Source organism: Pseudomonas extremaustralis, assembly GCF_900102035.1.
GTDB classification, from domain to species: Bacteria; Pseudomonadota; Gammaproteobacteria; order Pseudomonadales; family Pseudomonadaceae; genus Aquipseudomonas; species Aquipseudomonas extremaustralis.
The window spans coordinates 1,407,203-1,637,888 of sequence record NZ_LT629689.1; the positions used below are offsets into that span (position 1 = coordinate 1,407,203).

Consider the following 230,686-nt stretch of genomic DNA (forward strand, 5'->3'; position numbering starts at 1 on the left):
ACCGCGAGGCGTCGCGACAGCTGCGAGCTTGGGCGCGGTTTTTTCTGGCGCCACTTGCTCCAAGTTGCTGGCTTCAAGCGCTTGTCGTTGTTGGGCCAAGGCGGCGAGGGTTTCCTTGCTGGCCATTGGAATGGTTTCTGGCGCCACCGGTGCACCTGGGCGCGCGCGTTGCAGGCCCTTGACGATAATCGTGTCGTCCTTGGTCAGGCCGCTGCGCACGATGCGCAAGCCTTCGAGCTTCGGCCCCAGTTCCACCGCGCGGTAGGCGGGTTTGTCGCCGTCCATCACCAGCACGAATTTCTTGCCAAGGTCGGTGCCCACGGCTTCGTCGTTGATCAACACCGCGGAGTAGGTACCGCTGCCAACCAGCTTCAAGCGCGCATACAGACCTGGGGTGTATTCGCCCTTGCTGTTGTCGAACACGGCGCGGCCACGGATGGTGCCGGTGGCGGGGTTGACCTGGTTGTCGACGAAGTTCATCTGGCCCAGGTGCGGGTTGCCGGTTTCGTTGGACAGGCCCAGGTATACCGGGGTGGTCGCACCACGACGGCCCTGGCGCGCCAGTTCGCTGTACTTGAGGAACACTCGCTCATCGGCGTCGAAATAGGCGTAGACCTTGTCGGTGGAGACCACGCTGGTCAGCGCGGTGACATCGGCGGTGACCAGGTTGCCGGCGGTGATTTCGGCACGGCTGACGCGGCCGCTGATGGGCGAGGTGACGCGGGTGAAACTCAGGTTCAGCCTGGCCAGGTCCAACTGCGCCTGGATGCCGGCGACGGCGGCGCGGGCTTCCTGGGCGGCGGTGGTGCGCGAGTCGGCCAGTTCGGCGGAGATCGCATTGCTCTGGCGCAGGCGATCGCCGCGTTGGGCTTCGTTATCGCTGCGGGTGGCGGCTGCTTTCGTTTGTTGCAACTGGGCTTCGAGGCGGCGCACCTCGGCCTGGAACGGACGTGGGTCGATCTGGAACAGCAGGTCGCCTTTCTTGACCAGCGAACCTTCGGTGAACGCCACTTGGTCGATCTGGCCGGACACGCGCGGACGAATCTGCACGGTCTCCGGCGCTTCCAGGCGACCGGTGAATTCATCCCACTCGTTGACCGGTTGTTCAAGCACCTTGGCCACGCTGACTTTGGCCGCAGGCATGGCGGCCGCTTGTTCCGGAGTCTTGCCGCACGCGCTCATCACCACCACGGCCAAAATCGCCAGGGGGAAGCGCAACTGTTTGAGTGAGTGTTCCATGAGGTGTATCCGCCAATGTATTTGAGATGGGCGGATCATGCGCGGCGAGGCGGTATGTCACGAATCGAATGAAGCGAAGGTAACTATCATTCGGAATGATATAAGCGCGAGATAACCCCTCTAGCCCGAGGGTTTCGTTAGCAACCTATCAATGCGGTTGATGGCAAGGCGGTATTTCAACGGCTGCAACGAGCGCCTCGATACTCAGGCCATGCGGTCAGTCGATAGCACGTCGGCAATGCGCTCTATCAACATCCGCACTCGTCTGGGCTGGACCCGGGTGGGCGGGTAGACAATGTTCAAGGCGGTCCCGCCCAGGTCGTAATCCTGAAACACCTCTACCAGTCGCCCTGCCTCGAGGTCGGCGCGCACGTCCCACACCGATTTCAGGCAAATCCCATGGCCGGCCAGGCACCATTGGCGGACCAGCGCGCCGTCGTTCGCGACCCGGCGGCCACGCACGGTGATCCGCTGCGTCTGCCCTTGTTTCTTGAACGTCCACTCCCGGGAAATATTGATACCGAAGCGCATCACCAGGCACTCGTGCTCGCTCAGGTCCTCAGGGTGTTGCGGGGTGCCGTGGCGTGCCAAGTAAAGCGGCGATGCACACACCACTCGGCGGTTTTCGCCAATCAATCGGGCATGCAGCGTGCTGTCGGCCAGCTCACCGAAGCGCACGGCAAAGTCGATCCCTTGGCTGATGGGGTCGACGTAACCGTCGCTGAGGTTCAGGTCGATGCTGACCTCGGGGTGCTCCTGCATGAATTGCGCAAGGATCGGTTCGATATATTGGCGGCCCAGGTCTTCGGGGGCGCTGAGGCGAATCGGCCCGCGCACCGTGTGCGTGCCAAGACGGATGCTGCTGTGCAGTTCATCGGCTTGCGCCAGCAGGCGTCGTGCGCCATCGACCAACAGGCGGCCTTCGTCCGTGAGATGGATCGCGCGGGTGGTGCGGTTGAGCAGGCTGGCACCGTAAAAGTTTTCCAGTTGGGCCAGCCGCTCGGAAACGGATGCAGGCGACAGTCCCAGCTCCCTGCCGGCGGCGGATAACCCGCCTTTTTCGACGATCAGCAAAAACAACGCGAGGTTTTTCAACAACATTGTTCGGTATTTCCGAAGGTGGTTTTTGATTTCAGCTTCATTATCAAAATAAACCTAAAGGCTTAGGGTTGCATCCGTGTTTATTCAACGGAGTGACCGTCATGTCATTGGTGAACTTGCAACGGCGTACCTTCTTGGCCCAGGCGGGCGCGGGCGCTGCGGTGTTAACCGCCGGTACGTTACTCGGCACGGCCAGCGCAGCCGCAACGCAGGCAGGGCCTGGGAATGTTGCGCCTGCGCCGGCTGGCCGCCCGGCCAAGGGGGGATTCTGGCCGGGCAATACGCGGCTGGTGGTGTCGATTTCCATGCAGTTCGAGGCGGGTGGACAGCCCCTCAAGGGCACCGACAGCCCGTTTCCCCGTGTGGATTTTCCCGACAGCGTGCCGACCGATCCGGCCACCAATACCTGGTTTGCCTACGGCTACCGCGAAGGCATTCCTAGGATGCTCGACCTGTGGGACCGGCATGGGGTCAAGGTCACCAGCCACATGATCGGCGACGCGGTAAAGCGTCATCCGGAACTGGCGCGGGAGATCGTCGCGCGCGGTCACGAGGCCTCGGGTCATGGCCCGCGCTGGAGTTCGCAATTTGCCATGAGCCGGGAGCAGGAGCGCACGTTCCTGCGTCAAGCCGCGAGCATGCTGCAAGACGTCACGGGGCAGCCGGTCAGGGGCTACAACTGCAACTGGTTGCGTCGCGGCCCCAACACCCTGTCGCTGCTGCAAGAGCTTGGCTACGTCTATCACATCGACGATGTGAGTCGCGACGAGCCCTTTATCGAACAGGTCAATGGCAAGGACTTTGTCGTTGTGCCGTACACCTTGCGCAACAACGACATCGTATTGATCGAAGGCCGCAACTACTCACCGTCGCAGTTTTTGCAGCAGGTCAAGCTGGACTTCGATCAGTTGTACGAAGAGGCGGGCAGCCGACGCCGCATGATGTCGATCAGTGCCCATGACCGTATCAGTGGCACGCCGCAGATGGTCAGGGTCTGGGATGAGTTTTTGCGCTATGCCAACAGCCACCCTGGCGTCGCCTTCATGCGCAAGGACGCGATCGCTCAGTACACCCTCGAAAGTCCGCTCAGCCTCAGGGAAAGCGAAACGCTTTGACTGTCCCTCCCACAAGGAAACTCACAATGAAACGCTCAGCTCTCTCCCGCGCGGGCCTCTGCGCCGCGCTCTTGCTGTCGACGCTGTCCGGCGCGGCCTTCGCCGCTGACGCCAACCTGGTCAAACCGGGTGTGCTGGTGGTCGACAAGAGTCTCACGCCTGCCCAACTCGCCAGCCTCGAGACCGCCGCGCGACGTTACGACACCTTCTGGAATACCGGCGACGAACGCCTGGCCCGTGAGGCGCTGGCCGACAATTTTGTCGACAAAACCCCACCGCCGGGCCGCCAGCAAGGCCCGCAGGGACCGTTGCTGGCGTCGCGGGCCTTTCGCAGCGCCGTGCCGGACCTGAGCTGCGAAGTCGAACAGATGATCGTTGCCGGTGACCGGGTGGTGGTGCATCTGCATTTTCGCGGGCACTTCACCGGCACTTTTGCGCAGATCAAGGGCGGCGGGCAGCCGGTGGACTTTATCGCTACCGATATCTATCAGATCGAGAACGGCAAGATCGCCGCCAATTGGCACATCGAAGACAACCTGGCCCTGATGAAACAACTGGGCGCGCTCTAACCGACGCGTCAAGTGTTGGTGGCGCAACACCGGTTCAATAAAGTGTCCGATCAGCGCCGCCCAGCGGGCTTCCAGGCTGGAGCAGGGCCTTCAATCCCAGGGTTTGCGGGCTTGGCATGAATTGTGTTTCCGGTCAGTTGACGCTGACCCGACAACGGGAGGAAAAACCCACCTTCGTTAAGAAAACACACCCATGCACAAAACCTTGCAACGCACACTTATCGCCAGCCTGGTCGCCCTCAGCACCCTGGGCGGCCTGCTGCCCGCAGCGGCCCAGGCCGCCAACGATCAACAGTTCATCCCACTGGCCACCTACCGGGTCGGCGCCTATGCCTCCAGCGGCATTCCGTGGTGGGCGGGGGAGATCGACTACTTCCGCTACATCAACGAAGTCGAAGGCGGTGTGAACGGCGTCAAGCTGGTCTGGCAGGAATGCGAGACCGAGTGGAAGACCGACCGCATCATCGAATGCTACGAGCGCTACAAAGCCGGCCAGGACGGCGCGCCCACCGGTTTCTTCTTCACCCACAGTACGCCGGCGTCCTATGCGCTGATGGACCGTGCCGCCGTTGACCATATCCCCTTGATCGACGGCGCTGGCGGGCGCACCGAATCCACTGATGGCCGCGTGTTCCCTTATGCGTTCCCGCTGCTGCTCAACTATTACGGCCAGGCCTCGGTGGGCATCAACTACATCGCCCAGCGCGAAGGCGGCCTGGACAAGCTCAAGGGCAAGAAGATCGTCACGGTCTATCACGATTCCGCCTACGGTCGCGAAACCCAGGCCGCCATGCAATTGCTGGCGCAAAAGTATGGTTTCGAGAACATCCAGATCCCGGTGGCAGACCCCGGCAACGAGCAATCGACCCAATGGCGCCAAGTGCGCCAGATCAATCCGGACTGGGTATTTCTGCGCACCTGGGGCGTGTCCACACCGGTCGGCATCAAGACCGCCGTGCGCTTTGGCATCCCGGCAGACCGCCTGATCGGCGATGTATGGGCCGGCTCCGAAGCCGACGTGATTCCCGCCGGCACCGCCGCCAAAGGCTATCAGGCGCTGGCGCCATTCCCCGGTGGCGATAACTTCGAGATCCACCGCAGGCTCAAGCAGTTCATCCTCGATCCGGGCAAGAGCAACCTCAAGGACACCAGTTACTTTGGCAAGGTCTACTACAACATCGGCCTGATCAACGCAGCCATTGCCGTCGAAGCCCTGCGTACCGGCCAGGCCAAGTTCGGCAACCGCGCGCTGAACGGCGAGGAAACCCGCTGGGCATTCGAGCACCTGGACATCGACGCCGCGCGCATCAAAGCACTGGGCCTTGAAGGTCTGCTGGCACCGTTGAAGCTGTCTTGCGCCGACCACGAAGGCGGCGGTTCGGCGCGGGTGCAACAGTGGGACGGGCAAAAGTGGGTGCTGGTAACCGATTGGGTCCAGGCCGACCGCGCTACCTTGCGTCCGCTGATCGAAGCCAAATCCGCCGCGTATGCCCAGGAAAAAGGCATCACGGCGCGCAACTGCTCGGCTGAGTGAGGCGCTGATCAGGCGGCAATCGCGGTAATCTGCCGGCCAGGGAGGGCGGTGATCAGCGTGTGGGTGCCGAAGTTGAACGCCAGACCGACTACCGATGGCCGGCCATTACTGCATCGTCACCGTACCAGTATTGAGCGGTCACACCGCCGTCCATGAGGAAGTCGCTGCCCGTAATGAACGTCCCTTCCGGCCCCATCAGCAGCGCCGCGAGCGCCGCCACTTCATCCGGCGTACCGCCGCGTTTGGCGGCGCAAGCGTCGATCATGCGGCGGTAGCCATCCCCGCGCGGGCCATTGAGTTCGTCCCGTGCCAACGGCGTGAAAATAATGCCTGGGCTTATCGCATTGACGCGCGCGCCGCGTTTTCCCCACCGCACGGCTTGCGCGGACACACGCAGAACGTTGCCACGCTTGGACAACTGATAGGCGTTGAGGGGATCGGTCACTCGCTCGGGCTGTAGCATCGGTAATGCAAGAAGCTCTTCAGCCGGGGTCAATGCCAGCGCGTTGTTCTGTTCGCCGGTGAGCGCCGGCAAGCGGTGGCCTGACTGCGAAGCGATGACGACTGCCGAACCCCCCTTTGCAATCACATCACCAAATAGTTCCAGCACCAGAGCGGTGCCATACAGGTCGACCAGGAGAATGCTGGCCGGCGCGGCCTGAGACGGGGAAACCCCGGCGGCGTGGATGACTCCGGTGATATCGCCAATGCGTGCAGCCAGTGCGACAAGGGCCTGGACGGATGGGCGGGACGACACATCAACGGTGGTCGTGGTGACCTCAAACCCCGCATCGGCGAAAACCTTCGCGGCGGCCTCGACGGTATCTTGCCGTAGGTCGGCGAGGACGACATGTTTGCCGGCGCTGACGCGCCGAGCGATGGCCTGGCCGATGGCGCCAGCGCCGATTACTACAGTCACATCTGTCATTGCCATTGTCCTGAAAGGGGTTCACACGCGTTTAGAGTCAGAGCTCACCGCCGCATGCCTTGGGCAACCGGTGTCGCTGTCTTCAGAGGCCGGTCATCTTCAAGGCCGCTTCCGGGAGGCGTTCACCCTGGATCTCGATCCCCGCGACTTCTCGGGCAATCACGTCGAGATCTTCCGGTGTAAGTCGAAGGTCGACGGCACCCAGGTTTTCTTCGAGACGGGACAGTTTGGTCGTGCCGGGGATCGGGACGATCCAGGGGCGCTGGGCGAGCAGCCAGGCCAGGGCAACCTGGGCCGGCGTTGCCCCTTTGCGATCTGCCACGCAGGTGATGACCGCCACCAAGGCCATGTTGGCCTGACGTGCTTGGGCGCTGAAGCGCGGGACCTGATTGCGAAAATCCGTCGGGGCGAACTGGGTGTCTGCGCTGATCTTGCCGGTGAGGAACCCGGCGCCCAAAGGGCTGAACGGTACGAAGCCGATGCCCAGTTCCTCAAGGACGGGCAGCAATTCCAGCTCCGGGCCGCGCCAGAACAATGAATACTCACTTTGTACTGCCGTCACGGGGTGCACGGCATGGGCGCGGCGAATGGTCTGCACACCCGCTTCAGACAGGCCGAAATGCTTGACCTTGCCTTCGGCGATGAGCTCCTTGACGGCGCCTGCCACGTCTTCAATCGGCACCGCAGGATCGACGCGGTGTTGGTAGAGCAGGTCGATGCGATCCGTGCGCAGGCGCTTGAGACTGGCTTCGACCACTGCCTTGATATGCTCGGGGCGGCTGTTGGTCCCGCCGCTGCGGGTGCCCGTCTGCGGGTCGATGTCGAAGCCGAACTTGGTGGCGATCACCACGCGGTCGCGGACCGGGGCCAGTGCTTCGCCGACGATGGCTTCGTTCACGTAAGGCCCGTAGACCTCTGCAGTATCAAAGAAGGTCACGCCACGATCGACGGCGGCGCGGATCAACGCGATCGCTTGTTGGGTCTCGATGGCCGGGCCATAGCCATGGCTCAGCCCCATGCAACCCAGCCCGAGTGCGGAAACTTCGAGCGTGCTCTTGCCTAGCGTGCGTTTGTTCATGGTCGGTTGTCCTGTAAAGGGAGGCGGTTTGCCGGGTTTCATACCATGGCCTTTCGATCTAACGGGACTATAGGCAGCGGCTGGACTAGCGACTAGACGGTAAAATCTGCTAACACTTGTGAGTCAAATTCATGAGTCCTCAACAGAGAGCCTTACGGTGCCAGACAATTACAGCGATCTGATGGTGTTCATCGCCATTGCGCGTGAACGCAGTTTTACCCGAGCCGCCGCGCAGCTGGGGATGTCGCAGTCGGCGCTCAGCCACACCATGCGCGTCCTGGAGGAGAGACTCGGGGTTCGATTGTTGACACGCACGACCCGCAGCGTATCGCCTACGGAGGCTGGGCAACGCCTGATGGATCGCATCGGGCCGCGCTTTGAGGAAATCGAGAGCGAACTGATGGCTGTCGGTGAGTTGCGCGATAAACCCGTTGGCACCGTGCGTATCAGTGCAACCGAAAATGCCGCCGAAACTATCCTGTGGCCACGGCTGGCCACGCTTCTGCCGGCGTATCCCGGGATTAAGGTTGAATTGATCGTCGAGCCGCGGTTCACCGATATCGTGGCACAGCGTTATAACCTGGGCGTGCGCCTTGGCAGCGACGTCACGCGTGATATGAGCGCGGTACGCATCGGCGCGGACATGCAGATGGCTGTCGTGGCCTCGCCGGCCTATCTGGCGAAACGACCCTTACCCACGACACCCCACGACCTCACCGACCACGACTGTATCAATCTGCAGTTGATGAGCCACGGTGACCTTTACGTCTGGGAGTTCAACAAAGATCGGCAAAAATTGAATGTGCGGGTCGAGGGGCAACTTGTGTTCAATGGCACCCGACAGATCCTCCAGGCCGCGTTGGCCGGTTTCGGGTTCGGTTATGTTCCACAGGCGATGGCGCGACCTTTTATCGCCAGCGGCCGGCTCGTTGAGGTCTTGCAGGATTGGAGCGCGACATTTCCTGGGTATCACCTCTACTACCCGGTGCGGCGTCAATCCTGCTCGCGGTCAATGGCCGTATTGATAGATGCGTTGCGCTATCGGCCCGAGACAACAGAAGGGGGCCACCATGTCGCGTAAGCATTTCAGCCAGATGCTCGCTTTCGTCAACGTTGCACGGGAGGGCAGCTTCACGCGCGCAGCAGCGGTGCTGGGTGTGAGTTCGTCGGCAGTGAGTCACGCCATCCGTGGTTTGGAGGCCGAAGTCGGTGTGCAGTTACTGACTCGCACCACGCGACGTGTCGCGACTACCGAGGCAGGGCAGCGGCTATTCTTGAGTGTGTCAACGCGGCTTGAGGCGATCGATGCGGAACTGGCCGCTGTCGCCGAACTGCGCGACAGCCCGGTCGGCACGGTGCGCATTACCGCGGCGGAACATGCGGCAAACAGTGTTCTGTGGCCAAAACTGCGCAACGTCGTCGATCAGTACCCTGGGCTTCATGTCGAGATTACGGTCGACTACACGCTTGGCGACATTGTGTCCCAGGGCTACGACGCGGGTGTTCGCCTGGGGAATCAGGTGGCCAAGGATATGATCGCCGTCCGTATCGGTCCGGATTTGCGCATTGCAGTGGTAGGCACGCCCGAGTACTTCGCGCACCGCGACATTCCGATAACGCCGCACGACCTGGCGCAGCACAACTGTATCAACCTCAGGCTCTCGACCCACGGCGGCCTGTTACCCTGGGATTTCGAAAAAGGCGGGCAGCAGATCAAGCTCCGCGTGACGGGGCAGTGGGTATTCAACAACAGCTCGTCGATTGTCCGTGCGGCGTTGTCCGGCCAGGGCCTGGCGTTCGTTCCAGAGGATAGGGTGCTCGGAGACATTGCCGAGGGCCGCTTGATCCGGGTCCTGGACGACTGGTGCGATTATTATCCGGGCTATCACCTCTACTACCCGAACCGCAAAGCGTTTTCTCGGGCTTTGGGCGTTGTTGTCGATGCGTTGCGACACCCGGTGTCGTAGCGCGGCGACTGATGTGGGCCGCAGCCTTCAGCTTCCCGCTACCCAGACCAGCCTATCGCTCCTGTGCCGCGCTGGCACGCAGGCAACCCTAGGGCTGATTGAGCATCGCCAGCATGCGTGGCGCAATAAAGCGATGGAACGGCGCCACCGGCAGCATATACAGGCGGCCCAGCCAGTTGTGCGGGTGGACCAGGGTGGATAGCACCACCCGCCGGGCTCCTTGCGGGTCGAGTGGCATACGGTTGATGGCCAGGTACACGTCCAGGTGGCGGTCCTGGTCTACCAGCAGCACTTCGTCGGGGGTTTGCGACACCAGGGTGAAAATCCCCACCCGGTCGCCGGGTCGATAGTCGGCGTCCGCGCGTTGCAGGTCGATGCGGGTCAGCCTGCCGAGGTCCTTGAGGCCAAACAGTTGCACCAGTCGATTGCGCAGCGCCATGAGGCGGTCGATCCAAGCCGGCGTGCGGGCCATCAGCCGTAATCCGTGGCGCAAGGCGCTGCGCTCGCGGTCATCGGCCACGATGCTCTGGCAATCGATGAAACTGGCGCCCTTGGCATGGCGGGCAATGCTCGAGTCGGGCGGGAGGGCGCAGCGGCTGACGCTGGATTTCATGAGGTCTGTCCTTAGGCCATTGAGCGTAGGTGGTGCATTGTTATTTGGGTTCGACGAGGTAGCGCGCCAGGCTGTAGTGCCGTGTGCACTTGGGCATTTCGCACGAAAGCTCGATCAAGTGCCCGAGAAAGTGCAGGACATCCTCAAGTTTTTCCTTGCTCAGCGCGGTGCTCCAACAGAAATTCCACCGCGACATGGTTCTGTGATCCGGCACTGCGTACCGTGGATCAACCACATCGTCAAAGCGAATATGGCCGTGCGTCCACTCTTTGCCGGCCACGCACACGCCAAGCACATCGCTACGGTAGGTATAGAAGTCGTCAGCCGGCAGTTCTCGCAGTCTTTGCTTCTGTTCTGGCGTGGCCGGCGGATGGGTTTTAATCAGTTGCTGAATCTCTTCGCGTTCGCGTGCTTTGCGATTGAGGGCGTCGAAGGAACTGAAAAGCCTGGCGCCTTCTTGGCCGATGTCGAAGGACTGCGTGCCGTTCAAGACGCTCTTGATTTCAGTTTTTTCCTTCAGGTCGCTGTCAAAGCCAAACACGTAGTAGGGGATGGGTGTGGTGCTGAGCTTGTTTTCGTTCGGCCTTTTTCCATCGATCAATAGGTCGGGCTCGGCCAGACCCCTGTAGATCTGATCGACGCTGTAGGCATTGAGGTGGGCGTCCTCCCAGACCTGGGCGGTCAAGCGGCTTTTCACTTCAATGACGGCAATCACACATTCCCAAGGGAAGACCCCCGCATCGCTGCCGTTGACGAGTGCTGGCGCTATCCGGTCGATGTTGTACAGCACGACATCCACTTGCCTGGAGCGCTGACCCAGGTGATTGATGATTTCGCCGGTGCCGATGCCGATTTGCGGCGGCAGGAATGGCCGCAGGAATTGCTTGACGAACAACTCCCTGGCAGAGCCGCGCAGGGTGTTGTGCCCGAAGGCTGCATTGATGCTTTTGGACTCGACGATCAGCGCCGCCATTCTGGCGGTGACGTAGGCGGTCCACGGATTGGTGCTGGTGGGGGGCTGGCTCATCGAGCGCTGTCCTGTAGGGGCGGGCGAAGGGATGTCGGATGTCATTCTGCCATCTCTGGCGGCGGTTGGTCGAACCGACCTGCAGTCGGTTTTTTCGCCAGCGCTCGGGACCGCGCCAACCGAACGCAAAAAAGGCGCCCGAAGGCGCCAAAGGTTCACCCTACATTGAGGGAGCCGGGTGAAGCCGTCCACAGCAGAGGTCACGGTGGTAAGGCGTGACGGGAACGGAAGCGGGGCGCGCCGAAGGGCGGCGCGCTGGGGTTAATTGCCGAGCTTGACCTTGGTCCAGCCGCGGGTCATCAGGCGTTGCACGCTGATGGGCTGGTCGGGGATCGCATACAGGGTGGCGAGCACTTCCAGGGGCGGGTAGGACGCCGGGTCGTTGCGGATGGCCTCGTCCACCAACGGCGTGGCCGCGGCGTTGGCGTTGCTGTAGCCGACGCTGTTGGTGACCTCGGCGATGATGTCCGGGCGCATCAGGAAGTTCATGAAGGTGTAGGCATTGTCGACGTTGCTGGCGTCCCGGGGGATGGCCACCATGTCATAGAAACTGCCGGCGCCTTCCTTGGGAATGCTGTAGTCGATCTTCACCCCGTTGTTGGCTTCTTCAGCCCGGGCGCGGGCTTGCAGCACGTCGCCGGAGTAACCCACGGCCACGCAGATATTGCCGTTGGCCAGGTCCGAGATGTACTTGGAGGAATGGAAGTACGCCACCGAAGGACGGATCTTCATGAACACGGCCTGGGCCTGGGCGAGTTGGTCTTTGTCCTGGGTGTTCACCGGGTAGCCCAGGTAGTGCAGGGCCGCCGGCAGCATTTCGGTCGGCGAGTCGAGGAAACTGATGCCGCAGGCTTTTAGCTTCTCGGCGTTCCTGGGGTTGAACAGCAGGTCCCAGGAGTTCAGTGGCGCGTCGGTGCCCAGTGCCTGGCGGACTTTTTCCGGGTTGTAGCCGATGCCGATCGAGCCCCACATATAGGGGAAGGCATGGGCATTGTCGGGGTCGCTGGCGGCGGCGTTTTTCAGTAGCACCGGGTTGAGGTTCTTCCAGTTGGGCAGCCTGGATTTATCCAGCGGCTGGTAGACCCCGGCCTTGATCTGCTTGGCCAGGAAACTGTTGGACGGGACCACGATGTCGTAGCCCGACTTGCCGGCCAGCAGCCGCGCTTCCAGGGTTTCATTGCTGTCGAAAACGTCGTAGGTGACGTGGATGCCCGTCTCGGCCTCGAACTTTTTCAGGGTGTCGGGGGCGATATAGTCCGACCAGTTATAGACGCGCAGCACCTTGTCGTCGGCCTGGGCGCCGCCAGCCATGGCGCCCAACAGGGACAGTGTGAGCAGAGTCCTGCCAAACCTTTTCATGCATCCAACTCCATTTCTTGTTGTGGGGTAAAACGCGACGGCCTAGGCCGTCGCTGGTGTCCGTTGTGGCTGCTGGGGTTGCGGCTGCCAGGTTTCGCTGGCGGTCTGGTCCATGGCTTCCTGGATCGCACGCTTGCGGTTGGCTTCGGCCTTGCGGCTGAAATACCAGACCATGAAGGTCACCAGGGACACCGCCAGCAGAATCAGGCTGGCCACGGCATTGATCTCCGGTTTGACCCCCAGGCGCACGGCGGAGAACACTTCCATCGGCAGGGTGGTGGAGCCGGGCCCGGAGACGAAGCTGGCGAGCACCAGGTCATCCAGGGACAAGGCGAACGACATCATGCCGCCCGCCGCCAACGACGGCGCGATCATCGGAATGGTGATCAGGAAAAACACCTTCAGCGGCCGTGCGCCAAGGTCCATGGCCGCTTCTTCGATGGACAGGTCCAGCTCGCGCAAGCGCGCCGATACCACCACTGCCACATACGCGGCGCAGAAGGTGGTGTGGGCGATCCAAATGGTGACGATGCCACGTTCCTGGGGCCAGCCGATCATCTGCGCCATCGCCACGAACAGCAGCAACAGCGACAGACCGGTGATCACTTCCGGCATCACCAGCGGCGCGGTCACCAGGCCGCCGAACAGGGTCCGGCCCTTGAAGCGCGTGACCCGGGTCAGCACGAAGGCGGCCAGGGTGCCCAAGGCCACGGCAGCCACGGCGGTGTAGCAGGCGATCTCCAGGGAGCGGGCCACCGAGCCCATCAACTGGGTGTTGTCCAGCAGGCCCAGGTACCACTTGAGCGACCAACCGCCCCACACCGTCACCAGCTTGGATTCGTTGAACGAGTAGATCACCAGAATCAGCATCGGCAAGTAGATGAACAACAAGCCGAGCACCAGCATCAAGGTCGAAAAATTGAAACGCTTCATGCCCGTGCCTCCATTTCTTTGGCCTGGCTGCGGTTGAACAGCAAGATAGGAATAATCAGGATCGCCAGCATCACCACCGCCAGGGCGGACGCCACCGGCCAGTCGCGGTTATTGAAGAACTCCTGCCACAGCACGCGTCCGATCATCAGCGTCTCCGGGCCGCCGAGCAGTTCCGGGATCACGAACTCGCCCACCACCGGGATGAACACCAGCATGCAACCGGCCACGATGCCGTTCTTGGCCAGGGGCACGGTGATTTTCCAGAAGTTGTTGAAGTTGCTCGAACCCAGGTCCGAGGCGGCTTCCAGCAAGCTCTGATCGTGCTTGACCAGGTTGGCGTACAGCGGCAGCACCATGAACGGCAGGTAGGCGTAGACTACGCCGATATAGACCGCTGTGTTGGTGTTAAGGATTTCAACCGGGCTCGAGGTCAGGCCGCTCCACATCAGGAAGGCATTGAGCAGGCCGTTGTTGCTGAGGATGCCCATCCAGGCATAGACGCGGATCAGGATCGCGGTCCAGGTCGGCATCATGATCAGCAACAGCAACACGTTCTGCGTTTCCTTGCGCGCCTTGGAAATCCCGTAGGCCATGGGGAAACCGAGCACCAGGCACATCAAGGTGCTGAGCAGGGCGATCTTCAGCGAACCCAGGTAGGCCGAGATGTACAAGTCGTCGGCGCCGAGCAGGCTGTAGTTACCCAGGTTGAGCAGTACCTGGAATTTCTGGTCGACGAAGCTGTAGATCTCCGAGTAGGGCGGGATCGCCAAGGCCGCTTCGGAGAAGCTGATCTTCATCACCAGGAAGAACGGCAGCATGAAAAACAGGAACAGCCAGAGGAAGGGAATGCCGATCACCAGCTTGCGACCGCTGGGCAGCACACGGGACAACGCCTTATGGACAGTGCTCATGGTCGACGTACTCATGCTCGCAGTACCACGCCGCTGTCGTCTTCCCACCATACGTAGACCTGATCGCCCCAGGTCGGCCGCTGGCCACGGCGCTCGGCGTTGGCCACGAACGATTGCACCAGCTTGCCGCTCGGCAACTCGACGTAGAACACCGAATGGCCGCCGAGGTAGGCAATGTCATGCACTTTGCCGCTGGACCAGTTGTGCTCGCAGGTTGGCATCTGGGTAGTGACCAGCAGTTTCTCCGGGCGGATGGCGTAGGTCACCGACTTGTCTTCCACCGCAGTGGCGATGCCGTAGCCCACGTAGATGTCGCGGTCCAGGTCCGGGCACTGGAGCACCGCGTGGCCTTCGGCGTCATCGATCACCTGGGTGTCGAAGATATTGACGTTGCCGATGAACTCGCACACCAGGCGGCTCACCGGGGCTTCGTAGATGTCCACTGGGCTGCCGAGCTGGGCGATCCAACCCAAGTGCATGATGGCGATGCGTTGGGCCATGGTCATGGCCTCTTCCTGGTCGTGGGTCACCATCACGCAGGTCACGCCCACCCGTTCGATGATTTCCACCAGCTCCAGTTGCATCTGCGAGCGCAGCTTCTTGTCCAGGGCGCCCATGGGTTCGTCGAGCAGCAGCAGTTTCGGACGCTTGGCCAGGGAACGGGCCAGGGCCACGCGTTGGCGCTGGCCGCCGGAGAGCTGGTGGGGCTTGCGCCGGGCGTACTGGGTCATGTGCACCAGCTTGAGCATTTCCTCGACCCGCGCCTCGATCTCGCTGGCCGGCAGGCGGTCCTGCTTGAGACCGAACGCGATGTTCTGGGCCACGGTCATGTGCGGGAACAGGGCGTAGGACTGGAACATCATGTTGATCGGCCGCTCATAGGGCGGCATATCGGTGATGTCCACGCCATCCAGCAGGATGCGGCCTTCGGTGGGGCGCTCGAAACCGGCGAGCATGCGCAGCAGGGTGGACTTGCCAGAGCCCGAACCGCCGAGCAGGGCGAAGATCTCGCCCTGGTGGATTTCCAGGGACACATCGTCCACGGCCACGGTTTCATCGAACTTCTTGGTCACGCGGTCGATCTTCATCAGTACCTTTTGCGGTTGCTGATGACCTTCCAGAGCCTTGCGATAAATGCTGGAGGCGTTTGCCATGTGAAACTCCCAACAGGTCGTCGGGCCAATGCGGCCTGACTTAATAAGGTTGATTGCAAACCTGCACGCTCAGTGCCGTGCAGGTTTATTCGGCGCCGCCATCCTGGCTGCCTGGCCTTGCTTGTTGTTGTTCAGGTGTTGCCGTTCACGCCGCACGGCGAGCGCACACGGGTGTGCGCGCGCCGCGTGGGCAGGGCGTGTCAATCGGTGAATCAGTGCTTGCAGCCCTGTGCGGGCCGCCTTGGGTTAAAGGGGCCGGCGCTGCGCGGCATGTCGCCGGCAGGCATCGCCAAAGGCCTGGAAAATACGCAGGTACGCCGGGTTCGACAGGACCTGCCATTCCGGGTGCCACTGCACGCCGAAGGCAAATGCCTGGCTGTGCTCCACGGAAACAGCTTCGATCAGGCCATCCGGAGCGATGGCCTCGACCCGCAGGCCATCGCCCAGACGGTCGATGCCCTGACTGTGGATCGAGTTGACCTGGATCTCGCCGGCCAGCCCCATGGCCTCGAACGCGCCGCCGGGCTGGATCGCCACCGGGTGCGCCGGGGCGTACTGGACTTCGATACGCGGGTCGTCGGCTTCACGGTGGTCCCGATAGCCCGGCAGTTCATGCACCTTCTGGTGCAGGCTGCCGCCAAAGGCCACGTTCATTTCCTGGAAGCCGCGGCAGATACCGAGGACCGGCACGCCGGCCGCCACTGCTGCGCGCAACAGGGGCAGGGTGGTGGCGTCGCGCTGCGGATCATGGGCGGTACCCGGCGCGCTGGGAGGGCCTTGATAGTGGAAAGGTTCGACATTGGACGGCGAGCCGGTAAACAGCAGGCCGTCGACGTAGTGCAGCAGATCCTTGATCTCGCAAAGGTCCGCCAGGGAAGGGATGATCACCGGCAGCCCGAGGGCCGCGACGCTGACAGCGCGCAAATACTTGTCGCCGCTGACATGGTAGGGGTGCAAGCCAATCTCTTTGACGCACGCTGTAACACCGATCAATGGCTTGAGTGCCATTTTTATCACCTCGAAATTCACGCTGGACGAGTTTTTCCAGAGCTTATCTCCGTTGATTTTAATTAACAACTTTCATGTAAAAAATTCTAAACGCCTCTAGGGGTGAAAGTGACGATTGGTTGGGTGTGCGCCCGGTGATGGTCTTGAGAGTGTCAATATAATTAACGTGTGGCGGCCATCGTTCGCTATTGACTTCACTTTGCCTTTCGGATTGACTGCTGCGACCCAATAGCTTTGAACATAATAATTAACACATAGGTGCATCATGTCGGTCCCACTGCGTACCGTTCAGCTCAACGAAGCCAACGCCTTTCTGAAAAAACACCCTGAAGTCCTCTACGTCGATCTGCTGATTGCAGACATGAACGGCGTGGTGCGCGGCAAGCGCATCGAGCGCACCGCGCTGCACAAGGTGTACGAAAAAGGCATCAACCTCCCCGCGTCGCTGTTCGCCCTGGACATCAACGGCTCCACCGTGGAAAGCACCGGCCTGGGCCTGGATATCGGTGACTCCGACCGCATCTGCTACCCAATCCCCGACACCCTGAGCATCGAGCCCTGGCAGAAACGCCCCACCGCGCAACTGTTGATGACCATGCATGAACTCGAAGGCCAGCCGTTCTTCGCCGACCCACGGGAAGTGCTGCGCCAGGTGGTGAGCAAGTTCGACGAAATGGGCCTGACCATCTGCGCCGCGTTCGAGCTGGAGTTCTACCTGATCGACCAGGACAACGTGAACGGCCGTCCGCAAGCACCACGTTCGCCGATCTCCGGCAAGCGCCCGCATTCGACCCAGGTCTACCTGATCGATGACCTCGACGAATACGTCGATTGCCTGCAAGACATCCTTGAAGGCGCGAAAGAGCAGGGCATCCCCGCCGACGCCATCGTCAAGGAAAGCGCGCCGGCGCAGTTCGAGGTCAACCTGCACCACGTCAGCGACCCGATCAAAGCCTGCGACTACGCGGTACTGCTCAAGCGCCTGGTGAAAAACATCGCCTACGACCACGAGATGGACACCACCTTTATGGCCAAGCCCTATCCGGGCCAGGCCGGTAACGGTTTGCACGTGCACATCTCGATCCTCGATAAAAAAGGCAACAACATCTTCGCCAGCGAAGACCCCGAGACCAACGACGCCCTGCGCCACGCCATCGGCGGTGTGCTGGAAACCCTGCCGGCGCAGATGGCGTTCCTGTGCCCGAACGTCAACTCCTACCGCCGTTTCGGCGCGCAGTTCTATGTGCCGAACTCGCCGAGCTGGGGCATCGACAACCGTACCGTGGCCGTGCGCGTGCCGACCGGTTCGGCGGATGCCGTGCGCATCGAGCACCGGGTCGCCGGCGCCGACGCCAACCCGTATCTGCTGATGGCCTCGGTACTGGCCGGTATCCACCACGGCCTGACCAACAAGATCGAACCGGGGGCGCCGGTCGAAGGCAACTCCTACGAGCAGAACGAACAGAGCCTGCCCAACAACCTGCGCGACGCCCTGCGTGAGCTGGACGACAGCGAAGTCATGGCGCGCTACATCGACCCGCTGTACATCGACGTGTTCGTGGCGTGCAAGGAAAGCGAGCTGGCCGAGTTCGAGAACTCGATCTCCGACCTTGAATACAACTGGTACCTGCACACGGTCTGACGGCCCTCCCTCTTTTTGCGTTGAGCACACCCTATGACCAAGCATCGCAATGACTGGGAGCAGTACTTCCAGTCCCTGACCCTTGAAGGCCGGGCCTTTATCGACGGCGCGTACCGTTGGGCCGCCAGCGGCGAGACCTTTGACAGCATCAGCCCGGTGGACGGGCGTTTTCTGGCCAAGGTCGCCAGCACCGATGAGGCCGACGCCGACGCGGCGGTGCTCGCCGCACGCCGGGCGTTCGAGTCGGGCACCTGGCGCCTGCTGGCCCCGGCGGCGCGCAAGCGCGTGCTGGTCCGGTTCGCCGATCTGATCCTCGAGCACCAGGAAGAACTGGCGCTCCTGGAAACCCTGGACATGGGTAAGCCGATCGGCGACTCCATGGCCATCGACGTGCCGGCCACCGCCAACGCGATCCGCTGGAGCGCCGAGGCCATCGACAAGCTCTACGACGAAGTGGCGCCCACGCCCCACGACCAGTTGGGTCTGATCACCCGCGAGCCCTGCGGCGTGGTGGCGGCCATCGTGCCGTGGAACTTCCCGATGATCATGGCCAGTTGGAAGTTCGCTCCGGCCCTGGCGGCGGGTAACTCGTTCATCCTCAAGCCTTCGGAAAAGTCGCCGCTGACCGCGATTCGCCTGGCCCAGCTGGCACTCGAGGCCGGTATTCCCCCAGGCGTGTTCAACGTGTTGCCGGGTTACGGCCACACGGTTGGCAAGGCGCTGGCCCTGCATAACGATGTGGACGTGCTGGCCTTTACTGGTTCCACCGGGGTGGCCAAGCAACTGCTGGTGTATTCCGGCCAGAGCAATATGAAGCGGGTATGGCTGGAGGCCGGCGGCAAGAGCCCCAACGTGGTGTTCGCCGATGCCCCCGACCTGCGCGCCGCGGCAGAAGCCGCAGCGGCCGGGATTGCCTTCAACCAGGGCGAAGTCTGCGTGGCCGGTTCGCGGCTGCTGGTACAGCGTTCGATCCGCGAGCCGTTCATCGCGTTGCTGGTGGAGGCGCTGCAGGCCTGGAAACCGGGGCATCCCCTGGACCCGGCGACCAAGGTCGGCGCAGTGGTCGATCAGCGACAACTGGACAACGTGTTGCGCTATATCGAGATCGGCAAGGAGCAGGGCGCTCAACTGCTGGTTGGCGGCCAGCGCACCCTGCAAGACACCGGCGGCCAGTATGTGGAGCCGACGCTTTTCGACGGCGTCACCAACGCCATGACCATCGCCCGCGAAGAAATCTTCGGCCCGGTGTTGTCGCTGATCAGCTTCGACACCGAGGAAGAAGCGCTGTCCATCGCCAACGACAGCATCTTCGGCCTGGCGGCTGCGGTGTGGACCGCCGACCTCAGTCGCGCCCACCGCTTTGCCCGGGGCCTGCGCGCCGGCAGCGTATGGGTCAACCAATACGACGGCGGCGACATGACTGCGCCATTCGGCGGCTTTAAACAGTCGGGCAATGGCCGCGACAAGTCGCTGCACGCCTTTGACAAGTACACCGAGCTCAAAGCCACCTGGATCAAGCTCTAAGCCCAAATAACAACGGCGATTGCCGGCCCGCGCCGGCCAATCGCCAGGGAGTCTCAACCATGCAAACCCATGTCAACAGCTACTATGCCGCGACCCGCAACTACACCGGCGACTTCCCTGTGCTCGAAGAGTCGGTGGACTGCGATGTCTGTGTGATTGGCGCCGGCTATACCGGCCTGTCTTCAGCGCTGTTCCTGGCGGAAGCCGGCTACAGCGTCACCGTGCTCGAAGCGGCCAAGGTCGGCTTTGGCGCCAGCGGGCGCAACGGCGGGCAACTGGTCAACTCCTACAGCCGCGATGTGGATGTCATCGAACAGCGCTACGGCGAAAAGAGCGCCGAAATCCTCGGCAGCATGATGTTCGAAGGCGCCGATATCATTCGCCAGCGTATCCAGCACTACGACATCCAGTGCGACTACCGCCAGGGCGGGATCTTCGCTGCGCTGAACAAAAAGCAATTCAAAGGCCTGGCCGAACAGAAAAGCAGCTGGGAGCGCTACGGCAACCGCAACCTGCAACTGCTCGACGCCAAGGACATGGCCCGTGAAGTGGGTTGTGAAAACTACGTCGGCGGTCTGCTGGACAAGCAGGGCGGCCACGTCCATCCGCTGAACCTGGCCCTGGGCGAAGCCAGCGCCATCATCGGTCTGGGCGGCAGGATCTTCGAACAGTCGGCGGCCGAGAACATCACCTACGGCGAACCCAACGTGGTGCGCACCGCCAAGGGCGTGGTTCGCGCCAAGTACCTGCTGATCGCCGGCAACGCCTACCTGCCGCAGAATCTCGACCCGCGGGTGACCCGCAAAAGCATGCCCTGCGGTTCGCAGATCGTGGTCACCGAGCCGCTCTCGGAGAAAGTCGCGCGCAGCCTGATTACCCACAACTACTGCGTCGAAGACTGCAACTATCTGCTCGACTATTACCGCCTGACCGCTGACAACCGTCTGCTCTACGGCGGCGGCGTGGTCTATGGCGCCCGCGAGCCCCACGACATCGAACAGCTGATCCGGCCGAAGATCCTCAAGACCTTCCCGCAACTGAAAAACGTCAAGATCGACTACCGCTGGACCGGCAACTTCCTGCTGACCATGTCGCGCATGCCGCAATTCGGCCGTATCGAAAAGAACGCCTACTATATGCAAGGTTATAGCGGCCACGGCGTCACCTGTTCGCACCTGGCGGGCAAGCTGATCAGCGAAGTGATCCGCGGTGATGCCGAGCGTTTCGACGCCTTTGCCTCCCTGCCACACATGCCGATGTTCGGCGGCCGCACCTTCCAGGCCCCGCTGACGGCCATGGGCGCTGCCTACTACGCCCTGCGCGACCGCTTCGGTATTTGACCTGTCCGTTGCCTGAGCGCCGCAAGCCCCGGCCCACGCCTTATTCGGCGGGGGCTGCGGGCTTTGTTTTGTTCCTGCACACAGGCTTGTCCGGCACCGCTACAGCTCTATCCATAAACGTGATTTAATAGCCCCCTTTCAGGTTTCCGGGCCAGACAATCGGCGAAATTCGCCACCTTGCCGGCCCGCACCCACCTCGGCTCTCGCAGAGCTATCGCCACCGATAAACGCCGCTACAGTCACCTCCTTACATAAGGCAGCTATGGACACGGGTACCCGACTCAAACTCGTTCGCGAAAGCTACAAACTCTCCCAGCGCGAGCTGGCCCGTCGTAGCGGCGTGACCAACGCCACCATTTCCCTGATCGAACAGAATCGCGTCAGCCCCTCCGTCAGCTCCTTGAAAAAGCTGCTGGAAAGCATCCCCATGTCCCTGGCGGACTTCTTCACCTTCGACCAGCCGCCACGGGAACACCAATACGTCTTCCGCGCCAACGAACAGCCCGACCTGGGCCGCGACGGCTTGCGCCTGTTGCTGGTGGGCGCACCGATCCCCAGCCGCCAGATGCGCTTTCTGCGCGAGCAATACGCCCCCGGCGCCAGCTCCGGCGAAGAGCCGATCGTGCATGTCGAAGGCGAGGAGTGCGGCCTCGTCACCCGTGGCACCGTCGAACTCACCGTTGACGGTCAGGTCAGCATCCTTAACCCAGGGGATGGCTATTACTTCCCCACCACCTTGCCCCACCGGTTTCGCAATATCGGACAGGACGAGGCGGAGATCATCAGCGCGAATACGCCGGCTAACTTCTAGGTCGGGGTTTGGAGAGGGGGAGGCGGCTGGCGACATTGCCCAGCCAGGCAGACCCCCCTCCCACAAGCGGGAGAGGGGAAGACGAGCCAGTGGCTCAGCGTGTCGCCACGCTGGCGACATCCGCCGCCTTCGCGGCAGGCTTGGAGAACTTCCATGCGTCGCCGGCCGGGGCCGTGCCCTTGTCATAGGGCTTGGCCAGCAGCATGTACAGGAAGCCCGAACCCACCACCACCACGGTAGTCAGGATCATCGAGTAGTTGATGTACCAGGCGGCATCCGGGCTGCGCGGCCAAACCATGTTGACGATGGCGGCGACGCCGTAGATCAGCGCCGCAAGGTTCACCAACAGGCCCCAGCCGCCCAGGCTGAACTGGCCGCTCGGTCGCCAGCCCTTGGCGCGGGCAATCAGCGCGGCGACGACGATCAGTTGGAAGGCGACGTAGATACCGATCGCGGCAAAGCCGACGATGGTGGCCACGGCGTCGGCCATGAACAGCCCCAGGCACACGATGGCGGCCGGCACCACACCGCTGACCACCAGGGCGAAAGACGGCACGTGGTTGGCGGAAAGGCGCTTGAGCAGGTGGCTGCCGACAATCATCTCGTCACGGGCGTAGGCGAACAGCAGGCGGCTGGCGGCGGCTTGCAGGCTGAGCACGCAAGAGATAAAGGACACCATCACCACCGCCATGACCAGTTTCGAGCCCACCGGACCGAAGGCATTGGCGAGGATAGTGGCAACCGGGTCGGTGTCCACGCCGGCGATGACCTTCTGGATGTCCGGTACCGCGAGGATCAGCGCCAGGCAGGCAAACATCGCTGCGGAGCCGCCGATGTAAATGGTCATGCGCATGGCCTTGGGGATGCGCTTGCCGGGGTTGGGGGTTTCTTCGGCCACGTCGCCGCAGGCCTCGAAGCCGTAGTACTGAAACAGCCCGGCCAGGGACGCGGCGAGGAACGCCGGCAGGTAGGAACCGTTGACGTTGATCCCGAAGGTGTCGAACAGCACGCTGAACGGCTGGTGGCGTTCGAACAGCAACAGGTAAACGCCCACCAGGATGGCGCCGACCAGTTCGCAGAGAAAACCGAACATGGCCACGCGCGCCAGCAGTTGGGTACCCACCAGGTTGAGGCCGGTGGAGAGCAGGATCAGCACCAGGGCGATGTAGATGTTGGCGTTGGCATGGGGCTCGAAGCCCAGCATGGCGGCAAGGTACGGACCGGCGCCGATGGCCACGCCGGCGATGGTGGCGCAGAGCGCCCAGGCGTAGACCCAGCCGACCATCCACGCCCAGCGTTTGCCCACCAGGCGCCGTGCCCAGGGGTAGGCGCCGCCGGAGATGGGGAATTGCGAAACCACTTCACCGAAGACCAGGCATACCAGCAATTGGCCGAGGCCGATCAGCAGGTAGGACCAGAACATCGGCGGGCCGCCGGCCGCGAGGCACAGGCCGAACAAGGTGTAGACGCCGACCACCGGCGACAGATAGGTGAAGCCGAGCGAGAAGTTTTCCCACAGGCTCATGCTGCGGTCGAAGTTAGAGCTGTAGCCGAGCGCACGCAGTTGCTCGGCGTCCTGGTCGATGGTGGCGGCTGCACGCGCCGCAGAAGACCCACTCATATTATTTTTCCTCATTTGAATGGCAGTCGTTTGCTTGGGCGGCGGGCTCAGGCCCGCCGGTGCTCATGGAAGAGCTTTTTTGTTGTTATCGGTAACGCTCGGTCAGACGGCCTTGACCACTTTCTCGTCGCTGCCGTCGTCGAACTGCGATAGCCACTCGACGGTGGCATCGCGGTAACGGGTGAAGCCTTTGTAGTCCACCAGGTCCTGGTTGAGGGACTTGAGCACGCGGTGCATGCGCTTGGCCCAGGCGGGGTTAGTGGCGATGTCTTCCAGGTTCAGCAGGTAGGTGCGGATCGGGAACACGATGGCGTTGCTGCGCGGCAGACGGTGCAGGGGCTGCAGCTCGATACGCAGGTAGACCCGCTTGCCGGCGTTCTCGGCAGTCACCAGGGTGCGGTCCGGCGCCCAGTCCGGCAGGCTCTCGGCGGAGACGTCCAGGCGCGGGTTGACGGTCAGCGACCAGTTCAAGCGTCGCACCGGGTGGCCGCAACGCAGACGCAGGAGGAATTTCAACGCGCGGTCGAGCATCCCGGTTTCCTTCACCAGCGGCACCGGCCCGTGGAACTCGTGCCAGGCCATGCCGAGGTTGAAACGCAGGGAGTAATCGGCGCGCTGGGTGGCGATGCCGGCGCCCCAGTAAAGCGTGCCGTCGCGCTCCTCTTGCAGGACCCAATCACCCTGGGCCTGGCGGGTGATGTACTCCATCGGCTCGTAGGGCAGGGTGGTCGGATCGCCGAAGGTGAAGGTGTCGTCGATGCCCAGCAGCTTGTTGGTCCAGTGCCAGCGGGTGCCGTCACGCTCGAGGGTGAAATATTCGGGATAGTCCTGGGCATAGGCCTCCATGATCAGCTCGAGCAGGTCCCACTGTGCCTCCATCATGTGCGGCGCCGAGACGTAGTGCATGCCCGGGTCTTTCTCCAGGGTGATGGCACGGTCGCGGCATTCGCTGATGTAGTGTTCGTCGATGTCGAAGATGGCCCTGAATGCACCGTCGCCCACCGAGACATGGGGCTCCAGGTTCATCGAGTACATGTACTCGTCGTCCGGGAACGGGAAGGGCGCGCGGGCGATGCACTCGGGGCTGTTCGCGTAGGTGTAGTCGTCGCGATAGGTTTCGTCGGGGCGGAATTGAATGGTCATGGTCGTTCTCCGTTCAGCAGTCGATGACCAGTCGCGAGCACTTGGCACGCGACACGCAGGGCATGATTTTCTTGTTGGTGGCCTTGTCTTCGTCGGACAGCCAGTCGTCGGTGTGGAGAATCTCGCCGTCCAGTTCGAGCACGGTGGTCTCGCACATGCCGCAGGCACCGCCACGGCACAGGTAGGGCAGCTCGTGGCCAGCGGCCTCGGCGGCTTCCAGCAGGCTCTGGTCGGGCGAGACCTCGATGGTCGCGCCGCTGCGCGCCAGGGTCACGCTGAACGCGGCGCCGGAGCTGCCTTGTTCGAGGAAACGCTCATAGTGGATGTGGCTGTCGGTCCAGCCATGGGCGTGGGCGCTGTCGATCGTCGCCTGGATCATGCCTTCCGGGCCACAGACATACACGTCGCTGCCCAGCGGGCGGTCGGCCAGTACGGCGTGGATGTCCAGGCGCTCGCCACGGTCGTTGTGATACAGGCGCACCGCATTGCCATAGTCGCGTCGCAACTCTTCACCCAGGCGTGCGTGTTCGGTGCCGCGCACCGCCAGGTGAACTTCGAAGGGCGTGCCGCGCAGGCGTAACTCGGCCAACTGCGAGCAGATCGGCGTAATGCCCACGCCGCCGGCGATGAACAGGTGCAGGCGCGCATGTTTGCTCAGTGGAAACAGGTTCACCGGGCGCAGGATTTCCAGCTCGTCGCCTTCCTTCACTGCGTTATGCATGCGCTGGGAACCGCCGCGACCGTCTTCCACGCGACGCACGGCGATCTGGTAGGCGCTGGCGTCGTAGGGCGAGCTCATCAGCGAATAGGCGTTGCGGTAGGTGCCGGTTTCGTGGGGGATCAGCACCACCACGTTGCTGCCGCCGGAGAACGGCGGAAGGTGCCCGCCATCGCGGGAGACCAGGGTGAAGCGCTTGATCTCCGGGGTGACCGCCTCGATGCGGGCGACGCGGACGTTGAGGGTTCCGGTGGACTGGCTCATGTGTCGAGTTCCTCGGTTTCCGGCAACTCGCCGGGGACTTCAGCGTCGGCCTTCACCGCCTGGAAGGCGGCGAGGCGGCGGGAGTAGTGATCGCGGACCACCAGGGTGCGCGCGCAGTGCGGGCATTCGAAGACGCGCTGGGTGACGTTCTCGGTGTAGCCGTCGCAGTGCACGCACCAGACGCGACGCACGAACGAGCCGCAGTGCTCGCGCAGCACTTCATCCGTGTTCAGGTTGATCGCGGTGGCGGCCTGCATGGCGGTGCCGATGAAGCTTTCCGAACCTGCCAGGTACAGGCGCGAGCCCATACGCGACTGTTCGAGCAACACGTGCAGGTCGTCGACCAGGGCGCGGTTGCTCGTGTAGACACGCAACTCCACGCCGTCGACAGCCTGGAGCGCTTCCAGGTGGTTGTGCCCGGAGAAGCTCTCTGTGGAATAGAGCACGCGGATCGGTGCGGTGCGCGGCATTTCGGCGAGCAGGCGGAGCAGGGTGCTGCCACCGCTGCCCTGGCCCGCGATGATGTGGTGGTTACCACCGCAAAGCGGGCGAAGGTCGTCATAGACCGGCCGGCTCTTGATACCTGTTATCAGCATTATTGTTGTGCCTCCAGAGCTGCCGGGCCTCACAGGGCCCGGTTTCGATGCAATGACCCACTCAGGTGGATGGGTTGCAGTTCACTGGAGCATGGACTGTGCCAATTATTTAAATCATTGAAAGTAAAGGGATTTGTTTTTGGGCGTGGGGTGGGGTGTAGGCAGAAATGAAATGCCCTGTTGGCATTCTCGCAGCGCTGTGGGGATACACGGGGAGGAAAAACGGCCGCGCCTGGCACATCCCTGTGCCCTTGGAATCAGTCGCGTTGCAGCTTGCGAATCAGGGTGCCGACGTCAATGCCGAGCTGCTGCGCGGCCTTGCGTTTGCTGCCCTGGCTCTGGACCGCCTGCAGGATCATCTGGCGTTCGAAGCGTTGCACCTGGGCCTTGAGCGGGTTGCCGGCTTCCTCACCGGTCGGCGCCTGGCCTTGGGTGTCGACCTGTTCCGTGGCGGGGCGGGCGAATACCGGGGTGGCGAGGCCGAGCAACTCCGGTGGCAGGTGGTGTTCCTGGGCCTCTTCGTCCGCCAGCACGGCCAGGCGCTCGAAAACATTCACCAACTCGCGGATATTGCCGGGATAGTCGTAGTTCATCAGGCGCTGGCGACAGCCGTTGGCGAGCCGCAAGATGGGCTGGCGGTCGCGGTTGATGCGCATCAGGAGGATATCCATGAGCACCGGCAAGTCTTCCAGGTGCTGGCGCAACGGCGGAATTTCGATCGGCAGCACCGCCAGGCGGTAGTAGAGGTCGGCGCGAAATTCGCCGGTTTCCACCAGGCGGCGCAGGTCCTTGTTGGTGGCGGCGATGACTTGCACCTGGACCGTCTTGGAGAGGGGCGAGCCCACCGATTGGATCGTGCCGTCTTCAAGAAACTTGAGCAGTTTGGCCTGCACATGCAGGGGGATTTCGCCGATCTCGTCGAGGAACAAGGTGCCGCCGGAAGCGCTCTCGATATAGCCGCGCTTGCCGCCCTGCAACGCGCCGGTGAAGGCGCCGCGCTCATAGCCGAACATCTCGGACTCGAACAGGCTGTCGGGGATGCTGCCGCAGTTCACGTGGATGAAAGGGCGGTCGCCCCAGCCGGCGGCACGGTGGATGTGCCGGGCAATGGCGGTTTTGCCGACGCCCGACTCGCCCAGCAGCAGCAGGCGGGCGCGGCGGCGGAAGGCGCGCACGCCGGTGTCGGCGATGCTGGAGAGCAGCGGCGAAAGGTGCAGGGCGTTGTCCTGCGGGTCGCCCAAGCCGTTGTCCGGCGTCGGGGTGAACGCCTGTTGCGAGGGGCGGCGCTGGTTCTCGCGCCCATCGAAGTCATGCTGGACCAACAGGGTGTAAGGCTTCTCGTAGGCACCGGTGGGCACCGCTTGACTGCTGGTGAGAAACATCCGGCCGTCGCGGGAGCGGGTCAGCGCACGGGTGGCGCCACGGCCCACGGCCTGTTGGAAGTCGTCGAAGCTCAAGGCGGAGCGCTGGAAAAATTCGACCATGGGCAGGCCGACGGCCTCCTGACGGGACAGGCGGTTGACCCGCTCGGCGGCAAGGTTGAGGAAGCGCAGCCGCGATTCGCCGTCACAGAGGATGATCGCCTCGCTGAAACTGTCGAGCAGCGCATGCAGGGCCGGGGTTTCCAGGAGTGCGCAGAGCACGTCGCTGCTGACGTTCACCGAGGAGCGCATGCCCATTTTCAAGGATGGCAGGAGGGTTTTCTCGATCATGGATGCAACTCACTGCTGTGTCGGGCCGCCCGCAGCACAGCGACCTTCCAGGCCACCCCTTCCTGCATGAGAATCCGCGAACAGTGGACGTTGTACAGCTGGGGCCGACCGCTCAGGTCCGGGAGCTGCACGCTGCGCCATGTGCGCTCGGGCAGTGACTGATCCAGCAAGGCACGGGCGATGCCGGCGCCCTGGGTGATGCCAAAGGTGTGCTCGAAGGCGGCGTTGCGCCATTGCGGCTGGAGGGCTTCGTCGATCACCACCACCGCGTCGGGCACTGCATCGAACACCCGGCGCAACGCATCGATGCGCTGCTCGGCGTCGTGCTGCACCCGCAACTCCTGGCTGACATCGCGGATGCTGCCCCACATGCGCGACAACTGGCCGTTGTGGATGCTGGCGCGCACGTCATTTTCCACATAGGCGGGGGAACCATCGTGGCGACGGTCCACCGAGAGCGCACCGTCGACGCAGAAGTCGGTTTCCACCAGGCGGCGCACGAACTCCTCGTTGGCCGGGCTGCGTGGCCAATAGAGGCGCACCGGCTGCTGGTTGAAGTCGACATCCGCCGGCATCTCATAGACGTCGGCCATGGCACGGTTGCACATACGCCAGTGGGAACGGTTTTCGAACACCTGGCGGACCACCTCGTCGGGGGCGCCGGTGATGTCCACGGGATCGAGCCATTCGATGCACCAATAGGCCACCTTGGCGCTATAGAGCATCTGGCTCATGACTTCGTTGGCGTTCTGCAGTTCGTTCAGGCGGTGATTCAACGGCCCCAGCGGCATGAGTGCGAGATGCACGGTCGGAACGCGCGCCTCACCCCACTCGAACAGGCCACTGGCAAGCACCGGGTACAGGCTATTGCCGTGACGGATCAAGGTCAGTTCCAGGTGATGCAGTTTTTCATCCGGCGGGGGGCTGGCAAAAAGGTTGTGCAGCAGGTGTACGGACTCGGCCGAGAAGATCCGTTCTATCCTGAAATTGCGCAGTTCGGCGGCCACATAGCCAAGCTGGTCGCTCAACGACACCGAGGCATCGAGGAGCTGCCCATTCTCGGCGACAGAACAGGTGTGAAGGACGCCTCGGTCAGCAAGCGTTTGAAGTATTTGCATGGTTGGCCCGGGTCGAGGAGATGAACAAATGAAGGGCGCCGCACAATATGTGCCAACTCCCAGCGCCTGCTATCTCTGGGGCGGCCGCGAGATCAAGCCTTTCAGGTGTTGCATTATTGCAGCACAGATTGTCGAAATTGCAGCGTTCCCCCATCGGTCGGCCGACAGGTGGGCGCGCAGGGCCCCGGAGGCAATTCAATCCATTCGGATGCACTGCGGCCGGCAGGCCAAAATAGACGAATTGCCACACAGTCAGTGCTGATATTCTGCGCTAGCTTTTCGAAGCCTGAGAGTGAGCTACAGTTCGACCAAAGCATCCGCATGCTGACGCTGAAGACCTGCTTAAAACCAGATAGACAACGGGTAGGCTGAATGGAAGTGCAGGGAAGTATGATTCGCCGCGCGCAGGCAACCGCTGATGATGATCGATTGCGCACCCTCGAGAGTGTGCTCGGGTGCCTGTCCGTTGCGGTTGTCGCACTGGATTGTGACGCGCGGGTGGTGGCGGTGAATTCCGCGTTCGCACATCTGCACATCCATAAGGGTGTTTGTCCGGCAGTGGGCAGTGCGTTTGTTTCCTTTCTGCGGCCTGAAGACCATCGGCTGTTCGACGCCGCGCTGGAAGCAGGCGCGGCGGGAAAACCACACGCTCGTTTTGCCGCGCTGAGTACGGGCTTGTGCCGGCTGGACATCTCGTTGACGGTGTGGCGCGACGATTATTTTATTGTCGAGGTCATTGCCGACCCGCAGCCGTCGCCCCCGCCATCCAGTGCCGAACGCTTCGCGGACATTCCGCTACGGTCCATTTTCGACTCCTCCGGTACTGGTCTGGCGCTGGTGTCGCTGGACGGTCGTTGGCTGCGGGCCAATGGGGTGATTTGCACGCTGCTGGGGTACAGCGAAGCACAACTGCAAGCCACCACGTTCATGGCCCTGACCCACCCCGACGACCTTGAGGTCGGCAAGCAGTTGATCGACGAACTCAAGCGCGGGGCAAGGCCTGGGGCTACGTTGCATAAACGCTATATCCATCGTGACGGGCGCGTGGTGTGGGTGCGCTTGACGGTGGGACTGGTCCGCGACGATCAAGGGCAGCCGACGTGTTTTGTCTCCCAACTGGAGGACATCACTGAGAACTGGCAGCTTCGCGAAACGCTGATGGGCAGCGAGCTCAAATTTCTCACCCTCGCGGAAAACTCACCCAACATCATTGTCCGTTACGATCGCAACCTGTTGCGCACTTACGTCAACCCGACATTTTTGCTCTTGACCGGCATGTCTTACGACGAGTCGATCGGCGTAAGCCCGGCAGAGGATGACAGGGGCTATTTCAACCGACTGCGCCATGTGGTCGCGACCGGCGAAACCGCGCAATTTCTGGACAGTTGGTCCCTCTCGGACAGCCGCGAGTCTGTCAGCTGTGCGGTCAGCCTGACGGCCGAGCGCAGCCAGAGCGGCGAGGTGATCGGCGTGTTGGCGCTGGCCCACGACATTACGGAGTTGCGCAAGCAACAAGTCCTTGAAGACGCACGCTTGGGTATTTTCGAAAAAATGGCCTCAGGGGCATCCCTGGAGGACACGCTGGCGTTACTGGTGGGCTATCTGCAATTGGCCTTGCCCAGTCGATCCTGCAGGGTCCAGCTCGCAGAGCCGCGCGGCCCTGAGTCGGCCACCCATGAGGGGGCTGCGGCGCTGGCCGCCAGCAGTCTCGCTGCCGGCTGGTCCGAGCCGATCATCGACAAACAAGGTCATGTCCTTGGCACTTTCGAGGTGTCCCAGACGCCTGGCTCCGCGCCGGATGAGAGCGACATCCAGCGCGTGCGCCAGACGTGTCATATCGCAGCGATCGCGATCGAGCGCTGGCGATCAGAGTCGTTGCTCCGGGAGCGCGAGCGTCGTTACCGGGACATTTTCGACCACACGCTGGACATGCTTTGCTTGTTGGAAATGTCCCCGGACGCTTGCCTGCGTTGTGTCGAGGTCAACCCCGCGTTGTTACGCGCCCTGGGCAAAGCGCATGGCGATGTGATCGGAGAGTCCCTGGCGTCGATCTTCGGTCGCTTGAGCGCGCAAACAATCCAGGCGCTGTGCGAGCGCTGCACTGCTGCCGGACGGGTGGTGGAGTCCGATGAGTGCATGGTGCTGCGCCACGATGTCCGTCAACTGCACTTGACCCTGGTGCCGGTGGTGGACTCGGCGCGTCTGGCTCCCCAGATCCTGGTGATCAGCCGTGACATCACCCAGTTGACCAGGGCCCGCCAGAAAGAACTCGAACGCCAGCACGACATCAACACACTGGTAGAAAACAGCCCGGACGCAGTCGCGCGGTTGAGCGCCCATGGCGACGTGCTCTACGTCAATGCACGGTTGCGCACATGGCTGGGCGGGGCGGGTCCGGAGCTGGTGGGAATGCCCATGGACGCCGTGGCGCCGGGGAATCATCAAGCCCAACTGTTTCGCGAATTGGTCGCCCAAGTGATTCATGAAAACAAAGCGACGGAACAAGAATTCCGCCTTTCGGGATTAACCACCGCGCCCAAAGTGGTGCTGATCCACTTCGTGCCGGAGCTCGACGGCCAGCGGGTCGTCAGCGTGCTGGCGGTGGGGCGGGATATTTCCAAGCTGCGCGCCGCCGAACGGCGCCTGGCCAAATCCAATGCACACCTGCGCGATCTGTCGACCCGCCGGGAAACGGCACGGGAAGAGGAGCGCAAACTGATCGCCAGGGAGATCCATGATGAACTTGGCCAGCACCTTACGGCGCTGCGCATGGGCATCTCCCTGTTGAGGTTTCAGTTCGGCGCCTCAACCCCCGAGCTGACCCCGCAGGTCGAGCGGCTGATGGCCCTGACCGACAAGACGATCCAGGTCGTACGTGACGTCTCCACCAGCCTGCGCCCGTCGGCGTTGAACCTGGGGCTGGTGTCCGGCCTTGAGTGGCTGACCAGCGAATTCGTCACCTTGACCCGGGTTCCCTGTGTGTTGCACCTGCCCTCGATTCCCCTGATGCTCCCCGATACCCACGTCACCGCCGCGTTTCGCATCGTGCAGGAGTCGCTGACCAACATTGCGCGGTATGCCGAAGCGACGCAGGTCAGCGTCACCCTGAGCCCGCAGGAAACCCACTGGCTGCTGGAGGTCGAGGACAACGGCAAGGGCTTCGACCCGGAAGCCGTCACCCGCCAGACCCTGGGGTTGGCCGGGATGCGCGAGCGGGGCGTGATGCTGGGCGGCAAAGTGATCATTTTCAGCCATCCCGGACACGGCACTACGGTGCAGGCGTTCATTCCGATGCACAAGGATACGTACTCATGATTCGCCTGTTGATCGCCGATGATCACACCATCATGCGCGAAGGACTCAAGCAACTGTTTACGCTGGTGCCCGACGTGCAAGTCGTGGCCGAAGCCGAAAGTGGAACGCAGTTGATCGAGCTGCTGCGCCAGGTGGAGATCGACCTGCTGCTGCTCGATATGAACATGCCCGGTATCAGCGGCGAGATTCTGATTGCCCGACTGCATACCCAGTACCCCGGGCTGCCGATCCTGGTGTTGAGCATGCATAACGAAATCCACATCGCACAACGCGCCCTGCGTGCCGGTGCGTTGGGCTATCTCACCAAGGACCGCGACCCCGAGACCCTGTTGGCCGCCATGCGCCGAGTGGTCAGCGGTCAGCGTTACCTGGACCCGGCCCTGGCGGAGCAGATTGCCCTGCAGAGCAGTGGACTCAAGCAGCAGACCTACGTCGAGAGCCTGTCCGATCGCGAGTTCCAGATTCTGCGCTTGCTGGCCCATGGCATGAGTGTCAACCAGATTGCCGAGCAACTGGTGATCAGCAACAAAACGGTCAGTACCCACAAGACTCGGCTCATGGAAAAGATGGGATTCAACTCGACAGCGGACATCGTTCGCTTCGCCATGACCTTGGGGATTTCGTGATCGGCACGCTCGGGTAGGGATTTTCCTACCCGGCCTCCCGGTATCCCTACTCTAGAATCGGGATGGTCTGATGGTAGGGGTGCCATTATTGGGCCAGCATTCCTTTCAAGCACTCGAACTGCCGATCAACCGGCGACGAGATGCTCTGACTGGGAGACCGACCTTGAGCGCACAGACCACCCCCCCCTCGGCTGCCTTGACACTGTTTCCCGTGGCCTTGGCCGGTCTGCTCGGCGGTTTTGCGATTGCCTACAGCAACGGTTTCAGCATGGCGGCGGCAGGGGCGGGGAGTCTGTTGCTGGCGCTGTGTCTCGGCCTGGGCCTCTGGGCGAATAGGCGTCACCAGGCGCATTGGAACAGCCTGCGCCTGCTGCTCGATCAACCGGCGGTGGCCTCGGCGACATTGGCCGTCGATAGCGGCCTGTCCGGTGTGTGTCTGAGCGTGCTGCCGATCTGGTCCCGGCAGATCGAAGCCGCCCGGCAGATCAGCGAAACGTCGATCCTCAAACTCAGCGAACGCTTTGGCGCGCTGTCGTCGAACATCAGCCACAGCGTGACCAGCAATAGCGGGCAAGACGCTTCCCAGCAATTGGTCGACTTGCTGGAGGTCGGCCAACACGACCTCAACTCCATCGTTCTGGCCCTGCGCGCCGCGCTCTCGAATAAAGAGAGCGAGCTCAAGGAAGTGCTGCAGCTCTCAGGCTTCACCGAGCAACTCCAGCAGATGGCCAAGTTTGTCGGCGACATCGCCAGTCAAACCAACTTGCTGGCCCTCAATGCCGCCATCGAAGCAGCGCGGGCCGGTGAAGCAGGGCGAGGGTTTGCGGTGGTGGCCGACGAGGTGCGCAAGTTGTCGAGCATGTCCGGCGAGACCGGGCGCAAGATCAGTGAAACCGTCAACACCGTCAACGCGGCCATTGCCCGGACGGTGCAAATGTCCCGCCACCACGCCGAACAAGACACCTTGACCCTCGCCGACTCGGAGCGCGTGGTCTCCCAGGTCATCGAACATTTTCGCGACACCGCCCAGACCCTCGTGCGCAACAGCCATGACCTGCAACAGCAGAGCGCCAACGTCGCCGATGAGATTGCCCAGGTGCTGGTCGCCTTGCAGTTTCAGGATCGCGTCAGCCAGATGTTGGCGCTGATCACCCGCGACCTGGACAAGTTGCAGCGGCAATTGGACGAGCGCCAGGCCGCGAGCCAGAGCGGGCATACCCTCGCGCCGATGGCCAGTGACCGTTGGCTGCAAGAGCTTTCAACGTCTTACACGATGCCCGAGCAACACGTCATTCATGACGGCAAAACCCACGTGAAGGCCGAGGCCAGCGACATCACCTTTTTCTAGAGGAGTTTTTCCGATGAGCAAAACCATTCTGATCGTCGACGATTCCGCCTCCATCCGTCAGGTGGTGAGCATCACGCTCAAAGGCGCGGGTTACGACGTGATCGAAGGCTGTGATGGCCGAGACGCGCTGAGCAAGCTGGACGGACGCAAGATCCATCTGATTGTCAGTGACGTGAACATGCCCAACATGGATGGCCTGAGTTTCGTCAAGGCCGCCAAGTTGCTGCCGGCCTACAAGTTCACCCCGGTGATCATGCTGACCACCGAAGCCAGTGATGCGATGAAGCAGCAAGGCCAGGCTTCCGGCGCCAAGGCGTGGATGGTCAAGCCCTTTCAGCCCGCGCAAATGCTCACCGCCGTCTCCAAGTTGATCCTGCCATAGCGAAGACCAGCGAGCGCTGGCCAGGAGGTTTCCATGAAAGGCACCATTCCGATGCTGCGTCGAATCCAGGTCATGGAAGGCCCCCTGACGATTTACACCGCCAGTGAACAAAAAGACCTGTTGTTGTCGTTGTTTCCCCTGGCCCATGAAGTCGAGTTGGACTTGTCCAATGTCGATGAACTGGACAGCGCCGGCTTGCAACTGTTGATCCTCATCAAGCGCGAGTCGCTGATGGAGGGCACCCAGCTGTTGCTGAGCAACCCCAGCCCCACCGTGATCGAAGCCATCCGGCTCAGCGGCCTTGACGACTACTTCGCCAATGCCTGTTTCCCCCTGTCTGCTGGAGCATGAATGTATGGCCCAGCCCATGAACATGGATGACGTGCTGCAGACGTTCATCGCTGAGAGCCGCGAGCTGCTGCTGCAGATGGAAGACGCGCTGCTGCAGATCGAACGATCGCCGCAGGACCTGGACACCATCAACGGCCTGTTCCGCGTGGCCCACACCATCAAAGGCTCGGCCGGTTTGTTCGGCTTGATGCCTATCGTTGAGTTCACCCATGTCGCCGAAAGCGTGCTGGATCGGGTACGCAGCCTGGAAGTGCGCGTCGACGAGGCGTTGAGTGCATTGTTTCTCGATGCCCGTGACCATATCGGCCAGTTGATCGACCTGGTGGCCGAGGATGGCCACCTCGATCGCTTGGAGGAATCGTTGCAGGTCCAGGGCCAGCGCCTGGGCGAACAGCTCGGGACGTATCTGGAGGGTTCGCTGCCGACGGCTTCGGCCACTGCTCAAGGTACGCCGTCGACGGACGACCAAGTGGGCGTTCCCGGCCACTGGCATTTGTCGCTGCGCTTTGGCCCGGACGTATTGCGCAACGGCATGGACCCCCTGGCGTTCCTGCGCTACCTGGGCACCCTGGGGCGCTTGCTCAGTACCGTCACGCTCTTCGAGTCGTTGCCGCCCATGGCGTCGATGGACCCGGAAACCAACTACCTGGGGTTTGAACTCGCCCTGGAAAGCGAGGCCTCGCGGGACGTCATCGACGGCGCTTTTGATTTTGTCCGCGATGACGCCCTCGTGCAGATCCTCGCCCCGCAAGCCACTGTCCAAGCCTGTCGCGCGCATATCGACGCGTTGCCCGAAGACAATGCCGCGCTGCTCGAGCTGCTGGTCCGTTGCGGCACATTGACCGAGTCCCAGGCCTCCCTCGTCGCCCACGACGGGGAGCCAGCACCGACCGAGCTGCGCGGCGAGCTTGATCCATTGCAGGATTCCATCGCGCCGTCGAGCAAGGCCGGCAAAGCGGCGGCGAGCAACGAAGGCAATCTGATCCGGGTCGATGCCGCCAAGCTGGATCAACTGATCAATCTGGTCGGTGAGCTGATCATCGCCGGGGCCGGCGCCAATCTGGTGGCGGTGCGCAGCGGGATTGGCGAGATGATCGAGGCCACCAGCCTGTTGTCGCGCTTGGTCGAAGAGGTACGCGACTCGGCGTTGACCCTGCGCATGGTGCAGATCGGTGCGACGTTCACGCGTTTCCAGCGGGTGGTGCGGGACGTCTCCAAAGAGCTGGGCAAAGACATCGTGCTGCGCATCGACGGTGGCGAGACCGAGCTGGACAAGACGGTCGTCGAACGTATCGGCGACCCGCTCACGCACCTGGTGCGCAATGCCATGGACCACGGCATCGAGGCCGCCGCCATTCGCGTGCAACGCGGCAAGCCTGCCCAGGGCACGGTGCGCCTGAATGCCTATCACGAATCCGGCAGTATCGTGATCGAAGTGTCGGACGACGGCGGCGGCCTGGGCAAAGACAAGATTCTGGCCAAGGCCCGCGAGCGCGGCCTGGTGGGAGACGGCCAGCAACCGGCAGACAAAGACATCCTGAATTTGATCTTCGAACCGGGCTTCTCCACCGCCGACCAGATCAGCAACTTGTCGGGCCGGGGCGTGGGCATGGACGTGGTGAAGCGCAACATCACGGCTTTGCGCGGCAGTGTGAGTCTGGAAAGCGAAGAAGGGCGGGGCACCACGGTGCGGATTCGCCTGCCGCTGACCCTGGCAATCATCGACGGTTTTCTGATCGGTGTGGGCAAGGCCTCTTATGTCATTCCGCTGAACATGGTGGAGGAGTGCATCGAACTGGCGCCGGAACAGGTGGCGGAAACCGGTTACCTGGACCTCAGGGGCGATGTGCTACCGATCTTGCGGCTGCGGGACATGTTTGATGTGCAAGAACCTGGAGGTAACCGCGAAAACGTGGTCGTCGTGCAGTACGCCGGCATGCGTGCCGGCCTGGTGGTCGATCGCTTGCAGGGGGAGTTTCAAACCGTGATCAAACCACTGGGCAAAGTGTTCGGTGAAGCCCATGGGCTGGGCGGGTTCACCATCCTCGGCAGTGGAGCCGTCGCCCTGATTCTGGATATACCCAACTTGTTAGGACACGTTGCCAAGGACGCCACCCACCGTTCGACCCCAAGTCTCTTATCGACTCAATGAAGCGTCATCAGGAGTTCCTCGCCATGACCGTTATCAGAAACATCATGTTGTTGGTTTTTACGGCAATGCTGGGTGTCGCCGTGTTGGGTGGCACCAGCCTTTACCTGGCCGATGAAATCAATACGAGCGCCAGCTATGCCAACGTCAATACCGTGCCCAGCTTGCTGGAAATCGACCGCGTCGCCGCGGCCTTCGCCGACCTTCACACCCTGGAATGGCAACGCCTGAACGCGAGCGACAAAAATCTCTTCCCGGGTTACCCGGACAGCGTTGCGCAGAATCTGGGCGCCATCGGCAAAGCCCTGGATCACTACCAGGCCGAGTTGACTTCCGACGACCATGACGCGTCACTGTTGAAGCAGTTGCAGGGCCACATCGGCGAGTTTGCTGCCATGCAGGCTCACTTCGACCGGTTGATCGACAGCGGTGACCAAGCCTCGGCCCGCACATTGATCGAGACCAGCCAACCCTTGCAGAGCACGACGATGAAGGCCATCGGCGACCTGCGCGAATACAACCTGGAACTGGGGCGCAAGGGCCAATTGCTCGCCACCGCCACGGAGAAGAATGCACGCTCCATCATCCTGTTGGTCAGCGGCCTGACGCTGTTGGCAACCGTGCTGATCGGCGCGTTGTTGGGGCGCAGCCTGATGCGTCAGCTGGGCGCCGAGCCGTCGGTGGTCCGAGCCTTCGCTGCACGTTTGTCCGCCGGCGAGCTGAATGCCAAGGTGACGCTCAAGCAGGGCGACACCAGCAGCCTGATGGCGAGCATGCAGCAGTTGGGCGCGTGCCTGCATGAATTGATCGTGGAGATGGACCGTATGTCCAGTGAGCACGACAAGGGCGACATCGACGTGCAGATCGATACTGGCCGCTTCCATGGCAGTTACCGCTCCATGGCCCAGGGCATCAACGACATGGTCAACGGCCACATTGCGGTCAAGAAAAAAGCCATGGCCTGTATCCGCGCGTTCGGCGAAGGCGACTTGTCGGCGCCGCTGGAAAAATTCCCCGGCAAAAAAGCCTTTATCAATGAAAACATCGAGCTGCTGCGCACCAACGTCCTGGCGCTGATCAATGAAATGCAGCACATGTCCAGCGAGCACGAAAGAGGCGACATTGACGTCATGATCGATGTCGAGCGCTTCCGCGGTTCGTACCGCGATATCGGTCAAGGCATCAATCAGATGGTCAGCGGCCATATCAGCGTGAAGAAAAAAGCCATGGCGTGCATCCGCGCGTTCGGCGAAGGCGATCTGTCGGCGCCCCTGGAGCAGTTCCCCGGCAAGAAAGCCTTTATCAATGAAAACATCGAGCAACTGCGGGCCAACATCCTGGCCCTGGTGGACGACACGCGTCAGATCAGCGACAGCGCGATGATTGGCAAGCTCGATACCCGGCCTGACGCCACGCGGCATCAGGGCGATTTCCGCCGCATCATCCTGGGGATCAACGGTTCGCTGGATGCGATCATCGTGCCGATTACCGAGGCCATGGACGTCTTGTCGGCGATCTCCAACGGCGACCTGACCCGTACCATCGGCGGCGATTACCAAGGCAAGTTCCTGGAGCTGAAGAACTCGGTCAATGGCACCGTGGAAAAACTCTCGGAAATCATCGGTGAAGTGCGCGGCTCGGCCGATTCGCTGTCCAGTGCGTCCGAAGAGATCTCCGCCACGGCCCAAAGCATGGCGCAGTCGGCGTCCGAGCAAGCCGCGTCGGTGGAACAGACATCGGCATCGATGGAGCAAATGTCGGCGTCGATTTCCCAGAACACCGAAAACGCCAAGGTGACCGACGGCATGGCCGGCAAAGCCAACAAGGAAGCGTCGGAAGGTGGTCGCGCGGTGAAAGACACCGTGGCGGCGATGAAGACCATTGCCGAAAAAATCGGCATCGTCGATTCCATCGCCTACCAGACCAACCTGTTGGCGCTCAATGCCGCCATTGAAGCGGCGCGTGCCGGCGAGCACGGCAAAGGGTTCGCGGTCGTGGCGGCAGAAGTGCGCAAATTGGCCGAACGCAGCCAGATTGCCGCGCAGGAAATCAGTGAAGTGGCCAAGAACAGCGTGGCCCTGGCCGAACGGGCGGGCAACCTGCTCGACGAGATTGTGCCTTCGATCGCCAAGACTTCGGATCTGGTCCAGGAAATCGCCGCCGCTTCGGAAGAACAGTCCATCGGGTCCGAGCAAATCAACAGCGCGATGTCGCAGATGAGCCAGTTGACTCAGCAAAACGCGTCGGCCTCCGAAGAGCTGGCGGCGACGGCTGAGGAAATGAGTGGCCAGGCCGAGCAGTTGCAGGAGCTCATGGGCTTTTTCACCGTACAAAGCAAGCGTGCCGGGCGAGCTGTGGCAATGCCCAGCCTCAGTCGTGCGGGGGCCCTGCTGGATTCCGAAAGCCGTTCGGCCGACGGCGGTTTCGTCCGCTTCGGGAGTTGACCCATGAGTGCCTCAGCCGTTATGCCGGGCACTTCGCAGTCATCCCTGCCGGTCGATGAACCCTTGCAGTACCTGACCTTCCTGGCTGATCAGGAGATGTACGCGGTCAACACCTTAAGTGTTCGCGAAATCATCGAATACAGCCAGGTGACCACCGTGCCGATGATGCCGGCGTTCCTGCGGGGGGTGATCAACCTTCGTGGATCAGTGGTGCCGGTCGTGGATCTCAAGGCCCGGTTCGGCAAGGGCGTGGCGCAACTGGGCAGCCGTACGTGCATCGTCATTCTGGAGGCGGCGAAGGAGGGCGAGTCCCAGGTGCTGGGGGTGGTGGTGGATTCGGTCAGCGAAGTGATCGAGATCCTCGACAGCGATATCAGGCCCGCCCCAGCCTTCGGCAATCATATTCGCACCGACTTCATCCGCGGGATGACCAAGGTGCGCGGGGAGTTCGTCACGCTGCTGCAAATCGAGCATGTCTTGTGTGTCGATGAGATGGCCGGCTTGATGAACGCGTGACGCGAACGGCCGCGCCTCCAGGCGCGACCGCAAGGCAATTGATCCGAGGTGAATCATGGCGCTATCTACCGAAAGTCCAGGCAAGGCCACGGCTGCCTGTCCGAGCCAATACCTCACCTTCGAGCTGGGGGATGAGATGTTCGCCGTGGGCACGCTCAATGTGCGAGAGATCATCGAATATGGGCCGATCACCAGCGTGCCGCTGTTGCCCCCAGCATCCGCGGCGTGATCAACCTGCGCGGTGCCGCGGTTCCCGTGCTGGATCTGGGGGTGCGCTTTCGCGGCGAGCGCACGGTGCAGACGTCGCGCACGTGTTTTGTGATCCTCGAGGTCCAGACCGATAACGTGCGCAAACCGGTGGGCATCATTGTGGATGCGGTCAGCGAGGTGCTTGAAATCGCCGACCAGGCTATCGAACCTTCATTGAATTTCGGCACCGATGTCAGGGCCGACTTTCTATTGGGCATCGGCAAATTGGACAGCGGTTTTGTGCTGTTGCTGGATATCGGTCGCGTGTTGTCCCTGGAACAGGTCGATGTGCTGGCAAACCTTGAGTCCCTGGTGCCTTCAGCCGCCTGATGCTTTTTTGGGAATGTATTTATGAACGTGATTCTCTCCGACGCCGAATTCCAGCAGTTTCGCAGCCTCATTCATCAGATCGCGGGCATCAGTCTCTCCGATGCCAAGAAACAGTTAGTGAGCGCCCGGCTCGCCAAGCGCCTGCAAGTGTTAAAACTCAATACCTACGGCGCTTACTACAAAGTGCTGATGAAGGACGCGGCGGAATTACAGGTGGCGGTCGATATGCTGACCACCAACGAAACCTATTTTTTCCGCGAACCCAAGCATTTCGACTTCCTGCGCGATGTCGCATTGCCCGAGCTGCGCGGCAGCGGGCCTTTGCGTGTCTGGAGCGGGGCCTGCTCGACCGGTGAAGAGCCCTACACCCTGGCAATGGTCCTGGCGGACAATCTCGCCGGCCGGCCCTGGGAGATCGTGGCCTCGGACATCAGCAGCCGGGTGCTGGACAAGGCCCGCCAAGGGCGCTACCCGCTGGAAGCGACACGCGGGATTCCCGAAGCACTGCTGAACAAATATTGCCTCAAGGGCGTCGGCGCCAACCACGGGTGCTTCATGGTCGAGCCGGCGCTGGCGTCGCGGATCGATTTCCAGGCTATCAACCTGAACAACCCGTTGCCGAAGCTGGGCATGTTCGACGTGATCTTCCTGCGCAACGTGATGATCTATTTCGATAGCGACACCAAAGTCCAAGTGGTCAAGCGCCTGATCAGCCACCTCAAGCCTGGCGGCTATTTCCTGGTCAGTCATTCGGAAAGCCTCAACGGCGTGACCGATCAGCTGCGAGTGGTCAAGCCTTCCATCTACCGGAGGCCACATGCCTGAGACTCAACGCGCCCGCGAGGTTTTCCTGAATCCCGGCGAATGGTTTTTCGGCTCGGGCGCGATCCGGCTACGCACGGTGCTGGGCTCGTGCGTTGCCCTGGTGTGCTGGCATCCGCAGCGTTTGCTGGGGGGCATGTGTCACTACCTGCTGCCCAAGCGCGCCGTGGCGAACTCGAAGGTTCTGGACGGCCGTTACGGCGATGAAGCGCTCCAGTTGTTGATCGCCCAAATGCGTGCGGTCAAGGCGCAGCCGACGGAGTTCAGGGTCAGCGTGTATGGCGGCGGGAACATGTTTCCCGGGCTGGTGCGCCCGGACAATCACTACGTCGGGCAACGCAATGTCGAGCAAGCCAGGCGGCTGCTCGACCTGCATCATTTGCCGTGTCACAACTTCCATGTGGAAGGCGTGGGTTATCGAACCGTGGTGTTCGATCTGGCCAATGGCAACATCGAACTCAATTACCTGGCCCTGCAGCAACCCCTCGGCAGCCCTCACGGAGAGTGTGCGACATGAGCCCTATCAAAGTTCTGATCATTGACGACTCCGCAGTGGTCCGCCAAGTGCTGACGGCGACCCTGGGACAAGACCCGGCCATTGAAGTGATCGGCGCGGCGGCGGACCCGGTGTTCGCCATGGACAAAATGAACAAGCAATGGCCGGATGTGATTGTGCTGGACGTCGAGATGCCGCGCATGGATGGCATCACGTTCCTCAAGAAACTGATGGCCGAACACCCCACGCCGGTGGTCATTTGCTCCACATTGACCGAGAAGGGCGCGGCCACCACCATGCAAGCCCTGGCGGCCGGGGCCGTCAGCATTGTGACCAAGCCACAGCTGAACCTGCGCCAGTTCCTCACCGACAGCTCCGAAGAACTGGCGGCTGCCGTCAAGGCTGCCGCCAAGGCCAACATGAAACGCATGGCGCCTGGCGCCGACCGTCCGCCTGCAAGGCTGAATGCCGATGTGATTCTGCCTGCCAGCACCCAGGCAATGGCGCGCACCACCGAGAGCATTGTCGCCATTGGCACCTCCACCGGCGGCACTCAAGCCCTGGAACTGGTGTTGACCGCCTTGCCGCGGGTATGTCCAGGCATAGTGATCGTGCAGCACATGCCCGAACATTTCACCGCGGCATTTGCCGAGCGCCTCAACCGGCTGTGCGAGATTGAAGTCCGAGAAGCCAAAAACGGCGACCGCGTGATGCCCGGTTGCGCCTTGATCGCCCCCGGGGGCCGGCACATGTTGCTCAAGCGCAGCGGCGCCCAATACCAGGTTGAAATCGTCGACGGCCCACCTGTCAGCCGCCACCGGCCTTCGGTTGACGTGCTGTTTCGCTCGGTCGCCCGCAGTGCCGGTGGCAACGCCTTGGGCATCATCATGACGGGCATGGGCGACGACGGCGCCCGTGGCCTGAAGGAAATGCACGACAACGGCGCCCGCACGCTGGGCCAGGATGAAGAGTCCTGCGTGGTGTATGGCATGCCCAAGGAGGCCTTCAAGCTGGGGGCGGTGGAGCGCGAGTTGCCGCTCGAGCATATTTCCGCGGCGATTCTGAACGCCATGCATCAGCGGCGTTGATGGTTCAGAGGGCGGAGTTGCCTAACTTGACATCAGTGCATCCGTTTCGCTGCAGGGCACGGCGTTGCAGCGATGGGCGCCTGCTTTACATCACAAGGTGTGTTGGGCAGGCGCTTACCATCGTCTTTGGCGCTGCTAGAAGCGCCAGTCCTCAGCCTGAACCAACTGGCAGAACGGCCCAGCAAGCGTTGCATTGTGATGAGCCACGATGTCCTGGGCTTTCATCACTGGCGTGTCTGAGCAGGTATGACCATCGGCGATGAGTACCGCATCGAAGCCAAGATCACGAGCAGCACGGCAGGTGCTGTCGACGCAGTATTGGGTTTTCATGCCGGTGATGACCACGCCGGTAACCTCGCGAGACCGTAAATTGTCCGCCAGGTCGGTCATTTCAAAAGCGTTGGGCCGCCGCTTTTCGAAGACCACCTCGTCACCCAGCAGCTTGAGTTCCTGCGCAACCTCCGTCAGCGGACTGCCTGGTTCGATTGGCGATCCAGCGGGCCCGATGTGACGCGCGAGAAAAATCGGAGCGCCAGCGCTGCGTGCCTTGTCCATCAGGGTATTCACTGTTTGCAACAACGCTTCGCAGCGCCATGGTTTTTCCGGGCCGTGAACAAGCCCGACTTGGATATCGAGTATCAACAGGGCGTACATGGGACATCTCCTTGCGTTTGAGCCAGCGACACAAGGACATAAAAAAGGCCCTGTCCATCGCTGGCGGGCCTTTGAAGTTCGTCTGCTATTGGCTCACGACACCTCGCACGCTCCGCTTTCAGCGGTCGTGGTGGTGGTGGTCGAGGTGCGGAAATAATTAGTCATATATCGACACTAGCAATATCGCTGCGGGTTGACAAGCCAGGCTCCTGGGAGCCCCAAGCGGGGCGCACTCGCCGACGTCGGTATGTCGTTCTATAAAGCGCGGGCTCATCGATGAGGCAGATAGCCCGGCCTGATCTGCAACGTTGTATTTTTTTCGGGCGCACAGCGCTTCCAGGGAGGGTACATCTCAAGCGGTTTTGAACAGCTCGACTGCGACAGCCTGCCGCAGTCGGTGGCTCGGGCCTGAATGCCACAGCGTTTGGCCGGCCGGTGCTTTTGGTTGTGGCAGGTTGTCGCAGCCTCGCCTGGAATCGGGCGCGTGCTAGATTCAACCATGACACGACAATTTCTCTTGGAGCGCTTTGATCGGATGACCTTCGGTTAAGCGTTTCATCCGATCTACAATGCCGTTGGATGGCAGCGATGAATCTCGCCCGAATCTACCAATCACCCATTGCCAGGATCCTCTCGTGCTTCAAGGCCTGAACGCGCAGTGATCGCCTGATGGGAAATCGCCGCTGGATTGGAGCATGGCTGAGTCTGTTCGCCATGCTGATGATCTTTATCGGTCCGCTGATCAGTCAGGGGATCAGTCTTGCCCATGGCAACAACCTGCCGATGAGCATGGCGGGCATGGCCTGCGGCGAGATGTCGGGCATGAGTCCGATATCCGCTCATGGGGCTGTCGAACAGCACCACGAATTGATCGTCTGGGAAAAGTGCGGCTACTGCTCACTGTTATTCCAGCATCCACCACTGGCCGAGTCGAACCTGTTTCCCCTGCGGCTGAATCATCCACCGTTACTGTTTTTCTCGATCCACTTTATCCCCGAGCAGGCAACGCCGCCTGTGTTCCCGGGCGCGCGAAGCCGAGCGCCCCCTGGCATACCGCTGAACGTCAATTCCCATTTCTGCTGAGCGATAGATGTCGACTGTGCCTAAACGCGTGCGTGCGATGAGGGCGGGTTTGTCTCTGTGTGCTCGATCCATACCTGACTTTCATCGGAAGCACTCATGCGCTCAATCAACTATCAGCCACAGTTTTATCTTGACCTGCGCCGCTGGCGTTGGCGCCAAGCGTTCTGCCTGTTTCTGGGGACGGCATTGCCTGTGGTGGTCCAGGCGGCCGAACCGCCGGAGTCGCCGCTCAACCCAACGACTCCGGCGTCCAGTGTCGATGACGGCGACCGCAAAAAAAGCTGGACCTTGGCACCGATCACCGTTTCCGGTAGCAGAGAAGGCTATACCGCCACCACTTCATCTTCGGCCACCAAGACCGATACCCCCTTGGCCGAAGTGCCACAGTCGGTGCAGGTGGTCACCCGGTCGATGATCAAGGAACAGGACATGCACACCCTGGGCGACGTATTGGTCAACGTCTCTGGCGTAAGGCCTACCCGACCCGAAGAAGCGCTGTTCACCCAGCCGATCGTGCGTGGCTTTCCAGCAGAGATCTACATGAACGGTCTGCCTGCATTCGGCGGTACGGCGGCCAGTATCGATCCAACCAGCCTGGTTGGCACCGAGCGTGTCGAGGTGCTCAAGGGGCCTACGTCGGCGCTTTACGGCGGTGGCATCGGCGCGCCGTTGGGTGGGCTGATCAACGTGGTGTCCAAGCGGCCCGAGGCTGAACCGAGCGCGACGGTGTCGCTGCGTACCGGAAGTTTCTCGACGGTTAACCCATCGCTGGACGTCAACACGCCGATTGGCGAGAACATCGCCGCACGGCTATCCGCCGATTACCAGGAGAACGACAGCTGGATCGACCACGTCAACGGCCATCACTGGTCCGTCCAGCCGAGCATTGCGTTCCAGCTCTCCCCGGACACCGAGCTGCTGTTGCGCGGCCACTATGAGGAACGCAGCCAGCTCGAATATTCCGGCTTGCCGGCCGCCCAGGCATTGAGTGGGCAAATCGACCGCAACGCTTTTCCTGGCGCAACGAACGGGCAGCCGCAGAGCACCATCAGTAATCGCACCACCACCGCCGAGCTCAAGCACGAGATCAATGACGATACCCGGTTGACCCTCACCGCCCAGTATTACGAGGGCAAGACTCGGGACTACGGCAGCTTCGTCTATCCGGAGTTGCTCGGCGCGAGCCCGGCAACACCGACGGTCTATCCGATCTTCAAGCTCTACCTGCCAAGTAACATCCGTGAAAACACGCTGGATGCCAACCTGGGGACCAATATTGATGCACTGGGCGGCCGCCACGAGTTGCTGGTGGGGGTCAATCACGACACGACTCACTTCTACTCGGCTGTGTCTGGCGCGGACCTTATTGGCGAGCTCGACCTGGCCAACCCCAGCTATGGGCTGTCCTACGGAGCAACCCCGGAACTTCTGGTAAGCCAGACCAACCGCTATCAGACCACCGCGCTCTACGTGCAGGACCAAGCCACCTATGGCCGCTTTCACCTGCTGGGGTCATTGCGCTTGAGCCAGCTCGAGCTGGAGCAGAAAGAGCAGGGCGTCGACGCCACCTACCACCGCGTGACGCCCCGGGTCGGCATCACCTACGACCTGACCGACAGCGTGGCAATCTACGCGGCGTATTCCACGGGATTTCGCGGCGCGTTCAACTTCAACGGGCGCGAGACGCCCAAACCTGAACTGTCTCGTAACTATGAGGCCGGCATGAAGCTGGCCTTCACCGATCTTGGTCTCTCCGGCACGCTCGCCGTGTTCGAACAGACCCGCCGTAACGTTGCCACTCCAGACCCAGACCCCAATTACTCGATTCTGGGCTATTCGGTGCAAAGCGGTGAACAGCGCGCGCGCGGGGTAGAGGCGGACATGGTCTGGGAGCCGATCCCCGCGCTCTCATTGCTGGCCAACTATGCCTACACCCAGGCAGAAGTGACCGAGGATAATTCGATTCCGGTCGGTGACGGGCTGCCACGTGTACCCCGTCACAGCGGTCGCTTTGCCGCCCGCTATCGAATCCTCGACGGTGTCGCCAAAGGCCTGGGCTTCGGTGCCGGTATCACCGCGCTCAGCTCGCGGGAGCTTACCTTGCCCAATACGGTTTCCGCTCCAGGGTACGCACTGCTTGATGCACAGGCGTCCTATGATTTTGACCGTTATACGGTCTCGGTCTCGGCGGTCAATCTAGCCGGACGCAAAGTCTTTGAAACCTACCAGTACCTGGGTTCGCCACTGGTGTTGCCGACTCAGCCACGTTCGGCCTACCTGACGCTGACCGCCCGTTTTTAAGGAGCCATGACCATGATTGATAACGACCGCCGTAACCTTGTGTTGTGCGCACTGCTGGCGCCACTTGCAGCCAGCACCTCGCTCAACCTCAACGCTGCCGAAGCGCCAATGCCCGAACACAAAATGCCCGAGAGGGACCGCGACATGGACAGCGTGCCCTGGATGGGCAGTGAGGAAATTGCAATGTTGGTCTACCCCGGCATGACCGTAATGGATCTGGTAGGGCCGCACTGCATGTTCGGTGCGCTCATGGGTGTGAAGATCCACATTGTCGCCAAGTCCCTTGAGCCGGTGACGAGTGATGCTGGACTGACAGTCGTACCGACGGTCACCTTCGATACGTGCCCTCAAGACTTGACCGTGCTGTTCACGCCGGGCGGCACGGATGGAACCCTGGCGGCCGCCTCGGATCCCGAGACCCTGGCCTTTATGGCGGACCGTGGTGCGCGGGCGAAATATGTCACCAGCGTCTGTTCTGGCTCGCTGATTCTTGGGGCGGCAGGGCTGCTCAAGGGTTATAAGGCAACGTCGCACTGGTCGTGCCGTGAAGCCCTCGCCGGTTTTGGTGCTATTCCCACCGAGGCGCGCGTGGTGCGCGACCGCAACCGCATCACGGGGGCGGGCGTAACTGCGGGGCTGGACTTCGGCCTGAGTATGGTCGCTGAGCTGCGAGACCAGACCTATGCCGAATGTACGCAGTTGATGAGCGAGTACGATCCCGATCCACCCTTCAACGCCGGTTCCATGAAGACCGCGCCGCCGAAGGTGAAGACCGCCATGATCCAGTTGGTCGCGGACTTTACCAAGAAGGCGGAGTTGCTCTCTGGTGTAGCGAAGGGCTGATTGAGCAACCGTGTGCCAGATGGTTGTCGCAGCGCCTTACTGACGGACTGTGGCAGTCTGTCGCATGCATGGTTGGCGGGGTTGGCTTGTTATCATGGTGCGTCGCCCCGGGCGGCAAGGCCATACTCCGTACCGATTTTGCCCTTTCGACCGAACATTACTTAGCGACGTTACTTTCGTGTCCATGTCCCGGGTTCCCCACTCATTGCGTCAACTGGCCATGCGCCTCGCCTTGATTGCGGCATTGCTGCCGAGCGCGATGCTGTGGCTGGCGGCTACGCATGGGCAGCCGATGGCGATGGGCGGACACTGCAACATGGCTGGGCATGTCCATGCCCAGACGACCCACAACCCTGCGGCACCGGACCAGTATCAGGAATGCAATTGCCCGTTGTGTGTCGTGCATGCGGTAGATATCGCACTGCCGCCCAGCGTCGTGCAATGGCAGCTTTCCGGCCACGCCGACATTGTGTTGGCGCAAGCCCCTTATCAATCCTATGTCCGCACGGTCTGGCAGGTCTCGGAGCCACGCGGCCCGCCTGCCGTTTCCTGATTTCTTTTGCGATGACTAATCCTCCTTCATGAGCTCGGGAGGGTTGTCCCTATGCGTTGCAACTTAATCAAGGAATGCCATCTCAATGGTCATGCCAACTTTTCGCCGTACCCGCCGTGCGGCTTTGCCATTCGCGGTGTTGTCGGTCGCCGCTTTATTTCCGCACCTTGCGTTGGCTTGTGCCAGCTGCGGCTGCACCCTCAGTTCTGATTGGGACAGCCTCGGCCTGAGCAGCTCGACCGGGCTGAAACTGGACCTGCGTTACGACTACCTGAACCAGAACCAACTGCGTAGCGGTACCAGCACCATTTCGCCGCGCGCCGCGAGTCAGGTTTCCAACAATGGCAATCCGCAGGAAGTAGAAAAATACACGCGCAACGATTACCTGACCCTCGGCCTGGATTACAGTTTCAACCCGAGCTGGGGCGTGGACCTGCAAGTGCCTTATATCTTTCGCAGCCACAGCACCTTGGGCACCGCATCGGATGGCAACACAGCGGGTGATGGTGGTGGGCAATATGCCTCCAAGACATCCAGTCTCGGGGATATCAAGGTGATCGGCCGATACCAAGGGTTTACACCGCAGCACAACCTGGGCGTCATGTTCGGCTTGAAACTGCCCACGGGCAGCCATGATGACACTGCGGCGTCCAGCGATCCCACGGCGCCAGGCCCTGTCGCCATTGATCGTGGCCTACAGCCAGGTTCGGGCACCACCGACGGGATCCTGGGTGTCTATTACATGGACACCCTCAATAAGAACTGGGATTACTTCGGTCAGGCAATGGTGCAGAAGGCGCTCGATTCCAGTGATCACTATCGCCCCGGCGATGGCATCAACCTGAATGTGGGCCTGCGCTATATGGGCAATGCCTATGTCATGCCGCAGCTTCAATTGAATGTGCGCCACGTTGAGCGCGATGAGGGCGCCAATGCCGACACCGTGAGTACCGGCGGAACGCTGGCCTACCTCAGTCCGGGCGTCACCGTGCCGCTGGGCAAAAAAGTGTCGATGTACAGCTTCGTGCAATTGCCGGTGTACCAAAACGTCAATGGTGTGCAACTTGCCCCGCGCTATACCGCGACGGTAGGGGCTCGCTACACGTTCTAGCGCACTGGCAGGGCGTCGATGATCCATCGGCGCCTTGCCGCGGCTGCTCCACGATTGGAAACCGACTCAGCCTGCTATGCCAGGCGAATAAACCCGAGGTCAACCTGATGTACGCAAAAACACCCCTACGCTGGTTTGTACTGTGCTGCTGCCTGTTCAGCCTGCCCTCGTGGGCAATTGATGTAGGCGAGCACGCACCGGGCCTGACGGCAAAAACCCTGAATGGCGAAACATTTGATTTACATCAGCAAGCCAATCAGGTGGTCATCGTGAATTTCTGGGCCTCTTGGTGCGAACCGTGCCGTGAAGAAATGCCGGCGATGCAAAGCTATTACCAACGGCATAAAAGCGAAGGCCTAAAGATTATCGCGATCAGCATGGATGAGCCCGAAGACGACGCCATGGTGCGCAAGGTCATGGCAAGTTACAGCTATCCCGCAGCATTCCAGCGTGATGCGGACTTCAGCGCGTTTGGCCGAATCTGGCGCATGCCAATGACTTACGTGATCGATAAGCAGGGCATCGTGCGCAAGGATGGCAGCGTCGGAGCCCCCAAAATCGATCTGCCGTTGTTGGAAAAACTCGTGACGCCATTGCTGACCGCTCACTAGAGTGACGGCGCCCGAACATTATTTGTCTCCGGTCAGATGGCGAGGTCGGTATCGGTTGATGTGTCGACCGCTTTCAAGGCCCGACCCAGGCGCTATCTGATCCAGGGATACCCCCCAAAAAAGGAAAACCCGCGTGCCTTTTTGGCACCGTGCTACCATCGTTGCCACGACCCGCAGCAACATAATGTTGCAATGAAATCCCATCATTTGGCCTTTCGCTGACTCATGACCTCCTCATTCGACTCGCAATCCGACTTGCCCATGATTCTGGTAGTGGACGATGAGCTACGTTCGCGTGAATCGTTGCGCCGGGTACTCGATCAGGAGTTCCAGGTACTGCTGGCCGAGTCCGCCGCGCAAGCCCGTGAACTCCTTGAACAGCACGGGGTGGCGGTGATCCTCTGCGACCAGCGCATGCCCCATGTCAGCGGTATCGAGTTTCTCAAGGAAGTGCGCGAACGCTGGCCGGATGTGGTGCGCATTGTGCTGTCGGGCTACACCGATTCGGAAGACATCATCGCGGGCGTCAATCAGGCCGGTATCTATCAGTACCTGCTCAAACCCTGGCTGCCTGAAAACCTGCTCAACACGGTGCGCAACGCGGTGGAGAGCCAATCGTTGCAAAACCATATGCAGCGACTGGACCTGGAACTGCGCGCCGGCACGCCCGCGCTGCGCCGCCGCAGCCGCGAAACCTTGGAACGGGTGCGCGACACTTTCGATTTCTCGCGCATCGTGCGCAGCGCCGGCGGTCCGTTGGATGCCGTGTGTGAGTTGGCCGCACGGGTCGCTCGCTATGACTTGTCGGTGCTGCTGTTGGGCGAGTCGGGCACCGGCAAAGAGTTGCTGGCCCGTGCCATCCATTACGCCAGCCCGCGCGCGGGCAATGCCTTCGTCATGGAGAACTGCGCGGCGCTGCCCGATACCTTGCTGGAGTCCGAACTGTTCGGGCACAAGCGCGGGGCCTTCACCGGCGCGCATCAGGATCACATCGGGTTGTTCCAGCGCGCCAATGGCGGCACCTTGCTGCTCGACGAAATCGGCGACACCTCGCCGGCCTTTCAGGTCAAGTTGCTGCGCGTCTTGCAAGAAGGCGAGTTGCGCCCCGTTGGTGCCTCGAGCACGGTACGGGTCGATGTGCGGGTGATCGCGGCGACCCATCGCGATCTGGAGCAGGATGTGGCCGCCGGACGTTTCCGCAGCGACCTGTATTACCGCCTGTCCACGGTCAGCCTGGGCCTGCCGCCGTTGCGCGAGCGCACCGCCGACCTGATGCCCATCGCCAAAAAGCTGCTGGACGATGCGCGCCTGGAGCTTGACCTGCCGGATCTGCACTTCGCCGACGACGCCCTGGCGAGCCTGATTGGTTATCCGTGGCCGGGCAATATTCGCGAGTTGCGCAACGAAATCTATCGCGCTGCCGCGTTGTCGGAGGGCGCGCAAATCGGGGCGCATTCGTTTTCCTGGCGCGTCATGCAAGGCCAGAGCCGCAACACCAACGACCTGCGGCTCTCGCCACCCACCGGCACTCTGCAAGAACAACTGGACGCTATCGAAGCGACCATACTCAAGGAATCGCTGCTGCGTCACCGTTGGAACAAAACCCATGCGGCCCGTGAACTGGGCTTGTCGCGCGTGGGCCTGCGCCAGAAATTGCGCCGTCTTGGCCTGGAGGAAGCCCGATGAACACCCCATTTCGCGTGTTGTGGTTGCAATCGGGCGGTTGCGGCGGTTGCAACATGTCCTTGCTGTGCGCCGATACCCAGGATTTTTCCGCGATGTGGCGCAATGCGGGCATCGAGTTGCTCTGGCATCCATCGCTGTCCCTTGAAAGCGGCGATCAGGTGCTGGATATCCTGGAGGACTGCCTGCAAGGTCGCACCCGGCTCGATGCCTTGTGCATCGAGGGCTCATTGCTGCGCGGCCCGCACGGCACCGGACGCTTTCACATGCTGGCGGGCACCGATGCGCCGATGATCGATTGGGTTCGCAAACTCGCGGCGGTGGCCCAATACACCTTGGGTATCGGCACCTGCGCGGCCTACGGAGGCATCACCGCCGCGGGCAGCAACCCGACCGACGCCTGCGGCCTGCAATTTGACGGTGAACATCGCGGTGGCCTGTTGGGCGCCGATTATCGATCGTTGCGCGGTTTGCCGGTGATCAATGTGGCCGGTTGCCCCACGCACCCTGGCTGGGTGACCGACACCTTGATGGCGCTGGCCGCCGGCCTGTTCGCCGAGGCCGATCTGGACGTCATCGGGCGTCCGCGTTTCTACGCGGATCAGTTGGTGCACCAGGGTTGCACGCGCAACGAGTTCTACGAATACAAGGCCAGTGCGGAAAAGCCCTCGGACCTGGGTTGCATGATGGAAAACCTCGGCTGCAAAGGCACCCAGGCCCACGGTGACTGCAATACCCGCCTGTGGAACGGCGAGGGCTCCTGTACCCGTGGCGGGTTTGCCTGCATCAACTGCACCGCGCCTGGCTTCGAAGAGCCGGGGCACGCCTTCCAGCGCACACCGAAACTGGCGGGCATTCCCATCGGCCTGCCCATCGACATGCCCAAGGCCTGGTTCGTCGCCCTGTCGGCGCTGTCCAAATCCGCCACCCCTAAGCGCGTCAAGCAGAATGCGACGTCCGATCACGCGTTGATCGCGCCGTCGGTACGCACCCCACGCCGTTAGGAGTTTGCATGTCACGTTTGGTGGTCGGCCCGTTCAATCGGGTTGAAGGCGATCTGGAAGTTCAACTGGAAGTGGAAGATGGCCGCGTGCGTTCGGCACGGGTCAACGCCACCATGTACCGTGGTTTCGAGCAAATCCTGCTGCAACACGCACCGCTCGATGCGCTGACCTACGCGCCACGTATTTGCGGAATCTGCTCGGTATCGCAATCGATCGCCGCTGCCCGCGCCCTGGCCGGGCTGGCCGGCGTACAGCCGCCGGACAACGGCCTGCTGGCAATCAACCTGATGGCCGCCACCGAAAACCTCGCCGATCACCTGAGCCATTTCTACCTGTTTTTCATGCCGGATTTCGTGCGTCCGGTGTACGCCGACCGACCCTGGTACCCAGAGGCGCTGGCGCGCTTTACCCCGCTTCAGGGCAGCCAGCAGCGCCTGGCCATTTCCGCGCGCAAGCGCTGGCTGGACCTGATCGGCACATTGGGCGGCAAGTGGCCGCACACCGGCTCGATCCAACCCGGCGGCTCGACCCGCGCCATCGATGCCGCCGAACGCCTGCGCCTGCTGACCCGCGTGCGCGAGTTCCGGCAGTTTCTGGAAACCGAACTGTTCGCCGCGCCGCTGGAGCGCATCAACGGGTTCAGCAGCGAAAGCGAGCTTTGGGCATGGCAAGCCGAAGCGCCGGGGCAGGGGGATTTGCGCCAGTTCCTGCAAATCGCCCTGGATGCCGGGCTTGAGCATCTGGGGCCGGGACCGGGGCTTTATCTGTCCTACGGCGCGTATCCGCGGGCCGATGGTTCGATGGTGTTCCCGCGCGGCCTGTGGAATGGCGTCACCCAGCGTGAGCAAGCGCTGGATCTGGGTGACATCCGTGAAGACAGCGCCCATGCCTGGCTCGATGACATCGGCGGCCCGCGCCATCCGGCCGATGGGCAAACCCAGCCGTTGCTGGAAAAACCCGACGCCTATACCTGGAACAAAGCCCCACGCCTGGCCGGCGCGGTGCTGGAAACCGGCGCCATTGCGCGTCAGTTGATGGCCGGCCAACCGCTGCTGCGCGATGCCGTGGCACGCTGTTCGGCCACGGTGTATACCCGCGTGCTCGCGCGTTTGCTGGAGCTGGCGCAGGTGGTGCCGTTGATGGAGAGCTGGTTGATCGCCCTGCGTCCCGGCGAGCCGTACTACCGCGCCGCCGCATTGCCCGACAGTGGCCGCGCGGTCGGCCTGACCGAAGCGGCCCGTGGCGCGCTGGGCCATTGGCTGGAAGTAGAGCAGGGGCGAATCTCGCGATACCAGATCATCGCCCCGACCACCTGGAACTTTTCGCCACGCGATGCCCAAGGCCGACCCGGCGCACTGGAACAAGCCTTGCAAGGTGCCCAGGTGTTACCCGGCGAAAAAAGCCCGGTCGCGGTGCAACATATCGTTCGCTCTTTTGACCCGTGCATGGTTTGCACGGTGCATTGAAAAGGAAACCCCATGGAACGCCTGACCATTTCCCTGGACCGTGGCCTCGCAGAGGAACTGGACGCGTTGATTCGCGACCAGGGTTACCACAACCGGTCCGAGGCCATGCGCGACATTTTGCGCCGGCATATCGAACAGGCGCGCCTGGAGCAAGGCCAGGCGCCGCATTGCGTGGCCAACCTGAGCTTCGTCTACGATCACCATTCGCGCACCCTTACCGAGCGGGTGATGGCGCTGCAACACGCCCATCATCACCTGACTATCGCCAGCCAGCATGCACACCTGGATCACGACAACTGCCTGGAAAGCCTGATGCTCAAGGGCCCGTCCGATGAAGTGCGCGAGTTCGCCAATCGCCTGTGCGCTGAACGCGGCGTGCGCCATGGCTGGCTGAACCTGATCCCGGTGGAGCAGGGCACGACCCATGAGCAAGTCCACAGCCACCTGCACTTGCACCCTAAAAGCTGACGACCATGGCACGTAAACCGCCACCCGGCGCCCTCGACGAGGACGCCTGGATCGAAGTCATCGCCAGGATGGACGAGGTCTATTCCAAGCTGGTGCAAGACGAAATCGCCCTGGAAGAAAAGAACGTCGAGCTGGAACAGTCGCAACAGTTCATTGCCGGGCTGTTGTCGTCGATGTCCGATGTGTTGCTGGCCTGCGACCCCGAAGGGCGCATTGAAGAGAGCAACAGCGCGCTGCGCACCCTGGTCGGCCGTGACGAAGGGGCATTGTCCGGCAGCCCGGCCTACGCGTTGTTGGCCGACCCACACAGTGAAACCCAATTGCGCCAGGCTCTTGCCAGCCTGCGCAATCCCAGCGCCAGCGCATCATTGGAGGTCAACTTCAAGGATGCCAGCGGCGCGCCGGTGCCCGTGGACGTGAGTTGCACCGTGCGCAGCGCCGGCAACGGACGCTTCATCGGGCATGTGTTGGTGGGGCGCCCGCTGGGCGAACTGCAGCACGCTTATCGCCAACTGCACGAGGCCCACGAAGCGCTCAAGCGCACTCAACAACAACTGTTGCACGCGGAAAAAATGGCCTCGCTGGGGCGCCTGGTGGCCGGTGTCGCCCACGAACTGAACAATCCCATCAGCTTCGTGCTGGCCAACGCCCACGTGCTCGACAGCTATGGCAAACGCTTGCAGCAGTATTTACAGGCGGTCCACGACGGCGAGTCGCAAACCCGCCTTCACGCCTTGCGCCAACAGCTGCGCATCGATCCGCTGCTGAGCGACTTACCGTCGTTGATCGAGGGCAGCATGGAAGGCGCGCAACGCACCGCCGACATCGTCAGCGCCCTGAAGCGCTTCTCGGCGGTGGACCGTGAAGCACTGGGCGAGGTCGACCTCAATGATGTCATCGAGCGCGCCATCCACTGGGTCTGTCGTGGCGTCGCGCCGGATCTGCAGGTGCATTGGCAGGCCGTTGACACGCCGCCGGTGCGCGGCAATGCCGGGCAACTGCTGCAAGTGCTGATGAACCTGATGCAGAACGCCTACGATGCCGCGCAAACCGCCAACCAGGCCGCGCCCACCGTGTGGATCGATGTGACCCAGGCACCGGGGTGGGTCACGCTGCGGCTACGCGACAATGGCGCAGGCATCGCCGAAAAACATCTGGGCCAGGTGTTCGACCCGTTTTTCAGCACCAAGCCCGTGGGCAAGGGCACGGGCCTGGGGCTATCAATCAGCTACGGCATCATCGAACGCTGTGGTGGTCGGATGACCGCCGCCAATCACCCCCAGGGCGGTGCGGAATTCACCGTGACATTGCCCGAAGCCGGGTTCGCCTGAGCCGATAATCCGCCATCCGGCTGGAAGCTCGCTGTCCACTTATTCGCGTGAATGGACAATCACTGTCCAGTCGCGATGTTCGGCGAGCGCCAGAGCGTCGCCCGGCCACGGCTGAATGACCCTCGGCAGGCAAACTGGCACAGGGTTTGTATGAGGTTTTTCAGATTCTTCATACATGAACCCATCTTTCTGGAGTTCGCATGCCCTTGCTTCCTGCTTCACCGACTGTTGCGCCGTTGACTTTCAAGCGTCGCGTCCTGGCCATTTTCGCTGGCCTGGTCGCCGCCAACCTGTTGGCCTGGGCTTGGGCGTTCAGCGCCTTCCATGACTATCCGCTGCTGCTCGGCACCGCCTTTCTGGCCTATAGCTTCGGCCTGCGCCATGCCGTGGATGCCGACCACATCGCCGCCATCGACAACGCCACCCGCAAGCTGATCCAGGAAGGCCGGCAAACCGCGAGTGTCGGGCTGTTCTTCTCGCTCGGGCACAGCACCGTGGTGATCCTGGCTTCGCTCGGTATCGCCCTGACGGCCACGGCGTTCAAAAGCGAAATCGAAGCCTTTCATGGCATCGGCGGGCTGATTGGCACCTCGGTGTCCGCTGCGTTCCTGTCGCTGGTGGCGCTGATCAACCTGCTGATCCTGCGCTCGGTGTACCAGGCGTTTGGACGCGTGCGGCGCGGTGAACGGATCGGCGAGCAGGAAATGAACGCGATCCTCACCGGTGGCGGTCCGATTGCTCGTCTGTTGCGCCCGCTGTTCCGGCTGATCAGCCGTCCCTGGCACTTGTATCCGCTGGGCCTGCTGTTCGGCCTGGGGTTCGACACCGCCACGGAGATCGGCCTGCTGGGGATTGCAGCGGTACAAGCGTCCCAGAGCCTGCCGATCTGGTCGATTCTGGTGTTCCCGGCGCTCTTCACCGCCGGTATGGCGCTGGTCGACACCGCCGACAGCGTGATGATGACCGGGGCTTACCACTGGGCACTGGTCAACCCGGCACGCAAGCTCTATTACAACCTGACCATCACCTCCATGTCGGTGTTGGTGGCATTGCTGGTGGGCGGGGTGGAAGTGCTCGGGCTGGTCGCGGCGCGTTGGGACCTGCACGGCGGCGTGTGGGATTACATCACTGCACTGACCGACAACTTCGGCATGATCGGCTACCTGATCGTCGGGATATTCATCCTGACCTGGGGCGTTTCCGTGGCGTTCTACCGCTTCAAGGGCTACGACCGCCTGGACGTGACGCCTGCCTGAACCTTTTCTTCCTTTCATCGCCTGGCAAGGGGCTCTCGCCAGTCATTTGCCAGGCTGGACACAATGTTTCCGGCCTGCATGAATAGTGGAAACATATCTTCCGTCTCGGGTTTGTTACACGGTGTCTCGATGTGCTCGGTGTTGGATAAAAAACCTTTAAAAACAAACAGATAAAATGCTTAGCAAGCAATTTATCCGCGCCGCGGCGAAATGGCACAGGTCTTGTACTTACCAGATAACTGAACGTTATGGGTTATCCGCACGTTTCCAGCCTCCGTCGCAATCATGGCCCAGGCTGCAGCCTCAACACCCCATAGAACTGATGGCCTTTGTAGCCGACGGCATGGCGCCTGACTTATCCGGTCAGGCACAGATTTCCAACACACCGAGTGCAGCCCCCGTTGAAGAACATTCTCGGGGAGGAGAAATAAAGTAATGGAAACGTTTTACGAGGTGATGCGCAGACAAGGCATCTCGCGCCGCAGCTTTCTTAAATTTTGTTCCTTGACCGCAACCTCGCTGGGCCTGGGCCCGGCCTTCATGCCCAAAATCGCCTGGGCCATGGAGAACAAGCCGCGCACGCCAGTCCTCTGGTTGCACGGCCTGGAATGCACCTGTTGCTCGGAGTCGTTCATCCGCTCCGCGCATCCGCTGGCCAAGGACGTGGTGCTGTCGATGATCTCCCTGGATTACGACGACACCTTGATGGCCGCCGCCGGGCATCAGGCCGAGGCGATCCTTGACGAGGTCATGACCAAGTACAAGGGCAACTACATCCTGGCCGTCGAAGGCAACCCGCCGCTGAACCAGGACGGTATGAGCTGCATCATTGGCGGCAAGCCGTTCGTCGAGCAGTTGAAGCGTGTTTCACGCGATGCCAAGGCGATCATTTCCTGGGGTTCGTGCGCCAGCTGGGGCTGCGTACAGGCCGCCAAGCCCAACCCGACCCAGGCCGTGCCGATTCACAAGGTCATCACCGACAAGCCGATCATCAAAGTGCCGGGCTGCCCGCCCATCGCTGAAGTCATGACTGGGGTGATCACCTACATGCTGACCTTCGACCGCATTCCCGAGTTGGACCGTCAGGGCCGGCCGAAAATGTTCTACAGCCAGCGCATCCACGACAAGTGCTACCGCCGTCCGAACTTCGACGCCGGCCAGTTCGTCGAGTCCTGGGACGACGACGCCGCGCGCAAGGGCTACTGCCTCTACAAAGTCGGCTGCAAAGGCCCGACCACCTACAACGCCTGCTCGACCGTGCGTTGGAATGGCGGCACCAGCTTCCCGATCCAGTCCGGCCATGGCTGCATCGGTTGCTCGGAGGAGGGTTTCTGGGACAAGGGCTCGTTCTATCAGCACCTGACCGATATCAACCAGTTTGGCGTTGAAGCGAATGCCGATGAAATCGGCCTGGCTGCCGGCGTCACCGTCGGTGCCGCGATCACTGCCCACGCCGCCGTCACCGCCCTCAAACGCGCCAGTAACGGCAAGGCGTCCACGCCGTCGCACGACGCCCCAGCGACAAGACAGGAATAAGCACCAATGAGCACCTATTCGACTCAGGGTTTCGATCTCAACAACACAGGCCGACGTATCGTTGTCGACCCTGTGACCCGTATCGAAGGCCACATGCGCGTCGAGGTCAACCTCGATGCCAACAACATCATCCGCAACGCAGTTTCCACCGGCACCATGTGGCGCGGCCTGGAAGTCATCCTCAAGGGCCGCGACCCGCGTGACGCCTGGGCATTCGTGGAGCGCATCTGCGGCGTCTGCACCGGTTGCCACGCACTGGCCTCGGTGCGTTCGGTAGAGGATGCACTGGGCATTCGTATCCCGCCGAACGCGCACTTGATTCGCGAGATGATGGCCAAGACCCTGCAGGTCCATGACCACGCCGTGCATTTCTACCACCTGCATGCCCTGGACTGGGTGGACGTGGTGTCTGCGCTCAAGGCCGACCCCAAGCGCACTTCGGAATTGCAGCAGACCGTATCGCCGGCGCACCCGTTGTCGTCGCCGGGTTATTTCCGCGACGTGCAAAACCGCCTGAAGAAGTTCGTCGAAAGCGGCCAGCTCGGGCCGTTCATGAATGGCTATTGGGGCAACCCGGCGTACCAACTGCCGCCTGAAGCCAACCTGATGGCCGTGACCCATTACCTCGAAGCCCTCGACTTGCAGAAAGAGTGGGTGAAGATCCACACCATCTTCGGCGGCAAGAACCCGCACCCTAACTACCTGGTCGGCGGCGTGCCTTGCGCGATCAATATCGACGGCGACCTGGCCGCCGGTGCGCCGTTGAATATGGAACGCCTGAACTTCGTGCGTGCGCGCATCGATGAAGCGCTGACCTTCTGCCGCAACGTGTATGTGCCGGACGTGCTGGCCATCGGCACCATCTACAAGCAAAAGGGCTGGTTGCATGGCGGCGGTTTGTCGGCGACCAACGTGATGGACTACGGCACCTACGCCAAGGTCAATTACGACGACAGCACCAACCAACTGCCGGGCGGTGCGATCCTCAACGGCAACTGGGACGAGATCCTGCCTGTCGACGCGCGCGATCCCGAGCAAGTGCAAGAGTTCGTGACCCACTCCTGGTACAACTACCCGGACAACGACAAGGGCCTGCACCCGTGGGATGGCATCACCGAGCCGAACTACGAGCTGGGCGCCAAGACCAAGGGCACCCGCACCAACATCGAAGAAGTGGACGAAAGCGCCAAATATTCGTGGGTCAAATCGCCGCGCTGGCGCGGGCATGCCATGGAAGTCGGGCCATTGGCGCGTTACATCCTCGGCTACGCCCACGCCCTCAAGGGCAACCCGCATTGCCAACGGGTCAAGGAGCAACTGGAAGGTTCGCTGCGGGCGGTCAACCACGACTTGCCGAAGGCCCTGGGCCTGGCGGAAACCAACCTCAGTGCCAAGCAACTCTTGCCAAGCACGATCGGCCGGACCCTGACCCGCGCCCTGGAAGCCGAATACTGCGCAGAAATGATGGTCGACGACTGGAACGAGTTGATGACCAACATCCGCAACGGCGACCGCGCCACTGCCAACGTCGAGAAGTGGGACCCGTCCACCTGGCCTGCCGAAGCCAAAGGGGTCGGCATCGTTGCCGCGCCACGCGGCGCGCTGGGGCACTGGATCCGGATCAAGAACGGCAAGATCGAAAACTACCAATGCGTCGTGCCCAGCACCTGGAACGGCAGCCCGCGTGATGCCAAAGGGCAGATCGGTGCTTTCGAAGCCGCGCTGATGAACACGCCGGTGGCCGTCCCCGATCAGCCCGTGGAAATCCTGCGCACGCTGCATTCCTTCGACCCTTGCATGGCCTGCGCGACCCACGTGATGAGCGAGGACGGCGCGGAGCTGAGCACAGTCAAGGTCAGTTGATCGATTGTTCAACGCTGCATTCGGCAGGCGCCACGGCGCCTGCCCATCCAAAGGTGACGCTATGACCCAACCTACTCAAAGCCCCCTCGACGCGTCGGAATACGTGTACGAGGCACCCGTGCGCCTGTGGCACTGGATCAATGCCGCCTGCATTGTGGTGCTGGCCATCACCGGCTACTTGATTGGCTCGCCGCTGGCGACCCAACCGGGCGAAGCCAGCGACCATTTCGTGATGGGCTACATCCGCTTTGCGCATTTCAGCGCGGCGTACATTTTCACCATCGCCATGATCGGGCGCGCCTATTGGGCGCTGGTGGGCAATCACCACGCCCGCGAACTGTTCTCGGTGCCGCTGGCCAGCAAGGTCTACTGGACTGACTTGGTCGCCTGGGTGCGCTACTACTTGTTCATCGGGCCGACGCCCAAGCCGATGTTCGGCCATAACCCGCTGTCGCGGTTCGCGATGTTTTTCATCTTCCTGCTGACCTCACTGTTCATGATCCTGACCGGCTTTGCGCTGTACGGCGAAGGCGCGCAAATGGGCTCGTGGCAGGAGCGCACCTTCGGTTGGGTGCTGCCGCTGCTGGGGCAATCCAACAACGTGCATGTCCTGCATCACTTGGGCATGTGGGTGATTGTGCTATTCGTCATGTTCCACATCTATGCCGCCGTGCGCGAAGAAATCAACGGGCGGCTGAGCTTGGTCGGGGCCATGATTTCCGGCTACAAGACCTTCAAAAAATGACCACATTGGTAGAAACCGCCATGAGTCCTCTCCAACCGACACTGCCGCAGATCACCGTGCTGGGCATCGGCAACCTGCTGTGGGCCGACGAAGGCTTCGGCGTACGTTGCGTCGAAGCCCTGCAACAGCGTTATGAGTTCGCCGACAACGTGGCGCTGATCGATGGCGGCACTCAAGGCCTGTACCTGATCCAGCATGTCCAGCAAGCCGATTACCTGCTGATTTTCGACGCGGTGGATTACAACCTCGCACCGGGCGAGCTGAAGTTCATCGCCGACGATGAGGTGCCTAAATTCCTCGGCATCAAAAAACTCAGCCTGCACCAGACCGGCTTTCAGGAAGTGCTGATGCTCGCGCAATTGACCGGCCATTACCCGACCCGGGTGTTGCTGATCGGTTGCCAGCCGGAAAACATGATGGACTACGGCGGCAGCCTGCGCCCCAGCGTCAGGGCCGCCATGGAAGGCGCGCTGGATGAGGCGCTGCGCGTGCTCGACAGCTGGGGCGCGGCGCCGCAGAAACGCGCTACGCCGTTGGCGGGTGAAGAGGCCGTGACGCTGCCGCACCTGGAGCTGCAACGCTACGAAAACGAACGTCCGTCCGAACAGCAAGCCTGCCGGATCGGCGACGAACGCATCCTCGCCAGGCGCGCCTGATATGTGCATCGGATTGCCCATGCAAGTGATCGAGGCCGGGTTGGGCTTCGCCCGATGCCGCGACCGCCACGGCGAAGAACGGCGCATCGACCTGTCACTGGTTGGCCCCTGTGGCGTCGGCGACTGGCTGTTGATCTTTCTCGACGCCGCCCGCGAACGCCTCGACGCCCAGCGCGCCAGCGAAATCGACTCGACCCTGCGCCTGCTCGAAGACGCCTTGTTCGGCACGGCCCCGCAGCCAGACAGCGCGCCGGGTTTCAGCTTGCCCTCAGCCATGAGCGCCGGGCACCTGGCCGCCTTGCTGGGTCAGGCGTCGCCAACCCTTGAGCCTGCCGCGCTCACCCCACCTCAACTGTCACTCAAGGACCCCACATGAGCGAATCCGCTGTTTTCATGGCGCCCATTCCTGCGACGCCCGCCATCCCGGCCTTGATCAGCCGCCTGGTGGAACAATTCGACGCGGCCTGGATCGACGCCGACAACCTTGATGCCTGGCTTGCCCAAGGCGGCGACTGCTTGTTGCTGCTGTGCGGCGATCCGGTACGCCATCCCGAATGCCTGGACGTGGCCGTCGTGCTGCCGGAACTGCGCGTGGAAATCGCGCGTCGCCATCAATTGACCCTGCGCCTGGGGGTGGTCAGCCGCGCCGATGAAGAAGCCATCGCCGAACGCTTTGCCGTGCGTCGCTGGCCGTCGCTGGTGTGGCTGCGCGATGGCGGCTACGTCACCACCTTCAGCGGCATGCTCGACTGGGACGAATACCTGCGCCTGGCGGACAGTGCCGTGAGTCAAAGCAACGCGCGCATTCCATTGCTCGCCGGTGCACCCGTCAGCGCCCCCGGAGGTTGCCAATGAACCACGATACCAATGACCGTGACGGGCAAAACCATGCCGTGGCGTTCGATCCGCTGAACTACATCCCCGTGGTGGACATCGGCCCCGGCTCGCAACCCGACGATGAGGACGTGCTCGAATACATCAGCATGCCCCAGGGCATGTACACCCATAGCATCCCGGTGCTGCCCGAGCCTGAAGAGCTGCAGGCGCTGCCCGGCGCCCGGCAGGCGTTGCAAACGCTGCTGCAATGCCTGCGCGACTGCACGAACGGCCTGGCCACGCAAAGCGTCGACCTCAGCGGCCTGGAAGTCGGCGACCGCAAGCTGCTCGACCAATTGCTGGGGGAGGGCGAGGTCAGCGCGATCATTGCCGCGCAGCCGTCGTTGCGTATCCAGGAGTCGATCTTCGCTGGCGTATGGCGCCTCTACGGCCAGGGCTACGATCACGTCGAAGTGGGCGCCGCCCCCGCGCAGTTGCGCAGCAAGGCTCGCGCTGCGGCGCGGCCAGCGGATTTCGACTTGTCGTCACCCTTGCCGCTGGGCGTCATGAACGCCCCGGCGATCCTGACCGAAGTCCAGGACCGCAGCCAACACTGGCAACCTGGCGATCAGGTGCATGTCATCAACCTGACCTTGCTGCCGTTGTCCGAACAAGACCTTGCCTTTCTCGACACCCACTTGCCCGCCGGCCCCGTGCGCGCCTTGGCCCGTGGCTATGGCAATTGCCTGATCAGCGCGACCCGGATCCAGAACTGCTGGCGCATCACGTACTTCAATTCCCAGGATGCGCAAATCCTCGACACCATCGAAATCACCGACCTGCCGGAAGTGATCTGCGCCGCCCCCGAAGACCTGGCCGACTCCCTGGAGCGCTTTGAAGACGTTATCCAGTGGTTCGAAGGGCAGTGAGGCCGCGATGAACGAAAAAACCAGCTTCGAAGGCAGCTACGGCGGCGACAACGCGCGGATCAGCGACGCCACTCGCCTGGAATGCAAAATCTGCTGGTGGGTATATGACCCGCGCGAAGGCGACCCGGTCTGGCAGATCGAGCCCGGCACGCCGTTCTCGGCATTGCCGGAGCATTGGCGTTGCCCGAACTGCGATGGCGATGCCGAGCAGTTCATGGTGATCGATGAACCTGTCTGAGTGGCAACACGGCCCGGCGCAACAGGCGCAGACCCTGTGCGCACACTTCCAGGACATCGCCGATACGCGCATGCGCGGGTTGCCGTTTCTCAATCAACAACTGGTGGTCGAGGCGGTGGGTTTCAGCGCGCAGATCGCCGGGGAGAATGCGGCCACTGGCGTGCTCGGTATTCTGATCACCCCCTGGTTCATGAACCTGGTCTGGCTGCCGGAGAACACCGGAGCACTCCTGGCCCCGGGGGCGTCAGGCGAACATCAATTCGGCGGCCAGCGCCTGACCTTCATTGGCGCGGACGGCGAAGGCCTTGGTGGCTACGAGAGCTGTTCGCTGTTTTCACCGATGTTTGAATTCGCCGATCAGGACGCGGCCCGGCAAACCGCCGAACAGGTGCTGGCGCTGTTGCGGGACGCGCCCGAACCTCCAGCCGAACGCCCGGCCATCAGCCGCCGTGGCTTGCTGTTCGGTCGCGTGTCCGGGGGCGCACAATGACCGCCACGGCAACCCTGACGCGGCTCGGCGGATCCTTGCGGGTGCGTCCAGGTCAGCAGCCCGCCCTTGTCGGCGGGCGTCCGGCGTTGGCTGCGACCTTGTTGCGCGGCCAGCCGCCACAGACCGCTGCGCATCACTTGCCGTTGCTCTACAGCCTGTGCGGGCAAGCGCATCGCTTGACCGCAGAGTTGGCCGTCCACACCGCATTGCACGGCGAAACGCCCATCGACCCGGAGGCCCGGCGCATGCTGGAGGCCGAAACCCGCCGCGAACATGTGCGACGTATGCTGCTCGAATGGCCGCGGCTGCTGGGTAACCCGTCGATGCGCCCCGATCTCAGCCAATTGCATGCCTGGGAGCACACCCCGCAACAGGCGATGCAGGCCTGGCTGGGTGAACCACTGGCGCACTGGCTTGAACAATGGCACGCCGACCCGTTCAGCGCGCTCGATGCCTGGAGCCAGCGCAGCGATCACTGGCTGGCGCACGCCCTGGCCGACTGCCGCGATGATGCTCACGCCCTGCAACTGCCGGTGCGAGCCTTGTCACTGGCCGGCAACACTCAGGCGCTGCGCGTAGTGGCCGAACAATTGCGAGATGCCAGCGATTTCGCGTTGCATCCGCTGGTCGAGGGACTACCCTGTGAGACGGGCAGCTGGACCCGCGAGCGCGAGGCCGACCCACAACGTTACGCCAGCGTCTGGCTGCGCCTGGGGGCGCGTCTGGCCGAGCTGGCGCGGCTGTCGCTGCCACAGCCCACTGGCCTGGCATTCGGTGCCTTGGCGCTGGGGCCCGATGAGGCGTTGGCCTGGAGCGAAACGTCGCGCGGCCTGTTGCTGCACCGGGTTTGTCTGGAGCGAATGAATGCCGGTGTGTTGATCAGCGATTATCAGGTCATCGCGCCGACCGAATGGAACCTTCATCCCCACGGCACGTTGGCCCAGGGCTTGGCGAAGATGTCAGCCGGCGATTCGCGCACCCGACGTCGCGCCGAACTGTTGATCGCGGCGTTCGACCCGTGCATCGGCTTCACCCTCGAACTTGAAGCAGCACCGAGCGAGGAGATTATTCATGCATGAAGTGAGTCTGGCGGGCGGCATTCTCAGTGCCGTCGAAGCGGCGGCCAAGCGTGATCCGTTCGTACGGGTCAGCCGCCTGCGCCTGGAAGCCGGCCAGTTGGCCGGCGTTGAAGTCGAGGCGCTGCGTTTCGCCCTCGAAGCACTGGCGCCAGGCACCTTGCTGGCCGGTGCGCACATCGATATTGAACAACCCCCGGGCCAGGCTTGGTGCCTGGATTGCGCCATCAGCGTGGCGCTGATCGAGCGCGGCGCCGGCTGCCCGCAGTGCGGCGGCTTCTGGCTGCAACCCACCGGCGGGACTGAATTGCGCATCCTCGACCTGCAGGTCGAGGATCATTAATCGTTTTATTTTGGAGGTACACCATGTGCGTCGTCTGCGGTTGCGGAACCGGGCATTCACACGACAAGACCGAAGCGCCAGCCACCGATAGCGATGTGCGGGTCGACGCTACCGGCGACCTGCACTACGGCACCGGCCAAGCGCGGGTTTCAGTGCCCGGCATGAGCCAGGCCCGCACCATCCGCCTGGAGCAAGACATCCTCGGCGAAAACGACCGGCACGCCGCACGCAACCGGGAAAACTTCACCGCCCACGGCATACTGGCCCTGAATCTGGTGTCCAGCCCCGGTTCCGGCAAGACCACCCTGTTGTGCAGCACCCTCATGGCCCTGCGTCAACGTCGCGCCGACTTGCCGCTGGCGGTGATCGAGGGCGATCAGCAAACCCGTCACGACGCCGAACGCATCCGCGAAACCGGCGTACCCGCGATCCAGATCAACACCGGCAAAGGCTGCCACCTCGATGCGCGGATGATCACCGAAGCGTACAGCCGCCTGCCGCTGCATGAAGCGTTGCATGCCGCCGGTCACGCCCATCAGCCCCATGTGCACAGCCCCGTCGAGCAGCAGCCTCACGCCCACGTTCACACTCAACAGCATCAACACAGCCACCCCGTCCATGACGCCAGCGAACCGGCCGGCATCCTGTTCATCGAGAACGTCGGCAATCTGGTCTGCCCCGCGCTATGGGATTTGGGCGAGGCGGGCAAAGTGGCGATCCTGTCGGTGACCGAGGGCGAAGACAAACCCCTCAAGTACCCGGACATGTTCGCCGCCGCGCGCCTGATGATCCTCAACAAGATCGACCTGTTGCCGCACTTGGATTTCGACGTGCAGCGCTGCCTGGACTACGCGCGACAGGTCAACCCGCAGATCCAGATCATCCAGCTCAGCGCCCGCGACGGCACCGGGCTGGATGCCTGGCTCGACTGGTTGCTGGCCGGCGCGCCCGAGGTTGATCGACGCGCCGCGCGCATCGCCGAACTGGAAGCCGAACTGGCCCGCCTCAAAGGTCAGGTGGAGGCCCCGCATGCGTAGCGAAAAACTGCCCGGCGCGGCGGTCTGGCCGCCGGTGCTGGCCTGTGGCGCATGGCTGAAGAACACCGCCTGCCTGTTGCAAGGCGATCAGGTGCTGTGGTCGCCGCTGCACGGTGACTTGGGCGACCCGCAAAGCTGCCTGGAGCTGGAAGCGTCGTTGGATGCGCTGTTGGCGTGTGCTGAAGTCACGCCCCAGGCCATCGCCCACGACCTGCACCCGGATTTCTACAGCTCGCAACTGGCGGTGACGCTGGCGGAAAAACTCAAGGTGCCCGCCGTGGCGGTGCAGCATCACCACGCGCACATTGCCGCGCTGATGGCCGAACATGGCCTCGACGGGCCGGTACTCGGCCTGGCGCTGGACGGTGTGGGCCTTGGCAGCGACGGCGCAGCCTGGGGCGGCGAGTTGCTGTGGGTGGCCAGCGATGCCTGGCGCCGACTCGGCCATTTGTTGCCGCTGCCGCTGACCGGCGGCGATGTGGCTGCCCGTGAACCCTGGCGCCTGGCCGCTGCGGCATTGCACCTGCTGGGGCGCGACGCTGAAATCCTCACCCGGCTCGGGCCGTTGGTCGGCGAACAAAGCGCCCAGACGGTCGCGCACATGCTCGCGCGCAATCTCAACTGCCCGCTGAGCAGCGGTGCCGGACGCTGGTTCGACGCCGCTGCCGGGATTCTCGGCATCAGTGTCCGTCAACAATTCGAGGCCGAAGCCGCCATTGCCCTGGAGCGTCTGGCCGCTGAATACCTGGCGGTCCATGCCGAGCCAGCCATCGACGGCCTGTGGCATATCCGCGCCGACGGTGTGCTCGATCTGCAACGGCTGCTGACCCGTTTGTTCGAACTCGCCGACAGCGGGCGCGGCGCGGAAGGTGCGGCCCTGTTTCACCTGACGCTGGCCGCCGCGCTCGCCGACTGGATCGAGCGCCAGTCCACCACGCTGCCGGTGCTGCTCGGGGGCGGTTGCTTCGCCAACCGCCTGCTCAGTGCCCGGCTCACGCAACGATTGACCGCCATGGGCCTGGCGGTTTTCAGCGCGCAGGCCGTGTCGTGCGGCGATGCCGGGCTGGCCCTCGGCCAAGCCTGGGTTGCCGCGCACTGGCGTGACCCGCAGCGCCAACCCGCTCTGCCATTGGAGGAACCTCAAGCATGTGCCTAGCCATTCCCGCCCGCGTGATCGAATTGCGCGACGGCGGTAACGCACTCGTCGACTTGGGCGGTATCCGCAAGGAAATCTCCCTAGCGCTGGTGCCGCACGCCCAGATCGACGACTACGTGATCGTCCATGTCGGTTATGCCCTTGGCCTGATCGACCCCGAAGAAGCCCAGCGCACCCTGGCAATGTTCGAAGAGCTGGACCGCCTGCAACCGGAAGCCCTATGAAGTACATCGATGAATACCGCGACGGCGAACTGGCACAACGTATTGCCGAACGCATCCGCGCTGAAGTCCAGCCTGAACGCCAATACCGTTTCATGGAGTTCTGTGGCGGCCATACCCACGCGATTTCGCGTTATGGCGTGAGCGATTTACTGCCCGCCAATGTGCGCATGATCCACGGTCCCGGCTGCCCGGTGTGTGTCTTGCCGATCGGGCGTATCGACCTGGCGGTGAAGCTGGCGCTGGAGCACGGGGCGATCCTGTGCAGCTACGGCGATACCCTGCGCGTGCCGGCATCCGGTGGCTTGTCGCTGCAGCGCGCCAAGGCCCAGGGCGCGGACATCCGCATGATCTACTCGCCCAGCGATGCGCTGAAAATCGCCGAAGCCAACCCCGAGCGTGAGGTGGTGTTCCTGGCCATCGGTTTCGAAACCACCACGCCGCCGACCGCGTTGGTGATCCGCGACGCGGCCGCCCGTGGCCTGAAAAACTTCAGCGTGCTGTGCTGCCATGTCCTGACCCCGGCGGCCATCGAGCATATCCTTGCCGCCCCCGAGCAAGATGCGGCGGCAGTGGAGCTGGACGGCTTTGTCGGCCCGGCCCATGTGAGCATCATCATTGGCTCCGAACCCTACGCCGAGTTCGCGCGCCAATACCGCAAGCCGGTGGTGATTGCCGGGTTTGAACCGCTGGACGTCATGCAGGCGATTCTGATGCTGGTGCGCCAGGTCAACGACGGGCGCGCCGAGGTCGAAAACGAGTTCGTCCGCGCCGTGGGCCGCAACGGCAACAGCGCCGCCCTGACATTGATGGACGAGATCTTCGAACTGCGTGAAAGCTTCGAATGGCGCGGGCTTGGCGAGGTGCCGTTGAGCGCGTTGCGCATCCGCCCGGCATTCGCCGCCTTCGATGCCGAAAAACGCTTCGACCTGCATTACCGCGCCGTGGCCGACAACAAAGCCTGCGAATGCGGACCGATCCTGCGCGGGCAGAAAAAGCCCACCGACTGCCGCCTGTTCGGCAGCGTCTGCACCCCGGAAAACCCCATGGGTTCGTGTATGGTCTCCAACGAAGGCGCCTGCGCCGCTCACTATGCCTATGGGCGCTATAAAGACATCGAGGTGGTTGCAGTATGAGCGGCGGTTCTCCCGTAAAACGCGGTTATGTCCGCCCCCTCAATTTTCGCGACGGCGTGGTCGATATGGGCCACGGTGCTGGCGGCCGTGCTTCGGCGCAATTGATTGAAGAGCTGTTCGTGGCGGCGTTCGACAACCCGTGGTTGCGTCAGGGCAACGATGGCGCCGCCTTCAGCCCGGAACTCAAACCTGGCGAACGCATGGTCATGGCCACCGACGCCCATGTGGTGTCGCCGCTGTTTTTTCCCGGTGGCGACATTGGCAGCTTGTCCGTGCATGGCACCCTCAACGACGTCGCCATGGGCGGCGCCCGCCCGCTTTATCTCTCCGCCAGTTTCATCATTGAGGAAGGCTTTGCCCTGGCCGATCTCAAGCGCATCGTCGAGTCGATGGGCCGCGCGTCCCGTGAAGCTGGCGTACCGATCATCACCGGCGACACCAAAGTGGTGGAGCGGGGCAGTGGCGACGGTGTGTTCATCAGCACCACCGGCATCGGCATTATCCCCAAGGGGGTCGACACCGGCGGGCATCGCGCACGCCCTGGCGATGCGATCCTGGTGTCCGGCAGCATCGGCGAACACGGCGTGGCGATCATGTCCAAGCGAGAAGGGTTGACGTTCGAGACCGAAATCCTCTCTGACAGTGCCGCCCTGCATGGCTTGGTGGCGCAGATGCTCGCGGTCGCTCCCGGCCTGCGCGTACTGCGCGACCCGACCCGAGGCGGCTTGGCGACCACCCTGAACGAAATTGCCGGCCAGTCCGGCGTCGGCATGCTGTTGGACGAAGCGGCGATTCTCGTGCAGCCCCAGGTCGAAGCCGCCTGCGAACTGTTGGGCCTGGACCCGCTTTACATCGCCAACGAGGGAAAACTGATCGCCATCTGCGCCGAAGACGACGCCCAGCCGCTGCTCGACTGCATGCGCCGCCACCCATTGGGCGAACAGGCGGTGCGTATCGGCACGGTCCTCGAGGACGCCCACGGTTTCGTGCAGATGCAGACCCGATTCGGCGGACGCAGGGTGGTTGACTGGTTGTCCGGCGAACAACTGCCGAGAATCTGCTGAGCGCTTGAAACCTTGAGTTTGGCGGTGAGACGCAACGTCTCACCGTCTCGTCGCAGCCTCATGCAGGCTGACATCCAGCGTCTCATCCGAACTCGGTCCCGGCGCCCCTCGGCTGGCCAGCGAGCGCTCTAGGAAAGGGCCGGGCGCGTGTTTCAGCGGACCTGGCATCGGCCTTGCTCTAGTTCTGGCAACCAGCCTGACTGGCAATCCAATAATAAAAAGTGGTGGCCGATGTCCTGCCCAAGCGGCTGGTTCTGGACCTCGTGCAACCGCACTGACGCCTCTCCCGACAGACGCTTGCGGGGCGCCAGGCCCAACCGGTTCAAGGAGATTCTGCTATGACCCTTTCGCTCACTCCGCAACGCAGCATGCGTGCCGCTGTCTGGCACGGCCGTAACGATATTCGTGTCGAAGATGTTCCGTTGCCGGTTTCGCCACCCGCTGGTTGGGTGCAGATCCGCGTGCAGTGGTGCGGCATCTGCGGCTCCGATTTGCATGAGTACGTGGCTGGGCCGGTATTCATCCCGGTTGATGCGCCGCATCCGCTGACCGGGATAAAGGGCCAATGCATTCTGGGTCATGAGTTTTGTGGCGAGATCGTCGAACTCGGCGCCGGCGTGCAGGGTTTCAGCGTCGGCGAACCGGTGGCGGCCGATGCATGCCAGCATTGCGGCACGTGCTACTACTGCACCCACGGGCTGTACAACATTTGCGAGAACCTGGCCTTCACCGGGCTGATGAACAACGGTGCCTTCGCCGAACTGGTCAACGTGCCCGCCAACCTGCTGTACAAGTTACCGGCGAACTTTCCGGCGGAGGCTGGGGCGCTGATCGAGCCGTTGGCGGTGGGCATGCACGCGGTGAAAAAAGCCGGCAGCCTGCTCGGGCAAAACGTGGTGGTGGTCGGCGCGGGCACCATTGGCCTGTGCACCATCATGTGCGCCAAGGCGGCGGGCGCGGCGCAGGTGATCGCGCTGGAAATGTCCGGCGCGCGCAAAGCCAAGGCCCATGAAGTGGGGGCGACCCATGTGCTCGATCCCAATCAATGCGATGTGCTGGCCGAGGTGCGCCGCCTGACGGGCGGGCTCGGCGCGGATGTCAGTTTCGAATGCATCGGTAACAAACACACGGCCAAGCTCGCGATCGACCTGATCCGCAAGGCCGGCAAGTGCGTACTGGTGGGCATTTTCGAGGAGCCCAGCGAGTTCAACTTCTTCGAGTTGGTGTCGACGGAAAAACAGGTACTCGGCGCGCTGGCCTACAACGGCGAATTCGCTGACGTGATCGCGTTTATCGCCGATGGACGGCTGGACATCACGCCGCTGGTGACGGGGCGCATTCAGTTGGAACAGATCGTGGGGCAGGGCTTCGAGGAACTGGTCAAAAACAAGGAGCACAACGTGAAAATTATCGTGTCACCCGCTCGAGTCTGAGGCCAGCGGTGACCGACTCGGTCGCTCCACGCCTTGCTGACGAGCAGGATAGAGGAGCGGCCGAGTGCCTGATGAGTTTGTCGATTCAGTGCTGGAACAAATTAATACACTTTATTGACGCCACTAAAGCGTCACTATACGATCACCCTCCATTGATGGCACAAGGCCATGTAGAGGGATCTAGACATGTGGCGTTCGGTACACCGGACCTGGCTCTGCCTGCTGTCCGCTTTTTTTTGCCTGGGATTCGCCGGCACGGCTCAAGGCGCGACGCCGCAGGACACGCCAGGCGTCACCGACCTGATCCGCGATCGCCAGGATCGCCTGCTCGAGGAGCAACAACGCCGCCTCGACGAACTCAAGGACCTGCCCGGCAAAGCCGCCGCTCCCGCCAAGCCGGCGGCGCCCGCTGACACCCGTTGCTTCGCCATCAAAACCATCGAACTCACCGGCGCCGACGCACTGTCCGAAGGCGAGCGCGCCAGTCTGCTCAAACCCTTCATCGGCCAATGCCTCGGCGTGCCGCAGCTCAATGAATTACTCAAGGTCATCACCGACTGCTACCTGGCCAAAGGCTTGGTCACCAGCCGCGCGTACCTGCCACAGCAAGATCTTTCCAGCGGCAATCTCAAAGTGCAGGTGGTGGAAGGGCGTCTGGAAGGCATGAAGGGCGCCGAAGGCAGCGGCATCACCGACCGCCAGCTGTTTATGAGCTTCCCAGGCAAACCAGGCGACCTACTCAACCTGCGCGAGATCGAGCAGATGGTCGACCAACTGAACCGCCTGCCATCGAACCAGGCGCAGATGGAATTGGCCCCCGGCAAAGAAGTGGGCGGCAGCGAAGTGCTGGTGAAAAACACCCCGCAGAAACCCTGGCGCGTCGGCCTGTCGCGCCACAACGGCGGCCAACGGGCCACTGGCGAGCAGCAGTGGGGCGCCAGCCTGGATTGGGATAACCCGCTGGGTCTGGCGGACCAATTGTCGCTACGTGGCGGCCACGATGCGGTCAGCGACCACCAGAAAACCTCACGCAATTCGACGCTCGATTACAGCGTGCCGTTCGGCTGGTGGACCCTCAATTACAGCTACAGCGAAACCGAATACCGCTCGCTCGCCCAGGCCAGTGGCTTCAATTTCAAGCAGTCGGGCGACAGCCAAAACCACCAATTGCGCTTGGAGCGCGTGATTCACCGCGACGCCCTGAGCAAAACCTCCCTCAGCACCGGCGTGGCTTACCTGCGCACCAACAACTTCATCGAAGACAGCAAGCTCGCCCTGAGCAGCAACCGCCTCAGCGAAGCCCAGTTTGGCATCAACCATGGCCGACGCATTGGCGGTTCGTTCCTCAACATCGACCTGGGCGTGCAGGACGGCATTGGCGCGTTCGACGCCCAGGCCAACCACAACCCGGGCCCCGGCCAGGCCGATGCGCGCTACCGCAAATACACCGCGACCGTGAGCTACCTGTACCCCTTCAAGCTGTGGGGCGAGTCGTTCAGTTTCAGCAGCCTGATGACCGGCCAGCGCAGCGAAGACGTGCTGTTCAGCCCGCAGCGCATGAGCCTGGGCGGGCAGTCATCGATTCGCGGTTACAAGGATCAAAGCCTGTCTGGCGACAGCGGCGGCTACTGGCGCAACGACCTGCGCTGGAGCCGCCCGGTGACCTGGGCCTGGATGCAGCCGGTATTCAGCGAATACGGCACCAGCCTCGGCTACGACCAGGGCGTGATTCGCCACGGCCGCTACAACGCCGAACAGCACGGGCGCATGACCAGCAACTCGGTGGAGTTGTTTGCCCACGGCCAGAACGTCGCCGCCACGGTGACCTTTGCACACTCTTTGGAACGCCCGGGGCCGATCACTGAACGTGAAGCGCCGATCTATTTCCGCCTGGATTTCTTTCTTTAAATTTTTACCGCCCCCTCGGGCATCGAGACCGACATGGACGTTCGCCAACTCGCCTTTCTTGCGCGCCAGCCTTCTGCGACCTTGAAAAACCGTTCCGTCTTCCTGGGCTTGCCCAAACGCGGGTTGGCGCTGGTACTGGCCAACGCAATGTTCTGGCAACCGTTGCTGGCCCAGGCGGACGGGATTGTGGTCAGCGCGCCGGGCACCACGCTCGGTCAGGCGGGCAACGGCGTGCCTATCGTCAACATCGCAGCGCCGAATGGCAGCGGGCTGTCCCATAACCAATTCAGTGATTACAACGTCGGCCAGCAGGGCGTGATCCTCAACAACGCCACCAGCCGCACCCAGTCCACGCAGTTGGGCGGAATCATCCTCGGCAACCAGAACCTCAACGGTACGGCGGCCAGCGTGATCCTCAACGAGGTCAACGGCGGCAGCCCCAGCCAGTTGCGCGGCTATACCGAGGTGGCGGGGCAGGCGGCCCATGTGATCGTGGCCAACCCTTATGGCATCACCTGCAACGGCTGCGGTTTCATCAACACCCCGCAGGCGACGTTGACCACCGGTAAAGCTGTGATTGAAAACGGCCAGCTCAACCGTTACCAAGTCGACGGAGGCAATGTCGCCATCGAAGGCGCCGGCCTTAACGCCAACAACATCGACCGCTTCGAAATCATCACCCGCTCAGCCAAGCTCAATGCGGAGATCCAGGCCAAGAACCTGACGCTCATTGCCGGTGCCAATGACGTCGACGCCAAGACACTCAAGGCTACCGCGCGTGCCGCCGACCCGGCCACTGCACCGCAACTGGCGATCGACTCGTCGGCATTGGGCGGGATGTACGCCGGGGCGATCAAGCTGGTGAGTAGCGAAGCCGGGGTCGGGGTAAAACTCGATGGGAAAATGGCTGCCAGCGGTGGCGATATTCAGATCGACGCCAACGGCAACCTGACCGTTGCGCAGCTCGCTGCCACTGGAGCAGTAACCGTCAAAGCTGCCAGTACCGATATGCAGGGAACGGTTTATGGCAGTAGCGTGAATTTGCAGGCCCGCGATGCACTGAGTATTCAGCAAAACATCGCGGCTCGTGACCAGATCGAACTTCGTACCCAGGGGCAGTTGACCAACAACGCGATCATCGAAGCGGGCGTCAACGACGACAACACCCGCAATACCACGGGCGATATCAAGATCCGCGCCCACGACATGCGTAACAACGGCAGTGTGGTTGCCAGCCATGACGTGCGTGTTTCGGTGGATCAAGTCCTGGATAACAGCGGCGGTATTGTCAGCGCACAACGTCTCGCGAAAATTACCGCAGGTACGCTGGATAACCGCAATGGCGGCAAGGTGCTCAGCGCTGATACGGCCCGCATCAACGCAGATAATCTCCTCAATGCCCAAGGCAAAATTTATAGCCAGGGCGACTTGCGCATTGTCAGCGCAGACCTGGATAACCGCGGGGGTGAAATCGCCAGCAAGGCAAGTATCCGGCTGACTGGCGGCACCCTCAACAACAGCGATAACGGCAGCTTGATCGGCGAGAAAACGCTCTCTATCAAAGCCGATCAGGTGCTTAACCAACTGGGCCTGATCTCTGGGTTGCAGGGCCTTGAAGTCAAAGGCGGCAAGCTCGACAACAGCAACCACGGCAAGCTCTCCAGCCTCAACGGCGAAATCAGCGTCAAACTCAGCGGCGACCTGGACAACAGCAACGCAGGCACGCTGGTTAGCCAAAAAGCGCTGACGGTCAGCGCGGACAACATCGATAACCGGCAGGGTAGCCTGTCCAGCGGGGCAGGGCAGACGCTCACCGTCAACGGTGTGTTGGATAACAGCGACAAGGGCCAGATCGACAGCGCAGAGTCGCTTGTTGTAGCCGCAATGACGCTGCGCAACGTCAGCGGCACCATCAGCTCCCAACTCGGCCTGACCGTCACCGGTACCGATCTGGACAACACCGACGGCAGCATCGCCACCAACGACGCAGCCACCCTCGACCTGCTGGGCACCCTGACCAATACCAGCGGCACATTCGCCAGCGTTGGGGACCTGCTGCTGAAGCGCGCCGATCAGGTGAATAATCAGGGCGGCCAATTGGCCAGCCAGCGCATGATGACCCTGCTCACCGGCGGCCTGGATAACCGCAAAGGCGGCACCGTTGCCGCCAACGGTCAGTTGCTGTTGACGGCCAGCGGCAAAGTGCAAAACGACGACGGCGGCCTGATCTACAGCAAGAACGCCAACCTCAACCTGCAGGCTGCGAGCGTAGAAAACACCAAAGGCACGCTGCAAAGTCAAACCGCGCTCGAACTCAAAACCAGCGGCGACATCGACAACCTCGACGGCAAGATCATCGCCCAGGACGGCGAGCTGAGTGTCACGGCCGATCACGTCGACAACCGTGGCGGTACCTTGTCCAGCCTGCAAAACGCGTTCACCGCGCGCATCACGGGCGTGCTCAAAAACGGTTATGACCTCGACAACAAAGGCGGCACGATTCAGGCCAGGGCCCTTGATATCCGTGCGCTGGCGGGCATCAACAACTACGGCGGCCGTATCGCTGCACAAGACGGCGACGCGCTGATCGACACCCGAACTGCTGACTTCGACAACCGCAAGGGCGGGCTCTATGCAAAGCAGGGCGTGATCGTCACAGGCAACAACTTCGACAACAGCGGCGATAAAGGTGGCCAAATCTCCGGCCAGAAAATCGACCTGACCCTCGACGGTGATTTGAACAACCGACTCGGCATTATCGAAAGCGACAGTACCCTAACGATCACAGCGGCCAGCATCGACAACCAGACCGGCAAACTGCGCGCACTCGGCAACACTGGCATCACCCGCTTCCAGATTGGTGGGCGGCTGAATAACCAGAGCGGCATGCTGGAGACGGCAAACAACGATATCAGCCTCACGAGCGGCAGTTTGCTGAACACTGGTGGCAGCATCGTGCATGCCGGCAAAGGCAACTTTGGTTTGGCCAGCAGCGATGTAATGAACGCCGGCGGCAACTTCACCACGGGCGGTGACCTGACCCTGGATGCTGACAGCTGGACCAACAGCGGCGTGATTCAGGCCGGCACGCTCAACGTCAACATTAAGGACTTCACACAAACCGCCACCGGGCAATTGCTGGCGTCGACGGCGTTTCTCGGCACAGGCGATACCTGGGTCAATGACGGCGTGGTCGGCAGCGATGGGACGCTGGGACTGAAGTTGACCGGTGCCTACTCGGGCAGCGGTCGGATGAGCAGCCTGGCCGAGCTTAAAATGAACGCCGCTCAGCTGGACCTTGGCGCTCCCGCCAGCATCACGGGCGGCGGTAAAACCGAGGTCAACGTCATCGGCCAATTGAACAACTACGGTCGATTGACCTCTGGCAGCGATATGACCGTGACCGCCGCCGGCCTCGCCAATTACGGTGCCTTGGCGGCATCGCAAGACCTGGTGATCAACGCTGAAACGATCCTCAACGATCAGGCCGAAGACGGCAGCCGCGGCTTCATATTCAGCGGTCGGAATATGAGCCTCCAGGCGGTTAACCTCAAAAATCGCTACGCCGACATCTACACCCTCGGCAATCTGATTGTGACGGGCACGACGCCAGGCAGCTCAGGCCAAAGCCTGGAGAACAGCTCCGGCAGCATCGAAGCCGGTGGCGATATCAATGTCGACGTCACAAGCTTCGTTAACCAACGTGACAAATTCAGCATGGAGCAGGTGGTCGTAGGCGGCTTCATGACCATGTCCTGCGTACAACACTGTGATGGCCCTGAAAGTCCACGTGTGCGTGGCCCGGTATTCATTTACAAAACAGTTGAAAGCACCGTGAGCGTTGACTCACCCATGGCCACATTTGTGTCTGGGCACAACCTCACGGTTAACAGCACAAGCGTCCTCAACCAATACAGCCTGCTGTCGGCGGCAAACGACCTATCCATCACCAGCACCAACATCACCAACCAGGCGGCTCTTTCCGCGTCGGGCACATCCGGTCACGAGGTGGGCGCCGGTAACTGGGTTTCGGGGAGTGACTTTTACCGGTTGATGAGTGATGTACGCACCTATAACAACCAGCATCCGAGTTCGGGTCCGTTTGATCCTGTGGCGTTTGGTCAACTGGTCGCGAAGTTTGATCCTTCCTTGTTTTATGGCATCAACGACCCTGTGACGGTACAGGCCGATGGCAAAGCGGCTGCACCGGCCATCATCCAGGCTGGCGGTGCCTCCAAAGTCTCAGCGAGTAACGACATCAGCAATCTGGTGGTTCAGAAAACCACGACTGCTGTTGACGAGCGGTCAGCGAACACCAGCGTTTTCAGCGTGACCCAACCGTCAACCGTCTTGCTTAACCGCCAGTTGCCGCCGGACCTGGCACAACTGCAAGTTGACCCAACTGCATTGCCGGGTTTCAGCCTGCCGACGGGTCAAAACGGTTTGTTCCGACTCAACGCCCAGGACACCTCGGGTGCGGCCGTCAGCCACATCGTGGGCGTGCAAGGCCTCCCCAGTAGCGTGATGGCGGTCAAGCCGCCGAAGTACCTGATCGAAACCAACCCCGCACTCACCGACCTCAAACAATTCATGAGCTCGGACTACTTGCTCACACGCCTTGGCTACGACCCCGATACCAGCGCCAAGCGCCTCGGTGACGGGCTCTATGAACAACGACTGGTACAGCAAGCTGTGGTCGCTCGTACCGGCCAAGCCTTCATCGATGGGCAGACCTCCAATGAGGATCAGTTCAAGTACCTGATGAACAACGCCATCGCGAGCAAGAATGAACTCAACCTCGCAGTTGGCGTGACCCTGACGTCGCAACAAGTCGCGGCGCTGACTCACGACATCGTTTGGCTTGAAGAACATGAAGTGAATGGTGAAAAGGTGCTGGTGCCGGTGTTGTATATGGCGCAGGTCAATAATCGGCTGGCACCTAATGGGGCGCTGATTCAAGGCACTGATTTGACGATGATCGCCGGCAAAAACCTGACCAATGCCGGTACGTTGAAAGCCACCAATAACCTGTCTGCCATCGCGGGCCAGGACATGGTCAGCAGTGGGTTGATGCAGGCGGGCGGGCGACTGGATCTGTTGGCCAGCAAGGACCTCACCAACAAGGCGGGCGGCGTTATCGCCGGTAAGGATGTGGCGTTAACGGCGCTCACAGGCGATGTAACAAACGAGCGCACGGTGACTTCGTCGCAGATTGCTTATGGGAAAGATCAGGTTCGCAACGACTACGTCGACAGCGCGGCTCGCGTCGAGTCGGCCAACGACCTGAATATTTCGGCGGGGCGAGATATCAATAACATCGGTGGCGCATTTCAGGGCGGTCGTGACGTAGTTCTAAACGCCGGTCGTGACGTCAACATAGTCTCCGCGCAGACCACCAATAGCTTGGATCGCGGCGTCAACCGAAATAGCAGCACTACCACTCAATACAGCGCAAGCATCAGCTCCGGGAGGGACATATCGGTAAAAGCTGGAGGTGATCTCAACGTCGTCGCCAGCCACATCGATGCCAAACGCGACATCAAGATGGATGCGGTCGAGAACGCCACCATCAGTTCTGCGGCGAATGAAGAGCACTTCTTATACAAGAGTAAGAAGCTCACGATTCAGGAAGATCATATTAGTCAGGTCAAGGCTGAAATTACCGCTGGTGGCAATGTTGATCTAAATGCGGGCAAAAATCTGACGATGATTGCCAGTCGCATCGCAGCGGGTGACGAAGCCTACTTGGCTGCCGGGGATAAGCTTCAGTTGCTGGCTGCACAGAACAGCGACTACTCGCTGTTTGATGAGAAAAAGAAGGGCAGTTGGGGCAGCAAGAAGACCCAGCGTGATGAAGTGACTGATGTGAAGAACATTGGGAGTGAGATCACGACCGGGGGCGATCTGTCGTTGGTCAGCGTTGGGGATCAGCGGTACCAGGTTGCCAAGCTCAACAGTGGCAAGGACTTGACCCTGGACAGTGGCGGCTCGATAACCTTTGAAGCAGTGAAGGACCTGCATCAAGAGACGCACGAGAAATCGAACAACAGCATGGCCTGGACCTCAATGTCGGGTAAGGGGCATACCGACGAGACCGTGCGTCAAACTCAGATGATTGCTCAAGGCGAGTTGGTCATCAAAGCTGTTGATGGCTTGAAAATCGATATCAAAAAGGTCAACCAGCAGACCGTCCACCAGGTTATCGAAACCATGGTCGCCGCCGACCCGCAATTGGCATGGCTGGCGGAGGCGGAGAAGCGTGGGGATGTGGATTGGCGCCGGGTCGAAGAAATCCATACCAGCTTCAAATATTCCCATTCCGGCCTTGGGCCTGCGGCTCAAGTTATCTTGGCGATTGCACTGGCGGTTGTTACAGGTGGCGCAGGCCTGGGCGCCGGGTTGGTAGGGGCATCAGCAGGCACGTTTACTGCTGGATTCGCAAACACCGTGTTGGCCGCCGTGATGAACAACGCTGCCAATAGCATGATCAGTAACAAAGGTAATCTTTCCAGCACGTTCAAAGACATCACCAGCAAAGACGCAATGAAAGGCTACGTCGTCTCCGGCCTTATGGGCGGGATCGCTGGCACCCTTGGATATGACCCGACAAAGTTGGGTCTCGATTGGAACAGCGCAGGCCAGGTCGTTCTCAAAACCGGGGCAGATACGTTGGTCCAGACTGCGATCAACGGCGGCAGTTTGGGCGATAATTTTGCCAACAATTTGTTGGGGGCTGTAATCAATATCGCCGGTGCCGTGGCCGCCAATCAGATCGGTGAAATTAATCGAGTCGACGGTAGCCCCACCAAAATTGCGGCCCATGCTTTGCTCGGTGGCCTGAAGTCGATGGCCATGGGCGGCGACTTCCAGACAGGCGCCTTGGCAGGCGGTGCCAACGAAGCAATGGTGCAATACCTCGCAGGCCTGGTACTGCCGGGTAACTACAACCCCAACCTACCGGGCAATCAGCAGGCTCAAGTCAACTTGATGGCGATGTCTCAGCTGTTGGGTGTTCTGGCTGCTGTAGTGACGGGAGGGGATCCGGAAATCGCGGCCAACATCGCTGCGAATGCCACGCAGTACAACTATTTGAGCCACTCGGATCTGGAGCGGGCTTCCAAGGAGCTTTTGGGGTGCGGTAACGACACAAAATGCGCGGAAGATGCTTATACGAAATATCACGATCTGAGCGCTGAGCAGACGGCCCAAGCCTATGTGGCCTGCGCAAATGACAAAAACGCTTGCGCACGTATCTCGACACTCGTCAACGAAGCTGAGGTGGCCTCGGCAAAATTCAAGGACATGGCCGCCACTGCACCTCCTGCGGTTGCCAACATGCTCAACATGCTGATTGCCGAAAATTATGGCTTTCAGAATGACTTAGCGGGCGTTACATCGGGTACAGTTGCTGAGCTTTTGGCCACGAAGCTTGGGCTTTCTCCTGAGCGTGCAGCAGAGCTTGTCGTTGCAGTTAGATTGGGCGTTGCGGCTTTTAATGCGGCAAAAAGCGGTGGTGGTGCAAAAGGCATCCAGAAGGTTCCAGGTTTGGGAGAGGTAGATGACTTCTTTGCATCACAATCGACTAACCTCAATAAAAAGCTGGGAGCAAAAATTGGTGAGGGGCGCTTACCCTATGAGGCAAGTAGGACTGGTGTAGACCAGGCTAAGGCAACGGTTAAAGAAACCCTAGAGAACGCTACATCTGTGAGTCCAGTAATTCCCAGCTCAACCGTTCGAGGTAATTACGATCTCGTTCATGTATACAGCTCTAAGACTAATAGCACCGTAAGCTTAAGGGTGCTGCCGGATGGAAAATATGAGTTTGATACATTAATTCCAGAGAAATCATCGAAGTTTTAATGTGGGGGGTGAGAGTCTATGCTGATAAATGAAGTTTTGTGCGATATCAGATTTCGTTCTTTTTTTATGAGTAGAGATTTGGTTTGTGAATTTTTGGTGCTGTTTTTTAGAATGTCTATTACAGGATGGGTATCGCTAACGATTAGCGAGGGCGTATCAAAATTTACAGTGCTAAATTCAGAGCCGGGACTGCTAGAGTTGTCAGAAATTAGTGATGATTTTGCCTACCCGATTAGATCGTTAAACGGTCTAGATAATTTTTTAGGGTTAGAAATTTTGGCCGTGTACGAGTACAGAATTAAGAATGTTGACGAAGGTTGCGTTGGGGTATATCTGGATTTTGGTGGTTATGGACTTAGTGTTATTGAGTCTGATGAATGCTTGTCGATTGTAGAGGGTACGATGCAATATTTGGATGGCGAGATTTCTCCATGTAAAATAGAAGTTTAGTTGGTGCAAAAGGGGCTGTAATTCCAAAAGGTTTTTCAAGTGCAGACGATTTTGTGCGCTTTGGCACAGATACGCGAGAGGGTTTGGCTCGCGCTGGCTATGAGAATGTAGAGCCAATTCTTCAAGGAAGTGCCGTAACAGGTAAAAGTTTTAAAACTGGGGAGGCATTTGACGTTGGAAAAGGGGACAGATTTATTTTTTGATTTTTTGCTAAGCTGAAAGCTTCCACGGAGGAGAAGTCAAATATGCCCAGGATGCGACGTATTGTTTTACCGAATTACCCACACCATATCGTACAACGCGGTCATAACCGTCAGGTGGTGTTTGCCGTTTCAGAGGATTATCAGCGCTACCTCGCAGATCTGCACGAGCTTAAGGATGCATTTGGCGTAAAAGTCTACGCCTACTGTCTGATGACCAATCATGTTCATCTGTTGCTGGCTCCGGGGGAGTCGGTCGCTGGGTTGGGGCAGTTGATGAAGGCTCTAGCTGCACGTGCGACGCGCTACCGCAATCGATTGGAGGGACGTTCAGGCACTTTTTGGGAAAGCCGTTACAAATCCAGTGTGGTGCAGTCGGACTCTTACTTGCTTGCCTGTTGTCGTTACATCGAATTGAATCCTGTACGAGCTCGTATGGTGTCGGATGCTGCGGATTATCCGTGGTCAAGCTATCGAATCCGGGTAGGTGATGTGCCAGACGGCCATTGGCTGGACGCTGATCCATGCTTTGTTGCTCTGGGTGATACAGCTACGGAGCGTTGTCATCGGTATGAGGAGTTCGTACGCCAAGCTGTTCCAGCGGATGAGATCAGGTTAATACGCGATGCTTTGCAGCGAGGTCAGTTGACGGGGACGAGCCGTTTCGTGGATGAGGTGGAGCGGATTGTTGGTGTACGGATAGAGCAACGAGGACAGGGCCGGCCGAGCGGGAATTTGGGAAAATAAATCTGTCCCCTTTTGGTCGCTTTGGGTCCTGATACAAATTTATTTTATAGACTTGCTGGAGCATAACGTGAACAAAACTCTTGGTGTCACTCTTTTGGCTTTCCTGATTCAAGGCTGCAGTTATCAGAAAACAAACGTCAATAACGAAATTGAAAAAGCCAAATATGATCCTCAGTTCAATTCTCGCGTCAGAGTATTCAGTTCGCCCGAGGTCACGGGTAGATATAAGTCGTTTGAAAACTGCGAGCAAACCCATCAAATAAAAAATGAAAATGATGCAGGCTTTAAGGGCTTTAGAGATCGTACGCCCACCAAAACATACATATTATGGCGGCGTGCTGATTTGTTGGGGATGATGGAGGAGGATTATAAGAATAGAGTCATTGGAGTGCCTCCGACAGTAACCACTGAATCAGTCAAGGCGGACCGGTTAGGCTATAACGAATATGTAGTGCCTGCCGGAAAGCCTACGGTATTTGTGATGAACTACTTGGCAGTATCTGATTCTGGTAGATTTTGGTGTCACCCTGATTCGGCCTATTTGACTCCCGTGGAAGGTAAGGATTATGAGGTAAAGCTAGAGCTTGAAAAAACTAATTTAATGTCAACCGTGTGCAAAGTTGTAGTGAGCGAAATAACAGGTGGTGAATCGATAAGGTCTGTTCAATCTGTAAGTTCGAACTCCTGTGCGAGTCGTTAATATGTGGGCGGATTAATATATGTAGTTGAGGTCTTCTATTGCAAAGAGGTAGTGTGTAAGTGAGTTCGTGGCTTTAATCTTTTGAAGTGGCGACGCAAAGATAGGAGGAGCACGATCGGTGCCAACTTATCGAGACTTCTACATTTGTTGCATTCCAGACTACTTCAATGTGCTTTCTCGGATGGCTTGGTGATTTGCCACGACTTCGTCTATGACAGTTCGGAAGACTTTCTGAATCAGTTCGATGCTAACCCCGTACTGTGCAGCTAGAACGGAATATCTTTGTGCTTGTATGGCCTCGCGAGAAGGGTCGACAGCTTCCAAGCTCTTTGCTGCTTTGATAATGCCAACCTTGCTTGTAGCGATAAATCTCAGCGCGAGAATCTTGATGAGCTCTTCATCCAAACTGTCAATTTCCGTCCTCAATTGCCCCAACTCATCACCGTTCATGCAGGTTACCTCCACTTTAAGCGCCAGAACTCGGATTTGACTGGGCCTAGAACAATATTTTCAGTTAGGAAAATTTCAAATAGGCCCCAATGTTGCCCCTCAGTTCGCTCGTGATACACGAGCGAACGAAAATGGCACCCACCTCAGGAGTGCTCTATCACCATCACCGCCGTAGTGTCCACCTCAAGTGCTTCGAACACGTGGGGCACATTCGCCAGATAGCTGATGTAATCGCCAGCATTCAGCAACACAGGTCCGCTCGCCGGGCCAATATGGGCGCTGCCGCTGCACAACACAACGTGCTCTACGGTTCCCGGTGGGTGAGGCTGAGACAGCCGAACTTCGCCGGGCTGCACCTTAAGGCGGTAGATGTCGCGCTGTACTCCCGCCGGGCAATCGGCAAGCAGTGTCGCTGCGTAATTGGCGGTCTCGGCGTAGGTGGTCATGCCCTCGTTGGCGCGAATCACCCGCAACGGCTGTTGGGGTTGCTCGAAGAACCGGGTGACTTGCAAACCCATTGCCATCGCCAGCGACCACAAGGTTTCGATGCTGGGGTTACCGATTCCTGACTCCAATTGAGACAAGGTCGACTTAGCCACCCCGGCGCGCTTCGCCAGCTCGGTCAAGGAAAGTCCGGCGGCCAAGCGTTCGCGTTTGATTGAAAGCGCTAGCAGATCGATTCGGCTCGGGTTATTTCTTGGTGGAGTGTTCGTTATGTCGGTCATCTGTTTTATAGATCGTCCGTAACTGGTTGACGCTCTTTGGTGCTGCGTTCATTATAGTAGTCATTAATTCATTATATCGTTCGTTTTGCCGAGGCAGCATCGGCGAACTTCGGCTTAGGTTACGGCAATGTCGACAGTAAGGAAGCAGTGAGTGATGAAGTCGCAATCCCGTGGGGCGTTCGAGATGATCTCAGCCATGGTTATCTCCGGCACGGTGGGCTGGTTCGTCATTATGTCGGGGCAGGCCCCGGAGGCTGTGGTGTTCTGGCGTTGTTTGTTCGGTGCCCTGGCGATGCTGGTCACGTGCCTGGTGCTTGGGGTGCTGCGTCGGTCCGTGATCAGCGCCCGACAGTTCATTCTGGTATGCCTGGGCGGGGTGGCGCTGATCCTCAACTGGGTGCTGCTGTTCAGTGCCTACAAACATTCCTCTATCGCCATTGCCACTGTGGTCTACCACGTTCAGCCGTTCATGCTGGTCGGTCTGGGTGTGTTGTTGTTCGCTGAGCGCCTCAACGCCGTAAAGGTTGGCTGGCTGCTCTTGGCCTTCGCCGGGCTGATGTTGATCGTGTCTGCAAAGGGCAGTGGACAGTCCACTGCCACCGACTACTGGCTCGGCATCTGCCTCGCGCTGGCTTCGGCTTTCTTCTACGCCGTGGCGGCGGCGATCGCCAAGCGCCTCAAGGACTTGCCCGCGCACTTGATCGTGCTGATCCAGATGGTGGTAGGCGTGCTGGTCCTGGCCCCGTTCGTGGATTTCGGCAGGGTCGATACGGTCGAGGGCGCCTGGACCTATCTGATCATCATCGGCGTGGTCCATACCGGGCTCATGTCGACCCTGTTGTACAGCGCCATCCAGAAAATCCCCACGGCGCTGGTTGGCGCACTGTCGTTCATCTATCCGATCGTCGCCATCCTGGTCGACTGGGTTGCCTTCGCCCATCCGCTCAGCGCCCTGCAAGTAATTGGCGCGAGTGCGATCCTGCTGGCCGCTGCGGGCATGAACTTCGGTTGGTCACTGGGACGCGCGGCAAGTCAGGAAGTGGCTTAGGGGCTGGCGCGATGTCACACCACTGAGATGGCTTGAATCAAAGACTATCAGGATCGCCAAAGAACATTTTGACAGGGCTCTAGGACAGTACTTTAATCTTGAAAAAATCGATTTATGCCCCCAGTCATGCCCCCAGTTGCACTGAGTGTGCAAGCGATCGCGAATGGCGATTTCTGACGCGGACCTCGGTGGCCATGGCTGGCATTCAGTGCACCCCCGTATACCGGATGACCAATCCGAATCCGGCAAATCCTTGGTGGTTCGATGAGTCGATATCCTTATTCGAAGTTGCCCGGGCTATCTTTCAGCACCTGTCCTGAAATAAGTTGGCTGGCAGAGTGGGGGGGCTAGAGGGAGCGTCTCACCTTCGTTGTTCCTGGCCAGTCATGTCTGTGTCTTGGATCGCTGATCAGTCATCAGGCAAGTGCAACTGCACGTCCATGGCGTCATGAAGGAGTCGGACGACCTCGATCACCTCGTCATTTGCTACACGATAAAATACGACGTGGCGTGGGCTTTTGACCGTTCCATGAGGATGTTTAGCTTGCTGGCGCGAATAGACGAGGTGATAGCTGCGCAGGCCTGGTGCAAGCTCATTGCGCTCGTGGCTGCCAATGCGATAAGGCGTGGAGGCAATCGCTTGCAGCGCCGCGAGGATCAGCGCTTGATACCGTTGCCTTGCTTGATCACCGAACTGCGTCTGGGAGCGCCTGAGAATGTCGATAATGTCGGTGCGTGCCGCATCGGAAATCCGATACTGCGACATGCTCAGTGTTTCTCTTTCGTCGGGATCTTTGCCTCCAGGCTCAAGCCCTCGAGGTAGTGCTCCAGATCCCCTTCGTTCACCTGAGTAAAGCGCCCGTGTTCAAGATCCATGATGCCAATCGAGGTCGCCTGACGCAGGGCTTCAATTTTGGCAGTGTCTTCGGCGACGCGCTGCTCCAATAGCCGCAAACCTTCCCGCATCACTTCGCTGGCATTCTGATAGCGGCCAGACTGAACAAGGTCATGGATAACCTGTTCCTGGTGAGGGGTGAGCACAACGTTTCGCGTCGCCATAATGAGCTCCAGCCTTCGGCAAACAAGTTCTATCGAGTATTGGCATTTTATGCCATTTTGCTGACGGACATATAGTTTGAGATTTGAATCTGACCAACTCTGTGGTATGGGGTATGAGCGAACGCGGGATCCACATCGGCTTCCGCGACGATGGATTTCATCTTGACTTTGGCATCGATAAAGCCGTAGTCAGCCAAGACGAGAGGGTGGTCGCGGCGGCTGACGACACTCAAGCATTGCTCCTGAATGGCTTCGGCATATCCGGCAAGCTGTTCCGCGTCCCTTGGATCTGCAGCTTCAACCCCAAAAATTAGTGCCGGCAGCGATCATCGCACCCATGAGGGTGACCCATTTCGTCCAGAAATCTACGTCTATGATACGCTCCAACGCTCGTCACTTCTTTGCAAGTGTTCGCTAAATCGTCGGCTGAATGTACCGCGCCCGTTCGATGCGTCCCAGGCGCTTACCGAGTCGCGCTGCCAGCTCCAAGTCGCCTGCGCCGTCACTACTATGACGATGTGATGTTTCATGTCCATTGCCACTGAACGTTTTTCGGTAAGCATGCCTACTCGCTCGGCAGTGAGAAATTGAGCATTCACGGAGGGGGGGCTTCAAAAAATACGAAGCAGCGTCAGGTGATGAGCGGTCAATCCAAAATCTAGCATCAGCAGAAACGCCTGCACGAAAGGGCATGGCATTGGATTGAAAAGGAGCTCGCATTAGTGATGATGCGAGCCCGACTTTTGACATGTCCAGCGTTACTGGGGAGCCATTCTGAGATTCAGAAGCTGATGATAAATAGTGATTCTGCTACCATTTATATATCGTGCCTCCTCGTAGTAGCGAGCTTGAGCTTTAGGTGTACTCATATGCTTCATATTCAGACTGGCGGGCGTGCCGATATCAAACCCCTTATATTGCAAGTTTTGTACGTATGAGACGTACTCGGTGCAGAGGCTTGAGAAGTCATCACTGGATGTATAAACAATAACAAACACTGGACTGACACCCGGTGAATTGTAGCTGGTTTCGCTGCGCTCGCTAAGCTTGCCTTGTGCTTTAACTAGTGCACGTAAACTTTCCCGTTCCAAACCGATGCTCTTGAGTTCTTCAAGGAGCTCTCGGAGGGCTGCGTTACTCGCTTTGAGCTCTACCTCAAGCGCCTCTCGATCAGCTCGCAACGTCAGGTAAGTACCAAAGCTGATTTGCTCATTCTCAGCGGGTAGTTTCCCAAATAGGAAGGACGGACGCTGATCAGGATAATGATGAAACATCCACCACTTGAGGTCTATGTGCCTGACCGTGAGTAGTCGGTAGTCGATGGATGTTCCTGGTGCAACCGTTACACCGAAAAAGCCAAACGGAAGCTCATGGTTGCGCACCGCGTCGAATATTTTTTCCGTGTTGATGTGGAGGCATGGCCATTGGGGGAAGGTCGTGGACAGCAGAGCGGGGCAATCCCAGGCGGACTCAAGAATCTGAGATTCATGAGCCATAAGATTGCACCAGCGTATGGCAGCATCGATGGGACGATAAAATACTTTTGTCACTGGATTGTAGCTTTGGGGTGTGTACATAGCAGCCTCCTCATGTCTGAGGGAACAGAACCGCTAGGTACGTTTTAAAGGCTCGTACTAGCCTGAGCATCCGTGCGGTGACTGTTCCTTGATTCGGTTTTGCGTGACGGCAAATTGATATCCTATTTATGAGATATTAAGATTCAGTTAGATGTAGCTGTTACTCTTGATCAGCAACATTTGCAATATGGTACTTGTCCCCGATAAGGTAATATGTGTCAGGCTGCTGCGAGCGCAATAAACTCTCAAAGACATCGGCATAGTTGGATGCCGCAGAAGCCTGAAGCCCTTTCCCTTGGCTGCAGGTTCTGCGGTCTTCTCGCCAGGATCTAGTTATCTTCTATAAGAAATCTAAATGGATGACGGAAGGTGATTTCCCTGGTCAAAGTGGATAAGTCAATTTCAGCCAGTAGGCACTCCCCTCCGGCCTGTTACGCACATCGCTTTCCTGCTGCCACTTGGCGGTTACAAACCAGCCCGAGGCGCTGTTGTATTTAATTGAAGGGCCAATGGCAAAGGCACGTCCCTTGTTGTCGGTAACGCGATCACCGTCTTGCCGGTCGTCTGTGACCTGGTGATAGATATACCCCCCAATGCCCACGACCCAGCCATTGCCCATGCCCCAGCCCAAGTCGTAATCAGCATGGGCTTCCTGGCCTGAACGGTAATGGGTGGCGGGGTTTTTCGCGTTGAAGTCATACATCAATTTGATATCCATGTTCGGACCAACGGGGTCGATGTAAGAGAACGCTGCCACGGGCTCTGCGGCCCAGTAATTGCGTCCGATATTGGCCTGGTTATCTTTATCGTACTGACCTGTGGGCGCGATTATGTCCAGTGCGTAGACGGCATGAAACTTGTCGCTGTAGTGATAGCCCAGCGCAGGGCCGAAGATGATGTCGCCTAGACCGGTGCGATGATCGCGGTTGCCGTTGACGGTTACGGTGAGGTCGACCAGCGGGGCGATAGCTTGGAACGCCAAGTCGCCTCCCAGTACTGTCTGTTGCGTTACCCATACCACTCGCGGTGCGATGACATTGGCACGCAAGCGAAAGTCAATGGCCTGAGAGTGCCCGCCATTGTTCTTCAGGTCGTTCGCGGCATAGTGCTCGCTATAGACCTGTGCGTACCAGCCCGGTGGCGGCAAGGCGCCGGACAAGTAGTTCTCGGCACCCATGGGGTAGGACGAGCCGCCCCGTTCAGAGGCCCATGCAGTGCCAAGCGTGCAACTCAACACGCCAATGAGGAAAAACCGTTTCTTGTTATTCATGTGGTTATCCAGGATTCGAGGCAATAGAGCGCCCAGCCGCTCGAGCGGTAAGGAGCAGCCGTGGTTAATGAAAGATGTTGAACGCGTTGAGATCAGGCTTTGCGCAATGGCCAGAAATCAAAGTACTGACTGGACACAACCAGCAGCGGGAAGGTCATGGCCAGTAACGCAGAGGCGAGCCAAAGTTCGTGGGTATAAGTGGGCGCGCCCTCGCTCATTGGCCCACTTAGGAGCGGCCCCAGGGCCCAGTAGAGGCGTGGCAAAACGGCACCTGCCAGGCAGGCGATACCCAGTTGCAACAAACCCCTGACGGGTTGAGTTCGGTGTTCAAACAACTGGTCTTCAAACATCAGTAACGGTACCAGTGCGCCAAACAGCAGGGCGATGGCGCCATGCACCATGAACTTCACCGGTTCGATTCCCAGCACGCGAGTGCCCAGCCAATAGAGCAGCGCAGTCACAGCCATCGTCTGAACGGTGATGGCAACCGCCAGCAACCGTGGTTTGCGTGCCAGTGTCGCAGTGTTCAGTGGCCAGAAGTCCAGCAGCACGCCGGAAAACACGACACTCACACTGGTGACTGCAAAGGCCAGTATTTCAAACGCTGCGAACAGACCGTGGGGGTCAAGACTTGCAAGGTAGAACGGCGCCTCGGCCATCGCGGAGAAATCGAACAGCACACAGAACAACAGATAGCCCAGGCCATAAGCTACCAGCAGTGTCCCGATGCCGAGGATCGCCGGATTCTCGGTAAATGACGAGAGTGGCCAGCAGCGCCAGACAATCACGAACCAGAACGTCAGCAGCACGCAGAAGATCACATACATCAGTGTGAAGGGCGTAGGTGGCCCGACTTGCTGGGCCTGGGTATAGAAGATCACCGCACTGACCGCACACGCCACGGCCAGCGTCAAAACCAGCATTACCAGCCCCTTGGCCGGCTGGGGTAATGCCGCGACCCAGCCAGGGTATTGGCTGCGCCAGAGCATGGACAGCACGATCTCCACGGGCACGCCGACGACAACCACAAAGGTCACCCAACTGGCGAAGAAATCACCTTTGAAGCCACCGATGATCAACAGTGACAGTGCCATGACCACCAGCAACATGAGGCTGCCAAGCACCGGTTGTCGCGCCAGCGGAGCTAGCGCAACCCGGCTCGGCTGGCGCAGTGGGGTGGGGTTGTCCTGAGTAACGCTATTGTTTTTATTATTCATGCTCAGTGCTCCTGGTAGGGTCAGCCTGCTTTTTTCAGCAGGTCGAGGGCGACATCGACAATCATGTCTTCCTGGCCGCCGACCATTTGCCGGCGGCCCAGTTCGACGAGAATGTCCAACGTCTTGAGTCCGTAATGCTCGGCAGCGACTTCGGCATGGCGCAAGAAGCTTGAGTACACACCGGCATAGCCTAGGGCCAGGGTTTCCCGATCGACCCGCACGGGACGGGTTTGCAACGGGCGCACGATGTCATCGGCGGCATCCATCAGCGTGTACAGATCGGTGCCATGGTTCCAGCCCAGACGCTCGGCCGCCGCGATAAATACTTCCAGTGGTGCATTGCCCGCACCGGCCCCCATGCCGGCCAGGCTGGCATCGATCCGGTCGCAACCTTCCTCCACGGCGACGATGGAGTTGGCCACCCCTAGACTCAGGTTGTGGTGCGCGTGAATACCGGTTTGCGTGGTCGGTTCGAGCACGTCCTTGAGGGCTCGGAAGCGCTCACGAATATCCTGCATGTTCATCGCTCCGCCAGAATCGACGACGTAGATACAAGTCGCGCCATACCGCTCCATCTTCTTCGCCTGCTGGGCGAACGCAGCCGGTTCGATCATATGACTCATCATCAGGAAGCCCACCGTGTCCATGCCCAGGCCGCGGGCATGTTCGATGTGTTGCTGAGAGATATCGGCCTCTGTGCAATGGGTCGCTACGCGAACGATGCTGGCCCCTGCCTTGTGTGCGTTGTCGAGATCGTGAGTAGTGCCAATGCCGGGTAACAGCAACGTTGCGATCTTGGCGTGGCTGATAACATCCGCCACTGCCTCGATCCATTCAATATCGCTATGGGCGCCAAAGCCGTAGTTGAAACTGGAGCCCTGCAGACCGTCGCCGTGAGCGACTTCAATGCTGTCGACTCGGGCCTTGTCCAGTTCGCGAGCGATGTCCTGCACATTCTTTATCGAGTACTGATGGCGCACGGCGTGGCTGCCATCGCGCAAGGTCACGTCGGAGATATAGAGTTTTTTGTTCATTGGGGGTCCCATTGAGCATCTGAATAAATGATCAGGTCATCACAGTCAGGAAGCGTTCGTTGAGTACGCGGCTGTGATAGAAAATCGCCTTGCCCAAGTGTTTTTCATCCCAGGTGATGGGCTTCTGATCCGGGTAGTGGAAGTCTCCGCCGGCAAATACTTCGTTTCGGTTGCCCGAGGGGTCGAAGAAGTAAATGGTCTGGCCATGAGTGATACCGTGGCGGGTTGGGCCAAAGTCCAGCGAGGTGTCGCTCATGGAGATCAAGTCTCCCGCGCGCAACAGGCCTTCCCAGGTGTCGATCAGGAACGAGGCATGGTGGAATCCGCCGATGTTCCCGTCCTCGATGAATGCGACGTCATGGGCCTTGGTCGACAGTGAGAGGAAGTTGGCCACGGCATGCCCCTCTTCGTTGACGACCTGTTCGGCAAGGTGAAAACCCAGGACGTCGATAAACAGTTCACGGGTCAGGTGCAGGTCGCCGCCGTGCAGTTGGCAATGGTCGAAGCGCATGGCGCGCATGCCTTTGAGCCCGCGAGGCCAGGCTTCCGGATTCTTCTCGGCAATACCCCAGCGGCCGGTGTATTCCTTCTCTGCATACAGCTCGAACCAGTGCCCGGAGGGGCCGAAGAAACGCACGCGGCGTCCGCAAAAATCCAGCTCGCCGGCAGGGATATGTTCGACCTGGCAGCCGTAGGCCAGCAGGTCTTGGGTCAACTGCACCAGCGACTGATCGTCGATGACCTTGTAACCCATGAAATCCATGCCCGGTTTATCCGCTTCAACCAGCACCACTGAAAAGCGTTCCACCTCTGTCCAGCCCTTGAGGTAAACCCTGCCTTGGCTGTCACGGTGGGTCAGAATCAACCCCACCAGTTCAACGTAATGTTTGACTGAGGCTTCCATGTCCAGCACACGGATTTGCACGTGGCCAGGACGCAATATGCCTTTTTTCATGATTTCACCTGTCTGTTGTATTTGTTTTTTCGGCTGCCCGAAGGGGCGCCTATATAGGTTCTTTCAATCGCTCGATTTCCAGATCGCTCTGGGGGATAACGCGGCACGCCAATACGAAGCCTTGCTCCTGTTCTCCGTCAGCAATATGTTGGCGGCTCATTCGCCCGCATTTGTAGTCCCCTGACAGGATTCGCACCTTGCAAACTCCGCAGCCGCCACCGCGACAGCCCACAGCAATGGCACGGCAACCTGCCAATTCCATGGCGCGCAACAGTGGGGCTCCGTCCAGCACCTGGAACACCTCGCCGCTTACGCGTTCGCGGATGCAGTGTGTTCGCGCGCCCATCAGTCCAGGTTGCCAGGCAATGCCGTGGTTGCCGCCAACCGTTCGGCACAGGCCAGTGCTGCCGAGGTCATGATGTCCAGATTGCCTGCATAGGCGGGCAGGTAATGCGCTGCACCTTCCACTTCGAGAAACACCGAGACCTTCAATCCGCGTGTCAGGCCCAGGCCAGGCACATTGACCGGCGTGTCGATCTGCTCGAACTGTACCGCCTGCTTGAGCCTATAACCCGGCACATATGCATGTACTCGGGCCACCATTGCTTCGACACTGGCGGTTATCGCTTCGCGGTCGGCGGGGTCACACAGTACAAACACGCTGTCGCGCATGATGGGTGGAGGCTCCGCCGGGTTGAGGATGATGATTGCCTTGCCACGTGTTGCACCGCCCAGCACTTCAATGGCTTTGGCTGTGGTTTCGGTGAACTCATCGATATTGGCCCGTGTGCCCGGGCCTGCCGAATGGCTGGAGATCGAAGCTACGATTTCGGCGTAATGCACCTGGGTCACCTGGGAGATGGCCTTGACTATCGGTATGGTCGCCTGGCCACCGCAGGTCACCATATTGATGTTGGTGGCCTCCAGTTCGTCATCCAGATTGATTGCCGGTATCACGTAAGGACCGATGGCCGCGGGTGTGAGGTCAATTACTCGAATGCCGTGTGCCTGCAATACGGTGTTGTGGTGCGCATGGGCCTGTGCGGACGTAGCATCGAACACGATGCCAATATCTTTGAATTCGGGTAGCTGTAGCAAACCCTCGACGCCGTCGGCGGTAATGGCGACGCCCATGCGTTTGGCGCGAGCCAGGCCATCCGAAGCGGGGTCGATACCGACCATTGCACCCATGGCGATGTGTTCGCCGTGGCGCAATACCTTGATCATCAGGTCGGTGCCGATGTTTCCCGAGCCGATGATTGCAACTTTGCAACGAGCTGTTGTCGTCTTCATGTGAACCCCAGACACTTATTGTTTTGGTCTTGCGTACAGCACTGGCTAGCGACCGCGTTGCTTGGCGGTCTGACCGGCAATACCGAAGTCGGTATTGGGCACTTCGTTGATGATCACGCGCACCGATTCGATCGGTGCGTCCAGGGCCTCAACTGCAGCGCGTGTCAGTGCTTCGATCAGGCGCGCTTTCTGTGCTTCGCTGCGACCCTGGATCAGGTGGACTTGCATGATGGGCATAGCATTACTCCAGACGAGTTAGACGAAACGCATTGAGACGGAGCCCAAATGCTGATAGCGCACAGTGATGTTGTCTCCGGCCTGGACTGCGATCGCTTCTGTGGCGCCGCCGGTCAAAATCAGGGTGCCTGCGGGGATTTCACGTCCTTGGGCGCCCAGCATGTTGGCGAGCATTGCGACGCTTTGCGCGGGGTTACCCAGCACGGCGGCGGCGGAGGCAAGGGCTACGATCTCGCCGTTTTTCTCCATCACCACGCCGAGGTTTTTCAGGTCCAGTCCCTGCACGTTGCGATGGCGGCCTCCCAGTACGTAGCGTGCAGACGAGGTGTTGTCGGCGATCACGCTTTTCAGATCGAAGCGGAAGTTCTCGTAGCGAGAGTCGATGACTTCGACGGCAGGCAGAATGAAATCGGTCGCTGCCAAGACGCTGCCGACGTTGCAACCTGGGCCACGCAGGGGCTTGCGAGTGACAAAGGCAATTTCGGCTTCGACCTTGGGGTGAATCAGCCCGGCAGTTTCGATAACACCGCCGTCGGCAACCGAGCCGTAGTCAGTGATAAAACCGTGGATCGGGTCGATAACGCCCATCTGGCGCATCTTGGCGTGTGAAGTCAGGCCCATTTTCAAGCCGGCAATCCGCACGCCCCGGCCGATTTTAAGGGCACGAATTGCGTCCTGAATCGCGTAGGCGTCTTCCCAATCCATTTCGGGATAGTCGTCCGTAATTTTATGGACGGCTCGGTTTTGCATTTCCGCTGCGTCCAGGTGCACCGCCAGTTGCTCGATAACGTCTTGTGTCAGGTTCATCAGGCATTTCCCTTCAAATAAAACGTACGCCGGCCGAGCCGATGCCGCCGATGCTCATACGCAGATTGTCACCGGCTTTCATGGCAACCATGGCGCCCAGCGAACCGGACAAAATCACTTCGCCGGGTTTAAGGGTCATATCCAGTTTGCCCAGCGTATTGGCCAGCCAAGCTACGGCATTCGCAGGGTGGCCCAGCGCCGCAGCACCAGCGCCCGTCGAAACGATCTCGCCGTTGAGCTCAAGGGTCATGCCCACCAATGAGAGGTCAAGTTCACGCGGGTCGACGGCGCAATCGCCAAGGATAAACAGGCTTGAAGAGGCGTTATCCGCCACGGTGTCTTGAATCTGGATCTTCCAGTCACGGATACGTGAGTCGACGATCTCGAAGCAAGGCATTACGTATTCAGTGGCCCGCAATACATCTGCAACGGTAACCCCCGGGCCGGCCAACTCGTGTTTGAGGATGAACGCAATTTCGCCCTCTGCCTTAGGTGCGATCAACTCATTGATCGCGATAGCCGCTCCGTCTTCGCGCAGCATTGCGCTGGTCAGGTGGCCGAAATCCGGCTGATCGACTTTTAGCAAGTCCATGACGACCTGGCTGGTCACGCCGATTTTTTTGCCAATGACGCGCTCGCCGTCGATTTCGACGCGATGCGCCAACACACGCATTTGAATGGCGTAAGCATCTTGCAAAGTCAGGCTAGGGACCCGTTCGGTGAGCGGGGCGATGGGTTGGCTATCCTTGAGCGCGCGATAAAGCTCATCACTTAACTGCTCGATAAACATGGGCTGCATAAGAAGGCCTTTTATTGGTTTAGTCCTGGTCCTGATGCGCAAGACCTTTAGGCAGCTCATGGTGTAAAAGTTAGACGATGCCGTCCAATGCCATATAATTACTAACCGATGCCGATCAGGCATCGTTGACGAGCCCTCAGGTACCCCCATGGAAATCAGGCAGCTGCGTTACTTCATTGCCGTTGCGGAAGAGTTGAACTTCAATCGCGCCGCTGAGCGATTGCATATCACTCAACCCGCGTTGAGTCGACAGATCCAACAGCTTGAAGAAGCTATCCCAGCAGTGCTGCTGGAAAGGAACTCTAAGCGGGTGACGCTCACCGACGCTGGCAAGTCGTTCTATGAGCACGGGATCAGGATTCTGGAGCAGTTGCAGCATGCGGCGGATGAGTCGCGCATGTTGTCAGTGGGCCAGAGGGGGAATCTGAGTGTGGGGATATTCGGTTCGGCGATCCTGGATTTGATCCCCCAAGTCCTGCACCGGTTTTCTACGATTTATCCCAATGTGAATGTCTCGCTGCACCCCATGGACAAAGATGCCCAGATCCAGGCATTGCGCGAACGCCGCCTCACCATCGGTTTCAATCGATTGGTCCCGGCAGAGCCGGATATCGAACAGGAACGGGTACGAACGGAACCCCTGATCATCGCGATTCCGGCCACGCATCCGCTGGCAAAACGAAAGGAGGTTGAATTAGGGGATGTGCTGGACGAGCCTTTGATCCTGTACCCGCGAGGTGTTCGGGGCAGCTTGATGGTTCAGGTACGCAAGTTGTATTCCGAGTATGGAGCGGTGCCCGTGGTTGCCCAGGAAGTCACAGACGTGACCACCAGTATCGCGTTGGTGGCCGCCGGGGGAGGGTTGAGCATTGTACCTAACGCGGCGAAAAACTTGCGTTTGCCTGGCGTGGTGTATAGGCCGCTGAAATGTCGGGGAGACTCCTCGATCGAATTGATTTGCTTGTATCGCAAAGGTGACAAATCACCCGTTCTGCAGGCTTTTCTGCAGACGATACGGGAGTTTATTGGTGAGACAGATAGCCAGGTCTGATCTACAATGAAGTTGTGCTGTTCAGAGATAACGTCTTTGAGCTACTGTCGCCGAAAGCCATGGATCGCCGCACCTGTCCCGATCCAAGGCTTTTATTCAATGGTATCAAGCGGTTCGTGAGACATTGTATTTGCAGGCCAACTTCAAAACGGCATTGTCAGTTTCAGCCAATATGCATCGCCTTCCGCACGATTTTTTACGTTGGACTCCTGTTGCCATTTCGCCGTTATAAACCAACCTTTGCGGTTGGTATATTTGATCGATGGACCAATGGCGAGCGCATGGCCCTTATTATTTTCGACACGCTCACCGTTCTGCCGATCATCCGTTGTTTGTTGATAGATATAGCCACCCACACCCACTACCCAACTATTGCCAAGCCCCCAACCTATAGAATAGTCGACGTGAAACTCCTGACCTGATGTGTAATCGGTAGCGTGATTTTTCAGATTGAAGTCATACATGATTTTCGCATCGGCATTCAAACCCTCGGGATCGATATACGATAATGCCAAGACGGGTTGGATATCCCAGTAGTTGCGACCGATATTGGCGATGTCGTGGCGATCGTATTCACCCGTCGGCGCCATAACATCGAGGGCTACGATGGCTTGTAGCTTATCGCTCATATGATAGCCAAGCGCCGTCCCGAACGTCATATCGCCCAACCCTTGCTTGCTTTGCGACTGGCCATTGACGTCTACCTTGAGGTCAACCAATGGCATGATGGTATGAAATGCCAGGGAACCACCCAGTATCTGCTGATCACTCACCCATATGAAACGCGGATCAATAGAGCTGGCCCGCACTCGAAAGTCGACCGGAAGTTTTGCCCCATCGTTACCGCGTAAAGAGTCCGCGTCGTAATGGCTAGCGTAAACAATGGCGTAGAATCCTGGCGGAGGCATGGCTCCACTCATGTAGTTTTCAACACCCATTGGATAGCTGGAGCCGCCACTCTCAGTGGCCTGCGCATTGCCAGAAAGTCCCGCGGCAAGCACGCCAAGACTTACACAGAGCAACCCTCCAAGAATGTTGATCCACGCTGTTGTTTTAGATGTTTTCATATTGTTTTTATTAGTGGGCATAGAAATTTCCGTTATGTCATAAAGAATCGCAGAGTAATGTTTTACGGGGTCTCTGTGGTGCAAGCAGATAAAGGAACGGTTTGCTATTGCTGACTTTGCGACTTCAATTTAGAGATGCCACCGACACCGTAATGCTGTTTGCACATATCGGTAATGATGATCCTCACTGAATCCCGAGGCGCATCAATAGCTCGGTGACAAGCCTCTGTGACTTCATGGATCAGCCGCTCTTTCTGCTCATCGGTGCGGCCTTCTAAAAGATTGATAGTGATAATGGGCATGGGATTTTCCTGTGTAAGTCCCGACGCGTTGATTGAGTGGCACCGATCCTTTGTGATAAATCAGCGCATCGCGGCAGTAGTGATTGTTTTTTGAGCTACGGACGAGCCCTGAAACCTTGCCCCGACTCAGGTAAGGTTTCTTTTCGCAGTCTCTGTAGGAACGAGACGATCAGGTGGTTTTGAGAACCGCTGCGGTACGCACCGGCGCTGTCTCCTTTATCGCAAGCGTGATCAAAAGCCCCGTAGCCATGGCACCGATTGCCAATATTAAGGTGTATTGGATGCCATGGTTATGCGCGACGTAGCCCGCTAGGCTGGGCGCAATGCCGCCTCCAAAAATCTCGCCAATGCCAACAACGAAACCAGAAGCGGTCGACATCAGCCTGGCGGGCACGGACTCGGTGGTGGAGGGGCCTACGGTCAGGCAAATGAGTCCGAAGTCGAAGAAGACTGTGAAAAACAGGGCCGCGAACAAGCGAGTGGTATCGGCACCGATGTTAATCAGTAGATAGAGCGAGGCAACGCCACCGATGACCGACAGAATCATGACCGGCTTGCGACCGATGCGATCGGAAAGACATGGCAGGAGGATGGTTCCCGCAGCGCCCCCGAACCCGATGGCGGAGAGGACAAAGCCCATTTGTTCAAGGCTCAGCCCCATGTAGTCCAACAAGTAGTTGGGAAGAAATGCGCCGAGCACCACGAGGACTGTCAGCCAGCACATCATGCCCAAAATATTAAGCGAAACATTGCGACTGGTGAAAATGTCGGTCCAGCGGTGGCTGGTTGCATCATGGGTCATTGTGTGTTCGGCGGCCTCGGTGGAGTCGGTGTTTCGTAACACCTTGTGCAGCAGGAGACCGACGATCAGCCCTGGAACCATCACCATGACAAAGACCCAATGCCACGCGACGACGTGCAACAACTGAGTCACCAGAATCGGCGCCAGCGCGAGGCCAAAGAGCGGCATTGCCGCCTGCTGGATACCCAGGTTCAAGCCATGACGGCTCGGTTTTGAAACATCCAACGTCGCCACAATACTTGCCGGGGTGAAGGCGCCTTCCGCAGCGCCGATCACGGCGCGAATCAACATCAGACTGAGCAAGCCATTGGCCAGTCCGCTGAAACCGGCCAGCAGGGAGAATAGGATGACAGCCGGCACGATGATCGCGCGATGGCCGAACCGATCAGACAACTTACCCGTAAAAAGTGACGAAATGCCCCACGTTACGGAGAGGACTCCTGTGATCAGGCCGAGGTCCTGATAATTCAGATTCAGGTCCTTCATGATGACCGGGAATAGCGGCATGATCATGAAACGATCAATGCTCACAAGCCCGAAACCGAGCGCCAACAGGGTGACTGCTTTCCACTCATAAGAAGCATCTGCACGATAGCTGCATGGGTTTTTCATAGTGTGTTCCGTTATTGTTCTTGTAATTAGGAGTGTGCCGGCGCAACGAGTCGCCGTACTCAACCGGCACGGAGGTTTCCAGGCGAAGAAAAACAGGTTCCGGCAGTCAGCCTGGCACCAGGACAAAGTCGAATTCGGCTTTCCACTGAGTGGCGCCACTTTTGTTGTGTTCAAACGTCTGGAGCAGTGAGGCTTTCACACCGAACACCGTGTCGGAGGTCAAGTACTCATCGCCGACGGCGAACGTGTGCGTCACGACGCGCTGGTAACCCAGGGCAGTTAGCATGAAATGCATATGCGCCGGCCTCCAGGGATGGCGTCCGAGCAGGGCCAGCATCTGACCCACCGGCCCATCGTCCGGAATAGGGTAGGACACCGGTTTGATGCCGCGGAAGCTGTAGCATCCATCGGCGCCGGTGACAAATCGACCACGATTGTTCCACTTGGGCTGCAGGTCCGGTTGCTGCACGTCGTAGTATCCATCAATGTTGTCCGACCAGACGTCCAGCATGGCCCCTTCTATGGCGTTGCCTTGCAAGTCCAGGACTCGCCCTTCATACAGGCAGCTTTCTCCCTTTTCATCCAAGGAGATGGTTTCCCCCATTTCACGAATCGGCGCTCCGTCAACGTGGAAAGGTCCGAAAACGGTATTTTCAGTGGCGCCTTGAGGTCGTCGGGCATTTATGGCGTCCACCAGCATGGAGACGCCCAGGGTGTCGCTGAGCAGGATGAATTCCTGGCGATGCTCAGAGCAGATTTGCCCCGTTCTGGTCAGGAAGTCGATCGCCGTTTCCCACTCGGGTTCTGTGAGTTCGACGTCCTTGATAAAACCATGGAGGTGCTCTATCAACGAAGCCATGATAGTGCGCAGGCGCGGGTTGACGGTGTCTCCCATGCGTGCGTTAACGGCCTTCGCCGAGCCTTCTTCGGTAAAGTATTCGATCATGTTGTCCACCTGGATTATGTTTGTGATCCTGATTGGCGGGTGCAGGGCGTCCGCTTACGATCGCCCGCTTCTGGTCATTCCGGTCGCAGGCCGGACCAGGCCCGTTGCAGGAGTGCGCGAATGGCGTCGCGTTCAACCGGTCGCGGATTCCAGTAGGGGTTCTTGACTGCCAAGTCTGCGGCATGGTCGAGGTCACGTTCATTCAGACCCAGGTCCTTCAACGCCAGCGGAGCGCCCAGCGCTGCAGCGAAGTCGTAGAGTCCGCTTCCCAACTGCCCACCGAACAGTTTTGTCACGGGACGCAAGGCATCAGCCGCGGCGACTTGGTTGTACGCGGCCGTATGCGGGAGCATGACGGCGTGGGTTTCTGCATGGGGCAAGTTAAAACTGCCACCCAGGGTGTGACATAGTTTGTGATGCAGGGCCATGCCGACAGTGCCCAGCACGGTACCGCATAGCCATGAGCCATAAAGGGCCGTACTGCGTGAGGCGATAGATTCTGGTTGCCTGACTACGCCCGGCAAGGCCTCCTTCAACGCCCGAATGCCTTCCACCGCCATCAGTGAGGTGATGGGATTGCTATTGCGGGCATAGAGCGCTTCGACTGCATGAGCCATGGCATTGAGGGCGCTGGTAACACTCATGGAGACGGGTAGCCCCAGCGTCAGCTCCGGGTCGTAGATCACCACTTCGGGCAAGATTGACGCAGCGCTCACGGTGGTTTTTTCGCCGTTTTCCGTCTGTCCGAGAATCGGTGTGACTTCAGAGCCCGCGTAGGTGGTCGGCACCACTACCTGCGGTGCGTCGTTGCGATAGGCAATCGCCTTGCCCAAGCCAATGGTGGAGCCGCCACCGATGGCGACGACGCAGTCCGCGCCGAGCTCAACATAGGTTCTCAACGCCTCTTCGGTGACCTCAATGGGTGTGTGCATCGTCGCGTGAGCAAATACGCCGGCGCCCAGCCCACCGAGAGCATCATTGAGTCGTTCTGCGTCCTTCTGCTGGGCAGGCGTCGAAAGCACCAAAGCGCGGCGGAGGCCCAGGGTTTTGAGTTCTTCAGCCACTCGTTGGGAGCTGCCTGCACCGAAAATGATCCGTGCCGGATTGTTGATGTAGATGAAATCGGTCATCAGAAAATACTCCTGGGTCTGTCGGTCAGGCGGATGTGGCAATGACTGCGCACGGAGTGGCCTGGTCGGCTGTCGTTAGATGAAGCTGCTCCAGCAGTTCATCCAACTGGCGTTGCAGGGCGTCGGCCGAGCGCGCGCTGGCCGCGACATAAAAGTCAGGGCGAATTACCAGGTAGCGTGCATTGATGTTTTCAAGCCAGGCCGCATAGGTGCCGTCAACGTCTTCCACGTCACAGGGGCTACCTACCGCGCCCAAGTTGATGAACTGCGCGCTCAACCGCTCCAGGGCGTCCAGTTGATGCGCTTTGAGCGCCTGACGGGGCGACTCCCCGAAACCGATGACCAGCCAGCCACGGCCGACGATGTCATCGAAGCGGCCACGCTGGTCACCTTTGCAGACGATGCCCTGGACCGACAGCTCACCGGCATGACCCGCGTCACGGCACCAGGCACCCGGCCCCAGGGTGGCCTTGTCGGTGGCGACCGGAACGCGACCGGAAGTTTGCAGCTCTGCCTGCATGCGCACGTCACGCGCTGCCGCTTCGGCGGGATCGGTGATACAGATGATGCGCCCCAGATCCATGGAGAACTCGATGTAGTGTTTGGCGTGTTCGCGACGCTCGGAGGTATAACTGTCGAGTACTTTATCGGTCATCTTGCCGGTGAGGATGGCATCCAGGCGCCAGTTCAGGGCCACGGCATCTCGCAAGCCTGCGCACATGCCTTCCCCGGCAAAGGGAGGCATCAAATGCGCAGCGTCACCCGCGATCAGCCCGCGACCATTACGCCAGGATTGGGCATAGCACGCCTGGAAGCGGTACACAGCACTGCGCTCGATAGTGGCCACCTGCGGTGTCATCCCCCAAGGGGCCATCAGTTTCCAGGCACTTTCAGGAGACGCCAATTCTTCGGCTGATTCGCCGGGAAGGGCCATGAATTCCCACCGTTTGCGACCGGGGCCGCCAGGCACGATGGTCGTAGGTCGCTTCGGATCGCATAGCTGCCAATGCACAGGATCGATTGCGAACTCCTGATGCGGGATCATGTCGAGGATCAACCAGTCATAGAAGAAGCCGCAATCGACAAAGGCGAGGTCCAGTTCTTTGCGCACAAAGCTGTTTGCGCCATCGGCGCCAACAACATACTTGGCACGAATTCGAGTGGGCACCCCAGAATCTTCGCTCTGGCCACCCAGGCAAATGCCGTCCCTATCCTGGCTGAGCGTGTTGGCTTCCCAGCCACGGATCAACTGAATACTCGGAATGGTGGCGGCTATATCCAGCAGGCGTTTTTCGAGGTCCGGTTGATAGAACCAGTAACGAACCCGCCAGCCCGATGCCGAGGTGCTTTTCCAGTCGACGATCTGCAGGTCTTCACCCTTGGCGTTGCGCCAATAGTAAAAATCGTCGTGGTAGTCGATGGCTGAGTCATTGTCGGAGTCAATGCCGAGGCTAGCGAGGATCCTGGCAATCTCATGGTCGAATGTCACGGCGCGGGGGCGTTCATAGCGCTCTTTCCAGCGCTCTAAGAGTGTGACTCGGTGTCCTTTCTGCCCTAGCAGGATTGCCAACAGGGTACCTACTGGACCGGCTCCGACGATGGCGACATCGACGTCGGAATGATCAGTTGTATTGTTGTGATCCACGGGCAGGCTTAGCACATTCATTGTTATCGCTCTCCTGACACCGGACGGCTACGTCCGGCACCACTATCTTATTGTTGGAAGTTCGCCTTGCAGGGGAGAGGTATCCTCCGATGCATGACGACTACGATAGGAAGAGCAAGCGGTGTGCCAAGTCAGATAAGAAGCTAATTATTTATATAAAACAATAAGTTGACGTTTTTTATTGGTGATAATTTTTGGATGTATTGCTAGGAATTAACATAATTGTTATAAGTTATGTAAATAACAACAAAAATGTTACGTCATAATGAGTGCCAAATGTTCCCAAAGGATTTGATTCGGCAGCTACGACTGGAGCCGGAAAAGGGCAAAATCTGGCTCGGCAACCAACGTGCCTTCCTGATGCAGTTGCCGGCTTTCGCCGCGTTTCGGCGTGAGCTAATCGCTGAAATAGGCATAGCCCACTCACGTCGACTCCTGGCGCGAATGGGTTACGCCGCTGGCTCAAACGATGCCGAGCTCGCGCGAAGCCTTCGGGGCGACGAAAGTGATCACGCTTTCATGGCCGGACCATTACTCCATGCGATGGAAGGGGTGACACGCGTAGAGACGTTGCGCATGGAAGTCGACGTTGAGTCTGGCCACCACTATGTCGAACAGATCTGGCACGACTCCATCGAGGCCAGCGCCCACTTGGCCCATCTGCCGATTTCCGCCGAGCCTGTCTGCTGGATGCAGATCGGCCACGCCTCCGGTTTTACTAGCGCGTTCTTTGGTCGAACGGTGCTGTTTCGCGAGGTCGAGTGCCGTGGAATGGGACATGCGCAATGCCGCATCATCGGTAAGCCTATCGAGGAGTGGGGCCCCGATGCCGACCAGTTGGAACTGTTCGGTTCCACCGATTACATCAATGCCTCACTGAACGACCCGATACTCGATGACGCCCTGGTAGTCTCAGATCTGATTGGGGCTGCCCCCAGTTTTCTCGCCACCTGCCGGCGGATCGAGAAGATCGCGGCACGGAACGTGACCGTACTTTTCCAGGGGGAGACCGGTGTTGGTAAGGAGCGCTTTGCCCGACTGCTGCATCAGCTCAGCCATAGGGCAGACAAACCCTTCGTGGCCGTCAATTGTGCTGCACTGCCGGAGACGCTGATCGAGTCGGAGCTGTTCGGGGTTGAAAAGGGCGCCTTCACTGGCGCTACGCGTACCAGGGCCGGACGTTTCGAGCAGGCCAATGGCGGAACACTGTTCCTCGACGAAATCGGCACCCTGACCTCCGTGGCGCAGGAAAAGCTTCTACGGGTGTTGCAGGAGCGTGAGGTGGATCGGTTGGGTGGCGATGCACCCTATCCGGTAGATATTCGGGTCATCGCCGCAACCAATGCGGATTTGGAAGAGGACGTCCGACAGGGCCGCTTCCGTAAGGATCTGTACTATCGCATCAACGTAGTGCCTATTCACATACCGGCACTGCGCGAACGACCTACAGACATTCCGTTGCTCATCCGTTATTTCGTCAAGCGTTTTTCCACCTTGCATCAACGCTCGATCAAGGGGCTTTCGCGGGCGGCTGTGCGGGCGCTGTTGGATTACAACTACCCGGGCAATGTGCGAGAGTTGGAGAACATCATCGAGCGTGGAGTTGTGCTGGCCGATGAAAATGAGCCCATCGGGCTGAGTGACCTGTTTCTCTCTTCGGTTCGGGAGCCGGAAGCGTCAAAAAACTTCATTATCCCTCAACAACGCCAGCAAATCATTGAACGTTGGCTGGATGAACATCCCCTAGAAGAGCTCATTAATACGTCAGTCAGTCGTGCAGTTGCTCGGGTCCACGGCAACATTTCGAAGGCTGCGCGGCTTCTTGGTATTACTCGCCGACAGCTGGAGCATCGTCTGAAAAAGGGGCCTGCACGGATTTCTGGGGATGAGCGAGTCGAGAGTTAGGCAAATGGGTAAATTGATAGTCGCGGATCGGCTCGCACAGGCGGACGACGTTGGCGCCGCTTTAGCAACTGTGCCTTCGAAAGACTTCATTGGAGGACGGGACAGCACATTGAAAATTTCGGTGGTGTCCAGCTAGATGCGAAGAGGCTAGGAGAGTTCTGCAGGGCTCGTTCTCGCCCGCGCTGCTGGTCTAGCAGTGAGCGTCTCCTTCTGGTGCGGCGGTGCCAGGAAACTTGAAGCTATTGAGTCGCTTCAGGAAGGTCATATGTCAATATTGGCAACAGGCTCTTGGGCGACGCAGCCAGCGAAATCGGCTGCAATGGTCTCGCTTCGGGTTGCTCACAGATCACTACATACCGAGCCCAAAGAACGCGCACCCGTATCCTGTGGATCGCTTCGCGTCACGCACCCAAGGCAGGAGCCGTATGCGGTAGTTCCGCACTTACGGATCTGTGCGGGGGGGGCAGGTAACTGCCTTCCCTGCCGCGACCGATTTATGGGGCTTGACAGGCCAACGATAATGAAAGCTGCACCGCGACCAACGCGATACGTCTATCACAATTCAAAGGTGCCCCATGCGCAATGAAAAACTCAAAATATTGTTCGATCAGCAAGCTGCCAACTACGACAAGCAATGGGCGGGAATGGCCCCCATTCGCGACGCCTTATATTTGCTGCTCGATTCTCACTTCACCTGTCTGCCGGAAAATGCCCGGATACTTTGCGTCGGCGTTGGCACGGGTGCGGAACTGGCCCACCTAGCGGAGCGCTTTCCCAACTGGCATTTCAGTGCCGTCGATCCATCGGGTGCTATGCTTGACGTCTGTCGCCAGAGGGCAGTTCAGAATGGCTTTCTCTCGCGATGCCATTTTCACGAAGGCTACCTCGACACGCTGGTCGCCGAGGCTAGCTACGACGCTGCCACTTGCTTCCTGGTATCCCAATTCTTGTTAGACGTGAACGCCCGCACTACGTTCTTTACCGAGATTGCCCGCCGCCTTAAACCATACGGAATATTGGCGAACGCCGACCTTGCCTCTGATATCGGATCACCTGCCTATGAGATGCTACTACGCGGTTGGATGACATTGATGTCCTCCGACGGTCTTCAGCCAGAAATACTGGAACGAGCCCGGGCGGCCTACGCCAAGGATGTTGCGATCCTTCCCGCGCAACAGGTCGCGGGCCTTATTAAGGCCGCCGGGTTTGAAGCTCCGGTGCAGTTCTTTCAGGCTGGTTTGATGCACGGGTGGTTTTGTACGCTGCAGATTGACCTAATTTGAGAAGTTGTGGGGGGCGGACGGTTACGTTGAACAGTACGACACTCGAGCCGGAGGGAGTATGAGGCAACCCCGCCCTACAACTGACCGCCCATCGGGTCTCTCGGACCAGAAATCCATTGAAAGCGCCCAGCTTTACGACAGGCAAGGCTCGGGTGTTGCCGCTGACCGAAAACTGACCCAATGCTTGAGCGCGGCGTCTTCCCTGGACTCGATCATGTTCACTCCTTGAACCGGCCATGGCGCAGCGTTCGGCGGACACGGGACCGCCGACGCGAAGGCGCCAGGCAATGCGGACTTTTAACGGGGTTGAATGGCGACCGGCAAACTTCCGGCCACGGTCCGGCGAAGGTTTACAGCGTGATACTGGTGGTGGGGTAGAACAAAATATTGAGTACGAAGAGGATCATCCAGAAACCGATTTCCAGTGTTTCGGTAATAGGCTGGATCTTTTTGATTGCGCCGTAGACATGCACGAAGAACATCAGCGTGAAGACCACGAAAAGAATATCGAAGGCATAACTGAAACTGGTGCCAGTGGTGGCCGAACGCAACATCGCTATTTCAACGACAAGAATGAATGCACCGAGGCAACGGCCGAAATAGATAGCCAGGTGTTGGTGTTCGGGGATGGTCCAGCGCATGAGCCGGGCCCATTGGAGCGGGGCGAGGAAGATGGGTAAGGCAAAGAACAGGGTGGTCACGATCATCAGGGTGGTGATGTATTCCTTGCTGTATTGCGCATAGTAACCAAACATTTAAGAACTCCTTGTCTCATCGGCGCATCTAGGCGCCCTGCAGTAATTATTATTGTTGTTGCTGGCTGGTTTACGGTGGTAAGTATTGCGAGGGCTGAACAGCAGTATCAATTGTACAAAAGCGCCTAGTACCAATGGCGCGGAGGGGGGGTAGTACCACTCACTCCCTAAGTTTCGATGCGGGCGTTTTATTTCAATACATCCATTGGTTACGGGCAGCATCCAAAAGCCTTACAAGTCCAGAATTAAGACTTTCCTTGGCTCGTCAAAAAAAGAAATCCCATGGATGTCAATGGGGAGGACGCCAGATGCGAGTCTCGTTTCCCGCTCCAATCTCCTGATTTGTATTCGCTGTATCGTCAATCTGCCATCGCTCGCGCCGCGTTTTGCCGCAGTTGGTCTAAGTAGTTCGCCCATTGCTGAGCCGCCTCCCGGCGCTGTACCAGCAGTTGAGCGCGCGCATACACAGCTCCAAGCGCACCTGGCATGCGGTGGGATAACGATAGTTCGAGCACAATTGGATCAATACCCAAGTGCTCGTGGGCAATGGTTCTGTAGGTCGCGCGAAAGCCGTGGGCTGTGATGTCATACTCTGGCCAGATGCGCTGAAAGGACTTGAGCATGGAGGTCGGATTTATGGGGCGTCCCGGATAGACTGGCGAGACGAACACCCAGCCTTTGCCTTCTTCATCCACCACGCGGGTTTTATGTAGCTCGCGTAACAGAACCAAGGCTTGCTCAGGCAACGGCACGATGTGTTTGTTCTTGTCCAGGTGCTTGGTCTTGCTCACCACATAACGCCAATCGGCGCCCGCCAAGTCGACATCTTCCCAGCGCATCTGCACCAGCTCGCCTGGGCGGACCGGCAACATAATCAGCAGGCGCATCGCGGAGGTAACACTGCCGTCGTTGCAGTCATCCAGACGCAGAAGAAACCTGCCTAGATCGGCTGGCCTTTCGACCGCCGGGTTGCTGGTGACGACATGGCGGATCTTCAATTCCTCAATGTTGCTGAGCGCCACATTACGTTCCACCCATCCGCGCCCCTCGGCAAAGCCCAGGACGGCACGGATGATGGTACGCACGCGCCGGGCCATAGCCATCGTGCGCTGGCGGCGCAACTCCGTAATGATTGTGGTGATGTGCTCCAGCTTGATCTCGCTGACCGGTTTTTTACCAATCGCGGGCAAGATGTGGTTGTTCAGCGCTCCGTTAAACCCCGAGATGGATTTGGTCACCAGTTCGGCAGACTTGAATGCCAACCATTGCTCGGCCACGTACGCGAAGGTGTGCTCTTCATTAAGCAACTGTGCCTCGATCTTGGCGGTCTTGGCCTTGAGCGGAGCGGTGTGGTTAGCTACGTCGCGGCGTGCGCCGCGGGCAATGTCGCGCGCCCCTTGAGACCAATTTCGGGGTAAGCGCCGATGGAGAAGCGGTTTTCCTTGCCATGCAGCCGATACTTCAATCGCCAAACCTTGGAAGGGGATTTGCCGACCTTGCTCGACGCCCTTACCTCCAAGTAGAGGCCAGGGACTTCGCCATCAGCGTGTTTGCCGGGTTCGGTCAGTGAGCGGATCAAGGCATCGCTGAGTTTTCGTTTGAAAACAACCGCATTATCTGGGGGCATCGGTGGGGGCATCTTTTTTAAGGAACCGAAATTTGCCCCCAATTATGCCCCCATGAGTCGTGGAATCCATTGGATTTAGACAGGCGGCAGTGGACTTAAATTACCAATAAGCACTTGTTATAAAACAGTTTTATGGAATTTACTGGAACTCCATTACAGGCTATCGGGGTCCCCGAAGAACATCTGAATCCGCGACCTCAACCACCGCTCCCCCGGGTCATTGTCCTGCGACCCACGCCACGCCATGTGCAACTCGAACGAGCGCACCGGCAGCGGCGGGTCTTCAGCCCGCAAGCCGCCCGCGGCCGTCAGGGCCTCGGCGGCATAGTCCGGCACGATGGCGACGATGTCGGTGCCGGCAAGCAGTGTGCCCAGCCCGTTGAATTGCGGCACGGCCAGCACGACATGGCGTTTGCGGTCGAGCTTTTCCAACTCCTCATCGATAAACCCGCTCAAATCGCCGGCGAACGATACCAGTGCGTGGGGGCGGGCGCAGAAGTCGTCCAGGCTCAGGGAGCCCGGTACGCTGTCGGCGCGCAGTAGTTTCGGCAGGCTGCGGCGCAGTACCTTGCGTTTGGCGTTGGCCGGCAGGTCGGCGGTGTAGCTGACGCCGATGGAGATTTCGCCGGAGGCCAGCAGGCCGGGCATCAGGATGTAGTTGACGCGACGCACCACCAGCACGATGCCGGGGGCTTCGGCGCGCAGGCGTTTGAGCAGTTGGGGCAGCAGGGCAAATTCGACGTCGTCGGACAGGCCGATACGGAACACTGCGGTGCTGGTCGCCGGGTCGAATTCGGCGGCGCGGCTGACGGCGGTGGAAATCGAATCCAGGGCCGGGGAGAGTAGGGCGAAGATTTCTACCGCACGCGCCGTTGGCTCCATGCTGCGTCCGGTGCGCACGAACAGCGGGTCATCGAACAGGCCGCGCAGGCGCGACAAGGCGGCGCTGATGGCTGGCTGGCCGAGGAACAGTTTTTCGGCGGCGCGGGTCACGCTGCGCTCATGCATCAAGGTTTCGAATACGATCAAGAGGTTCAGGTCGACACGACGCAGGTCGTTACGGTTCATCTTGTGTCCTGGAAGAGTCAGCTTGCTTGACGAGAGCGGCCTTTTAAGAGCCATTGGGCTCTAGTCAGACGCATGAACGGCATGAATCTTACGGGGAAAGACTGGTACTCTGCATTGGATTATTGAGTTTTCCTACGATACTTGAGGTGTATTCCTCAGATGCGGAATCAATGACAGGCATGTCGACTATTAACGGCGACCGGTGGTCTTACCCGGAAAGCCCAGATAAAGTTCATGGCATTAGAGGTTACTTTGACGAGGTTTGCGATGTCCCGCACGATTCGTTTTCACAAGTTTGGTCCGGCCGAGGTGCTCAAATGCGAAGAGCATGCAGCTGCACTGCCCGCACCGGGCGAAGTGCAGGTGCGTGTCGAAGCGATTGGCATCAGTTGGTATGACATTTTGTGGCGCCAGAACCTGGCGCCTTCCCATGCGCGTCTGCCGTCCGGCCTTGGTCATGAGATGGCCGGTGTCGTCACTGCTGTAGGTGATGGCGTGGATGACTTGGCCGTGGGCGATAAAGTCGCCAGTTTTCCCGCCGAGAGCCCCAACGATTATCCGGTGTATGGCGAGCAGATCGTCCTGCCCCGTTCGGCCCTGACCCGTTACCCGGATGTCTTGAGCCCTATCCAAGCCAGCGTGCACTACACGCCGCTGCTGATTGCCTACTTTGCATATGTCGACCTGGCACGGGTCAAACCTGGGCAATTCGCTCTGGTGACCGACGCCAGCCATTGCGCCGGCCCTTCGTTCGTGCAACTGGGCAAGGCCCTGGGTGTGCGGGTGATTGCGGCAACCAAGAACAGCGAGGAGCGTGAATACCTGCTGTCCCTGGGGGCGGAAAAGGTCATCGTCACCGAAGAGCAGGACCTGCTGATGCAAGTCAACAAGTTCACCGACAACCGTGGCGTCGACGTGGTGTTCGATGGCTTGGGCGGCCCGCAGATGTCGTTGCTCGGCGATGTGCTGGCGCCCCGTGGCAGCCTGGTGCTGTATGGCCTGCAGGGCGGCAACCAGACACCGTTCCCAGCGTGTGCGGCGTTCCAGAAAAACATTCAGTTTTTCGTGCACTGCATCGGCAACTTCACCGGCAAGCCAGAACTGGGCATTGCCCAGGACGCGGTGGCGATGCAACGTGCCCTGCGCGATATCAACCAGTTGACCGCCGACCGTGTGCTCGTGCCGCTGAAAACCACGGTGTTTCCGTTCAGCCAATTCGTGGAAGCGCACCGCTATATGGACGAATGCCCATGCCGCGAGCGAGTCGCGTTGCAGGTTGAAGCTGTTTAAGGTGTAGGAACATTCGCAAAACGAGCCTTCCCGGCAAGGGGCGCATGGGGCAAATGCGCCATTTGACAGGGCTGAATCTGCACCGCCACTGAAGCGCTTACTTGGCGTTTCAGCCCCTGAAATCTATCTCTACTCCCTGACGCCGCCCTGAATTCCAGCGCGGCGCGGTCGTATGCGCGCGATTCGCGTGTTGCGTGCTGCTCATCTGCACTGGTTTCCTTCCGGCTTCTGTATCTATTAATCATTATTCCAGCACTGATAATTGCACCTTCACTTTCATCTCAAGGACTGAGCAATGAATAAATGTCTAACACCGCTGTCACGGGTTCCTCGAACTAACGGTGCGGTCGCTGCGTGGTGCCAGGGGAATAGGGAATTCCATGAAAAGTCTAAAGTCGGCAAGTGGAGAAGTTGTCGGGCTCTATTTGTCGGACGCTTCTTTAAGTTGTTGGTTAATGATGTGTAGGAGCTTGTCGGAATGGTCCTAAGGCTATTGCCTTGATCCGTTCCTGCCCAGTAAAGCCTGGCGTTGATGCGTTTATTGGGCAATGGGGAGCCTTCAAGGGGACCCGTGTCGTTTTGTTGCGCGGTGCTAGTGTTTATTCGTCGGCGCACGGTGCGACACACGAACTTCTTACTCACGCAAGTCATTAAGTCGGGCAAGTCCTGTCGACACTTGCTTGAAACTGATATTTCAACTCAGGTAGTAGAACGATGAGCACTATTCACGAACAGGCTATGAATTATGTTTACCAGCAAGTTCTGCAGCGTTTGATCGGGCACTTGACTCGTGCGGAACGTACGGCGCTGCAGTTGTTGGTCCAGCGAATAGTTGTGGCGGCCGGTGGGATGGAGCAGGTCGGGGATTACAAGGTACTGGTGGCCCATGGCGGCGGCGAAGTCAGCAGCTACACCCTGGCATTGCTGCGCGCAGCGCAACTGAGTATTGCCATGCGAGCCCCCCGTACCTTTCATTTGCGGGTCGCGACGTTGCGCCACTCGGGCATGACCGAGGGCAGGCTCGACACCATCAATCGAGGCTACAGCCGTTTGTTTCTCCACGATGATCCACGGGTTGAGTTACTGATGGTGGAAAATCAGGACGTCCAGCCGTTCAATCACCAGCGCCCGGCCTCTGCCGTTGGCCGGGAAGTCAGCCAGCGCAATATGCTGATGGTGGGGCATGTGACATCTGGAGACTGTCGCGCGACGTTGTGCAATGACACCTACCTGTCCCTGGGGGATTTCTACCAGCGTGTCAGCACCTGGAACGGCGGCGTGCATGCGCTGGTCAGTGGTGACTCGCCGCGCAAGCAAAGCCACTTGCTGGCCTGGCTCAAGAAAACCGCCCAGGGCAGTGGCATCTCCGTCACTCGGGGTTGGCCGCGCTCGCTCAGTGGGTTGTTCGCGCGAATGGAAGAGTGGAGCGCCGGTTACTACCGTGATGTGTACGGCGAGCATTACGTGGCCAGCGATAATCCCAGCAAGCCGAGCCATCGTCACTTGGCTTACATCGGCGTTGCCGACTTGCTGTCGGACGTCGACCCGGCAACCTCGACGTTGCTGGGTGAATTCATGGCCTACGCCCCCGACCCGCTGGGCTTTCACTTCAGCTATCCGTCCTATTCCAATCCGTTGCTGATGGCCCACCTGCGCGGTTTGCAGGCGCAGAGCCTACGAGAGCTCGATTACGGGGCGGGGGTGGAAGGGTTTATCCTGCAGGCGGCTCCCTATATGCGGCGCCTGCACATGTCCGAGGAGCTGCTCGCCCAGGCAAGCACCCGCGAAGGTCGCATGCTGTCGAGCACCTATGCGAACCAATTCTTTGGCCTGGATGAAACTCAACTGACCTGCCTGCTGTTTTCGCCGTTCATCCATCATGGCGAACGGCTGGAAGGCTATCTGCGCCAATGCCACCCGGGCATGCTGGTGGCGCTGCCTGAACTGCACAAGGTGCTGCAGGGCAAGCCGTCCTCCGACATGCTGCAGCAGTGGGTCACCGACACCAGTGGCTTGTCCATGCCCTTGCTGCAGCACCTGTACCGCAAGCGGCCACTGGCCGGCGTCCAGTTGCGCGGCACCTACGCAACACCGCGCGGCCATGCGCGGGCCTGTCAATTGTCCGGGCGATGATCCTGCGCGGCGAACGGCAGGCGGACTTTGCGTATCAGGCGGTCTATCGCTACATGATCAACCTGATCAACGAAGTCAGTACCGATGGGCGGGTAAAGTTGCCCTCTCTGCGGCAATTGGCGATGCGCTTGAACGTGTCGATTTCGACGATCCAGTATGCCTACTCGTTGCTGGAGAAAGAGGGCAGGGTCTATTCAGTGGCCAAGTCGGGGTATTACGCCTGGCCCATCTCGACGAGCCCGCCGGTCGGAGGCGGCGACTTGCTCGATCGGCTCTACGCTGCGGCCCGTCGTCCCGGCATGGTGGTGCTCAGCGGCGATGAACCCGCGCTGCTGGCCTCCCTGGATGCAACCCTGTTGCGCCTGGAGCGGGAACTGGTGCGCCAGTACCCGCGCCATTTGCAACCCTGGTCCCAGCCGTGCGGCGTGTGGGAGCTGCGGGCGGCACTGGCGGCGCGCTATACCTCGTCGCCCACGCGCTGCTGGCATGCCGATGATGTCTATATCGGTGCCGATCTGCGCGGCGTGCTGGAGATTCTGGTGGAAGTGTTGGGCCTCAGGGGGACTACGGTGATCGTGGAATCGCCCTGCGACTGGCTGATCCTGCGGCTGTTCCAGGAGGCGGGGGTGCGCATCATCGAATTGCCCTGGACGCCGGAAGGGCGCCTCGACAGAGTTACGCTCGATCAGTTGTTGCACGATGAGCCGGTGCACCTGGTGATGCTGTCGTCGGCCGTCAGCCTGCCCTCGGGGGTGGTGATGCCGGCCAGCGACCGCCTCGGCGTGGCGCAACTGCTAGAACATCACGGCTGCTGGTTGCTGGAGAACGACACCTTTGGCGAGCTGAGCTTCAATGCCCCGCAAACCGCGCTGCGTGAGCTGGTCAACCCTGAGCGGCTGATCGTGTTTTCGGCGTTCGACAAAATCCTCGGTTCGGAAGCGCCCTATGGCTATTTGCTGTCCCGGCGCATGAGCAGTGAATTGCAGCGCCAGTTTCTGTTGCGTTCGTTCCGCTTGTCGTCGATCCGTCAACGCGCCGTTGCGCGGCTGTACCAGAGCGGGCGGATCGACCTGCACTTGCGCGTCCTGCGCCAGTTGCTGCGCGAGCAGGCGGCGGAAATGGGCCAGCGCCTGGACGAGCACCTCGGTGATCACGTGACCTATCGGCCGCCGTCTGCCGGCTCGACATTCTGGCTGGCATCCACGCGGGCCGTCGACATGCGCCAGGTGTTCCAGCGCCTGCTGGCCGAGCAGGTGGTCATGGCGCCCGGTGAGTTGTTCAGCGTCCGGGGCCTGCATCATCAGCACCTGCGCTTGAGCCACACCTTCCACGGCCAGCCCAACCTCAATAGTGCGCTGTCTGCATTGGGTGAGGCCCTGAGGCACGCACAGATGGGCTAGGTGCGTGAAATTTCTCTTGGCGTTGTAGGATTTATAACGTCGCTTAGCAGTCAAACTCTCAGTAAACTGCCGTTTTTTCCGACTCCTTCTTTCCGAGGTTTATGCATGACAATCAGTCCTTTTGCGGGCAAACCGGCGCCAGCCCAGTTGCTGGTGGATATCCCGCGACTGGTCACGGCCTATTACACCGGCCAGCCCGATGCAGCAATCTCCACCCAGCGCGTGGCCTTTGGTACCTCCGGGCATCGAGGCAGTTCGTTCGAGCTGAGCTTCAACGAATGGCATGTGCTTGCCATCAGCCAGGCCATTTGCCTGTATCGCCAGGCCCAGGGCATCGACGGCCCGCTGTTTGTCGGCCTGGATACCCACGCACTGTCGACCCCGGCCGGCGCCAGCGCCCTGGAAGTGCTGGCCGCCAACGGCGTGCACGTCATGCTGGCCGAAGGCGATGAATACACGCCGACCCCGGCGATTTCCCACGCCATCATCTGCTACAACCGTGGCCGTAGCAGCGGCCTGGCGGACGGAATCGTGATTACGCCGTCCCACAACCCACCGCAAAGCGGCGGCTATAAGTACAACCCGCCCAATGGCGGCCCGGCCGATACCCACGTCACCAAGTGGATCGAAGCCAAGGCCAACGAGCTGCTGGCCAATAAACTGGCCGGGGTCAAACGCATCACCCACGCCCAGGCGCTCAAGGCCGACACCACCCACCGCCATGATTACCTCAACAGCTATGTGGCCGACCTGATCAATGTGATCGACATGGACGCCATCCGCAGCGCTGGCCTGCGCCTGGGCGTGGACCCGCTGGGCGGAGCAGGGGTGCGCTACTGGTCGGCGATTGCCGAGCAGTACCGCCTGAACCTCGACGTGGTCAATACCGAAGTCGACCCGACGTTCCGCTTCATGAGCGTCGACTGGGATGGCCAGATCCGCATGGACCCGTCGTCCAGCTACGCCATGCAGGGCCTGATCGGCCTCAAGGAACGCTTCGACGTGGCCTTCGCCTGCGACCCGGACCACGACCGCCACGGCATCGTGACCCCGTCCGGCGGCCTGCTGGCACCGAACAACTACCTGGCGGTGTCTATCGACTACCTGTTCCAGAACCGTCCCGACTGGCGCGCCGACGCGGCCGTGGGCAAGACCGTGGTCAGCAGCGGCCTGATCGATCGCGTGGCCGCGCGCATTGGCCGTCGCCTGTATGAAGTGCCGGTGGGCTTCAAGTGGTTTGCCGATGGCTTGTTCGACGGTTCGTTGGGCTTTGGCGGCGAAGAAAGCGCCGGTGCCTCGTTCCTGCGCAAGGATGGCACGGTGTGGAGTACCGACAAGGACGGCCTGATTCCGGCCTTGCTCGCTGCCGAAATGACCTCGCGCAAAGGCCAGGACCCGAGCCAGATCTACCGTGGCCTGACCGACGCCCTGGGCGAGCCGTTCGCCATTCGGGTCGACGCCAAGGCCACCCCGGCGCAAAAAGCCCTGTTGGGCAAGTTGTCGCCGGAGCAGGTGACCTCCACGCAACTGGCCGGAGAAACCATCCAGCAGATCCTCAGTCACGCGCCGGGCAACAACCAGGCGATCGGCGGGCTGAAGGTCATGACCGAAAACGGCTGGTTCGCCGCGCGGCCATCGGGCACCGAGGACATCTACAAGATCTACGCCGAGAGCTTTATTGGCGAAGATCACCTCAAGCAGCTGGTGGAAGAGGCACAGGTATTGGTTGACGGTGCAATCAGCCAGTAACCCCCGACCCTGGCCCCTGTAGGACGAGCTTGCTCGCGAAGAAGTCCGCCACACCACGCCGCATCAGAAACGGCGCGTTATCGTTGACGATCTTCGCGAGCAAGCTCGCTCCTACAGGGTGACGGGGAATATCAGGCCAGGTCGACCAGTACGATCTCGCTGTCTTCTATCGCCGTCACCCGCAATACCTGCTCCTGCTCAATCGCCACACCGTCTCGAGCTTGCGCACGCAAGCCATTGACTTCAATCACCCCTGTGGCCGGTACCAGGTACGCACGGCGCCCGCTGTCGAGGCGGTATTCGGCACTTTCCCCGGCTTTGAGGTTGGCCGCCACCAGGCGGGCATCGGCGCGAATGCGCAGGCTTTCGCTGTCACCGGATTTGCCGCTGGCGAGGGTGACAAACCCTTGGCGATCCCCTTTGGGGAAAGGCTTGGCCCCCCACGAAGGCGGTAAGCCCGCTTCGTTCGGAATAATCCAGATTTGGAAGATCTTGGTCGGCGTGGCTTCCAGGTTGTATTCGCTGTGGGCGATCCCGGTGCCTGCACTCATCACCTGCACGTCGCCGGCCTCGGTGCGGCCTTTGTTGCCCAGGTTGTCGGCATGGCTGATGGCGCCTTCACGCACATAGGTGATGATTTCCATGTCGCGGTGCGGGTGCTGCGGGAAGCCGGTGCCGGGGGCGATGATGTCGTCGTTCCATACCCGCAGATTGCCCCAGTGCATACGCTTGGGGTCGTGGTATTCGGCAAATGAAAAATGGTGATGGGCGTCAAGCCAACCATGGTGGGCGCCGCCCAGGGCGTTGAAAGGTCGAAGTTCAAGCATGATCGTCTCCTGTGGATGGTGCCCATGATCCGGCAGTACATGATCGAAAAAAAGCGTAAAAAGTGCGTCACACCTATCGATGGATTGGATTGAATGCGGGCGTTTTGACTTTCACTTCATCGCCTAACTGCATGAGCGCAAAGCAATTGGCTGGAACTGAGCGTCGATTCCGGCGACCATGGCCGCCTTGTCGAAGCCAAGCTCATCGCAGGAGTCCGCGTGCCGCAACAAACCCCCGATTTGCCCCCTGAACTGCGCCCGTTGGCAGAAATGCCGCTGCTCAAACGCCTCGTCGCCCGCTTGTTTGGCCATGGCCTGACCCGCCTGCGCGCCCAGCACCGGTTCTCGTGGTTGCATGGGCAGGCTGACGGATTCCGCAGCGGCCATGAAGCCGGGGTGGAGTATGGTTATCGCGAGGGCAAGGCCGATGGTATCGAGGAAGGCCGACAAGTCCTGCTGATTCGCGACTTTCGTTCCGATGAGCACCGTGCGCCGGGCGTCGACGACAACCTGTTCGATGATTGGCGCCTGCCCCTGACCGCCGAGATCAAGAAGCGTATCAAGGCCGATGTGGCTCGCTTGCTGCCGGCCCATGCGCAACCGAGTACGGCGCAATGGAAGATGATCTTCAGCGATACGCCGTCAACCTCGGTCATCGCCGGTGCCGGGGCGGGTAAATCCACCTCGCTGGTGCTGCGCATCCTGCTGCTTACCCACTATTTGGGGTTTGAGCTGGACTCGATGACCGTGGTGACCTTTACCCGCGAGTCGCGCAAGGACTTCATCAACAAGCTCATGGAAATACTCGGTCTGTGGGGGCAACCCATTGATCTCAAACACGCCCAGAGCGTCGTGCGAACCTTTCACTCACGCATCCTGCCGATGGTGCGCAGCCTGCCGGGCTTCGAGCGCCTGCAGGCGTTCGAAAACCTCGGCGCCGGCGTCGAGGACGCTGACAGCAACCCGTTCGACCTGCGTATCAGCGATGCCCAGCGCCAACACCTGAATGCCTGTTACCACCGCCTGCAAGGGCGTCATGCGCGGTTCCGCGAGCTGATTGCGCCGCTGGCCCGTCATGGGCTGCAGCTCAAGGAGCTGGAACGCGATCATCCGGATGTACAAAAGCGCATGGCCGTGACCGAACTGGCGGCCAAGCGCGATGAAGAACTCTGCGATGTGATCGAAGACCTGTGGTTTCGCGCCGGCGCCTGGCCCATCAAGGGCATCGCGCCCAGCCGGCAGACCTTTGACATCAATGGCGCCCAATTCCATTGTCACGGTTACATTGCCGAACTGGATGCCTGGGTCGTGCTCGGCTTCGACGCGCGGGAAAACCCACAGCTCAGCCGCCCGAACGCGAAACTGTCGGTGCGTGCCGAGTGGGCGGTAAAGCGCACACTGTTTCAAGCTTTCTGTCGTAAGCCTTTGATATGGCTTGATAGTTATGAGTCTTCCAAGCGTCTGTTGAGCAGCTTGGCCGGTGACGCCAGCGCCGGGCCCGGCTTCGATTACAAGGTCAAGGGCGAGCTGGCTTCGACGCCGCTATTGGACTGTTTTGTCATGGCCGCCGGGTTTATCGAGAACCTCGGGCTGGATGTGCCAACCGCCGTCGGCCAGATGAGCTTTGCCAAGGACGATCCGGACCGGTTCTTCTTCGAAGCCCTGAGCATTTTCTGGAAGGCCCTGGAAGATCACCTGCTGGATCAATCGCCGCCGATCATGACCTACAACCGGATGTTCTCGCTGTTCGGTGAAAACACCCCGGAAAACCTCAAGCTGCTCAGCGATCCACTGTTACGGCCAATGTCCCACCTGATGATCGACGAATTTCAGGACGTTTCGCCTCAGATCGTCTCTTGGATTCGCGCCAGCCTGCGTGAAATCCGCAGCCGCGGCCCGGCCATGCACGTGGGGCGTGGCGCACAACGCTCGTCGTTGCTGTGCGTGGGGGATGACTGGCAATCGATCTACGGCTGGCGCGGCAGCTCGCCCAAGTACTTCATGGAGTTCAACCAGCAATTCCCCTCGCCGAGCACCACCCGCGTGTTGCTGAGCGAGAATTACCGCAGCCATCAGCACATCATCGACGCCGCCGAGCATATCGTTCGGGCCGCGCCGTCGATTCCCGGCAAGAAGGCCAAGGCCAGTGGCGCGCCCAAGGCATTGGTGCCGGTGGTGGTGCTGGAGCGCGACGATGCGGCGCTGGGGCGGCAATTGCTGGAGCACTATCAGAAGGGTGAAACGGTGTTAATGCTTTATCGAAAAAGTAGCGATAAGTTGCTGATTCAAGAGCATATTCAGGCCGTAGTTAATGTTGATTCTAGCTTGCCGCCCTTGTCGCGAAGATTGAAGCAGCTGACCTATCACAGCGCCAAGGGCCTACAGGCAGACGCGGTATTTTTGCTCGGGGATTGTCAGCATATGACTAGCTCGCCCTACAAGAATCAGGTCTATCGCCTGGCCGGCCTGGGCAATGAAGGTGATCGCGAGCCCTACGACACGGCACAAAAGGACGAGGTGCTGCGCCTGGCCTATGTCGGCATTACCCGCGCGGTGAGCCACTGCTATTGGTATGTGGAGAAGCCGGAAGGCCAGGCAGTGAATGTGCCGAGGGCCTCGGAGCGGGTCGATGGGAAGAAAGCGTTTTTCGACGATCAGCGCACTTGAGTGCGCTGATCGAAGGGCGCTCAGGCCCGCAATGACAGCGGCGGTACAAAGGACTCCAGCTCATCCTCCACCGCCTCGATGATGCGCTCGACATCGGCGGCATTCATCACGGTGGCACAGGGGATGCCGGCAATCGCAATCAAGGTCTCACCGCTGGCGCGGTCGAACAGACGGGCGATCATACTGCCGGGGGCGTCCATGCTTGCCTCGAAGCCCATCGGGTGAAAATGCCAGCGCATCAGCTGGCAAGCGTTGGGGAACGTCACTTTATTCATGTTGCCCACCTTGTTCATTGAGCGCTTCCTTTAGCTCGCGGCAGGGGGCCAGGACCGTCACTGGTCGTGGCGTCGAAGAACGTCAAAAGTAGCATTCGCCTGCCCATGCAAGGTGAATTTTTTTGCCCTGCTGGACGGTTGGTATCCATTCGTTTGATGCAGGTCACGTTATAGGGAACACCAGGCGAAAGGCCATCAGTCAGACATTTCAACGGGCCATTGAAGGGCTCGCCGAATTTCGGCAATCTCCACGGTTTACCCGCCGACGAGCGTTTCATGCCCGACATCGCCCACGCTGAGGATAGCCAGCAAACCCAAGCCACCGGTGACCTGGTGCTGCGCCACCATCTGTGCTGGCGTCATCGGGACCTTGACGGCGTGATGGCCTACTATCACCCGGCTATCCAGTACCACGACTTTTTTCAGAACCGGGTCATCGGTCACGCCGAGTTGCGCGAGTACCTGAAAGCCAGCATGCCCCGTGCCGCCGACGAGGCGATTGAACACATCGACCGTATCCGCGCCGATGGCGACACGGCGTTCATCCAATACCGCATCACCTTGCGTGGCAGTCAGGGCCTGGTGTCGTTTCGCACCAGCGAGGCGATCACGGTGCGCGACGGCTTGATCTGGCGGGTCAATGAATACGCGTCCCTGGTGCATGAGCAAGCCACCCAGTCGCTGCGCCCGACAGTCAGCCGATTGGGCCTGTCGCCCCAGCAATTGGGGCATATGGCCAACGACCTGCAGCAGTACTTCGAACTCAAGCAGCCCTACCTGGACCCGGAGCTGGACCTGCAGCGCGTCGCCAAGGAGTGTGGTTACAGCCGCAACCAGATTTCCTACTTGCTGAACCAGGTGCTGGGGCAGAGTTTCTACCGCTACGTCAACCAGGCGCGGCTCCAGCATTTGCTGGCGGCCCTGGACACCGCCGTGCCGCCGATCAAGGTCGACGAGCTGGCGTTCGCGGCGGGTTTCAATTCGCTGTCGGCGTTCTACAGCGCATTCCGCCAGCACACGGGCCAGTCGCCCAAGGCCTACGTCAAACAAATTTCTCTGCGTGCACGCGCGCAAGACAGCCCCTGACACCACGCTCTAGGATCGCCCCTATCGAAACGAGGTGGGGGAGCTTGGCATGCCGGCATGGCGCAATATCAGTTTATGGATGGACCAGTTGGACGACCCGCTGGTGGCGCGGCCGGCCCTCGAGCATGACCTGGACGTCAACGTGGCCATTATCGGCGCCGGTTTCACCGGGCTATGGACCGCCTACTACCTGAAGCGCCAGGCGCCCGAACTGAATATCGCGATTATCGAAGCGCAGACCGCCGGTTTTGGCGCGTCGGGTCGTAACGGTGGCTGGCTGATGGGCAATCTGCTGGGGGAAGACCGTCTATTGGCCGGCCTGGCACCTGAACAGCGCCGCGCCTCGTTTGACCTGTTGCACGCTATCCCCGACGAAGTGGCCCAGGTGCTGGCCCGCGAAGGCATCGACTGTGACTACCGCAAGGGCGGGGCCCTGTATTGCGCGGCGCGTTACCCCGAGCAGGAAAGCAGCCTGCGCCGCTACCTGGATGCGCTCTATGCCCAAGGCCTGACGGAAGCCGACTACCGCTGGCTCAGCCCGCAGCAACTGGCCGAGCAAATCCGCATCGCCCGGCCCTATGGTGGGATCCATGCACCCCATGTCGCCACGATCCACCCGGCCAAGCTGGTACGCGGTCTGGCGCGGGTCGTTGAGGGCATGGGCGTGACCCTCTATGAAAACAGTCCCGTCACCCATTGGCAGTCCGGCAGCCTGCGCACCGCCAAGGCCAATGTGCGCGCCGCATGGGTGGTGCCAGCCGTCGAGGGCTATGCCACTACCTTGCCGCCTTTGGGCCAATACCAACTGCCGGTGCAAAGCCTGATCGTCGCCACCGAGCCGTTGCCCGCCAGCACGTGGGACGAAATCGGCTTGAGCCAGGGGCAGGCCTTCGGCGAAAGCAGTCGCCAGGTCACCTACGGGCAGCGCTCGGCAGACAATCGCCTGGTGTTCGGTGCCCGTGGCGGTTACCAGTTTGCCGGCAGGTTACGTCATAACTTCGATTTGACCGACAGCGAGGTCGAGCTGCGTCGCTACCTGTTCGGCGAACTCTTCCCACAATTGAAGCAGGTGCGGATCACCCATTCCTGGGGCGGCAACCTGGGCATGTCGCGCAACTTCCGTCCCCACATGCTGTGCGATCACAGGACCGGTATCGCGCTGTCCGGCGGCTACGGCGGGGAGGGCGTCGGCGCGACCAACCTGGGCGGTCGCACCCTGGCCGACCTGATTCTTGGCCGTGACACCGCGCTGACCCACCAACCCTGGGTGATTCACGACCGTGGCCTGGAGGCGCTCAGAGCCTGGGAGCCCGAGCCCTGCCGCTGGCTGGGTTACAACGCGATCATTCGTAGTTTTGTCCATGAAGACAAGGTGCTGGCCAACCCCAACACCGCTCCCTGGCGGCGCAAGTTGGCGACCGGCGTGGCCGGGTTCATGGAAGGTTTCATGCACTGAGCCGTTTCACTCACACGGGAAAAACCATGAGCATCACGCAATTCAAAGACACGCTGAATACCCATCTGCCGGACTCCGCGCCGGTGGCCGTGCCCTTGGGCGAACCGGTGGCCGTAGCCTCGACCTTGAGTGTCGAGCGCAACGACGGTGTGGAAACCGGCATCTGGGAATGCACGCCGGGGCGCTGGCGCCGGCAGATCAAATCCCAGGAGTTTTGCCACTTTATCCAGGGGCGCTGCACTTTCACCCCTGACAACGGTGAAACCCTTCACATACAAGCCGGCGATGCACTGATGTTGCCAGCCAACAGCACCGGAATCTGGGATATCCAGGAAACCGTGCGCAAGACCTACGTATTGATTCTGTAACGCTTTGATCCTTGATCGCCTGCCATAAAAACAGCCCTAAAACCGCCAGGAAATCGAACCATGAAAGCCATTGCCCTGTTGCCCTTGATGTTGGTGGCCTCTCTCGGCCAGGCCGCCGAGACGGTGAAAATCTACAACTGGTCCAGCTACATCGCCCCGGACACCACGAAGAATTTCCAGAAGCAGACCGGGATCGGTTTCAGCTATGACGTGTATGACAGCAACGAGACCCTCGATGGCAAGCTGATGACCGGTAATTCGGGCTATGACGTGGTGTTTCCGTCCAACCACTTCATGGCCCGCCAGATCCAGGGCGGCGCCTTGAAGAAACTCGACAAGAGCCAGTTGCCCAATTGGAAAAACCTCAACCCGGTGCTACTCAAGGCCCTGGAAAACAACGATCCGGGCAATGCCCACGGCTTCCCGTACCTGTGGGGCAGTACCGGCATCGGCTACAACATCGACAAGGTCAAGGCCGTACTGGGCGATAACGCGCCGGTGGACTCCTGGGACCTGATCTTCAAGCCCGAGTACATGGAAAAACTCAGCAAATGCGGGGTGGCGATCCTGGACAACGGCCCGGAATTGCTGCCTATCGCGCTCAATTACCTGGGGCTGCCGCCCCACAGCAAGAAACCCGATGACTATAAAAAAGCCGAGGCGCTGCTGATGAAAGTACGGCCCTATGTGGCGTACTTTCATTCCTCGAAATACACCGGCGACCTGGCCAATGGCGACATCTGCGTGGCCGTCGGCTTCTCCGGCGACGTGCTGCAGGCCGAAAGCCGCGCCAAGGAAGCCAAGAATGGCGTGAAGATCGGCTACCAGATTCCCAAGGAAGGCGCGGCGATCTGGTTCGACATGGTGGCCATGCCCGCCGATGCGCCGGACGAGAAGGCCGGTTACGCATTCATGAACTACCTGCTGGAGCCGCAAGTGATGGCGGACATCACCAACTCGGTGCACTACGCCAACGGTAACAGCGCCGCCGACAGCCTGGTGGACCCTGAGATCAAGGCCGACACCAAGATCTACCCGAGCGAAGCGATGATGGGCAAGCTGTTCGCGCTGGAAGCCATGCCGCTGAATATCGACCGGGTGCGTACACGGGTGTGGAACACCATTCGCACGGGGCGGTGAGGGTTTTTGGGCTGTATTTGTGACCGTGGCGAGCCTGCTCGCCACAACAACAGGCTGGCTCACCAAAACCAAAGCCTCAGGGATTTTCCAGGTCATGCCCCAACGACTGGATAAACAACGAAAACAGCTCCGGCTGTGACGAGATATCCAGCTTGGCGTACAAATGCCGGCGGTGCACTTTCACCGTGTCCGGCGAGATGTTCAGGCGCTCGGCCATGGCCTTGGACGAGAACCCGCGCAGTACCAGGCGGGCGATTTCCAGTTCGCGGTCCGAGAGTACGCCGCAGCCGAATTGACTCAACGCATCGCGGATCTGGCTGTCCATCGCCGGTACGCGCCGGGTGCTTTGTTGCCAGTGCTGCTGCATCAACGGCAACACCCACGCCGCCAGGGTAGCCGTCAACCCGGTCTCATCCACGCTGAACCGCCGCTGCATGCCCAGTGACAGCGATAACGTTCCCGCGCCAGGCAACTGCAGGATGAACTGCACCTCGTCTTCCAGCACGTTGTCGTGGAAGTAGCTGAGGAAGTATTCGCTCTGGCGAAAATGGTCCGGTGCTACTTCCTCCAGGCGGTACACGCCGCTGGCATAACCTTCGCGGCAGGCCTGGAAAAACGGGTCGAGCAAATACAACCCATTGAGGTACGCCAGCATCGACGCCGGCTTGCTGCTGGGCTGGGCGTCGTATTCTTCCAGGGCCTGGGGCGCGCCATCGAGGGGGTAGAAGATCGCCAGTGCGTTATCGAACGGCAGGCATTGGTGCAGCAACAGCACCAGCTGTTTCCAGAACCGCTCGGTGCCGATGTGCGCGATGGTACGGCCCAGGCCTGCATGCATGCCGACTTCCCGAAACAGACTCATGGTTCAGGCTCCCACCCGCAAAAGATCGGCCAAGGGTTCGGCTTTTGCCGGGTATCGTCAAGGGGAGTACGCCAATAGGGGAATTGGCTGACATCAACCCAGCGCCTACCTTCCCATCTGTAGGAGCGAGCTTGCTCGCGAAAAACCCGAGAGCGCCGCGTATGTCGAAGGCGCCCGAGTCAACGTCAGTCCTTTTTGCGAGCCAGCTCGTTCGCACTCATTTCTGCCTCACACCAAGAAAAACGACAGAGGATAACGATATGAGCACTTCCCCTACGCCCGACGGCGTGCTGAAACCCACCCTGAGCGTCTTCGATGTAGTGACCATCACCGTGTCAGCGGTGACGCCCGCCAGCTCCGTGTTCGTGATCGCCCCGTTTGCCATCCAGCAAGCCGGCAGCGGCGTGTTCCTGGCCTTTGTGATCGCCGGGCTGCTCGCGCTGATGTTTGCCTTTTGCTACGCCGAACTGGGCCGCGCCCACAACAGTGCCGGCGGTGAGTACGTGTACGCCAAGCGGGTGTTCGGCGGCATGGCCGGCTATGCGACCTTCCTGACGGTGCTGGTGATGCTGTTGTTTATCCCGCCGGTCTTGGCCACGGGCGCGGCAACGTACCTGAATAACGCCCTGGGCACGAAGTTCGACTCGCAGACCGTCGCCCTGGTCATCGTGGTGTGCAGTTACGCCCTGGGCATCCTCAATATCAAGCTCAACGCCTGGATCACCGGCACCTGCCTACTGTTGGAAGTGGCGGCATTGCTGGTGATCGTGGTGATCGGCTTCGGTCATCCGGTGCAGCCGGCCAGCGTGCTGTTCCAACCGCAGATCGTCGAGAACGGCGTCATGCACCTGGCGCCATGGGCGCTGGTGATCGGCGCAGTGGGTATCGGTCTGTTTTCCTACAATGGCTACGGGCCAGCGGTGTTGCTGGCAGAAGACATGAAATGCGGCGGCAAGGGCGTGCACAAAGCGGTGCTGTGGTCCCTGGGCCTGGTGGTGGTGATCGAGCTGGTGCCGATCACCGCACTGTTGATCGGCGCGCCGTCCCTGAGTGCGATGATCAGCAGCCCGGACCCCATCGGCTACCTGCTGACCAGCCATGGCAACGAAACCCTGTCGCGCCTGGTCAGCGCCGGGATCTTCCTGTCGGTGTTCAACGCCATCGTCGCCATCGTCATCCAGATCGGCCGCGTGGTGTTCAGCAGCGGGCGCGATGCGTTGTGGACGCCGACCATCAATAAACTGTTCACGCGCATTCATCCGCGTTGGGATTCGCCCTGGTTGGCTACGCTGTTCCTGGCGATACCCTCGGCGCTGTTGAGCTTCAGTTCCAACCTGGCCGACCTCACCTCGTTCAGCGTGCTGCTGATCATCATGGTGTACCTGGTGGTGGCGTTGAGTGCATTGATGAGCCGGGTGCTGCTGCGCGACCGCGAGCATCCCTATCGCATGCCTCTTTGGCCTTTGCCGGCGCTGGCGGCCGTGCTGGGCGCTGGCTACCTGCTGGTGACCTCGCTCATGGTGGCCTCGGTGCGGGACATCATGATCATCATCGGCCTGCTGGCACTGTCGGTGATTCTGTATTGCATCAGTGGCCGGTTGAGTCCGGTCTTCCAGAAATTGTAAGGAGTGGTTATGCGCGCACGTCAATTGGGCATCACGTTGGGGCTGGGCACGCCCGGTGAGTTGAATGCCATCACCGATGTGCCGGGCGTGCGGGTCGGCCACTGCACGCTCAAGACCCGTATCGACGGCAAGCAGGTGCGCACCGGCGTCAGCCTGATCCAGCCGCGGGCCGGCGAGGCGCGGCAGCAGCCGTGCTTTGCCGGGTACCACGTGCTCAATGGCAACGGTGACGCCACTGGCTTGGAATGGATCAGCGAAGCCGGCCTGCTGACCACGCCGCTGGCCATCACCAACACCCACAGCATCGGCATCGTGCGCGACACCCTGATCGCCCTGGAGCGCGAGCGCCTGGCGGACCCGGCGGTGTACTGGTGCATGCCGGTGGTGATGGAGACCTATGACGGCCTGCTCAACGACATCTGGGGTCAGCACGTCAAGCCCGAGCATGTGCGTCAGGCGCTGGACAACGCCGCCAGCGGGCCGGTGCAGGAGGGCGCGGTGGGCGGCGGCACGGGGATGATCTGCCATGAATTCAAGGGCGGTATCGGCACGGCTTCGCGGCGCTTGACGGCGGAGCAGGGCGGTTGGACCGTCGGCGTGCTGGTGCAGGCCAACCATGGCAAGCGCCAGGAACTGCGCGTGGATGGCTACCCGGTGGGGCGTCGATTGATGGACATCCCGTCACCGTTTGCCGAGCGGGGCACGCCGGGCATGGGCTCGATCGTGGTGATCATCGCCACCGATGCGCCTTTATTGCCGCACCAGTGCCAACGCCTGGCGCAGCGCGCGTCCATCGGCATCGCACGCACCGGCGGTGGCACCGAGGACTCCAGCGGCGATCTGTTCCTGGCGTTCGCCACTGGCAACCGGGACTTGCCGGCGGCCGATTATGGGCGCAAGGATCTGCCCTTGAGCACGGCGTTGCAGATGGTCAATAACGACCATATCTCGCCGTTGTTCAGTGCGGCAGCGGAGGCGGTGGAAGAGGCGATCATCAATGCGATCCTGGCCGGTGAGGCCATGGTCACCGACGACGGCATCCAAGTACCCGACTTGGCGGGCGAAACATTATTGAGGGCACTGCACGACACCGGTTGGCGAGCGCCCAGCGAACGAACGCGCTAAAGGGATAATGCAGCGGCTCACTGATTGACCTCCCCTGCGTTGGTGCAGGGGCGTGCGTAGCGCTGGAAATCAGTCTTCCTTGCGTACCGTGGCGACGTCATCGGCCTTGACGCGGATGTGTTTGCCGGCGATGTCGGTGAATTCATAGAACCCGTCAGCGTTCTTGGTTTTTGGCGTGTCTTTGGTCAAATACTGTGTGCCGTTTTGCAGCGTCACGACGGTTTGCGTCGCGCAACCGGCCAATGCCAGAAAAGTGATTGCAACCAGGGGCAGACCCCACTTCTTCATGTTCATAATTCTTACCTTTAACCCCGAAAAATCCCACGCCAGAGGCGCAGGCGACAAATGTTACGCCATCGACTCCCCATCTGATCACTTTTAAACAAAAAGTTGCGCGCGCCATTTATCTATTACTGATTGCAACAAGGCTGCGGTGGCGTCACTCTGTATGCATAACCAGTATTCGATCAATGCGCACCATGGCCAATCCCCTCGAAGATCCGCTCTATTACCTGCATAACTTCCGTCAGGTCCTGCATTGGCTGGGGCAACGCTATGCCGATCTGCTCGATCCTGACGAACAGCATTTCATTCAGCAATTTGACAGCTTGCCGCAGGCCGCCCAGGCCTTGCTGGTGCGCATGGTGATGCGCAAGGGCGTGCATTTCCGGGCGAGCAAACTCAATTACCAAGAGATCGGTTGCCCCCACGCCGCGGCCGGGCCGCTGCTGGAGCTGGGTTGGCTCGACGCAGGATGCCCGCTGACGTTCGAGGCGCTGTTCGCGTTGTTGCAGAAGGGCGAAATCCTGGCGGCGTTCAAGCCCTGGATCGACCAGCCCAAGGGCAACAAAGCCGACTGGTTGGCGGGCTTGGCGGCGCAGTTCAGCGAATCGCGCAGTTTTGCCCAGTGGTGCCCCGACCTGGCCGACACGCTGTACAGCCTTACCGTGATGGACCTGTGCGATCGCCTGCGGCTGATGTTTTTCGGCAACCTGCATCAGGACTGGTCTGAGTTCGTACTGGCCGATCTGGGTATCTACACCTATGAAAAGGTCGAGTTTTGCGCCGAGTCCCGTGGTTTGCGCAGTCGTGCGGACTTGCACGGGTTCCTGTTCCTGCACCAGTGCCAGCAGGCGTTTGAAGCCGGTGAGGCGTTGGCGGACGTGTTGGCCCGTGTCGCGACGCTGAGCACCGACAACCCCTGGCTGGAAAAACGCCGGGCCAAACTGCTGTTCCAGGCGGGCCAGCATTGCGAGCGCAGCGCCGAATTGGCGCTGGCCGCGCAGATTTACCGCACCTGCGCCTACCCCGGCGCCAGGGCGCGGCTGATTCGGGTGCTGGAGCGCCAGGAGGATTACGCCCAGGCCCTGGCCCTGGCGAACGCCGCGCAACAGGCCCCGGAAAGCCCCGCCGAGCAGCAGCATCTGGTGCGTGTGCTGCCACGCCTGCGGCGCAAACTGGGCGAGCCGGCCGTGCCCAAGGCCAAGCCTCGGGCGGTCACGCGCCTGGACCTGGCTCTCACGCCGCCTGCGCCGCTGATGTCGGTGGAATACTGCGTGCAGGCCCACCTGAGCGAACCGGATGCGCCAGTGCACTACGTGGAAAACGGCCTGATTAATTCGTTGTTCGGGCTGTTGTGCTGGGAAGCGATTTTCGCGCCGCTGCCGGGCGCGTTTTTCCACCCGTTCCAGCGCGGGCCGGCGGACCTGCACAGCGAAGACTTCCATCAGCGCCGGGCGCCCTTGTTTGCCGCGTGTTTCGAGCAACTGCAGGATGAGCGCTACAAGGCCACTATTCGCCAGCGCTATAACGAAAAATGGGGCATCCAGTCGCCGTTCGTGTTCTGGAACCTGCTCAGCGAGGAACTGCTGGAGCAGGCCCTGGCCTGCCTGCCCGCCGAGCACCTGCGCTGCTGGTTCGAACGGTTGCTGCTGGATATCCGCGCCAACCGCGCCGGAATGCCGGACCTGATCCAGTTCTGGCCGGGGCAAAAGACCTATCGCATGATCGAGGTCAAGGGTCCCGGCGACCGCCTGCAAGACAACCAACTGCGTTGGCTGGAGTTCTGCGGCGAATACCAGATGCCCGTGACCGTCTGCTATGTGCGCTGGGCGGAGCAACCGGCTTGACCTACCAGGTCGCCGTGCGGGCGTTGTGTGAATTCACTGCCAAGGTCGGCGATCTGGACCTGCGCTTTACCCCGTCGCCCAGTGCCCAGGAAGGCATCGTCGGCCACCGCACCGTGGCTTCGCGGCGCAATACGCGCTACCAGAACGAAGTGGCCCTGGAAGGCGAGTACCGACAACTCAAGGTCAAGGGCAGGGCGGACGGCTATGACCCGGACGCCAATCGCCTGGAAGAAGTGAAGACCTATCGCGGCGACCTCGACGCCCAGCCGGCCAACCACCGCCGACTGCACTGGGCCCAGGTCAAGGTCTACGGCTGGTTGATGTGCCAAAAGCTCGGCTTGGGCGAGATCGACCTGGCGCTGGTGTACTTCGACATCGTCGGCGAAGGCGAAACCCTGCTCAGCCAGCGCTTCCAGGCCGCCGAGCTGGAGGCGTTCTTCAACCGCCAATGCGCGTTGTTCCTCGGCTGGGCCGAGCAGGAAATGCAGCACCGCGCCGCGCGCAACCATGCCGCGCAAACCCTGGCGTTCCCCCATGCCGACTTCCGCCCCGGCCAGCGTGTCCTCGCCGAATCGGTATACAAGGCCGTCAGCACCGGCCGCTGCCTGATGGCCCAGGCGCCCACCGGCATCGGCAAAACCATCGGCACGATCTTCCCGCTGCTCAAGGCCCTTGCGCCCCAGCAACTGGACAAGGTGTTCTTTCTCACCGCCAAGACCCCTGGGCGCACACTGGCCCTCGACGCCTCAGAGGTACTGTTCGCCAGCGGCCCCGACCTGCAACTGCGCGTACTGGAACTGGTGGCGCGGGACAAAGCCTGCGAACACCTGGACAAAGCCTGCCACGGCGAGTCCTGCCCCTTGGCCAAGGGCTTCTACGATCGCTTGCCCGCCGCCCGCATCGCCGCCGCCCAGGTGCGCCTGCTGAACCAGCGCAACCTGCGCGACGTGGCCCTGGCCCATGCTGTCTGCCCCTATTACTTGAGCCAGGAAATGGCGCGTTGGGCCGACCTGGTGGTGGCTGACTACAACTACTATTTCGACTTCGGCGCCATGCTCTTCGGCCTGGCGCAGCTCAACCAATGGCGTGTCGCGGTGCTGGTGGACGAGGCTCACAACCTGGTGGAGCGCGCCCGCTCGATGTACAGCGCCAGCCTCGACCAGTACAGCCTCAAGACCCTGCGCGACAGCGCCCCCGAGCCGCTGAAGAAACCCTTGCAGCGCCTCAACCGTGAATGGAATGCCTTGCACAAGGACCAGATTGCGCCGTATCAGGCCTATGCCGCCCGCCCGGAAAAACTCCTGCAAGCCCTGAGCCTGTGCGCCAGCGCCATGGGCGACTACTTCAATGACCATCCCGAGGCGCTGGCCGGGGAGCTGCAAGCCTTCTACTTTGAAGCGCTGCAATTTGCCAAGGTTGCGGAGCTGTTCAACGAGCACTTCATCTTCGATATCAGCAAGCGCACGTTCAGCGCCAAGCGCAGCAGCTCGACCCTGTGCCTGCGCAATGTAGTGCCCGCCGAATTCATCCGCCCGCGGCTGACAGCGGCGCGCAGCAGCGTGTTGTTTTCCGCCACCCTGAGCCCACGCCATTACTACGCCGACCTGTTGGGACTGCCGACGGACACGGCCTGGATCGATGTGGAATCGCCATTCGAGGCCGAGCAATTGCGTGTGCGTATCGTCGATGAAATCTCGACCCGCTTCGTGCATCGAGAGGCCTCACTGGACCCCATCGTCGAGTTGATCGCCTGCCAGTTCGCGCAACAGCCGGGTAACTACCTGGCGTTTTTCTCAAGCTTCGATTACCTGCAACAGGTGGCGCAACGCCTGGCCGAGCGGCACCCGCAGATCGCGCTGTGGCTGCAGTCGCGGGGCATGGCCGAAGCCGAGCGCCGGGCGTTTCTCGAGCAGTTCACCGAACACAGCCAGGGCATCGGCTTCGCCGTACTCGGCGGCGCGTTCGGGGAAGGCATCGACTTGCCCGGCGCGCGCTTGATCGGCGCGTTCATCGCCACCCTGGGGTTGCCGCAACTGAACCCGGTCAACGAACAGATGAAGCAGCGCATGGGCGCGATTTTCGGCGCCGGTTACGACTACACCTACTTGTACCCAGGAATCCAGAAAGTCGTGCAGGCGGCGGGTCGGGTGATCCGCAGCCAGCAGGACAAAGGCGTGGTGATGTTGATCGACGATCGCTTCGGCGAAGCGCGGGTGCGCCAGCTATTGCCACGCTGGTGGGCGATAGCCAGCGACTGACCGCGTTACGCCGCTTGACTCAAACCACCTCCAGATACGAGCGATGAATCGCCCGCGCCAACTCGCGCACGGTGTCGATGAATTCCGTCAGGCGGCTGTGCAAGCCATCTTCGAGGATTTCGTCGATCCCGGTGTAACGCAGCCGTGCTTCGAACTCTGCGGCCAAGCGCTGCGCGGTGCGGCCATAGCTGCCCGGCAGGTCCGCCAGAATATGGCTCAATTCCTCGATGCAGGCGTGCAATGAACGCGGTACATCGCTGCGCAGCAACAGCAATTCGGATACCGAGCGGGCATTCAACGCATTCGGGTACAGCTCCGTATAGGCCTCGAACGACGACAACGCGCGCAGCAGGGCGCTCCACTGGTAATAACCGCGGGCCGAGAGGTCGCTGACTTCCTCCGATTCCTCGCCAAACATCTCATAGCGCGCATCCAGCAGGCGCAGGGTGTTGTCGGCGCGCTCGACAAAGGTGCCCAGGCGAATGAACCGATAGGCGTCGTTGCGCATGATGGTGCCGGAGGTCGCACCGCGGAACAGGTGCGAACGCTGTTTGACCCAGTCGCAGAAGTGGCTGATGCCGTGCCGCGCCAGGCCGCCGGCAGCGATGCTGCGCATTTCCAGCCAGGTGGCGTTGAGGTTTTCCCACATGTCGGCGGTGATGCGCCCGCGCACCGCATGGGCATTGCCCCGTGCTGCGCGCAGGCAGTTGTAGATGCTGGCGGGGTTTTCTTCGTCGAGGGCGAAGAAATGCAGCATGCGCTCGGCATCCAGTTGCTGGTGGCGTTCCAGGTAACTGTCCAGGGTGCCGCTGCTGAGCAATGACATCGCCAGCTCATCCAGGCCATCGTTGCGCCCGGCCTGGGGCATCAATGACAGCGAATAACTGACTTCCAACATGCGCGCCAGGTTCTCGGCGCGCTCAAGGTAACGGGACATCCAGTACAGGTCTGCGGCGGTTCTACTCAACATACTCAGCCCTCCACCACCCAGGTGTCCTTGGTTCCGCCGCCTTGCGACGAGTTGACGATCAGCGAGCCTTCACGCAGGGCGACCCGTGTGAGGCCGCCGGGCACCAGGCGGGTTTCCTTGCCCGACAGCACAAAGGGCCGCAGGTCGATATGCCGGGGCGCGATGCCGTTTTCGACAAAGGTGGGGCAGGTGGACAGGCTCAGGGTCGGTTGGGCGATGTAGGCATGGGGACGTGCCTTGATGCGTTGGCGGAAGTCCTCGATCTCGGCGGCGGTGGACGCCGGGCCCACCAGCATGCCGTAGCCGCCGGAGCCCTGGGTTTCCTTGACCACCAGTTCCGGCAGGTGGGCCAGCACATGGGACAGTTCATCGGGCTTGCGGCACTGGAAGGTCGGCACGTTTTGCAGGATCGGTTCTTCGTCCAGGTAGAAACGGATCATTTCTGGCACGTAGGGGTAGATCGACTTGTCGTCGGCCACGCCGGTGCCGATGGCATTGGCCAGCACCACATTGCCGGCGCAATAGGCCGCGACCAGGCCGGGCACGCCAAGCATCGAGTCGGGGTTGAACGCCAGCGGGTCGAGGAACGCGTCGTCGATCCGGCGGTAGATCACGTCCACGGCCTTGGGCCCATCGGTGGTGCGCATGAAGACCTTGAGGTCGTGCACGAACAGGTCGGCACCTTCCACCAGTTCCACGCCCATTTCCCGTGCCAGGAACGCATGTTCGAAAAATGCGCTGTTAAAGCGTCCGGGCGTCAGCACCACCACGTTGGGGTTGTCCAGGCGGCTTGAGCTTTTGAGGGTCTTGAGCAGCAGGTTGGGGTAGTGGTCCACCGGCGCGATGCGCTGCTTGGCGAACACTTCGGGGAACAGGCGCATCATCATCTTGCGGTCTTCGAGCATGTAGCTCACGCCGCTGGGAGTGCGCAGGTTGTCTTCGAGCACGTAGTAGGTGCCGTCGCCATCGCGCACCAGGTCGACGCCGGAGATGTGCGAGTAGATGTCGCGGTGCAGGTCCAGGCCGACCATGGCCTGCTGGTAACCCTCGTTGCCCAGCACCTGGTCCGCCGGAATGATCCCGGCCTTGATGATGCGCTGGTCGTGGTAGATGTCGGCGAGGAACATGTTCAGCGCATTGACCCGCTGGATACAGCCGCGTTCGATCACGTTCCATTCGCTGGCGGGGATGCTGCGCGGGATGATGTCGAAGGGGATCAGGCGTTCGGTGTCTTGCTCGTCGCCATAGAGGGTGAAGGTGATCCCGGCGCGGTGGAACAGCAAATCGGCTTCGCGACGACGCTGGGCCAGCAGTTCCGGCGGCGTGTTGGCCAGCCAGCGGGAGAAATCCTGATAGTGCGCACGGCACACGCCATTTGCGTCATTCATTTCGTCAAAGAAAGATCGAGCCATTTCAGTACCTTGTCAGTGCCAAAGGAAGCCTTGGGGGGCACTGCCGCTTTAAACAACGCATTTTTTTATGAGCCCGTGGCTGAGGGTGCCAATGGGCCTGGTCCTTACTTTCTTTTGGGGTCGGCTCTGGGTCGGGGGGTAACGAATGTTCCTGTATTCGGGCAGATGAACGAATAAAGCAATGCCTGTGCCGAAACGCTATTCCGCCCCCACCTAACGCCCTGTAGGCGCGAGCTTGCGCGCGAAAAACCCCAGAACACCTCGCTTATCCGGAATGCCCGCGTCATCGTTGGCGACCTTCGCGAGCAAGCTCGCTCCTACAAGGAAGCTTTATGCCCTGACTTGGTGCGTGACATCCCGCCGACCCAGGTCCAGGAAAACGACTACAGTCCAGACTTCAAGCACCAGCCTTAAACCGATGCCGATATCGATCCCCAAGGCGGGTAAAGGAGACGGTCATGTCAGACGAACCGAAAGAAGAACCGGAAGAAGAACTCAACGATCCGGGCAATGAAGACCCCGGCTCCCTGATGGACGATGCGCAAGTGCCGCTCAGCGAGCCAGATGACGCTGCGGATGGGGGCCATACCGAAGAAAATCAGCATTGATAGGGCATTGGCGCTCCTAGCGCTCCAGTAGCAGCCGCTCCAAGGTCGCGACCGGCAGCGGCCGGCTGAACAGGTAGCCTTGAATCTGGTCGCAGCCGGCCTCTTTCAAGAAGGCCAGTTGTGCCTGGGTTTCCACGCCTTCGGCCACCACCCGCAGGTTCAGGCTATGGGCCAGTTCGATAATGGTGCGGGTGATGGCCGCATCCTGCGGGTTGCTGGTGACTTCGCGGATGAACGCGATGTCGATTTTCAGCGTGTCGATGGGAAACCGCCGCAGGTACGCCAGGCTCGAGTAGCCGGTGCCGAAGTCGTCGATGGAGATCTTCACGCCCATGGCGCGCAGGCGCTGCAAGCTGGCGATGGTGTGTTGGGTGTTTTCCATCAGCGAGCCTTCGGTCAGCTCGACCTCCAGGCAATGGGGCGCTACTCCGAACGTGGCGAGCGCCGAGGCGATATCGGCGATCAGGTCGCCTTCGATCAATTGATGGCCGGACACGTTCACCGACACTTCCACGGCGCCAATCGCCGTGCGTTGCCACGTCGCAATCTGCTGGCAAACGCTATCGATCACCCAGCGTCCCACCGTCACGATCAATCCCAGGCTTTCCAGGATGGGCACGAACACGGCCGGAGACACCGCGCCATAACCGGGCCGATCCCAGCGCAGCAACGCTTCCAGTGCACAAATCCGCCCGCTGGCCAGTTCGACCTTGGGTTGGTAATGCAGGGTGAGCGCCTGCCGTTCCACCGCTTGGCGCAGGGCGTTTTCCAGGTCCTGGCGGGTCAGGTCATGCACATGCATGTGCGCGGTCTCGTTGTTCTGGCCGCGCAGTTGCTGCTCAAGCATCAGGCTATGGTCTTTCAACTGGTCGCCATGGGTCTTGAGCCGCAGCAGATTGCGCACCCGCAACCATAATTCGATGCGCTCCACCGGCTTGCTGATGAATTCCTCGGCGCCGGTCTGCAGGCCATTGATGCGGGCGCTCGACTCGCTCAGGGCCGAGAGCATGATGATCGGAATGCTGGCCGTGGTCTCGTCGCCCTTGAGTTGGCTGGCGACTTCGTAACCGTCCATGCCCGGCATCATGATGTCCAGCAGGATCAGGTCGGGAAGACGTTGGGCAATCAGGTCCAGCGCTTCTTCGCCGCTGCCCGCGCTCATGGTCTGGTAGCCCTCGTGTTGCAGCAGGGTTTCCAGCAGCTTGCGAATCTGCGGTTCGTCATCGACGATCAGGAGCGTTGCGGGTTGGCTGGCCATGGAGAGGACTCATGTGAGAGGTGTGATGTTGTTTTGCAGCAGTGTGTCGATCACCTGGTACAGCTCTTTGTAGCGCAACGGCTTGATGATGTAGGCATCGCAACCGGCCAGCCGGGTCTTTTCGCGGTCTTCCTTCATGGCCATGGCGGTCAGGGCGATCACCGGGATATGGGCGGTGAGCGGGTCGTGCTTGAGCAGCGCGGTGGCGGCCAGGCCGTCCATGCCCGGCAACTGGATATCCATCAGGATCAGCGCCGGTTGCCGTTCACGAGCCAGGGTCAGGCCGATCTCGGCATCGGCGGCCCACAACACCGTGTGCCCGGCGTTGACCAGCAACAGCCGCGCCAGGCGCATATTGGCCTCGTTGTCTTCGACGATCAGGATGTCGGCCATGCAGCCTCCGAGGCGCGGTGCAACGGTAGCCACACCACGAAACGCGCGCCCAGGCCGACCTGGCTGGCGACCGCGACGCTGCCGCCGTGCAGTTCGGTCAGTTGCTTGACCATCGCCAGGCCCAGTCCCGTGCCTTCGAATTTGCGCGCCAGGCTGCTGTCGATCTGGCTGAAGGCCTTGAACAGCTGGCCCATGTCGTCCTCGGCAATGCCGATGCCGGTGTCGCTGACGCTCAATTCAAGAAATCGCTGCTGGGCACTGGGCTGCAAGGCAAAACCGTACACCGGCCATTCGCCGGGAATCCGGCCGACCTGTTCGCGGTCTACCTGACGCACCGCCAGGGTCACCGAACTGCCGTGTTCGCTGAATTTCACCGCATTAGCCAGCAAGTTGTAGACGATCTGCTTGGTCTTGCGCAGGTCCAGCAGCAACGTGCCGAAGTCTTCCTGGCAGTCGAGCTTCAATTGGATGCGCTGCAGGGCAGCCTTTTCGCGCACGATCAACAGGCTGTTGGCCAACAAGCCGGCGAGCGCCACGGCCTCCAATTCCAGGTCCATCATCCCGGCCTCGACTTTGGACAGGTCAAGGATGTCGTTGATCAGCGACAGCAAGTGCTGGCCGCTGGTGAAGATGTCGCCGATGTATTCGCGCTGCACCTCGCTCATCTCGCCCACCAGCCCATCCTTCAGGGCCTCGGAAAAACCAATGACCGCATTCAACGGCGTGCGCAGCTCGTGGGACATGGTGGCGAGGAATTCGGACTTCATGTGGCTGGCATGTTCCAGCTCCAGGTTCTTTTCTTCCAGCGCGCGTTCAAACCCCTTGCGCTCGATTTCTTCCTGCTTGCGCGCCGTGTTGTCGGTGCCGATCAACAGGTAGCCGATGATCGTGTCATGGCGGTTGCGCAGGGCGGTCACCGAAACCATGGCCGACAGGCGGCTGCCGTCCTTGCGGATATACGTGAGCTCGTAAATGTCTTCGATGCCACGGGAAGCCTTGAACACCAGGGCTTCGAAACCCGGGGTGATGGGGGTGTCGAGTTCGAGGCTGAGGGCGGCGGCGCGGGTGATCAATTCGGCGGGGTCGGAGATGTCGGCGGGGGTGATGCGGTTCAGCACGTCGGCGGCGGCGTAGCCGAGCATGCGTTCGGCGCCGACATTGAAGATCTGGATCACGCCTTTTTCGTCGGTGGCGATGCTGGAGAAGCGGGCGCTGTTAAAGATCGCGTCTTGCAGGGCGCCGGCCTTGAGCAGGGTTTTCTGGCGTTTGAACTCAACGATCTTTTCGGCCCTTGACTGGGCTTCGGGCGGGGTACCAAGGGCTGATTTGTCCACTGCGGTATTTTCCATGCAGATCAGGCGTGGCCGTGTCAGTGACAGGGCCGCAGAGCATGCTCACAGAAAATCGCGTGAACGCGATGAGGAGGAGATGAAGTGCTTGGACAATAGCAGATCGCGTGCGCAACACGTTACGCACACACTCAAACGGGTGTATGGAAAAAAAGGGCGGCTAAGCGCCCTTTGGTCGGGTGGCGAGGCTCAGAGCACGATGCTGCTGATCACTTGGGTGCTGTCGTCCGGGTCAGTGACGGTATGGAACCCCAGGGCGTGGGTCAGCTCGCGCAGCCCCGTGTTGGTCGCCGCATCCACGGTGTACATCAACTTGAAGCCGTTTTTGCGGGCGGTGGTCATCAGGTGCTGCATCAAAATGCGGCCCAGCCCCAGATGCTGCCAAGGGTCGGCCACGGTCACCGCACACTCGCATTCTTCCTCGCGGGCGGCGGCGTAACGGGCGACGCCGATTTCGATCAACTGGCCGTTGTCGTGCACCAGCGCGATAAATGCCATGCGTTGCTGATTGTCGACATCCATCAATTGATCGAGCAGGTTTTTGCCGGGCTCGTTGATTTCACCCAGAAAGCGCGCGTGCCGAGACTCGCGGGATAATCCCTTGATGAAGTTGTATTCCCGTTCACGGTCTTCGGCAGTCAGCGGGCGGACCAGCACATGGCGACCGTCGTCCAGTTGTTCGATCCAGTGTTCGTGGGGAATGGCCGCATAGGCGGCAGCGGCTTGCCTGTTGTGTTCTGCAATGGTTGGCATAGCGTGACCTCCAGGGATGGGATGGGTTCGGGGCAGCGCCCTTTCAGTTGGTTTGTACGCCTTTACCGGCAGGCAAAGCTGATATGGATCAGATCAGCGTTACTCCGGGCCATGGCGATGACAGCCGGCAATGAACGCCTTGAGTTGCGCCAGGTCGAGGATCTCGACGTTGCGCCCGCTGATATGCACCAGGCCCAGTTTGCGCAACTGCGCGATACTGCGGCACACCGTCTCCAGTCGCAGGCCCAGGTAGGAGCCGATTTCTTCCCGTCTCATGCGTAATACAAAAGAGCGCGCCGAATAACCGCGTCGACTCATGCGTGCCGAGAGGTTCAATACGAATGCAGACAGTCGCTCGTCGGCGTTCATATTGCCCATCTGCAATAACATGCTGTGATCGCGAACGATTTCGCGGCTCATGATTTTGTTTAAGTTATGTTGCAGCGACGGTATCTGACTGGCCAGTCGTTCAAGTTGACTGAAATGCACCGGGCACACTTCGCTGTCTTCCAGAGCGATGGCATGGCAGGCGTGTTTGTCGGCGCTGATGGCATCCAGGCCGAGCATTTCCCCGGCCATTTGAAAGCCGGTGACTTGTTCGCGGCCGTCCACGGACAGTATGCAGGTCTTGAAGAAACCGGTATGCACCGCATACAGCGAGCGCAGAGGGTCTGCGGTGCGATACAGCGAAGTGCCCTTTTTGACTTTGAGTCGTTGGGGTATCAACGTATCCAAACGATCCACTTCGGCTTCTGTCAGGCCGATGGGCAAGCACAACTCCAAAACACTGCAGTTAGCGCAGGCTGTTTTTAAATGTTGGGTTTGTACAAGGAAAGGTGTTGACTTCATGCCGAAAGCCTCTTGCACACAAAGATTATCTTTTCACTAAACATCCAAGTGCCAGGAAAAGATAGGTGCAAGTTGGACTTCCGCAAGTTCTTCGTTGCGTTCGAGGGAAGAGGACGGCAATGCAGCTATTCAAATGAGTGAATTAGCCGGTTTCCCTCGCTGCGAACGCTGCAGCGAGGGGGGGCTGGTCACCACGATTCAATCGATCATTTGCGGCTCAACCATCCATACGCTGCACGGCATCTTGTACAACAGCGACTCGGCAGTACTACCCAACAGCCGCGACAGGCCGCGATGACCGACGCGCCCCATGACGATCACATCGACGTTATAGGCATCGGCATAGCTGGCCAGCACTTTCGCCGGGTTGCCCAGGATCATATGGCGCCGCTCCTGCGAGATACCGTTGCGCTTGACCAGTGCATCGAAGGCCTGGCCCTGATCATCGAACAGGCGTTTGGCCGCTTCGGAGGAGAAAACCCGGGCGCCGCTGCCAAACCCATACTGCTGGGCGCCCAGGTCCGACAGGTCGTGGGCATAAATCACGTCCACTTCGGCATTGCAGGCCGTGGCCAGCTTGTCGGCTTCGTGGAGGATGCGGTCGTTAAGGCTGTTGTAGGCCTCCTCGTGATGAAACGGGTCGACGGCCGCCACAATCCTGCGTGGCAGTGCGTGCAGCGCGGCGCTGACGAAATGCAGCGGCACCGGGCATTCGCGGATCAAGTGCACGTCCAGCGGCGTGAACATCAGCCGCGACAGCAGAGACTGATGCTCCAACGCCTTGATCACCACGGCCATTGGCTCTTCCTTGAGGCGCACCAGAATCTCCTGCAGCGGGCGCTCCACCCACGCCACTTCGGTGGTGACGGTCAGGCCGAGTTTGCGCAGGGGCCTGGCCTGGTCTTCCAACCACTGGCGATGGCGCTCCACATAGCCGATGCGCATCTGTTCCAGCGCCTGCTCGTTGACCAGGCCGGCGGTGGCCAAGCCTTCCAGGTAGTCGAAGGCCAGGATATGCAGGGCCGCGCCTCCGGCTTTGGCCAGGGCGGCGGCCCTGTCGTACGCCGGGCTGTGTTCCATCAATGGCGAAACCAGCAGCAAGTAACGATCTTGAGCGGACATGGGCGATCTCCCTTGGGTAACCCGTGGATAGCATCGGCAGTGATGCCTGCTCCAAATGATGGCGTTGGGCGTTGCCGGCGGTTTGACTTGCATCAAGTCGACTTGCGCCAGAGGCAAGCTCAGCGACACCCGGTCGGGCCTGTCGATCAATCCGGGGATAGTTGATCGTGATCAACTTGTGTGGGGCCCGCACGGGGCAGTCTGGTCACCAATCGGATTTTCCCAGGCACAGGAGATCACCCCGTGGCAACCATGAGAGCAGCTGTTTTCGTTGAGAAAAACCGCATCGTACTTGACGACAAGCCCATCCCCGAAGTCGGCCCGCTGGACGCCTTGGTGCGAATCACCACCACGACCATTTGCGGCACCGACGTGCATATCCTGCGTGGCGAGTACCCGGTGGCCAAAGGCTTGACCGTGGGCCATGAACCGGTGGGCGTGATCGAACGGCTGGGCTCCCAGGTACGCGGTTTCGTCGAGGGCCAGCGCGTGATTGCCGGGGCCATCACCCCCAGCGGGCAAAGCTATGCGTGCCTGTGCGGCTGCAGCTCCCAGGACGGCCCCGACACGCGCCACGGCTTTCGCGCGGCCGGCGGGTGGAAATTCGGCAATACCCTCGATGGCTGCCAGGCCGAATACGTGCTGGTCCCCGATGCGCTGGCCAACCTGTGCCCGATCCCTGATGGCCTGAGCGACGAACAAGTGCTGATGTGCCCGGACATCATGTCCACCGGGTTTTCCGGCGCCGAGCGCGGCGAGGTGAACATCGGCGATACGGTGGCGGTGTTCGCCCTGGGCCCGATCGGCCTGTGTGCGGTGGCGGGGGCCCGCCTCAAAGGCGCGTCCATGATCATTGGCGTGGACGGGGTCGCTGAACGCATGAATGTCGCGCGCGGCCTGGGCGCTACCCATATCGTCGACTTCAAGAAAGGCAATGTGGTCGAGCAGATCATGGCGTTGACCGACGGTCGCGGGGTGGATGTCGCCATCGAGGCGCTGGGCACCCAGGGTACGTTCGAGTCGGCGTTGCGGGTGTTGCGTCCGGGTGGGCGAGTGTCCAGCCTCGGGGTGTACTCCAGCGACTTGCACATTCCCTATGACGCCTTCGGCGCAGGCCTGGCCGATTACAGCATCGTCTCGACCCTGTGCCCTGGCGGCAAAGAGCGCATGCGGCGCCTGATGGCCGTGGTGGCGAGCGGACGGGTGGACCTGTCGCCCCTGGTGACGCACCGCTTCAAGCTCGACGAGATCGAGGCGGCTTATGACCTGTTTGCCCACCAGCGCGACGGTGTGTTGAAAGTCGCGATTACTCCCTGAAGGCGTCCGTGGGGCGTCACTCGAGGCCAAGGATGCTGATTACTATCACGCAACAACAGGCGCCGCTTCGCTGGACCGTGCATATGGACGCCTGGTTCGTCCACTTCGATAGCCAGGCGCAGGCCGAGGCTTTCGTTCAACGCTTGCAGGCGCGTCTGGATGCGCCTCATCCGTGGCCGAGCACGGGCGTGCCCGGTTCGGCGAATAAACCCGTGGGGTATGCAACACCGAGATTGATCCGCAGCGGCAGGTATGGATGACAGGCACCCTGGGATTTGCCGGCGCCGCCGCCGCACTGGGCATCGGCATGCTGGTGGGGCTCGAGCGCGAGCGTCATAAGGGGCAGGGCGAGTACCGGGCCTTTGCCGGTTTTCGCACCTATTCGATCACCGCGTTGCTCGGCTACGTCACTCAGCAGGTCGGCGGCGCCGTATTGCTGGGACTGATCGCGGTATGCCTGGGCGTGCTTGCCAGCACCGCTTACTGGAAGACCGAGGACAAAGACCCCGGCATTACCAGTGAGGTCGCGCTGTTCACCGTGCTGGTGCTGGGCGCCTTGTGTGGGATCAACCCCGCATTGGCCACGGCCATCGGCGTGGTCATGGCCGGCCTGTTGGTGTACCGCCAGAAACTGCATGATTTCGCCCGCAGCCAATTGACCGACGCCGAGATGCGTGACGGCCTGTTGCTGCTGATCGTGGCGCTGGTGGTGTTGCCGCTGGCGCCTGACCGTTACTTCGGCCCCTATGGCGCGCTGAATCCACGGGCTATCTGCACCCTGACCGCATTGCTGATGGCAATCGGTGCGGTGGGGCATGTCGCGGTGCGTGCCCTGGGCCCGCGTTATGGCTACGCCGTCGGCGCCATTGCCTCGGGATTCGCCTCCAGCACCGTGACCATTGCCGCCATGGGCCAGGCCGTGGCCAAGGAGCCGAACCACCTGCGCACCCTCGCGGCGGCCGCGATCTTCTCGAATGTGGCGACGATGGCCCAGGCAGGCTTGATCCTCGGCACCGTGGCGCCGGCCTTGCTGGTGAAGATGGCCTGGCCGCTGCTCGCCGGGCTTGTCACTGCGGTGCTGTATGGGATGGGCTTGATGTTACGCACGGGGGCGGTGCCCGCCAGCCAGACCCTCGAGGTCGGCGGCGCGTTCGATCTGAAGCTGGCGCTGCTGATGGTGTTGATGCTGACCGGGATTACGTTTGTGTCATCGGTGATGCTGTATCACTTCGGCCAAGTGGGTGTGATGTTGACCGCTACCGTGAGCGGGTTCGCCGACGCTCACGCCTCTACCGCTTCGATTGCCGCCCTGGCCACCAGCGGCCAGCTCTCCCTGGACGCCGCAGCCATCCCCATATTGCTGGCAATCAGTTGCAACTCCGTGAGCAAGTGCCTGGTGGCCTGGGTCAGCGGCGGTCGTCGCTTCGCGGTCTATGTGATTGCCGGCCAGGTGTTGCTGACCGGCGCGATGTGGCTCGGCACGCTGGTCAGCTAGCCGCCGCTGAAAACCCCATCAAGCCGGAATTTCCAGGGTGGCGCGCAGGCCGCCGGTCGTCAGGTTCTCCAGGCGCACCAGACCGCCCAGGCGCTGGGCGATGGTTTGCACGATGGTCAGGCCCAGTCCCGCGCCCTGGGCGTTGCCACGGCTGTAGAACCGTTCGAAGAGCCGGTCGCGCTGGGTTTCGTCGATGCCGGGGCCCTGGTCGTCGACGGTCAGGACGAAACGCTGGGCGTTTTTGTGCAAGCCCACGGTAATCACCCCGTTTTCCGGGGAGAAGTTCGCGGCGTTGCTCACCAGGTTGGTCAGGGCGATATTGATCGCGGAGGCATCGGTGCTGACGTTGTAGGCGTCGTCGTCGACATCGAACACCAGTTCCAGGCCTTTGCTCAGCAGCCACGGCGTCAGTTGAATCAGGGTTTCGCGTACCGTGGCGGCCAAGTCGATGGCTTGTACCGGTGGCCGCCCGCCGCTCGGCTCCAGGCGCGCCATGGTCAGCAGTTGGTTGACCAGGCGGCTGGTGCGGTCGACGCCGGTGATCAGAAAGGCCAGGGACTCGCGCCGCTCGGCTTCGGTCCCGGCTTCCAGCAGGTTCTGCGCATGCACCCGCAATACCGCCAGGGGCGTGCGCATTTCGTGGGCGGCGTCGGCGATAAAGCGCCGTTCGCGGCCAATCATGTCCTGGATCTGCGCGAGCATGCGGTTCAACGCCGCCTGCATCGGCTCAAGCTCGGTGGGCAGCGGGGTGAGCAGCATCGGTTCCAGGGAGCCGGAGTGCCGCGCGCGCAGGATCGCCGCCATATCGGCCAAGGGTTTGAGGCCCCAGCCGATGGCCAGCCAGACCATCCCCGCCAGGATCAGGCTGCCCAGTACATTGGGCCATAACGTGTGACGCACAATGCGCCCGACCAGGTCCGAGCGCACATCGTCACGCTCGCCGACCCAGACCCGCAGGCCGTTGTCCTTGTCCTTGAGCAAAAAACCGCGCCACTTGCGGCCACTCACGTCGTTGACATTGCTGTAACCCGGCTCGGTGGGGGGCGTGCTAAACGACGGGGCACTGTGGGTGAACACCAGGCGTTCGCCCTGGGCATTCCAGACCTGGAAAGCGATTTTGCTTTCATACGGGTGCCCATCCACCTTGGGCACCGCATCGGCAAGGGCTTTGTTGAAGGCGCGGTACAGCTCGGTGCGGTCCTGGCTGGCCAACGGCATGCTCATCACGCCCTGGAGCAATCGGGCGTTCTGCGCCAGTTGGGCGTCGTAGACTTCGGCGATTTCGTGGTTGCTGTCGTGCAGGTTGAGCACGCTGATCAACAGCAGCCCGGCGAGCAGCAAGCCGATGATCAGCGTCAGGGTGCGGCGCCGGATGGAGGTCATCGGCGCTCCTCCACCAGATAGCCGATGCCGCGCACGGTGCGAATCAAGTCGCTGGAGAATTTCTTGCGCAGATGGTGGATATGCACCTCCAGGGTGTTGCTCTCGGCCTCTTCGTTCCAACCGTAGAGCAGCTGCATCAACTGGTCACGGGTCATGACGCGGCCTGGCGGCGAGAGCAATTCATGCAGCAACTGGTATTCCTTGGGGGTCAGCAGCACCGGTTCACCGTGGTAGCTGACCTGTTGCGTGCTGGGGTCCAGGCTGATGCCCGCATGCTCGATCAGCACCCGCGCGCGTCCGGCGCTGCGCCGCAGCAAGGCGCGCAGGCGCGCCTTGAGTTCGGCCAGGTCGAACGGTTTGACCAGGTAGTCATCGGCACCGGCGTCGAGCCCGGCGATACGGTCTTCGGTGGCATCCCGCGCGGTGAGGATCAGCACCGGCACACAGCCGCCGCTGTCGCGCAGGCGACGCAGCACCTCCAGCCCGTCCATGCGCGGCAGGCCGAGGTCGAGCACCACCACGTCAAAGGTTTCGCTGAGCAGCGCATGCAACGCGCTGCTGCCGTCTTGCAACCAATCGACGGTGTATCCCTCGCGAACCAGCGCCTGGTGAATACCTTCACCCAATGCCACATCATCCTCGATCAATAATAGGCGCACACAGACTCCTGTCAGTTGAGTTTTTTGTTGATGTCGGCCAGCACGCTTTCAATTTCTTTGCGCCGCCCGGCGTCTGCGGTTTCCCGGCCCGGCCGAGGTGCGGCCTGCAGGGCTTTTTGCAGGGCGTCACGGGCTTCGGGGTAGCGTTTCTGCCGGTACAGGTGGTCGCCCCAGAAGTACAGACTATCAATGCCCGTCGGGTTCAGTTGCAAGGCCTGCTTGAGCAGTTGGTCCGCCTTGTCCGCGTCGCCGAAACCGATCGGCCAGCCGGGCACGCGATCATACAGGGCTGCGAGGCTAGTGTAGGCCGAACCTTGCAGGGCCTTGGGGTCCAGGGCGAGGGCTTTTTCCAGATCGGCCTTGGCCGCCTTGACCTTGCTCAATGCACCCAGTCCGCCCTGGGCGCCGGCCCAGCTGCTGGTGACGATCCCGGACCAGATCCAGGCTTCGGCGGCCTGAGGACGCGCCTGGGTGAAGGCTTTGGCCTGGTCGGCGAGTTGTTCAAAGGCGTGTTGGCGCTGTTCCTCGGGCAGGTTGTATTGAATATGCGCCCAGCGCGTCTGGATGTCGGTCAGGCGTTGCTGGTCGGTGGCGTCCAGCGCCCAGGTGACGGGGCTCAAGGCCATCAGCAGCAGTGCGGCAAGCAGGCGTTTCATGGGGTTGGGTCCTTTTTCACGGGTTTGTCGCTCAAACGGCGAATCAGCGGCAGTTGTTTGCGCAGGCTGCGGTCCACCAGGTTCGGCAGCAGGCTGTTGAGGCGTACGAAGAAACGCTCCGGCCAGCCCAGATACAGGTCGCGGCGCTCGTTGGCAATCGCCTGGACCACCGCCGACGCCACGGTGTGCGGGTCGTCGACGTTGGACTTGAGCGCATCGTTCAAGGCCTGTGCCTGCGTGCTGTTCATGCTGGTGCGGGTGGCGCGCGGGGCTACATACAGCACGCCGACCCGCGTATCCGCCAATTCCCGGCGCAAGGCTTCGGAAAACCCGCGCAAGGCAAACTTGGTGGCGCAGTACGTGGCATAGCCGGGGTAGCCGATGGAGCCATAGGTGGAGCCGACATTGACCACCATCGCGCTCGGTGCTTGTTTGAGCAGCGGCAACAGCAGCTTGGTCAGGCAGATCGGCGCGGAGATGTTCAACGCCAGCATCTGGTTGATGTCGTTGTCGTCCAACTGTTCAAGCATGGTGAAGTGATTGACCCCGGCGGCGTTGATCAGCAGGTTGACGCCGCCGATGGCTTCGGCGGCGGCCAGTACCTTGCGCCGGTCGGTGAGGAACGTCAGGTCGGCACTCACCCAGCACAGATGCTCGGGGTACTTGGCCAACAAGGCTTCCAGCGGGGCGCGATGACGGGCCACGGCGAGGACGTAGGCGCCGCTGGCGCAGAGTGCGGAGGCAATCGCCAGGCCAATGCCGCCGCTGGCGCCGGTCAGCACCACTCGGGCGTCAGACAGGCGCATGGGAAGCCTCCCCGATACGCGGCAGGTTGCGGAACATGTCGGTATAGAGTGCGTACACCACCTTGGAGGCACGGATCACCGCGGCCTGGTCATCGGGATCGTCCAGAGTGTTCATCAGGCGGCGATAGGTTTCCATGTGCCCGATGTCCAGGGAACCGTGGGAGCTGAGGTAGCTGAACGCGGTCTCCGGCAGTTGCAGGCGGTCGCGGATGCTGCCGGCGGCATGGGTGGCCAGGGCGATGCTGGTGCCTTCCAGCACGTTGACCATGCCGAACAGGCCGACCGGATTGTCACGGGCGATCAAGTCATAGAGGTAGCTGACCATCAACTCGATGGGCAGGCCTGGGCGGCCGTCACGTATCGCGTCTGCGTCGCCACCGCAGGCGGCGATGTCGTTGAGCACCCATTGCTCGTGACCGTATTCGTCCTCGATGTACTCGCAGACGGCCTTGCGCAGCCATTCCAGGCGCGAGGGCAGGCGTGCGCCGCAGGCCATCATCAACGGCACGGTGTGGCGGACGTGGTAATAGGCCTGGGCGAGAAATTCGCGATAGCTTTCCAGGGCGACCTTGCCTTCCAGGGCATCACGGATGATCGGCAGGCTGAACAGTGTGTTGCGTTCCTGCTGGGTGGCTTCTTGCAGCGTGTCGAAAAAATTCACGATGAGGTTTCCTCGTTGAGTGCAGGGGCAAATCGGGCTTGATAACGCGCGACGATGGCGTCACGGCGTGGCCGGCCGTTAGCGGTGAGCAAGCCATTGGCGGCGGTAAAGGGTTCTTGCAGGCGTGTCCAGACATGCACCTGGGCATAGTCGGGCAGGCCGCTATTGGCCGCTGCCACGGCGGCGGCCAACTGGGCGTCGCTGCAATCGGGGCGATGGGGCCAGAGCAGGGCGTGGTTCTGCGGCAGGGCTTCGCCATACACGAAGGCCTGGGCGATGACGCCGTCCTGGGTCAGTTCGGCCTCGACCCAGTCGGGGTTGACGTTGCGCCCATAACTGGTGACGAACTGATGTTTCTTGCGGCCCTTGAGGTAGAGAAACCCGTCCTCGTCGAAGGCACCGAGGTCGCCGCTGGGCCACCATTGTTCCGGCGGTTCGGCCTGCCCCAGATAACCGAGCAGGGTCGAGCCCTTGATCAGCACTTCACCGTCTTCGGCCAGGCGGATTTCCACATGGGGCAAGGGTTTGCCGACGCTGCCCGGCCGCTGCGCGTCGGGCAGGTTGAGGCAGACCACCGAAGCGCATTCCGACAGCCCGTAGCCTTCGAACACCGGCACGCCCAGGCGCTGCGCACGTTGCAACAAGGCCTTGGACACCCGGGCACCGCCCACCGCCGCAAAGCGCAGGCCCTGGGGGCTGAAGGCCTTCTGCTCGGCGGCGATCACCAACATCAGCAACAACTGCGGCACCAGGATCAGGCTGTGGGGCTGGCGCATCGCCAGGCAACCGAGCAACTGCGCCGCGTCCACCGCGCTGGCGCCCTGGATGCCAAGGGTCTTCTGGCTCGGCACACTCAGGGTGGCGCCGGCATACAGGGCGGCGTAGCACCCCAGGTTTTCCAGCAGAATCGCGATCGGCAACAGCGCCAGGTGGTGACGCGGATCGGTCACATGGCTGGCCTGATGCAACTCGCGGGCGACCCGCAGCAGGCTGTCGGCACTCAGGCACACGCCCTTGGGCGCGCCGGTGGTGCCGGACGTGAAGGTGATTTTGGCGGTATCCAGCGGCAGCGCGGGGCGGCCGGTGAAACTGCGGCGCCAGAACTCGCCGGCTTGATGGTAACCGGCGTCGCGCAGTTCGCCCGCCAGTTCGGGCTCGGCAATCACCAGTTCGGCGTGGCTCTGCGCCAGGCAATGGGCGCGCTGGGCCGGGCTGAAGAACGGCGGCAGGGTCAGGCAGGTCAACCCTTCGAACAGCACGGCCAGGTCCCAGAGCATGGCATCCACGCCGTTGTCCAGGGCCAGGGCCACCACTTTCACGCCGGCATCGCTCAGGCGTTGCTGGCGATAGGCGACCTCGGCGAACAGCGCGGTGTAATCCATTTTCAGGCTGTCGCCCCACAGGGCGATGGTGCCGTCATTGCGTTCGGCATAACCGCGCAGGACGGCGTGGAAACGGCGGGTTTCAGGCGACATGGCTGGTGTCCTCTATCGTTGTCGGCAACCCCAGGCGTGAAAACAGGCCCATGTTGCGCAGATGGATGAACCCGGCGCGGATATTGCCGACGTGCACCCAAGGTTGGCTTTCGTAGTAACTGCCCCACTGATGACGCTCGTCCCCCAGGCGCTGCGGATCGGCCGCGCACAGGGTGACCGGCTTCAAACCGAGGCGATGGAAACTGTTGACCAGGCCGATATTGCCGGTGAACGCCACCCATTCCAGGCCGGCCATGGCCAGCAACCAGGTAATCGCGATGATGCTCAGGCGCGCACTGCCGGTATCGCTGGCGGCCAGGTTGCCCACTTCGGCGATGGCGTTGCGCGCCACAGGTTGTTCGGCGGCGGCGCTGATCAGCGGTTCGATGGGGTGATCCAGGTAACGCTCCAGGAACAACGCTCCGTCACTGGCCAGGCGCACGCCGGCCACGGCACACAGCTCGCCGTCGACGTGGTTGACACCAAACAGTTGGGGCATGAAGTGGCGGATATCGGCGCCATGGGCGAGGCGAAAACGCTGTTGGATAAAGGCTTCGAAAGTCGGGCGTTCGGCGTCTTGGGGCAGGGCGCGGGAGAGGCGCATTTTTGCGCCGTCGGCATGGCCGAAAAACAGGGGCAGGGGAATGTTCCAATCAATACCGGGCATTGGCGTTACGCCTCCCATATGAAGTTGGGAGAAGTATCGGAGGCATTTCTTAACGAAGTCTGAAGGTGGCAAAAATGATCGATTTGCCCATCTTCAGACTGTCTTAAGACTTCGCGGGCAGGGTGTTCGCGACTATCCATCCACGCACAAGGCACCGCTCCATGACCGAAACCCTGCTGCCCTCTCGCTATGCGAAGCTTTCGATGACCCTGCACTGGCTGATGTTGGCGCTGTTCGTCGGCGTTTATGCCTGCATCGAACTCAAAGGCCTGTTGCCACGGGGGCATGCCCTCAGAAGTGCGCTGTTGGGCGGCCATGCGCTGTTCGGTATCGGCATTTTCCTGTTGGTCTGGCTGCGTCTGCTCGGGCGCCTGATGCCGCGTCCGCCGATCCTGCCGCGCCCGCCCGCCTGGCAGACGGCCGCGTCGCACCTGATGCACCTGGCGTTGTACGGCCTGATGATCGTCACCCCCGTGTTGGCCTGGCTGATGCTCAACGCCGGCGGCAAGCCGGTGCCGTATTTCGAGTTTGCCCTGCCTGTGCTGGTGGCACCGGACCCGGACCTGGCCAGGCAGTTCAAGCACTGGCACGAGTGGCTGGGCAGCGCCGGTTATTGGTTGATCGGCCTGCACGCGGCGGCGGGGCTGTTCCATCACTATTGGGTGCAGGACAACACCTTGGTGCGCATGTTGCCAAAGCGTTTCAGCCGCTGATTCCTAACCCCTGCTCGAAAGGGCAGGGTTTGGGCAAGGCCTTCAAAGGCCCGGCCGCCGTTGGCACGGTTGGGTGAATATTCTTGAGCTAGTATTGATCCTGTTGTCAGTTGCGATTTAGTTGGGCCACGGGCATTTCGCCGGTGCAGTAGGGGCGCGAGTGGGTTCAGACGTGCAACTGGGTAATTTATTACTCAGGGAGATGCATGATGCGCTCAGTGAAAAACGCCTTTATCCGTGGCCGATCCTGCCTTGTATTGCTTGCCTGCTTGTCGGCGCTCGGTCTGCCTGGCACACCCAAGGCCGACGACGTTCCAAGCCTGATCACCCTTGACGCCAGCACCGCGAAAACGCGAGATGGCCGGCCCGTCAGCGAGGGCCGCGACAATGCAAAATTGCTCCTCGATAGCCAGACGTGGCTGGACATTCCGCTGGATCGGAGCCTGACGGTCAGGGTCAAGAAACTGCGGGTTTCCCAGCAGTCCGGCGCCACCGTCTGGGTGGGTGAAGTGCAACCCTCGGCAGCGGGGCGTCGCACGGTCGGCCCTGGCCGCGATCTTTCCCACGACTTTGCCGCAGACCCGAAGAACCTGGCGATTCTGGTGGCTCACGATGAGCATGTCACCGGTTCGGTGATCGTGGACGGGGACAGCTATGAAATCCTGCCTCTCAAGAACGGTCGGGTTGCCGTTTCGCGCGAGCAGGACATCGAAATTCCCGATGCTCCGCTTCTCGACACCGGCAAAGCCCGCGAGGGGCCGGCGATCGCCCGCAGCGCCGACGCGGCGCAACAGCCCATCCGCGTGCTGACGGTTTATAGCAACGATGCTCGCGATGGCTTGGCCGACCCGGTCGCACAAGGCATCAAGCATTTCGAGTATTTCAAGACGGTCGCCCAACTCAGCGGTGTCACCGGCGTATTTGAAAACGCCGGGGTGGTCAACATCGACTACAACCAGCCGTCCAAACAATGCCAGGCTGATTTGACCTGCATGAACCGCTTGCTGGCTCCGGTCGCGCAATTGAGCAGCGACCTTCGCGTTCGATTGAAGGCGCAAGTGGTCATCGCCATGTTGGACACGGATGGCGGCCTGGCATCCATCGCCGGGCCGACGTCCTTGAACAGAAGTCACGCCTATGCCGCGATGCACAACTCCATGACCTATGCCCATGAAGTCGGGCATTTGCTCGGCGCACACCATGAAGACGGCGGTACACCGTTCCCGTATTCCAACGGTTACTGCCAGCGCACCGTCCAACCGTATTGGCACACGCTGATGGGCTACTGCGGCGGTGCCAGCCCGGCGTCGGTACGAATCGGCGCCTATTCCAACCCGAGGCTGACGTACCAAGGGTTGCCGATGGGCGTGGAAGGCGTTAACGACAACGTGCGCGCGATCAATGACTGGCACCCGATCGTCGCCGGCTTTTTCCCGCCTCCCGACCCCGCCGGTGCTCCCATCGCCAGCGGATTCGTGGAATTGGGCCAGAAAGACCTGCCGTTTTCCGGCGAGCGCGCCAACCTCAATGGCGCGGCGTCGCGCAATCCTGGCGTGGACGCGCTGCAAATGGAGTGGTCACAGGTCGAAGGCGCTCCGGCGGCGATGATCGACAACAGCCAGGCGGCGATTGCCGTCGCGCATTTTCCTGAAGTACAGGTGCCCACCGACTACCGGTTCCGGCTGACCGTCAGGAATGCCACGGGCGCAGTGGATAGCACCGATGCCAGCGTGCGTGTGTACCCACGCAGCCAGGGCGTCGCCTGCGGGAATGTCGCGGCCTGGAATGCCGATCAGGTGTACTCCGTGCCCGGCCAGCAGGTGAGTTATCAGGGCGATGTGTACCGCCAGGTCGCGCCCGCGGCTGGAAGCATCGTGCGGCGTGCGCCGAGCGTCTGGAACGGCTTGGTGGCACCGATGAACTGGCGGCTGGTCAAGGCCTGTGATGAGCCCAAGACCTTGCAACAGCGCGTGGCGGCGGTGGATACCTGGGCACGGGCCAATCGCAGCACGCCGGTGACGGTTGGTTTGCAGCAGCAACTGGCCAATCTATTGCGGCAACAGCAACTGACCTGGCCGTCGCCTTCGGCGCAGGGGCGCCTGCGGCCTATCGAATTCGAATCCAAGCGTTGTGTGATCAAGGACCCGGCCAACCCGACCCGGCTGGTGCTGCGAGAAGCCTGTAACGAGCCCGCCGCGGCGCGTTGGTTGCTCGATGGCAGCGGGCGCTTGCACGCCATGGACACGCCTGATCTGTGCGTGCGCAATAACGGCGACAATCAGGCGGTGACCCTGCAACCGTGCAGCGATAGCAGTACGCCGTGGATACGTGTGAAGGAGGCGGCCGCCGATTATCAGGCGGTGTGGGGGCAGGCGCTGGTCAGTGACTTCAGCGTGAACCCATCGGTGGATTACGGCGGGTTCCTGACCGACGTGGGAGGCAATCTGGGCACCAGAATCAAGACGCCCACCCAGTCCGTCACCTACAGCAAATTCGGCAACATCCCCCAGGACGCCAGCCTGTTACTGGCCCACGCGGGGGCGGACACCCTGAAAGTGGTCGGGCAGGTGATGGACAGCGCAGGGGTACCCGGCACCGCGCCACCCATGCCGCCGATGGTGGTGATCAGCGGGCCGTCCGAGGTCAACAGCGGCGACAGCGTACAACTCGACGCCAGCGCTTCGAGTTCGATCAATCCGGGGGCCGATCCGTTGGCATTCACCTGGGAAGCGCCCGTAGAACTCGGCGCTCAGACCAGCGGCGCGTTGCTGCGTTTCAACGCACCCGCCGTAACAACGCCGACACCTTACACCTTGAGGTTGCGGGTCGATGATGGGCAAATCCAGGGGCAGGAACAGCACCTGGTGGTGGTGCGCAGCCCAGGGAATGGCGGGCTTGAAGGCGACCTGAATGGCCCGGTGGAGATCCTGGAAAAAACCGCCGCAGTCTTTACTGCCGCTGTTCGGTCCCCGGACAACTTGCCCTTGAAGTACGCATGGGTCATCCCGCCTGGGTTCACCGGGCAGGTCGGTGACGCCGCCAGCGTGACCCTGACCGCTCCTGCCGTCGACGCCGATACAAGTCTGCCGCTGAGGGTCAATGTGCGTGACAGCAACGGCACGGTGTTGAACCTGGAAAAAAACCTCAGCGTGAAAAAAGACACCCAGCTCAAAGGCGGAACCATCGTCGGTGCCACCGAGGTCGAGAGCGAGCAGACCTTTACCCAGCATGTCGAAATCGGTAATCCCCATCACCGCGATCTGACCTACGACTGGGTGGTGACCTCGCCACCCGGCGGCGCGTTTACGGTGATCGGTGCCAGCAATCAACGCGAGCTGACCCTCAAGGCACCGCGGCTGCTGACCAGGAAAGACGGATACATCAGGGTGGTTGTGCGCGACGGGGTCGGTCTTGCGTCGATTCCGAACAAAACCATCACGGTCAAAGCGTTTGAACTGCCGCCGATGATCGGGCGTCTGGTGGTGCCCAACCACGTCAATGTGGGAGATGTGTTCGAACCGCATGTGATCATCGATAACCCTGAAGGCAGGGAGCTGAGCTACAGATGGACGGTGAACACCGCGAACTTCGAAGTGCTGGATTCAGATCCCAAACGGCCCAGCGCCAGGGTGAAGGCGACCAAGTCGAGTAATAACGCTGGGTTGGTGGTCCAGGTCACGGTCAGCGACGGCAGCGGTCGGTCGGTGACTTACAACACCCCGCGTGTCGTTGTCGGCGAGCCCAGCGGTGCCAACGCGCCTCAAGGTGAAGTGAACGGCCCGCTGCAAGTCGTCAGCGGCCAAAGCGTCCGGTATCAAGCCGCGTTCACGTCGCCCGTCGGTAACCCGCTGTCCTACGCCTGGGTCAAAGGTGTGTTGATCGGGGCTACGCCCAATAGCCCCGACCAGACCTGGACGGCCCCGTCAGTGACCACCGACCAGGTGGTCACCGTGGCGGTGACGGTGTCCGACAGCGCCCGCAACAGCGTGAAAAAAGCCATCGCGGTGCTGGTCAAGGCCAGCGGCGATGTGCCGGAGCCCGAGCCACAGCCGCCAGTGGGCAAGATCGTCAGTGCCGACACCGTCGAAGCGGGCAGTTCGCTGCTGGTCAGCACCGATGCGACCTCAACCCCACCGGGCGACAAATTGAATTACGCATGGACGTTCTCGCCGCCACTGGAAGGCAGTGCGGTCAACGGCCCGTCGATGACACTGCGTGCCGCCCAAGTGAGCGAGATCACACCCGTCGCGCTGCAACTGGTGGTGACCGACAGCAAAAACGCCAGCCTGACCCTGCGCAAGAGCATCAGCGTCCTACCCTCGGCCAGACCCGTGGCGCAGATCAACGGCCCCGCGATGGTCGAGACCGGCAAGCCTCTGGCGTTATCGGCGGTCAGTTCAAGCGGTATCGCCTTGCGTTATGCCTGGCAGGCCGATGGCTTCAATCCGCCGGCTTCGGTGTTGGTCAGCCCGACATTCACCGCGCCGGCTGCAGCGGGCGCGCGCACCATCCGGTTGACCGTCACCGACGCGGCCAACCGCACCGCCAGCGCCAGCCAGGCGATCACAATCACTGCGCCGGCGCAGTCCGGGGATTGCGCCGAACCCTGGGTCGCCAGCAAGGCCTATTCGGTGAACAACGTGAAGGTCTCCTATGACGGCTACAACTATGAAGTAGCGCACTGGACGCAAAACCAGCGCCCGGATTTGAACTGGGTGATCAGCGGCAGCGCCAAACCCTGGCGACGCCTGGCGCCCTGCACCCCATAAAGGCGGGACTTCGGCCAGGCCTGTTGTGGTTGCAGTTGTGGCGAGCGGGCTTGTCCCTGGAAGCCCCGCTTTCCCCTGCAACCGTCTGCCGCTCAGTCATTGGTCAGTGGCGGTAAGCGTCGCTTTACCGGGGTTTTCTTGACGATGGCCGTATTGGTTTCGGCATAGGTGTTAAGCCGGTCGAGAAGGGTGTCGAGTTGATCCATGGTGCGCACGTGCAGGCGCGCGATAAAGCAGTCGTCGCCGGTGACCTTGTCGCATTCGGTGAATTCGGGGATCGCCTGGATCTGGCGTTCCACTTCCTGCAATTTGCCAGGCAGGGGGCGGATGCGCACGATGGCTTGCAGCAGGTAGCCAAAATGTTTCGGGTCGATGTCGACCGTGTAGTGGGTCAGCACGCCGCGCTCTTCCAGGCGACGCAGGCGCTCGCCGACGCTGGGCGATGACAACCCGGTAATGCCCGCCAGCGCCTTGAGGGACAGCCGCGAGTCGTCCATCAAAGCGGTGATCAGTTGTTGGTCGATGGTGTCTATCATGGTTTTTACCTAATAAGTAAAGGTAATCCTGGATGTTTGCCTTTTTTAGCCGCTGGAGCCGCCGCCGAGCAGATTGCCATAATTGAGCCTCACTTGAGGAGCATCAATCATGGAAACCTCCATCCGTCGCGGTTCGTGGGAAATGATCGGCGCCATGCTGATCTCGGGCACCATCGGCTGGTTTGTGCTGGTGTCGGGCGTCTCGGTCATCGAAGTGGTGTTCTGGCGCTGTGCGATCGGAGGCCTGACGTTACTGCTGGTCTGCGCGTTGCTGGGCTACCTGCGCCTGGACCTGCTCAATCGGGCCACATTGGGGCTGGCGGTGCTCAGTGGCGTGGCCATCGTCGGCAACTGGCTGCTGCTGTTCGAAGCCTATTCCCGCGCTTCGATTGCCATCAGCACGGCGGTGTATAACGTGCAGCCGTTCCTGTTGGTGCTGCTGGCGGCGCTGGTGCTGGGCGAAAAGCTCAGTGTGCAAAAGCTCGCGTGGTTGTGCGTGGCGTTCCTCGGCATGCTGGCGATCGTCACCGCCCATGGCGAGGCGCAAAGCGGCGGCGATTATCTTGGCGGTATCGCGTTAGCGCTGGGGGCGGCGTTTCTGTATGCAATCGCGGCCTTGATCATCAAGCGCTTGAAGCACGTGCCGCCGCATTTGCTCGCGCTGATTCAGGTCACCACCGGTGCCGTGCTGCTGGCGCCCCTGGTGCCGTGGCACAGCCTGCCGGTCGTGCCCGATGCTTGGGCGGCACTGGTCACGCTGGGGGTGGTGCACACCGGTTTCATGTATGTGTTGCTGTATGGCGCGATCCAGAAACTGCCGACGGCGATCACCGGCGCGCTGTCGTTCATCTACCCGATTGCGGCGATCTTCGTCGACTGGATTGCCTTCGGACACCGCCTGGGTTGGCTGCAATGGCTGGGCGTGGCGGCGATTCTGCTGGCGGCGGCGGGGTTGCAGCGGGGGTGGTCGGTGTTGCGGGGGATCGCGGTGGTCAGGGGCTTGCGGGGGTGAGCGGGCTCACCCCCTTGACCTATCAGTGCGGCGCGCGGGGGATGGTCTTGAGCAGGTCGTCCGGGCTGATGTAGCCGACCACGCTGCCCGGCTGCGGCAAGCCGAGGATGTGCCCCTTGATCTTGCCCACCACGTGCATTTCGCAGGGCTTGCAGTCGAATTTCAGGGTCAGCACTTCATCGCCGTGGATCAGTTGCATCGGCGCCACCTTGGTCTTCACGCCGGTCACACCCTTGGCCTGTTTCGGGCACAGGTTGAACGAGAAGCGCAGGCAGTGCTTGGTGATCATCACCGGTACTTCGCCGGTTTCTTCATGGGCTTCGAAGGCGGCGTCGATCAGTTTCACCCCGTGACGGTGATAGAAGTCGCGGGCTTTCTGGTTGTAGACGTTGGCCAGGAACGACAGGTGCGCTTCCGGGTACACCGGCGGCGGCGTGGTTTCGGCCTTGCGTCCGCCACGGGGATGGGCGGCGATACGCGCGGCGGTCAGCGCTTCGATCACTTCGCGGCGCAACGCCTTGAGCTGGGAGTTGGGGATGAAGAACGCCTGGGGCGCATCCAGCTCGATGGCGGTGGCGTGGTATTCGGTGGTGCCCAGTTGGCCGAGCAGGTCGCGCAGGGTGTCCAGCGCCTGTTCCGGCTTGTTGGCCACGCCAAACGGGCCGGGCAGGGTGACGCTGGCGCTGATGCCTTCTTCGCTGGTGGCGGTGACGTCCAACTGGGTTTCCCGCAGCCGCGCGACCCACGCCAAGCCGATACGGCGCTCGGCCGAGGTCTTGAGCAGCGCCTGCTGCCAGTTGTGATCGAGGTTGCGGTTCAGCGGGTGGTTGGGCCGCAGTTGATGCAGGCCCGCCGGCATTTCATTCGGTTCGACGCGGTAGCGGTAGCGCTTCTGGCCGTCTTCCTCGAACTCGCCCTTGGGCTCGGCGATATTGGCGCGGAAACCCACGACCTCGCGCTTGACCAGCACATTGAGGCCGTCACCGTTGGACAGCGGCTCATGGGTGATCACTTGCAGGTCGCGCTTGCCGGCTTTTTCCACCACGCCCACCGGCAGGCCGGTGAAAGTCGGGGTGTCGAAGGCGCCGATGTCGATCTTGCGGTCGCTGACAAAGTAGTCGGTGCTGCCACGGTGGAAGGTTTTTTCCGGATCGGGCAGGAAGAAATGCGCGGTACGGCCGCTGGAGGCGCGGGCCAGGTCCGGACGGTCCTCGAGGATCTCGTCCAGGCGCTGACGGTAATAGGCGGTGATGTTTTTCACATAGCCCATGTCCTTGTAGCGCCCTTCGATCTTGAACGAGCGCACACCGGCATCCACCAGGGCACGCAGGTTGGCGCTCTGGTTGTTGTCTTTCATTGACAGCAGGTGCTTTTCAAAGGCGACGACGCGGCCTTGATCGTCTTTCAAGGTGTACGGCAGGCGGCAGGCCTGGGAGCAATCGCCACGGTTGGCGCTGCGGCCGTTCTGCGCATGGGAGATATTGCACTGCCCGGAGAACGCCACGCACAGCGCACCATGGATAAAGAACTCGATGGCAGCGTCGGTCTCGTCGGCGATGGCGCGGATTTCTTGCAGGTTCAGCTCGCGGGCCAATACCAACTGCGAGAAACCGGCCTGGTCGAGAAACTTGGCGCGGGCCAGGGTACGGATATCGGTCTGGGTGCTGGCGTGCAGCTCGATGGGCGGAATATCCAGCTCCATCACCCCCAGGTCCTGCACGATCAATGCATCGACGCCAGCGTCGTAGAGCTGATGGATCAGCTTGCGCGCCGGTTCCAGCTCGTTGTCATGCAAGATGGTGTTGATCGTGGTGAACACGCGGGCGTGGTAACGACGGGCGAATTCCACCAATTGAGCGATATCGCTCACTTCATTGCACGCGTTATGGCGCGCGCCGAAGCTTGGGCCGCCGATATAGATGGCGTCGGCGCCATGCAGGATGGCCTCGCGGGCAATGGCGACATCGCGGGCAGGGCTTAGCAATTCCAGGTGATGCTTGGGCAAGGACATAGTTTTTTTAGTCAGGCTTGTCACGGTTGAGGCGCGCATTGTAGCCGTGAAACGCCTGACCGGCATCACTTCAGGCCTTGGCGGCCATCGCGGTGACTTCCACGCGCATGCCTTCGACCGCCAGGGCGGCAACGCCCACCGCCGCGCGCACGGGCCAGGGCTTGGCGAAGAAGCGTTTGTAGACCTCATTGAAGGCGGCGCGGTCGGCCATATCCGTCAGATAAATGGTCAGGTGCATGACCCGGTCCATGGCGCTGCCGGCTTTTTCCAGGGCCACTTTCAGGGCTTGCAGGGTGCATTCGCTTTGCAGGGTGATATCGCCCAGCTCAAGGCTGCCATCGGCGCGGGTGGGGATCTGGGTGGAGACCAGGATGCCGTTGAAGCCGACGACATCGGAGGAAATGGAATCGATATCGGGATCGGGGGTGTAGGACAAATCGTGGTTGGCCATGGGTGCCTCTCGATGGCTGTGGCAGAAAGGCGTCATGGTCGTTGAAAACGCCGGCCCGGGCAAACAGACCGGCTCGCCCGGCCACTTGTCTGATGCCGGAAAATAAACCTTTCAGCTGCGTAAAGTCGCGTATTTTGCGGCCGATAGTCGAATATGCGCTGGTTTTTTTCCACGTCCGAGGCTACGTCATGTTCAACACAACTCTTAAAAACGAACTAGTGGCCAGGACGGCCGAAATCAGCGAATACAAGGGATTGATCACCGCCCTGGAGCGCTCCATGGCAGTGGTCGAATTCGATCTGAATGGCAAGGTGCTACGCGCCAACGACAACTTCCTGAAAGTCCTGGGTTACAGCAGCGCCCAGTTGGCCGGTAAATCCCACCGGGATTTTTGCTTGCCGGCGCTGACCGCAAGCCCGGCCTACAGTCAATTCTGGGCCGATCTCAAGGCCGGCAAGTTTGTCTCGGGCACCTTCAAACGGGTGAACGGCAACGGCAAGACCATCTGGCTCGAGGCCAGCTACAACCCGGTGCTGGATGAGCGTGGCCAGGTGTTGAAAGTGGTCAAATACGCACTCGATGTCACCGCCAAAGTCGAGCAGGAAGCGGCGTCCCGCAGCAAACTGGCCGCGCTGGACCGGGCCATGGCCGTGATCGAGTTCGACCTCAACGGGCAGGTGCTGGACGCCAACGCAAACTTCTTGAACGTGATGGGTTACACGCTGGCGGAAATCAAAGGCAAACAGCACCGTTTGTTTTGCGAACCGGCGCTGGTCAACAGCAATGAATACGCGGATTTCTGGCGCCGCTTGAACAACGGCGAGTTCTTTACCGGGCAGTTCAAGCGCCTGGGCAAACAGGGCCGGGTGGTGTGGCTGGAGGCCAGTTACAACCCGGTCTACGACGGTGATGGGACGTTGATCAAGGTCGTCAAGTTCGCGAGCGACATCACCGAACGCGTGGAGAAGTTCGAGGAAGACTCCCGTGGTGCTTCGCGGGCCTATCATATTTCCTCCGAAACCGAGCGCTTCGCCGAACACGGCACCCAGGTCATTCAGGAAACCACCGCTGAAATGCGCCGCATCGCCGACAACATCGGCGCTTCCGCGCGCCTGGTGGGGCAACTGGGGCAGCGCTCCGAGCAGATCACCGCGATCGTCAACACCATTCGCGGTATTGCCGACCAGACCAACCTGTTGGCGCTCAACGCTGCCATCGAGGCGGCGCGGGCCGGCGATCAGGGCCGTGGTTTTGCCGTGGTGGCCGACGAAGTCAGGCAACTGGCGGGGCGTACCAGCCGTTCGACAGCGGAAATCGCCGAGATGATCGGCCTGATCCTGTCCGAGACACGCGACGCGGTCACCAGCATGAATGTCACCCAGGAAGGCGCGCAACGCGGCGTGAACCTGGCGGATCAGGCCGGTGCGGTGATCCTGCAGATCCGTACCAGCACCAGCGATGCCGTACAGGCCGTGAGTATGTTCGCGACGAAAATGGATGAATCGGAGGTCATTCCCAAAACCGCGGTCGGCTGGGTGGGCTGATGCCATAAGGCGTTGGTGAGGTGTCAGGCGCCCAAGGCTGGAGGAGGGGGGATGCCCCCTCGTTCAACGCGGGTATTACTCTTTGACATCCATGAACTTCTCGGCCCAGCCCACGTAGCTCTCCGGCAACGTATAGGTGTGCGTCAGTTCGGTGGCGCTGAGGTTCGAAGTGCTGTGGGTCAGTTGGCGCTGGGCACGCAGGCTGTCGTAGGTCGCCTTGATCGCGGCAAAGTAGGCGCCGTGGCCGGCCACCACCACGCGCACGCCAAGGCTGGCCAGGCGCTGGCTGTCATGGAGCTTCGGATTGCCGTAGGTCACCAGCATCAGCGGTACCGTGAGGTGCTGGGCGATGTCTTCCAGGTGCTCGAAGTCACTGACGCCCACCATGCAAATCCCGTCGGCCCCGGCTTTCTGGTAGGCCAGGGTGCGCTCGATCACCGCCTCGGTGGGCAGCACGCCCGCATTGGTCCGCGCGATGATCGACAGTTCGGGGTCGACACGCGCTTCCACCGCGGCCCTGACTTTGCCGATGCCTTCCTCGATGGAGATCAGGTCGGTGGACTTACGTCCGAATTGCGCCGGCAGCAACGTGTCTTCGATCGTCAGCGCGGCCACGCCGGCGCGTTCGAGTTCTTCGACGGTACGCATCACGTTGAGGGCATTGCCATAGCCATGGTCGGCATCGGCGATGAAGGGTAATTGGGCGACGCGCCCGATGCGGGTGGCCTGCTCGACGAACTCACTCAGTGTGATCAATGCAAAGTCGGGCGCGGCCAGGACCTGCAACGACGCCACGGAGCCGCCGAGGATACCGACCTCGAACCCCAGGTCGGCGGCGATACGCGCCGACATCGGGTCGAACACCGATGCGGTTTCCACGCAGGTGGGTGTGGCAAGCAGTTCACGGAAATTGCGACGAAGCGCCGAATGGGACTTTTTTGGCATGATCTTTCCTGGTTGGGGCATTTGCGACTGACGATCAATGCCTATTCATAGTCGCAGGAGGTTACCACGCCGCAAAACCCAGGATTATGACGTTTGAGAATGGGGTATGCGTTTGACACATACCATGGATCGCAGCTTTCGCGCGGCGGCCATGGCGTGAGGTGTCCTCGGTTCATTCGACGGGCTGGTTGATCAGACTCAAATGGCAGGTGCTGCCGCCGCGCCTTTTGGCTTGGTACATCGCATTGTCGGCCCGCGCCAGCAACTGCTCGACGCTCACACCGTCCGCCGGATAAAGGCTGATCCCTACGCTGATACCGACACTGATGTGCGTGTGCAAGCGATGGGCGTCGATCATGAAGGGCTGATCGACCGCCCCGATGAGTTTTTCGGCCAGCGCCTCAACCTGTGCCGCTTGCTCCATGCCGGTCACCAGAATCGCGAACTCATCGCCGCTCAAACGGCAGACAACGTCGGAGCGGCGCACCGATTGGCTGAGCCGTTCAGCCACGGCCACCAGCAACTTGTCGCCGCAGGCATGCCCGTGGGTGTCGTTCACCGCTTTGAAACGGTCAAGATCGATGAACATCAGCGCCAGCGGCTTGTGCTGCCGAGTCGCGTGGTTGATCGCCTGATTGAGCAGACTCAGGAACAGGCTGCGATTGGGCAGCCCCGTCAGCCCATCATGGAAGGCCAGTTGTTGCATGCGCTTGCGTTCCTCATCCATCACCTGGAAGTTGTGCAGGATGGCGATGAAATGCGTGACCACCCCATCGGGGTCGCACACCGGCGTAATGACCTGATTGATCGTGCAGTGGGAGCCGTCCTTGCGGCGCTCGATCATCTCGCCTTGCCACGTCAGGCCCGCGAGGATGGTCATCCATAATTCCCGGTAAAACGTGGTCGTTTGTCGTCCCGACGACAACAAATGCGGGGTCTTGCCCACCAGTTCCGGCTTGGAATAGCCACTGAGCTGGCTGAACGCCTTATTGATCCACACGATGCAACCGGTCCTCTCAGTGATCAGCACCGGGTTCGTTGCGGCGTCCAGTGCCCTCATCAACAGTTGCTGCTCATCTTCGATCATGTGCCCTCCGACAGCGTTGGTGAGGCGGAAAACCTTGATTCAGGCTAGGTCCATGGGCAAAAGCGGCTGTTGATGAATATCAACTTTTGCTGGCCCAAGCTGATAAAGATCAATGGCTCGCCGCCGCGCAGGGCTCAATCTGAAGGCCAATCCACTGACTCTGATGGCCACGTGCCGAGGTGCCCCATGTCGCAGACCCCGCGTTTACTCTTGATTGCCCCTCCCACCATGACCCGGACACCGGCGTTCGACCGTGCTGCCGCGTTGGCACGCGCGATGCAATTGCCGCTGCACATCGTCGCGTTCAATTACCTGCAAGCCCTGGCGATTGCCGGCCTGTTCGCGCCGGAACAGATCAACCGCGCACGGGAAGGCTATCTGGACACCCATCGGCACTGGCTCACCGAGCAGGCCGTCTCAATGAGCAAGCACGGGATCGAGGTCACCAGCGAGGTGGTGTGGGTGCATCACCCTTATGAGGAAATCCTGAATTTCGTCAATGAGATGCCGCTGGCCCTGATCGTCAAGGATGCCGAGGACGTACCGGCGTTGAAACGGGTGTTCTTTACGCCGCTGGATTGGCAACTGCTGCGCGACTGCCCGGTGCCGGTGCATCTGGTCACCGATGCGCGGCATCCGCTGCCACGCAAGGTGCTGGCGATCGTCGATGTGTTGCGCAGCGAGGAGCAGGACCAGGTGTTCAATGACCAGATCGTCGAGGCCGCCGCCAAGCTGGCCACCCAGTGCAATGCACAGCTTGAACTGCTGCATGTGTACGACTGGGCGGCGGTATACGCCAAAGACATGGGCTATGGCGCGGTGCCCCTGGCCGCCGGGCTCTATGAATCCCTCAACGAAGCGCAGCATGAGGCGTTCAGCGCGCTGGCCGAGCGCCAGGGCATCGCCCCCGAGCAACGGCACTTTATCGAAGGGGTGCCGTTGATGAATATCTGCAACTTCGCCCATGACCATCAGATCGACATCATCGTCATGGGCACCGTGCAGCATGGCGGCCTGAACAAGCTGCTGGGCACCACCGCCGAAAGCCTGCTGCACCATGCACCTTGCAGTATGTGGGCGATCAAACCGTCACGCGGCTGAACATTGACCACTGCCTGAAGAGGTGTGAAATGAGCCAATACCAAAATCTGCTGCTGATCGCCGACCGCACGCTGTATCACTCCCCGGCGCTGTTACGGGCGGTGGCGCTGGCCAAGGCGTGTGGCGCGACCCTGCATGTCAGAGCGTTTATCGAGCCCACACCGATCATTCATTTGTGGGAGGAGCACGTCGACGAGTCGGTCTTTCAGGACTACCTGCGGCGCTACCGCTATTGGTTGACGGAAGAGCTTCAACGGCATGGCGGGAATGGGCTGAAGGTCACGGTTGAACTGGTGTTCACCACCCATCCCATGCTGGACATCCTGCGCACCATCGCCGACCTGAACCCCGACCTGGTGATCAAGGACATCAAGGCCGAGCCCATGCTCAAGCGCGTGTTCATCACACCGCTCGACTGCCAACTGCTGCGCGAGTGCACGACGCCGTTGCATCTGGTGAGCCAGGCCCGTTACGGCTTGCCCCATCGCGTGGTGGCTGCTGTCGACCCGTTCGATCCCGACACGCAGATCAGCGGCCTCAACGACGCCATCATCCAGAACGCCCTGGCCCTGGCCCTGCAATGCGATGCGCCGTTGCACTTGCTGCATGCCTACGACCTGTCCCCGGCGTTCAACGGTGAGGCGCCGCTGGTCATGGGCGGCTGGAACCTGGACTTCGCTGAAGAGTTGCGCCAGTCGCTGCACCAGGCGTTCGTCACCCTGGCTGACCGTTATGGGGTACCGCCGGAGCGGCGGCACTTTGTCATGGGGCAGCCGGTGCCGGTGATTCAGGCGTTTGTCGACGAGTTCCAGGCCGATGTGGTGGTCATGGGCACGGCGCACCGGGTCGGGCTCGAACGGCTGATCGGCAGCAACACCGAACGTGCACTGTATTCGGTGCCGGGCAGTATTTTAGCGATCCGGCAACCACCGCCAGCCTCAACGGTTAAAGAGGCTTGACCGCGCATTTGTTGATAAAAATCAGGCCGGCAGGGAGCCAGCCTCCGATACTGAATACGCACTTTTCCATTGCTTACGGCCATGAGCCGAGGAGAACACCATGAACAAATACCTGTCCGTTTCACTGCTGGCGCTCGCGCTGGCCACGTCAGCAGGGTGCAGCCATCAAGCCGCCAAGGATTTCGATGCGCGCCTGAATGCCGCGGAAAACACCGCCGCCACCGCGCGCCTGCGCGCCGATGAAGCCTATCTCAAGGCCGACCAGGCGGCGGCGCTGGCCGCCCAGGCGCAGCGCACGGCTGACGAGGCCAACGAGCGGGCGATCCGCATGCTGACCAAAGCGACCAGAAAATAAACGGCGCTGTCTCTGGGCCGTGCTTGCGGCCGGTCACGGTGTCAGCACAATCGCACCGTTGAATTGACCGGCTCGCAAGTGCGCCAGCGCCGCGTTGGCATCGCTCAGGGCAAAGCGGGTGATATCGCAGTGCACCGGGGTGTGCTGCAAGGTATCGAAAAACGCCGTTCCGTCTTGGCGGGTCAGGTTGGCCACTGAACGCACACTGCGTTCGCCCCACAGCAAGCGATAGGGGAAGCTCGGGATGTCACTCATGTGTATGCCGGCACAAATCACACAACCCCCCTTGACGGTAGCCTCCAGCGCCAACGGTACCAGCGCGCCGACAGGCGCGAAGATCAGGCTCGCATCCAGCAGGTGCGGTGGCGGCTGGTCCGAGGCGCCGGCCCACACTGCGCCGAGTGAGCGGGCATACGCCTGGCCTTCGCGGTCGTCCGGTCGGGTGAAGGCGTACACCTGTTGACCCCGGCCCAGCGCTACCTGAATCGCCAGATGCGCCGCCGCGCCGAAGCCGTAAAGCCCCAGGTGGCGGGCCTGGGGCGCCATTTGCAGGGCGCGGAAGCCGATCAGGCCGGCACACAGCAACGGCGCGGCCTGCATGTCCGAGAGCCCGTCGGGAATCGGCAGGCAAAAGCGTGCGTCCGCCACGGTGTATTCGGCGTAGCCGCCGTCCAGCTGACAGCCGGTGAATTGTGCCTGGTCGCAGAGGTTTTCCCGACCCGAGGTGCAGAACTGACACTCGCCGCAGGTCCAGCCGAGCCATGGCACCCCCACGCGGCGACCGATCCAGCGCGGCTCGACAGCGGCGCCCACGGCCGTCACTTCACCGACGATCTCATGGCCGGGCACCCGTGGCAGCCGCGCTTGCGGCAACTCACCGTCCACCAGATGCAGGTCAGTGCGGCACACGCCACAGGCCAGCACCTTGATCAGCAATTGCTGGGCGCCGGGTGTCGGGATGGGCCGCTCCTCAAGTTGCAGCGGCTGCCCGGCGGTGTGCAGAACCATGGCACGCATGAAGACTCTCCAGATGATCGACGTAAATGCTAGACAGGACGATCACACCCGGCGACCAGGCGCTTGAGCCCGTCCAGGTCGTAGATCGTGACGTTGCGCCCGTCGATGTGCGCCAGGCCCTTGTCACGCAGGTGGGCAATGCCACGACAGATGGTTTCCAGGCGCAAGCCCAGGTAGGAACCGATTTCCTCGCGACGCATTTTCAGCACAAAGTGCCTGGCCGAATAGCCACGGCTTGCGAAGCGCTGCGACAGGTTCAGCAGGAACGCCACCAAGCGCTCATCCGAATTCATGTTGCCCATCAGCATCAGCAAGGTGTGGTCGCGCACGATTTCACGGCTCAGCAAGCGGTTGAAATTGTGCTGCAGCGACGGCAGGTTGCGGGCGAGGTTCTCCAGGTGGGCGAAGTGGATGGGGCACACCTCACTGTCCTCCAGCGCAATCGCCGTACAGGCATGCGCGTCGGCACTGATGGCATCCAGGCCGAGCATGTCCCCAGAGATTTGAAAACCGGTGACCTGTTCACGCCCATCGACCGACACCAGGCAGGTCTTGAAGGACCCGGTCCTCACCGCGTAGAGCGAGCGCAACGGATCTGCGGTGCGGTACAACGCCGCGCCTTTTTTGACCTTGAGCCGTTGTGTAATCAGTTTGTCGACATGCACCACCTCGTGATCGTCGAGGCCGAGGGTGAGACACATTGCCGACACGCTGCAGGTAGAACAACTCGCCTTCAGGGGGCGAGTTTCGGGCAAGTGCTGCAGTGCCGCTGAGTGATCGATCAGATACCGATGATGGGCCGTCATGTATACGCTCCATTCAGGCTTGCGCCCGAGTAATGAACGAGCGGGAAACTACGTCGCCTACACCTCTCCTGGACATCCCCGATTCCTGTTTCTATTGAGCTTGAGCGCTCGCGAGAAGACTTGACGTATATCAAGTCTCCGGTAGTTCAGTCTCCCAGAATCGACGAATGACATTCCACGGGTCTGGCCTTGACGGAGGGGTTTATGGGTGATTTTTTGACGACGGAAGAACTCGAAGGGCTGGATGCGTATTGGCGGGCGTCCAACTACCTGGCTGTCGGGCAGATTTACCTCAAACGCAACCCGTTGCTGGAGACGCCGCTGAGCCTGGCGGACATCAAGCCACGCCTGCTGGGGCATTGGGGCACCACGCCGGGGCTCAACCTGATCTATACGCACCTCAATCGATTGATCAACCAGTACGACCTGAACATGCTTTTCGTCGCCGGGCCCGGTCATGGCGGACCGGCGGTGGTGGCGCAGACCTATCTGGAGGGCACCTACACCGAGTGCTACCCGTCGGTGGAACGCAACAGCAACGGGCTGCTGCGGCTGTTCCGGCAGTTTTCCTGGCCGTATGGGATTTCCAGCCACGTCTCGGCGCAGATCCCGGGGTCGATCCATGAGGGCGGCGAACTGGGCTACTGCCTGGCCCATGCGTATGGCGCGGCCTTCGATAACCCGGACCTGATCGTCGCCTGCGTGATCGGCGACGGCGAAGCCGAAACCGGTCCGCTGGCCGCCAGCTGGCACTCGAACAAATTCCTCAACCCGGCCCGTGACGGCGCGGTACTGCCGATCCTGCACCTCAACGGGTACAAAATCGCCAACCCCACGGTGTTGTCCAGAATCAGCGAGGATGAGCTGTCGGCCCTGCTGTATGGGTATGGCTACGATGCGTATTTCGTCGAGGGCGACGAGCCGGAGCAGGTCCATCAAGCCCTGGCCCGGACCCTGCACACCATGGTCCTGAAAATTCGCGAGATTCAACACGCCGCGCGCCAGCCCTCGCGCAACGAGGCGCCCCAGCGCCAGCTGTGGCCGGTGCTGGTACTGCGCACGCCCAAAGGCTGGACCGGGCCGAAGTTCGTCGATGGCTGTCGGGTCGAAGGTACGTGGCGCGCCCATCAGGTGCCCTTGGCCAATTTCCAGGCGCCGGGGCATGTGCAGCAACTGGAAGAGTGGCTCAAGAGCTATCGTCCCCAGGAGCTGTTCGATGCCGATGGCGCCTTGCTGCCCGACATCGCCGCCCTGGCCCCCACCGGCCACCGACGCATGAGCGCCAACCCCCACGCCAACGGCGGGCTGTTACTGCGCGCCCTGGACCTGCCGCGCTACGCCGACTACGCCGTCGACCTGCCGACACCCGGCAGCCGGCGCGCCGAGGCGACCCGGGTCCTGGGGGCTTTCTTGCGCGACGTGATGAAAAACGCCCGCGGCACCGCCAACTTCCGCCTGTTCGGCCCCGACGAAACCGCCTCCAACCGACTGGACGCCGTCTACGAGGTCACCGCCAAGGCCTGGATGGACCCGCTGGAAGCCGACGACCTGAACCTGGCGATGGACGGTCGGGTCATGGAGGTTCTCAGCGAGCACATGTGCGAGGGCTGGCTTGAAGGCTATCTGCTTACCGGTCGCCACGGCCTGCTGTCGTGTTACGAGGCGTTCATCCATATCGTCGATTCGATGGTCAACCAGCATGCCAAGTGGTTGAAAACCGCTGCCGGCATTCCCTGGCGCAAGCCGGTGGCGTCACTCAACCTGTTGCTGACCTCCCATGTCTGGCGCCAGGACCACAACGGTTTCTCGCACCAGGACCCTGGGTTCATCGACCTGGTGGCGAACAAGACCGCCGATGTCGCGCGCATCTACCTGCCGCCGGATGCCAATTGCCTGCTGTCGGTGGCCGACCATTGCCTGCGCAGCCGCAATTACGTGAATGTCATCGTGGTGGGCAAACAACCGGAGTGGCAATGGCTGGACAGGGACGCGGCCATACGCCATTGCATGGCCGGGATCGGTCGTTGGGACTGGGCGTGCCACGACGATCAGGAACCGGACGTGGTGATGGCCTGCGCCGGCGACGTGCCGACCCTGGAAACCCTCGCCGCCGTGACTTTGCTGCGTGAGTACGTGCCGGATCTGCGGGTGCGGGTGATCAATGTGGTGGACCTGATGGTGCTGCAATCGTCTTCCCAGCATCCCCATGGCCTTGCGGATGCCACGTTCGATGAACTGTTCACCACCGACAAACCGGTGATCTTCGCCTTCCACGGCTACCCGGCGCTGGTGCATCGGCTGCTGTACAAACGCACCAACCATGACAACTTCCATGTGCGTGGCTTCAGGGAGGAGGGTGCTACGACCACCCCGTTCGACATGGCGGTGATCAACCACCTGGATCGCTACCAATTGGCATTGGATGTCGTCGAGCGTGTACCGCGCCTGCAGGACCAGCGCCACGCCGCGCAAGCGCGGTACTGGTCAATGATGGAGAAACACAAGCTGTACCTGATCGAACACGGCGAAGACTTGCCCGAAGTGCTCAACTGGCAATGGACGCCTGCGCCCTAGGGGCGACAGGCGCTCACGCTAGGCGGGCGGGTGCTGTGGCTTGAGGGGCAGCAACGGCGCGAACTCTTCGGGGGTCAGGCTTTCTTTTTCCATCAAGAGGCGAGCGCCGGCCTCCAGGTCGGCGCGAAGCGAATCGAGCAGGGTCTTGGCCCGCCCATAGGCCTCATCGAGCAGGGCGCGGATACACAGGTCGATTTCCCTGGCCGTCTGCTCCGAATAATCTTTGTTGCCGCTGTTCTGCATCTGCTCACCCAGGTAGGTGGTGTTTTGCCGCTCCAGCACCGCTTGCCCCAATTCGGCGCTCATGCCGAAGCGGGTGATCAGTTGCCGCGCGATGTCCGTGGCGCGGGCCAGGTCATCGGCGGCGCCGGTGGAGGTCTGCCCATACATCAGGAATTCGGCGGCGCGCCCGGCCATCAACACGACGATGCGGTCCTTGAGCATCTGGTGGCTGATCAGAAAGTGGTCTTCGGTCGGCCGCTGCAAGGTGTAGCCCAGGGCGCCAATGGCGCGCGGCACGATTGACACCTTGTGCACCGGGTCCATGGCCGGCAGATGGCTCGCGGCCAGGGCATGGCCCATCTCGTGGTACGCCACCACCTGGCGCTCCTCGGGGCGCAGTATGCTGCTCTTGCGCTCGACGCCCGCCACCAGGCGTTCCACGGCGGCGGTGAAATCGTCCAGGTCGACCGTATCGGCGCCACGGCGGGTGGCGACAATCGCCGCTTCGTTGACCAGGTTCGCCAGGTCGGCGCCGGTAAAGCCGGTGGTGATGTCGGCAATCCGCTCGCTGTCCAGCGTCGGCGACACGGTGATTTTCTGTAGGTGGACCTTGAGGATCGCCTGCCGGCCCTTGCGATCCGGGCGATCGATCAGCACCTGGCGGTCGATCCGACCGGCGCGCAGCAAGGCCGGATCGAGAATTTCCGGGCGGTTGGTCGCCGCCAGCAGCACCACGCCTTCGCGCGGATCGAAACCGTCCAGTTCCGCCAGCAGTTGGTTGAGGGTCTGTTCCTTTTCGTCGTTGCCACCCAATACGCCGACGCCGCGCATTTTGCCGAGGGCGTCCAGCTCATCGATGAAAATGATGCACGGCGCGGCCTGGCGCGCCTGCTCGAACAGATCGTGCACCCGCGCCGCGCCAACTCCGACAAACATCTCGACGAACTCTGAACCCGAGATCGAAAAAAACGGCACGCCGGCTTCACCCGCGATGGCTTTGGCCACCAGGGTCTTACCGGTGCCCGGCGGGCCGACCAGCAGCGTGCCTTTGGGAATGTGCGCGCCCAGCCGCGCGTACTTGGCCTTGTCCTTGAGGAACGAGACGATTTCCACCAGTTCGGCCTTGGCTTCGTCGATCCCCGCGACATCCGCGAAGGTGATGCCGGTATCGCGCTGGACGAACACCTTCGCCCGCGACTTGCCGATATTCATCAGCCCGCCCAGGCCTTGTTTTTCCGCCATGCCACGAAACAGGAAATGCCAGACCACCATGATCAGCATGAACGGCAGCAACCAGCCCAGCAGGCCACTCAAAAAGGTATTGTCATTCACCCCGCTGAAGCTGGTCCCCGACTGCGCGAGGTTCGCGGCCAGCGCCGGATCGACCCGTACCGTGGTGAAGAGGCTGTGGCCGTCGATGGGTGTTTGCAGTTTGCCGCTGATCTGATCTTTTTCGACCGTCAGGTCGCTGACCTTCTGCTCGTTGAGCAGTTGCAGAAACTGACTGTACGGAATGCTTTGCACCACGCTGTGTTGCGCCCAGAAAAACTGCACCAGGGAGAACACGACAAAGGCCACAAGAAAGTAAGACAGGTTCCATTGATGGTTTTTTTTCATAACGTCGACTCGGACAGTTCCATGGCGCGCACGCAAATTCGTTGAATGCCCCGCGCCCCCCGCAACCCCTGCGGAGCATTCGTTGCCTCAGGCAAGCAGCAAGTGATCTTCAACCTTCATGACACCGGGCACCGACCAGGCCGCCCGCTCGACGACGTTGCGTTCGCGCCACAGGTGAACCTTGCCGTCGAGCCTGACCACATTACCGTCGACCCGCACGTGAACATCCTTGGCGTCCACTTCGGCACTGCGTTTGAGCGCATCCTCGATACGCTTGCGGATATCGACGATGTCCACCCGAGGGCTGAGGGTCAGGCGGTTGTCCACGCCGATCACGCCGGACAGCTTGCGCACTGCACGCTCGACGGCTTCTTTCTGGTACTGCCAGTCCACTTCGCCCTCAAGGGTGACCCAGCCTTTCTGCACGATGACCTTGACCGCGTTGTCGGGGACGTCGGCGCTCCAATCGATGATGTGCAGGGCGCGGCTGGCGATGGTGTCGTCCGCCGTTCCGGCGCCTTTTTGCAGGCGTACCTGAATTTCCTCGGCCACCGCGCGCACGCCTTTGACGCTTTTTACCGCGCGCTCGGCGCTGATTTTCTGATCGTAGCTGTCGACGTGTCCGGTGAGCGTGACAACGCCGTTTTCCACGGCCACACCGATGTTGGCCGCGTTGATATGAGGTTGGAATTCAAGCTCTTCCAGAATGGCGTCACGCAAACTCAAATTGCTCATGATGGTGTCCTCTGTAGAAACATTACGGATGACGGGCCATGAATGGCCGGTCAGTGGTTTCTACGCCCGCACCGCGAAAAATCATTGAGCTACATCAACAAGGGCCGAGTGAATCCGAGGTTGATTCATTCCTGCGAGAAAGCCTGTCTTATGTTGATAAAGATCAGAGCGCGTCTCCAGTGGCGTCGGGTACTGTAACGGTTATGTATCAGTCGCCATGCGGGGAGGCATAGTGCTCGATAAACAGTTGGGCAGCAGTCAGGCGTTAATGCTAGCCCAGGCCGAGGTATGTGATGCTCCAACTCAAACGAATCTTATTGATTGCGCCGTCCGAAATGACCCGTACCCCGGCCTTTGGCCGGGCTCAGTCGCTGGCCCTTGCAACGGGAGCGTTGCTGCATATCGTCGCGTTCGATGAAGTTACGCCTCTGGAGCAGGCAGGCCTGTTCGACCAAGACGCGTTGGCTCAGGCCCGCGCGGGTTACTTGCAGATCCACCGCCACTGGCTTGAGCAGCAAGCGCGTTTTCAACGGCGCGCGGGGCTGCAGGTCACCTGCGAAGTGGTGTGGGCCAAACAGAGCCCGGCACAGGTGCTGGCTTATGTGAACGATTTCCAGCCCGACCTGGTGGTCAAGGACGTGCAGCATATTTCGCTGCTTGATCGCACCTTCCATCGCCCGTTGGATTGGCTGCTGTTGCGCGACTGTCCGGCCTGCCTGCACCTGGTGACCGACGCTCGGCATCCCAAGCCATTGAAGGTACTGGCGGCCATCGATCTGTCCCATCTCGAAGAACTGACCTATGGGCTCAATGAGCAAATCCTCGAACTGGCGTCGACCCTGGCGCGGACCTGCGACGCACAACTGCACCTGCTGAACGTGAGCAACTGGTCGGTGATGGGGGATACCGTGATGAGTGTGCCGACCCAGAGCCTGGACAGCAGCCTGGGCGAAGCGGTCAACGACGCTCAGGTGGAGGCCTTCGACGCGCTCGCCGAACGCTATGACGTCGAGAAAAACCACCAGCATGTGCTGACCGGCGTTCCACACAAGGTGATCAGACAGTTTGCCGGGCGCAATGGCTTTGACATGGTGGTGCTGGGTACCGCCCATCGCCACGGGCTCGACCGGATGATCGGCAGCACCGCCGAGAGCGTACTCAATCACACCTCGTGCAGCTTGATGATCGTCAAGCCGTTACCCAGGCCTTTGATTGAAGCCGGCCAACAGGCCGTTCGTTGACAAAAATCAACAGCCACGCCGTCCAAAGCCTGCATGTATGGCATTCCCCCCTGAAGGTTCAAGGAAGCTGCCATGCGTATGACATTCCTGGGCGCCGCAGGCACGGTCACCGGCAGTAAATACCTGCTGGAGCATCGAGACCTGCATGTCCTGATCGATTGCGGCCTGTTCCAGGGCTATAAGCAACTGCGTCTGCACAACTGGGACCCGTTCCAACTGCCGGTTCAAGACCTGCACGCCATCGTGCTCACCCATGCCCATCTGGACCACTGCGGCTATCTGCCGGTCCTGGTGCGTAACGGCTATCGCGGGCCCGTGTACGCCACGCAGGCAACGTGTGAGCTGGCCAAGATATTGCTGCGCGACAGCGCTCGTTTGCAGGAAGAAGAAGCCGAATTCGCCAACCGGCACGGGTTCTCCAAACATGCTCCGGCACTGCCGCTCTATACCGAACAGGACGCCGAGCGGGCATTGACGCTGCTGCGGCCGCTGGAGCTGCAGCACCGGGTCATGATTGCACCGGGGTTGAGCGTCCTGATGCGCGGGGCCGGGCATATTCTCGGGGCAGCCACCCTTGAGATCGTCGGCGATGGCGTCACGCTGGTGTGTTCCGGAGACCTGGGCCGGCCGAACGATCCCTTGATGTACGCCCCGCAGACCATCGAGCACGCCGATTACCTGCTGGTGGAATCCACCTACGGTGATCGTCGGCACCCCGTGGAACCTCCCGAGGTGCAATTGGCGGAGGTCATCAACCGTACCGCGCTGCGCCATGGCATCACCCTGGTGCCATCGTTCGCGGTCGGGCGCGCGCAACTGCTGATGTATCACTTGTATCGACTCAAACAGCAGCACGCGATCCCGGACCTGCCGATCTACCTCAATAGCCCGATGGCAACCGATGTGACCCGCCTGTACCAGCGCTTTCGCTCCGAACACCGGTTGTCGCTGGAAGACTGCCAGGGCATGTGCGACGGCACGCATTTTGTGCGTTCCGTGCAAGAGTCCATCGCCCTGGACCTGCTGCGCACGCCAGCGATCATCATTGCGGCCAGTGGCATGGCCACCGGAGGACGCGTGCTGCACCACCTCAAGGCGCTGGCACCCAACCCGCTCAATACGTTGTTGGTGCCAGGTTTCCAGGCGGGCGGCACGCGCGGTGCGCACATCGTCGCCGGCGCGCCGTCGGTGCGCATCCATGGCCAGGACGTGCCGATCCGCGCAGAAGTAGTGCCAATGGAAACCCTGTCGGCCCATGCCGATGCCGACGAAATCATGCAATGGTTGCGCGGCTTCAAGCGTGCGCCGAAACACACTTACGTGGTACACGGCGAGCCCAATGCCTCGGACGTGCTGCGGCAACGCATCAGCCAGGAACTGGGCTGGTCGGTGTCGGTGCCGGAGTATCGAGACTGCGTTGAACTGCCGCCTGTGGACGCCAGCGCGCCGGGATTGGCTCAAGCCGATCAAGACGTTTTGCAATGAGGACGTGACCCCATGAATACGCTTGAAGCAGGCTGGCGCCAGAACGCCTTGTTGACCGTGCGCGAAATGGCGCAGGCCGACCGGTTGTCGGTGCTGGCCGGTGTGTCATCGTTCGAGTTGATGGGCAACGCCGGCGCGGCGGTGGCCCGGGAGATCGAGCGCCGCTGGACGCCCCGGCCGTTGGTGGTGCTGTGCGGGCCGGGCAACAACGGCGGCGATGGGTTCGTCACCGCCCATCGGTTGGCCGAGGCGGGCTGGCCGGTGAGGGTGGCCATGTGGGGCGATCCCAACGCCCTCAAAGGTGAAGCGGGGCGCCACGCGCAGCGTTGGCAGGGCAAGGTTCAAGCCCTGAGCCCCGCGGTGCTGGATGGGGCGCAATTGATCGTCGATGCGCTGTTCGGCGCCGGTCTCAGCCGTGCGCTGGAGGGGGCGGTGCTCGACACCCTGGCCGCCGCCGGGCGCGGCCAGGCGCCGATTATCGCGATCGACACCCCCAGCGGCGTAATGGGCGATACCGGCGAAGCCCTGGGGGCCGTGGCGGCGGTAGTGACGGTGACATTTTTCCGCAAGAAACCGGGGCATTTGCTGTCCCCAGGGCGGGGGCTGTGCGGCGAGGTCATCGTGGCCGACATCGGCACCCCCGACACGGTGTTCGACACCATCGAACCCTTGGCCTTCGAGAATCATCCTGCGTTGTGGCGGGCCGATTTGCCGCGCGCCGAGGCGCAGGAGCGTGCATTGCAGGGCCCTGGCGTGCTGATCGTTCACGAGGCGCCAGTGGCGTATACGGGCGACACGCTGAGCCGCACGCGAGCCGCTGCCCGCGACCGCTCGACAGTGATGGTGGTTCAAGGCCGCGATACGCTCATTGCCGCGCCCGATGGCCGAGCGATCCTCCACCCTCCAGGGCCGTCGACCACCGACGCCGATGATGTGTTGAATGCGATTATCCAGCGCTTGCTGGCCCAGGGCATGCCGGCGTTTTCGGCGGCGGCGGCGGGTGTGTGGTTGCACGACGCCGCCGTTGCCGAGTCTGGCCCAGGGTTGCAACCAAAGGATGTGCCGCGACTGCTGCCGCGGCTGTATGCCTGATTTGCACGGTGGATCGGCGTGGGTTTGATTTTTATCAAGTGCCGGCCGCCGGAAAAAGGCAGTTTAGCCACGAGAGGCTTCAGGTCAGTGTCTTGTACTCGGCGAAGGCCGCCGGGTTTTTCGGTTTTAACGTGACAGGTATGCATGCTCGATCAAACGACCTGATGAAAGATCCAAAAAGAAGATGAAGCCACTGCGCAAGTACCTTGCATCCCGAGAAGGTTACACACGAAGGTATTCAATTAATGGCTTCTCCTTTTGGCGTTTCAGGTTCCGAGCTGCAATACAGAAAGTTCAACTTTTCCGGTTTTGAGCTGGCGGGCGATTTGCGCTTGCCACAGGGGACCGACTGCCTGGTCATTCTGGTTCACGGCAGTGGCGGTGGTCATTCGAACCCGCGCAATCACTATATCGCCGAGTACTTGGCGCGCCATGGCATGGGCACCCTGGTGGTGGACCTGCTGACCCGCACGGAGCAGCGCTGGGACAACCTGACCGGCGTGTTGCGTTTCGATATTCCCTTGCTCGCCGATCGACTGAGCCAGGTCATCGACGCCACCGCCCGCGACACGCAGTTACGCAAGCTTGGCGTGGGCCTGTTCGGCGCCAGTACCGGCGCTGCCGCCGTGCTGGTTGCCGCGGCCCGCTCGCCCAGTGTGCAGGCGGTCGTCAGTCGAGGAGGGCGCACCGACCTGGCGGCCGAGGCGTTGCCCCTGGTCAGCGCGCCGACCTTGCAAGTGGTGGGCGGCGAGGACCCGATGATCCTGCGCCTGAATGTGCAGACCTGTCAGACCCTGCACTGCGAACAGCGCCTGGAAGTGATCGAGGGCGCGACGCATCTGTTCAAAGAACCCGGCGCCCTTGCAGACGTTGCACGGCTTACGGGGAACTGGTTCGAGCAGTACTTGCACAAGGAACACACATGCACTTCCTAGCCTTGGCAGTGGACTTCGACGGCACCATTGCCGAACACGGCAATGTTCCGGGCGAGGTCTGTGAAGCGCTGCTCACCCTGAAAAACAGCGGGCGCAAGTTGCTGCTGATCACCGGCCGCGAGTTGCAGGCGCTCAAGCACCAGTTTTCGCGGTTGGACCTGTTTGATCTGGTCGTCGCGGAAAACGGCGCGCTGTTGTACGACCCGGCCACGGACACCGAGGAACTCATCGCCGACCCCGCGTCGACCGAGCTGGTGGGGCGCCTGCGCGACAAGGGCGTGTCGCCGTTATCGGTCGGCAGGTCTGTCGTCGCCACTTGGCACCCATTCGAGGACGCGGTGATCAGCAGCATCCGCGAGCTGGGCCTGGAGCTGCATATCACCTTCAACAAAGACGCGATCATGGTCTTGCCGCCCTCGGTGAACAAGGCCTCGGGCCTGAGTGCCGCGTTGTTGAAGCTGGGGATCTGCGAGTTGAACGTGGTCGGCGTGGGCGATGCCGAAAACGATCACGCGTTCCTGGCCAGTTGTGGCTGCTCGGCTGCGGTAAGCAATGCCATCGCGTCGATCAAGGCCCGCGCGGACATCTGTCTCACCCAGGACCACGGCCGTGGTGTCTGCGAACTGATCGACCTGCTGCTGCAAAAGGACGCCGCGCTGGTGCCCGTCGAGCGCATCGGCCTGCAACTGGGCCAGACCGACGACGCCCGGCCGATATGGCTGCCGGCCGAATCGGTGCTGCTGGTGCTTGGCAACTCCGGTTCCGGCAAATCCAACTACGTGACCTGGCTGACCGAACGCATGATCCACGCCCGCCAGGGCTTCTGCGTCATCGACCCCGAAGGCGATTATCTGTCCCTGGCGGGGGCGGTCACGGTCGGCGGCCTGACAGTGCCGCCGACCACGGAAGATTCCCTGCATCATTTGTTGCAAGCGCGGCTTAACGTGGTGGTGAGTACCCTGGCCCTGGACCCGGCGCAACGGGTGCAACTGTTCGGCGAACTACTGCCGTTCATTCAACGCCTGCGCGGCACCAGCGGGCGACCGGCCTGGCTGATCGTCGATGAGGCCCACTACATGCTGCCGCACTGCTCGGTGTGGCCGCAGGGCTTTCTCGCCGACATGGGGGCCGTCATCGTCGCCCTGGATTTCGACCAGGTCTGCCCGGCGTTGCTGGAGGGCGTCGACGTACTGGTGACACTGGGCAGCACGGCCAGGGAGCTGGTCCACCGGTTTGCCACGCGCACACAACGAAAGGTGCCGATCTTCCCGGCCAGCTCCCCAGGGCTGGACCAGGTGTGTGTCTGGGACCTGCACGACGCTGAACGGGTGGTCCTGCTGGAACAACAACAGCCCGATCAGACCCATCATCGCCATAGCGGCAAATATGCCGTGGGGGATGTGGGCGCCTGGCACGCGTTCTACTTTCCCGCGCTGGGCCAAAGTGCCTCGAACCTGAGCGAATTCTTGTCCGCCCTGGCCCGCCTGGACGACCGTGGGTTTCGCGAACATTGCGCCGCCAGGGATTTTTCCAACTGGTTCCGCGAGGTGATTCGCGACGACGTGCTGGCCAACAAGACCCGGCTGATCGAATCAGACGAATCGGTGTCGCGCCAGGTGGCATTGGCGCACATCACCGATCTGGTGCAAGCGCGCTACCACCTGGACGACCTGTGATACACCGCGTGCCTTCGTTCAGAGTTCCAGTTCATGCACCAGGCGGTCGAAATCGCGCCCCAGGTACACCGAGGTGAAGCCCTGTTGCTTGTACAGCCCATGGATCGGGTAATCGGTCGACAGGTTGGTCGAGCACAGGGTACGCAAGCCCTCGCGCCGGGCCGCATCGATCAGATGCCCCAGCAATAAACGGCCCAGGCCCTTGCGCTGCCACGCTTCGGCGACGGCCACCGCGCACTCGCCGCGTTTTTCTTCGACGCGCTTGTAGCGGCTGATGCCGATGACCTGCAATTGGCCCTCGCTGTGGATCAGCGCCAGGTAGCCTCGGCTGAGATCCTCGGAGACGCTCAGCAGCGAATCGATGATGCCCTCGTCGACATGACTGACCGCGCCCAAAAAGCGGAACCGCAACGACAGCGGCGATAAATGCTGGAAAAACGCCAGCAGGCGCAGGCGGTCTTGCGCCGACAGCGGGCGAATCAGCACATGGGTGCCGTCGTTCAGTGTGTCCAGCCAATGCTCCGAAGGCGCGGTTTTATCCATCTCGGCGATCAGGGCGGCGGTGTGGGGATTCGCGAACATGGGTCTCTCCAGCGCAGGGCAGATGTTCAGATCAGAGGGGCTAACGACCTACTCGATCACACTGCGGGCTGGGCGGGTCGGGCTTGTTGATTAAAGTCAAACAGCCCACAGACCGAGCGGGGCAGAATCGAGCTTCGCTCAATCGCTCAGGGACACGGCATGTCTGTTGAACCGCCCATTCCAGCTGTCCTCAACCCGCCTGTGCTTGAAGAAGCGCAACACTACAATCGCCCGGCGCTGTGGCTGACCTGGCTGCTGGGCGCGGCGATGTTTGCCACGGTGGTCGGCGTGGCGCTGCAGTTCACCGACGTCGAATCCTTCACCCGTTTACTCACCGAGGCCGAGCCCCTGTGGCTGGTGGGCGCCCTGGCCCTGCAAGCCTTGACCTATATGGCCCAGGGCCAGGTGTTTCGCGTGGTGCTCAAGGCCGGGGCGCAACCGCTGTCACTCTGGGAGGCGGGCAAGCTCAGCGTGATGAAGCTGTTTGTCGATCAGGCCCTGCCATCCTCCGGGATCAGCGGAGCCTTTGCGGTGGTGGCCTCGTTCGTGCGCCTGGGGTTCGCAAAGCCACTGGTGCTGGCAAGCCTGGTGCTGGATTTGTCCGGGTACTTCCTGGCGTATGCGCTGTCGGTGGGCGTGGCGTTGACGGTGGTGATCGTCCAGGGGCATGCGACGCCCGTGGTGATGACCGCGTGCCTGGTGTTCGTGGCGGCCAGCCTGATCATGGCCGTCGTCACGCCAAGGCTGGCCGGCAATCCGCACCTGGCGGTGCATATACCGGGGCAGCGCTTTGCGATTGTCGCCAGATCCGTTTCATTGCTGACGGGCGCGGACAGTCGGCTGGTGCGCAGCCACGGCCTGCTGTGGCGCATTACCTTGCTGGAGCTGGCGATCATCCTGCTGGACAGCGCCACGTTATGGGTACTGGTGCGCGCGCTGGGCGTTTCGGCGCCGCCGTTGGGGCTGTTTGCCGGTTTTATGCTGGCCAGCGTGCTGCGCAGCATCGGCATCGTGCCGGGCGGCCTGGGTGCCTTCGAAGCGGCGGCGGTGGTGACTCTGCATTGGGTGGGGGTGAACATTGCCGTGGCGCTGTCCGCCACCTTGTTGTTTCGCGGCCTGACATTCTGGATACCGATGCTGCCCGGCCTGTGGCTGGCCCATCGGGAATGGCAATCCAGCGCCAGGCACCCGGCGCGGCTGGTCAACGCCGATTACTGGAGCCCGCCAGTGAGCCAGGTGTTCAGCAGTGTGCACAGCTCGCCGCAAGGCTTGAGCCAGGCCCAGGCCGGCGTGCGGATGCGCGCCGCGCCGGTCCCGGCCAAGGCCCGGCCCCAGGGCGTGTTCAGGCTGGTGTTGGAGCAAATGCGCACGCCCCTGGTGCTGATTCTGATCGTCGGCGCGCTGGTCGCCGTGGCCGTGGGGGACTGGCTGGATGCGGCGATTGTCGGCTGCATCGTGCTGATCAGCGCGGTACTCAGCGCCTGGTATGAAAACCGCGCCAGCCATGCCGTGGAGCAACTACGGCGCAAGATCGCCTTGCGCGCCACCGTGCGTCGCGACGGCAAGGCGGTGGAGGTTGCCGCCAGCGACGTGGTGCCGGGGGATATTCTGCTGCTCAGCGCCGGCAGCCTGATCGCTGCGGATGGCCGCGTCCTGCAGGCGCTCGATTGCTTTATCGGCGAAAGCCTGCTCACGGGCGAAACCTTCCCGGTGGAAAAAACACCGGGCCAATGCGCCGCCGATGCCACCCTGGGGCAACGCCACAATTGCGTGTTCATGGGCACCTCGGTGCGCAGCGGCACCGCCGAGGTGTTGGTCACGCGCTATGCCCAGGAGAGCGAAATCGGGCGGATCGCCAAGACCCTGGCGCTGCGTCCGCCCGAAACCGAGTTCGAACGTGGCCTCAGGCGTTTCGGCGGCTTGCTGTTGCGGGTGATGCTGGTGATCACCATCGTGGTGTTCGGCATCAATATCTTGCTGCACCGCCCGGCGCTCGACACCCTGTTGTTTGCCATCGCATTGTCCATCGGCCTGTCGCCGGAGCTGTTGCCGGCGATCCTGAGCATCACCCTGTCCAAAGGCGCGCAACGCATGGCGGCCAAAGGGGTGATCGTGCGGCACCTCAATGCCATCGAAAACCTGGGGGCGATGGACATCCTGTGCACCGACAAGACCGGCACGTTGACCCGTGGCGTGGTGATTCTGGACGGTGCCATGGACACCGACGGCAAGGTCGATCCGGCTATTTTGCAGTTGGCGGTGTTCAACGCGAGTTTGCAGACCGGCATGCGCAATGCGATGGACGATGCCATCACCGTGGCCGGCAAAGACCTGGCGCCATGCCCCGGCGTGACCAAGTTCGATGAAGTGCCCTATGACTTCGTGCGCAAGCGCCTGAGCGTGGTACTGGCCAATGCGCCCGAGGCCAGCCGGTTGATGGTGACCAAGGGCGCGCTGGATAACGTGCTGGAGGTTTGCACTCAGGTGCGTCGAGGCGAACAGGCGTTGGCGCTGGGCCCGCAGGAACTGGCGGCGATCAGGCAGCGTTTCGCTGACTGGAGCGAGCAGGGCTTTCGCGTGCTCGGCCTGGCCACGCGGGTATTGCCGGACCAGCCCCACTATGGCCGCGAGGAAGAGCAGGGCATGACCTTTCGCGGCTTCCTGTTGTTCTTCGACCCGCCCGAGCCTGGGGTCAAGGACACCCTGGCCAGCCTCGCGCGGCTGGGCGTACAGGTGAAGATCATCAGCGGCGACAGCCACCTGGTCGCCCGCCACGTCGGCGAGGCCGTGGGCCTGCCCGTCGAGCGCATCATCACCGGCGCCGAACTGGCCACAATGAAAGACGGCGCCTTGATGCACCTGGCGCCGCTGACCACGCTGTTCGCCGAGGTCGACCCCAACCAGAAAGAACGCATCATCCGCGCCCTGCAAAAGACCGGGCATGTCGTCGGGTACATGGGCGACGGCATCAACGATGCGCCGGCGCTGCAAGTGGCCGATATCGGCATCTCGGTGGATAACGCCGCCGACGTGGCCAAGCAGGCCGCCGACTTCGTGCTGCTGGAACACGACCTGAACGTGCTGCGCGAAGGGATCGAGGAGGGCCGGCATACCTTCGCCAATACCTTGAAGTACATCTCGATCGTCTCCAGTGCTAATTTCGGCAACATGATCAGCATGGCCCTGGCGTCCCTGGTGTTGCCGTTCCTGCCGATGCTGGCCAAGCAAATCCTGCTCAACAACTTCCTGTCCGATATCCCGTCCATGGGGATTTCCAGTGACAACGTCGACCGCGAATGGGAAAACACCCCGCACCGCTGGAACATCACCGAGATCCGCAACTTCATGGTGGTGTTCGGGCTGGTCAGTTCGCTGTTCGATATCCTCACCTTCGCCGCCCTGTACCTGATGGCGGAAAAGGGCCCCGAGGTGTTCCGCAGCGGTTGGTTCGTGGAGTCGCTGCTGACCCAATTGCTGACCATCTTCATCGTGCGTACTTACCGACCGTTCTACAAAAGCCGCCCGGCGACGCTGCTGCTGCTCAGCGCTTCGACGATCGGCCTGCTGGCCGTCGCGTTGCCTTACAGTCCGCTGGCGGCTTGGTTCGGCCTGGTGCCATTGCCCTTGCCGATCCTGCTGACGGTACTGGCGATCAGCCTGGTCTACATGGCGGCGGCAGAAGGGGTTAAACGGGTCTTTTACCGGCGCCAGCGCTCGAGCCGCGCGAGTCCTGCGCCCGGTGCAGCGTGATGAACCGGGCGCCGGGGGTTATTGCTCGCGTGCCCAACGGATGGTCACGCTGCATTGGTTATCGTCATAGTGGTAGTGCGCCTGGCCTTTGTAGGCCGCCTCGAGCGCGTGCCCCAGGCAATTGGCAAGATGCACCCCGGTGGTGGTCACCGTCAGTTCATCCGCCGTGTCCGTCAGGTGGATGATGCGCTCCAACGCGTGCTCGGCCTTTTCCCTTTTTTCGATGTGCTCGAACAGGTGCACGATTTCACCGCGATGTTGGGGCCAGAAGCTGCCCGATACGGTCAACGTGCCGGCCGCGGCGTTGTCGGCAATGCGCCGGCAGGCGGGGCAGGTCACGCTCTGGGCGTTGGGGACCAGCGTGTTTTCGGGGTGGTTCCACGTCCAGTTGCCGGCCTGATACACCGCATCGCACTGCGGGCAGATGGCCGAACCCTCCACCTTGGGCAAGCAATAGGGATCATGGGCGGCATGCTTGAACAGTTTGTTTTTCTGGCTGTGCTGATATTTGTCCATGGTTGTTCTCCTGGCCGTCGAGGGCTGCGTGAATTGCACGCCTTGATTGGGCGCCGTTTTCGACTCGGCGCGTTGATTTTTGTCAACTCCCGTACGCCAGGCGACAGTCGGTGACGCCATCGCAGCGGCGCCCGTCAGGCCTGGGACTTTGTTGATAAAAGTCAAGGCTGGCGCTGCCACATCGGAGAAGCTGCACCTCTGATGCATGGCAGATCTGACAGGAGGGCTCCCCAATGGCTCACAGTAAAATCGTGTTTCGTGCGGCGGCTCGCGAAAAAATCCTCAGTGGCGCGACCCAATTGGCGGATGCCGTGCGCGTCACGCTGGGGCCCAAATCCAAGTCGGTGCTGATTCAGAACAGCTGGGGCAACCCGACGGTCTGCAACGACGGCGTGACCATTGCCAAACGCATTAATCTGCTGGACCCGGAGGAGAACCTCGGCGCGCAAATGTTGCGCCAGGCCGCCGAGCGCACCGGCGAGGCGGTCGGCGACGGCACCAGTACCTCGACGGTGCTGGCCCACGCGATCCTGGCCGATGGCATTCGCAATGTGGTGGCGGGGGCCAGCGCGATCGATCTCAAGCGTGGCCTGGACCGTGGCCTGGCCTTGGTGATCGCGGCGCTGGCGGCGCAGTCGCGGCCCGTCAGCACACCACGGGAAAAGGCCCAGGTCGCGACGCTGTCGGCACACAACGACAGCGTCATCGGCCAACTGGTGGCAGACGCCTTGGAAAAGGTCGGGGTTGAAGGCGTGGTCAGCGTCGAAGAGTCCAAGACCACCGAAACGGTGGTCGAGGTCATGGAAGGGATGCGCTTTGACCGCGGCTATGTCTCGCCGTATTTCGTTACCGACGCCGAGAAGATGCAGGTCGAGTTCGAGGATGCCTGGCTGCTGCTGTGTGACCATAAGATCGGCATCCTCAAAGACCTGCTGCCGTTGTTGGAACAGGTCGCCAAAAGCGGGCAGCCCCTGGTGCTGATCGCCGATGACATCGAAGGCGAGGCCTTGAGCACCCTGGTCGTCAACCACATACGGGGCGTGCTCAAAGCGGTGGCGATCAAGGCCCCCGGCTTCGGTGATCGACGCAAGGACATGCTTCAGGACATGGCCGTGTTGACGGGCGCCACCGTGGTCTCCACTGAACTGGGGATCGACCTCGAACAGGTGGAACTCAAGCAGTTGGGGCGGGCGCATCGGGTCGTGGTGCAAAAGGACAGCACCGCACTGATAGGCGGCGCCGGTACCCGCGAAGCCATCGATGCGCGCCTGCAACAGATTCGCGCGCAGATGGCGACCACCACCAGCGATTACGACCGCGAAAAACTCCAGGAACGCCTGGCCAGGCTGGCCGGTGGCGTGGCGGTGATCCGCGTGGGCGCGCCGTCCGAAGCCGAAATGAAGGCGCGCAAGGATGCCCTGGATGACGCCATCTCCGCGACCCGTGCGGCGATTACCGAAGGAATCGTGCCCGGCGGTGGGTTGGCGCTGCTCAAGGCGGTGCCGGCGATTGTCGCCGAGGAAGCCCGGCAGGAGGGCGATGTGCGCACCGGCCTGCAAATCCTGCGGCGCGCCCTGGAGGCGCCGACCCGGCTCATCGCGGAAAACTCGGCGGTGGACGCCGGCGTCGTCGTTGCACGCATGCTCGCCGAGCCCGGAAACACAGGCTTCGATGCGTCCACCAATACCTATGTCGACCTGTACGAAGCCGGCATCATCGACCCCACCAAAGTCGTGCGGATCGCCCTTGAGAATGCCGTTTCCGTTGCCAGCATCCTGCTCCTCACCGAAGCCAGCATCACCGATATCCCAGAACCGCCGGCGCCGGCCCCATCGCCGTATCCCGAGGGCTGAGCACGTGAAGAATCCTCTCCATCAAGGCATGCAACCATGAACCTGAACAAAGCCATTTCCGGTCGGCGCTCCACACGTGACTACACGGCTGCGCCCGTCGATGAAAAAGTCATTTTGCGTTTGATCGACGCCGCCACGCAGGCGCCGAGCGCCATGAACCAGCAACCGTGGACGTTCACCGTGATCCGCGACCAGGCACTGCTGGAGCGGATCTCCCGCGAGGCCAAGGCCTGCATGCTCGCCACCACGCCCGTGGGCTCGCACTCCAGCCACTTCCAGTCGTTGCTCAGCGACGACAGTTTTCAGATCTTCTACCACGCGCCGGTGCTGGTGCTGATCTCGGGCAATGCGTCCAGTCAGTGGATGGTCGAGGACTGCGCCCTGGCGGCCCAGAACCTGATGCTCGCGGCGTATGCCGAGGGCTTGGGCACCTGCTGGATCGGCTTCGCCCAAGGCTTTCTGAATACGCCGCAAGGCAAGCATATGCTCGGCCTGCCCGCCGAATGGATGCCCGTGGCGCCGATTATTGTCGGACATCCACTGTCGACGCCGGTGCCCGTCGCGCACAAGGCCCCGGAAATCCATTGGATAGGCTGACCGTCCACCGGCATGCACTGCTGGCATAAGACGCTTGCGTGCGGGTTTTTTGATGTGGATCAGAGACCCCGCCGCAGTGACTCCTATGCTCGACCTGACTCCCACCTGCGTTGAGATGAGTGCACATGAACAGACACCGCTTGATTGGCCGATGCTTGTTGGTCGCCGCCAGCGTTTTGCTGCTACCGGCCAGTGGCGCATTCGCCGGCACCATGATGTCGACGCCAGGTGGCATGTTCCATCACGCGGCGGATTTCGACTGGATCAAACACACCCAGCAGACCCTGGATGACCTCAAGGGCAAGCTCAATCTCAAGCCGGAGCAAATGCCTGCATGGGAGACGTGGTCCTCGGGGGTTCTCGCCGATGCCCACCAGCAAGAAAAGAGCAACGCCGCCGACACTGAAAGCGCGCCGGCCGAAAAAGTCCTGAAGGATGAAACGACGCCTGAACGAATGGCCAAAGGCATCGAGCGCCTGCGTACCCAGACTAACTGGATGCAGGCGCAACTGGTGCGCCTGGACGCGGCCCAGGCGCGCACGCAAACCTTCTACGACGCCCTGGACACCCAGCAGAAAACCATCTTCGACCTGTTCTGGACCGTGATGCATCACCGCTTCGCCGGCCAGGAAGGCTGGCAAATGCCGATGCACATGTCCGCGCCAAGTCAGCCGTAAACCGTCTTTTCGGTTCCAAGGGGTAAGCATCATGAACATCCATTCGGTCAAGCGTTGTGTGCTGACTGTGCTCATCCTGATGGCCACGGGGGTTGCATTGCCGGCCCATGCCGCGCCTCACGGCGGCGGGCATGGCGGTGGGCCGGGATGGTGGGGGATCGGGCTCGGCCTGGGTTTGGGTTGGGAGGCGGCGCGTATCGCCAACCCGTATTACTACCCGGCGTATCCGGTCTATTACTACCCCGCGCCGGTTTACAACTATTACCCGGCCAACCCGCCGGCGGTGGTGATCGAACCTGCGCCCGCTGCTGCAACGCCGCCGGCCCCATCGGTGCCCAATTGGTATTACTGCGATTCCGCCCGAGGCTATTACCCGACGGTACGTCAGTGTCCCGAAGCCTGGCGCCTCGTTCCCGCCACACCGCCTGGTCCCGTCCGCTGAGGGCGGGGGCTGTTTTTAATCTTTCCGGAGTCCAATCATGAGCCAATACACCTGTTTGTTACTGATCATCGACCCCGCCTTGCGCGATTCCCCGGCGATCACCCATGCGGCCGCCCTGGCCAGAGCCAGCGGCGCGACCTTGCATATCGTTGCGCTGGCAACGCGGTTGAAGATCTTTCCGTTGGTGCAGAAGGACGTGTGGGAAAAAGCCCAGGCCGCCTCCCTTCAGGGGCATCGCGACTGGTTGACGCAACAGGACAATAATCTTCAGGCGCTCGGGCTCAAAGTCACGACGCAGGTGGAGTGGGCCGACGACCTCAAGCAAAACATCCTGGATTACGTCGCGGAGATGAAGCCCGATCTGTTGATCAAACAAGTGCAGCAGGAGTCCGCACTGAAGCGCGCGTTCTTCACGCCGCTGGACTGGAAGTTGCTGCGCGAGAGTACGGTGCCGGTCTACCTGATCGGCGCGGCTGGCCATGCCTTGCCGCACATCATCGTGGCGGCGGTCGATGCGTCGGATACCCAGGCGACCAACGGCGACCTGAACGATCGCATCGTCGAACAGGCCAACGCCATGGCCCTGCAATGCGGCGCCGAGCTGCACTTACTGTATGCCTGCGATATCTCCGCGCTCTACATGACCGACATGGGGGGGCTGGCGGTAACCGATCTGATGGAGGACCTGCAGAGTACCGAGAAAGACCGGTTCTTCGAACTGGCCCAGCGCTATGGCGTGCCCCCGGATCGCCACCACTTCGTCCTGGGCAGTCCCGTCTCGGCATTGAGTCATTTCGCGATTCAGGAGGGAGTGGATGTGATCGTGATGGGCCGGGTTCGCTATCGCGGTCTGGAGAAGCTGCTGGGCAGCACCACCGAACACATCCTGTACCAGGTGCCGTGCAGCATTCTGGCGGTCTGATCCCGTGTCGTAGAACTGAGGTGAGCCATGACGCAAAGTCCTTCCTTGCAAACCCTCTGGCAGGACCGGTCGGTGGCCGGTCGAAGCCTGGTGGAACCGTTGCTCAAATATGCACGTCGACCCGAGGTCATCGTCCTGGCCTTGCCCCGTGGCGGCGTGCCGGTGGCTTATGAGGTGGCCACTGCGCTGCAGGTGCGCCTGGACTTGCTGGTGGTGCGCAAGCTCGGCGTGCCGTCCCAGCCGGAATTCGCCATGGGCGCGATTGCCAGTGGCGGTATCCAGATTCGCAACGAAGAGGTGCTGCGGGCGCATTCGATCGACGCCCACAGCTACGACGCGGTGGTCGCACGGGAAACCCAGGAGCTGGCGCGTCGCGAGCAGGTTTACCGGGGCGGTCGCGCGCCGCTGCACTTGAAGGACCAGGTGGTCATCCTGATCGATGATGGCCTGGCCACTGGCGCTTCGATGACCGCCGCGATCCACGCGGTGCAGTTGCAGGCGCCGGCGCGTGTCGTCGTGGCAGTGCCGGTTGCGCCGTTGGAGACGGTGGAAACCCTGCGCTGCATCGCCAATGAAGTGGTGTGCACGCTGATCCCCGAGTGGATGATGTCCATCGGCTACTGGTACGAGCATTTCCCCCAGACCACGGACGCCGAGGTCATCGACTTGCTGCACCAAGCCTGGCGGCGCGAATCCGCCGAGGCCGGCACGAGCGGCAGCTGATTGCGCTATACGCCGAACGGAAAGGTCTCGTCTTCCGGCTCCAGCGCCTGACTTTTCGGCAGCGGCAGGGCTGTCACCGGTTGCGTCTGCTCGATCCAGACCATGGCATCGAACTGGTCGGCCATGACTGCTTCGAAATAGTGGCTCTGGCGTTCGGTGTCGGGGCGGTAAATCACACCAATGGCGCGCTCCAGCAAGGTGCTGGACAGCGCGCTGCGCAGCTCGGTGCGCTGCGGGTCGCGCCAGTCGGTCAATGACGCCGGCACGCCGGCCTTGAGGAACTGCTGTTCCCAACTGGCCGGGAGGGAAGGGCGGATGTCCTTGATGAGCATCGCACCGTCCCAGTCATCGGCCGCCGCCACTTGGCCGCGATCGGTGCTCATGCCGATCAGCACCGCGTCGCGCCCGTAGGCACTGCGACACAGCTGGCCGATATTGAACTGACCCTTCCAGCCCATCTCCGTGGCGGCGGCATTGCCGATATGGGAGTTGTGCGCCCAGACCACGGCCTTTGCTTGTGGGCCGCGATGCTCCAGCAGCGCGCGCAGGGTGTCGAACATGTGCCGGTCGCGCAGGTTCCAGGACGCCGTCGAGCCGCGATAAATGGCGCGGTAATACTGTTCCGCCGCCTGCACCACCCGGGCGTTTTGCGTGGCATTGAAAAACCCTTCGTCATCCGCGATGAGCCCGGTCAATTGCTCGGCGAGCATGACGTGCAGTTGCTCGACCACCTGATGCTCGCAGGGCATCACGCCGTTGCGTTCGACGAAGTGACCATACAGGGCCGGATCGTCCTGCCAGGGCGTCAGGCAGCTGTAGCGCCGGCGTGCTTCCTTGGCCAGATGGGGGTCGACACCGTCCAGATACTGCAACACCTCATGAATCGAGTTGCGCAGGCTGTAGACGTCCAGGCCACGGAATTCGACGCGCGCTTCAGATGCGCGTTGATGATTGAAGCGGTGCAGCCAATCGGCAAAGGCCTTGACCTCGGCATTGCGCCACATCCACGTGGGGAAGCGGCTGAAGATATGGCGCTTCCAGGCCGACGGCGCCAACCCGCGCACATAGCGGTCGACATGCCCGGCATCTGGCCAGTCGGCTTCGACCGCCACCACGTTGAAGCCGTGCTGCTCGATCAAGCGCTGGGTAATGGCGGCGCGGGTTCGATAAAAATCATGGGTGCCATGGCTGGCCTCGCCGATCAGGACCACCCGCGCATCCCCATAGCGATCGAACAACTCACCAAAGGCCGGCGACTCCAGCGCCGGCAACGGCTCGGCATACTGGCGCAGGATCGGGGCGATGGCCGCTGTGCCCAGGCGCCGGGCGGCGCCATAACGTTTATCCAGCCAATCCTGCGAAGGTGTGTTCATGTGCATGGTCCCCATGGGTTTGGTTCATTCCTACACCCTGATCCAGGCGAATCATTGAGGTTTATCAATAAAGCCTGCACCGCCTTGGGCGAAGGTGTCAGAACCCGATAGGCGCCGGCCCGCGCCGCGGATCAGCGAGGCATGAGACATGAGAGGCGCTATCAACCGCTCCCAGTTAACGCTTGCCCTGTGCGTGGTGGCCCTGATGGGCTGCTCCCACACCAGCGACCGGGCATCGCAGAAGATCTCGACCATGCCCGCGCTTGCCCTGGTCGATAACGTGTGCGCGCTGTGCCACGGGCTGACGGGGGAGTCGGTTTCGCCGACGTTTCCGAAGTTGGCCGGTCAGCAAAAAGACTATCTGAAGGCGCAGTTGACGGAGTTCAAAAACCATTCGCGCATGAGCAAAGCCGCCACCGAATACATGTGGGGCTTTACCCATTTGACTGACACGCAGATCGCTGAGTTGGCGGACTATTTTGCCGCGCAACCGCCCATGCAAGCACTGGCCGAAGCCCCCGATGTGCGGGGTGAACTGATCTTTCGCCGTGGCGTGCCCGACGCCGGCATCGCCCAGTGCAGCGCCTGCCACGGCGCGCAAGGGCAGGGCCAGGGCCTGACACCGCGCGTGGCGGGTCAGCACGCGGCCTATATGGTCAGCCAGCTCAAGGTTTTTCAACAGGCCGACCTGCGTCTGCGCGGCGACCTGACCAGCGAGATCGCGCACACCCTGTCCGATGCCGATGCCGAATCGGTTGCGCAGTACATGGCGACCCTGGGGCGCGCGCCTTGAAACCCATGAGCGGCGGCTGAGTGGTGGATGTTTGACAAAGATCAGAGCCTGCCACCCCCGGCGCCGGATACTTGAACGGCAGCAGGCTCTTTCCTGTTGTGACTCTCAAGGAGAATACCCATGAATAAGCGCTTATCCGTTGTCCTGCTCAGTGTCCTTCTGGCGTTGTCGGCCGGTTGCAGCAGCAAACACACCAAGGAAGTCGATGCCCGCCTGGACTCCGCCCAAAGCAATGCCTTGTCGGCAAAGGCCAGGGCTGACGAAGCGTATGCGAAAGCGGAACAGGCGGCGGCAGCAGCCAGTCAGGCACAAAGCACAGCCGACCAGGCCAACGATCGCGCGAGCCGGATGCTCGAAAAGGCTACACGCAAGTAGTGAGCGGTTGCAGCACCCGGCACATTGTCGGGTTTGCTGCATGACGTGGCCCATGGGCCCTGCGTGAGGGCACGTGCTTGCGATCCTCGGCGTCGTGGGCGCTATGTGCCCAGGCTTACTAGGCTGAGCACAACAACCTTGACCTCCATTTCGGCGTTGTACTGGAAGACCGTCTCGATATTTTTAGCTGTGCTCGGAAGATGATATGTATCCCAGCCCCCAGTCATCCCGAGTACTGGCATTTTGAAGGGCGCTTTTGACGCTAACGGTTCGCCGTAATGAGATCGTACCCAAGCTTGATTCATTCGACGTTGAAGCCGGTACGGCAAGCTTCCTGCGTAGGCTGAGCCAGTGTCGGATACTTTATGCAAATAGATATAGAGAGACTCAAGGTGCTGACTGGCTGAAAACCCCAGGTCTATACCGGGTGCGGGCGATATAGACGATTGTTCATCTCCCTCAAACATACCTTTGGGTGGCCCGCCTGGAAGATACATCCCAGACGCTATTAGCTCGGGGTAAGTGCGACCAAGGCTTTTAACCAGGTCATCAATCATTGCTGCGTTCATATCAATACCAGCCCTGTTCCTGATGAAGGTTATGTAGATTGGTGCGTGCGGTTTCAATCTGCTCGTCGGTAAAGCCTTCCTCGAGTAGGTAAGGCCTTATCGCATCGAGGTTGGAATCCACGGCGGCACGTAGGTCATTGGCTACCCTCGTTGGCATCGCCAAAGTCCTGGTCGGCGGCTTGACCGGCGTACCGACGCTTTATACAACCCACCGGCGCGCCATCGAATACATTCCGACCCAACTACGCCGCCATTATCACCTTCTGGAACCTGGGGCTGGCGTTCGGCATGGTGCTGTTGATCGCCGGGTTCTCCAGTTACCTGGGCATCCGTAAAGTGTTGAAGATCGAGCCCTTCGATATTTTCCGGGGATGATCGCCGGGGCCGCCGCCAGGCAAAAAAAATCCCCTTGCCGGTTTCCCGGCAAGGGGCAGTGCAGCCTGGGATTTACTCGCCTTTGATGGGCACGACTTTATCCGCTTTCATGGCTTCGGGCTTCTTCGGCAACGAGATGTTCAGCACGCCCTTGCTGAAGCTCGCGTCGATCTTGTCGGCGTCGATCCCTTTGGGCAGGTTGAACACTCGCTCGAAGGAGCCGTAGTGACGCTCGCTGAGGTGGTAGCCCTTGTGTTTTTCTTCTTTGTCTTCGTGTTTTTCGCCCTTGATGATCAGGCTGCCGTTGGACAGTTTGATCTCGATGTTTTTCTGATCCATGCCGGGGACTTCGGCGGTGATTTCGTAGCTTTTGTCGTTCTCGACGATGTCCACGGCCGGCATGCCATGGCCCAACAGCTCGCGGCGCCAGAACGGCTCGACATCGAACAGCCCACGGCCGAACGGCGACAGGCTGGAACCGCGATTGAAGTCGTCAAACAGGTGGTCGACCTGTTGGCGCAGTTTTTCCAGGGGGCGCCACAGGTCTGTGGTCACGGGATGCTGGTCGGATTTGTGTTCGGTAGTGACCGGCATTTTTTTTGCGGAATTGCTCATCTCTCGGTACTCCTCTTCAGGTTGAAGGCAGCCTGCGCACTTCCTCAGCGCGGGCTGCCAGGACAGTTCGAATGGGTTACAGGGTCAGTGTCCCGCGCCACAGCATCCAGGCGGCATAGGCGGCAGCGGCCCAGATGATGATCAACAGCCCCGTTTCAGGCCCGCTGAGCGCCTGGCCTTGGCGGGCTTTCATGGTGCCCAGGTAGATCAACGAACCCGGGGCGTAGAGGAGGGCGCTGAGCAGCATGTATTTAGGCCCGGCGGCGTAGAGCAACCAGACGCAATACACGGTGGCGACAGCGGCGATGGCCATGTCGCGCAGTTGCAGGGCGCGGTGGCCGGCGTAGGTTTCACCCTTCCAGGTCATTTTCAATGCGTACAGGCCGCTGAACAGATACGGCAGCAGGATCATCGAGGTGGCCAGGGAAATCAGCGCCAGGTAGGTGGCGCTCGAATACAGGGTCAGCAGCAGGAACACTTGAATGCAGCCGTTGGTCAGCCACAGTGCATTGGCGGGCACGCCTTGGGTGTTTTCCACCGCCAGCGAACCCGGCATGACCTTTTCCTTGGCCGGGGTGAACACCGACTCAGCCGCCAGCAGCGTCCAGGCGAGCAGGGCGCCGCCCACCGAAATGATCAGGCCGATGCTGATCAACACCGCGCCCCACGGCCCGGCGGCGACCTGAAGTACACCGGCCATCGAGGGGTTTTTCAGCGCCGCCAGTTCCGGTTGTTTGAGCACGCCCAAGGACAACAGCGACACCGCAATCAACAGCAACAGGGTGATCACAAAGCCGATCACCGTGGCGCGCCCGACGTTGGCGCGCTCCGCCGCACGGGCGGAAAACACGTTGGCGCCTTCGATGCCGATGAACACCCAGACGGTGACCAGCATGGTGCTTTTGACTTGGTCCAGGGTGCTGCCCAATGCCGGCGCGCCCCAGAAGTCGACGCTGAAGGTTTCACGCTGGAACGCCGCGATCACCAGGCCGATAAACAGCAGCAGCGGTACGATCTTCGCCACCGTCGTCAACGCATTGGCCCGCGCCGCCGTGCGCATGCCCCGCAGGATCATCCAGTGCAACGACCACAGCACCACGGACGCCCCGGCGATGGCGGCTTTGTTGTTGCCTTCGCCGAACAGCGGGAAGAAGTAGCTCAGGGCCGCGAACAGGATCACCAGGTAACTGACGTTGCCGATCCAGGCACTGATCCAGTAACCCCACGCGGAGTTGAAACTCAGGTATTCACCCCCCAGCGCCCGGGCGTAGGCAAACACGCCGTTATCCAATGCGGGCTGGCGGTTGGACAAGGTTTGATAAACCAAGGCCAGGGACAGCATGCCGACGCCGGTGATCAACCAACCGATCAGGATCGCGCCGGCACCAGCACTCGCGGCCATGTTTTGCGGCAGGCTGAAAATACCGCTGCCGATCATCGAACCGACCACCAGGGCAATCAGCAGGCTCAGTGACAAGCGCTTGGGTTCGACCTTGCGCACACTGCCTACGAGCGGATGGGCAGAAGACGGCGGGATGACTGGTTGGGTGCCTTGCAAATGCGTTGCCATGACGAGCCTCCACGAAATGATTGGGCCTGCACCCCTCGGATGTGAGGGGGCGACTGCTGCCATTAATTTCTGCGTGAAGGCCGGGGCCTTGATTGATTTAGATCAGAAAGCCGCCAAACAGTGGCGCGAGGATCGCCGCCAACAGGTCAGGCGTGGGTTTGTTGAGAAAGGTCAACTCGTCATCCGGGGCGCGGTGCAGACTCCTCACAGCGCGGGACCATCGCCACGCCGCATCGACCACTGCACAGGGGAGCAGGACCACGCCATGACGACGACCTCTTGCCCGGTACTGCTGGTGCTGAATGCGGGTTCCTCGACACTCAAGTTTTCCCTTTACCCCGCGTCCGCGGCGAGCGCGCCGTGCCTGGGCAACGGCGGCATCGAGGTGCGCGACGGCCAGGCCACCCTGGTGTATCAGGGCGTCGGGGCCGAGGCAGAACACCGGGAGCAATGGTCGAGCGCCGGCTGCCTGGATGAAGCCTCGTTGAACCGGCTGTTGCACTGGATCGACCGCCAGCCCGAGATGCACATCGCCGGGGCGGCGCATCGCGTGGTGCATGGCGGCGGTCGCCGAGAGGTGGCCGCACGGGTCGATGCAGCGTTGATCGCTGAACTGCAGGCGCTGGTCCCCATCGCGCCCTTGCACCAGCCGCTGTGCCTGGCGCCGATCCTGCATTTGGCCCAGGAACATCCCGACCTGCCCCAGGTGGCGTGTTTCGACACGGCGTTCCACCACACCCTCGATCCGCTGGAAACCCTATATGGCCTGCCGCGTGCGCTAAGCGAAAAAGGGCTACGCCGCTACGGTTTCCATGGCCTGTCGTATGAATACATCGCCAGTGTGCTGGCCGAATACGACCCCCGCGCGGCAAGCGGACGAACGATTGTCGCCCACTTGGGCAACGGTGCCAGTTTGTGTGCGATGCAGGACCGGATCAGCCGCGGCACGACCATGGGATTCTCCACCCTCGATGGGCTGTTGATGGGCACCCGTCCGGGCAACCTGGACCCCGGCGTGGTGCTCTACCTGCTGCGCGAGGGCGGCATGAGTGTGCAGGCGGTCGAGCACTTGCTGTATCACGAATGCGGATTGCTCGGCGTATCGGGCGGGCTGGCCAGTGACATGCGCACGCTGCTGGCCAGCCCCGCGCCGTTGGCCAAACAGGCGGTCGCGCTGTTCGTGCGCCGTGTCGTCAAGGAAATCGGCGCGCTGGCGGCCTTGCTCGGCGGTGTCGACAGCCTGGTGCTGACCGGAGGCATTGGCGAGCATGCGCACGAGGTCCGCGATGGCATTCTCGCGGGGTGCGCCTGGTTGGGCGTGGTCCGCGACGCAGCCCGTGGCCCCGGCCCGTCGGCCTGCCTGACGCTGCCGCACAGCAGCGTCTCGGCCTGGATGATCGCCACCGATGAGAACGCCGTCATCGCGCGGCACAGCCTGGCCTTGCTGGGCCGGTCGGTGCCGCGCGTGACACTTTAGCCGCCGGCGGCCGCTGCCGCCGGTAGACCTGGGGATGACCGTGAGGTGTTGTCGTGTACGCATTCTTGCCACGTAAGCTGCCCAAACAGTTGCACGATTTGACCGAACTGGCGCTTAACCTGCGCTGGACCTGGAATCACGCGCTCGACGAGTTGTGGAAAGCCATCGATCCGCTGCTTTGGGCGCGCACCCACAACCCTTGGCTGATCCTGCAGAACACCGCGCCCCAGCGGCTCAAAGCGCTCTGCCAGGACGCCGCGTTTTCACAAACCCTCGCCCGCGCCATCGACGAGCACCGGCGCTACCTGGACGAGCCCGGCTGGTATGCGGGGCAACGACCGCTCAACGATGGGGCACAGGTCGCGTACTTCAGCATGGAGTTCGGCCTGAGCGAGGCGCTGGCCCTCTATGCCGGTGGCCTCGGGGTGCTGGCGGGCGACTACCTCAAGACCGCGAGCGACATGGGCGTGCCGATCCTGGGCGTCGGTCTGCTCTATCAGGAAGGTTATTTTCGACAGTCCATCGACGCCGCCGGTCGCCAGCAAGAAGCCTATCCCCATAACGATCCCACCAGTCTGCCGATCCAGCCGGCATTCGGGCGTGACGGCGCCTGGCTGAAAGTCGCGTTGCCGTTGCCCGGTCGCACCCTGCATTTGCGCGTGTGGCAGGTCATCGTCGGACGTACGCGCCTGTACTTGCTCGACAGCAATGACCTGCTCAACGGCGCCGCCGATCGTGGGATCACCTCGAAGCTGTATGCCGGCGGTTCGGAAATGCGCTTGTTGCAGGAAGTGGTGTTGGGCATTGGCGGCTGGGCCACCCTCGATGCCTTGGGAATCCGCGTCGACGTGTGCCACCTCAACGAAGGGCATGCCGCGCTGCTGGTGCTAGAACGGGCACGGCGCTTCATGCATAAGACGGGGGTATCGTTCCAGCAGGCCTGGTGGGCCACGCGCGCCGGCAACGTTTTCACCACGCATACGCCGGTGGCGGCGGGCTTCGATGTATTTCCCGCGGCACTGGTGCTCAAGTATGCGCGGGGCTATCTCGACGATTGCCAGCTCTCGTCGCAGGAGCTGCTGGCGTTGGGCCGGCGCGACCCGACGGACGATGACGAGCCCTTCAACATGGCGTTTCTGGCATTGCGCGGGTGCGCCCAATCCAATGCCGTGAGCCGTTTGCATGGCGAGGTCAGCCGCCGACTGTTCAGTGACCTGTACCCGCGCTGGCCCTATGAGGAAGTACCGGTGGGGTATGTCACCAATGGCGTGCACGTACCGTCGTGGGACTCGGCATGGTCCGATCACTTATGGACCCGTTCCTGCGGCAAGGAACGCTGGCTCGGCACGGTGGAAACGCTGGCCGATACGGTCGCCGACACCGATGACAAGGCCTTGTGGGCGATGGCGGCCGAACAACGCCACGACCTGGTCAACTATGCCCGCCAGCGTCTGGCCGGGCAGTTGAGCCAGCGCGACGAGTCGCCGCAGCAGGTGGAGGAGGCGGCACGGGTGCTCGATCCCAACTGCCTGACCCTCGGGTTCGCGCGGCGTTTCACCGACTACAAGCGTCCGAACCTGCTGCTGCATGATGTGGAACGTCTGAAGCGCCTGCTCACCCATGAACAGCACCCGGTGCAACTGATCATCGCCGGCAAGGCCCATCCCGCCGACGAGCAGGGCAAGCAACTGATCCAGGCATGGATGGACTTCGTGCATCTTCCGGGGCTGCGCAGGCATGTGGTGTTTCTGGAGGATTACGACATCGAGATGGCCCAGTATCTGGTGCAGGGTGTCGATGTCTGGATCAACACCCCGCGCAGGCCCTGGGAGGCGTGCGGCACCAGTGGCATGAAGGTGCTCGTCAATGGCGGCTTGAACCTGTCGGAACTGGACGGCTGGTGGGCCCAGGCATACCAGCCGGCGTACGGCTGGGCCATCGGCAGCGACGCCCCCAGCGACGATGAGGTCGACGCCGAACGCTTGTACTCGGTGCTCGAAAACGAAGTGGTGCCGCTGTTCTACTCCCGCGACAACCAGGGCATTCCACGGGAATGGGTACAACACATGCGCGCCAGCATGGCGCAGCTGGGGCCGCAATTCAGCAGCAATCGCATGTTGCACGACTATCTGGAGCAGTATTACCAGCCCGCCATCCAGGCGTTCCGTCGCCGTGGCAAGGACCAGGCCGCGCTCGCGTGCACACTCCATGCCTGGCACAAGGCGCTGGCGACAGGATGGGACTCGATCCATTTCGGTCAGGTGGAATCGCGGCGTGACGGCGATTGGCTGCATATCAGCGTGCCGATCTATCTGGGTGAGATCGCGGCGCAATGGGTCAAGGTGGAACTCTATGCCCACGCGTGCGATGGGTTCCCCGACGCGTGCCTGCCGATGAACGCCGTCGACAAAATGCCCGGCGCCACCCAGGGCTATATCTTTTACGCCACGGTGGCGGCCGAGCGCCCGGCGGATCACTACACCCCACGGGTGCGCGCGTGGCACCCGGAGGCTTTCCTGCCGGCGGAAAACCCGTTGATTGCGTGGCAGCGCTAAGGCTTGACCAAGGCGGTGTAACGTCCTTGTTCGATCCAGTCTTCCAGTGCGGCGGGGCTCATCGGTCTGGCGATCAGGTAACCCTGGGCTTGCGAACAGCCCCACTGGATCAACAGGTCCAGGGTTTCCTGGTTTTCCACGCCTTCGGCAACGACGCAATAGCCAAGGCCCTTGGCCAGGCCTATCAGGGTTCTGACCAAGTGCTTGTCGTTTTGATTGGTGCTCAGCCCGCTGATCAGTGACTGGTCAAGCTTGACGGTATTGGCCGGTAGTTCCTTCAAATACGCCCAGTTGCTGTAGCCAGTGCCGAAGTCATCGACGGCCACCTCGATGCCGCGCTGCCGGACCCGCTGCAATTGGCGGATGACCTCCTCGGGCTTGGTGATCAGCATGCTTTCGGTGAATTCCAGTTCAAAGTCTTCGGGGTCGAGGTCATGGATGCGGATTTCATGCAGCATGGCGTCCACGAACCCGGCGTTTTCCAGGTCGCTGACGGTAATGTTCATGGCGATACGCAGGCACACCCCTCGCGCTTTCCAGGCAATGGCTTGCTGGACAATGGCATTGAGCACCCATAACCCGATCGCCGGCATCAGCGCGGTCTTCTCCGCCAGCGGTATGAACTCAGCGGGGCTGATGCTGCCGAGCAGGGGGTGATGCCAACGGAGCAACGCTTCCACACAATCGCTGCACCCTGACGAGAGATTTATCTTGGGTTGGTACACCAGGCTGAACTGGGTGTCAGCGTCGATCGCTTCGGGCAGCGAACTCAATAGCATCAAGGCCCGTCGTTGCGCGGCGTCGAATTGCGGCTCGTAGAGCGACCAGCCCAACTGACGGTCGCGGGCTTCGTCCGCAGCGCTGATGACCAGGCGCAACCAGTCGCGCCCAGGCTCTTCCGATTCCAGTAGCGGCAGTACGCCTATCCCCACTTGCATGGGGATGGGAATGCCTTGGCATTGGACCGGGTGTTTGAAGTGGTACAGGATGCGCGCGCAAATCTGCGCGGCGGGCTGACCGTCATTCAGAATGAAGCCGAACCGGGTGGGGCTGATTTTATAAAGGAGGCAATCTTGGGGTAACAGCGTTTGCAGGCGGGACTTTATGGCCTGGATAAGTTCGGCGGCGAAACTGTAGCCCAGCGCCTTGACGATATCGTTGAGGAATGCCGGCGAGATGACGTCCACCGCATAAATCTGGCACGCGCCGTTCAACTGCAGGGCTTGACGGATATCTTCCTCGAACCGTTGGCGGTTGAATAACCCTGTGGGTTGGTCCACGAAGTTTCGGGACCTTACCCCGCCGATGTGCATCATCACCAGTTCGGCAAAATTCTTCAGCATTGCCGCGTCGCGTTCACTCATGGGCGCACGGGGAACCCTATCGATGATGCAGAGGGTACCCAGGGTGAAACCGTCCGCTGTTATCAATGGCGCGCCGGCGTAATAACAAATATGCGGGGCTCCCGTGACCAGGGCGTTGTCCTTGAAGCGTGGGTCGAGGGTGGCGTCCAACACCTCCAGCATTAAATTGTCCAGCGTGGTGTAGGCGCAAAAAGACACCTCTCTTGGCGTCTGGGTTGCCTCCAGGCCCACCCGCGCACGGAACCATTGGCGATGTTCTTCGACAATCGAGATCAGCGTGATGGGCACGTTGAAGTAGGCCGAGGTCATCGCAACGATTTTGTCGAAGACCTCATCCTGTTCGCTGTCAACGGTACAAAATCTCGCGACCTCTGCCAGTCGTTGAGTTTCGTTCGAGGGAAGGGGAGCGCCGTTACCCATAATGATCCTCTGAGTGGATGGGTATTGTTCGTACCGTATCAGGCAGTGCCATCATTATGATGGCATTGTTGGCTCGTCAGCCAGTAGCACGGTCTGCCTGCCGACGGGCTGTCAACGCGCCAGTCCGGGGTAAAGCCTGGCGGCCAGCAGTAAAAGCATAGCGAAGACCGACAACATCACCGTAAAGCTGGTACTCAGGGCATACACACTGTGCCCGCCGACGATCATGCTCGAGCGCAATGCGTCGACCAGATAAGTCAGCGGGTTACACACGGCGATCACCTTCAGCCAGTCGGGCATCAACTCCAGCGGGTAAATCGCATTCGAGGCGAAGAACAGCGGCATGGTCAGCACTTGACCGATCCCCATGAAGCGCTCGCGGGTCTTGACGATGCAGGCAATGACCAGGGAAAAGGTCGAGAAAATGCACGAACCCACGAAGACTCCGGCGGCCACCGTCAGCATCGGCATCACCTCCCAGCGGATTTCAACATGCAAGGCAATCGCCACCAGATACACCACGGCAGCTTGCACCAGCCCGCGCAGGCCCGCCGCAAAGGCCTTGCCCATGATCAGCGCGCTACGGTGTGCCGGGGTCACCAGGAGTTTATGCACGATTCCCAGGTCGCGCTCCCAGATAATGGCGATGCCATAGAAGATCGCGCTGAACAGGATGCTCTGCGCCAGGATGCCCGGGGCCATGAAGTCCAGGTAACGCAAGTTACCCGTGGGGATGCCCCGGACCTGGCTGAACACCTGGCCGAAGACGGCCAGCCACAATACCGGTTGGATGGCTCTGGACAGCAGTTCGGTAGGGTCGCGAACGAGCTTGCGCACCTCGGCGTCGCAGACCGCGAATGTCTCGTCGAGGTAATCGTACACGCGGCTCATCCCAACCTCTGGATAGCGTCACGGCTATCGCGGGTGCCACGGTAGTTGCCGTCTTGCTCAAGGCCCACGCCACTGAAATGTACGAACACGTCATCCAGGCTGGCCTGTTCGCCCACTTGTGCCTTGAGCGCATCGGGCTTGCCGACGACCGCGAGCCGCCCCTGGTGGAGAATGGCCAGTTCGTCGCACAGCGTGTCGGCTTCTTCCATGTCGTGAGTGGTGATCAGGATCGTCGTGCCTTTGTCGCGCAACTGTTCCAGCCGCTCCCACACGGTGCGGCGTGCAATGGGATCGAGGCCAATGGTCGGCTCGTCCAGGAACAGGACCTGAGGGTTGTGCAAGGTGGCCTGGGCGATTTCCAGGCGCCGGATCATGCCGCCGGAATAGGTGCGGACCAGTTTCGAGGCCGACGCCTCAAGGCCGGCGAACGCGATGGCGTCCTTGACCCGAGCCCGGCGCTGGGCACCGTGCAACCCGTGCAAACGTGCCGAGAGGTTGAGGTTTTCGATGGCCGTCAGGGCGCCGTCCGCGGACAGCATCTGGGGCACGTAGCCGATATGGCGGCGGACCTCGACGGGTTGGCGGGCGATATCGAAACCCGCCACTGTCGCTGAGCCGGAAGTGGGGTCCAGCAAGGTGGTGAGCATCTTGATGGCCGTACTCTTGCCGGCCCCATTGGGCCCCAGCAGGCCGAATATGCAACCGTGAGCCACTTGCAGGTCCAGGCCTTCGAGTGCCGCGACGTGATCGAAGCATTTGCGCAATTGGCTGATGGAGATGGCAAAGGGCTCAGTGGCATCGGTCATCGTGGATTCCGCAGACTGAGGCAGGGCTGCACGCCCCCCGACCTATCCTTTTTACGCCAAGGCCACGCAAAAGCATTGAGCTAAATCAACAATATCCGGCTCAGGCGCGGCCGGATGTCGCGGCGGCCGTGGCGGGCATGCGCCATGCGCATTTGTTGATAAAAATCAGCAGCCCCGGGGAGCAACTCCAGATACTCACCAGACTCACTCAAGCAGCTCCCTGCTCTCTGGATTCAACAGGAAGGAAAAAATGATGGGCGTAGCCGCTATTTCCCCGCGAGGAGAGCGTTTCGAGCTGGCTGTCAGCGAACGGGTCACGTTGACTGCCGATCCGTTGTCGCAACCGCCGGTTTCACACACCGACATCGGTGCGGCAATCAGAGGAAAGATCCTGTTCGTGACCTCCGAATTGGCCGGCCTGGTGAAAACCGGCGGCTTAGGCGATGTATCGGCTGCATTGCCACGGGCCTTGCACGCCCTTCACGATGTGCGCGTGCTGATGCCCGGTTACCCGCAAGTCCTCAACAGTGGAAACCCGGTGCATGTCATCGGCGAGCTGGGTGGCCATGCGGCGCTGCCACCGTGCAAGATCGGGCGCATGGACATGAAGGACGGCCTGGTCATTTACGTGGTGATCTGCCCTGAACTGTACGAGCGTGAGGGCACGCCCTACGTCGATGACAACGGTCGCGACTGGCCCGACAACCACATCCGTTTCGCCCGTCTCGGCCTGGCCGCCGCGGACTTCGCCGCAGGAGCGCTCACCCCCCTGTGGCATCCGGAGCTGGTGCATGCCCACGATTGGCCGGCAGGCCTGGCACCCGCGTACATGCGCTGGCGCGGGCAGGCCACACCGAGCGTGTTCACCATCCACAACCTGGCTTATCAAGGCATGGTCAGCCGTGCTTCCCGCCGCGAGCTGGGGATTCCCGAGCACGCACTGGGCCTGGACGGCATGGAGTTCCACGGCAAGCTCTCCTTGCTCAAGGCCGGCATGGCCTATGCCAACCACATCACCACCGTCAGTGCCACCTATGCCCGGGAAATCACCACGCCGGGCTTTGGCTGTGGCCTCGACGGCTTTTTGCACAGCAAAGCCGAACAAGGCCTGCTCAGCGGCATTGCCAATGGCATCGACGCCAGTTGGGATCCAGAGACCGATGACCACTTGATCTGCCGGTTCGGCGCCAACGATTGGGCCGGCAAGGCCATGAACGCTGAATACGTGCGGCGGTTGTTCGATCTGCGGCCATCGACGGGGCCGTTATTCGCCGTGGTCTCGCGCCTGGTGTTCCAGAAGGGCCTGGACCTGACCATCGGCGTTGCCGCGCATATTGTCAGTCAGGGCGGGCAGATCGTCGTCATCGGCCGCGGCGAACCTGAGGAAGAACAGGCCGTTCGGGAGCTGGCCCTGGGTTTTCCGGGCCAGGTCGGTGTGCGCATCGGCTTCAACGAAACGGATGCGCGGCGCATGTTTGCCGGCAGTGATTTCCTGCTGATGCCGTCGCGCTATGAGCCGTGCGGCCTGAGCCAGATGTATGCGCAGCGTTTCGGCTCCTTACCGGTCGCGCGCAAAACCGGTGGGCTGGCCGACACGATCGAAGATGGCGTGAGCGGTTTTCTGTTCGACGAGCCGACCCTGGAAAGCTACACGGCGGCACTGACCCGGGCGATCAATGTGTTCGCCAACCCTGAATTGCTCAACGCGATGCGCTGCCGCGCCATGCGCGCGCCGTTCAATTGGCACCAAGCCATAAAGCCTTACAGCCGCCTGTATCTGCGACTGCTGAAAACCAGCAGGAGCATGGCCCCCACACTTGATGGAGAAACATCGTGAGCCGCTTACAGCCTCATATCCTCTGGTTCAAGACCTTGGGTCTCAACGATGTCGCGCAGGTCGGGGGCAAGAACGCCTCGCTGGGGGAGATGTACCAGAAGCTGACCGGCGAGGGCATCCGGGTACCCAACGGGTTTGCCGTTACCTCGGACGCCTACCGTTACGTCCTCGAGCACAATAATGCCTGGGCGCCCTTGCATGCGGCGCTTGACGGCCTCGACCCCGACGACATCAAGGATTTGCAAGCCCGCGGCAAACGGGCGAGGGCGGTGGTCTATGGCTGCACCCTGCCGGATGACCTGAAGGCGGCGATACTGCAAGGCTACGCCGAACTCCAACACGAATACGGCAACAGCCTGTCGCTGGCCGTGCGCTCCTCGGCGACCGCGGAGGATTCGCCCCAGGCCTCGTTTGCCGGGCAGAACGAGACCTATCTGAACATCGCCGGTGAAGAGGCGCTGCTCGATGCCTACAAACGCTGTCTGGCGTCCAACTTCACCGATCGCTCGATCCATTACAAATTCGACAACGGCTTTGATTGCTTCAAAGTCGACCTGGCCGTCGTCGTCATGAAAATGGTGCGCAGCGATCTCGGCGCCAGTGGCGTGATGTTTTCCCTGGACACCGAAACCGGCTTCAAGGATGTGGTGTTCATCAACGCCACGTGGGGGCTGGGGGAGAATGTGGTGCAGGGCACCGTCGCCCCGGACAGTTTCTACGTGCACAAACCCAGCTTCGTCGCAGGGTATCGCGCGGTGCTGAAGCGCAGCCTGGGCAGCAAGGAAAAGAAGATGGTGTTTACCGACACCCTCAATACCGGAAACATCGCCCAGGAATACACGGCGAATATCGACACGCCCAGCGAGGAACAGACGCGCTTTTGCCTCTCTGACGCCGACGTCATGGTGCTGGCCGACTACGCCATCAAGGTTGAAAACCACTACTCCAGCAACGCCGGTGCCTACAAACCCATGGATATGGAGTGGGCGAAGGACGGCATCGATGGCCAGCTCTACATGGTCCAGGCGCGCCCCGAAACGGTGGCTTCGCAGAAAAAAGGCAACGTGCTGCAGATCTATCACCTCAAGCAACGTTCGCCAGTCCTGCTCAGGGGCAAGGCGGTCGGTACCCGCATCGGCGCGGGCATCGCCCGGGTCGTCAACGATGTGAAGCAGCTCAGCGCGTTTCAACCGGGCGAAGTGCTGGTCTCCGAGGCCACCACACCGGATTGGGAACCGGTGATGAAAACCGCCGCCGCGATCGTGACCAACCGGGGCGGGCGAACCTGCCACGCCGCCATCGTGGCGCGGGAGCTGGGTATTCCTGCGATCGTTGGGGCCGCCGATGCGGCAGCGCTGATCAAGACCGGCACGTCGTTGACCGTCAGTTGCGCCGAGGGCGAAAACGGAACGGTCTACGAGGGCATCCTGGAGTTCGAGGTCGAGGACACCGATCTCAGCCAACTGGGGCATCCCGACACCCACATCATGATGAACCTCGCCAACCCCGACCGGGCCTTCAGCCTTGCCTCGCTGCCGGTAGACGGCATCGGCCTGGCGCGCATGGAGTTCATCATCAATGAATGCATCAAGATCCATCCGATGGCCCTCGTCCACCCGGAAAAGCTCGATGACGCCACCCGTCAACAGATCGCCGTACTGAGTACCGCGTATAAAGACCCGACGGACTTTTTCATCAAGACCCTGGCCGAAGGCGTCGCCACCATTGCCGCAGCGGTGTATCCAAAACCCTGCGTGGTGCGCATGAGCGATTTCAAAAGCAATGAATACGCGACCCTGCTGGGGGGACAGTATTTCGAGCCGGCAGAACACAACCCGATGATCGGTTTTCGCGGCGCCTCCCGCTACAGCCATCCGGCCTATGCCGAAGGGTTCGCGCTGGAATGCGCGGCGATGAAATGGGCGCGTGAACACATCGGCCTCACCAACATCAAGTTGATGATCCCGTTTTGTCGCACTGTGGCGGAGGGCGAACGGGTATTGGCGACCATGGCCAGCCATGGTCTGCAGCGCGGCGAAAACGGGCTTGAGGTCTACATCATGTGCGAAATTCCCAACAACGTGATCCAGATCGACGCCTTCGCCAAACTGTTCGACGGGTTCTCGATCGGCTCCAACGACCTGACCCAATTGACGCTCGGCGTGGACCGCGACTCTGACATCGTCGCCTTCGATTTCGATGAGCGCGACCCTGGCGTCAAACAGATGATTCGCCTCGCGGTAGAAGGCGCCAAGCGTAACGGTCGCCACTCGGGAATCTGTGGGCAGGCGCCGTCGGATTATCCCGAGATGGCCGAATACCTGGTGTCGATTGGCATCGACTCAATGAGCCTCAGCCCGGATGCGGTGCTGGCGACGATCCGGCATGTGCTGGCGGTGCAGAAGTCGCTGTTGTCGAGTGATGGGCGCTCGTAACGCCAAAAGGGGTTTGAAGATATCCGTTACACCGGATTCTTCAAACCATTCACCATTTCCTTCAAGCGTGAAACTTGCCCTCATTGTTACCGTTTATCCGTGTCTTGACCTTTGCCTGGCGGCAAGAAAATCAAGGCAACTATAAACATAACAATATGAGGCTTAAAAATGAGTGCTCAATCTAAGCTCGCCGCTGGGTCTTGCGCATACGGTAACGTTACGTTCTTGGATGCAATGGTGATCGGTGCCGGGGTGGCGGGTCTCTATCAGTTGTATCGACTTCGCGAGATGGGCTTGACGGTCCGCGCCTACGATACGGCGTCCGGCGTTGGCGGAACATGGTATTGGAACCGTTACCCTGGGGCTCGTTTTGACTCTCAAGCTGAAATTTATCAGTACTGGTTCTCGGAAGAACTCTATAAATCGTGGCAGCCAACCGAGCGCTTTCCCGCGCAGCCCGAAACCGAGGAGTGGCTGAACTTCGTCGCCAATCGGCTGAACCTCAAGAAAGATATCCAGTTCAATACCCGTATCGCCAGCGCTCACTTCTGCGAGGACAGTGGTCGCTGGGTGGTGACCACCGCAGCGGGGGAAACGATCAACACGCAATACTTGATCTCCTGTTGCGGCATGTTGTCCGCTCCACTGTCCGATCGGTTCCCTGGCCAAGCCGACTTCCAGGGCCAGATCTATCACACCGGCCTGTGGCCAAAAGACCCAGTGGACTTCAATGGTAAGCGCGTGGCCGTGGTGGGTACCGGCGCCACCGGCATTCAGGTGATTCAGACCATCGCCCCAACGGTGGGATCAATGACGGTGTTCGTGCGCACCCCGCAGTATGTGATTCCGATGAGGAACCCTAAATACAGCAAAGCAGACTGGGAAAAGTGGGGCACTCAATTCCACCAACTCAAAAAGCGCGTGCGAGAAACCTTCGCAGGGTTCGACTATGACTTCGACGCCGGCCCCTGGGCCGAGAAAACCCCGGACGAGCGACAAGCCGTGCTTGAACAGCTCTGGAAAGATGGCTCTTTAGCCATGTGGCTGGCGTCTTTCCCCGAGATGTTCTTTGACGAGCAGGTCAACGAAGTCGTGTCGCAATTCGTGCGGATCAAAATGCGCGAGCGTCTGCGGTCGAGGCCCGATCTTTGCGACCTGCTGATCCCGACCGACTATGGCTTCGGCACCCATCGCGTACCGCTGGAAAACAACTACCTTGAGGTCTATTTGCAATCCAACGTCAAGGCGGTCGACTGCAAGCAGTCACCGATCGAGCGCATTGTGCCGCAGGGCATCCAGACCGCGGATGGAAAGATTCACGAGGTCGATATCATCGTGCTGGCCGTGGGGTTTGATGCCGGCTCCGGCGCCCTCAGCCGGATCGACATTCGAGGTCGCGACAGCCGGTCGCTGAAGGAGCAATGGCAACAAGAAATCCGCACAGCCATGGGACTGCAGATCCATGGCTACCCCAACCTGTTCACGACAGGTGCACCGCTGGCACCGTCGGCGGCACTGTGCAACATGACCACCTGCCTGCAGCAGCAGGTGGACTGGATCACCGGATGCATTGAGTTTGCTGCCGAGCATGGCAAGCACGTCGTCGAAGCCTCAAAAGCGCTCGAGGACAATTGGGTTCAGCATCACGATGAGACGGCGGCCAAGACCCTGGTAGTCAAAACCGACTCTTGGTACATGGGCTCCAACGTGGACGGAAAACCGCGTCGGCTTTTATCGTATATCGGCGGCGCCGGTGATTATCATCGCCGATGCGCGGAAATAGCCGCACAGGGTTACCCAGGCTTTGAAATGGCTTGAGGTCGAATGACTGCTCATTAGTTGAGGCTGTCACGACGACGTTGCATGCCGGCGTGACAGCTCGATAAACGAGGTAACCTGAAATGAACAGCTATTACACCGAAGAAAATCACGGTCCTTTTGAGCTTATTAATATCGGGCCGCTCCCGCTTGAAGAAGGTTCATGCATGCCTGAATGCCTTCTGGCAGTCGCCGTGCATGGCGCCCTGAACGCCGACAAAAGCAACGCCATACTTGTTCCGACCTGGTATTCGGGCACGAGCAAGGCGATGGAGCAGATATACATTGGCGAAGGCCGCGCGCTGGACCCTTCGAAATACTGCATCATCGTGGTCAACCAGATCGGTAATGGCCTTTCCAGCTCCGCCAGTAACACGGGCGGTTCACTGGCAGGCCCCGGCTTTGCGAATGTCAGGATCGGCGATGACGTCAGTGCCCAGCACACGTTGCTGACCGAGTATTTTGGAATAGAGAGCCTGGCGTTAGTGGTAGGGGGGTCGATGGGGGCTCAACAAACCTACGAGTGGGCCGTGCGCTATCCAGACTTCGTCAAGCGCGCCGCTGCGATTGCGGGTACGGCGCGCAATAGCGAGCACGACTTCCTGTTCACTGAAATTCTCATTGAAGCGATCACTACCGATCCGGCCTTCCAGGCGGGCTTATACCGCTCATCATCGGCAGTGGCGGCCGGACTTGAGCGGCACGCGAAACTTTGGACGCTGATGGGCTGGAGTCCCGAATTCTTCCGCACCGGACGGCATAAGGCGCTGGGTTTCGAGTCGATGCAGATGTTCGTCGACGGTTTCATGAAGCGCTACTTTGCACCAATGGACCCTAACAACCTGCTGACCATGGCCTGGAAATGGCAGCGCGGGGATGTCAGTCGACATACGGGCGGTGATCTTGCGAAGGCCCTTGGGCGGATCAAAGCGAAGACCTATGTGATGCCCATCTCGCATGACCAGTTCTTTACCGTGGACGATTGTCTGTCGGAACAAAAAATGATTCCGAACAGCGAGTTCAGGCCCTTGAGATCAATCGATGGTCATCTCGGACTGTTTGGTACCGATGCTCAAATGCTCGATCAACTGGATGCCCATCTGGCAGAGTTGCTGTCATCTCCCGCGTATTGAAAATAGCTCGCCAGCCAATAACCCAGTCTCGCAGCCCCGTTACGGTCGCCCATAAGCGGCCGTCTTTTTCCAGGGCTGGAAAGCCTCTGCTAGTATCCTGATGATTGAATGTCCTAATAAAAACAATATTGCCAGGTCATCTCTTGAACGCTTTCAACTCTGCGCCGGCCCGCAAGAAGAGCAAGGATGACGGCCCTCAACGGAGACGTTAAGCATGCCGACTGTCATTACGCCAAAAGAACTTCTCGAGTGGGTACCCGGCGTCGTTCTCAGCGCCAGTGACGAACTCGGCTGGAAAGATATACAACAACGCTCATATCGCTATAAAGGTCAGGACGTCCTTATTCCACCCCTCGATCATTTCATGATCGTTTACTACTTTTTTGGCTGTACGCCGATGGACAGGTGCGTGGATGAGGGATGGACGCGTACCGCCTGCGCTCCGGGCGATATTTCCTTGTTGACGATGTCACAGGACTCCCATTGGAACTGGACCGAAGACATTGATGTTTCTCACCTCTATCTTTCCAATGCACTGATGTCGCGAGTCGCCATGGATGTCATGGAGCGGCCTATCGAAGAAGTGCGCCTGCATGATCTGCTGCGCACACAAGACTCGATCCTGGCCTCGATAGTCGGCGCAATTACCAATGAAGTGGGTAATCGCGCAATGGGGGGCGCGTTATATGTCGAAGCCTTGAGTTTGCAACTGGCCATTCACCTGCTACGACACTACGCCAGTGTCACCTTCAAAGAATCCAGTGCGCCTGGTCGCCTGTCCCAACAGCAAAAGAAATACGTACTGGAATTTATCGATTCGCACTTGGAAGACTCCATACGGCTCGACGAAATGGCCGACGCCGTCGGTTTGGGCGTGTGGACATTCGCCAGGAAATTCAGCGAATCATTCGACTGTTCGCCCCATACATTTGTGACCGAGCGGCGCATTGAGCGAGCCAAGCGAATGTTATACAGCGGCACACTTTCAATTAAAGAAATTGCCTACCATTGCGGGTTTTCGGATCAGGCGCATTTGACGCGTGTGCTGCGTACCAAACTCGGTGTAACGCCAACACAACTAAGGCGAATTAAAACCAGCGGATAGTGCGCCTGTTTGGCTATCCGAGGGGGCGCATCGTGCGCAAGCGGGATGGGCCCCTCGGGTTGCAGATACGGGCGGGGGGCCTGACAACGACGTTGTAATACTATTCAAGATTGCTTGTAGGTCGTTTCCGGGACTACTCTATCGCCCGTCAGACCGCTAACTTGGGATTCTGCAGTCATGGAGCAGAGCGGACGTTCAGGCACTGCGTGGCCGTTAATCCATCGGCCAGCAGCTATGCCGTTGGTTATTCCTGTCGATTGCCCTGTGTCCCTGAACAGGCCCGGCCATCCGCCGCTCCGGCACATGCTCATTGACTGAGCAAGGTTGCACACAGGCTCGCCACGACAACCGAACAGGAAGATGCGAGATGACGCAACGACAGATAGTGCCCGAGAACGCTGCCGCGAACATCGGTGTAGTGGTTGCTGTGCGCGGCAGTGTTGTGGACATGCGTTTCGATACGGTGTTGCCGCCCATCCATACCCTGCTGCGCGCGGGTGACGCCGGCCAGGTGACTATCGAGGTTTTGGCCCAGCGCGACGAACACCATGTGCGTGGCATCGCACTGACGCCCACCCAAGGGCTGGCGCGAGGGATGGGGGTGCAAGACACCGGCGGTCCGTTAAAAGCACCGGTGGGCAATCAGATCCTTTCGCGCATGTTCGATGTCTTTGGCAACACCATCGATCGCCAGCCGCCACTGGACGCCGTCCAGTGGCGCTCCGTGCACCAGGCACCACCGCCGTTGGTGCGCCGTTCTACCCAATCCGAGGTGTTCGAGACCGGTATCAAAGCCATTGATGTGCTCGCCCCGCTGGAGCGCGGCGGCAAAGCCGGCCTGTTCGGTGGCGCGGGTGTCGGCAAGACGGTGCTGTTGACCGAGATGATCCATAACATGATCGGCCACCAGGAAGGCGTGAGTATCTTTTGCGGCATCGGCGAGCGTTCGCGAGAAGGCGAAGAGCTGTACCGCGATATGAAGGCCGCCGGCGTGCTGCCCAACATGGTGATGATTTTTGCCCAGATGAATGAGCCGCCTGGGGCGCGCTTCCGCATCGGGCACGCGGCATTGACCATGGCGGAGTACTTTCGTGACGATCAACATCGCGATGTGCTGCTGCTCGTCGACAATATCTTTCGTTTTATCCAGGCCGGTTCCGAGGTTTCCGGCTTGATGGGGCAAATGCCGTCTCGCTTGGGCTATCAGCCGACGATGGGCACTGAACTCTCGGCGCTGGAAGAACGTATCGCCAATACTGACAGCGGCGCTATCACCTCTATTCAAGCGGTTTACGTGCCCGCCGACGACTTCACCGACCCGGCGGCGGTGCATACCTTTTCGCACCTCTCGGCATCGATCGTGTTGTCGCGCAAACGCGCGAGCGAAGGCCTGTTTCCCGCCATTGATCCACTGCAGTCCAGCTCGAAGATGCTCACACCGGGCATTGTCGGCGAGCGTCACTACCGGCTCGCGCAGGCCATACGCCGCACGCTTGCCCAGTACGCAGAACTCAAGGACATCATTGCCATGCTCGGGCTTGAGCAGTTGTCGCCGGATGACCGCAAGGTGGTCGCTCGCGCACGGCGCCTGGAGCGTTTCCTGACCCAGCCGTTTTTCACCACCGAACAATTCACCAGCATGCCCGGCAAGCTCGTCAGCCTGCAGGATGCACTGGACGGTTGTGAGCGCATCCTGGCTGACGAGTTCAAGGACTTCCCGGAAAGCGCGCTCTACATGATCGGCGCCGTCGGTGAAGCCAAGGCGAAGGCCACGCCTGCCTCCGAGGAGCATAGTCATGCCGCTGATGACACTTAAGGTATTGCTACCGTTCGAAATTTTCGCCGTTGAAGAGAACGTGTCGCGAATCGTCGTCGAGACGCCCGAAGGCTCGTTCGGCCTGTTGCCCAGGCGTCTGGACTGCGTGGCGGCGCTGGTGCCGGGCATTCTCAGTTTTCAGAGCGAAACCCAAGGTGAAGTGTTCCTGGCGCTGGACGCGGGGGTGTTGGTCAAGACTGGACAGACGGTGGTGATCTCGGCGCGACGGGCGATCCGCGGTGATGATCTGTCCCGATTGCACGAGGCCGTCGAGCAGCAGTTTCTGACACTGGACACGCAAGAAATCGCCATGCGCGCGACCATGGCTCGCTTGGAGAGCGGGTTCATGCGCCGGTTCGCATCGTTACACGATCGCCGCTCATGAAGCCTGACCCGAAGCGCCCACCGCCCGGGCCCGGCAGCCCGACCCTGGCCGAACAGGTCGGCGCCAAGGCCGCCCGAAAACTCAAGGCGCGCCGCAGTGCTACACCCGGCGTGTGGTTTGGCCTGGGCATGATGGGGTTGATCGGCTGGTCCGTGGTCGTTCCCACATTACTGGGCGCAGGCCTTGGGCTGTGGCTCGACCATCACTACCCCGGCGGCCGCTCTTGGACCCTGGCGCTGTTGGTGGCGGGGCTGACACTCGGCTGTTTTAACGCGTGGCACTGGGTGTCCAAGGAAGACCAGGCAATGCACGAAGAACTCGATGAGAAGGAGCAGGGTGATGATTGACTATGGCAACTGGGGAATGGCGGCGGGCGCGCTGTTGGCCGGCGGCATACTGGGCGGGATTTTCTTCGGCGGGCTCTGGTGGACCGTACGCCGCGGCGCCTCGTCGCGGACGCCGGCTCGCTGGTTCCTTGGCAGCCTCGTACTGCGAACCGCGATCGTATTGCTTGGCTTCTATGTCGTCGGTGCCGCTCAACCGTTGCGGTTTGGGCTGTGCATGCTGGGTTTCCTGCTGGCCCGTACCGTCATCATGCGCGTCACACAACCAACCGCCGCCACCAAGGCCCCCCATTCGCCGGGAGTACCGCCATGCGCCTGACGCCTGATGCGTGGATCTTCTGGCAGGCTGGCTTCTTGAAGCTCAATGCCACGATTGTATTCACGTGGGCACTGATGGCAGTGCTGGTGTTGGGGGCGGCGCTGATCACCCGCCGCCTGAGCACTGGCCACGAACGCTCGCGCTGGCAAAACCTGCTGGAGATGGTGGTGACGGCAATTGTCGGCCAGATCAAGGATGTCGGCCTGAAGCATCCGCGGCGTTACTTGAGCTTTCTCGGCACGCTGTTCCTGTTTGTCGCTGCTTCGGCGCTGGGTACCGTCGTCCCTGGCTTTGAGCCGCCCACCGCGTCGCTGTCGACCACCGTGGCACTGGCGTTGTGCGTGTTGGTGGCGGTACCGATATTTGGTATCTACAGCCAGGGATTTGCGTCCTACATGAAGTCGTACATGGAGCCGACGCCGATCATGCTGCCTTTCAACCTCATCAGCGAAGCCTCGCGCACCCTGGCCCTGGCGGTACGCCTGTTCGGTAACATGATGAGCGGCGCCATGATCCTCGCCATTCTGTTATCGATCACACCCTTTGTTTTCCCCATTGTGATGACGGTGCTGGGCTTACTCACCGGCATGGTGCAAGCCTACATCTTTACTATTCTGGCAGCGGTTTACATCGCTGCGGCCACCCGTAGCGGCTCAGCGTCCACGCAGCCTGAACCGGCATCGCGGACCTGAGCCAATGCGACACTTCTTTCAACCCACATAAAGGCCCCCTATGGACTCTCTCACCTGGATCGCTGTTGCTTCGATTGTCATGGCAGGCTTGACCACCGGCTTCGGTACCATGGGCCCCGCACTGGCCGAGGGCCGGGCGGTCTCCGTGGCGCTCACGTCACTGGCTCAACAGCCCGATGCGTCAGCCACGATCACGCGCACGTTGTTCGTCGGCCTGGCGATGATCGAGTCAATGGCCATTTACTGCTTTGTCGTGTCGATGATCCTGATCTTCGCCAACCCATTCTGGAATGCCGCTATCGCGTCGGTTGCCCAGGCGGCAGGTAAATAGACCGTGCTCATCGACTGGTTCACCGTCGCAGCCCAAGTGCTGAACTTTCTCATCCTGGTCTGGTTGATGAAGCGTTTTCTTTACCAGCCGGTGCTCAACGCTATCGCAGCGCGAGAAGCGAAGATTGCCGCCGAGCTCAAGGACGCTGCCGACACCAAGGCCAAGGCCCACCAGCAGCAGGACGAGTTCGAGAAAAAGAACCAGTCTTTTGACGAACAGCGAGCGGCCCTGTTGAGCAAGGCCACCGCTGAAGCAAACGCTGAACGTGTGCGGCTGTTGGCCGAGGCGCGCAGTACCGCGGACGCCGCACGTGAAGCGAGTGCAAAAGCACTGGCGGCGCAAGCGCAGGATCTGCACGCCAGTTTAGTCCGCCAGACGCAACGACAGGTTTACGACATCTCGCGCCAGGTGCTCGGCGACTTGGCGTCGGTCAGCCTGGAGCAGCGCGCTTGTGAGGTGTTTATCCAGCGCCTGCAAGCCTTTGACGGGCCCGCGTGCGACGAGTTGGCTGCCGCACTGAAGGCCACGTCCAACGACGAGCCGGCACGATTGCGCAGCGCATTCGATTTACCGGCCGCGCAGCAGGGCTTGATCCAGTCTGCATTGGACAAGTGGGTCGGGCAGGCAACTGTGCTCAAGTTCGAGACCGCGCCTGAGCTGGTCAGTGGTATTGAAGTCAACGTGCAGGGACTGACGCTGGCCTGGAGCATTGCTGACTACCTTCAGGCGCTGTTCTCGGATGTGTCAGAGCAACCATCCTCAACGGGACGCACATGCCCATGACCGAGCCTGTCGACGCGACGCGGCAAAACGCCCAGGAAGATGCGTTCACCCTTATCGGCCAGCGGCTCCAGGCCTTCAAGCCGCATCTGGCCCTGCATGAAGTGGGCACAGTGGTCAGCGTGTCCACCGGCATTGCCCGTGTCCACGGCTTGCCGCACGTGGGGTTCGAGGAACTGCTGACATTTCCCGGCGGTTTGTCGGGCATCGCGTTCAATCTGGACGAGGAGGGCGTCGATGTGGTGCTGCTGGGCGATTCGGCTCACCTGCGCGCCGGCCAGGAAGTACGACGTACCGGGCGAGTGATGGACGTGGCGGTGGGCGATGGGTTGCTCGGGCGGGTGATCGATCCGCTCGGCCGCGCACTGGATGGCGGGGCGCAGCCCGTGACCCGATCGCGCCTCCCCATCGAACGGCCAGCGGCACCGATCATGGACCGCGCGCCCGTGACCGAGCCGCTGCAAACCGGCCTGAAAGTCATCGATGCGCTGATCCCCATCGGCCGGGGCCAGCGTGAACTGATCCTGGGCGACCGCCAGACCGGCAAGACGGCAATTGCCATCGACGCCATTTTCAATCAGCGCGACAAAAACGTGTTGTGTGTGTATTGCGCCATTGGCCAGCGTGCGTCAGCAGTGGCCAAGGCGGTGGCCAACCTGCGTGAAAGGGGGGCGCTGGCGTACACCGTCGTGGTGGTCGCCGAAGGCAACGAAGCACCGGGGCTGTCCTATATCGCGCCATATGCTGCCACCAGCATCGCCGAGCACTTTATGGAGGCCGGCCGCGACGTGTTGGTGGTCTATGACGACCTGACTCACCACGCGCGGGCCTACCGCGAACTGTCGCTGTTGCTGCGTCGGCCGCCGGGCCGCGAGGCCTTTCCGGGGGATATTTTCTACATCCATTCGCGCATGCTGGAGCGCGCGACCCACCTGAGCCAGGAGCGCGGTGGGGGATCGATGACTGCGCTGCCCATCATCGAGACCGAAGCCCAGAACATCTCGGCCTACATCCCGACCAATCTGATCTCGATTACCGACGGGCAGATCGTGCTGTCGCCGTCATTGTTTGAACTCGGCGTGCTGCCGGCCATTGACGTCGGCCGCTCAGTTTCGCGGGTCGGCGGCAAGGCTCAACGCCCGGCTTACCGAGCGGTGGCGGGCGATCTCAAGCTGGCCTATGCGCAATTCGAGGAGTTGGAGACCTTTGCGCGCTTCGGTGCTCGACTGGACGAGGACACGCGCCTATCCATCGTTCACGGCCAGCGCATACGCGCCTGCCTGGGCCAGTCCGAGCTCTCGCCGGTGACGCTGCCTGCTCAAATCGCGATTTTGCTGGCCTTGAATGCAGCACTGTTCGACCCGGTGCCCCTCGAGCAGATGACCGCGGCGCAGCAGGCTGTGGAGGCCGCCGCCAATGGCCTGCCGGCTGCTCTGGGCCAGCGCCTGGCCGATGCCGGCTCGCTCACCGACGCGGATCGCGAGCAAGTCACCGCCTTGGCGCGCCAGGCACTCGCGGCGTTTCTGCCCGCGTCGGAGCAGGCCTGATGGCAGCCACCATCACGGCATTGCGCCGCCAGATCAGCAGCGCCTCGGACCTCAAGTCCGTCGTTCGGGTCATGAAAGCCTCGGCCGCCTCGGCCATCGGGCAGTACGAGCGATCAGTGGCGGCGCTCGCCGACTACGCGCGCACCGTCGAACTGGGGCTGAGCGTTTGTCTGCGTGCGGTCGATCCTGCGGGAATACATGCGCGCGCGCCCCATGCAGGGGATAAGGCGCGTACCGTGCATGCGGTGATATTCGGCTCCGACCAGGGGCTGGTCGGGCGGTTCAACGACGAGGTGGTCGACTATGCGATCGCGCAATTCGCGTCCTTGCCGGTGAAGGTATGGGCGGTCGGTGAACGCGTGCATGAACGACTGCTCGATGCCGGTAGAACGCCTGAAGGCGTGTTTGCCGTGCCGGGTTCCGTGGAGCAAATCACCCAGCTGGTGGGACAAGTCCTGCAAAGCGTGCCGATGGCGGACAGCGCGGATGCGGGGCGATCACAAAACGCCACGCTGATACTGTTCTATAACCGGCCCAGCGCTAACAGCTATAACCCGGTGAGTCAGCGACTGCTGCCTCTGGATGAGCAATGGCAACAGACACTGGCTTTGCAACCCTGGCCGTCACCTCAATTGCCCGAAGTCCTGAGCGCGAACACACAGACGTTGCGTGCCTTCATCCATGAGCACCTGTTTGTCTCTCTGTTTCGCGCCAGTGCCGAGTCATTGGCCAGTGAAAACGCCAGCCGTCTTGCCGCAATGCAACGTGCGGACCGCAATATCGGCGAACTGTTGCAAGACCTCGACGCCACCTATCACCGTTTGCGCCAGGCCGGCATCGACGAGGAACTCTTTGACGTGATTTCAGGGTTTGACGCCCTGGCGCCGAACAGCGAAGCCGGCCCCCAGGGCTGATAGACGGGGCAGTCCTATCCTGAATCAGATTGCCGGGCTGACTGTACGTGGAGTGGGCAACGGGATTTCGACGTGCAGGAGGTCAACCTCGGGGCCTCAACGCCATCAACATCTTTTGTGTGGCCGAAGGTCCACTCGGCGCGCTCCGTAAACGGGTACATACAAGCCTGGCATTGTTCCGTAGGATGCACGCGCCAGGACGGCGCTACACACCCAATGGTCAGTCTATCGATGCCCATAAAGGGCCTTTTGGGTGTACATGTTCGCTATCCAGCGCGCTCCGATTGACTCGACAGGACCTGCGCTTAAATGTCGAACCTTGAATCTGGCGTTTGTCCGGTGACCTTCAGGCAACCCAAGAAGGTGATACTGGCCACCGTCATTGGCAATGGCCTGGTGATCTACGACTTCACGGTGTACAGCTTTTCTGCCGTGATCATCGGCAAACTGTTTTTCCCATCGGACAGTGCCTTCGCCTCGTTGCTGATGGCGTTGCTGACGTTTGGCATCGGTTTCGCCATGCGCCCGCTGGGGGCAATCCTGATCGGCAACCTGGCTGACCGTAAAGGGCGAAAAGCCGGTTTGAATGTCAGCAATTTATTGATGGCCACCGGTACCGCCTTGATCGCGTTCATGCCCACGCATGCCTCTATCGGCTTCACTGCAACGTTGTTACTGGTGCTCTCGCGGTTACTGCAAGGCTTCGCAACCGGAGGCGAGATAGGGGTGTCATCCGTGGTGCTGATGGAGCTGGCGCCCCGGGATCAACGCTGCTACCTGGTCAGTTGGCGCTCCGCCAGCCAGGCGGCCGCGGTGTTGGTGGGGGCTGTCGTCGGTGCCGCCACGACCGCGTTGCTGACGCCCGAGCAGTTGCTGGCCTGGGGCTGGCGCATTCCTTTCGTGCTTGGGCTGTTGATTGCGCCGTTTGGCTGGTTCATTCGTCGCAACATGGTGGAGACCCCACGGCGCGGCCCCCATTCACCGTCGCTGCGTGTCTTGCTCAACGGCCACCGCCCCCAGTTACTGCTGGGGATTCTGATGATGGCGGCCCCCACCGCAAGCATCTACCTGATGGTGCTCTATATGCCGACCTATCTGGTCCGCACGCTGGGCCTGTCGCCAAGTATCAGCTTGCTCTCGGCGTGCATTTCCAGTGCGATGCTGTTCATCGCCGCGCCCTTGTTCGCCCGGCTCGCCGATCGGCTGCCGCGCCGCAAACCGACCCAATACGTGACGATGATCCTCAGCATCCTGTTGGTCTATCCGGTGTTTCTCGCCTTGACCCAGGGGGTGGGCGAGCTGACTTCGTTGCTGATCATCGGCGTCTATTCGGCTGTCGCGATGGGCAACAACGGCGTCAGCACCGTGATGATCATGGAGGCTTTTCCGGCGCATCATCGGGCCACGGGGATGTCGGTGGTCTACAGTTTCGGCGTGACCATCTTCGGCGCGTTCTGCCCGTTTTTGGTGACGTGGTTGATCGGCGTTACCCAGAACCCAATGGCGCCTTCCTGGTATCTGCTGGGTGCGCTAGCGGTCAGTCTGTTCGCACTCGTCAGGTTTCCCGTCGGCCGACCGACTCACTGATCGATTCGGCCGGCGACGCTGCGATTACCCTGCGCGGCTCGGCCTATCCGCTGTGCCGCCATCAGGCGATGGTCCTGCGGAGCCAGGTCATAGCGGCGACGAAACGCGCGGGTAAAGGCCGATGCGCTGTTAAACCCCAGGCTGTAGGCAATCTCAATCACTTGCCGGTCGGGATAGCGCACCAGTTCATCCGCGGCTTCGCGCAGTCGACAGTTGAGGATATAGCGACCCAAGCCCCCCTCATGCTGGAACAGCCGGTAGAGCGTGGCGCGCGGCAGTTGCATGGCCATGAGCACGTACTCGGGCGTCAACCACGGCTGGTACAGGTTGCTTTGCACATAACGCCGGGCTTTATCGAACATCGCGCTGCGCGCTGCCGCCCGCACGTGGCCGCCGAGCTTGGCCTGTTTCGAGAATGCCGCAAGCATGAGTTGAACGGCGGTATCGAATGATGCCGCCGCCTCGGCGCTCGACAGGCTCGGCAGTTGTCTGGAAAACGCCGCGACATGCTCGATCATCAACTGGGTCACAGGCGTCGTATTTTCGAACACACGCCCGTGGATCGACTCGGCATGGGGCAGCGCCGCCTCCACCACCGGGCGCGACACGAAGAAGGTCAATACGCGGCAACGCCCCCGGTTCATTCTGATCGGCTGGTTCATATCCATGGCGACAATGCTCGCCATGGCGGATGTGCCGCTGTCCAGCGAGCCGCCCCGAATGGATTCCATGGCGCCTTGGGTGAACACCTGAAACACATAGTCCCGGACGTTATCGGTAGAAATGCGTGGGATCGAACGGTCCAGCAACAACGCATCGCTTGAGCAATCGGTAAAGATGCGATCACCCAGCTTGTAGCGGTCAATGCTCGCGTTGAAGTGCGTGGTCGTGGCGTGGGATGTCGGCAGGACGTCGATGACGTGTCCGACCCGGTCACGCCATGCCAGCAATTGGTTGGCTGGCGGTTCGGCGCTGACCTCAAAGTGATCATGGGCGTGCCGGGAGCCGCAGTGTTCAGGGGCGTATATGACTGAAGCTGGTTTACTCATGGATTCACTACAGCCCGCAAAGTCTATGTTATCGACCCGTCCACAGGCACGGTTTGTACCCGATATACGTCCATGCTCCTTGCCGGCAGCCAGTCACAATTCTTTATCGATCTTCTTATAGCCGCTTTCCCCGTAAAAGTAATGGCAATCCTTCTTGGTATCCAACCTGTGGACGTCCCTTCGCCGTCAAGCACGGGGCAGGGCGCCTGAAAATAATTGAAAAGTTGCAACGCAGGGTCAAGCCGTGTGCAAGGCGCTTGATAGATTGGCGCGAACTCGAGTTCCAGCGCGTCAATGTGTTTCCACGCGTTGAGCGTGCGCGTTTGTTTCTTGAATAAATCCCGTCGGTATTGGCCTTGCCATGTTCGCAGCGCTGATCTGAAAGGGCGGCAAGTACTTCAGGTGTTCACCTGATGGTCCCGATGTCTCGGCTGGCACATGCTTATCCGGCAGTTGAGTGAGCGACACCTTTGAACCTATTGAAGTATCAGGAGTAACGGATGAGTTGCCTCGACCGGGAAGTAGGTTCGTTTGCGATCAGTTTGACTCATCCTGCTGGCACCAACCCTCGAGAAGGCGCGGCTTTTTCCCTCGCGCAAATCGAAGTGGACAAATTGAACAACATCCACGCCGAGTCTGGAGTGGATTGGCAGAAAGTCGCCGATGCCTGCGTAAAAGTGCTGCGAGAAGAGGGCAAGGACTTCAATGCCGCAGTGTGGTTGTTGTGTGCCTGGACCACCCTGCAAGGCGTATCCGGCCTGGCGAACGGCGTGCACATCGTGCGCGAAATGCTTGAGCTGTACTGGGAGACCCTGACGCCGCCGCCAGCGCGATTGCGTGCCCGGCGCAACCAGGCCGAGTGGATGCTCGAGTGGCTTACAGCGAAGCTTGAAGGCAACTTCGACGCGGTGCCTGGCGAACAACTGGCGGGCTTGCTCGAAGACTGGGACGCCATTGACAGCCAATGGCGGGATCGGGATGCCGACGGCCCGAGCTTTTTTGCGTTGCGTCGTCGCCTATCGCAGTTACCCGTGCAAGCCAGTGTCGAGCCTATAGCGGCTGCGACGCAGGAGGTTGCGCCGGCAGTCGATGCGGCTACGGTGCCCGCGACGCCGGTTGCCCACGCACCCTCGGCGCCGCTGCCGCCTGCGGTCCTTGCGCCGATCCAGCCACTGGGCGGTCTTGACAGCGATGAAGCCATCGAGAGCGCGGTCAACAGCGTGTTTGCCTCGCTGACGCCGCTGCTGGGGTTTTGTCTGGAGTCCCGGACAACCTTGCCGTTGCTGTTTCGCCTCAATCGCCAATCGGCGTGGATGACCCTGGAGCAGGCACCGCCGGCGCAGGGTTGCACGACCCGCCTGCCACCGCCCTCGGAGGCGGAGCACGAGGCGTTCAGTCGCTTGCAGAGCGTGGGCGAGCCGCTGGACATCCTGCGTTTTTGCGAAGGTCGGCTGACGAGCTATCCCTTTTGGCTGGACCTCAATCGGGCCAGTCATGCCGCGCTCTCACGACTGGGATCGGAAGCGATGACCGGTGCCGCCAGCCTGGCCCTGGAAACCCGTCACTTCCTGGCGCGCCTGCCGTCACTGGTCGAGCTGACATTCGCCGACGGCCAACCGTTCGCCGATGGCGCGACCCGCAGTTGGCTCGAAGGATTGGCCCCGACGGCCAGCGGTGGCGCGACGGATGCTCTGCAGACGCTGATCGATGAGGTTGGGCGTGATGCCGCTGAAGGCCGTTTGAACCAAGCGTTGGCGCGTTTACAGAGCGCCGTGCGTGAGGCCGGCAGCGGCCGCGAGCGGTTCCGCTTGCGTGCGGCCCAATGCCAGTTGCTACAGCGTTTCGACCCGCGCGCTCAGTTGGGTGTTGCCTTGGACGTATTGCTCCAGGAAGCGACGGGGCTGGGCCTTGATCGTTGGGAGCCGGAGCTGGTCAGGCCGTTGTTGGAATTGGCACTGGCCCAGGACGACGGCGGTTCGCGAGCGATGTGGGCGCAACAGTTGGCAGCAATGGATTTGCCGGCGTTCTGGCGGTTGGCCAGCCCGCCGGCAAGTTGAATGAGCAACAGGCAACACCTGGCAGGCGTGTGCATATCCATGCCATGAGTTTTCTAACGGCTGCGTTGAGCGAGTCCGGTAAACAGGAGTGAGATTTAATGGCTAGTGAAGGTTCGGTCGCGCCTAAAGAGCGCGTCAATATTGTTTACAGCTCTGACACCGGCGGCGCGCAGGAGCAGGTCGAGCTGCCGCTCAAGCAACTGGTGATCGGCGATTTCACCTTGCGTGAAGACGATACGCCGGTTGAAGACCTCAAACCGATTCGCGTCGACAAAGACAACTTCACCGATGTGCTCAAGGGCCAGAACCTGAGCCTGCAGTTGGCGGTGCCCAATCGTCTGGCGGAAAACGCGCCGGAGGATGAGCAGATCCCGGTCTCGCTGACCTTCGAGTCCATTCGCGATTTCGAGCCGGATGCCATCGTGGCCCAGGTTCCCGAGTTGCAGCAACTGATCGCCCTGCGCGATTCGCTCAAGGCCTTGAAAGGGCCGATGGGCAATTTGCCGGAATTTCGCAAACAGCTTCAGGCCCTGATGAACGATGACGGCGCCCGCGAGCGCTTGCTCTCGGAACTCGGCGTAAAGGACAAGGAATAACCCATGAGCGAAGAAAAAAGTCAGGCCGCGAGCGCGACCGGCCAAGCGGTCGAGTCGGTGTCCCTGTTGGATCAGTTGGTCGAAGCGACGCGCGTCAAGCCGGGCGACGAGGCTTATGCCGTCACCCGTCAGGGCCTCGAAGCGTTTGTCACCGAACTGCTCGAGCCGGCCCGGCAGACCGAGAAGGTCAGCGCCGGGTTGATCGACGACATGATCGCCACGCTGGATGCCAAGCTGTGCCGCCAGGTCGACGCGATCATTCACCACCAGCAGTTCCAGAAGCTGGAGTCATCCTGGCGCTCGCTGAAGTTTCTGGTCGATCGCACGGATTTTCGCGAGAACAACAAGCTGGAAATCCTCAGCGTTTCCAAAGAGAAGCTGCTCGAAGACTTCGAGGACGCGCCGGAAATCACCCGTTCGGGTCTGTACAAGGCGGTGTACACCGCCGAGTTCGGCCAGTTCGGCGGCCAGCCGTTCGGTTCGATCATCGGTAACTACGAGTTCAACCCGGGCCCGCAGGACATGAAGTTGCTGCAATCGGTCGCGGCCATTTCGGCCATGTCCCACACGCCCTTCATTGCCGCGGCCGGCCCGCAGTTCTTTGGTATCGACAGCTTTGCCGACCTGCCCAACCTCAAGGATCTGCAAGCCGTCTTCGAGGGGCCGCAGTTCACCAAGTGGAATGCCTTTCGCGAAAGCGACGACGCGCGTTTCGTTGGCCTGACATTGCCGCACTTCCTGCTGCGCACGCCTTATGGCGAAGACACGGTCCCCGCCAAGACGTTCCGCTACAACGAAAACGTCGGCGGTGGTAACCAGGACTTCCTGTGGGGCAACGCCGCGTTTGCCTTCGCCAGTCGCCTGTCCGACAGCTTTGCCCAGTACCGCTGGTGCGCCAACGTCATTGGCCCACAGGGCGGCGGCACCGTCGGTGATTTGCCGATCTACAACTACGAGGCCATGGGCGAAACCCAGACCAAGATCCCGACCGAAGTGCTGATTTCCGAGCGCCGCGAGTTCGAGCTGGCCGAGCAGGGGTTTATCGCGCTGACCATGCGCAAGAACACCGATAACGCGGCGTTCTTCTCCGCCAACTCGTGCCAGAAACCCAAGTTCTTCGGCAATGACAAAGAAGGCAAGGAAGCCGAGCTGAACTACAAGCTGGGCACCCAACTGCCGTACATCTTTGTGGTGAGTCGCCTGGCCCATTACATCAAGGTCATCCAGCGCGAAAACATCGGCACCTGGAAAGAGCGCGGTGACCTGGAGTCGGAACTCAACACCTGGATTCGCCAGTACGTGGCCGACATGGATAACCCCGCCGCCGGTGTGCGCAGCCGTCGTCCATTGCGTCAGGCAGACATTACCGTCAGCGACGTCGACGGCGATCCAGGCTGGTACCGCGTCGGTTTGAAAGTCCGTCCGCACTTCAAGTACATGGGCGCGTCTTTCACGCTGTCGCTGGTAGGCAAGCTCGACAAGAGCTGATCCCAAGCGTGAATGGGCAGCCTGGCCGGTGCCCATTCAGGTGTTCACCCGAGGGTCATTGCCTCGACGTTTCCATAAGATGGATTCAACGCAGCGAGACAGGGCCACAGGCGCTGATCGATGCCTGAAACCTCACTGATTAACCCCGGAGTACACGTTATGCCAATGCCATGCTACTTGAGTATCGAAGGCCAGAACCAAGGCAAGATCCAAGGTTCCAGCACCGTAACCGGTCATGAAGGGATGATCCTTGTCCAGGCCGTCGAACACCTGATCGATATTCCCAAGAACCCGCAGACCGGCCTGCCGGCCGGCAAGCGTGTTCATCAGGGCATGACCCTGACCAAGGAAATCGACAAGTCCTCTCCAAAGCTGCTGCAAGCGCTGACGTCAGGTGAGCAGCTCAAGTCCGTTGTACTGGAGTTCTATCGGATCTCGCCTAAAGGCACCGAAGAAAAGTACTACACCATCACCCTGAGCAATGCCGTGCTCGTCTCGGCCCGCACCTGGGTGCCGAACGTGTTGAGCCCTGAGTTCAAGCAAATGGGCCATATGGAAGACATCGGCATCACCTACGAAAAAATCGTCTGGACCTGGGTGCCGGATGGTATCGAAGCCGAAGACTCGTGGTTGGCGCCAAAAGCGTAAGCCAGCCTCGACTGTTCAATGCCGCCCTGGTCCAGGGCGGTGTTCTTGACATTGCAGAAGGGACACCGCGTTGAGAGAAAAGCGATTGCTGGAGCGCATCACAAGCCTACAGGTCGAAACCGATCGCACGCACCTGACCCAGGCGCAAGTGTTGACGCAGTCGATCGTCCAGCATCTGCAACGCATCTTGAATACCCGGCGCGGTAGCGTGCCGATTGACGCCGAGTTTGGCGTACCCGACTTCACCAATCTGGCCGGTTCGTTTGCGACCGGCGAGACCACGCAAATAATCGAGAACATGACTCGCATGATCGCCCGCTACGAGCCTCGCTTGAAATCGCCGCGCATCCTGGTCGCCGAAGGCGCCCAGGAAGTGTTGTCGCTGAGTTTCAGTCTTGAAGGCGTGGTGTCGATCGATGACCGGGACATTCCCATTCACCTGGCAACGCGTGTGTCTTCGGACGGCCGCGTGTCCCTGGCGATGCACTAAGTCATGCTCAACAGCCATTATCAAAATGAACTCAACCAACTGCGCCGTCTGGCCGATGAGTTTGCCCGCCGCAACCCGGCCCTGGCGCCGCTGCTGGGGGTGGATTCGGCCAATGATCCGGACGTCGAGCGCTTGCTCGAAGGCGTGGCGTTTCTCACCGGGATGGTTCGCCAGCGGTTGGACGACGAGTTTCCCGAGTTCATTCAAGAGCTGGCGCAACTGCTCTATCCCCATTACCTGCAACCCGTGCCCTGCCTGACGCTGCTGCAATTCCAGCCGCGTGCGGCATTGCAGGAGGTCTCGCGTATCGAGGCCGGATGCGAAATTGCCTCGGTGCCGGTGGATGGCCAGCGCGTGCGCTTTCGCAGCACCGTGGCGGTCGATCTGGAGCCGTTGCAACTGGTCGGCAGCCGCTGGGACGGCGCTGCCGGTGAAGAGCGCAGCCTGGTCCTGGACTTCGCTTTCACCACCGCCGATCCGAAGAGTTGGGCGGCGGACAGCCTGCGTTTCTACCTGGGCGATGGCTTGGCCGATGGCTCCAAGTTGTTGCGTCTGCTGCAACTCAACCTGCGCGAGATTCGCATCACCGCCCAAGAGCAGCCCATGACCGTATTGCCGGCCAGCCATTTGCGCGGCCTGGGATTCGATGCCAGCAACACCTTGCTGCCGTTTCCCGATACCGCGCACCCGGCGTACCGTTGCCTGCAGGAATACTTCGCGTTGCCTGAGAAGTTTCTCTTCGTCGAGCTTCGCGGCTTCACACAGTGGCGAGCAAGAGGCGCGGAGGGGCGCTTCAGCGTGCGCCTGATGTTCGAAAACCTGCCGGACTGGACACCGAATCTGTCGGCCAACAGCTTCCTGCTGGGCGTGACACCGGCGATCAATCTGTTCGCCCAGGACGCGCACCCGCTGCGCATCGACCACAAGCAAGTCGACTATCGCATCCAGCCCGCCGACCATGGCCAGCGCATGAGCATGCGGATTCATTCGGTGCTCAAGGTCAGTGCGTATTCCGTCGGAGGCGGGGAGCGGCTGCTGGAACCGTTCAATACCTTCTCGCAGCGCGACACCTATAACCTGCGCATCCGCGCCTCGAGCATCGATGCCCAAGGCTACGACCACTATCTGAGCCTGCCCTACAGCGAAGGCAAAGTGCCGGGCGAAATGACCTTGTCCATCGGTTTGCTCTGCACCAATGGCAAGCTCCCGGAAAGCCTGCGCCTGGGGGATTTGAACCAGCCCACCGACAACACGCCGCCCAGGGTCGAATTCAAGAGCATCCGTGGCATCACACCGTGCCAGCCGCCCAAGTTCGACGATAAGTTGTTGTGGCGCATGCTCTCGCAGCTCAATGCCAACCACTTCCGCCTGGCCGATCGCGACTACCTGCGCGGCCTGCTCGCGTTGTATCTGCCCAGCGTCGGCGAAGGTGCCCAAGACGCTAATCAACGGCGCATCGATGCCATCGAAAAAGTCACCGTCAGCCACGAGCGGCGGTTTATTCGTGGGCTGCCGATCGAAGGCAGTGTGGTCCGGGTCGAGTGCCGGGGCGACTATTTCCTCAGCCCCGGCAATTTCTACCTGTTCGGTTGCGTGCTCGATGAGTTTTTCGCCGGCTGTACGGCCATCAACAGCTTTACCGCTTTCACGCTGTTCGACAGCGTCAACCACGAGACCTTGAAATGGCCAGCGAAGATCGGGCACCAACGCCTGTTGTGATCGATCCGCTGCTCGATGACGGCGGCGAGTTCGGGTTTTTCCAGGCCTTGCGCCTGTTGCGCCTGCGGTTCCCGAGCGAAAAAGACTTCGTCGACAACGTGCGGGTCCGGCCGCGGCTGGGGCTCGGGTTTCCGCTGCGGGACATCGAGGGGATCGAGCAGGACGAAGACGGTCGCTATCGGATCGAGGCGAACTTTTTCGGCCTGTATGGCGTGACCTCGCCGTTGCCGACGTTCTACACCGAAGACCTGATCGACGAGCAACTGCAAGGCCACTCTGCGGGACGTGACTTTCTCGACATCCTGCATGCCTCGCTCTATCCGCTGCTGTTTCGCGCCTGGGAAAAGCATCGGATCTGGATCGACATTACCGAGCGGCGCGACGTCAAGAGCCTGCGTCAGTTGCAGGCATTGATCGGCATCGCGGATGCGCGTCCCGAGCAGCGCGATCAATCCAACGATCTGCTGCGTTATGCCGGGTTGTTCAACCAGTACCCACGCTCGGCCCTGGGGTTGCAGCAGTTGGTCAAGGCGGTACTCGGCGATGTGGCCGTGGAAGTGGTGCCGTGTGTCGAGACGCGTCTGCGGATCGACCGCACGGCACGCACGTACCTGGGCATGCAGTGCGGGGTGTTGGGCGAAGACAGCCTGCTCGGTCGTGAAGTCACGGACCGCAGCGGCACGCTGGATATCCGCCTGACGTCCCTGAGTACCACGCGTTTTCACGGGTTACTGCCGGGACAGGCGCTGTATCAACAGCTCGAACGCTTGGTGGCGTTGTACCTACAGACGCCATTACGCAGCCGCCTGGTCATGCGCCTTGCGGCCAATAAACAACAGTGCGCTTCGCTGGGCGGCGGCTGGCAGCGACTGGGCCTGGATACCTGGCTCGGTGACGGAGATACACAGGACGACGTTGTATTCATGCTGACGGCCGAACACGGACCAATGCTCGAAGAGAGGGCTCGCTAGATGATTCAGGTAGAACTCAAACCGCTGTTCGCACGGCTCAATGTGTACAGCACCAAGGCCCTGGAGAACGCGGCGGGCCAGACCCTGGCGCGGGCTCACTACGAGATTTCCCTGGAGCACCTGCTGCGCCAGTTGCTGGAAGATCCGGATGCCGACACGACGCGCATCCTCACGCGCTTCGAAATCGATCCGATGCGCCTGCGTGCGCTGCTGGATGAGGGCCTGGCGCAACTGAAAAACGGCAACCCCGGACGTCCAGTGTTCGCCGGCCTGCTCACCGAGTGGATTCAGGACGCCTGGCTGATTGCCTCGCTGGTGGTCGGCAGCGGGCGCATCCGTGGCGGTTCGCTGCTGCTGGCGCTGGTATCGCGCCTGGGTTACTACACCGCCGGTACACGCTACGGCGAACTGCTCAAGCCGATTTCCACCGATGCCCTGACGGCGGAGTTTGCTCAGCTGTTGGGCGGCTCCAGTGAAGGTCCGCTGGACAGCCTGCAGACCGGTTCGGCCTCCGCTTCGTTGGCCGGCGCCGGCGGCAATGCGCCCGCCGCCGAAGACAATATCGCGCGCTTTTGCGAAGACCTGACCGCCAAGGCAGCGGCGGGGCGTATCGACCCGATTTTCGGGCGCGATGATGAGATTCGCCAGATGATCGACATTCTCGCCCGGCGGCGTAAAAACAACCCCATCGCCGTGGGCGAGCCGGGTGTGGGCAAGTCCGCCGCGGTCGAGGGGCTGGCGTTGTTGATCAGCCAGAACGAAGTCCCCGACTTCCTCAAAAACACGCGTTTGCTCAGCCTGGATCTCGGTGCATTGGAAGCGGGCGCCAGCGTCAAGGGCGAGTTCGAAAACCGTCTGCGTGGCGTCATCGAAGAGATCAAGGCCTCCACCACGCCGGTGATCCTGTTCATCGACGAAGCGCACATGCTGATCGGTGCCGGCGGCGCGGCGGGTGGCTCGGATGCGGCCAACCTGCTCAAACCCGCATTGGCCCGTGGCGAGCTGCGCACCATCGCCGCCACGACCTGGTCGGAGTACAAGAAGTATTTCGAGAAAGACCCGGCCCTGGCGCGCCGTTTCCAACTGGTCAAGCTGGACGAACCGAGCGTTAAAACCGCCGTGTTGATCTTGCGCGGGCTCAAGGGGCACTACGAAAAAGTCCACGGGGTCAGCGTGCGTGATGACGCTATCGTCGCCGCCGCCGAATTGTCCGATCGCTACATCACCGGGCGCTTGCTGCCGGACAAGGCCGTGGACCTGCTCGACACCGCCAGCGCCCGCGTGCGGATTGGCCTGGGTATCAAACCTGCGGAGCTGGAGCGCATGGAGCGGCAGTTGTCCGGGTTGGCGCGTGAACTCAGCGCCCTGGAGCGCGACCGTGGCAATGGTTTCCCCGTGGAAGACCAGCGCCTGACGGATATCGCCGACGAACAGGCTGAGATTGACGAGCGTCGGGTTGCGCTGGAAGTCCGCTGGCTGG

199 protein-coding genes and 7 pseudogenes (2 of these 206 cut by a window edge) are annotated in these 230,686 nt (G+C 61.0%); 126 read left to right on the forward strand and 80 right to left on the reverse strand.

All coding sequences use genetic code 11. The features are described 5' to 3' along the window. Positions 1 to 1,239, reverse strand: the 5' portion of a protein-coding gene (mexE, locus tag BLR63_RS06790) for a multidrug efflux RND transporter periplasmic adaptor subunit MexE (RefSeq protein WP_010563080.1). The gene continues 3 nt to the left of window position 1, outside the view; only the first 1,239 of its 1,242 coding nucleotides appear in the window; it begins with the start codon at positions 1,237 to 1,239; its stop codon lies beyond the left edge, outside the window. Positions 1,240 to 1,443: 204 nt separating this feature from the next. After that, positions 1,444 to 2,340: a LysR family transcriptional regulator gene (locus tag BLR63_RS06795; protein WP_010563079.1), complete on the reverse strand. Its 897-nt coding sequence runs from the start codon at positions 2,338 to 2,340 to the stop codon at positions 1,444 to 1,446. Between the two features lie 101 nt (positions 2,341 to 2,441). On the opposite strand from BLR63_RS06795, the gene BLR63_RS06800 reads away from it, so the two are divergent. The 3 genes from BLR63_RS06800 (at position 2,442) to BLR63_RS06810 (ending at position 5,558) form a co-directional block, all read left to right on the forward strand. Then, complete coding sequence (locus BLR63_RS06800; protein ID WP_010563078.1) at positions 2,442 to 3,455, forward strand: polysaccharide deacetylase family protein; 1,014 nt, start codon at positions 2,442 to 2,444, stop codon at positions 3,453 to 3,455. Positions 3,456 to 3,481: 26 nt separating this feature from the next. Beyond that, positions 3,482 to 4,024 (forward strand): ester cyclase, encoded by a 543-nt coding sequence (locus BLR63_RS06805; protein WP_010563077.1) that lies wholly within the window; start codon positions 3,482 to 3,484, stop codon positions 4,022 to 4,024. A 193-nt stretch (positions 4,025 to 4,217) separates the two neighbouring features. Beyond that, entirely contained in the window at positions 4,218 to 5,558 is a 1,341-nt protein-coding gene (locus BLR63_RS06810; protein WP_010563076.1) for an ABC transporter substrate-binding protein, read from the forward strand. Positions 5,559 to 5,646: 88 nt separating this feature from the next. On the opposite strand, the gene BLR63_RS06815 is transcribed toward BLR63_RS06810, so the two are convergent. Together BLR63_RS06815 and BLR63_RS06820 are read right to left on the reverse strand one after the other, a co-directional pair. Beyond that, a complete protein-coding gene (locus BLR63_RS06815) occupies positions 5,647 to 6,486 on the reverse strand; it encodes an SDR family oxidoreductase (RefSeq protein ID WP_010563075.1) in 840 nt (279 codons plus the stop codon). 82 nt (positions 6,487 to 6,568) lie between these two features. Continuing rightward, positions 6,569 to 7,564: an aldo/keto reductase gene (locus tag BLR63_RS06820; RefSeq protein WP_010563074.1), complete on the reverse strand. Its 996-nt coding sequence runs from the start codon at positions 7,562 to 7,564 to the stop codon at positions 6,569 to 6,571. Positions 7,565 to 7,745: 181 nt separating this feature from the next. Here BLR63_RS06820 and BLR63_RS06825 point away from each other — a divergent pair, with 181 nt between their 5' ends. Together BLR63_RS06825 and BLR63_RS06830 are read left to right on the forward strand one after the other, a co-directional pair. Next, positions 7,746 to 8,645: a LysR family transcriptional regulator gene (locus BLR63_RS06825; protein ID WP_373419527.1), complete on the forward strand. Its 900-nt coding sequence runs from the start codon at positions 7,746 to 7,748 to the stop codon at positions 8,643 to 8,645. After that, on the forward strand, positions 8,635 to 9,531 hold the full coding sequence (locus tag BLR63_RS06830; RefSeq protein ID WP_010563072.1) for a LysR family transcriptional regulator: 897 nt from the start codon (positions 8,635 to 8,637) through the stop codon (positions 9,529 to 9,531). The genes BLR63_RS06825 and BLR63_RS06830 overlap by 11 nt, the downstream gene beginning before the upstream one ends. Before the next feature lie 88 nt (positions 9,532 to 9,619). On the opposite strand, the gene BLR63_RS06835 is transcribed toward BLR63_RS06830, so the two are convergent. From BLR63_RS06835 to BLR63_RS06865, 7 genes are all read right to left on the reverse strand, one after another. Further along, entirely contained in the window at positions 9,620 to 10,144 is a 525-nt protein-coding gene (locus BLR63_RS06835; RefSeq protein ID WP_010563071.1) for a DUF2867 domain-containing protein, read from the reverse strand. Positions 10,145 to 10,184: 40 nt separating this feature from the next. Continuing rightward, on the reverse strand, positions 10,185 to 11,216 hold the full coding sequence (locus BLR63_RS06840; RefSeq protein WP_197676789.1) for a DUF6602 domain-containing protein: 1,032 nt from the start codon (positions 11,214 to 11,216) through the stop codon (positions 10,185 to 10,187). Between the two features lie 216 nt (positions 11,217 to 11,432). Then, on the reverse strand, positions 11,433 to 12,530 hold the full coding sequence (locus BLR63_RS06845) for a polyamine ABC transporter substrate-binding protein (protein WP_010563069.1): 1,098 nt from the start codon (positions 12,528 to 12,530) through the stop codon (positions 11,433 to 11,435). A 42-nt stretch (positions 12,531 to 12,572) separates the two neighbouring features. Continuing rightward, positions 12,573 to 13,463 carry an ABC transporter permease subunit gene (locus BLR63_RS06850; RefSeq protein ID WP_010563068.1) on the reverse strand — a complete coding sequence of 297 codons (891 nt, stop codon included), beginning with the start codon at positions 13,461 to 13,463 and terminating at the stop codon, positions 12,573 to 12,575. Beyond that, complete coding sequence (locus tag BLR63_RS06855; RefSeq protein WP_162097523.1) at positions 13,460 to 14,341, reverse strand: ABC transporter permease subunit; 882 nt, start codon at positions 14,339 to 14,341, stop codon at positions 13,460 to 13,462. The genes BLR63_RS06850 and BLR63_RS06855 overlap by 4 nt, the downstream gene beginning before the upstream one ends. A 44-nt stretch (positions 14,342 to 14,385) precedes the next feature. Further along, entirely contained in the window at positions 14,386 to 15,528 is a 1,143-nt protein-coding gene (locus tag BLR63_RS06860) for an ABC transporter ATP-binding protein (RefSeq protein ID WP_010563066.1), read from the reverse strand. 246 nt (positions 15,529 to 15,774) lie between these two features. Next, entirely contained in the window at positions 15,775 to 16,536 is a 762-nt protein-coding gene (locus BLR63_RS06865) for a gamma-glutamyl-gamma-aminobutyrate hydrolase family protein (RefSeq protein ID WP_010563065.1), read from the reverse strand. A 265-nt stretch (positions 16,537 to 16,801) separates the two neighbouring features. Here BLR63_RS06865 and BLR63_RS06870 point away from each other — a divergent pair, with 265 nt between their 5' ends. The 4 genes from BLR63_RS06870 to BLR63_RS06885 all read left to right on the forward strand — a co-directional run bounded on the left by BLR63_RS06870 (position 16,802) and on the right by BLR63_RS06885 (position 21,853). Beyond that, complete coding sequence (locus tag BLR63_RS06870) at positions 16,802 to 18,178, forward strand: glutamine synthetase family protein (protein ID WP_010563064.1); 1,377 nt, start codon at positions 16,802 to 16,804, stop codon at positions 18,176 to 18,178. A 33-nt stretch (positions 18,179 to 18,211) separates the two neighbouring features. Then, positions 18,212 to 19,702 (forward strand): aldehyde dehydrogenase, encoded by a 1,491-nt coding sequence (locus BLR63_RS06875; RefSeq protein ID WP_010563063.1) that lies wholly within the window; start codon positions 18,212 to 18,214, stop codon positions 19,700 to 19,702. A gap of 59 nt (positions 19,703 to 19,761) precedes the next feature. After that, positions 19,762 to 21,042, forward strand: coding sequence for an NAD(P)/FAD-dependent oxidoreductase (locus tag BLR63_RS06880; RefSeq protein ID WP_010563062.1), 1,281 nt, complete (start codon positions 19,762 to 19,764; stop codon positions 21,040 to 21,042). A gap of 262 nt (positions 21,043 to 21,304) precedes the next feature. Beyond that, a complete protein-coding gene (locus BLR63_RS06885; protein WP_010563061.1) occupies positions 21,305 to 21,853 on the forward strand; it encodes a cupin domain-containing protein in 549 nt (182 codons plus the stop codon). A 94-nt stretch (positions 21,854 to 21,947) separates the two neighbouring features. On the opposite strand, the gene BLR63_RS06890 is transcribed toward BLR63_RS06885, so the two are convergent. From BLR63_RS06890 to BLR63_RS06915, 6 genes are all read right to left on the reverse strand, one after another. Beyond that, the gene (locus BLR63_RS06890) at positions 21,948 to 23,474 is read right to left on the reverse strand and encodes an APC family permease (RefSeq protein WP_010563060.1); all 1,527 of its coding nucleotides are present in this window, start codon (positions 23,472 to 23,474) and stop codon (positions 21,948 to 21,950) included. Between the two features lie 102 nt (positions 23,475 to 23,576). Next, positions 23,577 to 24,617 carry a heme-dependent oxidative N-demethylase family protein gene (locus tag BLR63_RS06895; RefSeq protein ID WP_010563059.1) on the reverse strand — a complete coding sequence of 347 codons (1,041 nt, stop codon included), beginning with the start codon at positions 24,615 to 24,617 and terminating at the stop codon, positions 23,577 to 23,579. Positions 24,618 to 24,630: 13 nt separating this feature from the next. Next, positions 24,631 to 25,599 carry a PDR/VanB family oxidoreductase gene (locus tag BLR63_RS06900; protein ID WP_010563058.1) on the reverse strand — a complete coding sequence of 323 codons (969 nt, stop codon included), beginning with the start codon at positions 25,597 to 25,599 and terminating at the stop codon, positions 24,631 to 24,633. Next, the gene (locus BLR63_RS06905; protein WP_010563057.1) at positions 25,596 to 26,195 is read right to left on the reverse strand and encodes a dimethylamine monooxygenase subunit DmmA family protein; all 600 of its coding nucleotides are present in this window, start codon (positions 26,193 to 26,195) and stop codon (positions 25,596 to 25,598) included. Before BLR63_RS06905 ends, BLR63_RS06900 begins: the two co-directional genes overlap by 4 nt. 257 nt (positions 26,196 to 26,452) lie before the next feature. Beyond that, positions 26,453 to 27,907, reverse strand: coding sequence for a sigma-54 interaction domain-containing protein (locus BLR63_RS06910; RefSeq protein WP_010563056.1), 1,455 nt, complete (start codon positions 27,905 to 27,907; stop codon positions 26,453 to 26,455). Further along, positions 27,904 to 29,025, reverse strand: coding sequence for a PAS domain-containing protein (locus BLR63_RS06915; protein ID WP_042946421.1), 1,122 nt, complete (start codon positions 29,023 to 29,025; stop codon positions 27,904 to 27,906). The genes BLR63_RS06910 and BLR63_RS06915 overlap by 4 nt, the downstream gene beginning before the upstream one ends. Before the next feature lie 390 nt (positions 29,026 to 29,415). Here BLR63_RS06915 and BLR63_RS06925 point away from each other — a divergent pair, with 390 nt between their 5' ends. The 13 genes and pseudogenes from BLR63_RS06925 (at position 29,416) to BLR63_RS06980 (ending at position 43,141) form a co-directional block, all read left to right on the forward strand. Next, positions 29,416 to 32,340 (forward strand): PAS domain-containing sensor histidine kinase, encoded by a 2,925-nt coding sequence (locus tag BLR63_RS06925; RefSeq protein WP_010563053.1) that lies wholly within the window; start codon positions 29,416 to 29,418, stop codon positions 32,338 to 32,340. Beyond that, positions 32,337 to 32,966, forward strand: coding sequence for a response regulator (locus tag BLR63_RS06930; protein WP_010563052.1), 630 nt, complete (start codon positions 32,337 to 32,339; stop codon positions 32,964 to 32,966). Before BLR63_RS06925 ends, BLR63_RS06930 begins: the two co-directional genes overlap by 4 nt. A 739-nt stretch (positions 32,967 to 33,705) precedes the next feature. Further along, positions 33,706 to 34,314: pseudogene (locus BLR63_RS32295) on the forward strand (methyl-accepting chemotaxis protein); the annotation flags it as partial. A 13-nt stretch (positions 34,315 to 34,327) separates the two neighbouring features. Beyond that, complete coding sequence (locus tag BLR63_RS06940) at positions 34,328 to 34,696, forward strand: response regulator (protein WP_010563050.1); 369 nt, start codon at positions 34,328 to 34,330, stop codon at positions 34,694 to 34,696. 33 nt (positions 34,697 to 34,729) lie between these two features. After that, the gene (locus tag BLR63_RS06945; protein WP_010563049.1) at positions 34,730 to 35,047 is read left to right on the forward strand and encodes an STAS domain-containing protein; all 318 of its coding nucleotides are present in this window, start codon (positions 34,730 to 34,732) and stop codon (positions 35,045 to 35,047) included. A 4-nt stretch (positions 35,048 to 35,051) separates the two neighbouring features. Continuing rightward, positions 35,052 to 37,199: a chemotaxis protein CheA gene (locus BLR63_RS06950; protein WP_010563048.1), complete on the forward strand. Its 2,148-nt coding sequence runs from the start codon at positions 35,052 to 35,054 to the stop codon at positions 37,197 to 37,199. 953 nt (positions 37,200 to 38,152) lie between these two features. Beyond that, positions 38,153 to 38,740 (forward strand): annotated as a pseudogene (locus tag BLR63_RS31785) (methyl-accepting chemotaxis protein); the annotation flags it as partial. Positions 38,741 to 39,061: 321 nt separating this feature from the next. Continuing rightward, a pseudogene (locus BLR63_RS31790) lies at positions 39,062 to 39,640 on the forward strand (methyl-accepting chemotaxis protein); the annotation flags it as partial. Between the two features lie 3 nt (positions 39,641 to 39,643). Next, on the forward strand, positions 39,644 to 40,156 hold the full coding sequence (locus BLR63_RS06960; protein ID WP_050901314.1) for a chemotaxis protein CheW: 513 nt from the start codon (positions 39,644 to 39,646) through the stop codon (positions 40,154 to 40,156). A 55-nt stretch (positions 40,157 to 40,211) separates the two neighbouring features. Then, a pseudogene (locus tag BLR63_RS06965) lies at positions 40,212 to 40,735 on the forward strand (chemotaxis protein CheW). A gap of 21 nt (positions 40,736 to 40,756) precedes the next feature. Continuing rightward, entirely contained in the window at positions 40,757 to 41,560 is an 804-nt protein-coding gene (locus BLR63_RS06970; protein ID WP_010563044.1) for a CheR family methyltransferase, read from the forward strand. Continuing rightward, positions 41,553 to 42,074, forward strand: a complete 522-nt coding sequence (locus BLR63_RS06975; RefSeq protein WP_010563043.1) for a chemotaxis protein CheD — start codon at positions 41,553 to 41,555, stop codon at positions 42,072 to 42,074. The genes BLR63_RS06970 and BLR63_RS06975 overlap by 8 nt, the downstream gene beginning before the upstream one ends. Then, on the forward strand, positions 42,071 to 43,141 hold the full coding sequence (locus tag BLR63_RS06980; protein WP_010563042.1) for a protein-glutamate methylesterase/protein-glutamine glutaminase: 1,071 nt from the start codon (positions 42,071 to 42,073) through the stop codon (positions 43,139 to 43,141). The genes BLR63_RS06975 and BLR63_RS06980 overlap by 4 nt, the downstream gene beginning before the upstream one ends. Positions 43,142 to 43,276: 135 nt before the next feature. Here BLR63_RS06980 and BLR63_RS06985 read toward each other — a convergent pair whose 3' ends face one another. Continuing rightward, positions 43,277 to 43,795 (reverse strand): cysteine hydrolase family protein, encoded by a 519-nt coding sequence (locus tag BLR63_RS06985; RefSeq protein WP_010563041.1) that lies wholly within the window; start codon positions 43,793 to 43,795, stop codon positions 43,277 to 43,279. 714 nt (positions 43,796 to 44,509) lie between these two features. On the opposite strand from BLR63_RS06985, the gene BLR63_RS06990 reads away from it, so the two are divergent. The 34 genes from BLR63_RS06990 (at position 44,510) to BLR63_RS31090 (ending at position 84,109) form a co-directional block, all read left to right on the forward strand. Further along, on the forward strand, positions 44,510 to 44,878 hold the full coding sequence (locus BLR63_RS06990; RefSeq protein ID WP_010563040.1) for a DUF2946 domain-containing protein: 369 nt from the start codon (positions 44,510 to 44,512) through the stop codon (positions 44,876 to 44,878). 96 nt (positions 44,879 to 44,974) lie between these two features. Next, complete coding sequence (locus tag BLR63_RS06995; protein WP_010563039.1) at positions 44,975 to 47,179, forward strand: TonB-dependent siderophore receptor; 2,205 nt, start codon at positions 44,975 to 44,977, stop codon at positions 47,177 to 47,179. Positions 47,180 to 47,191: 12 nt separating this feature from the next. Further along, on the forward strand, positions 47,192 to 48,022 hold the full coding sequence (locus tag BLR63_RS07000; RefSeq protein WP_010563038.1) for a DJ-1/PfpI family protein: 831 nt from the start codon (positions 47,192 to 47,194) through the stop codon (positions 48,020 to 48,022). 205 nt (positions 48,023 to 48,227) lie between these two features. Continuing rightward, a complete protein-coding gene (locus BLR63_RS07005; protein ID WP_158000181.1) occupies positions 48,228 to 48,575 on the forward strand; it encodes a DUF2946 family protein in 348 nt (115 codons plus the stop codon). Between the two features lie 85 nt (positions 48,576 to 48,660). Continuing rightward, on the forward strand, positions 48,661 to 49,686 hold the full coding sequence (locus BLR63_RS07010; RefSeq protein ID WP_010563036.1) for a TonB-dependent receptor: 1,026 nt from the start codon (positions 48,661 to 48,663) through the stop codon (positions 49,684 to 49,686). A 107-nt stretch (positions 49,687 to 49,793) separates the two neighbouring features. Next, a complete protein-coding gene (locus tag BLR63_RS07015; RefSeq protein ID WP_010563035.1) occupies positions 49,794 to 50,297 on the forward strand; it encodes a TlpA disulfide reductase family protein in 504 nt (167 codons plus the stop codon). A gap of 261 nt (positions 50,298 to 50,558) precedes the next feature. After that, positions 50,559 to 51,983 carry a sigma-54-dependent transcriptional regulator gene (locus BLR63_RS07020; protein WP_231998141.1) on the forward strand — a complete coding sequence of 475 codons (1,425 nt, stop codon included), beginning with the start codon at positions 50,559 to 50,561 and terminating at the stop codon, positions 51,981 to 51,983. Next, a complete protein-coding gene (locus BLR63_RS07025; protein ID WP_010563033.1) occupies positions 51,980 to 52,984 on the forward strand; it encodes an NADH-quinone oxidoreductase subunit B family protein in 1,005 nt (334 codons plus the stop codon). Before BLR63_RS07020 ends, BLR63_RS07025 begins: the two co-directional genes overlap by 4 nt. Positions 52,985 to 52,992: 8 nt before the next feature. Next, a complete protein-coding gene (locus BLR63_RS07030; protein WP_010563032.1) occupies positions 52,993 to 54,450 on the forward strand; it encodes a nickel-dependent hydrogenase large subunit in 1,458 nt (485 codons plus the stop codon). A gap of 12 nt (positions 54,451 to 54,462) precedes the next feature. Beyond that, positions 54,463 to 54,918 (forward strand): nickel-responsive transcriptional regulator NikR, encoded by a 456-nt coding sequence (gene nikR, locus BLR63_RS07035; protein WP_010563031.1) that lies wholly within the window; start codon positions 54,463 to 54,465, stop codon positions 54,916 to 54,918. Positions 54,919 to 54,923: 5 nt separating this feature from the next. After that, a complete protein-coding gene (locus BLR63_RS07040) occupies positions 54,924 to 56,249 on the forward strand; it encodes a PAS domain-containing sensor histidine kinase (protein ID WP_010563030.1) in 1,326 nt (441 codons plus the stop codon). 200 nt (positions 56,250 to 56,449) lie between these two features. After that, positions 56,450 to 57,505: a HoxN/HupN/NixA family nickel/cobalt transporter gene (locus tag BLR63_RS07045; RefSeq protein WP_010563029.1), complete on the forward strand. Its 1,056-nt coding sequence runs from the start codon at positions 56,450 to 56,452 to the stop codon at positions 57,503 to 57,505. 435 nt (positions 57,506 to 57,940) lie between these two features. Beyond that, on the forward strand, positions 57,941 to 59,041 hold the full coding sequence (locus BLR63_RS07050) for a hydrogenase small subunit (protein WP_010563028.1): 1,101 nt from the start codon (positions 57,941 to 57,943) through the stop codon (positions 59,039 to 59,041). Between the two features lie 6 nt (positions 59,042 to 59,047). Further along, positions 59,048 to 60,904: a nickel-dependent hydrogenase large subunit gene (locus tag BLR63_RS07055; protein WP_010563027.1), complete on the forward strand. Its 1,857-nt coding sequence runs from the start codon at positions 59,048 to 59,050 to the stop codon at positions 60,902 to 60,904. 61 nt (positions 60,905 to 60,965) lie between these two features. Continuing rightward, entirely contained in the window at positions 60,966 to 61,649 is a 684-nt protein-coding gene (cybH, locus tag BLR63_RS07060) for a Ni/Fe-hydrogenase, b-type cytochrome subunit (RefSeq protein WP_010563026.1), read from the forward strand. Positions 61,650 to 61,669: 20 nt separating this feature from the next. Next, positions 61,670 to 62,305: a HyaD/HybD family hydrogenase maturation endopeptidase gene (locus BLR63_RS07065; RefSeq protein WP_042946451.1), complete on the forward strand. Its 636-nt coding sequence runs from the start codon at positions 61,670 to 61,672 to the stop codon at positions 62,303 to 62,305. Between the two features lies 1 nt (position 62,306). Continuing rightward, positions 62,307 to 62,681: a HypC/HybG/HupF family hydrogenase formation chaperone gene (locus BLR63_RS07070; protein ID WP_010563024.1), complete on the forward strand. Its 375-nt coding sequence runs from the start codon at positions 62,307 to 62,309 to the stop codon at positions 62,679 to 62,681. After that, a complete protein-coding gene (locus BLR63_RS07075) occupies positions 62,678 to 63,160 on the forward strand; it encodes a thioredoxin domain-containing protein (protein ID WP_010563023.1) in 483 nt (160 codons plus the stop codon). Before BLR63_RS07070 ends, BLR63_RS07075 begins: the two co-directional genes overlap by 4 nt. After that, a complete protein-coding gene (locus BLR63_RS07080; RefSeq protein ID WP_010563022.1) occupies positions 63,157 to 64,050 on the forward strand; it encodes a hydrogenase expression/formation protein in 894 nt (297 codons plus the stop codon). The genes BLR63_RS07075 and BLR63_RS07080 overlap by 4 nt, the downstream gene beginning before the upstream one ends. 7 nt (positions 64,051 to 64,057) lie before the next feature. Continuing rightward, positions 64,058 to 64,288, forward strand: a complete 231-nt coding sequence (locus tag BLR63_RS07085; protein WP_010563021.1) for a rubredoxin — start codon at positions 64,058 to 64,060, stop codon at positions 64,286 to 64,288. Beyond that, positions 64,275 to 64,778, forward strand: a complete 504-nt coding sequence (gene hybE / locus BLR63_RS07090) for a [NiFe]-hydrogenase assembly chaperone HybE (RefSeq protein WP_010563020.1) — start codon at positions 64,275 to 64,277, stop codon at positions 64,776 to 64,778. The genes BLR63_RS07085 and hybE overlap by 14 nt, the downstream gene beginning before the upstream one ends. Then, a complete protein-coding gene (locus BLR63_RS07095) occupies positions 64,775 to 65,857 on the forward strand; it encodes a HoxV (RefSeq protein WP_010563019.1) in 1,083 nt (360 codons plus the stop codon). Before hybE ends, BLR63_RS07095 begins: the two co-directional genes overlap by 4 nt. Beyond that, positions 65,850 to 66,197 carry a hydrogenase maturation nickel metallochaperone HypA/HybF gene (locus BLR63_RS07100; RefSeq protein WP_010563018.1) on the forward strand — a complete coding sequence of 116 codons (348 nt, stop codon included), beginning with the start codon at positions 65,850 to 65,852 and terminating at the stop codon, positions 66,195 to 66,197. Before BLR63_RS07095 ends, BLR63_RS07100 begins: the two co-directional genes overlap by 8 nt. 23 nt (positions 66,198 to 66,220) lie before the next feature. Next, a complete protein-coding gene (hypB, locus tag BLR63_RS07105; RefSeq protein WP_010563017.1) occupies positions 66,221 to 67,234 on the forward strand; it encodes a hydrogenase nickel incorporation protein HypB in 1,014 nt (337 codons plus the stop codon). After that, on the forward strand, positions 67,227 to 68,390 hold the full coding sequence (locus tag BLR63_RS07110; protein ID WP_010563016.1) for a Kae1-like domain-containing protein: 1,164 nt from the start codon (positions 67,227 to 67,229) through the stop codon (positions 68,388 to 68,390). The genes hypB and BLR63_RS07110 overlap by 8 nt, the downstream gene beginning before the upstream one ends. Further along, entirely contained in the window at positions 68,381 to 68,614 is a 234-nt protein-coding gene (locus BLR63_RS07115; RefSeq protein ID WP_010563015.1) for a HypC/HybG/HupF family hydrogenase formation chaperone, read from the forward strand. Before BLR63_RS07110 ends, BLR63_RS07115 begins: the two co-directional genes overlap by 10 nt. Next, positions 68,611 to 69,747 carry a hydrogenase formation protein HypD gene (gene hypD, locus BLR63_RS07120; protein ID WP_010563014.1) on the forward strand — a complete coding sequence of 379 codons (1,137 nt, stop codon included), beginning with the start codon at positions 68,611 to 68,613 and terminating at the stop codon, positions 69,745 to 69,747. Before BLR63_RS07115 ends, hypD begins: the two co-directional genes overlap by 4 nt. Further along, on the forward strand, positions 69,744 to 70,811 hold the full coding sequence (gene hypE, locus BLR63_RS07125) for a hydrogenase expression/formation protein HypE (RefSeq protein WP_010563013.1): 1,068 nt from the start codon (positions 69,744 to 69,746) through the stop codon (positions 70,809 to 70,811). The genes hypD and hypE overlap by 4 nt, the downstream gene beginning before the upstream one ends. A 368-nt stretch (positions 70,812 to 71,179) precedes the next feature. Beyond that, on the forward strand, positions 71,180 to 72,244 hold the full coding sequence (locus tag BLR63_RS07130) for a 2,3-butanediol dehydrogenase (protein WP_010563012.1): 1,065 nt from the start codon (positions 71,180 to 71,182) through the stop codon (positions 72,242 to 72,244). A 186-nt stretch (positions 72,245 to 72,430) separates the two neighbouring features. After that, positions 72,431 to 74,152, forward strand: a complete 1,722-nt coding sequence (locus BLR63_RS07135) for a ShlB/FhaC/HecB family hemolysin secretion/activation protein (RefSeq protein WP_010563011.1) — start codon at positions 72,431 to 72,433, stop codon at positions 74,150 to 74,152. 33 nt (positions 74,153 to 74,185) lie between these two features. After that, on the forward strand, positions 74,186 to 82,012 hold the full coding sequence (locus BLR63_RS07140) for a two-partner secretion domain-containing protein (protein WP_010563010.1): 7,827 nt from the start codon (positions 74,186 to 74,188) through the stop codon (positions 82,010 to 82,012). A gap of 18 nt (positions 82,013 to 82,030) precedes the next feature. After that, complete coding sequence (locus BLR63_RS07145) at positions 82,031 to 82,462, forward strand: hypothetical protein (protein ID WP_078833270.1); 432 nt, start codon at positions 82,031 to 82,033, stop codon at positions 82,460 to 82,462. Between the two features lie 245 nt (positions 82,463 to 82,707). After that, entirely contained in the window at positions 82,708 to 83,409 is a 702-nt protein-coding gene (locus BLR63_RS07150; protein ID WP_010563009.1) for a transposase, read from the forward strand. A gap of 67 nt (positions 83,410 to 83,476) precedes the next feature. Continuing rightward, on the forward strand, positions 83,477 to 84,109 hold the full coding sequence (locus tag BLR63_RS31090; RefSeq protein WP_130926050.1) for a hypothetical protein: 633 nt from the start codon (positions 83,477 to 83,479) through the stop codon (positions 84,107 to 84,109). A gap of 159 nt (positions 84,110 to 84,268) precedes the next feature. Here the strand turns inward: BLR63_RS31090 and BLR63_RS07155 are convergent, their stop codons facing one another. Together BLR63_RS07155 and BLR63_RS07160 are read right to left on the reverse strand one after the other, a co-directional pair. After that, a complete protein-coding gene (locus BLR63_RS07155) occupies positions 84,269 to 84,559 on the reverse strand; it encodes a chorismate mutase (RefSeq protein ID WP_010563008.1) in 291 nt (96 codons plus the stop codon). A gap of 143 nt (positions 84,560 to 84,702) precedes the next feature. Then, positions 84,703 to 85,284: a helix-turn-helix domain-containing protein gene (locus BLR63_RS07160; RefSeq protein WP_010563007.1), complete on the reverse strand. Its 582-nt coding sequence runs from the start codon at positions 85,282 to 85,284 to the stop codon at positions 84,703 to 84,705. A gap of 154 nt (positions 85,285 to 85,438) precedes the next feature. On the opposite strand from BLR63_RS07160, the gene BLR63_RS07165 reads away from it, so the two are divergent. Then, positions 85,439 to 86,332 carry a DMT family transporter gene (locus BLR63_RS07165; RefSeq protein ID WP_010563006.1) on the forward strand — a complete coding sequence of 298 codons (894 nt, stop codon included), beginning with the start codon at positions 85,439 to 85,441 and terminating at the stop codon, positions 86,330 to 86,332. A gap of 409 nt (positions 86,333 to 86,741) precedes the next feature. Here BLR63_RS07165 and BLR63_RS07170 read toward each other — a convergent pair whose 3' ends face one another. Both BLR63_RS07170 and BLR63_RS07175 read right to left on the reverse strand, forming a co-directional pair. Further along, positions 86,742 to 87,098, reverse strand: a complete 357-nt coding sequence (locus tag BLR63_RS07170) for a type II toxin-antitoxin system RelE/ParE family toxin (protein ID WP_010563005.1) — start codon at positions 87,096 to 87,098, stop codon at positions 86,742 to 86,744. 2 nt (positions 87,099 to 87,100) lie between these two features. After that, on the reverse strand, positions 87,101 to 87,391 hold the full coding sequence (locus BLR63_RS07175) for a type II toxin-antitoxin system ParD family antitoxin (RefSeq protein WP_010563004.1): 291 nt from the start codon (positions 87,389 to 87,391) through the stop codon (positions 87,101 to 87,103). A 113-nt stretch (positions 87,392 to 87,504) separates the two neighbouring features. Here BLR63_RS07175 and BLR63_RS07180 point away from each other — a divergent pair, with 113 nt between their 5' ends. After that, on the forward strand, positions 87,505 to 87,705 hold the full coding sequence (locus tag BLR63_RS07180) for a hypothetical protein (protein ID WP_010563003.1): 201 nt from the start codon (positions 87,505 to 87,507) through the stop codon (positions 87,703 to 87,705). A gap of 444 nt (positions 87,706 to 88,149) precedes the next feature. Here BLR63_RS07180 and BLR63_RS07185 read toward each other — a convergent pair whose 3' ends face one another. From BLR63_RS07185 to BLR63_RS07230, 10 genes are all read right to left on the reverse strand, one after another. Continuing rightward, positions 88,150 to 88,968, reverse strand: coding sequence for a hypothetical protein (locus BLR63_RS07185; RefSeq protein ID WP_050901313.1), 819 nt, complete (start codon positions 88,966 to 88,968; stop codon positions 88,150 to 88,152). A gap of 382 nt (positions 88,969 to 89,350) precedes the next feature. Continuing rightward, positions 89,351 to 90,238 (reverse strand): SphA family protein, encoded by an 888-nt coding sequence (locus BLR63_RS07190; RefSeq protein ID WP_010563001.1) that lies wholly within the window; start codon positions 90,236 to 90,238, stop codon positions 89,351 to 89,353. A gap of 92 nt (positions 90,239 to 90,330) precedes the next feature. Next, entirely contained in the window at positions 90,331 to 91,455 is a 1,125-nt protein-coding gene (locus BLR63_RS07195) for a hypothetical protein (protein ID WP_010563000.1), read from the reverse strand. 20 nt (positions 91,456 to 91,475) lie between these two features. After that, entirely contained in the window at positions 91,476 to 92,489 is a 1,014-nt protein-coding gene (dmpG, locus tag BLR63_RS07200; RefSeq protein ID WP_010562999.1) for a 4-hydroxy-2-oxovalerate aldolase, read from the reverse strand. Positions 92,490 to 92,520: 31 nt separating this feature from the next. Next, positions 92,521 to 93,444, reverse strand: a complete 924-nt coding sequence (locus tag BLR63_RS07205) for a catechol 2,3-dioxygenase (protein WP_010562998.1) — start codon at positions 93,442 to 93,444, stop codon at positions 92,521 to 92,523. 49 nt (positions 93,445 to 93,493) lie between these two features. Then, the gene (locus BLR63_RS07210) at positions 93,494 to 93,790 is read right to left on the reverse strand and encodes a 2Fe-2S iron-sulfur cluster-binding protein (RefSeq protein WP_010562997.1); all 297 of its coding nucleotides are present in this window, start codon (positions 93,788 to 93,790) and stop codon (positions 93,494 to 93,496) included. Then, the gene (locus tag BLR63_RS07215) at positions 93,790 to 94,737 is read right to left on the reverse strand and encodes an acetaldehyde dehydrogenase (acetylating) (protein ID WP_010562996.1); all 948 of its coding nucleotides are present in this window, start codon (positions 94,735 to 94,737) and stop codon (positions 93,790 to 93,792) included. The genes BLR63_RS07210 and BLR63_RS07215 overlap by 1 nt, the downstream gene beginning before the upstream one ends. Before the next feature lie 45 nt (positions 94,738 to 94,782). Beyond that, positions 94,783 to 94,974: a tautomerase family protein gene (locus BLR63_RS07220; protein WP_010562995.1), complete on the reverse strand. Its 192-nt coding sequence runs from the start codon at positions 94,972 to 94,974 to the stop codon at positions 94,783 to 94,785. Positions 94,975 to 94,992: 18 nt separating this feature from the next. Next, positions 94,993 to 95,781, reverse strand: coding sequence for a 2-oxo-3-hexenedioate decarboxylase (gene dmpH, locus BLR63_RS07225; protein ID WP_010562994.1), 789 nt, complete (start codon positions 95,779 to 95,781; stop codon positions 94,993 to 94,995). A gap of 13 nt (positions 95,782 to 95,794) precedes the next feature. Beyond that, on the reverse strand, positions 95,795 to 96,580 hold the full coding sequence (locus tag BLR63_RS07230) for a fumarylacetoacetate hydrolase family protein (protein ID WP_010562993.1): 786 nt from the start codon (positions 96,578 to 96,580) through the stop codon (positions 95,795 to 95,797). A 148-nt stretch (positions 96,581 to 96,728) separates the two neighbouring features. Here BLR63_RS07230 and BLR63_RS07235 point away from each other — a divergent pair, with 148 nt between their 5' ends. After that, complete coding sequence (locus BLR63_RS07235; protein WP_010562992.1) at positions 96,729 to 97,631, forward strand: LysR substrate-binding domain-containing protein; 903 nt, start codon at positions 96,729 to 96,731, stop codon at positions 97,629 to 97,631. Positions 97,632 to 97,774: 143 nt separating this feature from the next. Here BLR63_RS07235 and BLR63_RS07240 read toward each other — a convergent pair whose 3' ends face one another. The 6 genes from BLR63_RS07240 to mhpA all read right to left on the reverse strand — a co-directional run bounded on the left by BLR63_RS07240 (position 97,775) and on the right by mhpA (position 104,156). After that, complete coding sequence (locus tag BLR63_RS07240; protein ID WP_231998143.1) at positions 97,775 to 98,719, reverse strand: SphA family protein; 945 nt, start codon at positions 98,717 to 98,719, stop codon at positions 97,775 to 97,777. A gap of 83 nt (positions 98,720 to 98,802) precedes the next feature. Continuing rightward, complete coding sequence (locus tag BLR63_RS07245; protein ID WP_010562990.1) at positions 98,803 to 99,000, reverse strand: 2-hydroxymuconate tautomerase; 198 nt, start codon at positions 98,998 to 99,000, stop codon at positions 98,803 to 98,805. A 169-nt stretch (positions 99,001 to 99,169) separates the two neighbouring features. Then, positions 99,170 to 100,414 (reverse strand): MFS transporter, encoded by a 1,245-nt coding sequence (locus BLR63_RS07250; protein WP_010562989.1) that lies wholly within the window; start codon positions 100,412 to 100,414, stop codon positions 99,170 to 99,172. Positions 100,415 to 100,520: 106 nt separating this feature from the next. Further along, entirely contained in the window at positions 100,521 to 101,360 is an 840-nt protein-coding gene (locus BLR63_RS07255; RefSeq protein WP_010562988.1) for a dioxygenase family protein, read from the reverse strand. Between the two features lie 74 nt (positions 101,361 to 101,434). Next, positions 101,435 to 102,490 carry a maleylacetate reductase gene (locus BLR63_RS07260; RefSeq protein ID WP_010562987.1) on the reverse strand — a complete coding sequence of 352 codons (1,056 nt, stop codon included), beginning with the start codon at positions 102,488 to 102,490 and terminating at the stop codon, positions 101,435 to 101,437. Between the two features lie 25 nt (positions 102,491 to 102,515). After that, on the reverse strand, positions 102,516 to 104,156 hold the full coding sequence (gene mhpA / locus BLR63_RS07265) for a bifunctional 3-(3-hydroxy-phenyl)propionate/3-hydroxycinnamic acid hydroxylase MhpA (protein WP_010562986.1): 1,641 nt from the start codon (positions 104,154 to 104,156) through the stop codon (positions 102,516 to 102,518). A gap of 276 nt (positions 104,157 to 104,432) precedes the next feature. On the opposite strand from mhpA, the gene BLR63_RS07270 reads away from it, so the two are divergent. Both BLR63_RS07270 and BLR63_RS07280 read left to right on the forward strand, forming a co-directional pair. Then, positions 104,433 to 106,061 carry a sigma-54-dependent Fis family transcriptional regulator gene (locus BLR63_RS07270; RefSeq protein ID WP_010562985.1) on the forward strand — a complete coding sequence of 543 codons (1,629 nt, stop codon included), beginning with the start codon at positions 104,433 to 104,435 and terminating at the stop codon, positions 106,059 to 106,061. 575 nt (positions 106,062 to 106,636) lie between these two features. Further along, entirely contained in the window at positions 106,637 to 107,344 is a 708-nt protein-coding gene (locus BLR63_RS07280; protein WP_010562984.1) for a class I SAM-dependent methyltransferase, read from the forward strand. A gap of 350 nt (positions 107,345 to 107,694) precedes the next feature. Here BLR63_RS07280 and BLR63_RS07285 read toward each other — a convergent pair whose 3' ends face one another. From BLR63_RS07285 to BLR63_RS07295, 3 genes and pseudogenes are all read right to left on the reverse strand, one after another. Continuing rightward, a complete protein-coding gene (locus tag BLR63_RS07285) occupies positions 107,695 to 108,099 on the reverse strand; it encodes a hypothetical protein (RefSeq protein ID WP_010562983.1) in 405 nt (134 codons plus the stop codon). A 359-nt stretch (positions 108,100 to 108,458) separates the two neighbouring features. Further along, positions 108,459 to 109,726, reverse strand: a pseudogene (locus tag BLR63_RS07290) (tyrosine-type recombinase/integrase). Positions 109,727 to 109,879: 153 nt separating this feature from the next. Next, positions 109,880 to 110,794, reverse strand: coding sequence for a LysR family transcriptional regulator (locus tag BLR63_RS07295; RefSeq protein ID WP_010562982.1), 915 nt, complete (start codon positions 110,792 to 110,794; stop codon positions 109,880 to 109,882). Between the two features lie 267 nt (positions 110,795 to 111,061). Here BLR63_RS07295 and BLR63_RS07300 point away from each other — a divergent pair, with 267 nt between their 5' ends. From BLR63_RS07300 to pgm, 4 genes are all read left to right on the forward strand, one after another. Continuing rightward, positions 111,062 to 112,084 (forward strand): zinc-dependent alcohol dehydrogenase family protein, encoded by a 1,023-nt coding sequence (locus tag BLR63_RS07300; protein WP_010562981.1) that lies wholly within the window; start codon positions 111,062 to 111,064, stop codon positions 112,082 to 112,084. Between the two features lie 714 nt (positions 112,085 to 112,798). Further along, complete coding sequence (locus BLR63_RS07305) at positions 112,799 to 114,217, forward strand: hypothetical protein (RefSeq protein WP_042946413.1); 1,419 nt, start codon at positions 112,799 to 112,801, stop codon at positions 114,215 to 114,217. Next, positions 114,214 to 115,617, forward strand: a complete 1,404-nt coding sequence (locus tag BLR63_RS07310; protein WP_010562979.1) for an aminotransferase-like domain-containing protein — start codon at positions 114,214 to 114,216, stop codon at positions 115,615 to 115,617. The genes BLR63_RS07305 and BLR63_RS07310 overlap by 4 nt, the downstream gene beginning before the upstream one ends. A 105-nt stretch (positions 115,618 to 115,722) precedes the next feature. Next, complete coding sequence (pgm, locus tag BLR63_RS07315; RefSeq protein WP_010562978.1) at positions 115,723 to 117,366, forward strand: phosphoglucomutase (alpha-D-glucose-1,6-bisphosphate-dependent); 1,644 nt, start codon at positions 115,723 to 115,725, stop codon at positions 117,364 to 117,366. 131 nt (positions 117,367 to 117,497) lie between these two features. Here the strand turns inward: pgm and BLR63_RS07320 are convergent, their stop codons facing one another. Beyond that, positions 117,498 to 118,193, reverse strand: a complete 696-nt coding sequence (locus tag BLR63_RS07320) for a pirin family protein (RefSeq protein ID WP_010562977.1) — start codon at positions 118,191 to 118,193, stop codon at positions 117,498 to 117,500. Between the two features lie 219 nt (positions 118,194 to 118,412). On the opposite strand from BLR63_RS07320, the gene BLR63_RS07325 reads away from it, so the two are divergent. Continuing rightward, a complete protein-coding gene (locus BLR63_RS07325) occupies positions 118,413 to 120,860 on the forward strand; it encodes a UvrD-helicase domain-containing protein (RefSeq protein WP_010562976.1) in 2,448 nt (815 codons plus the stop codon). 20 nt (positions 120,861 to 120,880) lie between these two features. Here BLR63_RS07325 and BLR63_RS07330 read toward each other — a convergent pair whose 3' ends face one another. After that, positions 120,881 to 121,153 carry a DUF1652 domain-containing protein gene (locus BLR63_RS07330; protein WP_003217129.1) on the reverse strand — a complete coding sequence of 91 codons (273 nt, stop codon included), beginning with the start codon at positions 121,151 to 121,153 and terminating at the stop codon, positions 120,881 to 120,883. Between the two features lie 258 nt (positions 121,154 to 121,411). Between BLR63_RS07330 and BLR63_RS07335 the strand changes: the two genes are divergently transcribed. Genes BLR63_RS07335 through BLR63_RS07350 form a run of 4 tightly spaced genes read left to right on the forward strand, consistent with a single transcriptional unit; the run spans position 121,412 to position 125,185 of the window. Next, positions 121,412 to 122,221, forward strand: a complete 810-nt coding sequence (locus tag BLR63_RS07335; protein WP_010562975.1) for a helix-turn-helix transcriptional regulator — start codon at positions 121,412 to 121,414, stop codon at positions 122,219 to 122,221. A gap of 49 nt (positions 122,222 to 122,270) precedes the next feature. Next, entirely contained in the window at positions 122,271 to 123,677 is a 1,407-nt protein-coding gene (locus tag BLR63_RS07340; protein WP_010562974.1) for an NAD(P)/FAD-dependent oxidoreductase, read from the forward strand. 26 nt (positions 123,678 to 123,703) lie between these two features. After that, entirely contained in the window at positions 123,704 to 124,045 is a 342-nt protein-coding gene (locus BLR63_RS07345; RefSeq protein WP_010562973.1) for a cupin domain-containing protein, read from the forward strand. A gap of 60 nt (positions 124,046 to 124,105) precedes the next feature. After that, positions 124,106 to 125,185: a polyamine ABC transporter substrate-binding protein gene (locus BLR63_RS07350; RefSeq protein ID WP_010562972.1), complete on the forward strand. Its 1,080-nt coding sequence runs from the start codon at positions 124,106 to 124,108 to the stop codon at positions 125,183 to 125,185. Positions 125,186 to 125,261: 76 nt separating this feature from the next. Here BLR63_RS07350 and BLR63_RS07355 read toward each other — a convergent pair whose 3' ends face one another. Further along, a complete protein-coding gene (locus tag BLR63_RS07355) occupies positions 125,262 to 126,047 on the reverse strand; it encodes a helix-turn-helix transcriptional regulator (protein WP_010562971.1) in 786 nt (261 codons plus the stop codon). Positions 126,048 to 126,307: 260 nt separating this feature from the next. Here BLR63_RS07355 and BLR63_RS07360 point away from each other — a divergent pair, with 260 nt between their 5' ends. Together BLR63_RS07360 and BLR63_RS07365 are read left to right on the forward strand one after the other, a co-directional pair. Continuing rightward, a complete protein-coding gene (locus tag BLR63_RS07360; protein WP_010562970.1) occupies positions 126,308 to 127,672 on the forward strand; it encodes an APC family permease in 1,365 nt (454 codons plus the stop codon). 9 nt (positions 127,673 to 127,681) lie between these two features. Continuing rightward, positions 127,682 to 128,797 carry a DmpA family aminopeptidase gene (locus BLR63_RS07365; protein ID WP_010562969.1) on the forward strand — a complete coding sequence of 372 codons (1,116 nt, stop codon included), beginning with the start codon at positions 127,682 to 127,684 and terminating at the stop codon, positions 128,795 to 128,797. Between the two features lie 69 nt (positions 128,798 to 128,866). Here BLR63_RS07365 and BLR63_RS07370 read toward each other — a convergent pair whose 3' ends face one another. Then, the gene (locus BLR63_RS07370) at positions 128,867 to 129,091 is read right to left on the reverse strand and encodes a YgdI/YgdR family lipoprotein (protein ID WP_010562968.1); all 225 of its coding nucleotides are present in this window, start codon (positions 129,089 to 129,091) and stop codon (positions 128,867 to 128,869) included. A gap of 185 nt (positions 129,092 to 129,276) precedes the next feature. Here BLR63_RS07370 and BLR63_RS07375 point away from each other — a divergent pair, with 185 nt between their 5' ends. After that, positions 129,277 to 130,926 (forward strand): VRR-NUC domain-containing protein, encoded by a 1,650-nt coding sequence (locus tag BLR63_RS07375; RefSeq protein ID WP_042946412.1) that lies wholly within the window; start codon positions 129,277 to 129,279, stop codon positions 130,924 to 130,926. Next, complete coding sequence (locus tag BLR63_RS07380) at positions 130,923 to 133,184, forward strand: ATP-dependent DNA helicase (protein ID WP_010562966.1); 2,262 nt, start codon at positions 130,923 to 130,925, stop codon at positions 133,182 to 133,184. The genes BLR63_RS07375 and BLR63_RS07380 overlap by 4 nt, the downstream gene beginning before the upstream one ends. 19 nt (positions 133,185 to 133,203) lie before the next feature. Here BLR63_RS07380 and BLR63_RS07385 read toward each other — a convergent pair whose 3' ends face one another. Both BLR63_RS07385 and BLR63_RS07390 read right to left on the reverse strand, forming a co-directional pair. Then, positions 133,204 to 134,154, reverse strand: a complete 951-nt coding sequence (locus BLR63_RS07385; RefSeq protein ID WP_010562965.1) for an alpha-E domain-containing protein — start codon at positions 134,152 to 134,154, stop codon at positions 133,204 to 133,206. Positions 134,155 to 134,156: 2 nt separating this feature from the next. Further along, complete coding sequence (locus tag BLR63_RS07390; protein ID WP_010562964.1) at positions 134,157 to 135,566, reverse strand: circularly permuted type 2 ATP-grasp protein; 1,410 nt, start codon at positions 135,564 to 135,566, stop codon at positions 134,157 to 134,159. Between the two features lie 458 nt (positions 135,567 to 136,024). On the opposite strand from BLR63_RS07390, the gene BLR63_RS31465 reads away from it, so the two are divergent. After that, the gene (locus BLR63_RS31465; RefSeq protein ID WP_010562963.1) at positions 136,025 to 136,174 is read left to right on the forward strand and encodes a hypothetical protein; all 150 of its coding nucleotides are present in this window, start codon (positions 136,025 to 136,027) and stop codon (positions 136,172 to 136,174) included. A 16-nt stretch (positions 136,175 to 136,190) separates the two neighbouring features. On the opposite strand, the gene BLR63_RS07395 is transcribed toward BLR63_RS31465, so the two are convergent. From BLR63_RS07395 to BLR63_RS07420, 6 genes are all read right to left on the reverse strand, one after another. Further along, positions 136,191 to 137,432: an EAL domain-containing response regulator gene (locus BLR63_RS07395; RefSeq protein WP_010562962.1), complete on the reverse strand. Its 1,242-nt coding sequence runs from the start codon at positions 137,430 to 137,432 to the stop codon at positions 136,191 to 136,193. Between the two features lie 9 nt (positions 137,433 to 137,441). Beyond that, positions 137,442 to 137,825 carry a response regulator gene (locus BLR63_RS07400; RefSeq protein ID WP_010562961.1) on the reverse strand — a complete coding sequence of 128 codons (384 nt, stop codon included), beginning with the start codon at positions 137,823 to 137,825 and terminating at the stop codon, positions 137,442 to 137,444. Continuing rightward, positions 137,810 to 139,174, reverse strand: a complete 1,365-nt coding sequence (locus tag BLR63_RS07405; RefSeq protein WP_050901312.1) for a sensor histidine kinase — start codon at positions 139,172 to 139,174, stop codon at positions 137,810 to 137,812. The genes BLR63_RS07400 and BLR63_RS07405 overlap by 16 nt, the downstream gene beginning before the upstream one ends. Positions 139,175 to 139,363: 189 nt before the next feature. Then, the gene (locus BLR63_RS07410) at positions 139,364 to 139,927 is read right to left on the reverse strand and encodes a GNAT family N-acetyltransferase (RefSeq protein WP_010562959.1); all 564 of its coding nucleotides are present in this window, start codon (positions 139,925 to 139,927) and stop codon (positions 139,364 to 139,366) included. 99 nt (positions 139,928 to 140,026) lie between these two features. Further along, positions 140,027 to 140,776 carry a fumarate/nitrate reduction transcriptional regulator Fnr gene (fnr, locus tag BLR63_RS07415; protein ID WP_042946410.1) on the reverse strand — a complete coding sequence of 250 codons (750 nt, stop codon included), beginning with the start codon at positions 140,774 to 140,776 and terminating at the stop codon, positions 140,027 to 140,029. Between the two features lie 198 nt (positions 140,777 to 140,974). Further along, complete coding sequence (locus BLR63_RS07420; RefSeq protein ID WP_010562957.1) at positions 140,975 to 141,898, reverse strand: universal stress protein; 924 nt, start codon at positions 141,896 to 141,898, stop codon at positions 140,975 to 140,977. A gap of 243 nt (positions 141,899 to 142,141) precedes the next feature. Here BLR63_RS07420 and BLR63_RS07425 point away from each other — a divergent pair, with 243 nt between their 5' ends. Genes BLR63_RS07425 through BLR63_RS07435 form a run of 3 tightly spaced genes read left to right on the forward strand, consistent with a single transcriptional unit; the run spans position 142,142 to position 144,710 of the window. After that, positions 142,142 to 143,215 carry an NAD(P)-dependent alcohol dehydrogenase gene (locus tag BLR63_RS07425; protein ID WP_010562956.1) on the forward strand — a complete coding sequence of 358 codons (1,074 nt, stop codon included), beginning with the start codon at positions 142,142 to 142,144 and terminating at the stop codon, positions 143,213 to 143,215. Positions 143,216 to 143,247: 32 nt separating this feature from the next. Next, entirely contained in the window at positions 143,248 to 143,475 is a 228-nt protein-coding gene (locus BLR63_RS07430) for a hypothetical protein (protein WP_010562955.1), read from the forward strand. After that, the gene (locus tag BLR63_RS07435; protein WP_010562954.1) at positions 143,472 to 144,710 is read left to right on the forward strand and encodes an MgtC/SapB family protein; all 1,239 of its coding nucleotides are present in this window, start codon (positions 143,472 to 143,474) and stop codon (positions 144,708 to 144,710) included. Before BLR63_RS07430 ends, BLR63_RS07435 begins: the two co-directional genes overlap by 4 nt. Positions 144,711 to 144,728: 18 nt before the next feature. Here the strand turns inward: BLR63_RS07435 and BLR63_RS07440 are convergent, their stop codons facing one another. The 7 genes from BLR63_RS07440 to BLR63_RS07470 are packed head-to-tail and all read right to left on the reverse strand — an operon-like array spanning position 144,729 to position 151,017. Beyond that, the gene (locus BLR63_RS07440) at positions 144,729 to 146,093 is read right to left on the reverse strand and encodes a sensor histidine kinase (RefSeq protein ID WP_010562953.1); all 1,365 of its coding nucleotides are present in this window, start codon (positions 146,091 to 146,093) and stop codon (positions 144,729 to 144,731) included. After that, a complete protein-coding gene (locus BLR63_RS07445) occupies positions 146,090 to 146,752 on the reverse strand; it encodes a response regulator (RefSeq protein ID WP_010562952.1) in 663 nt (220 codons plus the stop codon). The genes BLR63_RS07440 and BLR63_RS07445 overlap by 4 nt, the downstream gene beginning before the upstream one ends. A gap of 11 nt (positions 146,753 to 146,763) precedes the next feature. Next, a complete protein-coding gene (locus BLR63_RS07450) occupies positions 146,764 to 147,408 on the reverse strand; it encodes a tetratricopeptide repeat protein (protein ID WP_010562951.1) in 645 nt (214 codons plus the stop codon). Then, positions 147,405 to 148,214 carry an SDR family oxidoreductase gene (locus BLR63_RS07455; RefSeq protein WP_010562950.1) on the reverse strand — a complete coding sequence of 270 codons (810 nt, stop codon included), beginning with the start codon at positions 148,212 to 148,214 and terminating at the stop codon, positions 147,405 to 147,407. The genes BLR63_RS07450 and BLR63_RS07455 overlap by 4 nt, the downstream gene beginning before the upstream one ends. Then, positions 148,201 to 148,875 (reverse strand): TenA family transcriptional regulator, encoded by a 675-nt coding sequence (locus BLR63_RS07460; protein WP_010562949.1) that lies wholly within the window; start codon positions 148,873 to 148,875, stop codon positions 148,201 to 148,203. The genes BLR63_RS07455 and BLR63_RS07460 overlap by 14 nt, the downstream gene beginning before the upstream one ends. Beyond that, positions 148,872 to 150,350: an AMP-binding protein gene (locus BLR63_RS07465; RefSeq protein ID WP_010562948.1), complete on the reverse strand. Its 1,479-nt coding sequence runs from the start codon at positions 150,348 to 150,350 to the stop codon at positions 148,872 to 148,874. The genes BLR63_RS07460 and BLR63_RS07465 overlap by 4 nt, the downstream gene beginning before the upstream one ends. Continuing rightward, positions 150,340 to 151,017, reverse strand: coding sequence for a thermostable hemolysin (locus tag BLR63_RS07470; protein ID WP_010562947.1), 678 nt, complete (start codon positions 151,015 to 151,017; stop codon positions 150,340 to 150,342). The genes BLR63_RS07465 and BLR63_RS07470 overlap by 11 nt, the downstream gene beginning before the upstream one ends. 161 nt (positions 151,018 to 151,178) lie before the next feature. Between BLR63_RS07470 and BLR63_RS07475 the strand changes: the two genes are divergently transcribed. Beyond that, on the forward strand, positions 151,179 to 151,730 hold the full coding sequence (locus tag BLR63_RS07475; RefSeq protein WP_010562946.1) for a cytochrome b: 552 nt from the start codon (positions 151,179 to 151,181) through the stop codon (positions 151,728 to 151,730). 209 nt (positions 151,731 to 151,939) lie between these two features. Further along, positions 151,940 to 156,499, forward strand: a complete 4,560-nt coding sequence (locus BLR63_RS07480; protein WP_010562945.1) for a metallopeptidase — start codon at positions 151,940 to 151,942, stop codon at positions 156,497 to 156,499. A 92-nt stretch (positions 156,500 to 156,591) separates the two neighbouring features. Here BLR63_RS07480 and BLR63_RS07485 read toward each other — a convergent pair whose 3' ends face one another. Beyond that, the gene (locus BLR63_RS07485) at positions 156,592 to 157,035 is read right to left on the reverse strand and encodes an Lrp/AsnC family transcriptional regulator (RefSeq protein ID WP_010562944.1); all 444 of its coding nucleotides are present in this window, start codon (positions 157,033 to 157,035) and stop codon (positions 156,592 to 156,594) included. Between the two features lie 109 nt (positions 157,036 to 157,144). Here BLR63_RS07485 and BLR63_RS07490 point away from each other — a divergent pair, with 109 nt between their 5' ends. Beyond that, complete coding sequence (locus BLR63_RS07490; RefSeq protein ID WP_010562943.1) at positions 157,145 to 158,047, forward strand: DMT family transporter; 903 nt, start codon at positions 157,145 to 157,147, stop codon at positions 158,045 to 158,047. A 22-nt stretch (positions 158,048 to 158,069) separates the two neighbouring features. Here the strand turns inward: BLR63_RS07490 and BLR63_RS07495 are convergent, their stop codons facing one another. Together BLR63_RS07495 and BLR63_RS07500 are read right to left on the reverse strand one after the other, a co-directional pair. Then, positions 158,070 to 160,058 carry a peptidase U32 family protein gene (locus BLR63_RS07495; RefSeq protein ID WP_010562942.1) on the reverse strand — a complete coding sequence of 663 codons (1,989 nt, stop codon included), beginning with the start codon at positions 160,056 to 160,058 and terminating at the stop codon, positions 158,070 to 158,072. A 70-nt stretch (positions 160,059 to 160,128) separates the two neighbouring features. Beyond that, positions 160,129 to 160,509: a RidA family protein gene (locus tag BLR63_RS07500; protein WP_010562941.1), complete on the reverse strand. Its 381-nt coding sequence runs from the start codon at positions 160,507 to 160,509 to the stop codon at positions 160,129 to 160,131. A gap of 278 nt (positions 160,510 to 160,787) precedes the next feature. Here BLR63_RS07500 and BLR63_RS32300 point away from each other — a divergent pair. Together BLR63_RS32300 and BLR63_RS32305 are read left to right on the forward strand one after the other, a co-directional pair. Next, a pseudogene (locus BLR63_RS32300) lies at positions 160,788 to 161,417 on the forward strand (PAS domain-containing protein); the annotation flags it as partial. A gap of 159 nt (positions 161,418 to 161,576) precedes the next feature. Next, positions 161,577 to 162,053: pseudogene (locus tag BLR63_RS32305) on the forward strand (methyl-accepting chemotaxis protein); the annotation flags it as partial. Positions 162,054 to 162,128: 75 nt separating this feature from the next. On the opposite strand, the gene BLR63_RS07510 reads toward BLR63_RS32305, so the two are convergent. Both BLR63_RS07510 and BLR63_RS07515 read right to left on the reverse strand, forming a co-directional pair. Further along, positions 162,129 to 162,998, reverse strand: a complete 870-nt coding sequence (locus BLR63_RS07510) for an isocitrate lyase/PEP mutase family protein (protein WP_010562939.1) — start codon at positions 162,996 to 162,998, stop codon at positions 162,129 to 162,131. A gap of 172 nt (positions 162,999 to 163,170) precedes the next feature. Next, positions 163,171 to 164,085, reverse strand: coding sequence for a GGDEF domain-containing protein (locus tag BLR63_RS07515; protein ID WP_010562938.1), 915 nt, complete (start codon positions 164,083 to 164,085; stop codon positions 163,171 to 163,173). A gap of 186 nt (positions 164,086 to 164,271) precedes the next feature. Between BLR63_RS07515 and BLR63_RS07520 the strand changes: the two genes are divergently transcribed. The 3 genes from BLR63_RS07520 (at position 164,272) to BLR63_RS07530 (ending at position 166,500) form a co-directional block, all read left to right on the forward strand. Continuing rightward, the gene (locus BLR63_RS07520) at positions 164,272 to 165,186 is read left to right on the forward strand and encodes a universal stress protein (protein WP_010562937.1); all 915 of its coding nucleotides are present in this window, start codon (positions 164,272 to 164,274) and stop codon (positions 165,184 to 165,186) included. A 29-nt stretch (positions 165,187 to 165,215) separates the two neighbouring features. Further along, positions 165,216 to 166,145 (forward strand): universal stress protein, encoded by a 930-nt coding sequence (locus BLR63_RS07525; protein ID WP_010562936.1) that lies wholly within the window; start codon positions 165,216 to 165,218, stop codon positions 166,143 to 166,145. Between the two features lie 100 nt (positions 166,146 to 166,245). Next, a complete protein-coding gene (locus BLR63_RS07530; RefSeq protein WP_010562935.1) occupies positions 166,246 to 166,500 on the forward strand; it encodes an Lpp/OprI family alanine-zipper lipoprotein in 255 nt (84 codons plus the stop codon). A 33-nt stretch (positions 166,501 to 166,533) separates the two neighbouring features. Here BLR63_RS07530 and BLR63_RS07535 read toward each other — a convergent pair whose 3' ends face one another. Both BLR63_RS07535 and fnr (BLR63_RS07540) read right to left on the reverse strand, forming a co-directional pair. Next, complete coding sequence (locus tag BLR63_RS07535; protein ID WP_010562934.1) at positions 166,534 to 167,517, reverse strand: zinc-dependent alcohol dehydrogenase family protein; 984 nt, start codon at positions 167,515 to 167,517, stop codon at positions 166,534 to 166,536. Positions 167,518 to 167,546: 29 nt separating this feature from the next. Then, on the reverse strand, positions 167,547 to 168,272 hold the full coding sequence (gene fnr, locus BLR63_RS07540; protein WP_042946442.1) for a fumarate/nitrate reduction transcriptional regulator Fnr: 726 nt from the start codon (positions 168,270 to 168,272) through the stop codon (positions 167,547 to 167,549). Positions 168,273 to 168,527: 255 nt separating this feature from the next. Here fnr (BLR63_RS07540) and BLR63_RS07545 point away from each other — a divergent pair, with 255 nt between their 5' ends. Continuing rightward, positions 168,528 to 170,897: a phosphoketolase family protein gene (locus BLR63_RS07545; RefSeq protein WP_010562932.1), complete on the forward strand. Its 2,370-nt coding sequence runs from the start codon at positions 168,528 to 168,530 to the stop codon at positions 170,895 to 170,897. Between the two features lie 18 nt (positions 170,898 to 170,915). On the opposite strand, the gene ftsH is transcribed toward BLR63_RS07545, so the two are convergent. Further along, on the reverse strand, positions 170,916 to 172,736 hold the full coding sequence (gene ftsH / locus BLR63_RS07550; protein WP_078833350.1) for an ATP-dependent zinc metalloprotease FtsH: 1,821 nt from the start codon (positions 172,734 to 172,736) through the stop codon (positions 170,916 to 170,918). Positions 172,737 to 172,823: 87 nt separating this feature from the next. Then, entirely contained in the window at positions 172,824 to 173,471 is a 648-nt protein-coding gene (locus tag BLR63_RS07555) for a BON domain-containing protein (protein WP_010562930.1), read from the reverse strand. A gap of 293 nt (positions 173,472 to 173,764) precedes the next feature. Here BLR63_RS07555 and BLR63_RS07560 point away from each other — a divergent pair, with 293 nt between their 5' ends. The 5 genes from BLR63_RS07560 to BLR63_RS07580 all read left to right on the forward strand — a co-directional run bounded on the left by BLR63_RS07560 (position 173,765) and on the right by BLR63_RS07580 (position 179,900). Then, complete coding sequence (locus tag BLR63_RS07560) at positions 173,765 to 174,712, forward strand: universal stress protein (RefSeq protein WP_010562929.1); 948 nt, start codon at positions 173,765 to 173,767, stop codon at positions 174,710 to 174,712. 72 nt (positions 174,713 to 174,784) lie between these two features. Beyond that, positions 174,785 to 176,197 (forward strand): MBL fold metallo-hydrolase RNA specificity domain-containing protein, encoded by a 1,413-nt coding sequence (locus BLR63_RS07565; protein ID WP_010562928.1) that lies wholly within the window; start codon positions 174,785 to 174,787, stop codon positions 176,195 to 176,197. A gap of 12 nt (positions 176,198 to 176,209) precedes the next feature. Next, complete coding sequence (locus BLR63_RS07570) at positions 176,210 to 177,289, forward strand: NAD(P)H-hydrate epimerase (protein ID WP_010562927.1); 1,080 nt, start codon at positions 176,210 to 176,212, stop codon at positions 177,287 to 177,289. A gap of 245 nt (positions 177,290 to 177,534) precedes the next feature. After that, on the forward strand, positions 177,535 to 178,224 hold the full coding sequence (locus BLR63_RS07575; RefSeq protein WP_010562926.1) for a dienelactone hydrolase family protein: 690 nt from the start codon (positions 177,535 to 177,537) through the stop codon (positions 178,222 to 178,224). Next, positions 178,212 to 179,900 (forward strand): HAD family hydrolase, encoded by a 1,689-nt coding sequence (locus BLR63_RS07580; RefSeq protein WP_010562925.1) that lies wholly within the window; start codon positions 178,212 to 178,214, stop codon positions 179,898 to 179,900. Before BLR63_RS07575 ends, BLR63_RS07580 begins: the two co-directional genes overlap by 13 nt. Before the next feature lie 18 nt (positions 179,901 to 179,918). Here the strand turns inward: BLR63_RS07580 and BLR63_RS07585 are convergent, their stop codons facing one another. Next, a complete protein-coding gene (locus tag BLR63_RS07585; protein ID WP_010562924.1) occupies positions 179,919 to 180,482 on the reverse strand; it encodes a GNAT family N-acetyltransferase in 564 nt (187 codons plus the stop codon). Between the two features lie 159 nt (positions 180,483 to 180,641). Between BLR63_RS07585 and mgtA the strand changes: the two genes are divergently transcribed. Continuing rightward, a complete protein-coding gene (gene mgtA / locus BLR63_RS07590) occupies positions 180,642 to 184,232 on the forward strand; it encodes a magnesium-translocating P-type ATPase (protein ID WP_010562923.1) in 3,591 nt (1,196 codons plus the stop codon). 18 nt (positions 184,233 to 184,250) lie between these two features. Here mgtA and BLR63_RS07595 read toward each other — a convergent pair whose 3' ends face one another. Continuing rightward, positions 184,251 to 184,748 (reverse strand): BCAM0308 family protein, encoded by a 498-nt coding sequence (locus BLR63_RS07595; RefSeq protein ID WP_010562922.1) that lies wholly within the window; start codon positions 184,746 to 184,748, stop codon positions 184,251 to 184,253. Positions 184,749 to 184,981: 233 nt separating this feature from the next. On the opposite strand from BLR63_RS07595, the gene groL reads away from it, so the two are divergent. The 6 genes from groL (at position 184,982) to BLR63_RS07625 (ending at position 189,962) form a co-directional block, all read left to right on the forward strand. Beyond that, entirely contained in the window at positions 184,982 to 186,601 is a 1,620-nt protein-coding gene (groL, locus tag BLR63_RS07600) for a chaperonin GroEL (RefSeq protein WP_010562921.1), read from the forward strand. Between the two features lie 36 nt (positions 186,602 to 186,637). Continuing rightward, a complete protein-coding gene (locus BLR63_RS07605; protein WP_010562920.1) occupies positions 186,638 to 187,198 on the forward strand; it encodes a nitroreductase family protein in 561 nt (186 codons plus the stop codon). 125 nt (positions 187,199 to 187,323) lie between these two features. After that, positions 187,324 to 187,875, forward strand: coding sequence for a Spy/CpxP family protein refolding chaperone (locus tag BLR63_RS07610; RefSeq protein ID WP_010562919.1), 552 nt, complete (start codon positions 187,324 to 187,326; stop codon positions 187,873 to 187,875). 31 nt (positions 187,876 to 187,906) lie between these two features. After that, entirely contained in the window at positions 187,907 to 188,317 is a 411-nt protein-coding gene (locus BLR63_RS07615) for a hypothetical protein (protein ID WP_010562918.1), read from the forward strand. 37 nt (positions 188,318 to 188,354) lie between these two features. After that, positions 188,355 to 189,239, forward strand: a complete 885-nt coding sequence (locus tag BLR63_RS07620) for a universal stress protein (protein ID WP_010562917.1) — start codon at positions 188,355 to 188,357, stop codon at positions 189,237 to 189,239. 27 nt (positions 189,240 to 189,266) lie between these two features. Continuing rightward, positions 189,267 to 189,962, forward strand: a complete 696-nt coding sequence (locus BLR63_RS07625; protein ID WP_010562916.1) for a phosphoribosyltransferase — start codon at positions 189,267 to 189,269, stop codon at positions 189,960 to 189,962. A gap of 5 nt (positions 189,963 to 189,967) precedes the next feature. On the opposite strand, the gene BLR63_RS07630 is transcribed toward BLR63_RS07625, so the two are convergent. Further along, positions 189,968 to 191,335: an erythromycin esterase family protein gene (locus BLR63_RS07630; protein ID WP_042946435.1), complete on the reverse strand. Its 1,368-nt coding sequence runs from the start codon at positions 191,333 to 191,335 to the stop codon at positions 189,968 to 189,970. Positions 191,336 to 191,483: 148 nt separating this feature from the next. On the opposite strand from BLR63_RS07630, the gene BLR63_RS07635 reads away from it, so the two are divergent. Next, positions 191,484 to 192,128: a c-type cytochrome gene (locus BLR63_RS07635; RefSeq protein WP_042946406.1), complete on the forward strand. Its 645-nt coding sequence runs from the start codon at positions 191,484 to 191,486 to the stop codon at positions 192,126 to 192,128. 120 nt (positions 192,129 to 192,248) lie between these two features. Next, on the forward strand, positions 192,249 to 192,503 hold the full coding sequence (locus BLR63_RS07640) for an Lpp/OprI family alanine-zipper lipoprotein (RefSeq protein WP_010562912.1): 255 nt from the start codon (positions 192,249 to 192,251) through the stop codon (positions 192,501 to 192,503). Between the two features lie 101 nt (positions 192,504 to 192,604). Here the strand turns inward: BLR63_RS07640 and BLR63_RS31795 are convergent, their stop codons facing one another. The 4 genes from BLR63_RS31795 to BLR63_RS07655 form a co-directional block, all read right to left on the reverse strand. Further along, a complete protein-coding gene (locus BLR63_RS31795; protein WP_010562911.1) occupies positions 192,605 to 193,072 on the reverse strand; it encodes a DUF6392 family protein in 468 nt (155 codons plus the stop codon). Position 193,073: 1 nt separating this feature from the next. Then, on the reverse strand, positions 193,074 to 193,229 hold the full coding sequence (locus BLR63_RS31095) for a hypothetical protein (protein ID WP_010562910.1): 156 nt from the start codon (positions 193,227 to 193,229) through the stop codon (positions 193,074 to 193,076). Between the two features lie 290 nt (positions 193,230 to 193,519). Next, positions 193,520 to 194,062, reverse strand: coding sequence for an Hsp20/alpha crystallin family protein (locus BLR63_RS07650; protein WP_010562908.1), 543 nt, complete (start codon positions 194,060 to 194,062; stop codon positions 193,520 to 193,522). A gap of 76 nt (positions 194,063 to 194,138) precedes the next feature. Next, a complete protein-coding gene (locus BLR63_RS07655; protein WP_231998180.1) occupies positions 194,139 to 195,500 on the reverse strand; it encodes a basic amino acid/polyamine antiporter in 1,362 nt (453 codons plus the stop codon). Positions 195,501 to 195,897: 397 nt separating this feature from the next. On the opposite strand from BLR63_RS07655, the gene BLR63_RS07660 reads away from it, so the two are divergent. Together BLR63_RS07660 and glgP are read left to right on the forward strand one after the other, a co-directional pair. After that, a complete protein-coding gene (locus BLR63_RS07660; protein WP_010562906.1) occupies positions 195,898 to 197,109 on the forward strand; it encodes an acetate/propionate family kinase in 1,212 nt (403 codons plus the stop codon). Between the two features lie 53 nt (positions 197,110 to 197,162). Then, complete coding sequence (glgP, locus tag BLR63_RS07665) at positions 197,163 to 199,664, forward strand: alpha-glucan family phosphorylase (protein ID WP_010562905.1); 2,502 nt, start codon at positions 197,163 to 197,165, stop codon at positions 199,662 to 199,664. On the opposite strand, the gene BLR63_RS07670 is transcribed toward glgP, so the two are convergent. The 3 genes from BLR63_RS07670 to BLR63_RS07680 all read right to left on the reverse strand — a co-directional run bounded on the left by BLR63_RS07670 (position 199,661) and on the right by BLR63_RS07680 (position 203,145). Further along, positions 199,661 to 201,448: a sensor domain-containing phosphodiesterase gene (locus tag BLR63_RS07670; protein WP_042946405.1), complete on the reverse strand. Its 1,788-nt coding sequence runs from the start codon at positions 201,446 to 201,448 to the stop codon at positions 199,661 to 199,663. The genes glgP and BLR63_RS07670 overlap by 4 nt on opposite strands. A 111-nt stretch (positions 201,449 to 201,559) precedes the next feature. Then, entirely contained in the window at positions 201,560 to 202,339 is a 780-nt protein-coding gene (locus tag BLR63_RS07675) for an ABC transporter permease (protein ID WP_010562903.1), read from the reverse strand. Next, positions 202,336 to 203,145, reverse strand: a complete 810-nt coding sequence (locus BLR63_RS07680; RefSeq protein WP_010562902.1) for an ABC transporter ATP-binding protein — start codon at positions 203,143 to 203,145, stop codon at positions 202,336 to 202,338. Before BLR63_RS07680 ends, BLR63_RS07675 begins: the two co-directional genes overlap by 4 nt. A 250-nt stretch (positions 203,146 to 203,395) precedes the next feature. Between BLR63_RS07680 and glgA the strand changes: the two genes are divergently transcribed. The 15 genes from glgA (at position 203,396) to BLR63_RS07755 (ending at position 220,188) form a co-directional block, all read left to right on the forward strand. Continuing rightward, positions 203,396 to 204,982, forward strand: a complete 1,587-nt coding sequence (glgA, locus tag BLR63_RS07685) for a glycogen synthase GlgA (protein ID WP_010562901.1) — start codon at positions 203,396 to 203,398, stop codon at positions 204,980 to 204,982. Then, positions 204,979 to 207,417: a phosphoenolpyruvate synthase gene (gene ppsA / locus BLR63_RS07690; RefSeq protein ID WP_010562900.1), complete on the forward strand. Its 2,439-nt coding sequence runs from the start codon at positions 204,979 to 204,981 to the stop codon at positions 207,415 to 207,417. Before glgA ends, ppsA begins: the two co-directional genes overlap by 4 nt. Before the next feature lie 168 nt (positions 207,418 to 207,585). Beyond that, on the forward strand, positions 207,586 to 209,235 hold the full coding sequence (locus tag BLR63_RS07695) for a flavin-containing monooxygenase (protein WP_042946404.1): 1,650 nt from the start codon (positions 207,586 to 207,588) through the stop codon (positions 209,233 to 209,235). A gap of 83 nt (positions 209,236 to 209,318) precedes the next feature. After that, a complete protein-coding gene (mekB, locus tag BLR63_RS07700; RefSeq protein WP_010562898.1) occupies positions 209,319 to 210,368 on the forward strand; it encodes an ethyl acetate hydrolase MekB in 1,050 nt (349 codons plus the stop codon). A 214-nt stretch (positions 210,369 to 210,582) separates the two neighbouring features. After that, positions 210,583 to 211,473, forward strand: coding sequence for a helix-turn-helix domain-containing protein (locus BLR63_RS07705; RefSeq protein WP_010562897.1), 891 nt, complete (start codon positions 210,583 to 210,585; stop codon positions 211,471 to 211,473). 367 nt (positions 211,474 to 211,840) lie between these two features. Further along, positions 211,841 to 213,289: a F0F1 ATP synthase subunit beta gene (atpD, locus tag BLR63_RS07710; RefSeq protein WP_010562896.1), complete on the forward strand. Its 1,449-nt coding sequence runs from the start codon at positions 211,841 to 211,843 to the stop codon at positions 213,287 to 213,289. Then, a complete protein-coding gene (locus BLR63_RS07715) occupies positions 213,270 to 213,674 on the forward strand; it encodes a F0F1 ATP synthase subunit epsilon (RefSeq protein ID WP_010562895.1) in 405 nt (134 codons plus the stop codon). The genes atpD and BLR63_RS07715 overlap by 20 nt, the downstream gene beginning before the upstream one ends. After that, positions 213,671 to 214,021, forward strand: a complete 351-nt coding sequence (locus tag BLR63_RS07720; protein WP_010562894.1) for an AtpZ/AtpI family protein — start codon at positions 213,671 to 213,673, stop codon at positions 214,019 to 214,021. The genes BLR63_RS07715 and BLR63_RS07720 overlap by 4 nt, the downstream gene beginning before the upstream one ends. Further along, positions 214,014 to 214,337 carry an N-ATPase subunit AtpR gene (locus BLR63_RS07725; protein ID WP_010562893.1) on the forward strand — a complete coding sequence of 108 codons (324 nt, stop codon included), beginning with the start codon at positions 214,014 to 214,016 and terminating at the stop codon, positions 214,335 to 214,337. The genes BLR63_RS07720 and BLR63_RS07725 overlap by 8 nt, the downstream gene beginning before the upstream one ends. Continuing rightward, positions 214,328 to 215,029: a F0F1 ATP synthase subunit A gene (locus BLR63_RS07730; protein ID WP_010562892.1), complete on the forward strand. Its 702-nt coding sequence runs from the start codon at positions 214,328 to 214,330 to the stop codon at positions 215,027 to 215,029. Before BLR63_RS07725 ends, BLR63_RS07730 begins: the two co-directional genes overlap by 10 nt. A 40-nt stretch (positions 215,030 to 215,069) precedes the next feature. Beyond that, positions 215,070 to 215,360, forward strand: a complete 291-nt coding sequence (locus tag BLR63_RS07735) for a F0F1 ATP synthase subunit C (protein WP_010562891.1) — start codon at positions 215,070 to 215,072, stop codon at positions 215,358 to 215,360. Positions 215,361 to 215,363: 3 nt separating this feature from the next. Further along, the gene (locus BLR63_RS07740; protein WP_010562890.1) at positions 215,364 to 216,143 is read left to right on the forward strand and encodes a F0F1 ATP synthase subunit delta; all 780 of its coding nucleotides are present in this window, start codon (positions 215,364 to 215,366) and stop codon (positions 216,141 to 216,143) included. Beyond that, positions 216,140 to 217,687 (forward strand): alternate F1F0 ATPase, F1 subunit alpha, encoded by a 1,548-nt coding sequence (locus BLR63_RS07745; RefSeq protein ID WP_010562889.1) that lies wholly within the window; start codon positions 216,140 to 216,142, stop codon positions 217,685 to 217,687. Before BLR63_RS07740 ends, BLR63_RS07745 begins: the two co-directional genes overlap by 4 nt. After that, positions 217,687 to 218,601, forward strand: a complete 915-nt coding sequence (locus BLR63_RS07750; RefSeq protein WP_010562888.1) for a F0F1 ATP synthase subunit gamma — start codon at positions 217,687 to 217,689, stop codon at positions 218,599 to 218,601. The genes BLR63_RS07745 and BLR63_RS07750 overlap by 1 nt, the downstream gene beginning before the upstream one ends. A gap of 309 nt (positions 218,602 to 218,910) precedes the next feature. Then, positions 218,911 to 220,188: an MFS transporter gene (locus BLR63_RS07755; RefSeq protein ID WP_010562887.1), complete on the forward strand. Its 1,278-nt coding sequence runs from the start codon at positions 218,911 to 218,913 to the stop codon at positions 220,186 to 220,188. Here BLR63_RS07755 and BLR63_RS07760 read toward each other — a convergent pair. Further along, positions 220,182 to 221,237 (reverse strand): AraC family transcriptional regulator, encoded by a 1,056-nt coding sequence (locus BLR63_RS07760; RefSeq protein ID WP_010562886.1) that lies wholly within the window; start codon positions 221,235 to 221,237, stop codon positions 220,182 to 220,184. The two genes, BLR63_RS07755 and BLR63_RS07760, sit on opposite strands and share 7 nt — an antisense overlap. 500 nt (positions 221,238 to 221,737) lie before the next feature. On the opposite strand from BLR63_RS07760, the gene tssA reads away from it, so the two are divergent. The 8 genes from tssA to tssH form a co-directional block, all read left to right on the forward strand. Next, a complete protein-coding gene (tssA, locus tag BLR63_RS07765) occupies positions 221,738 to 223,294 on the forward strand; it encodes a type VI secretion system protein TssA (protein WP_010562885.1) in 1,557 nt (518 codons plus the stop codon). Positions 223,295 to 223,392: 98 nt separating this feature from the next. Then, the gene (gene tssB, locus BLR63_RS07770; RefSeq protein WP_010562884.1) at positions 223,393 to 223,890 is read left to right on the forward strand and encodes a type VI secretion system contractile sheath small subunit; all 498 of its coding nucleotides are present in this window, start codon (positions 223,393 to 223,395) and stop codon (positions 223,888 to 223,890) included. Positions 223,891 to 223,893: 3 nt separating this feature from the next. After that, positions 223,894 to 225,378 carry a type VI secretion system contractile sheath large subunit gene (gene tssC / locus BLR63_RS07775; RefSeq protein ID WP_010562883.1) on the forward strand — a complete coding sequence of 495 codons (1,485 nt, stop codon included), beginning with the start codon at positions 223,894 to 223,896 and terminating at the stop codon, positions 225,376 to 225,378. Positions 225,379 to 225,537: 159 nt separating this feature from the next. After that, complete coding sequence (locus BLR63_RS07780) at positions 225,538 to 226,026, forward strand: Hcp family type VI secretion system effector (RefSeq protein ID WP_010562882.1); 489 nt, start codon at positions 225,538 to 225,540, stop codon at positions 226,024 to 226,026. A 70-nt stretch (positions 226,027 to 226,096) separates the two neighbouring features. Then, positions 226,097 to 226,516, forward strand: a complete 420-nt coding sequence (gene tssE, locus BLR63_RS07785; RefSeq protein ID WP_231998145.1) for a type VI secretion system baseplate subunit TssE — start codon at positions 226,097 to 226,099, stop codon at positions 226,514 to 226,516. A 3-nt stretch (positions 226,517 to 226,519) separates the two neighbouring features. After that, on the forward strand, positions 226,520 to 228,235 hold the full coding sequence (gene tssF, locus BLR63_RS07790; RefSeq protein WP_010562880.1) for a type VI secretion system baseplate subunit TssF: 1,716 nt from the start codon (positions 226,520 to 226,522) through the stop codon (positions 228,233 to 228,235). Next, the gene (gene tssG, locus BLR63_RS07795; RefSeq protein ID WP_010562879.1) at positions 228,199 to 229,206 is read left to right on the forward strand and encodes a type VI secretion system baseplate subunit TssG; all 1,008 of its coding nucleotides are present in this window, start codon (positions 228,199 to 228,201) and stop codon (positions 229,204 to 229,206) included. Before tssF ends, tssG begins: the two co-directional genes overlap by 37 nt. Beyond that, on the forward strand, positions 229,207 to 230,686 hold the 5' portion of the coding sequence (gene tssH, locus BLR63_RS07800; protein ID WP_010562878.1) for a type VI secretion system ATPase TssH. 1,253 nt of this gene lie beyond the right edge of the window; only the first 1,480 of its 2,733 coding nucleotides appear in the window; the start codon lies at positions 229,207 to 229,209; the stop codon falls past the right edge of the window.

Bases quoted from the DNA above. Each gene is read 5' to 3' on its own strand.
- BLR63_RS07655 (WP_231998180.1), bottom strand. From the start codon at position 195,500: ATGATCGGCAGCGGTATTTTCAGCCTGCCGCAAAACATGGCCGCGAGT.
- BLR63_RS07040 (WP_010563030.1), top strand. From the start codon at position 54,924: ATGGCACGTAAACCGCCACCCGGCGCCCTCGACGAGGACGCCTGGATC.
- BLR63_RS07360 (WP_010562970.1), top strand. From the start codon at position 126,308: ATGAGCACTTCCCCTACGCCCGACGGCGTGCTGAAACCCACCCTGAGC.
- BLR63_RS07370 (WP_010562968.1), bottom strand. From the start codon at position 129,091: ATGAACATGAAGAAGTGGGGTCTGCCCCTGGTTGCAATCACTTTTCTG.
- BLR63_RS07385 (WP_010562965.1), bottom strand. From the start codon at position 134,154: ATGTTGAGTAGAACCGCCGCAGACCTGTACTGGATGTCCCGTTACCTT.
- BLR63_RS07450 (WP_010562951.1), bottom strand. From the start codon at position 147,408: ATGAAACGCCTGCTTGCCGCACTGCTGCTGATGGCCTTGAGCCCCGTC.
- BLR63_RS06870 (WP_010563064.1), top strand. From the start codon at position 16,802: ATGTCGGTCCCACTGCGTACCGTTCAGCTCAACGAAGCCAACGCCTTT.
- BLR63_RS07530 (WP_010562935.1), top strand. From the start codon at position 166,246: ATGAACAAATACCTGTCCGTTTCACTGCTGGCGCTCGCGCTGGCCACG.
- BLR63_RS07300 (WP_010562981.1), top strand. From the start codon at position 111,062: ATGTCCCGCACGATTCGTTTTCACAAGTTTGGTCCGGCCGAGGTGCTC.
- BLR63_RS07670 (WP_042946405.1), bottom strand. From the start codon at position 201,448: ATGGGTAACGGCGCTCCCCTTCCCTCGAACGAAACTCAACGACTGGCA.
- BLR63_RS07395 (WP_010562962.1), bottom strand. From the start codon at position 137,432: ATGGCCAGCCAACCCGCAACGCTCCTGATCGTCGATGACGAACCGCAG.
- BLR63_RS07400 (WP_010562961.1), bottom strand. From the start codon at position 137,825: ATGGCCGACATCCTGATCGTCGAAGACAACGAGGCCAATATGCGCCTG.
- tssG (WP_010562879.1), top strand. From the start codon at position 228,199: ATGGCCAGCGAAGATCGGGCACCAACGCCTGTTGTGATCGATCCGCTG.
- BLR63_RS07025 (WP_010563033.1), top strand. From the start codon at position 51,980: ATGAACACCCCATTTCGCGTGTTGTGGTTGCAATCGGGCGGTTGCGGC.
- BLR63_RS07490 (WP_010562943.1), top strand. From the start codon at position 157,145: ATGGAAACCTCCATCCGTCGCGGTTCGTGGGAAATGATCGGCGCCATG.
- hypB (WP_010563017.1), top strand. From the start codon at position 66,221: ATGTGCGTCGTCTGCGGTTGCGGAACCGGGCATTCACACGACAAGACC.
- BLR63_RS06930 (WP_010563052.1), top strand. From the start codon at position 32,337: ATGATTCGCCTGTTGATCGCCGATGATCACACCATCATGCGCGAAGGA.
- BLR63_RS07580 (WP_010562925.1), top strand. From the start codon at position 178,212: ATGCACTTCCTAGCCTTGGCAGTGGACTTCGACGGCACCATTGCCGAA.
- BLR63_RS07020 (WP_231998141.1), top strand. From the start codon at position 50,559: ATGATTCTGGTAGTGGACGATGAGCTACGTTCGCGTGAATCGTTGCGC.
- glgA (WP_010562901.1), top strand. From the start codon at position 203,396: ATGATGGGCGTAGCCGCTATTTCCCCGCGAGGAGAGCGTTTCGAGCTG.
- BLR63_RS07085 (WP_010563021.1), top strand. From the start codon at position 64,058: ATGAACGAAAAAACCAGCTTCGAAGGCAGCTACGGCGGCGACAACGCG.
- hypD (WP_010563014.1), top strand. From the start codon at position 68,611: ATGAAGTACATCGATGAATACCGCGACGGCGAACTGGCACAACGTATT.
- BLR63_RS06980 (WP_010563042.1), top strand. From the start codon at position 42,071: ATGAGCCCTATCAAAGTTCTGATCATTGACGACTCCGCAGTGGTCCGC.
- dmpG (WP_010562999.1), bottom strand. From the start codon at position 92,489: ATGAACAAAAAACTCTATATCTCCGACGTGACCTTGCGCGATGGCAGC.
- BLR63_RS07135 (WP_010563011.1), top strand. From the start codon at position 72,431: ATGTGGCGTTCGGTACACCGGACCTGGCTCTGCCTGCTGTCCGCTTTT.
- pgm (WP_010562978.1), top strand. From the start codon at position 115,723: ATGACAATCAGTCCTTTTGCGGGCAAACCGGCGCCAGCCCAGTTGCTG.
- mgtA (WP_010562923.1), top strand. From the start codon at position 180,642: ATGTCTGTTGAACCGCCCATTCCAGCTGTCCTCAACCCGCCTGTGCTT.
- BLR63_RS07780 (WP_010562882.1), top strand. From the start codon at position 225,538: ATGCCAATGCCATGCTACTTGAGTATCGAAGGCCAGAACCAAGGCAAG.
- hypE (WP_010563013.1), top strand. From the start codon at position 69,744: ATGAGCGGCGGTTCTCCCGTAAAACGCGGTTATGTCCGCCCCCTCAAT.
- BLR63_RS07285 (WP_010562983.1), bottom strand. From the start codon at position 108,099: ATGTTTGGTTACTATGCGCAATACAGCAAGGAATACATCACCACCCTG.
- BLR63_RS07535 (WP_010562934.1), bottom strand. From the start codon at position 167,517: ATGCGTGCCATGGTTCTGCACACCGCCGGGCAGCCGCTGCAACTTGAG.
- BLR63_RS06995 (WP_010563039.1), top strand. From the start codon at position 44,975: ATGCGCTCAATCAACTATCAGCCACAGTTTTATCTTGACCTGCGCCGC.
- BLR63_RS06815 (WP_010563075.1), bottom strand. From the start codon at position 6,486: ATGACAGATGTGACTGTAGTAATCGGCGCTGGCGCCATCGGCCAGGCC.
- BLR63_RS07570 (WP_010562927.1), top strand. From the start codon at position 176,210: ATGAATACGCTTGAAGCAGGCTGGCGCCAGAACGCCTTGTTGACCGTG.
- BLR63_RS07615 (WP_010562918.1), top strand. From the start codon at position 187,907: ATGAACATCCATTCGGTCAAGCGTTGTGTGCTGACTGTGCTCATCCTG.
- BLR63_RS07485 (WP_010562944.1), bottom strand. From the start codon at position 157,035: ATGATAGACACCATCGACCAACAACTGATCACCGCTTTGATGGACGAC.
- BLR63_RS07110 (WP_010563016.1), top strand. From the start codon at position 67,227: ATGCGTAGCGAAAAACTGCCCGGCGCGGCGGTCTGGCCGCCGGTGCTG.
- BLR63_RS07575 (WP_010562926.1), top strand. From the start codon at position 177,535: ATGGCTTCTCCTTTTGGCGTTTCAGGTTCCGAGCTGCAATACAGAAAG.
- BLR63_RS06885 (WP_010563061.1), top strand. From the start codon at position 21,305: ATGGACACGGGTACCCGACTCAAACTCGTTCGCGAAAGCTACAAACTC.
- BLR63_RS07620 (WP_010562917.1), top strand. From the start codon at position 188,355: ATGAGCCAATACACCTGTTTGTTACTGATCATCGACCCCGCCTTGCGC.
- groL (WP_010562921.1), top strand. From the start codon at position 184,982: ATGGCTCACAGTAAAATCGTGTTTCGTGCGGCGGCTCGCGAAAAAATC.
- BLR63_RS06985 (WP_010563041.1), bottom strand. From the start codon at position 43,795: ATGTACGCCCTGTTGATACTCGATATCCAAGTCGGGCTTGTTCACGGC.
- BLR63_RS06805 (WP_010563077.1), top strand. From the start codon at position 3,482: ATGAAACGCTCAGCTCTCTCCCGCGCGGGCCTCTGCGCCGCGCTCTTG.
- BLR63_RS06945 (WP_010563049.1), top strand. From the start codon at position 34,730: ATGAAAGGCACCATTCCGATGCTGCGTCGAATCCAGGTCATGGAAGGC.
- BLR63_RS31795 (WP_010562911.1), bottom strand. From the start codon at position 193,072: ATGAACGCAGCAATGATTGATGACCTGGTTAAAAGCCTTGGTCGCACT.
- BLR63_RS07190 (WP_010563001.1), bottom strand. From the start codon at position 90,238: ATGAATAACAAGAAACGGTTTTTCCTCATTGGCGTGTTGAGTTGCACG.
- BLR63_RS07585 (WP_010562924.1), bottom strand. From the start codon at position 180,482: ATGTTCGCGAATCCCCACACCGCCGCCCTGATCGCCGAGATGGATAAA.
- BLR63_RS07510 (WP_010562939.1), bottom strand. From the start codon at position 162,998: ATGCCAAAAAAGTCCCATTCGGCGCTTCGTCGCAATTTCCGTGAACTG.
- BLR63_RS07470 (WP_010562947.1), bottom strand. From the start codon at position 151,017: ATGCCCGGTATTGATTGGAACATTCCCCTGCCCCTGTTTTTCGGCCAT.
- BLR63_RS07205 (WP_010562998.1), bottom strand. From the start codon at position 93,444: ATGAAAAAAGGCATATTGCGTCCTGGCCACGTGCAAATCCGTGTGCTG.
- mhpA (WP_010562986.1), bottom strand. From the start codon at position 104,156: ATGAATGTGCTAAGCCTGCCCGTGGATCACAACAATACAACTGATCAT.
- BLR63_RS07495 (WP_010562942.1), bottom strand. From the start codon at position 160,058: ATGTCCTTGCCCAAGCATCACCTGGAATTGCTAAGCCCTGCCCGCGAT.
- BLR63_RS07340 (WP_010562974.1), top strand. From the start codon at position 122,271: ATGCCGGCATGGCGCAATATCAGTTTATGGATGGACCAGTTGGACGAC.
- BLR63_RS07070 (WP_010563024.1), top strand. From the start codon at position 62,307: ATGTGCATCGGATTGCCCATGCAAGTGATCGAGGCCGGGTTGGGCTTC.
- BLR63_RS07435 (WP_010562954.1), top strand. From the start codon at position 143,472: ATGACAGGCACCCTGGGATTTGCCGGCGCCGCCGCCGCACTGGGCATC.
- BLR63_RS07160 (WP_010563007.1), bottom strand. From the start codon at position 85,284: ATGACCGACATAACGAACACTCCACCAAGAAATAACCCGAGCCGAATC.
- BLR63_RS06880 (WP_010563062.1), top strand. From the start codon at position 19,762: ATGCAAACCCATGTCAACAGCTACTATGCCGCGACCCGCAACTACACC.
- BLR63_RS07610 (WP_010562919.1), top strand. From the start codon at position 187,324: ATGAACAGACACCGCTTGATTGGCCGATGCTTGTTGGTCGCCGCCAGC.
- cybH (WP_010563026.1), top strand. From the start codon at position 60,966: ATGACCCAACCTACTCAAAGCCCCCTCGACGCGTCGGAATACGTGTAC.
- BLR63_RS06810 (WP_010563076.1), top strand. From the start codon at position 4,218: ATGCACAAAACCTTGCAACGCACACTTATCGCCAGCCTGGTCGCCCTC.
- fnr (WP_042946410.1), bottom strand. From the start codon at position 140,776: ATGAAGTCAACACCTTTCCTTGTACAAACCCAACATTTAAAAACAGCC.
- BLR63_RS07520 (WP_010562937.1), top strand. From the start codon at position 164,272: ATGTCGCAGACCCCGCGTTTACTCTTGATTGCCCCTCCCACCATGACC.
- BLR63_RS07170 (WP_010563005.1), bottom strand. From the start codon at position 87,098: ATGTCGCAGTATCGGATTTCCGATGCGGCACGCACCGACATTATCGAC.
- BLR63_RS31465 (WP_010562963.1), top strand. From the start codon at position 136,025: ATGTCAGACGAACCGAAAGAAGAACCGGAAGAAGAACTCAACGATCCG.
- BLR63_RS06925 (WP_010563053.1), top strand. From the start codon at position 29,416: ATGATTCGCCGCGCGCAGGCAACCGCTGATGATGATCGATTGCGCACC.
- BLR63_RS07355 (WP_010562971.1), bottom strand. From the start codon at position 126,047: ATGAGTCTGTTTCGGGAAGTCGGCATGCATGCAGGCCTGGGCCGTACC.
- BLR63_RS07560 (WP_010562929.1), top strand. From the start codon at position 173,765: ATGCTCCAACTCAAACGAATCTTATTGATTGCGCCGTCCGAAATGACC.
- BLR63_RS07730 (WP_010562892.1), top strand. From the start codon at position 214,328: ATGCGCCTGACGCCTGATGCGTGGATCTTCTGGCAGGCTGGCTTCTTG.
- BLR63_RS07455 (WP_010562950.1), bottom strand. From the start codon at position 148,214: ATGCGCCTGTCTGACGCCCGAGTGGTGCTGACCGGCGCCAGCGGCGGC.
- BLR63_RS07050 (WP_010563028.1), top strand. From the start codon at position 57,941: ATGGAAACGTTTTACGAGGTGATGCGCAGACAAGGCATCTCGCGCCGC.
- BLR63_RS07260 (WP_010562987.1), bottom strand. From the start codon at position 102,490: ATGACCGATTTCATCTACATCAACAATCCGGCACGGATCATTTTCGGT.
- BLR63_RS06905 (WP_010563057.1), bottom strand. From the start codon at position 26,195: ATGCTGATAACAGGTATCAAGAGCCGGCCGGTCTATGACGACCTTCGC.
- BLR63_RS07390 (WP_010562964.1), bottom strand. From the start codon at position 135,566: ATGGCTCGATCTTTCTTTGACGAAATGAATGACGCAAATGGCGTGTGC.
- ftsH (WP_078833350.1), bottom strand. From the start codon at position 172,736: ATGAAAAAAAACCATCAATGGAACCTGTCTTACTTTCTTGTGGCCTTT.
- mekB (WP_010562898.1), top strand. From the start codon at position 209,319: ATGAACAGCTATTACACCGAAGAAAATCACGGTCCTTTTGAGCTTATT.
- BLR63_RS07230 (WP_010562993.1), bottom strand. From the start codon at position 96,580: ATGCAGCCCATGTTTATCGAGCAGTTAAGTGATGAGCTTTATCGCGCG.
- BLR63_RS07115 (WP_010563015.1), top strand. From the start codon at position 68,381: ATGTGCCTAGCCATTCCCGCCCGCGTGATCGAATTGCGCGACGGCGGT.
- BLR63_RS06850 (WP_010563068.1), bottom strand. From the start codon at position 13,463: ATGAAGCGTTTCAATTTTTCGACCTTGATGCTGGTGCTCGGCTTGTTG.
- BLR63_RS06890 (WP_010563060.1), bottom strand. From the start codon at position 23,474: ATGAGTGGGTCTTCTGCGGCGCGTGCAGCCGCCACCATCGACCAGGAC.
- BLR63_RS06950 (WP_010563048.1), top strand. From the start codon at position 35,052: ATGGCCCAGCCCATGAACATGGATGACGTGCTGCAGACGTTCATCGCT.
- BLR63_RS07675 (WP_010562903.1), bottom strand. From the start codon at position 202,339: ATGAGCCGCGTGTACGATTACCTCGACGAGACATTCGCGGTCTGCGAC.
- BLR63_RS06860 (WP_010563066.1), bottom strand. From the start codon at position 15,528: ATGGCAAACGCCTCCAGCATTTATCGCAAGGCTCTGGAAGGTCATCAG.
- BLR63_RS07465 (WP_010562948.1), bottom strand. From the start codon at position 150,350: ATGTCGCCTGAAACCCGCCGTTTCCACGCCGTCCTGCGCGGTTATGCC.
- BLR63_RS07295 (WP_010562982.1), bottom strand. From the start codon at position 110,794: ATGAACCGTAACGACCTGCGTCGTGTCGACCTGAACCTCTTGATCGTA.
- BLR63_RS07155 (WP_010563008.1), bottom strand. From the start codon at position 84,559: ATGAACGGTGATGAGTTGGGGCAATTGAGGACGGAAATTGACAGTTTG.
- BLR63_RS06830 (WP_010563072.1), top strand. From the start codon at position 8,635: ATGTCGCGTAAGCATTTCAGCCAGATGCTCGCTTTCGTCAACGTTGCA.
- BLR63_RS07625 (WP_010562916.1), top strand. From the start codon at position 189,267: ATGACGCAAAGTCCTTCCTTGCAAACCCTCTGGCAGGACCGGTCGGTG.
- BLR63_RS07000 (WP_010563038.1), top strand. From the start codon at position 47,192: ATGATTGATAACGACCGCCGTAACCTTGTGTTGTGCGCACTGCTGGCG.
- BLR63_RS07545 (WP_010562932.1), top strand. From the start codon at position 168,528: ATGGGTGATTTTTTGACGACGGAAGAACTCGAAGGGCTGGATGCGTAT.
- BLR63_RS07320 (WP_010562977.1), bottom strand. From the start codon at position 118,193: ATGCTTGAACTTCGACCTTTCAACGCCCTGGGCGGCGCCCACCATGGT.
- BLR63_RS07235 (WP_010562992.1), top strand. From the start codon at position 96,729: ATGGAAATCAGGCAGCTGCGTTACTTCATTGCCGTTGCGGAAGAGTTG.
- tssB (WP_010562884.1), top strand. From the start codon at position 223,393: ATGGCTAGTGAAGGTTCGGTCGCGCCTAAAGAGCGCGTCAATATTGTT.
- BLR63_RS07695 (WP_042946404.1), top strand. From the start codon at position 207,586: ATGAGTGCTCAATCTAAGCTCGCCGCTGGGTCTTGCGCATACGGTAAC.
- BLR63_RS07755 (WP_010562887.1), top strand. From the start codon at position 218,911: ATGTCGAACCTTGAATCTGGCGTTTGTCCGGTGACCTTCAGGCAACCC.
- BLR63_RS06910 (WP_010563056.1), bottom strand. From the start codon at position 27,907: ATGATCGAGAAAACCCTCCTGCCATCCTTGAAAATGGGCATGCGCTCC.
- BLR63_RS07055 (WP_010563027.1), top strand. From the start codon at position 59,048: ATGAGCACCTATTCGACTCAGGGTTTCGATCTCAACAACACAGGCCGA.
- BLR63_RS06865 (WP_010563065.1), bottom strand. From the start codon at position 16,536: ATGGCACTCAAGCCATTGATCGGTGTTACAGCGTGCGTCAAAGAGATT.
- BLR63_RS07680 (WP_010562902.1), bottom strand. From the start codon at position 203,145: ATGACCGATGCCACTGAGCCCTTTGCCATCTCCATCAGCCAATTGCGC.
- BLR63_RS07030 (WP_010563032.1), top strand. From the start codon at position 52,993: ATGTCACGTTTGGTGGTCGGCCCGTTCAATCGGGTTGAAGGCGATCTG.
- BLR63_RS07555 (WP_010562930.1), bottom strand. From the start codon at position 173,471: ATGAGCAATTTGAGTTTGCGTGACGCCATTCTGGAAGAGCTTGAATTC.
- BLR63_RS07130 (WP_010563012.1), top strand. From the start codon at position 71,180: ATGCGTGCCGCTGTCTGGCACGGCCGTAACGATATTCGTGTCGAAGAT.
- BLR63_RS07405 (WP_050901312.1), bottom strand. From the start codon at position 139,174: ATGGAAAATACCGCAGTGGACAAATCAGCCCTTGGTACCCCGCCCGAA.
- dmpH (WP_010562994.1), bottom strand. From the start codon at position 95,781: ATGAACCTGACACAAGACGTTATCGAGCAACTGGCGGTGCACCTGGAC.
- BLR63_RS07175 (WP_010563004.1), bottom strand. From the start codon at position 87,391: ATGGCGACGCGAAACGTTGTGCTCACCCCTCACCAGGAACAGGTTATC.
- tssF (WP_010562880.1), top strand. From the start codon at position 226,520: ATGCTCAACAGCCATTATCAAAATGAACTCAACCAACTGCGCCGTCTG.
- BLR63_RS07650 (WP_010562908.1), bottom strand. From the start codon at position 194,062: ATGAGCAATTCCGCAAAAAAAATGCCGGTCACTACCGAACACAAATCC.
- BLR63_RS07305 (WP_042946413.1), top strand. From the start codon at position 112,799: ATGAGCACTATTCACGAACAGGCTATGAATTATGTTTACCAGCAAGTT.
- BLR63_RS07720 (WP_010562894.1), top strand. From the start codon at position 213,671: ATGAAGCCTGACCCGAAGCGCCCACCGCCCGGGCCCGGCAGCCCGACC.
- BLR63_RS07420 (WP_010562957.1), bottom strand. From the start codon at position 141,898: ATGTCCGCTCAAGATCGTTACTTGCTGCTGGTTTCGCCATTGATGGAA.
- BLR63_RS07705 (WP_010562897.1), top strand. From the start codon at position 210,583: ATGCCGACTGTCATTACGCCAAAAGAACTTCTCGAGTGGGTACCCGGC.
- BLR63_RS07640 (WP_010562912.1), top strand. From the start codon at position 192,249: ATGAATAAGCGCTTATCCGTTGTCCTGCTCAGTGTCCTTCTGGCGTTG.
- BLR63_RS06990 (WP_010563040.1), top strand. From the start codon at position 44,510: ATGCTGATGATCTTTATCGGTCCGCTGATCAGTCAGGGGATCAGTCTT.
- BLR63_RS07630 (WP_042946435.1), bottom strand. From the start codon at position 191,335: ATGAACACACCTTCGCAGGATTGGCTGGATAAACGTTATGGCGCCGCC.
- BLR63_RS06840 (WP_197676789.1), bottom strand. From the start codon at position 11,216: ATGACATCCGACATCCCTTCGCCCGCCCCTACAGGACAGCGCTCGATG.
- BLR63_RS07165 (WP_010563006.1), top strand. From the start codon at position 85,439: ATGAAGTCGCAATCCCGTGGGGCGTTCGAGATGATCTCAGCCATGGTT.
- BLR63_RS07210 (WP_010562997.1), bottom strand. From the start codon at position 93,790: ATGGGCGCGCGAACACACTGCATCCGCGAACGCGTAAGCGGCGAGGTG.
- BLR63_RS07145 (WP_078833270.1), top strand. From the start codon at position 82,031: ATGCTGATAAATGAAGTTTTGTGCGATATCAGATTTCGTTCTTTTTTT.
- BLR63_RS07220 (WP_010562995.1), bottom strand. From the start codon at position 94,974: ATGCCCATCATGCAAGTCCACCTGATCCAGGGTCGCAGCGAAGCACAG.
- BLR63_RS06975 (WP_010563043.1), top strand. From the start codon at position 41,553: ATGCCTGAGACTCAACGCGCCCGCGAGGTTTTCCTGAATCCCGGCGAA.
- hybE (WP_010563020.1), top strand. From the start codon at position 64,275: ATGAACCTGTCTGAGTGGCAACACGGCCCGGCGCAACAGGCGCAGACC.
- atpD (WP_010562896.1), top strand. From the start codon at position 211,841: ATGACGCAACGACAGATAGTGCCCGAGAACGCTGCCGCGAACATCGGT.
- BLR63_RS07065 (WP_042946451.1), top strand. From the start codon at position 61,670: ATGAGTCCTCTCCAACCGACACTGCCGCAGATCACCGTGCTGGGCATC.
- BLR63_RS07240 (WP_231998143.1), bottom strand. From the start codon at position 98,719: ATGCCCACTAATAAAAACAATATGAAAACATCTAAAACAACAGCGTGG.
- BLR63_RS06845 (WP_010563069.1), bottom strand. From the start codon at position 12,530: ATGAAAAGGTTTGGCAGGACTCTGCTCACACTGTCCCTGTTGGGCGCC.
- BLR63_RS06825 (WP_373419527.1), top strand. From the start codon at position 7,746: ATGGTGTTCATCGCCATTGCGCGTGAACGCAGTTTTACCCGAGCCGCC.
- BLR63_RS06820 (WP_010563074.1), bottom strand. From the start codon at position 7,564: ATGAACAAACGCACGCTAGGCAAGAGCACGCTCGAAGTTTCCGCACTC.
- BLR63_RS07270 (WP_010562985.1), top strand. From the start codon at position 104,433: ATGTTCCCAAAGGATTTGATTCGGCAGCTACGACTGGAGCCGGAAAAG.
- BLR63_RS31095 (WP_010562910.1), bottom strand. From the start codon at position 193,229: ATGCCAACGAGGGTAGCCAATGACCTACGTGCCGCCGTGGATTCCAAC.
- BLR63_RS07345 (WP_010562973.1), top strand. From the start codon at position 123,704: ATGAGCATCACGCAATTCAAAGACACGCTGAATACCCATCTGCCGGAC.
- BLR63_RS07250 (WP_010562989.1), bottom strand. From the start codon at position 100,414: ATGAAAAACCCATGCAGCTATCGTGCAGATGCTTCTTATGAGTGGAAA.
- BLR63_RS07010 (WP_010563036.1), top strand. From the start codon at position 48,661: ATGGTCATGCCAACTTTTCGCCGTACCCGCCGTGCGGCTTTGCCATTC.
- BLR63_RS07015 (WP_010563035.1), top strand. From the start codon at position 49,794: ATGTACGCAAAAACACCCCTACGCTGGTTTGTACTGTGCTGCTGCCTG.
- BLR63_RS07215 (WP_010562996.1), bottom strand. From the start codon at position 94,737: ATGAAGACGACAACAGCTCGTTGCAAAGTTGCAATCATCGGCTCGGGA.
- BLR63_RS07195 (WP_010563000.1), bottom strand. From the start codon at position 91,455: ATGAATAATAAAAACAATAGCGTTACTCAGGACAACCCCACCCCACTG.
- tssC (WP_010562883.1), top strand. From the start codon at position 223,894: ATGAGCGAAGAAAAAAGTCAGGCCGCGAGCGCGACCGGCCAAGCGGTC.
- BLR63_RS07480 (WP_010562945.1), top strand. From the start codon at position 151,940: ATGCGCTCAGTGAAAAACGCCTTTATCCGTGGCCGATCCTGCCTTGTA.
- BLR63_RS07475 (WP_010562946.1), top strand. From the start codon at position 151,179: ATGACCGAAACCCTGCTGCCCTCTCGCTATGCGAAGCTTTCGATGACC.
- BLR63_RS07375 (WP_042946412.1), top strand. From the start codon at position 129,277: ATGGCCAATCCCCTCGAAGATCCGCTCTATTACCTGCATAACTTCCGT.
- BLR63_RS07255 (WP_010562988.1), bottom strand. From the start codon at position 101,360: ATGATCGAATACTTTACCGAAGAAGGCTCGGCGAAGGCCGTTAACGCA.
- BLR63_RS07330 (WP_003217129.1), bottom strand. From the start codon at position 121,153: ATGAACAAGGTGGGCAACATGAATAAAGTGACGTTCCCCAACGCTTGC.
- BLR63_RS07185 (WP_050901313.1), bottom strand. From the start codon at position 88,968: ATGTACACACCCCAAAGCTACAATCCAGTGACAAAAGTATTTTATCGT.
- BLR63_RS07745 (WP_010562889.1), top strand. From the start codon at position 216,140: ATGACCGAGCCTGTCGACGCGACGCGGCAAAACGCCCAGGAAGATGCG.
- BLR63_RS06795 (WP_010563079.1), bottom strand. From the start codon at position 2,340: ATGTTGTTGAAAAACCTCGCGTTGTTTTTGCTGATCGTCGAAAAAGGC.
- BLR63_RS07660 (WP_010562906.1), top strand. From the start codon at position 195,898: ATGACGACGACCTCTTGCCCGGTACTGCTGGTGCTGAATGCGGGTTCC.
- BLR63_RS07565 (WP_010562928.1), top strand. From the start codon at position 174,785: ATGCGTATGACATTCCTGGGCGCCGCAGGCACGGTCACCGGCAGTAAA.
- BLR63_RS07595 (WP_010562922.1), bottom strand. From the start codon at position 184,748: ATGGACAAATATCAGCACAGCCAGAAAAACAAACTGTTCAAGCATGCC.
- BLR63_RS06895 (WP_010563059.1), bottom strand. From the start codon at position 24,617: ATGACCATTCAATTCCGCCCCGACGAAACCTATCGCGACGACTACACC.
- BLR63_RS07635 (WP_042946406.1), top strand. From the start codon at position 191,484: ATGAGAGGCGCTATCAACCGCTCCCAGTTAACGCTTGCCCTGTGCGTG.
- BLR63_RS07525 (WP_010562936.1), top strand. From the start codon at position 165,216: ATGAGCCAATACCAAAATCTGCTGCTGATCGCCGACCGCACGCTGTAT.
- BLR63_RS07440 (WP_010562953.1), bottom strand. From the start codon at position 146,093: ATGACCTCCATCCGGCGCCGCACCCTGACGCTGATCATCGGCTTGCTG.
- BLR63_RS06800 (WP_010563078.1), top strand. From the start codon at position 2,442: ATGTCATTGGTGAACTTGCAACGGCGTACCTTCTTGGCCCAGGCGGGC.
- BLR63_RS07760 (WP_010562886.1), bottom strand. From the start codon at position 221,237: ATGAGTAAACCAGCTTCAGTCATATACGCCCCTGAACACTGCGGCTCC.
- BLR63_RS07365 (WP_010562969.1), top strand. From the start codon at position 127,682: ATGCGCGCACGTCAATTGGGCATCACGTTGGGGCTGGGCACGCCCGGT.
- BLR63_RS07725 (WP_010562893.1), top strand. From the start codon at position 214,014: ATGATTGACTATGGCAACTGGGGAATGGCGGCGGGCGCGCTGTTGGCC.
- BLR63_RS07150 (WP_010563009.1), top strand. From the start codon at position 82,708: ATGCCCAGGATGCGACGTATTGTTTTACCGAATTACCCACACCATATC.
- BLR63_RS07180 (WP_010563003.1), top strand. From the start codon at position 87,505: ATGAGCGAACGCGGGATCCACATCGGCTTCCGCGACGATGGATTTCAT.
- BLR63_RS06960 (WP_050901314.1), top strand. From the start codon at position 39,644: ATGAGTGCCTCAGCCGTTATGCCGGGCACTTCGCAGTCATCCCTGCCG.
- BLR63_RS06835 (WP_010563071.1), bottom strand. From the start codon at position 10,144: ATGAAATCCAGCGTCAGCCGCTGCGCCCTCCCGCCCGACTCGAGCATT.
- BLR63_RS07140 (WP_010563010.1), top strand. From the start codon at position 74,186: ATGGACGTTCGCCAACTCGCCTTTCTTGCGCGCCAGCCTTCTGCGACC.
- BLR63_RS07335 (WP_010562975.1), top strand. From the start codon at position 121,412: ATGCCCGACATCGCCCACGCTGAGGATAGCCAGCAAACCCAAGCCACC.
- nikR (WP_010563031.1), top strand. From the start codon at position 54,463: ATGGAACGCCTGACCATTTCCCTGGACCGTGGCCTCGCAGAGGAACTG.
- BLR63_RS07095 (WP_010563019.1), top strand. From the start codon at position 64,775: ATGACCGCCACGGCAACCCTGACGCGGCTCGGCGGATCCTTGCGGGTG.
- BLR63_RS06970 (WP_010563044.1), top strand. From the start codon at position 40,757: ATGAACGTGATTCTCTCCGACGCCGAATTCCAGCAGTTTCGCAGCCTC.
- BLR63_RS07280 (WP_010562984.1), top strand. From the start codon at position 106,637: ATGCGCAATGAAAAACTCAAAATATTGTTCGATCAGCAAGCTGCCAAC.
- BLR63_RS07075 (WP_010563023.1), top strand. From the start codon at position 62,678: ATGAGCGAATCCGCTGTTTTCATGGCGCCCATTCCTGCGACGCCCGCC.
- BLR63_RS07750 (WP_010562888.1), top strand. From the start codon at position 217,687: ATGGCAGCCACCATCACGGCATTGCGCCGCCAGATCAGCAGCGCCTCG.
- BLR63_RS07735 (WP_010562891.1), top strand. From the start codon at position 215,070: ATGGACTCTCTCACCTGGATCGCTGTTGCTTCGATTGTCATGGCAGGC.
- BLR63_RS07080 (WP_010563022.1), top strand. From the start codon at position 63,157: ATGAACCACGATACCAATGACCGTGACGGGCAAAACCATGCCGTGGCG.
- BLR63_RS06915 (WP_042946421.1), bottom strand. From the start codon at position 29,025: ATGCAAATACTTCAAACGCTTGCTGACCGAGGCGTCCTTCACACCTGT.
- BLR63_RS07350 (WP_010562972.1), top strand. From the start codon at position 124,106: ATGAAAGCCATTGCCCTGTTGCCCTTGATGTTGGTGGCCTCTCTCGGC.
- BLR63_RS07715 (WP_010562895.1), top strand. From the start codon at position 213,270: ATGCCGCTGATGACACTTAAGGTATTGCTACCGTTCGAAATTTTCGCC.
- BLR63_RS07430 (WP_010562955.1), top strand. From the start codon at position 143,248: ATGCTGATTACTATCACGCAACAACAGGCGCCGCTTCGCTGGACCGTG.
- BLR63_RS06900 (WP_010563058.1), bottom strand. From the start codon at position 25,599: ATGAGCCAGTCCACCGGAACCCTCAACGTCCGCGTCGCCCGCATCGAG.
- BLR63_RS07500 (WP_010562941.1), bottom strand. From the start codon at position 160,509: ATGGCCAACCACGATTTGTCCTACACCCCCGATCCCGATATCGATTCC.
- BLR63_RS07100 (WP_010563018.1), top strand. From the start codon at position 65,850: ATGCATGAAGTGAGTCTGGCGGGCGGCATTCTCAGTGCCGTCGAAGCG.
- BLR63_RS07045 (WP_010563029.1), top strand. From the start codon at position 56,450: ATGCCCTTGCTTCCTGCTTCACCGACTGTTGCGCCGTTGACTTTCAAG.
- BLR63_RS06875 (WP_010563063.1), top strand. From the start codon at position 18,212: ATGACCAAGCATCGCAATGACTGGGAGCAGTACTTCCAGTCCCTGACC.
- BLR63_RS06940 (WP_010563050.1), top strand. From the start codon at position 34,328: ATGAGCAAAACCATTCTGATCGTCGACGATTCCGCCTCCATCCGTCAG.
- tssA (WP_010562885.1), top strand. From the start codon at position 221,738: ATGAGTTGCCTCGACCGGGAAGTAGGTTCGTTTGCGATCAGTTTGACT.
- BLR63_RS07410 (WP_010562959.1), bottom strand. From the start codon at position 139,927: ATGCCAACCATTGCAGAACACAACAGGCAAGCCGCTGCCGCCTATGCG.
- BLR63_RS07245 (WP_010562990.1), bottom strand. From the start codon at position 99,000: ATGCCCATTATCACTATCAATCTTTTAGAAGGCCGCACCGATGAGCAG.
- BLR63_RS07605 (WP_010562920.1), top strand. From the start codon at position 186,638: ATGAACCTGAACAAAGCCATTTCCGGTCGGCGCTCCACACGTGACTAC.
- BLR63_RS07515 (WP_010562938.1), bottom strand. From the start codon at position 164,085: ATGATCGAAGATGAGCAGCAACTGTTGATGAGGGCACTGGACGCCGCA.
- BLR63_RS07310 (WP_010562979.1), top strand. From the start codon at position 114,214: ATGATCCTGCGCGGCGAACGGCAGGCGGACTTTGCGTATCAGGCGGTC.